General features: G+C 48.3%; 209 protein-coding genes, 1 tRNA gene, 1 other RNA gene, 1 riboswitch and 2 other annotated features (1 of these 214 cut by a window edge). Of the genes, 166 read left to right on the top strand and 45 right to left on the bottom strand.

Annotated features, from left to right (window positions below; all coding sequences use genetic code 11):
* The 12 genes from recO to rnpB form a co-directional block, all read left to right on the top strand.
* A protein-coding gene (recO, locus tag BLP63_RS02955; protein WP_092589390.1) for a DNA repair protein RecO crosses the window boundary here: on the top strand, positions 1–172 show its end. Its footprint begins 614 nt before the window's first position; 172 of the gene's 786 nt are visible here — the last part of the coding sequence; the start codon falls outside the window, past its left edge; the stop codon is at positions 170–172.
* A gap of 13 nt (positions 173–185) precedes the next feature.
* Positions 186–839: a DUF4342 domain-containing protein gene (locus BLP63_RS02950; protein ID WP_092589389.1), complete on the top strand. Its 654-nt coding sequence runs from the start codon at positions 186–188 to the stop codon at positions 837–839.
* 316 nt (positions 840–1,155) lie between these two features.
* Entirely contained in the window at positions 1,156–2,541 is a 1,386-nt protein-coding gene (locus BLP63_RS02945) for a glycine--tRNA ligase (RefSeq protein WP_170829252.1), read from the top strand.
* A gap of 202 nt (positions 2,542–2,743) precedes the next feature.
* Positions 2,744–3,406 carry a helix-turn-helix transcriptional regulator gene (locus tag BLP63_RS02940; protein ID WP_170829251.1) on the top strand — a complete coding sequence of 221 codons (663 nt, stop codon included), beginning with the start codon at positions 2,744–2,746 and terminating at the stop codon, positions 3,404–3,406.
* Complete coding sequence (locus BLP63_RS02935; RefSeq protein WP_092589388.1) at positions 3,399–4,214, top strand: pyruvate, water dikinase regulatory protein; 816 nt, start codon at positions 3,399–3,401, stop codon at positions 4,212–4,214. The genes BLP63_RS02940 and BLP63_RS02935 overlap by 8 nt, the downstream gene beginning before the upstream one ends.
* A gap of 14 nt (positions 4,215–4,228) precedes the next feature.
* Positions 4,229–6,880: a pyruvate, phosphate dikinase gene (gene ppdK, locus BLP63_RS02930; RefSeq protein ID WP_092589387.1), complete on the top strand. Its 2,652-nt coding sequence runs from the start codon at positions 4,229–4,231 to the stop codon at positions 6,878–6,880.
* A gap of 243 nt (positions 6,881–7,123) precedes the next feature.
* Complete coding sequence (locus BLP63_RS02925; RefSeq protein ID WP_092589386.1) at positions 7,124–8,131, top strand: deoxyguanosinetriphosphate triphosphohydrolase; 1,008 nt, start codon at positions 7,124–7,126, stop codon at positions 8,129–8,131.
* Positions 8,132–8,293: 162 nt separating this feature from the next.
* Entirely contained in the window at positions 8,294–10,138 is a 1,845-nt protein-coding gene (gene dnaG / locus BLP63_RS02920; protein ID WP_092589385.1) for a DNA primase, read from the top strand.
* Complete coding sequence (rpoD, locus tag BLP63_RS02915) at positions 10,131–11,237, top strand: RNA polymerase sigma factor RpoD (RefSeq protein ID WP_330387073.1); 1,107 nt, start codon at positions 10,131–10,133, stop codon at positions 11,235–11,237. Before dnaG ends, rpoD begins: the two co-directional genes overlap by 8 nt.
* 130 nt (positions 11,238–11,367) lie before the next feature.
* Positions 11,368–12,081, top strand: a complete 714-nt coding sequence (locus BLP63_RS02910; protein ID WP_170829250.1) for a tRNA (adenine(22)-N(1))-methyltransferase — start codon at positions 11,368–11,370, stop codon at positions 12,079–12,081.
* Positions 12,057–13,196, top strand: a complete 1,140-nt coding sequence (locus BLP63_RS02905; RefSeq protein ID WP_092589383.1) for a Nif3-like dinuclear metal center hexameric protein — start codon at positions 12,057–12,059, stop codon at positions 13,194–13,196. Before BLP63_RS02910 ends, BLP63_RS02905 begins: the two co-directional genes overlap by 25 nt.
* 25 nt (positions 13,197–13,221) lie before the next feature.
* Positions 13,222–13,580, top strand: an RNA gene (rnpB, locus tag BLP63_RS02900) — RNase P RNA component class A.
* Between the two features lie 88 nt (positions 13,581–13,668).
* Here the strand turns inward: rnpB and BLP63_RS02895 are convergent.
* The 6 genes from BLP63_RS02895 to BLP63_RS02870 form a co-directional block, all read right to left on the bottom strand.
* Positions 13,669–14,097: a flavodoxin family protein gene (locus tag BLP63_RS02895; protein ID WP_092589382.1), complete on the bottom strand. Its 429-nt coding sequence runs from the start codon at positions 14,095–14,097 to the stop codon at positions 13,669–13,671.
* A gap of 102 nt (positions 14,098–14,199) precedes the next feature.
* Positions 14,200–15,594, bottom strand: coding sequence for a formate dehydrogenase accessory sulfurtransferase FdhD (gene fdhD / locus BLP63_RS02890; RefSeq protein ID WP_092589381.1), 1,395 nt, complete (start codon positions 15,592–15,594; stop codon positions 14,200–14,202).
* Between the two features lie 29 nt (positions 15,595–15,623).
* A complete protein-coding gene (gene fdhF, locus BLP63_RS02885; RefSeq protein WP_092589380.1) occupies positions 15,624–18,308 on the bottom strand; it encodes a formate dehydrogenase subunit alpha in 2,685 nt (894 codons plus the stop codon).
* Between the two features lie 55 nt (positions 18,309–18,363).
* Positions 18,364–20,163 carry an NADH-quinone oxidoreductase subunit NuoF gene (gene nuoF / locus BLP63_RS02880; RefSeq protein WP_092589379.1) on the bottom strand — a complete coding sequence of 600 codons (1,800 nt, stop codon included), beginning with the start codon at positions 20,161–20,163 and terminating at the stop codon, positions 18,364–18,366.
* 24 nt (positions 20,164–20,187) lie between these two features.
* Entirely contained in the window at positions 20,188–20,556 is a 369-nt protein-coding gene (locus BLP63_RS02875) for a (2Fe-2S) ferredoxin domain-containing protein (protein WP_092589378.1), read from the bottom strand.
* Positions 20,553–21,053, bottom strand: a complete 501-nt coding sequence (locus tag BLP63_RS02870; protein WP_092589377.1) for an NADH-quinone oxidoreductase subunit NuoE family protein — start codon at positions 21,051–21,053, stop codon at positions 20,553–20,555. The genes BLP63_RS02875 and BLP63_RS02870 overlap by 4 nt, the downstream gene beginning before the upstream one ends.
* A gap of 307 nt (positions 21,054–21,360) precedes the next feature.
* Positions 21,361–21,420, top strand: a riboswitch (Fluoride riboswitch).
* A 53-nt stretch (positions 21,421–21,473) separates the two neighbouring features.
* Here BLP63_RS02870 and BLP63_RS02865 point away from each other — a divergent pair.
* From BLP63_RS02865 to epsC, 6 genes are all read left to right on the top strand, one after another.
* Positions 21,474–22,679, top strand: a complete 1,206-nt coding sequence (locus BLP63_RS02865) for a cation:proton antiporter (protein WP_092589376.1) — start codon at positions 21,474–21,476, stop codon at positions 22,677–22,679.
* A gap of 177 nt (positions 22,680–22,856) precedes the next feature.
* Complete coding sequence (locus BLP63_RS02860) at positions 22,857–23,753, top strand: diacylglycerol/lipid kinase family protein (RefSeq protein ID WP_092589375.1); 897 nt, start codon at positions 22,857–22,859, stop codon at positions 23,751–23,753.
* A gap of 61 nt (positions 23,754–23,814) precedes the next feature.
* Positions 23,815–24,207, top strand: coding sequence for a large-conductance mechanosensitive channel protein MscL (mscL, locus tag BLP63_RS02855; protein WP_092589374.1), 393 nt, complete (start codon positions 23,815–23,817; stop codon positions 24,205–24,207).
* A 146-nt stretch (positions 24,208–24,353) separates the two neighbouring features.
* The gene (locus BLP63_RS02850; protein WP_207646400.1) at positions 24,354–25,304 is read left to right on the top strand and encodes a nucleoside hydrolase; all 951 of its coding nucleotides are present in this window, start codon (positions 24,354–24,356) and stop codon (positions 25,302–25,304) included.
* A gap of 78 nt (positions 25,305–25,382) precedes the next feature.
* Positions 25,383–25,598 (top strand) — a binding site (T-box leader).
* Positions 25,599–25,671: 73 nt separating this feature from the next.
* Positions 25,672–26,592, top strand: a complete 921-nt coding sequence (gene cysK, locus BLP63_RS02845; RefSeq protein WP_092589372.1) for a cysteine synthase A — start codon at positions 25,672–25,674, stop codon at positions 26,590–26,592.
* The gene (gene epsC / locus BLP63_RS02840; protein ID WP_092589371.1) at positions 26,592–27,164 is read left to right on the top strand and encodes a serine O-acetyltransferase EpsC; all 573 of its coding nucleotides are present in this window, start codon (positions 26,592–26,594) and stop codon (positions 27,162–27,164) included. The genes cysK and epsC overlap by 1 nt, the downstream gene beginning before the upstream one ends.
* A 71-nt stretch (positions 27,165–27,235) precedes the next feature.
* On the opposite strand, the gene BLP63_RS02835 is transcribed toward epsC, so the two are convergent.
* From BLP63_RS02835 to BLP63_RS02825, 3 genes are read right to left on the bottom strand one after another with little or no spacing between them, the layout of a single operon-like run.
* Positions 27,236–29,062, bottom strand: coding sequence for an ATP-binding protein (locus tag BLP63_RS02835; protein WP_092589370.1), 1,827 nt, complete (start codon positions 29,060–29,062; stop codon positions 27,236–27,238).
* A gap of 22 nt (positions 29,063–29,084) precedes the next feature.
* On the bottom strand, positions 29,085–30,338 hold the full coding sequence (locus BLP63_RS02830) for an ABC transporter substrate-binding protein (protein ID WP_092589369.1): 1,254 nt from the start codon (positions 30,336–30,338) through the stop codon (positions 29,085–29,087).
* A 15-nt stretch (positions 30,339–30,353) separates the two neighbouring features.
* Entirely contained in the window at positions 30,354–30,785 is a 432-nt protein-coding gene (locus BLP63_RS02825; protein ID WP_092589368.1) for an Lrp/AsnC family transcriptional regulator, read from the bottom strand.
* 159 nt (positions 30,786–30,944) lie between these two features.
* Here BLP63_RS02825 and BLP63_RS02820 point away from each other — a divergent pair, with 159 nt between their 5' ends.
* The 18 genes from BLP63_RS02820 (at position 30,945) to BLP63_RS02740 (ending at position 48,108) form a co-directional block, all read left to right on the top strand.
* Complete coding sequence (locus BLP63_RS02820) at positions 30,945–32,342, top strand: oxaloacetate decarboxylase subunit alpha (RefSeq protein ID WP_092589367.1); 1,398 nt, start codon at positions 30,945–30,947, stop codon at positions 32,340–32,342.
* Positions 32,343–32,661: 319 nt separating this feature from the next.
* Positions 32,662–32,802 carry a hypothetical protein gene (locus tag BLP63_RS16785; RefSeq protein WP_170829249.1) on the top strand — a complete coding sequence of 47 codons (141 nt, stop codon included), beginning with the start codon at positions 32,662–32,664 and terminating at the stop codon, positions 32,800–32,802.
* A gap of 109 nt (positions 32,803–32,911) precedes the next feature.
* Positions 32,912–33,313, top strand: coding sequence for a hypothetical protein (locus BLP63_RS02815; RefSeq protein WP_092589366.1), 402 nt, complete (start codon positions 32,912–32,914; stop codon positions 33,311–33,313).
* Positions 33,314–33,471: 158 nt separating this feature from the next.
* On the top strand, positions 33,472–34,383 hold the full coding sequence (locus BLP63_RS02810; RefSeq protein WP_092589365.1) for a hypothetical protein: 912 nt from the start codon (positions 33,472–33,474) through the stop codon (positions 34,381–34,383).
* Positions 34,384–34,385: 2 nt separating this feature from the next.
* Positions 34,386–35,561: a CpaF family protein gene (locus BLP63_RS02805; RefSeq protein WP_092589364.1), complete on the top strand. Its 1,176-nt coding sequence runs from the start codon at positions 34,386–34,388 to the stop codon at positions 35,559–35,561.
* A gap of 79 nt (positions 35,562–35,640) precedes the next feature.
* Positions 35,641–36,330, top strand: coding sequence for a type II secretion system F family protein (locus tag BLP63_RS02800; protein WP_170829248.1), 690 nt, complete (start codon positions 35,641–35,643; stop codon positions 36,328–36,330).
* A 125-nt stretch (positions 36,331–36,455) separates the two neighbouring features.
* A complete protein-coding gene (locus BLP63_RS02795) occupies positions 36,456–37,037 on the top strand; it encodes a hypothetical protein (RefSeq protein ID WP_139159758.1) in 582 nt (193 codons plus the stop codon).
* Between the two features lie 2 nt (positions 37,038–37,039).
* The gene (locus BLP63_RS02790; protein ID WP_139159757.1) at positions 37,040–37,252 is read left to right on the top strand and encodes a Flp1 family type IVb pilin; all 213 of its coding nucleotides are present in this window, start codon (positions 37,040–37,042) and stop codon (positions 37,250–37,252) included.
* A complete protein-coding gene (locus BLP63_RS02785; protein WP_092589360.1) occupies positions 37,249–38,430 on the top strand; it encodes an FHA domain-containing protein in 1,182 nt (393 codons plus the stop codon). Before BLP63_RS02790 ends, BLP63_RS02785 begins: the two co-directional genes overlap by 4 nt.
* 250 nt (positions 38,431–38,680) lie before the next feature.
* Positions 38,681–39,289, top strand: a complete 609-nt coding sequence (locus tag BLP63_RS02780) for a TetR/AcrR family transcriptional regulator (RefSeq protein WP_092589359.1) — start codon at positions 38,681–38,683, stop codon at positions 39,287–39,289.
* Positions 39,290–39,351: 62 nt separating this feature from the next.
* A complete protein-coding gene (locus BLP63_RS02775) occupies positions 39,352–40,452 on the top strand; it encodes an efflux RND transporter periplasmic adaptor subunit (RefSeq protein ID WP_092589358.1) in 1,101 nt (366 codons plus the stop codon).
* Positions 40,453–40,457: 5 nt separating this feature from the next.
* Complete coding sequence (locus tag BLP63_RS02770) at positions 40,458–43,532, top strand: efflux RND transporter permease subunit (protein ID WP_092589357.1); 3,075 nt, start codon at positions 40,458–40,460, stop codon at positions 43,530–43,532.
* 117 nt (positions 43,533–43,649) lie between these two features.
* The gene (hpt, locus tag BLP63_RS02765; RefSeq protein WP_092589356.1) at positions 43,650–44,189 is read left to right on the top strand and encodes a hypoxanthine phosphoribosyltransferase; all 540 of its coding nucleotides are present in this window, start codon (positions 43,650–43,652) and stop codon (positions 44,187–44,189) included.
* Complete coding sequence (locus BLP63_RS02760) at positions 44,186–44,776, top strand: flavodoxin family protein (RefSeq protein ID WP_170829247.1); 591 nt, start codon at positions 44,186–44,188, stop codon at positions 44,774–44,776. Before hpt ends, BLP63_RS02760 begins: the two co-directional genes overlap by 4 nt.
* A 147-nt stretch (positions 44,777–44,923) precedes the next feature.
* Complete coding sequence (gene pduL, locus BLP63_RS02755) at positions 44,924–45,493, top strand: phosphate propanoyltransferase (RefSeq protein WP_092589354.1); 570 nt, start codon at positions 44,924–44,926, stop codon at positions 45,491–45,493.
* Between the two features lie 12 nt (positions 45,494–45,505).
* Complete coding sequence (deoC, locus tag BLP63_RS02750) at positions 45,506–46,171, top strand: deoxyribose-phosphate aldolase (RefSeq protein ID WP_092589353.1); 666 nt, start codon at positions 45,506–45,508, stop codon at positions 46,169–46,171.
* Between the two features lie 119 nt (positions 46,172–46,290).
* Positions 46,291–46,671, top strand: a complete 381-nt coding sequence (locus BLP63_RS02745) for a hypothetical protein (RefSeq protein ID WP_092589352.1) — start codon at positions 46,291–46,293, stop codon at positions 46,669–46,671.
* Between the two features lie 264 nt (positions 46,672–46,935).
* Positions 46,936–48,108, top strand: coding sequence for an ROK family transcriptional regulator (locus BLP63_RS02740; protein WP_170829246.1), 1,173 nt, complete (start codon positions 46,936–46,938; stop codon positions 48,106–48,108).
* A gap of 119 nt (positions 48,109–48,227) precedes the next feature.
* On the opposite strand, the gene BLP63_RS02735 is transcribed toward BLP63_RS02740, so the two are convergent.
* Entirely contained in the window at positions 48,228–49,085 is an 858-nt protein-coding gene (locus BLP63_RS02735; RefSeq protein WP_242870765.1) for a thiamine pyrophosphate-dependent enzyme, read from the bottom strand.
* Positions 49,082–50,755, bottom strand: coding sequence for a 2-oxoacid:acceptor oxidoreductase subunit alpha (locus tag BLP63_RS02730; RefSeq protein ID WP_092589350.1), 1,674 nt, complete (start codon positions 50,753–50,755; stop codon positions 49,082–49,084). Before BLP63_RS02730 ends, BLP63_RS02735 begins: the two co-directional genes overlap by 4 nt.
* 165 nt (positions 50,756–50,920) lie before the next feature.
* On the opposite strand from BLP63_RS02730, the gene tpx reads away from it, so the two are divergent.
* A complete protein-coding gene (gene tpx / locus BLP63_RS02725) occupies positions 50,921–51,424 on the top strand; it encodes a thiol peroxidase (RefSeq protein WP_242870764.1) in 504 nt (167 codons plus the stop codon).
* 115 nt (positions 51,425–51,539) lie between these two features.
* On the opposite strand, the gene BLP63_RS02720 is transcribed toward tpx, so the two are convergent.
* From BLP63_RS02720 to BLP63_RS02710, 3 genes are all read right to left on the bottom strand, one after another.
* On the bottom strand, positions 51,540–52,877 hold the full coding sequence (locus BLP63_RS02720) for an MATE family efflux transporter (protein WP_092589348.1): 1,338 nt from the start codon (positions 52,875–52,877) through the stop codon (positions 51,540–51,542).
* Between the two features lie 109 nt (positions 52,878–52,986).
* Positions 52,987–53,664, bottom strand: a complete 678-nt coding sequence (locus BLP63_RS02715; RefSeq protein WP_092589347.1) for a uracil-DNA glycosylase — start codon at positions 53,662–53,664, stop codon at positions 52,987–52,989.
* Positions 53,665–53,830: 166 nt separating this feature from the next.
* A tRNA-Leu gene (locus tag BLP63_RS02710) sits at positions 53,831–53,918 on the bottom strand.
* 149 nt (positions 53,919–54,067) lie between these two features.
* Between BLP63_RS02710 and BLP63_RS02705 the strand changes: the two genes are divergently transcribed.
* From BLP63_RS02705 to BLP63_RS02695, 3 genes are read left to right on the top strand one after another with little or no spacing between them, the layout of a single operon-like run.
* Positions 54,068–55,285, top strand: a complete 1,218-nt coding sequence (locus BLP63_RS02705; protein WP_092589346.1) for a two-component system sensor histidine kinase NtrB — start codon at positions 54,068–54,070, stop codon at positions 55,283–55,285.
* A gap of 7 nt (positions 55,286–55,292) precedes the next feature.
* Positions 55,293–56,249, top strand: coding sequence for a 1,4-dihydroxy-2-naphthoate polyprenyltransferase (locus BLP63_RS02700; RefSeq protein WP_170829245.1), 957 nt, complete (start codon positions 55,293–55,295; stop codon positions 56,247–56,249).
* A gap of 41 nt (positions 56,250–56,290) precedes the next feature.
* Complete coding sequence (locus tag BLP63_RS02695) at positions 56,291–57,526, top strand: MFS transporter (protein WP_092589344.1); 1,236 nt, start codon at positions 56,291–56,293, stop codon at positions 57,524–57,526.
* A 130-nt stretch (positions 57,527–57,656) separates the two neighbouring features.
* Here BLP63_RS02695 and BLP63_RS02690 read toward each other — a convergent pair whose 3' ends face one another.
* From BLP63_RS02690 to ychF, 5 genes are all read right to left on the bottom strand, one after another.
* Positions 57,657–58,970, bottom strand: a complete 1,314-nt coding sequence (locus BLP63_RS02690) for an ABC transporter permease subunit (RefSeq protein ID WP_242870763.1) — start codon at positions 58,968–58,970, stop codon at positions 57,657–57,659.
* A 1-nt stretch (position 58,971) separates the two neighbouring features.
* Positions 58,972–60,015, bottom strand: coding sequence for an ABC transporter permease subunit (locus BLP63_RS02685; RefSeq protein WP_092589343.1), 1,044 nt, complete (start codon positions 60,013–60,015; stop codon positions 58,972–58,974).
* Entirely contained in the window at positions 60,012–61,616 is a 1,605-nt protein-coding gene (locus BLP63_RS02680) for a sugar ABC transporter ATP-binding protein (protein ID WP_207646399.1), read from the bottom strand. The genes BLP63_RS02685 and BLP63_RS02680 overlap by 4 nt, the downstream gene beginning before the upstream one ends.
* 117 nt (positions 61,617–61,733) lie before the next feature.
* Entirely contained in the window at positions 61,734–62,912 is a 1,179-nt protein-coding gene (locus BLP63_RS02675) for a DUF3798 domain-containing protein (protein ID WP_092589342.1), read from the bottom strand.
* 401 nt (positions 62,913–63,313) lie between these two features.
* The gene (gene ychF, locus BLP63_RS02670) at positions 63,314–64,405 is read right to left on the bottom strand and encodes a redox-regulated ATPase YchF (protein ID WP_092589341.1); all 1,092 of its coding nucleotides are present in this window, start codon (positions 64,403–64,405) and stop codon (positions 63,314–63,316) included.
* 323 nt (positions 64,406–64,728) lie between these two features.
* Between ychF and rpsD the strand changes: the two genes are divergently transcribed.
* The 32 genes from rpsD to pyrR all read left to right on the top strand — a co-directional run bounded on the left by rpsD (position 64,729) and on the right by pyrR (position 97,573).
* Positions 64,729–65,316, top strand: coding sequence for a 30S ribosomal protein S4 (rpsD, locus tag BLP63_RS02665; RefSeq protein ID WP_092589340.1), 588 nt, complete (start codon positions 64,729–64,731; stop codon positions 65,314–65,316).
* Between the two features lie 129 nt (positions 65,317–65,445).
* Positions 65,446–66,723 (top strand): EF-P 5-aminopentanol modification-associated protein YfmF, encoded by a 1,278-nt coding sequence (gene yfmF / locus BLP63_RS02660; RefSeq protein ID WP_092589339.1) that lies wholly within the window; start codon positions 65,446–65,448, stop codon positions 66,721–66,723.
* Positions 66,720–68,018, top strand: a complete 1,299-nt coding sequence (yfmH, locus tag BLP63_RS02655) for an EF-P 5-aminopentanol modification-associated protein YfmH (protein ID WP_092589338.1) — start codon at positions 66,720–66,722, stop codon at positions 68,016–68,018. The genes yfmF and yfmH overlap by 4 nt, the downstream gene beginning before the upstream one ends.
* Complete coding sequence (gene lgt, locus BLP63_RS02650; RefSeq protein WP_092589337.1) at positions 68,018–68,749, top strand: prolipoprotein diacylglyceryl transferase; 732 nt, start codon at positions 68,018–68,020, stop codon at positions 68,747–68,749. The genes yfmH and lgt overlap by 1 nt, the downstream gene beginning before the upstream one ends.
* A gap of 319 nt (positions 68,750–69,068) precedes the next feature.
* Positions 69,069–69,500, top strand: coding sequence for a division/cell wall cluster transcriptional repressor MraZ (gene mraZ / locus BLP63_RS02645; protein ID WP_092589336.1), 432 nt, complete (start codon positions 69,069–69,071; stop codon positions 69,498–69,500).
* A 23-nt stretch (positions 69,501–69,523) separates the two neighbouring features.
* Positions 69,524–70,456, top strand: coding sequence for a 16S rRNA (cytosine(1402)-N(4))-methyltransferase RsmH (rsmH, locus tag BLP63_RS02640; RefSeq protein WP_092589335.1), 933 nt, complete (start codon positions 69,524–69,526; stop codon positions 70,454–70,456).
* 18 nt (positions 70,457–70,474) lie between these two features.
* On the top strand, positions 70,475–70,960 hold the full coding sequence (locus BLP63_RS02635; protein WP_092589334.1) for a hypothetical protein: 486 nt from the start codon (positions 70,475–70,477) through the stop codon (positions 70,958–70,960).
* A 95-nt stretch (positions 70,961–71,055) separates the two neighbouring features.
* On the top strand, positions 71,056–73,020 hold the full coding sequence (locus BLP63_RS02630; protein ID WP_170829244.1) for a penicillin-binding transpeptidase domain-containing protein: 1,965 nt from the start codon (positions 71,056–71,058) through the stop codon (positions 73,018–73,020).
* Positions 73,021–73,171: 151 nt separating this feature from the next.
* Positions 73,172–74,683 (top strand): UDP-N-acetylmuramoyl-L-alanyl-D-glutamate--2,6-diaminopimelate ligase, encoded by a 1,512-nt coding sequence (locus BLP63_RS02625; protein WP_170829243.1) that lies wholly within the window; start codon positions 73,172–73,174, stop codon positions 74,681–74,683.
* Positions 74,684–74,768: 85 nt separating this feature from the next.
* Positions 74,769–75,722: a phospho-N-acetylmuramoyl-pentapeptide-transferase gene (mraY, locus tag BLP63_RS02620; RefSeq protein WP_092589331.1), complete on the top strand. Its 954-nt coding sequence runs from the start codon at positions 74,769–74,771 to the stop codon at positions 75,720–75,722.
* Between the two features lie 14 nt (positions 75,723–75,736).
* On the top strand, positions 75,737–77,107 hold the full coding sequence (murD, locus tag BLP63_RS02615) for a UDP-N-acetylmuramoyl-L-alanine--D-glutamate ligase (RefSeq protein WP_242870762.1): 1,371 nt from the start codon (positions 75,737–75,739) through the stop codon (positions 77,105–77,107).
* A gap of 5 nt (positions 77,108–77,112) precedes the next feature.
* Entirely contained in the window at positions 77,113–78,216 is a 1,104-nt protein-coding gene (gene ftsW, locus BLP63_RS02610; RefSeq protein ID WP_092589329.1) for a putative lipid II flippase FtsW, read from the top strand.
* A gap of 62 nt (positions 78,217–78,278) precedes the next feature.
* Complete coding sequence (murG, locus tag BLP63_RS02605) at positions 78,279–79,385, top strand: undecaprenyldiphospho-muramoylpentapeptide beta-N-acetylglucosaminyltransferase (RefSeq protein ID WP_092589328.1); 1,107 nt, start codon at positions 78,279–78,281, stop codon at positions 79,383–79,385.
* Between the two features lie 8 nt (positions 79,386–79,393).
* Positions 79,394–80,140, top strand: a complete 747-nt coding sequence (locus tag BLP63_RS02600) for a cell division protein FtsQ/DivIB (RefSeq protein ID WP_092589327.1) — start codon at positions 79,394–79,396, stop codon at positions 80,138–80,140.
* A 13-nt stretch (positions 80,141–80,153) separates the two neighbouring features.
* Positions 80,154–80,873, top strand: coding sequence for a DUF881 domain-containing protein (locus tag BLP63_RS02595; protein WP_170829242.1), 720 nt, complete (start codon positions 80,154–80,156; stop codon positions 80,871–80,873).
* A gap of 21 nt (positions 80,874–80,894) precedes the next feature.
* Positions 80,895–81,623 (top strand): DUF881 domain-containing protein, encoded by a 729-nt coding sequence (locus BLP63_RS02590; RefSeq protein WP_092589325.1) that lies wholly within the window; start codon positions 80,895–80,897, stop codon positions 81,621–81,623.
* Positions 81,620–81,976: a small basic family protein gene (locus tag BLP63_RS02585; protein ID WP_092589324.1), complete on the top strand. Its 357-nt coding sequence runs from the start codon at positions 81,620–81,622 to the stop codon at positions 81,974–81,976. The genes BLP63_RS02590 and BLP63_RS02585 overlap by 4 nt, the downstream gene beginning before the upstream one ends.
* 117 nt (positions 81,977–82,093) lie before the next feature.
* Positions 82,094–83,239, top strand: a complete 1,146-nt coding sequence (gene ftsZ / locus BLP63_RS02580) for a cell division protein FtsZ (RefSeq protein WP_092589323.1) — start codon at positions 82,094–82,096, stop codon at positions 83,237–83,239.
* An 87-nt stretch (positions 83,240–83,326) separates the two neighbouring features.
* Positions 83,327–83,797, top strand: coding sequence for a transcriptional regulator NrdR (gene nrdR, locus BLP63_RS02575; protein WP_092589322.1), 471 nt, complete (start codon positions 83,327–83,329; stop codon positions 83,795–83,797).
* Between the two features lie 9 nt (positions 83,798–83,806).
* Positions 83,807–84,595 (top strand): polyphenol oxidase family protein, encoded by a 789-nt coding sequence (locus BLP63_RS02570; protein WP_092589321.1) that lies wholly within the window; start codon positions 83,807–83,809, stop codon positions 84,593–84,595.
* Entirely contained in the window at positions 84,592–85,950 is a 1,359-nt protein-coding gene (locus BLP63_RS02565) for a DUF512 domain-containing protein (RefSeq protein WP_092589320.1), read from the top strand. The genes BLP63_RS02570 and BLP63_RS02565 overlap by 4 nt, the downstream gene beginning before the upstream one ends.
* A gap of 40 nt (positions 85,951–85,990) precedes the next feature.
* Complete coding sequence (gene der, locus BLP63_RS02560) at positions 85,991–87,316, top strand: ribosome biogenesis GTPase Der (RefSeq protein WP_092589319.1); 1,326 nt, start codon at positions 85,991–85,993, stop codon at positions 87,314–87,316.
* Positions 87,313–88,347 carry an NAD(P)H-dependent glycerol-3-phosphate dehydrogenase gene (locus BLP63_RS02555; RefSeq protein ID WP_092589318.1) on the top strand — a complete coding sequence of 345 codons (1,035 nt, stop codon included), beginning with the start codon at positions 87,313–87,315 and terminating at the stop codon, positions 88,345–88,347. Before der ends, BLP63_RS02555 begins: the two co-directional genes overlap by 4 nt.
* 141 nt (positions 88,348–88,488) lie before the next feature.
* Positions 88,489–88,860 carry a hypothetical protein gene (locus BLP63_RS02550; RefSeq protein WP_092589317.1) on the top strand — a complete coding sequence of 124 codons (372 nt, stop codon included), beginning with the start codon at positions 88,489–88,491 and terminating at the stop codon, positions 88,858–88,860.
* 42 nt (positions 88,861–88,902) lie between these two features.
* Entirely contained in the window at positions 88,903–90,144 is a 1,242-nt protein-coding gene (locus tag BLP63_RS02545; RefSeq protein ID WP_092589316.1) for an HlyD family efflux transporter periplasmic adaptor subunit, read from the top strand.
* Positions 90,145–90,147: 3 nt separating this feature from the next.
* Positions 90,148–90,849 (top strand): YggS family pyridoxal phosphate-dependent enzyme, encoded by a 702-nt coding sequence (locus tag BLP63_RS02540; RefSeq protein ID WP_092589315.1) that lies wholly within the window; start codon positions 90,148–90,150, stop codon positions 90,847–90,849.
* Between the two features lie 57 nt (positions 90,850–90,906).
* Complete coding sequence (locus tag BLP63_RS02535) at positions 90,907–91,383, top strand: cell division protein SepF (RefSeq protein ID WP_092589314.1); 477 nt, start codon at positions 90,907–90,909, stop codon at positions 91,381–91,383.
* A gap of 17 nt (positions 91,384–91,400) precedes the next feature.
* Positions 91,401–91,658 carry a YggT family protein gene (locus BLP63_RS02530; RefSeq protein ID WP_092589313.1) on the top strand — a complete coding sequence of 86 codons (258 nt, stop codon included), beginning with the start codon at positions 91,401–91,403 and terminating at the stop codon, positions 91,656–91,658.
* A gap of 53 nt (positions 91,659–91,711) precedes the next feature.
* Positions 91,712–92,455, top strand: coding sequence for a YlmH/Sll1252 family protein (locus BLP63_RS02525; RefSeq protein ID WP_170829241.1), 744 nt, complete (start codon positions 91,712–91,714; stop codon positions 92,453–92,455).
* Between the two features lie 70 nt (positions 92,456–92,525).
* Positions 92,526–92,749 (top strand) — a binding site (T-box leader).
* 75 nt (positions 92,750–92,824) lie between these two features.
* Positions 92,825–95,923 carry an isoleucine--tRNA ligase gene (gene ileS, locus BLP63_RS02520; RefSeq protein WP_092589311.1) on the top strand — a complete coding sequence of 1,033 codons (3,099 nt, stop codon included), beginning with the start codon at positions 92,825–92,827 and terminating at the stop codon, positions 95,921–95,923.
* Between the two features lie 143 nt (positions 95,924–96,066).
* Positions 96,067–97,011: an RluA family pseudouridine synthase gene (locus tag BLP63_RS02515; protein ID WP_092589310.1), complete on the top strand. Its 945-nt coding sequence runs from the start codon at positions 96,067–96,069 to the stop codon at positions 97,009–97,011.
* A gap of 10 nt (positions 97,012–97,021) precedes the next feature.
* Positions 97,022–97,573 (top strand): bifunctional pyr operon transcriptional regulator/uracil phosphoribosyltransferase PyrR, encoded by a 552-nt coding sequence (gene pyrR, locus BLP63_RS02510; RefSeq protein WP_330387064.1) that lies wholly within the window; start codon positions 97,022–97,024, stop codon positions 97,571–97,573.
* Between the two features lie 112 nt (positions 97,574–97,685).
* Here the strand turns inward: pyrR and BLP63_RS02505 are convergent, their stop codons facing one another.
* On the bottom strand, positions 97,686–99,485 hold the full coding sequence (locus BLP63_RS02505; protein WP_092589309.1) for an Rqc2 family fibronectin-binding protein: 1,800 nt from the start codon (positions 99,483–99,485) through the stop codon (positions 97,686–97,688).
* Between the two features lie 111 nt (positions 99,486–99,596).
* On the opposite strand from BLP63_RS02505, the gene dapF reads away from it, so the two are divergent.
* From dapF to BLP63_RS02430, 15 genes are all read left to right on the top strand, one after another.
* Positions 99,597–100,442, top strand: a complete 846-nt coding sequence (gene dapF, locus BLP63_RS02500) for a diaminopimelate epimerase (RefSeq protein ID WP_170829240.1) — start codon at positions 99,597–99,599, stop codon at positions 100,440–100,442.
* 18 nt (positions 100,443–100,460) lie between these two features.
* The gene (locus BLP63_RS02495) at positions 100,461–101,348 is read left to right on the top strand and encodes a YicC/YloC family endoribonuclease (RefSeq protein ID WP_092589307.1); all 888 of its coding nucleotides are present in this window, start codon (positions 100,461–100,463) and stop codon (positions 101,346–101,348) included.
* 54 nt (positions 101,349–101,402) lie between these two features.
* Complete coding sequence (gmk, locus tag BLP63_RS02490) at positions 101,403–102,020, top strand: guanylate kinase (RefSeq protein ID WP_092589306.1); 618 nt, start codon at positions 101,403–101,405, stop codon at positions 102,018–102,020.
* A complete protein-coding gene (gene rpoZ / locus BLP63_RS02485; protein ID WP_092589305.1) occupies positions 102,020–102,226 on the top strand; it encodes a DNA-directed RNA polymerase subunit omega in 207 nt (68 codons plus the stop codon). The genes gmk and rpoZ overlap by 1 nt, the downstream gene beginning before the upstream one ends.
* 4 nt (positions 102,227–102,230) lie before the next feature.
* The gene (gene coaBC / locus BLP63_RS02480) at positions 102,231–103,448 is read left to right on the top strand and encodes a bifunctional phosphopantothenoylcysteine decarboxylase/phosphopantothenate--cysteine ligase CoaBC (protein WP_092589304.1); all 1,218 of its coding nucleotides are present in this window, start codon (positions 102,231–102,233) and stop codon (positions 103,446–103,448) included.
* Positions 103,449–103,524: 76 nt separating this feature from the next.
* Positions 103,525–105,999 (top strand): primosomal protein N', encoded by a 2,475-nt coding sequence (gene priA / locus BLP63_RS02475; RefSeq protein WP_092589303.1) that lies wholly within the window; start codon positions 103,525–103,527, stop codon positions 105,997–105,999.
* Between the two features lie 56 nt (positions 106,000–106,055).
* The gene (def, locus tag BLP63_RS02470; protein ID WP_092589302.1) at positions 106,056–106,508 is read left to right on the top strand and encodes a peptide deformylase; all 453 of its coding nucleotides are present in this window, start codon (positions 106,056–106,058) and stop codon (positions 106,506–106,508) included.
* An 8-nt stretch (positions 106,509–106,516) separates the two neighbouring features.
* Positions 106,517–107,467 (top strand): methionyl-tRNA formyltransferase, encoded by a 951-nt coding sequence (fmt, locus tag BLP63_RS02465; protein WP_092589301.1) that lies wholly within the window; start codon positions 106,517–106,519, stop codon positions 107,465–107,467.
* A 30-nt stretch (positions 107,468–107,497) separates the two neighbouring features.
* Positions 107,498–108,196, top strand: coding sequence for a zinc metallopeptidase (locus BLP63_RS02460; protein WP_242870761.1), 699 nt, complete (start codon positions 107,498–107,500; stop codon positions 108,194–108,196).
* Positions 108,197–108,306: 110 nt separating this feature from the next.
* Positions 108,307–109,668 carry a 16S rRNA (cytosine(967)-C(5))-methyltransferase RsmB gene (rsmB, locus tag BLP63_RS02455; RefSeq protein WP_092589300.1) on the top strand — a complete coding sequence of 454 codons (1,362 nt, stop codon included), beginning with the start codon at positions 108,307–108,309 and terminating at the stop codon, positions 109,666–109,668.
* A 17-nt stretch (positions 109,669–109,685) separates the two neighbouring features.
* Entirely contained in the window at positions 109,686–110,435 is a 750-nt protein-coding gene (locus BLP63_RS02450) for a Stp1/IreP family PP2C-type Ser/Thr phosphatase (protein WP_092589299.1), read from the top strand.
* On the top strand, positions 110,420–112,387 hold the full coding sequence (pknB, locus tag BLP63_RS02445) for a Stk1 family PASTA domain-containing Ser/Thr kinase (protein ID WP_092589298.1): 1,968 nt from the start codon (positions 110,420–110,422) through the stop codon (positions 112,385–112,387). Before BLP63_RS02450 ends, pknB begins: the two co-directional genes overlap by 16 nt.
* On the top strand, positions 112,387–113,268 hold the full coding sequence (gene rsgA, locus BLP63_RS02440; protein ID WP_242870760.1) for a ribosome small subunit-dependent GTPase A: 882 nt from the start codon (positions 112,387–112,389) through the stop codon (positions 113,266–113,268). Before pknB ends, rsgA begins: the two co-directional genes overlap by 1 nt.
* Positions 113,240–113,920, top strand: coding sequence for a ribulose-phosphate 3-epimerase (rpe, locus tag BLP63_RS02435; RefSeq protein ID WP_092589297.1), 681 nt, complete (start codon positions 113,240–113,242; stop codon positions 113,918–113,920). The genes rsgA and rpe overlap by 29 nt, the downstream gene beginning before the upstream one ends.
* Positions 113,917–114,573 (top strand): thiamine diphosphokinase, encoded by a 657-nt coding sequence (locus tag BLP63_RS02430; protein WP_092589296.1) that lies wholly within the window; start codon positions 113,917–113,919, stop codon positions 114,571–114,573. The genes rpe and BLP63_RS02430 overlap by 4 nt, the downstream gene beginning before the upstream one ends.
* Before the next feature lie 130 nt (positions 114,574–114,703).
* Here the strand turns inward: BLP63_RS02430 and rpmB are convergent, their stop codons facing one another.
* The gene (gene rpmB, locus BLP63_RS02425) at positions 114,704–114,895 is read right to left on the bottom strand and encodes a 50S ribosomal protein L28 (protein WP_092589295.1); all 192 of its coding nucleotides are present in this window, start codon (positions 114,893–114,895) and stop codon (positions 114,704–114,706) included.
* Between the two features lie 171 nt (positions 114,896–115,066).
* Here rpmB and BLP63_RS02420 point away from each other — a divergent pair, with 171 nt between their 5' ends.
* From BLP63_RS02420 to BLP63_RS02395, 6 genes are all read left to right on the top strand, one after another.
* A complete protein-coding gene (locus tag BLP63_RS02420) occupies positions 115,067–115,423 on the top strand; it encodes an Asp23/Gls24 family envelope stress response protein (protein ID WP_092589294.1) in 357 nt (118 codons plus the stop codon).
* Positions 115,424–115,441: 18 nt separating this feature from the next.
* Positions 115,442–117,097 (top strand): DAK2 domain-containing protein, encoded by a 1,656-nt coding sequence (locus tag BLP63_RS02415; RefSeq protein WP_242870759.1) that lies wholly within the window; start codon positions 115,442–115,444, stop codon positions 117,095–117,097.
* Between the two features lie 142 nt (positions 117,098–117,239).
* Complete coding sequence (gene recG / locus BLP63_RS02410; protein ID WP_092589293.1) at positions 117,240–119,282, top strand: ATP-dependent DNA helicase RecG; 2,043 nt, start codon at positions 117,240–117,242, stop codon at positions 119,280–119,282.
* 135 nt (positions 119,283–119,417) lie between these two features.
* The gene (gene rsmD, locus BLP63_RS02405) at positions 119,418–119,990 is read left to right on the top strand and encodes a 16S rRNA (guanine(966)-N(2))-methyltransferase RsmD (RefSeq protein WP_092589292.1); all 573 of its coding nucleotides are present in this window, start codon (positions 119,418–119,420) and stop codon (positions 119,988–119,990) included.
* Positions 119,965–120,441 (top strand): pantetheine-phosphate adenylyltransferase, encoded by a 477-nt coding sequence (gene coaD / locus BLP63_RS02400; protein WP_092589291.1) that lies wholly within the window; start codon positions 119,965–119,967, stop codon positions 120,439–120,441. The genes rsmD and coaD overlap by 26 nt, the downstream gene beginning before the upstream one ends.
* A 15-nt stretch (positions 120,442–120,456) precedes the next feature.
* Complete coding sequence (locus BLP63_RS02395; RefSeq protein ID WP_092589290.1) at positions 120,457–120,990, top strand: hypothetical protein; 534 nt, start codon at positions 120,457–120,459, stop codon at positions 120,988–120,990.
* 204 nt (positions 120,991–121,194) lie between these two features.
* On the opposite strand, the gene BLP63_RS02390 is transcribed toward BLP63_RS02395, so the two are convergent.
* The gene (locus tag BLP63_RS02390) at positions 121,195–122,409 is read right to left on the bottom strand and encodes a nucleotidyltransferase (RefSeq protein WP_092589289.1); all 1,215 of its coding nucleotides are present in this window, start codon (positions 122,407–122,409) and stop codon (positions 121,195–121,197) included.
* A 170-nt stretch (positions 122,410–122,579) separates the two neighbouring features.
* Here BLP63_RS02390 and BLP63_RS02385 point away from each other — a divergent pair, with 170 nt between their 5' ends.
* From BLP63_RS02385 to BLP63_RS02065, 65 genes are all read left to right on the top strand, one after another.
* Positions 122,580–123,779: an acetate/propionate family kinase gene (locus BLP63_RS02385; protein ID WP_092589288.1), complete on the top strand. Its 1,200-nt coding sequence runs from the start codon at positions 122,580–122,582 to the stop codon at positions 123,777–123,779.
* 228 nt (positions 123,780–124,007) lie between these two features.
* Entirely contained in the window at positions 124,008–124,517 is a 510-nt protein-coding gene (locus tag BLP63_RS02380; RefSeq protein ID WP_092589287.1) for a YceD family protein, read from the top strand.
* Between the two features lie 13 nt (positions 124,518–124,530).
* The gene (gene rpmF, locus BLP63_RS02375) at positions 124,531–124,710 is read left to right on the top strand and encodes a 50S ribosomal protein L32 (RefSeq protein WP_092589286.1); all 180 of its coding nucleotides are present in this window, start codon (positions 124,531–124,533) and stop codon (positions 124,708–124,710) included.
* Between the two features lie 245 nt (positions 124,711–124,955).
* On the top strand, positions 124,956–125,528 hold the full coding sequence (gene fapR / locus BLP63_RS02370; RefSeq protein ID WP_092589285.1) for a transcription factor FapR: 573 nt from the start codon (positions 124,956–124,958) through the stop codon (positions 125,526–125,528).
* Positions 125,529–125,530: 2 nt separating this feature from the next.
* The gene (gene plsX, locus BLP63_RS02365; RefSeq protein ID WP_092589548.1) at positions 125,531–126,568 is read left to right on the top strand and encodes a phosphate acyltransferase PlsX; all 1,038 of its coding nucleotides are present in this window, start codon (positions 125,531–125,533) and stop codon (positions 126,566–126,568) included.
* A gap of 186 nt (positions 126,569–126,754) precedes the next feature.
* Positions 126,755–127,744 (top strand): beta-ketoacyl-ACP synthase III, encoded by a 990-nt coding sequence (locus tag BLP63_RS02360; RefSeq protein ID WP_278278111.1) that lies wholly within the window; start codon positions 126,755–126,757, stop codon positions 127,742–127,744.
* Positions 127,745–127,756: 12 nt separating this feature from the next.
* Positions 127,757–128,716 (top strand): ACP S-malonyltransferase, encoded by a 960-nt coding sequence (fabD, locus tag BLP63_RS02355; protein ID WP_092589284.1) that lies wholly within the window; start codon positions 127,757–127,759, stop codon positions 128,714–128,716.
* Positions 128,703–129,449 (top strand): 3-oxoacyl-[acyl-carrier-protein] reductase, encoded by a 747-nt coding sequence (gene fabG / locus BLP63_RS02350; protein WP_330387059.1) that lies wholly within the window; start codon positions 128,703–128,705, stop codon positions 129,447–129,449. The genes fabD and fabG overlap by 14 nt, the downstream gene beginning before the upstream one ends.
* An 81-nt stretch (positions 129,450–129,530) precedes the next feature.
* Positions 129,531–129,764 carry an acyl carrier protein gene (acpP, locus tag BLP63_RS02345; RefSeq protein WP_092589283.1) on the top strand — a complete coding sequence of 78 codons (234 nt, stop codon included), beginning with the start codon at positions 129,531–129,533 and terminating at the stop codon, positions 129,762–129,764.
* Between the two features lie 65 nt (positions 129,765–129,829).
* Positions 129,830–131,071 (top strand): beta-ketoacyl-ACP synthase II, encoded by a 1,242-nt coding sequence (gene fabF / locus BLP63_RS02340; RefSeq protein WP_092589282.1) that lies wholly within the window; start codon positions 129,830–129,832, stop codon positions 131,069–131,071.
* 203 nt (positions 131,072–131,274) lie between these two features.
* A complete protein-coding gene (gene rnc, locus BLP63_RS02335) occupies positions 131,275–131,970 on the top strand; it encodes a ribonuclease III (protein WP_092589281.1) in 696 nt (231 codons plus the stop codon).
* Positions 131,967–133,019, top strand: a complete 1,053-nt coding sequence (locus BLP63_RS02330; protein ID WP_092589280.1) for an elongator complex protein 3 — start codon at positions 131,967–131,969, stop codon at positions 133,017–133,019. Before rnc ends, BLP63_RS02330 begins: the two co-directional genes overlap by 4 nt.
* 4 nt (positions 133,020–133,023) lie before the next feature.
* A complete protein-coding gene (gene smc / locus BLP63_RS02325; protein ID WP_170829239.1) occupies positions 133,024–136,593 on the top strand; it encodes a chromosome segregation protein SMC in 3,570 nt (1,189 codons plus the stop codon).
* Between the two features lie 86 nt (positions 136,594–136,679).
* Positions 136,680–138,110, top strand: a complete 1,431-nt coding sequence (gene ftsY, locus BLP63_RS02320) for a signal recognition particle-docking protein FtsY (RefSeq protein WP_242870758.1) — start codon at positions 136,680–136,682, stop codon at positions 138,108–138,110.
* Between the two features lie 204 nt (positions 138,111–138,314).
* Positions 138,315–138,680 carry a YlxM family DNA-binding protein gene (gene ylxM, locus BLP63_RS02315; protein WP_092589277.1) on the top strand — a complete coding sequence of 122 codons (366 nt, stop codon included), beginning with the start codon at positions 138,315–138,317 and terminating at the stop codon, positions 138,678–138,680.
* Positions 138,681–138,724: 44 nt separating this feature from the next.
* Complete coding sequence (ffh, locus tag BLP63_RS02310; protein ID WP_092589276.1) at positions 138,725–140,059, top strand: signal recognition particle protein; 1,335 nt, start codon at positions 138,725–138,727, stop codon at positions 140,057–140,059.
* Between the two features lie 95 nt (positions 140,060–140,154).
* On the top strand, positions 140,155–140,412 hold the full coding sequence (gene rpsP, locus BLP63_RS02305; protein WP_092589275.1) for a 30S ribosomal protein S16: 258 nt from the start codon (positions 140,155–140,157) through the stop codon (positions 140,410–140,412).
* A gap of 33 nt (positions 140,413–140,445) precedes the next feature.
* Positions 140,446–140,676, top strand: a complete 231-nt coding sequence (locus tag BLP63_RS02300) for a KH domain-containing protein (protein ID WP_092589274.1) — start codon at positions 140,446–140,448, stop codon at positions 140,674–140,676.
* 72 nt (positions 140,677–140,748) lie between these two features.
* On the top strand, positions 140,749–141,264 hold the full coding sequence (gene rimM / locus BLP63_RS02295) for a ribosome maturation factor RimM (protein ID WP_092589273.1): 516 nt from the start codon (positions 140,749–140,751) through the stop codon (positions 141,262–141,264).
* Positions 141,261–141,992, top strand: coding sequence for a tRNA (guanosine(37)-N1)-methyltransferase TrmD (trmD, locus tag BLP63_RS02290; protein WP_092589272.1), 732 nt, complete (start codon positions 141,261–141,263; stop codon positions 141,990–141,992). The genes rimM and trmD overlap by 4 nt, the downstream gene beginning before the upstream one ends.
* Before the next feature lie 108 nt (positions 141,993–142,100).
* Complete coding sequence (gene rplS / locus BLP63_RS02285) at positions 142,101–142,448, top strand: 50S ribosomal protein L19 (protein ID WP_092589271.1); 348 nt, start codon at positions 142,101–142,103, stop codon at positions 142,446–142,448.
* A gap of 68 nt (positions 142,449–142,516) precedes the next feature.
* Positions 142,517–143,410: a ribosome biogenesis GTPase YlqF gene (gene ylqF / locus BLP63_RS02280; RefSeq protein ID WP_092589270.1), complete on the top strand. Its 894-nt coding sequence runs from the start codon at positions 142,517–142,519 to the stop codon at positions 143,408–143,410.
* Positions 143,397–144,164, top strand: a complete 768-nt coding sequence (locus tag BLP63_RS02275; protein WP_092589269.1) for a ribonuclease HII — start codon at positions 143,397–143,399, stop codon at positions 144,162–144,164. The genes ylqF and BLP63_RS02275 overlap by 14 nt, the downstream gene beginning before the upstream one ends.
* A 3-nt stretch (positions 144,165–144,167) precedes the next feature.
* A complete protein-coding gene (locus tag BLP63_RS02270) occupies positions 144,168–144,527 on the top strand; it encodes a YraN family protein (protein ID WP_207646398.1) in 360 nt (119 codons plus the stop codon).
* A 14-nt stretch (positions 144,528–144,541) separates the two neighbouring features.
* A complete protein-coding gene (locus BLP63_RS02265) occupies positions 144,542–144,949 on the top strand; it encodes a hypothetical protein (protein WP_092589268.1) in 408 nt (135 codons plus the stop codon).
* Positions 144,950–145,214: 265 nt separating this feature from the next.
* Positions 145,215–146,693 carry an ATP-binding protein gene (locus tag BLP63_RS02260; protein WP_092589267.1) on the top strand — a complete coding sequence of 493 codons (1,479 nt, stop codon included), beginning with the start codon at positions 145,215–145,217 and terminating at the stop codon, positions 146,691–146,693.
* Positions 146,680–147,759, top strand: a complete 1,080-nt coding sequence (dprA, locus tag BLP63_RS02255) for a DNA-processing protein DprA (protein WP_170829238.1) — start codon at positions 146,680–146,682, stop codon at positions 147,757–147,759. The genes BLP63_RS02260 and dprA overlap by 14 nt, the downstream gene beginning before the upstream one ends.
* A 233-nt stretch (positions 147,760–147,992) precedes the next feature.
* Positions 147,993–150,062 carry a type I DNA topoisomerase gene (topA, locus tag BLP63_RS02250; protein ID WP_092589265.1) on the top strand — a complete coding sequence of 690 codons (2,070 nt, stop codon included), beginning with the start codon at positions 147,993–147,995 and terminating at the stop codon, positions 150,060–150,062.
* A gap of 24 nt (positions 150,063–150,086) precedes the next feature.
* Positions 150,087–150,866, top strand: coding sequence for a GTP-sensing pleiotropic transcriptional regulator CodY (gene codY, locus BLP63_RS02245; protein WP_092589264.1), 780 nt, complete (start codon positions 150,087–150,089; stop codon positions 150,864–150,866).
* 231 nt (positions 150,867–151,097) lie between these two features.
* Complete coding sequence (rpsB, locus tag BLP63_RS02240; RefSeq protein ID WP_092589263.1) at positions 151,098–151,793, top strand: 30S ribosomal protein S2; 696 nt, start codon at positions 151,098–151,100, stop codon at positions 151,791–151,793.
* Between the two features lie 137 nt (positions 151,794–151,930).
* Positions 151,931–152,578 carry a translation elongation factor Ts gene (tsf, locus tag BLP63_RS02235; protein WP_092589262.1) on the top strand — a complete coding sequence of 216 codons (648 nt, stop codon included), beginning with the start codon at positions 151,931–151,933 and terminating at the stop codon, positions 152,576–152,578.
* 188 nt (positions 152,579–152,766) lie between these two features.
* Positions 152,767–153,480 (top strand): UMP kinase, encoded by a 714-nt coding sequence (pyrH, locus tag BLP63_RS02230; protein WP_092589261.1) that lies wholly within the window; start codon positions 152,767–152,769, stop codon positions 153,478–153,480.
* A gap of 1 nt (position 153,481) precedes the next feature.
* A complete protein-coding gene (gene frr / locus BLP63_RS02225) occupies positions 153,482–154,039 on the top strand; it encodes a ribosome recycling factor (RefSeq protein WP_092589260.1) in 558 nt (185 codons plus the stop codon).
* Positions 154,040–154,101: 62 nt separating this feature from the next.
* The gene (locus tag BLP63_RS02220; protein WP_092589259.1) at positions 154,102–154,815 is read left to right on the top strand and encodes an isoprenyl transferase; all 714 of its coding nucleotides are present in this window, start codon (positions 154,102–154,104) and stop codon (positions 154,813–154,815) included.
* Positions 154,816–154,824: 9 nt separating this feature from the next.
* Positions 154,825–155,610 (top strand): phosphatidate cytidylyltransferase, encoded by a 786-nt coding sequence (locus BLP63_RS02215; protein ID WP_092589258.1) that lies wholly within the window; start codon positions 154,825–154,827, stop codon positions 155,608–155,610.
* 225 nt (positions 155,611–155,835) lie between these two features.
* The gene (locus tag BLP63_RS02210; protein ID WP_092589257.1) at positions 155,836–156,990 is read left to right on the top strand and encodes a 1-deoxy-D-xylulose-5-phosphate reductoisomerase; all 1,155 of its coding nucleotides are present in this window, start codon (positions 155,836–155,838) and stop codon (positions 156,988–156,990) included.
* 23 nt (positions 156,991–157,013) lie between these two features.
* On the top strand, positions 157,014–158,012 hold the full coding sequence (locus tag BLP63_RS02205) for a M50 family metallopeptidase (RefSeq protein WP_170829237.1): 999 nt from the start codon (positions 157,014–157,016) through the stop codon (positions 158,010–158,012).
* A 28-nt stretch (positions 158,013–158,040) separates the two neighbouring features.
* Positions 158,041–159,087: a flavodoxin-dependent (E)-4-hydroxy-3-methylbut-2-enyl-diphosphate synthase gene (gene ispG / locus BLP63_RS02200; RefSeq protein ID WP_092589255.1), complete on the top strand. Its 1,047-nt coding sequence runs from the start codon at positions 158,041–158,043 to the stop codon at positions 159,085–159,087.
* 65 nt (positions 159,088–159,152) lie between these two features.
* Positions 159,153–163,433, top strand: a complete 4,281-nt coding sequence (locus BLP63_RS02195; protein WP_092589254.1) for a PolC-type DNA polymerase III — start codon at positions 159,153–159,155, stop codon at positions 163,431–163,433.
* 194 nt (positions 163,434–163,627) lie between these two features.
* Positions 163,628–164,116: a ribosome maturation factor RimP gene (locus BLP63_RS02190; RefSeq protein ID WP_170829236.1), complete on the top strand. Its 489-nt coding sequence runs from the start codon at positions 163,628–163,630 to the stop codon at positions 164,114–164,116.
* Positions 164,117–165,196, top strand: a complete 1,080-nt coding sequence (gene nusA, locus BLP63_RS02185) for a transcription termination factor NusA (protein ID WP_092589252.1) — start codon at positions 164,117–164,119, stop codon at positions 165,194–165,196.
* Positions 165,197–165,275: 79 nt separating this feature from the next.
* Positions 165,276–165,551, top strand: a complete 276-nt coding sequence (gene rnpM, locus BLP63_RS02180; protein ID WP_207646397.1) for an RNase P modulator RnpM — start codon at positions 165,276–165,278, stop codon at positions 165,549–165,551.
* Complete coding sequence (locus BLP63_RS02175; RefSeq protein WP_092589251.1) at positions 165,548–165,859, top strand: L7Ae/L30e/S12e/Gadd45 family ribosomal protein; 312 nt, start codon at positions 165,548–165,550, stop codon at positions 165,857–165,859. Before rnpM ends, BLP63_RS02175 begins: the two co-directional genes overlap by 4 nt.
* A 19-nt stretch (positions 165,860–165,878) precedes the next feature.
* A complete protein-coding gene (gene infB / locus BLP63_RS02170; protein WP_092589250.1) occupies positions 165,879–168,083 on the top strand; it encodes a translation initiation factor IF-2 in 2,205 nt (734 codons plus the stop codon).
* Between the two features lie 54 nt (positions 168,084–168,137).
* Positions 168,138–168,578, top strand: coding sequence for a 30S ribosome-binding factor RbfA (gene rbfA / locus BLP63_RS02165; protein ID WP_092589249.1), 441 nt, complete (start codon positions 168,138–168,140; stop codon positions 168,576–168,578).
* 114 nt (positions 168,579–168,692) lie between these two features.
* The gene (locus BLP63_RS02160; RefSeq protein WP_092589248.1) at positions 168,693–169,664 is read left to right on the top strand and encodes a DHH family phosphoesterase; all 972 of its coding nucleotides are present in this window, start codon (positions 168,693–168,695) and stop codon (positions 169,662–169,664) included.
* Positions 169,661–170,572: a tRNA pseudouridine(55) synthase TruB gene (gene truB / locus BLP63_RS02155; protein ID WP_092589247.1), complete on the top strand. Its 912-nt coding sequence runs from the start codon at positions 169,661–169,663 to the stop codon at positions 170,570–170,572. The genes BLP63_RS02160 and truB overlap by 4 nt, the downstream gene beginning before the upstream one ends.
* The gene (locus BLP63_RS02150) at positions 170,559–171,497 is read left to right on the top strand and encodes a bifunctional riboflavin kinase/FAD synthetase (RefSeq protein WP_170829235.1); all 939 of its coding nucleotides are present in this window, start codon (positions 170,559–170,561) and stop codon (positions 171,495–171,497) included. The genes truB and BLP63_RS02150 overlap by 14 nt, the downstream gene beginning before the upstream one ends.
* 139 nt (positions 171,498–171,636) lie before the next feature.
* Complete coding sequence (gene rpsO / locus BLP63_RS02145) at positions 171,637–171,903, top strand: 30S ribosomal protein S15 (protein ID WP_092589245.1); 267 nt, start codon at positions 171,637–171,639, stop codon at positions 171,901–171,903.
* 295 nt (positions 171,904–172,198) lie between these two features.
* A complete protein-coding gene (pnp, locus tag BLP63_RS02140; RefSeq protein ID WP_092589244.1) occupies positions 172,199–174,277 on the top strand; it encodes a polyribonucleotide nucleotidyltransferase in 2,079 nt (692 codons plus the stop codon).
* A 170-nt stretch (positions 174,278–174,447) separates the two neighbouring features.
* Entirely contained in the window at positions 174,448–175,725 is a 1,278-nt protein-coding gene (locus tag BLP63_RS02135) for a M16 family metallopeptidase (RefSeq protein WP_092589243.1), read from the top strand.
* A gap of 4 nt (positions 175,726–175,729) precedes the next feature.
* The gene (gene dut / locus BLP63_RS02130; protein ID WP_092589242.1) at positions 175,730–176,173 is read left to right on the top strand and encodes a dUTP diphosphatase; all 444 of its coding nucleotides are present in this window, start codon (positions 175,730–175,732) and stop codon (positions 176,171–176,173) included.
* A gap of 104 nt (positions 176,174–176,277) precedes the next feature.
* Positions 176,278–177,501: an aspartate kinase gene (dapG, locus tag BLP63_RS02125; RefSeq protein WP_092589241.1), complete on the top strand. Its 1,224-nt coding sequence runs from the start codon at positions 176,278–176,280 to the stop codon at positions 177,499–177,501.
* Between the two features lie 172 nt (positions 177,502–177,673).
* Entirely contained in the window at positions 177,674–180,253 is a 2,580-nt protein-coding gene (locus BLP63_RS17160) for an FtsK/SpoIIIE family DNA translocase (protein WP_278278110.1), read from the top strand.
* A gap of 148 nt (positions 180,254–180,401) precedes the next feature.
* Positions 180,402–181,748: a 30S ribosomal protein S12 methylthiotransferase RimO gene (gene rimO / locus BLP63_RS02115; protein WP_092589240.1), complete on the top strand. Its 1,347-nt coding sequence runs from the start codon at positions 180,402–180,404 to the stop codon at positions 181,746–181,748.
* Positions 181,748–182,281 (top strand): CDP-diacylglycerol--glycerol-3-phosphate 3-phosphatidyltransferase, encoded by a 534-nt coding sequence (pgsA, locus tag BLP63_RS02110; protein WP_092589542.1) that lies wholly within the window; start codon positions 181,748–181,750, stop codon positions 182,279–182,281. The genes rimO and pgsA overlap by 1 nt, the downstream gene beginning before the upstream one ends.
* A gap of 18 nt (positions 182,282–182,299) precedes the next feature.
* Positions 182,300–183,547 (top strand): competence/damage-inducible protein A, encoded by a 1,248-nt coding sequence (locus BLP63_RS02105; protein WP_092589239.1) that lies wholly within the window; start codon positions 182,300–182,302, stop codon positions 183,545–183,547.
* An 86-nt stretch (positions 183,548–183,633) separates the two neighbouring features.
* A complete protein-coding gene (recA, locus tag BLP63_RS02100) occupies positions 183,634–184,704 on the top strand; it encodes a recombinase RecA (protein ID WP_092589541.1) in 1,071 nt (356 codons plus the stop codon).
* Between the two features lie 154 nt (positions 184,705–184,858).
* A complete protein-coding gene (gene rny, locus BLP63_RS02095) occupies positions 184,859–186,400 on the top strand; it encodes a ribonuclease Y (RefSeq protein ID WP_278278116.1) in 1,542 nt (513 codons plus the stop codon).
* 215 nt (positions 186,401–186,615) lie between these two features.
* Entirely contained in the window at positions 186,616–186,888 is a 273-nt protein-coding gene (locus tag BLP63_RS02090; protein WP_092589237.1) for a stage V sporulation protein S, read from the top strand.
* A gap of 87 nt (positions 186,889–186,975) precedes the next feature.
* Positions 186,976–187,236, top strand: a complete 261-nt coding sequence (locus BLP63_RS02085) for a stage V sporulation protein S (RefSeq protein ID WP_092589236.1) — start codon at positions 186,976–186,978, stop codon at positions 187,234–187,236.
* A gap of 134 nt (positions 187,237–187,370) precedes the next feature.
* A complete protein-coding gene (locus BLP63_RS02080) occupies positions 187,371–188,678 on the top strand; it encodes a hypothetical protein (protein WP_092589235.1) in 1,308 nt (435 codons plus the stop codon).
* Positions 188,679–188,951: 273 nt separating this feature from the next.
* Positions 188,952–189,155, top strand: coding sequence for a cold-shock protein (locus BLP63_RS02075; protein WP_242870774.1), 204 nt, complete (start codon positions 188,952–188,954; stop codon positions 189,153–189,155).
* Positions 189,156–189,328: 173 nt separating this feature from the next.
* Entirely contained in the window at positions 189,329–190,759 is a 1,431-nt protein-coding gene (gene purB, locus BLP63_RS02070) for an adenylosuccinate lyase (RefSeq protein ID WP_092589233.1), read from the top strand.
* A gap of 377 nt (positions 190,760–191,136) precedes the next feature.
* On the top strand, positions 191,137–192,354 hold the full coding sequence (locus tag BLP63_RS02065; RefSeq protein WP_092589232.1) for a tyrosine-type recombinase/integrase: 1,218 nt from the start codon (positions 191,137–191,139) through the stop codon (positions 192,352–192,354).
* Positions 192,355–192,469: 115 nt separating this feature from the next.
* Here BLP63_RS02065 and BLP63_RS02060 read toward each other — a convergent pair whose 3' ends face one another.
* On the bottom strand, positions 192,470–192,931 hold the full coding sequence (locus BLP63_RS02060) for a LysM peptidoglycan-binding domain-containing protein (protein ID WP_092589231.1): 462 nt from the start codon (positions 192,929–192,931) through the stop codon (positions 192,470–192,472).
* 258 nt (positions 192,932–193,189) lie between these two features.
* On the opposite strand from BLP63_RS02060, the gene lexA reads away from it, so the two are divergent.
* Positions 193,190–193,852 (top strand): transcriptional repressor LexA, encoded by a 663-nt coding sequence (gene lexA / locus BLP63_RS02055; RefSeq protein WP_092589230.1) that lies wholly within the window; start codon positions 193,190–193,192, stop codon positions 193,850–193,852.
* Positions 193,853–194,002: 150 nt separating this feature from the next.
* Here lexA and prxU read toward each other — a convergent pair whose 3' ends face one another.
* The 8 genes from prxU to miaB form a co-directional block, all read right to left on the bottom strand.
* Entirely contained in the window at positions 194,003–194,719 is a 717-nt protein-coding gene (gene prxU / locus BLP63_RS17025) for a thioredoxin-dependent peroxiredoxin (RefSeq protein ID WP_242870757.1), read from the bottom strand.
* Positions 194,720–195,033: 314 nt separating this feature from the next.
* Positions 195,034–196,440, bottom strand: a complete 1,407-nt coding sequence (locus BLP63_RS02040; protein WP_092589227.1) for a nucleobase:cation symporter-2 family protein — start codon at positions 196,438–196,440, stop codon at positions 195,034–195,036.
* A 302-nt stretch (positions 196,441–196,742) separates the two neighbouring features.
* Entirely contained in the window at positions 196,743–198,050 is a 1,308-nt protein-coding gene (locus tag BLP63_RS02035; protein WP_092589226.1) for a methionine gamma-lyase family protein, read from the bottom strand.
* Positions 198,051–198,299: 249 nt separating this feature from the next.
* A complete protein-coding gene (gene hfq, locus BLP63_RS02030) occupies positions 198,300–198,551 on the bottom strand; it encodes an RNA chaperone Hfq (protein WP_092589225.1) in 252 nt (83 codons plus the stop codon).
* A 4-nt stretch (positions 198,552–198,555) separates the two neighbouring features.
* Positions 198,556–199,575, bottom strand: a complete 1,020-nt coding sequence (gene miaA, locus BLP63_RS02025) for a tRNA (adenosine(37)-N6)-dimethylallyltransferase MiaA (RefSeq protein ID WP_242870756.1) — start codon at positions 199,573–199,575, stop codon at positions 198,556–198,558.
* A gap of 60 nt (positions 199,576–199,635) precedes the next feature.
* The gene (mutL, locus tag BLP63_RS02020) at positions 199,636–201,738 is read right to left on the bottom strand and encodes a DNA mismatch repair endonuclease MutL (protein ID WP_170829234.1); all 2,103 of its coding nucleotides are present in this window, start codon (positions 201,736–201,738) and stop codon (positions 199,636–199,638) included.
* 2 nt (positions 201,739–201,740) lie between these two features.
* The gene (mutS, locus tag BLP63_RS02015) at positions 201,741–204,401 is read right to left on the bottom strand and encodes a DNA mismatch repair protein MutS (RefSeq protein ID WP_242870755.1); all 2,661 of its coding nucleotides are present in this window, start codon (positions 204,399–204,401) and stop codon (positions 201,741–201,743) included.
* Positions 204,401–205,870, bottom strand: a complete 1,470-nt coding sequence (gene miaB / locus BLP63_RS02010; protein WP_242870754.1) for a tRNA (N6-isopentenyl adenosine(37)-C2)-methylthiotransferase MiaB — start codon at positions 205,868–205,870, stop codon at positions 204,401–204,403. Before miaB ends, mutS begins: the two co-directional genes overlap by 1 nt.
* Before the next feature lie 270 nt (positions 205,871–206,140).
* On the opposite strand from miaB, the gene BLP63_RS02005 reads away from it, so the two are divergent.
* The gene (locus tag BLP63_RS02005) at positions 206,141–207,574 is read left to right on the top strand and encodes an MFS transporter (protein WP_170829233.1); all 1,434 of its coding nucleotides are present in this window, start codon (positions 206,141–206,143) and stop codon (positions 207,572–207,574) included.
* Between the two features lie 119 nt (positions 207,575–207,693).
* Here the strand turns inward: BLP63_RS02005 and rpsA are convergent, their stop codons facing one another.
* From rpsA to BLP63_RS01935, 14 genes are all read right to left on the bottom strand, one after another.
* Positions 207,694–208,938, bottom strand: coding sequence for a 30S ribosomal protein S1 (gene rpsA, locus BLP63_RS02000; protein ID WP_092589221.1), 1,245 nt, complete (start codon positions 208,936–208,938; stop codon positions 207,694–207,696).
* A 16-nt stretch (positions 208,939–208,954) separates the two neighbouring features.
* Positions 208,955–209,821 carry a 4-hydroxy-3-methylbut-2-enyl diphosphate reductase gene (ispH, locus tag BLP63_RS01995; RefSeq protein ID WP_242870772.1) on the bottom strand — a complete coding sequence of 289 codons (867 nt, stop codon included), beginning with the start codon at positions 209,819–209,821 and terminating at the stop codon, positions 208,955–208,957.
* A gap of 9 nt (positions 209,822–209,830) precedes the next feature.
* The gene (locus BLP63_RS01990) at positions 209,831–210,421 is read right to left on the bottom strand and encodes a lysophospholipid acyltransferase family protein (RefSeq protein WP_092589219.1); all 591 of its coding nucleotides are present in this window, start codon (positions 210,419–210,421) and stop codon (positions 209,831–209,833) included.
* Positions 210,415–211,191, bottom strand: coding sequence for a (d)CMP kinase (gene cmk, locus BLP63_RS01985; protein ID WP_092589218.1), 777 nt, complete (start codon positions 211,189–211,191; stop codon positions 210,415–210,417). The genes BLP63_RS01990 and cmk overlap by 7 nt, the downstream gene beginning before the upstream one ends.
* Positions 211,192–211,420: 229 nt before the next feature.
* On the bottom strand, positions 211,421–212,281 hold the full coding sequence (locus BLP63_RS01980; RefSeq protein WP_092589217.1) for a MurR/RpiR family transcriptional regulator: 861 nt from the start codon (positions 212,279–212,281) through the stop codon (positions 211,421–211,423).
* A gap of 23 nt (positions 212,282–212,304) precedes the next feature.
* Positions 212,305–212,844: a 2-oxoacid:acceptor oxidoreductase family protein gene (locus tag BLP63_RS01975; RefSeq protein ID WP_092589216.1), complete on the bottom strand. Its 540-nt coding sequence runs from the start codon at positions 212,842–212,844 to the stop codon at positions 212,305–212,307.
* A 5-nt stretch (positions 212,845–212,849) separates the two neighbouring features.
* Positions 212,850–213,674 carry a thiamine pyrophosphate-dependent enzyme gene (locus tag BLP63_RS01970; protein ID WP_330387055.1) on the bottom strand — a complete coding sequence of 275 codons (825 nt, stop codon included), beginning with the start codon at positions 213,672–213,674 and terminating at the stop codon, positions 212,850–212,852.
* Entirely contained in the window at positions 213,675–214,811 is a 1,137-nt protein-coding gene (locus tag BLP63_RS01965) for a 2-oxoacid:acceptor oxidoreductase subunit alpha (protein WP_092589215.1), read from the bottom strand.
* On the bottom strand, positions 214,804–215,019 hold the full coding sequence (locus BLP63_RS01960; protein WP_207646396.1) for a 4Fe-4S dicluster domain-containing protein: 216 nt from the start codon (positions 215,017–215,019) through the stop codon (positions 214,804–214,806). The genes BLP63_RS01965 and BLP63_RS01960 overlap by 8 nt, the downstream gene beginning before the upstream one ends.
* Positions 215,020–215,402: 383 nt before the next feature.
* Positions 215,403–216,158, bottom strand: a complete 756-nt coding sequence (gene surE, locus BLP63_RS01955) for a 5'/3'-nucleotidase SurE (protein WP_170829232.1) — start codon at positions 216,156–216,158, stop codon at positions 215,403–215,405.
* Positions 216,159–216,215: 57 nt separating this feature from the next.
* Entirely contained in the window at positions 216,216–216,656 is a 441-nt protein-coding gene (locus tag BLP63_RS01950; RefSeq protein ID WP_092589213.1) for a GNAT family N-acetyltransferase, read from the bottom strand.
* 158 nt (positions 216,657–216,814) lie between these two features.
* The gene (locus BLP63_RS01945; protein WP_242870753.1) at positions 216,815–217,543 is read right to left on the bottom strand and encodes a pseudouridine synthase; all 729 of its coding nucleotides are present in this window, start codon (positions 217,541–217,543) and stop codon (positions 216,815–216,817) included.
* Between the two features lie 2 nt (positions 217,544–217,545).
* Positions 217,546–218,214, bottom strand: a complete 669-nt coding sequence (scpB, locus tag BLP63_RS01940) for an SMC-Scp complex subunit ScpB (RefSeq protein WP_092589212.1) — start codon at positions 218,212–218,214, stop codon at positions 217,546–217,548.
* The gene (locus BLP63_RS01935) at positions 218,214–220,376 is read right to left on the bottom strand and encodes a segregation/condensation protein A (RefSeq protein WP_092589211.1); all 2,163 of its coding nucleotides are present in this window, start codon (positions 220,374–220,376) and stop codon (positions 218,214–218,216) included. The genes scpB and BLP63_RS01935 overlap by 1 nt, the downstream gene beginning before the upstream one ends.
* Positions 220,377–220,602: 226 nt before the next feature.
* Here BLP63_RS01935 and BLP63_RS01930 point away from each other — a divergent pair, with 226 nt between their 5' ends.
* The 6 genes from BLP63_RS01930 to BLP63_RS01905 all read left to right on the top strand — a co-directional run.
* Positions 220,603–222,384 carry a S8 family peptidase gene (locus BLP63_RS01930; RefSeq protein ID WP_092589210.1) on the top strand — a complete coding sequence of 594 codons (1,782 nt, stop codon included), beginning with the start codon at positions 220,603–220,605 and terminating at the stop codon, positions 222,382–222,384.
* A gap of 322 nt (positions 222,385–222,706) precedes the next feature.
* Positions 222,707–224,767 carry a S8 family serine peptidase gene (locus tag BLP63_RS01925; RefSeq protein ID WP_092589209.1) on the top strand — a complete coding sequence of 687 codons (2,061 nt, stop codon included), beginning with the start codon at positions 222,707–222,709 and terminating at the stop codon, positions 224,765–224,767.
* Positions 224,768–225,261: 494 nt separating this feature from the next.
* Positions 225,262–226,602, top strand: a complete 1,341-nt coding sequence (locus tag BLP63_RS01920; RefSeq protein ID WP_092589208.1) for a nucleobase:cation symporter-2 family protein — start codon at positions 225,262–225,264, stop codon at positions 226,600–226,602.
* A 292-nt stretch (positions 226,603–226,894) separates the two neighbouring features.
* Complete coding sequence (locus tag BLP63_RS01915; protein WP_170829231.1) at positions 226,895–229,435, top strand: ABC transporter substrate-binding protein; 2,541 nt, start codon at positions 226,895–226,897, stop codon at positions 229,433–229,435.
* Positions 229,432–230,250: a Na-translocating system protein MpsC family protein gene (locus BLP63_RS01910; RefSeq protein WP_092589206.1), complete on the top strand. Its 819-nt coding sequence runs from the start codon at positions 229,432–229,434 to the stop codon at positions 230,248–230,250. The genes BLP63_RS01915 and BLP63_RS01910 overlap by 4 nt, the downstream gene beginning before the upstream one ends.
* Positions 230,251–230,476: 226 nt before the next feature.
* Positions 230,477–230,686: transposase family protein (locus BLP63_RS01905; RefSeq protein WP_139159756.1), on the top strand; the 210-nt coding region annotated here is incomplete at its 3' end.

The raw sequence follows: 230,686 nt of genomic DNA, 5'->3' as shown, positions 1-230,686 counted from the left end.
TAATATTATGGATTACGTTAAGAACCAGGGCGTTGAGGTTTTACTTGTCACAAAAATAAATCGTTTATACGTTCACAAATTGGATATCTTATGTAAGAGATTCATGACCCAGCATTTGGGGTATCAAGAATACAAGAGTCTTGAGTTCTTGAAAGCCATTAGAAAAGTTTGAGGAGAGTGATCTGATGAGTACTGTGACAATTGAAATGGTTGATGAGGTCCGCAACAGAACGGATGCGGATTACAAACTTGCTAAAGAAGCCCTTGAAATTTGCGGAGGCGACGTGCTTGAAGCCGTGATTTATATTGAGTCTCTGAAGACTTCCGGTGAGAAGCAGAGAAGTGAATTCATCAACCGCGGGACAGATTTGATCGAGAAGCTCAGAGAGCTTGTCAGCAAAGGCGTCATCACCCGGATTCTCGTTATGAAAAATGAGCATCAGGTCATGAATATTCCCGTCATTGCTGGCGGCGTCGCGGCGCTGGTCTTTACCACGGCTACGATTGCGGGGATTCTCGCAGCAGTGGCGACAGGCTGTCATATTAAAGTCGTCAAAGAGGATGGCGAAATTCTGGATCTCAATGACATGACGGAAGAGTCCTTCAAGAATTTTATGGACGCGACAGAGAAGACGGTGCAGAATGTGAAGGATAAGCTTAAGAAAACTGCGGATTCTGAAGTGGAAATTGATCCACAGGATGAGTTTGCGCATGATCCGGATGGCGTTTCCATAGTCGTGGATGAAGAGGAGCTCGAGTCCTACGAGAAAGAGGATGACCATTATTTCGGAGAAGGTCACTTCATGGAGCACGGCGCTGTGGAAGAGGATGAAAAGTAGCCGCAGGGCAGCTCAGAAGTTTCAGAATCACTGTGTTTTCCGTCTGGACAAGACTGGAGGCCTGTGGTACAATCCATTTAAATTCATACGGATGCGTTGAAAAAGAGGAGTAAAAGGGTTAGACATTTCAGAGAGCCGGCGACAGGTGCGAGTCCGGTATGGCGTTCCTTTGAAGGCACTTTGGAGCATCGTCTCAAAGTGGGCATTTTGCCAACTAGGGTGGAACCGCGGAAGACAGGCTCTTTCGTCCCTAATCGGGATGGAAGAGCCTTTTTATTTGCGGTTATATTTTATTAAACAAGCAGGAGGGAATCTGATGTCAAAGGTAACTATGGAAAAAATTGTTTCATTATCTAAGACCCGTGGCTTCGTTTTTCCGGGCTCTGAAATTTATGGCGGCCTGGCAAATACTTGGGATTATGGTCCTCTGGGTGTTGAGCTGAAAAACAACGTCAAAAAAGCCTGGTGGAAAAAATTCGTTCAGGAATCCAAATACAATGTTGGGTTGGATGCTTCAATTCTTATGAACCCTCAGGCGTGGGTCGCCTCTGGTCACGTAGGCGGTTTCGCGGATCCGCTTATGGACTGTAAAGCTTGTAAAGCGCGTTTCAGGGCGGACAAGCTTATTGAAGACCATTTTGCGAAGCACGGCAAAGAGGGCGTCGTTGACGGCTGGCCTCATGAACAGATGGAAGCCTATATCCGTGAAAATCACATCAAGTGTCCGGAATGCGGAAAGGCTGACTTTACGGGAATCCGCCAGTTTAACCTGATGTTCAAGACTTTCCAGGGCGTTACCGAGGACTCCAGCACTCAAATCTATCTTCGTCCGGAAACGGCTCAGGGCATTTTTGTCAATTTCAAAAACGTTCAAAGAGCTTCGAGAAAGAAAGTGCCTTTTGGTATTGCACAGGTCGGGAAATCCTTCAGAAACGAAATCACACCGGGCAACTTTACCTTCAGAACCAGGGAGTTTGAGCAGATGGAGCTGGAATTTTTCTGCGCGCCTGGGGAGGATCTTGAGTGGTTTGATTACTGGAAGCAGTACTGTCTGGATTGGCTTAAAAATCTGAACATGAAGGATGCCTCCATCCGTTCCAGGGATCACGCAAAAGAAGAGCTTTCCCACTACTCAAATGCGACAACGGATATTGAGTTCCTCTTTCCGTTTGGCTGGGGTGAGCTTTGGGGTATAGCAGACCGAACGGATTTTGATTTGAAGGCGCACATGACCCACTCAGGTGAGGATCTGCGCTATGTTGATCCAATGACGAATGAAAAGTACGTTCCCTATTGCATTGAGCCGTCACTCGGCGCGGACCGGGTGACGCTGGCGTTTCTCGTGGATGCCTATGAGGAGGAGACGCTTGAGGATGGTTCAGACCGGGTGGTAATGAAATTCCACCCTGCGCTTGCACCGTTCAAGGCAGCGGTATTCCCTCTCGCGAAAAAGCTTAACGATGAGGCTGTCAAGGTCTTCGAGATGTTGTCCAAGGAATTTATGGTAGATTATGATGACTCAGGCAGTATTGGCAAGCGTTATCGCAGGCATGATGAAATTGGAACACCTTTTTGTATCACCTTTGATTTTGATTCCCTCGAGGATGGGCAAGTGACGGTTCGTGACCGCGACACAATGACGCAAAAAAGAGTCCCAATTGCAGAGCTGATTGACTTGATTAGAGAGAGTCAGGCGTTCTAAGTCAGTTAAGCTGTTTATAAACTGTACACTTCAAAGCTGGCGCACAAGCAGACAAAAGTTCTGCTCATGCGTCAGCTTTTTTTCTTGGAAGTGTATTGGAAAAAAAACATAAATTTCGCGGTTAAATATAATGATAAACAAGATAAAGTGTAGTAGAATAGACTCAACGCGCTAAATAGTGCAACACATTAGACGGAGAGGAGTGTTTTATATAGAACTCAAAGAGCGCCACCATGAAATTCTGGAGATTGTGAAACGCGAGGGCCCCATTACCAGTGAACAAATCGCCAGTCTGCTGAATATCACAAGATCCGCAATTCGATCAGATTTAAATCTGCTGACCATGTCCGGAATGCTGGAAGCCAAGCCCAAAGTAGGTTATATGTATGTTGGGAGTATGGAGCGTCAAAAAATAGCGGATTATCTCAACGCGATCCGTGTCGGTGATTTAAAATCAAGGCCTGTGGCCATATTGGAAACCACATCCGTCTATGATGCTGTGGTACTGATGTTTCTTGAGGATGTTGGCTCAATTTTCATCACGAATGAAGAGCATTATCTGTCTGGAATCATTTCAAGAAAAGATTTGCTGAAGGCCGCGATTGGCGGAGGTGATATACATCAGATGCCAGTGGGTATCATAATGACTAGGATGCCCAATGTTGTGACTGTTGCTCCAAGTGAGCCCGTTGTTGAAGCGGCGAGGAAGATTATGGAGCACGAAATTGACGCGCTGCCGGTGGTGGACGAAATTTTCCGAAATGGTCAGGTCTTTTATCGTATTGTCGGGCGCTTCTCGAAGACCAATATTACAAAGCTTTTTGTAGAAATTGGGAACAAATTGGGGGGTGATTGGTTTGAGTAAGAAATTTCATGTCTATGTCATTTCAGACTCGTTGGGTGAGACCGGCGAAATGATGGCCCGGGCCGCTGCCGAGCAGTTTGGAGGAAATGAGTACGAGATCAAGCGCTATCCTTTCATCTCAAACGAAGAACAAATTATGGAAATTGTTGAAGAAGCCTCAGCACACCGCTCCATTGTTCTTATTACAACTGTTCTTGTAAATCTCAGGGATAAGCTGAGAGAGGAATGTAGCCGCTATAACATTCCTATGGTGGACCTGTTGATTCCGGTCATGGATGTCTTTTCCAACTTCCTTGGTCTCGAGCCGGCAGGGGAGCCGGGTCTCGTTCACAGGCTGGATGAGCGCTACTTCAAAAAAGTCGAGGCGGTAGAATTTGCTGTTAAATATGATGATGGAAAAGATCCAAGAGGCGTCAAAAAAGCGGACTTGGTTCTTGTAGGCATCAGCCGGACCTCCAAAACGCCTTTAAGCATGTATCTCGCTCATAAAAATATTAAAGTGGCCAACATTCCTTTGGTGCCGGAAGTCCCAGTTCCGGAAGAACTGTTTGAAGTGCCGGCCAACAGGATTATTGGACTCACGACAAGCCCATACAAGCTGAATGAGATTCGTTTAGAGCGCCTTAAAGCCTTAGGGCTGGACAGTCAAGCCTCTTATGCTGACATGGGAAGGATTTTGGAAGAACTGGAATACTCAGAAAAACTGATGAAAAAGCTTGGGTGTCCGGTGATTGACGTCTCGAGCAGAGCGGTCGAGGAAACAGCTAATATTATTGTCGAAATCATGAAAAAAAATATGCTTATATGAGGTGATGAGATCTTATGAAAAAATGGGTTTATTTCTTTGAAGAAGGCAACGCGAACATGAAAGCACTTCTGGGGGGAAAAGGCGCAAATCTGGCTGAAATGAAACGTATTGGACTGCCGGTTCCTAACGGTTTTACCATTACAACAGAAGCTTGTAATGCTTATTATGAAAACGGAAAAAATTTAGGCGAAGAGGTTAATTCTCAGATTTTCGAATACCTGAAAAAACTTGAGGGCATTACAGGAAAGACATTTGGAAGCAAGGAAAATCCATTATTGGTTTCTGTCCGGTCAGGATCTGTTTTCTCCATGCCTGGCATGATGGATACTATTTTGAATCTTGGACTCAATGATGATACAGTTGAAGGCCTGGCAGCGTTGACTGAAAATCCAAGATTCGCCTATGACAGCTATCGCAGATTCATCCAGATGTTCAGTGATGTCGTTCTAAAGGTAGCGAAATACAATTTTGAGCATGCTTTAGAAGCTGCCAAGCGCAACAATGGCCTTACTTATGACACGGATCTGACGGTAGATCACCTGAAGGCATTGGTCAAGACTTATAAGGATATTGTTATGAAGGAGACAAGAAAACCGTTTCCACAAGAGCCTGAAATTCAGTTGATCATGGCAGTCAACAGCGTTTTCGAGTCTTGGGATAATCCGCGGGCAAATATTTACAGAAACTTGAATGATATTGCGCATAATCTTGGGACTGCGGTAAATATTCAAGAAATGGTCTTTGGCAATATGGGAGACACTTCAGGTACCGGCGTCGCGTTTACACGAAATCCATCAACCGGAGATAGTGCATTCTTTGGCGAGTTTTTATTGAATGCCCAGGGCGAAGATGTCGTTGCTGGGATCAGGACGCCAAAGCCTATTTCAGAACTGAAAGAGATCATGCCTGAGGTGTACAAACAATTTATTGAAATATCCAAGAAATTGGAAACACATTATAAGGATATGCAGGACATAGAGTTTACTATTGAACGCGGCAAATTGTTTATGCTGCAAACCCGAAACGGCAAGAGAACTGCGCCGGCAGCAGTCAATATTGCAGTCGATCTTGTGGAGGAAGGCCTGATAGACGAAGAGACTGCCATTATGCGTCTTGAGCCGGATCAAATCGATCAGCTGCTCCATCCAACCTTTGATGAGGTTGATCTCGCGAACGCGAAAGAGATCGCAAAAGGCCTTCCAGCTTCGCCGGGTGCTGCTTGCGGACAAGTCTTTTTCAGCGCTGAGGATGTCGTCGCTGCTCAGGCGAAAGGGATTCCTGCCATGTTGGTTCGACAGGAGACGTCGCCGGAGGATATTGAAGGCATGGTCAGCTGTGTGGGCATTCTGACCTCCCGCGGGGGTATGACCTCACATGCGGCGGTCGTCGCCAGGGGCATGGGCAAATGCTGTGTGGCGGGATGCGGTGAAATAAAGGTTGAGGAATATGCCAAGCAGTTTCATGTTGACGGTTTGGTCGTTAAAGAGGGCGACTATATTTCCCTTGACGGCAACAATGGAAGGGTCTTCCTTGGAAAGATCCGCACGAAGGAAGTCGAACTCACAGGTAACTTTGGAAAGCTGATGGCTTGGGCGGATGTGCACAGAGTCCTCAAAGTCAGAACAAATGCGGATAATCCAAGAGACTCCAAAGTCGCCGTGAAATTTGGCGCGGAAGGCATAGGCCTTTGCAGAACGGAGCACATGTTCTTCGAAGAGGAGCGCATTCCTGTAGTGCGCCGCATGATTGTCGCCAAGACTATTGAAGCGCGCAAGGAAGCCCTTGACCTTCTTCTGCCATTCCAAAGGGCAGATTTCATAGGTATCTTCGAAGCCATGGGTGAAAGACCTGTTACGATCCGCCTCCTTGATCCTCCGCTCCACGAGTTTTTACCTCACGAGGACAAGGATATTGAGGCACTTGCCAAAGATATGAAGATTTCAGCAGCTGAGCTGAAATCCATAGTCAATGACTTGAAGGAATTTAACCCAATGCTGGGACACCGGGGCTGCCGACTGGCTATCACCTATCCGGAAATTTATCAAATGCAGGTCAGGGCAATTTTTGAAGCCGTTGTGGATGTCGTGAAGCGACTTGATCTCAAAGTGAAGCCTGAAGTCATGATCCCACTGGTCGGTTTTGAAAAAGAACTTGAAATTCTCGCTCCGCTCGTCAGAAAAACTGCAAACGAGGTCCTTGAAGAGCATGGCCTTCAAATAGACTACAAAGTGGGCACTATGATTGAGGTTCCAAGAGCTGCACTGCTTGCGGACGACATTGCGAAACACGCTGAATTTTTCTCCTTTGGCACCAATGACTTGACTCAGATGACGCTGGGCTTTTCCAGGGATGACGCTGGCAAGTTCATGCCGGAATATCGCAAGAAAGAAATTTTTGAAAAGGATCCCTTCCAGACGATTGACCAAAAAGGTGTTGGCAAGCTGATGAAGATGGCTATTGAGCTTGGAAGGGCGCAGAGGCCGGATATTAAGCTCGGAATTTGTGGTGAGCATGGCGGCGAGCCAAAATCTGTCGAGTTTTGTCATGCTATTGGTCTCGAATACGTTTCCTGTTCACCGTACAGAGTGCCAATCGCAAAATTGGCTGCAGCTCAAGCGGCTATCAAGGCAAAGAACGGTGAGAGCAAGACGGGGATCAATCTATAGACCTATAAGGATCTGAAAGTGTGGGAACGCGTTTAAGCCAAAGCTGTCTTAATTGAACTTCAGCATTCAGAATTGAGAGGAATCGGTTTCAAGGGACATTTAAAGTTCTGTTGGGGCCGCTTCCTCTTTTTTTCCCTTGCTTCGAGAGAAAAAGTAAAAACAGCAAAAAAGATTTTAGAAATAAAGGATTCCAGGGAGGGCGTATCGAATTATTAGCGAGCGCCATAAACGGAGGTGGGGCTAATGTCCATCAGAGAACGGACAGAAGCTATAGAACGGGTGATTTTGTCTGAGCATGCCATGCTGGCGAAGGATTCTTTGGGTCGGTTGATCCCGGAGGACCAGTGTGCTATTCGTACGGCGTTTCAGAGAGACCGTGACAGGATTCAGCATTCCAAAGCGTTCAGGCGCTTGAAGCATAAAACCCAAGTCTTTTTATCACCAGAAGGGGATCATTACAGAACTCGGCTGACACACACATTGGATGTTTCGCAAATCGCCAGGACTATTGCGAGAGCATTGCGACTTAATGAGGATTTGACTGAAGCCATAGCTTTGGGCCATGATTTAGGACACACACCATTTGGTCACTGCGGGGAAATGGAGCTTGATCAAATCCATCCCGGCGGCTTTGATCATAATGCCCAAAGTCTGCGGGTGGTGGATCTTCTTGAGATCAGAACTGACGGAAGGCGCGGCCTGAACTTGACCCACGAAGTGCGGGATGGGATTTTGAGCCACAGCGGCGGGAAAAAACCTCAGACACTGGAGGGTCAAGCCGTTTCCTTCAGTGATCGGATTGCCTATATCAACCATGACATTGATGACGCACTCCGGGCAGGGGTATTGCATCCTTCCGAGCTTCCGGAGCCTTATCTCAGGGTTTTGGGAAAATCCCACAGTCAAAGGATCAACACTTTAATCATTGATGTTGTCAATCAAAGCCGTGGCTTAAGCCAGCTTTCCTTCAGCCCTGAAATTGCGGAGGCCTTTATTGGGCTGAGGCAGTTTATGTTTGACAATGTCTATCTCAATTTGGACGCTAAAAAAGAAGAGAAGAAGGCCCGCGTTGTGCTCAGGATGCTTTATGACTACTACAGGGACCATCCTGTGGAGATGCCTGAGGAATATTTTGAGCTCTATCAGGGTTCAGAGGGCATAGAGGCTGTTAAGGATTACGTGTCGGGCATGACGGACCGGTATGCTGTACTTCAGTTTCAAAAGCTGTTTGTACCGGACTTTTGGACCTAATTAAGCTGCAGATGACGTCAAGGCAGAGACGTTTTGATTTTAGTTGTCGCCATGAGATCCTTAAATATGAAAAACTATTTTGATTTTAAAAAAATAAAGGAAAATTAAAACAGACGTTGAATTCTCTATACAGGATATTTCCTTAAGAAAAGTGGGTACAATATGTCTAAGTATACAAATGACGTCGCAGAAGCTTTGCTTGAACGCGTAGATATTGTCGACCTTATTGGCCGGTATGTTCAGCTGAAGCAGACGGGAAGAAATCACAAAGGACTATGTCCATTTCACAATGAGAAGACACCAAGCTTTATCGTCTCAGAAGATAAGCAGCTCTACCATTGTTTCGGCTGCGGTGCCGGGGGCAATGCAATAGGCTTCTACATGGCTATCGAAAGCCTGGATTTCATTGATGCTGTCGAAGCGCTGGCAGAACGCTATGGTTTGGATCTGGACAGGTACCGAACGCAAAATTCTGTTCAGGAGCAAGAAACGGCATCACTGAAAAAAACACTTTATCAAATTAATCGTGAGGCAGCAGTCTTTTACTTGAAAAAGCTGAAGGAAGATCCGGTGGCTCAAGCTTACCTGAAGCGCCGGGGCATTGACGCACTGACGGCCAGAAGGTTTGGTCTCGGTTTTGCACCGGATGCCTGGCAACCGTTGACAGATCACTTTGACCCTCGTCAAATCCCTGATTTGCTGAAGGTGGGGTTGGTGGATCAACGCAAAAATGGAAATGGCTATTATGACAAGTTCAGAAACAGGCTGATTTTCCCCATTCAGGATCAGCGACAAAATATAATTGGCTTTGGCGGGCGGGCCATTGGAGACGAAATGCCCAAATATCTGAATTCACCTGAATCAGTGATTTTCAGCAAGGGTACTGCCTTTTACGGCATTCTCCAGGCAAAGGAAGCCTTGTCAAAGCTGCGAAGCGTCATAATCGTTGAAGGTTACATGGATGTGATCATGCTTCATCAGGCTGGAATTTCAAACGTGGTGGCAACCTTGGGAACGGCAATGACTGAAGCCCATGCCCGGGTTCTGGACCGGTATGTGGATGAGGTCACACTGTGCTTTGACGGTGATGAAGCTGGCCGGAAAGCCGCGCTTAGAGGTGTGAGCCTGTTAAAGGGTATGAAAGCCAAGCTTAAGGTATTGACGCTGCCTGTCGGTCAGGATCCGGATGACTTTGTCAGGATGAATGGCGCGGAGGCTTTTAGAAAGCTGGTGCAGGATGCTGTGTCGTCCACGGCGTTCTTAATTCAAGCCGCAAAATATAAATACAATCTAAATGCACCAAATGAAAAGCTTGAGTATTTAAAAAATGCAGCAATGATCATAAGGGGACTCGACAGCGACGTTGAAAAAAGTTATTATATAGATTACGTGGCAAAAGATCAGTCCTATGATGTCAACGCCATTTATAGAGAAGTCTATGGACATTCCAAGTCCAGACCTAGTTATGAAAACAAAAAGCAATTTGAGAAAGTAGCAATTGACACCACGCATTATAATGCTATGCTTGAACTCGAGAAAAAAATGCTCGAAATTGCCATTAGAGGCAAAACGGCATTCGAACTCGTCTGTTCTGAGCTGGATCTTGAGCAGCTTACAAACAAGGAGTTCAAGGCGCTTTTCAAATGTCTGGAGCTTTATTACAGGGTCTATGACGCTGTTGCGCATGAAGATGTTGCAGAGATGTTTGATGTAGAAACAGCTGTGCGATTCGATCAGCTGGCCAGACAGAGCATTGTAAATGATAATTTGGCCCGGGAGGCTATGGTGACCAGGATCCATTATAAGTTGGCAAAGCTGGATGCACAAATTGAAGCGCTCAGAGCTGAAAGGGAAAAGCTGGAGGAACCACGGGAAAAGGCGCTCAGCCAAGCGGAGGTTACACAGCTCAAGCTCGTTTTGATCAGAAAGGAAATGGAATTGAAGAAAATGAAAGCAGAAGCGGTCAAGGAAAGAGATTCCTTGAGAGGAGGGACGTCGATTGGCTAAAATAGATCCGCAGCATCTTGAAACCGTCAAAGAGCTGGCGAATAAAGGAAAAGTTAAAGGCAATCTTACTTATTCGGAAATCGAAGACGGCTTATCGGAGCTCGATATCGACAAGGATCAGATAGAAGACATCTATGACTCATTGGCTTCCATGGGCATTGAGGTCATAGGCGAGAAAGATTTGCTGGATGATGAGCCTATACTGGAAGATGATGAAAACGCAGAAGAACCAGAGGTAGATATTGAGGATATCTCACTTCCTAAGGGCATTAGCATTGACGATCCAGTGCGTATGTATCTCAAGGAAATTGGAAAAGTGCCGCTGTTGACCGGGGATGAAGAGATTGAGCTGGCCAAGCGTATGGAAGAAGGGGACGAGGAGGCTAAGAAAAAGCTCTGTGAAGCGAACCTCAGACTTGTGGTCAGTATAGCGAAGCGCTACGTCGGTCGCGGTATGCTGTTTCTCGACCTCATTCAAGAGGGCAATTTAGGCTTGATAAAAGCCGTCGAGAAATTCGACTGGAGGAAGGGTTACAAGTTCTCCACTTACGCGACCTGGTGGATTCGTCAGGCTATAACCCGCGCCATTGCGGATCAAGCCAGAACAATACGGATCCCAGTGCATATGGTGGAAACCATCAATAAGCTGATCAGAGTATCGCGTCAGCTGCTGCAGGACCTCGGGCGCGATCCAAAACCAGAGGAAATAGCGGCGGAAATGGACATGAGTGTTGAAAAAGTCAGAGAAATACTGAAGATAGCCCAGGAGCCCGTGTCTCTCGAAACGCCTATAGGCGAAGAAGAGGACAGCCATCTTGGTGACTTTATTCCTGACAACGACGCGCCGGCGCCGGCAGATGCCGCGGCTTTCTCCATGCTAAAAGAACAGCTTATGGAGGTGCTCGAGACCCTTACACCAAGGGAACAGAAGGTTCTGAAGCTGAGATTTGGACTTGAGGACGGTCGTGCCAGAACGCTTGAGGAAGTTGGGAAGCAGTTTGATGTCACCCGTGAGAGGATTCGTCAAATTGAAGCTAAAGCATTAAGAAAATTGAAGCATCCTAGTCGAAGCAAAAAGCTCAAGGATTATCTGGAATAGGCATGAGGAACAGGCAGTTGTAAGCCGGCGTGCCGGCTAAAGTGGAAGGAAATTGGCGCAGTGGAAGTCGTAACCTGGCTTCCTGTGAAGTCCAATTTCCTTTCGTCGATTAGAGGGGGATTGCAGCGCTGTGAAATTGAGATTGACACCAAGGCTCAGGGCGGTCGCCGCCTTGGTGCCGGAAGGGGCGAAAGTGGCGGATATTGGCAGTGATCACGCCTATGTGCCGGTGGATTTAATTCGGTCCGGACGTGCGCAGCTGGTCATAGCCAGCGACGTACACCAAGGACCGGTGGAAAATGCGAGAAAAGTCGTTGCTATGGCAGCTCTGGAAGATAGGATAGAAGTACGTCTTGGCTCAGGCTTTGAGGTATATGGTCCTGAAGAGGTAGATACTGCTGTACTGGCGGGCATGGGCGGATTTTTAATACGTGATTTGATCCTCGAAGCTTTTCCCTTGGTCAAGACTCTAAAGTGTCTTGTGCTTCAGCCTATGGTGGCTATTCGGGAGCTGAGGGTCTGGCTTTTGGAAAATGGCTTTGAAATTATTGAAGAGCGCGTTGCGCAGGAAGGCCAGAAGTTTTATGAGATCTTTTCTGTTCGTTATACTGGCATCAGCATGCTGCAGGTCGATTTCAAGACTGCTGAAATGGGCGTTGACATGTTCCGGTCTGAAGACGAAATTGCCATGAAGTATTTGGCGCATAGGATCCGAAAGACTGAAGGCGTGCTCCGGGCGCTATCCCAGGCGAAGAACAGTGAGAAAACTGAAATTGGCGCTTTTGAAGCGCGTTTAAAGCTGCTGAAGGAGGTTGAGACGTGCTTGTCAACTCAAAAAAAATAATCAAGCTCCTTGAAGACAGGTTTCCGACCCGGTTAGCCGCGTCTTGGGATAATGTGGGTTTTCAGGTGGGCAATTTAAACAGCACCGTTAATAAAATCCTTGTGGCTTTGGAAATTACCCCGGAGGTCATCCAGGAGGCTGTGGATGTCAATGCCGACCTGATTGTCTGTCATCATCCACTTATATTTGAGCCTTTAAAAAGTTTGACGGAAAGCAGCCCGGTAGAAGCTATGCTTCGAAAGCTGACAGCTTCCAGAATTGGCGTTTATGTCGCTCACACCAACGCGGACGCCGCACCTGGCGGGACTGTGGACGCATTGCTTGAGGCATTGGGCCTTGAAAGGTCAGAAATTATGGGTGAGGTTTTTAAAGAGCCGTTTTTCAAGCTTGCTGTCTACGTACCGGAACATGACACAGAAGCGGTTGCAAAGGCAATGTTTGAAAGTGGCGCCGGTCATCTGGGTGCTTATGCAGAGTGCAGCTTCAGCGCACAAGGCACTGGCACATTTCTGCCGCTGGAAGGCGCGAAGCCCGCAATTGGAGCGGTTAATGTCCGTGAACAGGTGGCAGAGAGGAAGCTTGAGGTTCTGGTTCCTCAGCAAGCCGTCAGAGCAGTTGTGAAAGCAATGCTGGAGACACACCCCTATGAAGTGCCTGCTTATGACCTGTGGCCATTGAAGGCGCCAGAGCAGGTTTATGGGTTTGGGGCTGTCGCCTCAATACCGCACACTGAAGCCGGCGGACAGAACTGGGTGCTCATGGATTGGGCGCGGCACGTCAGAAACGCTTTAAAAGCGCCTGGAACAAGAATGATTGGTTCGCCTGAGGCGCTCATACACCGCGTGGCTGTTGTGCCAGGCGCAGGGGGTTCTTTTTATAGAGAAGCGGCTCAAGCTGGCTGTGACCTCTTGATTACGGGGGATGTAAAATATCATGACGCTCAGGGCGCTTTGGCGCTTGGACTTCATTTAATTGACGCCGGTCATTTTGAAACAGAGCTGCCGTTCGTCTCCCGGCTTGCGGCGCAGCTGAGTGAGGAACTTGAACAAAAGGGTTACGAAGCCCGGGTTGTCATTTCTAAAGCATCTATTAATCCTTTTTCCATTGATTTTTAATAATAATAAGCCTATAATGAATGAGTGAGTAAACCAGACAATCGCGTGCTTTAACGGGCACGAGGAAAGTCCGAGCTCCATAGAGCAGGGTGCTGGGTAACCCCCAGTGGAGGCGACTCCAAGGAAAGTGCAATAGAAAGATACCGCCACAGTAGATAAGCTTCGGCTCCTGCTGCGGTAAGGGTGGAATGGTGAGGTAAGAGCTCACCAGCGTTCAGGTGACTGGACGGCTCTGTAAACCCCGCCTGGAGCAAGACCAAGTACGGGATGAGAAGGGAGTTGCTCGCTCCCCCCGGTTGGTAGGTCGCTTGAGCCCTTCGGCAACGACGGGCCTAGATAGATGATTGTCTAATACAGAACTCGGCTTACAGGTTTGCTCACATTTTACTCCATAAAAAAAGCTCGTTGCTTAAATACAAGCAGCGGGCTATTTTTATGTTTTTGATCAAAATTGTTAAAATTCGCAGAAAGTCTAAAGGATAGACGTGATCTGTTTCACAGCGGCCTCAATCTGCCTCTCCCGGCCAGGCCTGGACCAGTCAATGATTTTTTCAGCGACTACTTTCGCACCTTTCGCCTCAACGAGTTTTCTTAATCCTGCCATGGCCTGATTGCCGCCCATAGCGTGAAGGGGAAAGGCGTGTGTGATCAGCAAAACGGTTTTCTTCTGACTGAGTGTCTTCTCAGGAAGCGCTGTCAGGTAGGCGACCATTTCCTGGGCCAGCATAAAACCTTCTGTGTGGGATCCAAGGAGGATGGCATCAAAGCTGTCATAGTCAGGCTGATCCTCTATCCGCAGGAGCACAGCGGGGCGTCCTGCGCTGGATAGGCTGGCTTTCAGAGTTTCTGCGACAGAGAGCGTATGTCCGGTCTTTGAGTGAATAATGATGCCGATGGTCATAAAACTTACCCCCATGATTTTTTTTTACACCTACAGCGTACGCCTAAATCTGGCGCTGCGCAATATAAAAATAATCGTGAAGGTCACAAATTTTTCTTAAGCCTACAGATTCTCTTCAGGCATTGCTGGCGCCCCCATCAGACGGTGATGCCCGTTATAAACGTTGAATCTGTTGCCTCTTGTAAAACCCACAACCGTCATATCATAACCCTTGGCGGCTTCAATAGCGCCAAACGTTGGGGCGGACCTGGACACCACCGTGGAAATACCTGCATTTGCGCATTTTCCAATAATTTCAGAGGAAATCCTTCCACTGAAGAAGATAAGCTTGTCCTTCAGTGAGACACCATCCAGCAAAGCTCTGCCTATCACCTTGTCCAGGGCGTTATGACGGCCAATATCATCAAAAAAGGAAAGGCGCTGGGTGGAAGAGGCGAGACTGCATGCGTGGACACCGCCCGTCGTCATAAACACTTCTGAGCTTGTTGTAAACGCCCGCATGGTGTTTAAAACAAAGTCCGGCGCTATACTCCCTGAAGCCAGGGCTTCAGGCTCAATCCTTGAGATGGACGGTTGCCCCTGATAAAGTCTTGCGCCGCTGGTCGCTATAGTCCGAGTCCCTTTGACCTCGTCAAAACCGGCGATCTTGGCAAATGCTTCTCCGTTCTTAACATCCATCCCAAGCTCAGTCAGGTCGTTGGGATGATCTATGAGACGCTCGCTGTAAAGAAAGCCGTAGACCAGCTCTTTTAAAGCAACCGGGCTGCAAAGCAGCTTGGCCCAAGAAGTGCCATTGACGTGCAAATGCAAGGTGTATTCGCTGACGACCTCATCCTGATAAGCTTCCCAGTGGCCGTCCTCAAAGCGCAGCATAGGTGTTGTCTTTTTCAAATGCACCCCATCCTTTGGAAAGTATTGTTCGGAGAGTCTTTCCAACTGCTCCGGCGTGTTCAGATTGTCAAAGAGCGACCAATCAGATGAGAAGCTGCGGGTTGTCGCTTCTTCAATGTAACAGACTTCAAACTGCTCGAGAAATTTGAAAATATTTCGCCTGCCAGATTCGACGAAACCCTCTATTTCAGAGATTAAGGAACGATGATAAAATCCGTGAAAGGGTTCAATCCATTCTCCAAAACGAGAAACACAGGCTTTTTCATTTTTCAGCCGCCCCATCATATAACGGGCAAATGCCGCTGAAAATGAGGGCATATCACAGGCCATCAAGTAAATATATTCGCTCTCTGAAGCCTGAAGCCCTGCGTGAATACCCGCAAGCGGACCTACCCCATACAGACGGTCCGAAACAACGCGAACAGGGCGGCCCGCGTAAAGCTCAGGCCGCCCTGTTACCACAACGATGTCCTCAAAGACTTCGGTCAGCTGCCTGAAAATCAGATCTGTCAAGCGCATGTCGCCTACACAGAGCGTCTGTTTGTCAAAGCCCATACGGGAGCTTTGGCCTCCCGCCAATAAGACAGCTGTGCCGAAACGTTTCAATAAGTTCACCTCGTTCTGCTGCAATTAAGTTAAACGGTTTCCAGTTTTTCAACACTTACCGCACAAACCTTGAGCTCAGGCATGCTGGAAATCTCGTCCAGCGCTGAGGCGTTTGTGAGGATATTCGCAGCGGTTTCTGCGAAGTGGAACGGCATAAAGACAACTTGATCTTGAATGGTATCTGTTACCCGTGCCTTGACTTCCAATGTGCCTCTGCGTGAAGCAACTTTGACGAGCTCGCCATCTTCAACACCCAGTTTTTCAGCTGTGTTTGGAGAGATCTCTATAAAGCCTTCTGAAGCAATGGCATGGAGACCTTCAACGCGCTTTGTCATAGTTCTGGTGTGGTAATGGTACAAGATGCGGCCAGTGGTCAGGATAAATGGATAAGCTTCATCTTGAAGCTCTGCGGAGTCAACGTGATGCACTGGTACAAAAAGTCCTTTGCCTCTTGAAAACTTGTCCTTGTGGAGATAAGGCGTACCAGGATGATCTGGTGTCGGACAAGGCCACTGGATGCCCTTGTGCTCGATGCGGTCATACGTGATGCCGCCGTAGAGCTGCGTAGACTGCGCGATTTCCTTCATGACATCCTCTGGTTTTTCATAAGGTACATCCATGCCCAGGCGCTTCATGATTTCTACGAAAACTTCCCAGTCCGCCTTGGCTTCTCCCGGCGCTTGAACGGCCTTTCTGACACGCTGTACCCGGCGCTCGGTGTTGGTGAAGGTGCCATCTTTTTCAGCAAAGCAAGCGACTGGAAGGACGACATCTGCAAGCTCGGTGGTCTCTGTTGGGAAGATGTCCTGGACGATCAGACAATCCAGGTTTTCAAGGCTTTCGCGGATATGCGTTGTATCAGGGTCAGATACCATAGGATTTTCTCCCATGATGTACATGAGCTTGATTTCACCGCTGTGCGCTGCCTGCATCATTTTTGTCAGAGGGAGGCCGCGTTTAAAGGATAGCTTGGCATTCCAAAGCGTCTCAAACTTTTGGATCACTTCCGGGTTGGTGACCTTCTGGTAACCAGGGAAATCATCCGGAAGACCGCCCATGTCACAAGCGCCCTGAACGTTGTTTTGTCCACGGAGTGGGTTAACACCGCTGTGGGCTTTGCCAAGATTGCCGCACATCATAGCCAAATTTGACACGGTCATAACGTGGCCTGTGCCGGTGCTGTGCTGGGTGATCCCCATGGCGTAGAAAATGGCAGCTTTGTCAGCGTGGGCGTACATCCTGGCAGCTTTTCGGATGAGATCCGCGTCAACGCCGCAAATTTCTTGAGCTTTTTCCGGTGTATATTCTTGAATCACGTCAATCAAACCGGAAAGTCCAGCTGTGCGCTCTTCAATAAACTCAGCGTCATATAAGCCCTCGTTGTAAATGACGTTCATCATGGCATTGAGAAGCGCCACGTTGGTGCCAGGTTTTAGCTGCAGGAAGACATCCGCTTTTTCCGCGATCTCTATGCGTCTTGGATCAGCAACAATAAGTTTGGCGCCGTTTTTTACAGCTTGAAGGATTTGAGCACCTATGACCGGATGGTTTTCAGTCGTGTTGGAGCCTGTGATAAAGGCGAGGTCAATTTTTGGTATTTCAGGGATGCTGTTTGTCATTGCGCCGCTTCCGAGTGTAGTCGCAAGACCTGCGACTGTAGAAGCATGTCAGAGGCGGGCGCAGTGGTCGAGGTTATTTGTCCCGACACCTGCCCTGAAGAGTTTCTGCATCAAATAGTTATCTTCATTTGTGCATCTTGCAGAGACCAGGCCAGCAAGCGTGTCAGCACCATAGACGTCCCTGGTGTGCTTGATTTTGTCTGCAACAAAGTCCAGGGCCTCATCCCACTCGACTTCCGTCAAGACGCCATGCTTCCTGAGCATAGGTTTTTTCAGACGGTCTGGATGGTCGATAAAGCTGTAGCCGAATTTTCCTTTAACGCAGAGCAGACCCATGTTGGAATGTTCATTGACAGGTTCAACGTCTACAACTTTGTTGTCTTTGACAATCAAATTCATCTGACATCCAACGCCACAGTAAGAACAGGTCGTGTGTATTTTTTTGGTCTCCCAGTTTCTGAAACGTTCCTTGCTCTTAGGCATAAGGGCTCCGACCGGGCAAACTGAGACACAGTTCCCGCAGGAGACACAAATTGACTTATCCATGCCTTCCTCGAACGGATGGGTAATATGGGTGTGGAATCCGCGCTCGCTGAAGCCAATAGCTGAGGTGTTTTGAAGTTCATCACAGACTCGGACACATTTTCCGCAAAGGATGCATTTATTTTGGTCGTTGTAGAAAAATTTGTTTGAAGCGTCTACTTCGCTGACGCGCTTTGCGCCTTTAAAGGCATCAATATCAATCTCGTAGCGATAAGTATAGTCCTGAAGCTTACAGTCACCTGCTTTGTCGCAGACGACGCAGTCATTGGGGTGGTTTGCCCAAATCAGTTCAAGTACGGATTTCCTGGCATCAATGACAGCAGGTGTTTCTGTGTTGATCACCATGCCGTCCGTAGCTGGGGTTGTGCATGAAGCCACCAGGCTTCGTGCGCCCTGGACTTCGACGACGCACATCCGGCAGGCGCCATTTGGAACCAGGCGCTTGTCGTTGCAAAAGGTGGGTACAAACAGGCCGGCTTCTTCAGCCACCTGCAAAATGGTCTTTGGCAAATCTACATGTATGGTAGTCCCGTTCAGGGTCACCTGAGCCATGTATTCGTCCTCCTTACGATATGAATTCAAGCGGGCGCTTCAATTAGGCCTCGCGTTATTTCTTGATAATCGCATTGAACGGACACTTGCTCATGCAGGCGCCGCATTTGATACACGCGTCCGGATCAATATAGTGCAGCCCTTTGACTTCACCAGTGATACAGCCGACCGGACAAACTTTCTTACAAAGTGTACAGCCTTTGCAGGCGTCTGTGATGACATAAGTGAGCAGTGCCTGGCAAACGCCGGCTGGACAGGTCTTCCCAACAATATGCGCTTCATACTCTGTCCTGAAATAGCGAAGGGTAGAGAGCACCGGATTTGGCGCGGTTTGCCCAAGGCCGCAGAGGGATGAGGCTTTGATGTTTTTCGCCAGCCGCTCAAGCTTTTCAATGTCCTCCATCTCGCCTTTGCCTTCCGTGATTCTGTCGAGAATCTCGAGCATACGCCTTGTGCCTTCCCGGCATGGGACGCACTTACCGCAAGACTCATCCACAGTGAAATCGAGGAAGAAGCGGGCAATGTCGACCATGCAGTTGTCTTCGTCCATGACGATCATCCCCCCCGAGCCCATCATGGAGCCCAGAGCAATTAAGTTGTCATAGTCAATAGGCACATCAAGGTGATCTGCGGTGATACAACCGCCGGAAGGGCCGCCGGTCTGGACCGCTTTGAATTTCTTTCCGTTTGGAATGCCGCCGCCAATCTCCTCAATGACATGACGGAGCTTGGTGCCCATTTCAATTTCAATCAGACCGGAATTGTTGATCTTGCCGCCGAGGGCGAAAACTTTTGTACCTTTGGATTTTTCTGTGCCCATGCTGGCGAACCACTCGGCGCCGTTAAGAATGATTTGCGGGACGTTGGCAAAGGTTTCAACATTATTGATGACGGTTGGCTTTCCAAAGATCCCTTTGTGGGCAGGGAAAGGCGGCTTTGGCCGCGGCATGCCCCGTTCGCCCTCAATGGAAGCGATCAGCGCGGTTTCCTCACCGCAGACAAATGCGCCGGCACCAAGCCTGATCTCCATATCAAATGAAAATTCAGTCCCAAAAAGGTTTTTGCCAAGAAGCCCATGTTCTTTGGCTTGTTCAATGGCGATTCTAAGACGTTTAACCGCTATAGGGTACTCCGCCCGAATATAGACATACCCTTTCTCCGCGCCTGTGGCATAGCCGGCAATGGCCATGGCTTCGATCAGACAATGTGGATCCCCCTCGAGAATGGAACGGTCCATAAAGGCGCCAGGGTCTCCTTCGTCTGCGTTACAGCCAATATATTTGATTGGGCCTTCTGTTTTGGCCGCGAATTCCCATTTGAGACCTGTAGGGAAGCCGCCGCCGCCCCGGCCTTTAAGTCCGGATTGCTTGACGATTTCCAGGACTTCTGAAGGCTTCATTTCCGTAAGAACCTTGCCAAGGGCTTTGTAGCCGTCATAGGCTATGTATTCCTCAATGACCTCAGGGTTGATCACCCCGCAGTTCTTAAGGGCGACCCGGTGCTGCATCTTATAGAAGGTAACATCACTGAAGGATGTGGCCAGCTGCTTCTCTGGCGGAGCGAGCTTATCCCTGTAAAGCAGCGACTCAACGACGCGGCCTTTCATCAGATGCTCTGAAACAATGGTATCGACATCTTCGATCTTGACTCTGGAATAAAATGAGCCCTCAGGATGGACAATACAGATGGGGCCTTCCTCGCAAAGGCCAAAGCAGCCCGTACGGACGACCATTACCTCCTGGTCCAGGCCTTGCTCTGCAACCAGTTCCCTAAAACGATCCTCTATCTTGTCGGAGCTTGAGGACGTACATCCTGTGCCGCCGCAGATGAGGACGTGTGATCTGAACAAACTCATTGGCATAAGCCTCCTGTCATGGTTTTACTTTTTTAGTTTGCCGATGGTGAATGCTTCAACAACCTGATGATTCACCAAATGCTCTTTAACGATCTGTCTTGCCTTTTCTTCAGTCATATGGACATAGGTGACTTTTGGCTCACCTTCGTGAAAAATCTCAACCACTGGCTCAATGCTGCAATCGCCAAGGCATCCAGTCTGTATCACTCTTATGTTTTCAAGCCCTTGCTTCTCAATTTCATCCAGGAAAGTCAGAAGGACCTGGCGTGCGCCAGCAGCCATGCCGCAATCATCAACAGCTACCGAGACGGTATAGTCTCCTTTAAGTGTGCGAAGATTGATCCGTTTATACACGTCCTGTTGGATTCTTTCAAGTTCAACTAAAGATTTCAAGCGGAAACCTCCTCTGCAGTTTTACTATATTTCTCAAGTATGCCCTGGATATCTCCCTCAACCAGCCGTCCATAAACCGCGTTATTAACCGTAAGAACTGGCGCAAGACCACAGGCGCCTATACAGCGGGTGGCTTCAACAGAATAACGGCCGTCAGGAGAAGTCTCGCCAACCTTGACGCCGAGACGCGTGACAATTTGATCCAGGAGCTTTTGTGCACCTTTGACATAGCATGCGGTGCCAAGACACACGGCTATGAGATAATCTCCCTTTGGTTCCAGCGTAAATTGTGAATAAAAGGTGACGACGCCATAGATTTCAGCGAGAGGGATGTTGAGTGCTTCAGAAATAGTCTTTTGAACTTCATACGGAATTGCGCCAAAAATGACTTGAGCTTCATTCAGAACAGGCATCAGAGGCCCTTGGATATGTTTATACTGCTCGATGACATTATGTAGCTTCTTGAAATTTTCTTCTGTTAAAATGTTCTTAGCCATGAAGCATCCTCCTGACTTCTTTTATTGTTGATTTGATTTTATCTTATTTTATCGATTATGAATATATTAAACTTATATAATTGTAGAAATTTTTTGAAAAAAAGTTTTATCAACACTAAAGTCATTGCAAACACAAGCTTATTACTCGGAATTAAGTGGGACAAAATTTAAGTAAATTATATCATGATTTCATCCTCGTGAAATAAATGTGAAAAAATGAACAATGATGGAGACCTTGGGAGGATGCATTGGCCGGGCATTTTAAATTTCCCTTGAATTATCCCGTTCAGTTATGATACGCTGGTAAAAATGAATTGGCGATGGTGTTCGCCGTTAAATGCCAAGGGCTGATGACACCTGTCGAAGTAAACGACAGGGTCATTTTTTGTTTTTGAATGTTAATTTTTAGGAGGGTGCGAAATGGCGACGGGTTTAGCGGTTGTGACTTTGCTTGGATTATTCATGAACTATCTTTTTTCCCGGATAAAACTCCCCGGACTGCTTGGGATGCTGATCCTGGGCATAATTATTGGACCCTATGGCTTAAATTGGATCGCTTCTGACTTAATGTTGGCTTCAGCGGATTTCAGGAAAATTGCATTAATTATTATTCTGTTAAGAGCCGGACTTGGCATCAGTCGTGAAGCTCTTAACAAAGTAGGACTGTCCGCAATAAAGCTCAGCTTTATTCCGGGCGTCCTGGAGGGTCTTGCGGTTGCGTTTATGGCTACAATCATTTTGGAGTTTAGTTGGATTCAGGGTGGAATTTTGGGGTTCATTCTTGCGGCAGTCTCGCCAGCCGTTATAGTTCCAATGATGATTCAACTTTCAGAGCGCGGTGTGGGAACAGATAAAAATATACCCACCTTGATCCTGGCGGCAGCGTCCGTGGACGATGTCGTGGCAATCACCATATTTTCTGCTTTTTTAGGGATGTACAGCGGAGTTCATGTCAACATTGGCATTCAGTTGGCGTGGATCCCTGTTTCCATACTTTTGGGGATTGGCTTTGGCATCGTCAGCGGGCTCGTATTGGTGAAGCTTTTTGAGCGTCGCCACATCAGAGATACCAAGAAGGTGCTGTTGATTTTAGGCATCGCCATAATGCTGACCGCGGTGGAGACAGCGCTGAAAAATCGTTTGGAAATCGCGGCGCTGCTTGGTGTCATGACAATAGGCTTTATACTCCTTGAAAAGCGCCCGGTTGTAGCGCACCGTCTATCTGCCAAGTTCGGCAAGATCTGGGTGTTCGCGGAAATATTGCTCTTTGTGCTGGTTGGGGCACAAGTGAATCCCGCGGTAGCGGCAGAAGCAGGCGGGAAGGGGCTTCTGATTATTGCCTTTGGTTTGTCCGCCAGAAGCCTTGGCGTCCTTATTTCGACGGCAGGCTCAAAACTGACGGCCCGAGAACGTTTGTTCTGCGTCATGGCCTACTGGCCAAAAGCCACGGTGCAGGCTGCGATTGGCGCCATACCACTGACCTTGGGCGTCAAAGGCGGTGAGGTAATCATGGCGGTCGCGGTGCTTTCAATTCTCATTACAGCGCCACTTGGCGCAGTGGGAATTCGTTTTGGGGCGCCTCGGCTGCTGTCGCAAAACGAGCCACCATCGGAAGCCATTCTTTAGGGTGGCCCTTTACGGGCCAGAGGGTGTCATTCCAAAAATTGACCCTTGTCTCAGAATTGTAAAATAGTGGCGTCTGGTCATTTTTTAAGGACATGGTATAATGTCAGTACAGATGTCTTTTGCAGTTCAGTGAGCAAAATGACGCATCCGTGAAATAGAGGGGAGTAGGCCAACTTTATGGATTACAAAAAAATTGCATTGGTGTACAACTCCTATTCGGGAATGCACAAGCCATCCTGGAAATTAGAACCTTTGATGGCGTTCCTGGAAATGAAGGCTGAGGTTGAGTTAATAGATGTCGCAAAAGGCATTGACATTGAAGCTGAAGTTTCAAGGGCTTGCCAAGCTGGCGCGGAGCTGATTATAGCCTGCGGCGGTGATGGAACCGTCCATAGCTCTGCCAACGGGATTCTTAAGGGAAATTCAGAAGCGGTACTTGCCGTGCTTCCTTTTGGAACGGTGAATGACTTTGCTTCTGTCTTAGGGATGAAGGATAAAATTGAACATTTTATAACTGTGCTGGAAAAGGGAACGACAAAGAAGATAGACGTTGGAATTTGCAACGGGCTTTACTTCATTAATGTCGTTGGAGTAGGGGCATTTACGGATGTGGGCTATGCCGTGCCCAGGCCACTGAAGAAATTGTTTGGCCGCTTGGCATACCTGGTTTATGGCATCAAAGACAGCCTGAAATATTTGAAAGAGTCTCACCGGGTTAAGTTGGAAATCAATGGTGAGGTCATTGAAGAGGACCTCACTTTATTTACAGTCACGAATTCCAATTCTGTAGGGGGCTTCAGGAATTATGCCAGGCCTATTGAGCTGGATGACGGGAATTTATACCTCATGGTGATGAAAAAGTCGTCCTTTATGCAGGCGGTAAAGATTGTTATGAACTACATAAATACGCAAAAATTCGCTGGAGAGACCATAGTGTATTACCCGGTAAAGCATTTAAAGGCCTCTTCCATGGATCTCATGAAAATTGATATCGATGGTGAAGAAGGGGGCAGGCTCCCCATAGAAATCAAAATTTTGGAAAAAAGAATGAATGTCTTAATGCCAAAAGAATAAACAGGATAAATATGGGTATATCGTCCACTAACATTAACTAATGTGGTAGAGGAGGAGACTCATGTTAAAGGAATTCAAAGCTTTTGTGCTAAGAGGCAATGTTGTTGATCTCGCGGTCGCAGTCGTCATTGGCGGCGCATTTGGCAAGATCGTCACCTCACTCGTCAACGATCTCATAATGCCTTTGATAGGATTGGTTTTAGGTGGTGTAAGCTTCGCGAATCTCAAGTATGTGATTACGCCGGCTTCAGAAGGCGTGGAAGAAGCCGCTATACGTTATGGCGCCTTCATTCAGTCCATGGTGGATTTTGTGATCATTGCTTTTGCTATCTTCCTGGTAGTCAAGCTGATCAATCGAATGAGGAAAAAGCAAGAGGAAGCGCCTTCTGCGCCACCTGAGCCACCTCGTCAGGAAGTCCTTCTTGAAGAGATCAGGGACTTACTCAAAAAGTAATGAAAAGTTGCAGAAGTAACTGTTGAATAACATGCAGTGAAGTAAATCAGTCAAATAAATCAAGGCACAGAAGGTGTGGTCCAGGAAGTTGAGGCAAGACTTTCTTCAGCACACCTTCTTTCTTGTTGCAAGAGAGGATGAAAAATTTGACAGTTGCAGGATTCATCAGAAAGAAAAAAGTGATTTTGGATGTGGATACCGGCATTGATGACGCGATTGCCATCATGCTGGCTCTGGCTTCGCCAGAGCTTGAGGTTATTGGGATTACCACAGTTTCCGGGAACATTGATTTGGAGTCGGCAACGAAAAATACGCTGAAGGTTTTAAAGCTGATTGGAAGAGAAGCGTTACCGGTTTTCAAGGGGGCGCTGAAACCTTTGTGGCGTTCAATAAGGTATGCCAAAGAAGTTCATGGGGACTGCGGCTTGGCGGGACAACTGGCAGAGCTTCAGCCAGGCGAACCAAGCGAGGTTGATGCGGGGACATTTATCAAGTCTCAGTTAGAGCAGTATCCCGGTGAGATCACTTTAATTATGACCGGACCTGAAACCAATTTAGGTGTGCTGTTGATGCAGGACCGTGATTTGGCTTTAAAATTCAAGGAGATCATAGTCATGGGAGGCGTCGCTGAAGGGCGCGGCAATGAATCTCCGGTGGCGGAATTCAACATTGCCATAGATCCGGAGGCTGCGGATCTTGTTTTTCACAGTGGCGCGCCACTGACTATGGTGGGACTGGACGTCACGCGTAAGGCGCTGCTTCGGAAGACGGATATTGACGCGCTGACTGCAAGCCCGGATATAAAGAAATTTGTAGATCAGGTCACAATGGAGTACCGCCAAAGATTTTTGGCAATCAACGGCTTTGAGGCGTGTCTGATGCATGATCCTTTAGCTGTTGCCGTGGCAATTGACCCATCACTTGTAAAATGCATCCATAGATATGTGGGAATTGAGACAGAAAGCCGCTATTGTGACGGACAAACAGTTTGTGATTTTGATGGCCGCTGGGGAAAGTCACCTAACGCTCAAGTGTGTATAGGTCTGGATGCAGAGCGATTTATTGAGCTTTTAACCACCAGACTGAATCGTTATTAATATTTTCAAAAAAAGCTTTGACTTTTTGAACGAGAGGATTTAAAATACGTATTAAGTAGAATTCATATTAAATCAGTCGGAAATACGTTGACGAAGGAAAGTAATGTTGACAAGTCTTTTCAGAGAGAGGGTGTCGGTGGGAATCCCTTATGACGGTCAGTGTGAAGTGCCCTTCTGAGTCGCGCACCGAAAGTTGAGTAGGCTGCGCCGGGTTCTCCCGTTACAGGGATCAGGCATGAAAGTGTCCCAGAGTTAAAGTTAGAGTGGAACCGTGGAGCAAACTCCACCTCTATGCACAGTCAGTGCATGAGGTGGAGTTTTTTGTCGTCAGTTAAAATGTCAGGCAAGTAAGAAGGGAGCGCAGAAAATGATTTATAATTCATTGCTGGAAATGATTGGTCAAACCCCTGTAGTAAAATTAAATGCTATGCCTCTTTCACAAGGTGCAGAGGTTTACGTAAAACTTGAAGGAAAGAATCCAGGTGGCAGTATCAAAGACCGGGCAGCCCTCGGAATGATTGAGGATGCTGAGAAAAAAGGGAAACTTAAGCCGGGGATGACTATTGTCGAACCGACCAGCGGCAATACTGGCATTGCCATTGCCATGATTGGGGCTTTGAAGGGCTACAAGGTCGTGATTATCATGCCTGAGACCATGAGTATTGAGCGGAGAATCATCATGAAAGCTTACGGCGCTGAGATCCTTTTGACAGAAGGCGCGAAAGGCATGAAAGGTGCCATTGAAAGAGCGTCTCAGCTGAAAGAGGAAGATGACAATGTCTTCATACCAGGACAATTCTCAAATCCGGCGAATCCTGATATGCATTATAAGACAACAGCCCAGGAAATCCTTAACGATTTTGAGCGATTGGATGTCTTTGTAGCCGGTGTTGGAACCAGCGGTACAATCAGCGGTGTTGGGAAGCGTTTGAAAGAAGAGCGTCCTTTCATAAAAATTGTCGCAGTTGAGCCGGCGAATTCGCCAGTCATAAGCGGCGGACAGCCAGGATCTCACAAGATTCAGGGGATTGGCGCCGGATTTGTGACGGCGCTTTACAATCAGGATGTGGTGGACCAGCTTATGACGGTGGAAGATGATGACGCTTATCAGACAGCTAATCGATTGGCCAGGGAAGAAGGCTTGTTTCTGGGCATTTCTGCTGCAGCCAATGTAGCAGCGGCCCTTAAGATTGCGGCTGAACTCGGGCCGGATGCCAAGGTACTGACAGTGGCGCCAGACAGTGGAGACAAATACCTGTCTATGAATGTATTTAGGGGTGAAGCATAATGTTCAGAAATATAAAAGCTTATTTGGAGACAGTAAAAGAACGTGATCCTGCAGCGCGATCCAATCTTGAGATTATTCTTCTTTACCCAAGTGTACATGCTGTTGGTCTGTATAGAGTTGCCAATTGGCTGTATCGCCACAAACGTTTTTTTTCCGCGCGTTTTATCTCTCAATTCGCGAGGTTCATGACTGGCATAGAAATTCATCCGGCTGCGACAATCGGCAAAGGTCTGTTCATTGATCACGGCATGGGTGTCGTTATTGGTGAGACCACTGAAATAGGGAATTACGTGACCCTTTATCAGGGCGTCACTTTGGGTGGCACTGGCAAAGACAAAGGTAAACGGCATCCTACTATTGGAGATGATGTGGTCGTTGGTTCCGGGGCGAAAATTCTTGGTCCTATAACTGTATCCTCTGGAAGTAAAATTGGCGCGAATTCTGTCGTGCTTCACAATGTTGAGTCATTTTCAACAGCGGTTGGCATTCCAGCCCGCATGGTACGCAGGGGACAAGTCATAGAAATTGACAAATATAAAGAAACCGAAATTTATAATCATATGGTCATTTAATCCTGAGTCAGAACAGCGATAAAGGGAATCCTATTCCAAACGCCATATAGGTGGTTGGATCAGGATTCCCTTTAATTTTTGGACAAATCTTGGGTTTTGATTTCTGAGAGTTCAAGGCGAACCAAACGCCCTCGGTCATAAAATAAGCTTTTGCCGCTTGAGGGTTTGTGATACTCTTCTGACATAGTTAGGGGCAGCTGGAGTCTGTAGTGCATGCCACTCGTGCCCGAGGCATAAATTGGGCTGAGCGTTCCGCCGTGCAGCTCAATAAGCTGCTTGGAAAGATAAAGACCAAAGCCTGCGCCCTCTGACTTAACGGAAAACTCCGACTCGAGCTGATGGAATTTTTGGAAAGCCCGCTGTACTGAATCTTTAGGAATGCCAAGGCTGTTGTCTTCAAAGTCAATGAAAAGACTTTCATTGCCACTGGAAAGTTTCAGTTGTATGCAAGGTTTTTGATCGTTGAATTTGAAAGCGTTGGAGATCAGATTCAGGATTATTCGGTCCAGCTCATAGGGATCGACTATTGCTTCGAGTGACTTTAATGAAGTTGAGAGATGAATATCAAGGGCTTTTGGGTCAAGAACCTCGTTAATCCATTTGATCAGCTCGTTGAGCTCAAGTACGAGATCCACGCGCTTCAGGTCGAGGGTGTAGTCTTTGTTTTCAAGATGATTTGCGTCAATCAGATTATTTATGACGCGAAGCAGTCTCATACTGTTATTTTTAGCTATGCCGGTGTACTTGGAAAATTTGTCTGCGGAAAGTGTGCTGGATTGGGTCAGTACACTGCGCTCTGCGGCATTGACGGCGTTCAGGATCAGACTGAGCGGCGTACGCAGCTCGTGGGACAAATTGATATAATATTCATTTTTATAGCGTTCTTCGTTGATCAAAGCCGTCCAGAGCTCTTCGTTGGCATAGTTAAGCTGATTGAGCTCAGCGGCCTGCTTTTCGACATCCCGTTCAAGATGGTAGCTTCTATAGGAGAACGCAAAGGTTGCAGCTGCAGAAATCAGAAAGAAATAGTTGAATAGGGACAGCAGATTTGATTCTTCACTGTTGCTTTCAGGTATGGAAATCCATGTCTTGACCAAAGTTTGAAGTCTGCCGGATTTCTTAAGGCTTTGAATAAAATTATTAAGCTCGAATTGAAGCAAAATATCACTGGCGCTAACAATGAATGAGTTTTCTTCTAAATAGAGTGTCGTTTCGAGTGCCTGGATCTCCAAGGCGTTTCGTTCGCTCAACAATAATAGTCCAATCTCTTTGGGCATGAAAGCCGCGTCGTATTGATCTTCCAGAAGGCCCTCCAGCGCTGAGTCGTGATTTGGCATGGGCATCAAGCTGTTGCGGGTTGACTTGTTTTCCAAGAATTTGTCTAAATTATCATTGCTCCTGTATCCTATGCTAAGCTTGCCTGAATCCTCAAGAAATAATGATAAAAAATCAATTTTTTCCGCTGCGGATTGCTCAACAAAGAGTGTATAGGAATGGATATAGAAAGGTTCTGTCAATCTCGTAAGCTCAGGGGCAGAGATTCTGTTCCCAGAGTAAATGACATCATAGCTGTCCGCGGATATGAGACGGAGCTGCTCAGTATTTAAAAGCTCAAACTGAACGGTATACCCAAAGGACTCAGAAAATTCACGAAGCAGGTTGACAGCCAAACCATCCGGCATACCATTTCGGTTGATAAACATTAATGGGTAATCATCATTCAGACCCACAACTTTAAGGTTTTTTTGATTCGCCGTCACTTCGGCAGCACTGAAAGGCGCTGTTGTGTTGAGATCCAAAGGCGTGATTTCCTGGCTTGATGAGAAAGCAGCTGACGCGCTCCAGAAAGCCAGAATGGATATGATGAGAAAAAATATTAAATTTGTGAGGAACTTCAAGGGCCCCCTCACTTCCTCTCTTCTAATAAAGCAGTCTTGGCAGCAGTGATTCGAGCATCATGACGGCAGCTTCAGGTGTCTGTTCACCTTTTAATGTATGGTGAATCTGGTTCTGAAGCAGGAGCGAGAGCTCGTCATAATTCGCGACTTTAGGTCTTGGTCTGGATTGGTTGAAATAGTCAAGCATAGTTTCCAGAAACGGCATACGCTCCAAAACTTCCTCATCCGAGTACAGCTCAATTCTGGAAGGGATATAGTTATATTTCAAATTAAGAAGCTTTTCGTTTTCATAAGTCGTCAGAAATTTGATCCATTGAACAGCCTCTTTCTTGTGTTTTGAATCCTTTGAGACCATATACATCCAGCCGCCAAGTGCGCCATAAGAGGCGTGACCGGGTTTTGTGCTCGGAAGGGGTGCCACAGCGATTTTGTCTTTAAGCGCCGGCGCTTCGGAGAGCTTTCGCCAGCCTGTAGGCCAATCTCTCATAAAAATGAGGTTGCCTTCAATAAACGCCGCTCTAAGGTCACCGCTTGAATATGTCAAAGAAGCTTCTGGAACGATTTTGTAGCGGCTGATCATGGACTGCATTAAATCAAGTGTTTCCGCTACACCCGCGGCATTAATCCTATAAGGCGTTTCAGAGGTGTCGATCTCATAGCCGCCAGACCATAACATTTCAAAAAAGCTGCAGGTTAATCCCTCAAAGTTTTTCCAGGAAGCGGAAAATCCATTGAGCTCCGGTGCCTGTGCCTTTATTGCAGACGCGGTGTCAATGAGCTCTGCATAAGTTTTTGGAACAGGGTAACCGTACTTCATCAAAAGATCTTTTCTATAAAACAAGACGCCCGAATCAATTCGATAAGGGATTCCATAAAGCTTTCCGCCGACCGTAGCTGAATCGATTGAGCCTTTTAGATAACCGCCAATTTCATCCTCATTAAAATAGTCATCAAGATTCGCAACCCAATCTGATTTAACAAAAATTGACGGCCAGGTGACATCAGCGTCCAAAACATCAATGGAACCGTTTTGAAGAGAAAGCTGGCTGCTGATAATGGCATATTTGTCATTGGTGTCGTCTGGAAGTTGGACATAGTTGATCTTGATTCTTGGGTTCTCATTTTCGAAGACGGCAATGACATCCTCCATGACACCCAGCTTATCCGGGTGGGCGTAAAATTGTAAGGTTACCGTGCGGTTAAAAAAATAATAGAAGTTGACCGCAATGGCTGAGGTCAGAATTAAAGCCAAGAGGATGATGTGATTTTTTTTCATGTATTCGCGACGCTCCTATGGCAATATGGGTTTTCGATCCAGCGGACTGGACAATACTATGGTGGTCCGGGTATTTCCTAATTGCTGAATGCGGTCAAGCAGCTTTTCCAACTCAATGGTATCCGACAGCAGAACTTTGATAGTCATGCAGTCTTCACCTGTCAAGTGATGACATTCGACAATTGCAGGATCATTGTTGACAAGCTGCAGAAATGCCCTGTGCTGATTGACCATCATTTGAACATTGATAATGGCAAATACACGTTTCCCAAGCAGCTTTGGATCGACGACAGCAGCGTATCCCTTAATGATGCCAGACTCTTCAAGGCGTTTTACCCTTTCGCTGACAGCGGGAGGTGAAAGTGCCACAAGGTTGCCTAATTCTTTCATGGATATGCGGCCATCTGTTTGTAAAATTTCAAGAATTTTAATATCTGTAGTGTCCATTTTTTGCCTCCTCAAAAAACGAAGGAATTTTTGAAATTACCTAATTAATGAAAGCCATCACTATATTATCACTTTTCAAAACAAATGTACATTATTCAAATCGAGTGATAATATCTTGTTAAAGAGTGTTTTTGATTTTATTGAGGAGGCAATAATGTTATGACCCCCGTTAAAATAACTGAAACTGTATTACGTGACGGACACCAGTCCCTGATCGCAACAAGGATGAAAACAAGTGAAATGCAGCCTATACTTGAAAAGATGGATTCTGTAGGGTATCACGCCATGGAGGTTTGGGGCGGTGCTACTTTTGATGCCTCCCTTAGATTTTTGAATGAGAATCCATGGGACCGGCTGCGTTTGATTCGTAAGCACGTAAAAAACACAAAGCTGCAAATGCTGCTTCGAGGTCAGAATCTGCTTGGATATAAAAACTATCCGGATGATGTTGTCAAAGAGTTCGTTAAGCACGCGGTGTTCAATGGGATTGACATCATTCGGACCTTTGACGCTCTCAACGACCTCAGGAATATTGAAACAGCCATTCTTGCCACCAAAAAAGAAGGGGCACATGCCCAAGCGGCGATCTCTTATACGGTGTCTCCTGTTCATACCATTGAGTCGTTTATTGTCCTGGCAAAGGACATGGTTTCCATGGGCGCGGATTCGATCTGCATTAAAGACATGAGTGGTCTCTTGACGCCTTTTACAGCCTACGAACTCGTCAAGGGCCTGAAAGCCAGCGTTGAAGTTCCTATTGAAGTGCACTCCCATTGTACGAGTGGCCTTGCGGACATGACTTATTTGAAGTCTATTGAAGCTGGGGTGGATATTATAGATACGGCAATATCCCCTTTTGCTTTAGGAACATCTCAGCCTGCCACAGAGGCCATGGTAGCTATGCTCAATGAAACAGACAGAAAGACAGGCATTGACCTCAACATTTTGAATGAAGTCGCGGAACATTTCGCGCCAATGCGGGAAAGGGCGCTTGAAACAGGCCTTATGGATCCCAAGATATTGGGAATGGACATCAATACGCTGGTATACCAAGTTCCAGGCGGAATGTTGTCAAATTTGGTTTCTCAGCTCAAGCTCCAAAATGCCTTGGACAAATATGCGGACGTTCTGAAAGAGGTTCCAAGGGTCAGAGAGGACCTTGGGTATCCGCCTCTGGTGACGCCAACGAGCCAGATTATTGGTACCCAGGCAGTATTGAACGTCATCACTGGCGAACGGTACAAAATGGTGCCAAATGAAGTCAAGGCATACGTCAAAGGGATGTATGGCAAACCCGCTGTCCCTATTAAAGATGAGATCATTAAAAAAATTATTGGAAATGAAGAAGTTATCACCTGCAGGCCGGCAGATTTACTCAAACCTATGCTTGAAGAAAAAGAGAAGGAAATTGGCATGTATATTGAGAATCCTGAAGATGTACTCACCTATGCACTCTTTCCGCAGGTGGCGCTCGACTTTTTCAAACTTCGGATGGCTGAAAAATACCGGATTGACAATACTGTTGGAAGTCAGGAAGAGAACGTTTACCCAATATAAGTGTATCTGATATAGGGTTATCTGAATGGTTCATCTTAAATTGAATGTGGCCCAAAAATGAAAATGAAAAGGAAATTGGCGCAGTGTGGCTGGAAACAGTTTGGCAACCTGCCCCAATTTCTTTTTTTTTCTGAGGGTATGTGTATAATAGAAGAGGGAGGTGAGTATGGTGATTGAAATTCAACCTCAAGTACTATCGTTTCTCAAAAATTCAGGCAAAAATGAGTTGGTGGTTTACAGGACGACTGAAGGCAGCTGCTGAGCAATTCATGATCTGACCCTGGTCAGGGTCGGCGGATTGCGCCAAGGTGAAGGAGAGATGTTTGAAGCCTTTGAAGCAGATGGAATAACGGTATGGCTGGATACAACGCTGGAACAGTCTGAGCATGTGGTCATTCGAATGGCGGATTATGCCTCGGATTTGCCGGACCGCGACTTGGTCGCAGATGGCGTTTTCTAATTTGATCTGTGAAGCTTATGCGGCTGAGACTAAAAAGATAATTTATCAAAACGCGTTCGTTAATGTGTAAAAGTGCTGGAACGCAATAAAAAAGATCATGGGGGTCCATATGGCCGGAGAGAAAAAGACGGAGCTGTCACCGCAAGAAAAAAAGGCGCGGCGTACCCAGGCTCGAGTTAGGGAAAATCAAGCACGACGCGCCGAACGGGAAGCGTTGGCAATGCAAAAATGGTCGGTTATGCGGCAAAAGGGCATGTTGCACTATGTGATTAAGCAAGGCCTGTTCGCATGGACGCTGATGACAAGTGTCATTTATATATTGCTGCTGGGCGTCTCGCTAAAATTTCAATTTACCTCTGAGATTTGGCTGCAAATAGGCGCGGCGGTACTTTTTTTCGCCATAGGCGGCATTCTTTTTGGCTTTGCGACGTGGTATCTTTCAGAGTCCAGATATAAACGCCATATGGCGGCTAAAACAGGAAAGAGAGACGCAAAAAAAACGAAAAAATAAAGTAGCTTTTCAATAAATGAGGAAGCTCATCTCAATGTAATCAAATCTTTGATTTCATTGAGATGAGCTTCCTCTTTTATTTAATTCAAATAATGTAAAAATATGGTTGATTTTCTACGCGCATATGGTAATATAAGGAAAAAGGAGGTGGGAAGTCTTTGTCCGTTAGTCTCTATTATCCTAATTCTGAATATTTGGCAGCTCTGGAACTTGCCTCTCTATCCTATGATTTGATTACCTTTAGGCTGAGGCTGTTTTCTGATGAAGTACTTTGGCGAAATTCAGTTCTGGCAGAAAGTTTTTCGGGGATTGCCGCAGCGCCGCGTTCTGTTCTCGAAGCTACTCGGCTGAACGAAAGTACAAAGGTTATAGTGCTGACAGAACAGTACTGCTCAGACACTAATGCATTTTGTATTTATGATCCCATTGATAAAATGAATCAGCTGGTTTGGAGCATGCTCTCCGTGGAAGGACTTTTTAGTGAAGATCGTGGTCTTAACTGCCTGTTTTCATTCGCGGCATATCATCAGCAGGGACATAGCTTTGCGTCACTAAAATCTCAGTTGAGGCTTCACATGCCTTTGGCAAGTATAGTAGATGTGACCTCTTTGACGGGTTTGACGTTCCAGGCTGATGGCGAGCTCTCTGATTGGCTTTGGCAGGACGCCAAAAGTGCGTTGAAGGAGGGTAGGTGCTATGCTTTGGCTTATAATCCGCAGGACCTTATAGTGACGACTATGCCTGAATGGAAAGAAAAGCTTGCGAGTGCTGTACAGCGCGCAGTCCATCCTATTTGGTTCTGGTGTGGCGCAGAATGGGGGACGCTGCTGTTTAAGCTCATGCCACAAATTAAAAGTTTGTGCTGGATCTGTGAGCATCCCAAAGACTTTGAACTGGCTGAAAAATGGATGTCGTTCATTAAGTCTCAGCAATCCGGGACTGCAGGCTATTTGATTTCGCGAAGAGGTTCTTATGACTCGGACGATTTTATAAGAAAAGGCACACTGGATGGCAGATTCGAATCCATTGACGACTATGTGCGTTTTGCTGCGACAGGGGGGAAACTGTAAGCTTGGCAGTTCTGGAAAATGAAGAAGCACTTTTCGAAAGGCTGTGCAGTGACCTTGCTGACCGTCTCAGTGATGAAGCGGGTGTTGAAACAGGGGTTAGGCAGAATATTGAAGCTTGGATAAAAGGGAACAAAGCATTGTCCACGCTGAGCACCATAGAAAAAATCAGTCTGTCAAAAATTTGGCTGAGGCGGATTGAGGGCTATGATTTTCTCGAGCCCTATTTGAAAGACCCCGAAGTTACAGAAATCATGGTCAACGGGCCAGACAAAATATTTGTTGAGACAAGAAATGTCATTAATCAGGCTGAATACCGTGTGTCAGGTGAAAGGCTCAGACAGTTAATTCAAAAAATGGTCTCAGAGGTGGATCGCCGCGTCAATTTTAGGGACCCTATTGTAGATGCGAGGCTTAAAGATGGCGCAAGGCTGAATGTGGTCATGCCTCCCATTGCACTGGACGGACCTTATTTGACAATCCGTAAGTTCAGAAAAGACCTATTGTCGCTTGAAGCACTCCGCGACAGTGGTATGATGGATGATCAGCTTTTTGGATTTTTGAAGGGCGCTGTCTTTTGCCGTCAAAATCTGATTATCAGTGGTGGAACGAGTTCCGGCAAGACTACGCTGCTCAACTGTTTGAGCCGCTGTATTCCCGCAGTGGAAAGAGTGATTTCAATTGAAGACAGCGCTGAGCTGAATTTAAGTGAAATTGAAAATCTGGTCAGACTTGAAACGCGCCCGCCAAATACTGGAGACGGGCTGGAGATTACCATGTCTGATTTGATCCGTACAGCCTTGAGAATGCGGCCTGATCGAATGATTGTTGGTGAGATACGAGGGTCAGAAGCACTGGATATGCTGCAGGCGCTAAATACAGGACACGACGGGTCCATGTCCACAGGGCATTCGAATTCAGCAGCAGATATGCTGGACCGAATTGAAGCAATGGCAATGATGGCTGGACGCAGCTCATCAGAAGGGATTCGACGTCAAATTGGCTCCGGTGTGCACTGGGTCATACATTTGAAAAAAGATGCGGATGGCTCAAGAAAAATTCAAGAGGTGATCAGAATAAAAGGTTTTGTTCAAGGTGCGGTGGTGTTTGAGACTATTGTCTCGGAGGGATTTGTCATTGAGAATATGCAGGCGTTTGATCAGGTGCGGCTGCATGGTTAAGCGCTTCAAGTGGATCAAACCTGTATGGTACAGCACTGCGCCAACAGGGATACGCCTTAGGCTTTGGGGTTTTTGGATCATGGATAGTATGATTTCTACCTGGATCTATTTTGCGCATCCCGGTTTCCTGTTGCCAGTTCTTGTGGTTAAACTGCCAGCACTCAGTTTACAGGCTCAAATGATCGCTGTGAAAACAAGGGAGACATTTTTATCAGATTTTGCGAAATTTTTATCTGCCCTTGCTGCCACGGCTTCTACAGGAAAGTCACTGCACGGTGCTTTTGATCAAACGGTGAATGAATTTTCTTCTCCATGTTCAGCTCTGGAAATAGAGCTGCGGCGTCTTCGTCAATTGATGTCGCTGGGCACCCCTTGTGCCACAGGTCTCGAAAGGATGGCTATGAAATTTGGACTGGATGAGGCGGCGGATCTCGCTTCACACATACAATACGCGGAAACTTACGGATATAGCATGCCTGACGTTTTAAAGCGTTCATCAGATTGGATTGGAGGTCAGATACGCCATAAGCGGCAGATGACGAGTCAAATGACTGAAAAGGTAATGGAATTCAGGCTGACTTCCAAAATGCCGCTGCTGATTTTGTTGATTCTCAATATCACCTATCCGGATTATTTAAGCGCACTTTATACGACGACAAGGGGAAGAGGGCTTGTCTTGATTGCAGCGGCTTCTCTTGAAGCCGGAGTATTTCTGTTTGACCGAACACGGCTGAATCAGCTCAAGTCTAAGGGGTTGATGGGATTTTAAAACGATTTGCAATAAATGGTCTTAGAAAAACAGTATTAAAGTATAAAATGTTGGAAAATACATACCGTAGTTATGGCCTTGATATGGCGCCCGTCAAAATTATAAAGGAGGGTTTTCTGATCTGGGTGTCCTTTTGCGTCATGATCACTGGCCTGCGTCAAGTGTTGGTGTTATCATTTTTCACGACATTCCTTTTCATGCTGGCGGGTATGCTTCTCGTGCCTTTCGTTGTCTTGAAAGGACTGGAGGAGCGCCGCAATGTCAGAGGTGCCATACTCAATCAAGCGATTTATGGGATGACTTATCGTTATGGTTTACTCATACAAGGTGGGCACAGTTTAAGAAAAGCTTTGCTGATCGCTATGGAAAATGAAGCGGAGACCCTTATGTCTTTTCCCGCCTGGCGTCAGACAAGGCTCCGCCTGATTCAAGGTGGGGATTATGAGGCGGCGGTCATGCCGCTGATGGTTTTAGAGCATCAAGGGACAAAAAACTGGGCGAGAAGCTGCCTTTATGGCGAAAGAAAATCAGAAGAAGACGTGGTAAAAATGCTTCATGACTGGATGGAGGCGTTCAGAGCGGACGCTCAGCAGTCTGAAGCCACACAACTGGTGACTGGTCAGCTATGGTTGATGATGCCAGCTTTTTTTCAATTTGGCATTTTGATGGTTCTGCTGATCAGTCCAATTTTTATGGGAGGGTTATAAACATGAAAAGACTCTATTCAAGATCATCTGACGCGCTGAAAAACTGCCGGGGGCTCGGAACGGTAGAGCTGGTCGTTCTTGTCGTTGTGCTGATAGGTCTGGCTTTGCTCTTCCGAACTCAAATTACAGAAATTATGACTGGAATTCTTGACAACATTGATACGGAAAATATCACAATTCAGACCAGGTTGCTGACAGCTGGAATCATGATATGATGCCTGAGCTTGTAAACGATGGACAGTCACGTCTGTTCAGATTTGAGACCGCTTACCAAACGCTGAATTTATATGAAATGAATGTGCTGAACCGTCATCCAGAGCGACCGTACATAATTCCATTGCTAAGGGAACGGGACGAGGAAACGCAGCTGATCTTTGCGCTTCGCAGCCATATGACATTGGATCAGTGGCTGAGGCGATTCGCGTCAGATTATCATGACCTGCTGGCTTTAATTGAAGCCCTTGCGGAGCTGCTGGAACAAGCCTCCAATCATTGTCTGAGACTGGAGCAGTTTTGTCTCGAGCCCTCCCGCATTTGCTATCATACGACAAAAAAAAGGGTCGAACTGATCTATCTGCCTCTACGTCATACGGCATCGAGTTTCGAGCAGCAGTGGATCAAGATGCTTCGCGAACTTGAGGTTATGTCAGCCATGAGTTTAAAGCCTGAGGGCCGGGAGGCGTATCTAACCTTCATTGCTGAGGCGGGAGGACGTTATGAACGGCGGGAAGCCTACTTGAAATGGATTAAGCAATGGTTTGCTGCTGACTATGAAAGAAGAGTCCCAACTGAAGAAGTTGTTGTTGAAGGACAACGCAGCATTGATTTTTTATCAGAACAAAAGACCATTATTGAAAAGGACGGCTTTGTCAAGCCAGTTGCGGGGTTGTCGCTCCCATCAGCAGAAAAGCTGAAGCTCGGCCGTTCTTTTGTTAAAATGTTGGGCAAGTTCAGAAAGAATGGCGCCGAAGCGGTTATCGCGGACCAATTCAGAACAGAAGAGATCAAGCATGAAAAGCCTGAGGTCCAAAGGCTCGAGGTCTCATCCTTCAGGCCTGAATTTGTTGGTACGACGCTGCTGTCAAACCAGGAACAGCCCAAAGGGCAGCTCATTTTACAAAATCAGCAGCCCTGCAGGGTGTTTGAGCTGACAAAACCTGTCACGCGAGTTGGAAGGAATAAAGTAGTTTGCGACGTCGTCATTGACTATGATATTACCATAGGCAGGCTTCATGCAGAGGTACACCGAATTGATCAGGGCTATTTTCTTAAGGACTTGGATTCTTTAAACGGAACTTACTTAAATGATCAGCGATTGGAATCACAGACGCTGTATAAGCTCAAGGGGAATGATGTGCTCCGTTTGTCAGAACTCGAAATACTATTTTTGTAATCCGGTAGGCAGACGTGTCAGCACACTTCTCTAAGATCATCCAATACAAGAAAAAATATGGCACTTGTAATAGTCTTTAGCCCTTAACCCTCATTCCTTATGGACTCGCAGCCGTACGCTGAGACACAGAGGGGGGGCTTTTTTATTTTGGGTCTGCAGAGCTTTTGATGTTGGTTTAAAATGGATGCAATGTTGTTGAAATGTCAATTAGCGGGTATAATTAAACTAAAAATGAACAGGAGTTTATCATATGCAGGTTTTAAAAGACCAAGTCAGAAACCGAATCATCACATCTGCAAAATCCGAATTTCTGGAAAAAGGCTTTGCCCACGCTTCAATGAGAGTTATTGCAGAGAATTCAGAAATTACAGTTGGAAATATTTACCGTTATTTCAGTTCAAAGCAATCTTTGTTTGAGGAAGTCGTCCGTCCTGCGTACCTGAGTTTAAAAGGACTTCTTGAGTCCATTCAGATCAATGAGGAAATCCCCCTTCCGCCTGAGCGTTACCAGGTGATCAGGGAAAAATTTGTCGGTGAGATTTCTGACGCTATATCAAAGTATCATGGTGAGATTCTCATTTTGTTCAATGGCACGGCGGGAACAAATTACGAAGATGCCATAAACGAAGTGTCGAAATTGATTTTTGATGTGCTGGAGAAATATGTGATGGTGCCACTTGCAAGCCGCAAATCAGTCCAAAATTTAAAAGCGCTTGGCCGATTGATTTCCAATGGCCTTGTTGAGGCCATAAATGACCTGCTGCTTAGAGTGGACAACTCAGAAAAAGAAATTCTCGTCAGCGAGCTTAGGACAATTATTGACTTTTATTTCCGTGATCTCGTGACCAGATTTGATTAAATAACCAGGACCTCCGTGACTTCAGTCGCGGAGGGTTCAAAGACGAAAGAAGGCAAGCAGTCATGACTAAGACCAAAATTCTAACTGCGGTGTTGATGCTCTTTATTGGAGTGATGGGCACCGCTTGCACGCAACTGGAAATTACTAGTACAGGACCAGTCAAACAGCCTGTTGAAGTCATTGAAATAAAGCATGAAAGCTATGACCTGAAGCAGATGTTCAGCGGAAGAATCAGCGCGGATTCAACAGAAGCACTGAGCTTTATGTCTTCTGGAAAAATCGCTGAAATTAATGTAAAGGTGGGGGATTCCGTTAAGAAGGGCGCATTGCTTGCACGACTTGACAATCAGGCTCAGAGCAGCGGCGTCAGTGGCAGTGCAGCTCAAATTAAAGCGGCTGAAGAGAGTGCCGCAAAAGCAAGGCTATCTTTAGAACATTTGGAGAAGACGCTTGAGGACATGAAGGCGCTCTATGAATCAGGCGCTATTTCAAAGGCTGAGCTCGACGGCGCTGAGCTTCAGGTTTCAGTAACCAGGTCGGATTTAAAGGCGGCTGAAGCCCAAATTCAAGCTGCGCGGGCAGGTTACAGCCTGAATAGCACTTACTTAAGGGATACTAAGCTTTATGCGCCAAGAAGCGGAATCGTCTTTGAGGTGTTTTATGAAACGGGAGAAGTGATCTCCGCTGGTTATCCGGTACTCATGCTTGAAGGCCAGGCCATGACAGCGGTTTTTGGCATGTCTGCGGCACAAATTTTAGAAGATGATTTTGAGCGGGAAGTAGAAGTCATTTATAACGGGGCGGTTTTCACAGCGCCCATCACCAAGATTTCCAAGCTGCCGGATGATGTGACTCAAACTTATGAAGTTGAAGTGACTCTGCCGGCAGGCAGCTATCTTATTGGATCGACAGTGGAGATCTATGTTCTCCAGGGCGAGGTTCGCGCTGTCAAGCTGCCTATTGATATTGTCCTCTCTGGAGAAAATGATTTTGTCTATGTTGTGGAAGAGGGAAAAGCCGTAAAGAAAAACGTCGAAATAATAACCGTTCAGGACAATCAACTATATGTTGAGGGGCTTGAGGACGGGGACCGAGTTATAGTCAAAGGCATGAAACTGGTAAAACCGCTGGATGATGTTGAAATCATCAGCGCTTTGAGGTGACGGCCATGAGACAATGGATTCACGCGGCAATAACGAACAGAAAGATTACGCTGTTTATATTGATGCTGCTGATCATGACGGGCGCCTTCAGCTTTTACGAAAGTCCAAGGCAAGAATACCCGGAAATCAATGCGCCTGTGGCTATGATCACCGTGATCTATCCAGGGGCCTCTCCAGCAGATGTTGAAGAGAGAGTGACCACAAAAGTGGTCAGCACGCTTGAGGAAATAGAAGGTTATGATTACGCCTATACCTATTCTTACAACAGCGTTTCCGTTACATTTTTGAGACTGGTTTATGGAACGGATGTCGACGCGGCGTGGCAGGACCTTGAGGACAAAATGGATGATCTTCAGCCAGAGCTTCCGCCTGAATGCCAGGCGATCCAGACGAATACAGACCTGGTGGAAACAGCAGGGCTGATGGTCACACTAACAGGAGAGAATTACAGCTATAACGAGCTTAATGATGTGGCAATTCAACTTAAAGACGCGCTGAAAGGCATTCAAGGCGTGAAGCGTTTTGAAATTCTTGGAAAACAAGAACGGGAAATTGTGGTTGAAGCAGATTACAGAAAGCTCAACGATTTGGGGATTTCCATGAGAGAACTTTATGGCCTTCTTCAGGCTCAAAATGTGGAGATCCCTTCTGGGCAAATTGAGGCGCAAGGCGCTAAGGTGAACCTAAGAACTTCTGGACGTTTAAAAAATCAGGAGGAGATCCGCAACTTGGTGGTTGGCGTGTCGCCTCAAACGGGTCAGACTGTATTTTTAAGGGAAATAGCAGAGGTGTCTTTTCGGGATGCGGACACCGCCTATAAAATTTTACAGGACGGTAAAAATGCGATTCTGCTGACGGGGTATTTTCAAAAAAACAAAAATGTCGTACTGGCAGGTGAAGAAGTTAATGCAGTCATAGACAGCTTCAAGGCAAGTATGCCAGAGGATCTGGTCATAGAAAGCGTACTGGATCAGCCGGAAAACGTCAGGCAATCTGTAAATACATTCATGGTTAACCTGCTGCAGGGCGTTGCCTTCGTCTTGATCGTCGTCCTGCTTGGCATGGGTCTTAAGAACGCGTTGATCGTTTCGACCGCAATCCCTGCTTCAATCATGATCTCATTCATTTTCATGGGTTTTTTTGGCATTGAGCTTCATCAGATCTCAATTGCGGCTTTGATTGTCGCCCTCGGTATGCTGGTGGACAATGCCATTGTTATCATTGACGCCATTCAGGTACGGCTGGATGAAGGATTGGAACGGGAGGAAGCTTGTATCAGCGGCGCGAGGGAGGTTGCAGTTCCTGTCCTGACGTCGACACTCACGACTATCGGCGCCTTCTTGCCTTTTATGCTGTTGCCTTCGATCGCCGGGGAATACATTGCGAGTCTGCCAAGCATCATTATGATTTCACTCTCAGTATCCTATTTGGTTGCGATTTTGGTCATCCCGTCGCTGGCTTATATGTTCCTGGGGCCGTCCCGGAAAAAGAGCGGGGGCAAAGGCGTCATCCGACTATTTTTTGAAAGGGCACTGCTTGCGGCATTCAGATTCAGGGCGCTGACACTGGTGCTGGTTCTCGCGACGCTGGGCTTTACGGTCTATGCCGCACTGTCATTGAATCTCAAGTTTTTCCCATATGCAGACACTGACAGGATTTACATTGATTTGCGGTCTGAAAACGTGAGCTCAATAGAGATCACCGAGGCGTTGGTACAAGATGTCCATAAAGTGCTAAGCCAGGACCCGCTGATTTTATCAGAGACAACTGCTGTTGGCGGGGGCCTGCCCAAATTTTACAATACGTTGCCCATTGTACCTAACTCCAACGACAAAGCCCAAATGATGCTCAGGATAGATATGGCTGCCCTTGAGGCCAAGGAAAGCGGCGCGGATCTGGAAGCTTATGCGGCAGCGCTGCAGCATGAGCTCGACCAGGTGCTGACGGGTGGACAAGTGTCCGTGAAGCTTCTTGAACAGGCAGAGCCCATTGGTGCGCCGGTGCAGCTCAGGCTCCTTGGCAATGATCTGGACCAACTGGGCGAAGCCTCAGAGCGTTTACAACAGCTGATTTCCAAGGTGGAAGGGACTGAGAAGACCGACACGGATTTCGAAAACAGGGTTTTTGAGTATGTCGTCAGGCCAGATCTTGTGCTCGCCGGCAGCTCAGGTTTGACACAATATGATCTTCAGAGTGAAATCAGTCTGGCCCTCAGAGGTCAGGCGGCCACCACGATACGGCTCGAGGATGGGGACTATGACGTCCGCCTTAAAAGCAACATCTCCAGTGTAGACGAGCTCAGAAGCTTTGGTATAAAATCCTCCGCTTCAGAACTGAAAATACCGCTTGGCGCAGTCGCAGATGTCGCGTTGGCCAGTGAGTATGCGGTTATCAAGTCCTATAAGGGAAATTTGGCCACCGTGGTCATGACGGATATTGCGCCAGGCTATAATGCTGTGGACATCCAAAGGGAAATTGTCTCGTTGATCGATCCTGTGGATTATCCTGGGATACAGTTTAAATTTGACGGAGAAAACGAAAAGATTGTAGAAAATTTTGGAAACATTGGCTCCTCAGCGGTGCTGGCTGTAATGCTGGTCTATTCCGTGCTGCTTTTTCAGTTCAGATCCTTTACGCAGCCACTGCTCATTTTATTGACTATTCCGCTCTCTGCGATTGGTTCGTTTTTGGGCCTGTATTTTCTGGGTTTTGACCTTTCCTTTGTAGCTATGCTTGGTATTGTGAGCTTGCTTGGCATTGTAGTCAATAATGCTATAGTGCTGATCGATTTTATCAACACAGAGCGGGCGGAAGGGAAATCCGTGAAAATCTCATGCATAGATGCAGTCGAAAAGCGTTTTCGCCCCATTATGCTGACGACCATAACGACAGTGATTGGCTTGGTGCCCCTGGCGCTTTCGGGGAGTGCGCTCTTTGTGCCTATGTCCGTGGCTTTGATGTCTGGGCTTATGGTATCTACACTTTTGACGCTGATCATTATCCCAATGGTTTATTTATGGACCCATCGCGACGCGGTGCCAACACCAGTGGAAGAAAAGCCTGTCAATGAGGCGCCTTGAATAGAGTTGACAGCTCAAAGCCTGGCACTGTGGATTTTCCGGTCAACAGGGTGGCGCTTTGGTAGGGATCAGGTTATAATAAAAATACGAGTCTAACTATAAAAATGAGGTGATCCTTTGAATCAAGATATCAAAGAAGTTTTAATCAGTGAAGAGGCGCTGAAACAGCGTGTCAGCGAGCTTGGCAAGGCAATATCTGAACGGTATAAAGGTCAGGAGCTTTTAATGATTGGTGTCTTGAAAGGCGCGAATGTCTTTATGAGTGATTTGATGCGGGCTGTAAGCGTTCCCATTCAGATTGATTTTATCGCGGCCAGCAGTTACGGCAGTTCGACGGAAAGCTCCGGGGTCGTCCGTATTGTCAAGGATTTGGATTACAGCATTGAAGGCAAGCATGTTATGATAGTCGAGGATATTATTGACACAGGCTTGACATTAAAATATCTTTATGACAACTTCTCTGCCAGAAAGCCGGCAAGCCTTTCCATTATCTCGCTCCTGGATAAGCCTGAGCGCCGCAAGGTCGAACTGACGGTGGATTATACGGGCTTTGTCATACCGGACGAATTTATTGTTGGCTACGGGATTGACTATGCTGAAAAATACCGGAATTTGCCATTTGTAGCGACGCTAAAAGCGGAGGTCTACACAAAGTGAAGCCCAAGCTGGTGATCCTCTTTGGCGGACCCAGGCCAGAGAAGAATACGGACCAGGCACTGGATTTGGTGTTGTCTGGCATCTCGATAGAGAAGTTCGACGTGACGCGCTTTGACCTTCGAAAAATGAAAATTCATCCATGTACAGGGTGCTATCACTGTGCTGAGTCAGGGCGCTGCGTCTTCAGGGACGACATGGACCTCATTTTGAAAGCGGTTAATGAAGCGGACGGCGTCATTTTGGCGACGCCGTTCTACTTTAATTCAGTCAGCGCTTTGACGAAAACAATGATTGACCGTTTCCAGGTGAAGTGGACCAGTAAGTTTATGCTGAAGGAACGTTCTGCAGAAAAGTCAAAGAAGGGGCTTTTGCTGGTGACCGCTGGCGCAATTCAGAAGAAAAATGAAAGTGACGGTGCCAGACTTGTTGCGGAGCTGTTCTTCAAATCTATCCGGTCAACCTTTGATGACTTCCTGTTTATTGAAGGGACGGATTCGCAGCCTGTCAGTGAACAGCTGGAGCGGCACTCCTGGCTGAGGGAAACGGGTGAACGCTTTTCTGAAGGAATTTTAGCGGCGCTGGTATAGTGTTCTTTAACGTATTTAAGCCGTACCTTAAGCTGTTGCCAAAGCCCAAAATGAAATTCTTTCGACCGCAACATTCACATTTGACAAGCGTCCTTCAATCTTGGATAATGAATGTATAGTGTATACAAAATAGGAGGTTGTTTTTTTATGGTTAAAGGTTATGTTCCAGTAGGTTTGTCTAACCGCCATGTGCATCTTAGCAAGGCACACATTGACATTTTGTTTGGAGAAGGCCACGAGCTTTGTGTTTTCAAGGATCTTTCCCAGCCTGGCCAATTTGCTTGCGACGAGAAAATTGAAGTCGTAGGGCCAAAAGGCGCTCTTACAATGCGCGTCCTGGGACCTGCAAGAAATGAGACCCAAATTGAGGTTTCCCTTGCGGATGGCTTCGCTCTTGGCGTTGTGCCTCCGGTCAGAGACTCCGGCGACCTCGAAAACAGCCCTGGCGCTAAGCTGGTTGGCCCTAAAGGCGAAGTGGTCATTGATAAAGGTATCATAGCTGCAGCGCGCCATATCCATATGCACACCTCTGAAGCGGAGCAGTTTAGCCTCAAGGATAAGGACATTGTATCCGTTAAGGTGGAAGGGAAGCGCGGATTGGTTTTTGACAACGTTCTCGTCAGAGTGCATCAGAATTATGCGCTCGAAATGCACCTGGACATTGATGAAGGCAATGCTGCAGGCATTAAAAACGGGGATAAGCTCGCCGTTATCTAAGGAGGTTTTTTAGTGAACCTTGCAGGTTACATTGATCATACAATTCTGAAGGCGGATGCGACGCGCGAGCAAGTTATACAGGTTTGTGAAGAAGCAAAAACCCATGGTTTTTGGTCAGTCTGTGTCAATCCTTATTACGTTTCCCTTGTCGCGGAAGCATTGAAAGGCTCGAGTGTCAGGGTGTGCTCTGTCATAGGCTTCCCTTTGGGCGCCAGCGTCACGTCTGTCAAAGCTGCTGAAACGCGGCAGGCTATTGAGGATGGCGCGGGTGAAATCGACATGGTCATCAACGTGGCAGCTCTGAAAAATGGGGATGACCAAGTCGTTCTACAAGATATTGAAGGTGTTGTTGCTGCCCTTCAAGGAAAAGCAATTCTCAAAGTTATTCTCGAGACATGCCTCTTAACGGATGCGGAAAAGATCAAAGCTTGCAAACTCTCCAAAGCTGCTGGCGCTCACTTCGTAAAAACCTCCACCGGCTTCAGTACGGGTGGCGCGACTGCAGAAGATATTGCCTTGATGAGGCGTGAGGTTGGCAGCGACATGGGTGTCAAGGCATCTGGCGGCATACGGAGCAGAGAGATCGCGCTTCAGATGATTGAAGCCGGCGCGAGCCGGATTGGCGCAAGCGCATCAGTCGCAATTGTTTTGGGTGAAGAAAGCCAGTCAACCTACTGAATCTTAAGAGTTATTAAAGAAGATCGCATGTTTGTCATGCGGTCTTCTTTAAATTTAATGCTTTTTTTATTGAATCGCGGCGCTCAACATATTAAAATGGCAACAAGGGAGTGAAGTAAATGTACCAATCATATTCAGGCTTAACAGGACTTTTGATCCTGATCGCTGTTGTCATCTTTACGTTCTGGATTATTTTCGCAGCTGGGAGCTTTTTGCTTGGAACCCCTATTGGTTTGGCCATTCTAACCTTGTTGATAGCAAGACATTACTGGAGAAGGCACCAGCTTCAAAAGGCCATGTACCAAGCGCAGGCACAGTGGCAGCAAACACCAGGCGGGTCAGGTTCAGGATTTGGGTCCTTTGGAGGCTTTGAGAATGATGGCGCCGGTAATGACGCGCGGCCCCATTCCGAATACGCGGAAGAAGAAACACATGAGGCCGGCGTGGACCGAACGGAATACAGTGCTGCTGAAGACGTACAGTATAAGGAAGTAGAATAAAACGGTGGCAAAATTGATCCAATAAAGCTGGTGCTAAGCGCGCCAGCTTTTTTCGTATGCTTGGGCTGGAGCCCCAGAATCTCCGTCTTGAATTGAAAGTCCGGGATGTCTATAGGAACAAGTTGCCAAGCCTCTTTGCAGGAAACTGTTGAAGGTTCAATCCCATTATGTTACTCTCTTATTAACAACTTATTTTAAGCGCTAAAGAAAGTAGGGGATAACTTGGAGATCATTTTACCACTTACCCAAGACCAGATAAAATGGGTGAATCGACTCACGATTCTTCAAATCATACAGAAATTCGGAGAAATTTCCAAATCTGAAATCGCGAGATATTCCGGGTTGTCGCCTGCGACGGTGTCGAATTTTTCTGAAGCTTTGATAGCAGATGGACTGATCAACGAGAAAGGGATAGGGGAGTCAACTGGTGGTCGAAGACCTACGGTCTTGACACTTGATGAACAGCGCCATTTTATGATAGGCATTTTTGTTTCTAAATATGGGATTTCCTCATGTGGCATGACGCTCAGCGGCACTGTAATTGAAGAAGATGACCTCTCTCTGTTTGGCGACAGATCTGGCAGCAGAATACTGGACAACGTCTGTCGAATCGTTCAGGGCATGATGAAGTCGTTTTCAGAACGGCTTTGCCTGGGTGTCGGAATTGCCGTGGAGGCAGAGCCCTATGGGCAGGATAGCTTTCTCATGGGCAGCAACGTGCTGATCAGAAAGCAGGAATGGCTGGACCGAATCCGAGGGCTGGGCTGCAGCTCGGTGATCATAGAGATGAAGTCAAGTGCAACGGCCATAAGTGAGAAGCTCTATGGCAAGGCTAAGGATGCGTTCAGCTTCTTTGTGCTGGACATTGGGGAGCAGATTACATCTGCTTATTACTATCAAGATGGTATTGTCAAAGGTTTTAATCAAGGGGCTGGAAATATTGCCCATGTGCGGGTGAGCAACCGGGCTATTAAATGCAAATGCGGAAAAACAGGCTGCTTCAATGCAGTGGCATCGACCCTTGGTATAGAAGAGCGGTTCTTGATTAAGCTTAAAGAGGGAAATACTTCAAGCCTGGTGGAGGACTTAAAAGGGGATCTGACAGCGGTTACAGCGAAACAGATCTATGATTATGCCGTACTGGGAGACAGGCTGAGTTTGTCAGTCATCCGTGAAACAGGCGGCTATATTGGCACGGTGCTTTCTTATGTCATAAATGCCATTAATCCTGAAGTGGTGTTGATCACGGGTATGTACAACGCAAACAGCATTATGAACCGCGAAATCAATAAATCCTTGAATAAGCTTAGTGCCCATAGAAACTTGAACAGGGTTTACATAGGCGAGGGTGGGATGTATCGATACACGCCAGCCTTAGGGGCGGCGGCTCTGGTTGCCCACGAAAATCTGCGTCTCAGCTTCAGGGGATTGCAATAGCGAAGGCGTTCCTTCTGATCAAAAAATCAAAAGACGGCAAGGCTCTGATTTGAGCTTGGCCGTCTTTTGTGTTTGCTTGGGCGTAGTGCAGATTTTAGGCTTCAACACCTGACCAGAATTTAAAATTTCAACTGGTTCAGAAGAGGCTGAATATCTGTTGGCTTACGTTCGACAGACGCCAGGTGATCTGTCTTGATGTGGTCGAGACGGTCGTAATAGGAGGGCTTGTCCTCCTTGAAGAGTATGCCCACAGGAATGCCGTCATCTCCCCATTTCAGGGATTCCGCGAAAGCCGCGACTTTGTCATAAGGATCATAAGATTCGGGAACAGCATAAACTCTGTCTTTGAACCATTGATAGGTATTGACTTTGTTGAAAGTCACACACGGCTGGAGGATGTCCACCAGTGCATAGCCCCGATGGTTCATGGCCGCCTTGAGGATTTCCTTCAGGAAAGCCTGGTCGCCGGCACTTGCCCTTGCAACGAAGGAACAGCCCAGAGAAATCGCGAGCGTTACAGGATTAAGAGGATCAATCCGGACCCCTTCAATTTGAAGTGTCGTCTTTTGGCCGGTTGGCGTCGTTGGGGAAGCTTGGCCTTTGGTTAAACCATAAACCTGATTGTCATGGATCAGATGCGTAATGTCAAAATTTCTGCGGATGGCGTGAATGAAGTGATTTCCGCCCTCAGCGAGAGCGTCGCCGTCTCCGGTATTTACAATCATTTTTAATTTCGCGTTGGCCACATGCGCGCCAAAGGCAGCAGGAAGTGCCCGTCCGTGAAGGCCATTAAAGCCATTTGCGTGAATATAATGGGGAAGCTTGGCAGCTTGGCCTATGCCAGAGACGATCAAAAGGTCTTCCGGTGTAAGGCCCAGATCTTCAAAAGCCGCTTTCATGCTGCTGAGGATCCCAAAGTTTCCGCAGCCTGGACACCAGGTGTTTTCTTTGTTGTTGTCAAATTGGGAAGTCTTCACTTTTGAATCATCTCCTCGTAAGCCTTCAGGATATAACCAGGGCTGAATTGTCTTCCGTCATACTTCAGGATAGAATGGTGAATTGGATGGGTAAGCTCTCTGGCGATCAATTGCCTCAACTGGCCTTGGTGGTTGCCCTCGACGTTGATGAGGCGGGCGCCGCGCTCAATCAGTCTGGTCAGCTTAACGACAGGAAGCGGGTACAGGTCGCCAAAAATAAGTGCACCTATTGGCTTACCCTGCTCGGTCAGCGCTTCAACAGCCGTCTCGACAACCCCCGCCGTAGCACCCCAGCATACAAAGATGTCCTTTGCTTCAGGGTTCCCGACCACGCGGGGTTCTTCCATTTCTTTGGCAATCTCTTTGAGCTTTGCCATGCGTCTGTCATTCATGGCAACTCGGTTGCTGGCACTTTCGGTGACGCTGCCGTGCTCGTCGTGCTCGTGACTGTCATTCATGACGACTTGACCTGTCATGCCAGGTACAGCCCGCTGTTGAACCAAGGCTCCCAAGTCGTGATGCCTGTAATCCTCGCTTGCTTCCTTTAAAAGGTAGCTTTCGATTTTCAGGGACTTGAGATCAGGCTCTCTGACAGTAGAGGTGGAATCCGCCAAATATTGATCCGAAAGCAAGATCACGGGAACGCGATATTTATCCGCCAGGTTAAAGGCGCGGAAGGTTTTGTAGAAAGCATCTTCTATAGAGTTGAAGCTGAGGATGATCCGTGGAAATTCTCCTTGAGAGGCGTTCAGCACAAAGTTGAGATCGCTTTGTTCTGTTCGGGTGGCCATCCCGGTGGCGGGACCTGGCCTCTGGACATCGAGCATGACAACAGGAACCTCTGCGACCGCCGCAAAACCCAGTCCTTCCACCATTAGCGCGAAGCCGCCGCCGCTTGTGGAGGTCATGCTACGGAGGCCGTTTGAGGCTGCCCCAATGACGCTGTTGATCGCGGAAATTTCATCCTCAGCCTGCTCGACAACCAGAGGATACCGGGTTTCATACTGCGTGAGATAGCTCATGACGCCGGTTGATGGCGCCATAGGATAAGCGGAATAAAAGCCTACGCCTGCTGCAAGGGCCCCCAGTGCCACTGCTTGATTACCCGACATGACGAGATGATCCTCGTTCGTTTTAGGTACAGAGCTAAGGACGCTGTGGGTTGCCTCGTAAGCCAGTCTGGCTGTTTTGGTGTTGGCATCTATGATCTCTTCACTCCAGCGCTTGTCTACCAGATGGTTCAGCGTACTTTCCTCGAGGCCTATGGCTTTCACAATTGCCCCCAGCGCCACCATGGAATAACCCTTTGGATTTCCAGTTTGCTTAAGAATTTCTTTAAAGTTGAGGCGCGTCACTTGATGCGTGCAGGACTCAGGGAGGACAACCTCCGCGTCGCAGATGATCAATCCTTTTTCGTTTAGCTGCGGATAATAAGTCTGAATAATTTCGCTCGTGAGCGCAACAATGACGTCGAGCGCGTCATCATGACACTTCACAGGAAGGTCTGACAAGGTTACTTGTGTGAAATTCGTGCCACCGCGAATTCTGGACATATAATCCTTGTAGGAATGAAAGTGAAACCCTTTTTTTGTAAGAAGCCGCGTCAGAAATTGGTCAATCGTATTTATCCCATGACCTGCCGAGCCACCAATCAAAATGTTGATTCGCATTTTATCACCTCGTCGTGTATTGGCATAGCTGTGTTTCACGGTGTAATATATCTTCGACCCATCACATCAATACTAACTTTTTACCCTTTCTTGTTTAATTGCAAACAAATTGGGAAAATAATGAAGGTACGAATTGACTATAAGAACAGCATAGGAGGAAACTCAATGGTATTCAATTTTGCAGGAAAAGACGAAAAATTGGCAGGCAAACCTGTTGAAGTCGGTCAAGCAGCCAGCGATTTCACAGCGCTTAAAAGAGATTTAACAGAGTATGAATTCTTTAAAGAAACTGAGGGCAAGGTCGTCTTGATTAGTTCCACACCGTCACTTGATACAGGTGTTTGTGAGTTTCAAGCCATCAGATTCAACGAAGAAGTCAGCAACTTATCAGAAGACGTCGCCATTGTGACCATCAGCTGCGATTTGCCATTTGCGCAAAAGCGCTTTTGCGGCGCTAATGGCATTGACAGGATTGAGGTTGTGTCAGATCACAGGAATTTATCTTTTGGCAATGCCTACGGATTTGTTATAGAAAATGTTAGGCTTCTCGCCAGAGGAGTTGTCGTCATAGACAAAGAGAGAGTGGTCCGTTATGTGGAATATGTTCCTGCTGCAAGTCAACACCCGGATTATGATAAAGCCATAGAGGCTGTTAAGGCATTGGTGTGAACTTAATAATCTAATGAACATTTAAAGGCAGCCTTCAGAGTTAAATTAATACTCAGAAGGCTGCCTTTTTCACGTTTATCTGTTATTGAATTTACAGTTTGGAATTTTGGGAGTATCAGATCTTGATTTCAGTCCATTTTCTTTGCATGAGCTTCGCAAACATTACAATGCAAAACAGGGCATAGGAGATGAGCTCTGCATACCAAGCGCCCTTGAGGTCAAAGCCAAGCAGCCGGATGAGGATAAAAGCAAGTGGAACGTTGAACAGCCATACCCTCAAAAAGGAAAGCTGCATAACGATTCTTGTGTTGCCAGAGCCCCTCAGCACGCCGGACATGACCAGCATAGCGTTGAGAAAAGGTTGAAGGAAAGCGCTTAGGACAAGGACGGGGATGATGGCATTGATGACACCCTGATCACTGGTGAAAAGCCTTGGCCATAAATTGAGAAAGAGCAGGAACATGGCAGCCATGAAAACACCCCAGGAGAGACCGAGAAAAGTTGACTGCTTTCCGGTTAAATAAGCAGCTTCGGGATCATTTTCCCCAAGGGCTTTTCCCGTCAAAGTCGCTGCGGCTATTGAGATGCCGACAGCCGGCATATAAGATATGGATTCGAGGTTGATCAGAATTCTGTAAGCGGCTTCAGAAGTTGTGTCCAGTGTGCTGATAATGACGTTGACCGCGATAAAACTCCCTTGAATCAGCGCCTGTTCAACGGCCCCTGGAAAACTGATCCTGAAAAGCGGTGCAAAGATGGCTTTAGTTGGCAGCATGTCCTTAAGATGCAGATGGACTTTTTTCCTCAAATCCAGTAAAATTGCGGCGTACATGGCCACCGTCAGCCAACGGGCAGCGAGCGTGGCTATAGCTGCGCCTTCAATGCCCAAAGGACTGAAGAAGAAGAGGCCTTTGATGAGAATGTAGTTGCCGGCAATGTTGAATAAGTTCGCGATCAGCGTGATTTTCATGGGGGTGCTGGTGTTGCCTGAGCCTCGAAGGCTGGCGGCAAACGAAAAGGACAGGAACATGGGAAGAATGCTGAGACCTATCCATTTAAAATAACGTCCTATGTACAACTGAACTTCTTCAGAAGTTTCAAAGATTGAGAAAATCTGATCCTTAAATATATAACAGGCTGCTGTAATCAGAAGCCCCAAGAGCAGATTCAGAAAGACGACTTCGCTTACGGTTTTGTTCAGACGGGTATAGTTGCCTTCACCAAAGCTACGTGAGATCAGCGCTGTGCCGCCGGTGTTGAAAGCGGTGAAAACAAAAATCAGGGTAAAGATGATCTGGTTGACGAAGCCAGAAGCGGAAAGCGCCGCGTTCCCAATCATCCAGCTGATCATCAGCGTATCTGCCATTCCCAGCAGGGTATCAAAGCTCATGTCAATGATCGCTGGCAATGATAATGACACTATATTTTGGGTGGTTGTTTTTTTCTTTGTCATCCCTCATGACCCCCGATGACAACAGTTTAGCATATTTCACCCTGTAGAACAATCAAGAGAAAAGGTTGTATCGTCATCTGAATAAAAATATTTTTATGGTGTAATTTTGTTATAAACTTTCCAGGGCCCAGTCGATTGGCTCGATACCATGATCCATTAAATACCTGTTTGCTTGACTGAAGGGCTTGCTTCCTAAAAAACCCCGGTAGGCTGACAGGGGACTCGGATGAGGGGCTTCCAAAATCAGATGCGCCGGGTTTGTCAAAAGCTTTTTCTTAGTCTGAGCAGGCTTACCCCACAAAAAGATAACCAGCGGCCTGTCTTGATCGTTGATTACCCTAATGACGGCATCCGTAAAGTTTTCCCAGCCTTTTCCCTGATGTGAATAGGGCTGATGGGCCCGTACCGTCAAGACAGTATTGAGCAGCAATACGCCCTGATCAGCCCATTTTTTCAGGTAACCATGATTGGGGATAGTACAACCTAAGTCGTCCTGGAGCTCTTTGAAAATATTTTGAAGAGAAGGCGGGATCTTTTGTCCTGGCAGGACGGAAAAGCTGAGCCCGTGGGCTTGGTTGAGATCATGGTAAGGGTCCTGGCCGAGCAGCAATACTTTGACACTTTCCAGTGGCGTATAGTGCAGGGCGTTAAAAATGTCATGCATGGGTGGAAAAACCTGATGCGTTTTGTATTCCTGAATCAAGAATTGACGCAGTGTCAGATAATAAGGTTTTGTAAACTCTTCAGACAGGACGCTTTGCCAATCGTTTTTTAATATAATTGCCATGAGGGCAGGTGCCTCCTTTTGTGATGGCGTATGGAAAGTTTACCATCGGCAGAGATAAGATTCAAGAGTGCCGGGGTTTGAATGCTCGCGCAGTGGCTGCAAACAAAGTCCACCAGTGTTTTATAAAATGAGAAAAGACGACCTTCAAAAGAAGATCGTCTTTCAGTGGTGCGAGAGATGGGAGTCGAACCCACACAGGCTTAGCGCCCATAAGAGCCTGAATCTTACGCGTCTGCCAATTCCGCCACCCTCGCGCGGCACTACTACAGTATATTCGAAAATAGGACTTTTGAAAAGAGTTTTTTTTGCTTTTTTTATGATTCTGTAAAAAATATTGAAACTTTGCTGTCATAAGTCTTTTAATGCCTTATAATGTTATTGAGATCTTATTAGGAGGAAGCGTATGGGGTACAGCAGTGGGATTAAACCGCAGGTTAATTTAGGTGCGTCATTGATGCTTGAGCCCTCTCAGACGTTTCTTCTGGGCATCCTCATAGGTGTCATAGCGATCGCGGCGTTTATGATGATCCGTAAATATCTGACAACTGTGGCGAAGTTAAATGATATTGAAGCGAAACGCGGCATATTCAAAAATCATTTTTATCAGTTTTTGGATTTGTTTCCCGTGGGTATACTGGGTCTCAGCCAGAGCGGAGAGATCCTGATCAGGAATTATTCTGTGAAGTCATTGACGGGTTTAGAAACACAAGGCCTTAAAGATATCAGAGAGTTGAATTGTTTCACTGAAGCCCAGTTGGAATGGCTGATCTTTCAAATTCAGCAGCCTGGGCCCAACAAAGAGATGAGTATGCAAATTAAGACAGCTGCCGGTGCAAAATCCTTGCTGGTGAGTGTCAATGTGCCAGCTGAGCGTGATCCGGAGCTGCCTGCGGCATACATTCTCATTCAGGATCAGACTAAAGAGAAATCAATGAGCGGCCTTTTGAGGCAGCAGAACAAGATTGAAAAAATGAACCGGATGTCCGTGGGAGTGATTCATGAGCTGAAAAATCCTTTGAGCTCTATCCAAGGCTACATCCAGATGCTGGATCAACGTTTGGATGACCCAAATTTTGTGAAACTGGCTATGTCGGTGCTGCCAGCAGAAATTGACAGAATGATGGGTTTAGTGGATAATCTGCTGAAGTACGCTAAGCCGTCAGCCTTAAAAAAAGAGAGGTTTAAGCTTCGGCCGCTGGTTGAGGATGTGGGGCGATTCTTCAGAGTGGAGATGACGGCCCGCCGTATTCAGCTTATGCTTGAAATAGAAGACGAAGTCGTGTATTTCAATATCAATGGACTGCGTCAGGTACTGGTCAATGTTTTGTTGAATGCTGTGGAAGCCATGCCTGCCGGGGGACAAATTGAGGTTACTTCGAAAAAAGAGCGCAATTTAATATTGCTTCAAATTCAAGACCACGGCGCAGGTATGACAGAAGAAGAGCTTGAACAGATTCTTGAGCCGTATTTTACAACGAAAGAGAATGGCTCAGGTATGGGCATACCTGTCTCTCACCAAATTATAACAGAGCTCGGCGGCAGGTTGATGTTTGACAGCGCCCTTGGTGTTGGAACGACGGTTACAATAGAAATTCCGTCAATCGAAGATGAAATGGAGTGAAGGCGCGTTGAAAGTCAGCAGTTTTTTTAAATTAGTAGAAATTCAGACAAAGGTCGCCAGTGTTTTCCCATTTTTCTTTGGGACGCTGTACGGGGTTTGGACCCGGGGGTCATTTCGCTGGCTTCCCGCGCTGGTCATGCTCTTGTCACTGATTTGTATTGATATGGCGACAACCGCAGTCAACAATTACATGGATTATAAACGTGCCATTCGAAGAGAAGGGTATGGCTATGAAGAGCACAACGCCATTGTCAAAGATCAAGTTGAAATTGACCGTGTCAAGATTGTGATTATAACCTTGCTGGGATTGGGGTTGATTTTTGGCCTGGTTCTGGTATGGCTGACAGATTGGATCGTGCTGCTGGTAGGTGTCGTGTCCGCTGGGGTTGGTATCTTATATTCTTATGGACCGGTGCCCATTTCCAGGACGCCTTTGGGAGAAATTTTTTCCGGTGGATTTATGGGAATTTTGATTCCATTCCTGGCGTTTTATATCCAGTATCCTGTAGGGACATTGGTTGCGGTAGGATGGCAGCTGGAATGGATGACCTTGGGTATTGATGCAGGTCTGCTGTTGAAACTCGTGTTCGTCAGCGTCCCTTTCGCGGTGGGGATCGCCAATATCATGCTGGCCAACAACATTTGCGACTTGGAAGACGATCTGGTGAACCGCAGATATACATTGGTGGCGTATATTGGACAAAAGCAAGGGACTGTGCTTTATCAAGTCCTGTTCTCGGCAGCTTACGGGGTGATCGTCATAGGGACCGCACTTGGCTGGCTGCCTATTTTCGCAGTGATTGGCATAGCTACCGGGCTGCCGGTATACAAACTAACGAGGGAATTTAGCGCACGCCCGGATAAAAAAGAGACTTTCGTGAATGCAGTCAAAAGCTTTGTGCTGATCGCAGCGGGCATGGTATTAACAATGCTGATCGCGGTGACTTACAACTACTTTTTTTAGAAAATGACAACTCGACAGGCAGACAGACAAGTGGTGATAAAATGGAACGCTGGAAAATAAATCTTTATGCTTTGTGGCTGACCCAGGTATTGTCTTTGACGAGCTTTGGACTGGGGATGCCATTTTTGCCTTTTTACATTCAAGAAATTTCTCCTATGAGCCCGGAAATGGTGAAATGGTATACCGGTGTGCTGAATGCACTGCCAGCACTGACCATGGCAGTGATGTCGCCCATCTGGGGTGTGGTCTCGGATCGTTACGGCAGAAAGCTTATGCTGCTGAGAGCCATGGCGGGCGGCGTTTTAATTATTGGGTTGCTGGGCTTAGTCACCGAGATGTGGCAAATTGTTGTGCTCAGGGGGCTGCAGGGCATCTTTACCGGTACGGTAACCGCAGCCCTTGCCTTTGTGGCCAGCAATACACCTTCGAAGAATCTGTCCTACGCTATAGGCTTCCTGTCTTCGTCCACCTTTTTGGGATATGCTATTGGACCAATTATAGGTGGTATGGTCGCAGAATGGTTTGGTTACCGCGTCAGCTTTTTCGTGGGTGCGGGACTGATGCTCGCAGCATTTTTAATGGTCTATTTCATAATCATTGAGGATCCGAAAAGCTATGGTCAAAAACTGGAGAAGCAAAAAAATGATGTCCCCTGGTACAAAATTTTTACACCCGCCATACTTATGCTGCTCATAGTGCTGTTGATCAATAGGGTCACCAGGACGGTGTTTACACCGTATATTCCAATTTATGTGGCTGAGGTCATTCCCGCAGGAAAGAGCGCGACGCAGTGGACGGGATACATCAATGGTTTTGCAGGTTTTTCAACAGCTATGGCAGCAATCATTATCAGCAGGATAGCAGACCGTTATGATAAACGCCGCCTTATGTTTCTGCTGGCGTTTGTCACCCTGGGGCTTTCCCTGCTGGTGCTCAGAACAACGGGGATCCTGTCCTTCACCCTGTTTTACGGTGTTATGTTCTTTACACTTGGTGGGATTGAGCCTATTGCCATGGCCATGACGGCGGAGCTGACGCCAGCGGACCGGCGGGGGACGCTCTTTGGTTTCCAGGGGCTGCTTGGCAGTATTGGGATGGTCATGTCGCCTATGTTTGGCGCCTGGGTCTCGGTGGCATATGGTGTGCGTGCGATTTTATGGATTATTCCGGTACTTTTGGTACTCAATCTCGTTATCTTCGCGATTCGCGGAAGATACGCGAGGCATCATGGCAAAGCTCAAGGCAAGGCCGCTGAACAAGCTGCTGAGAAAGTATGATTTATTGGGATCCGTGAAAATAAAGCATATGAATAAAAAAGGTTCAATGAAACAGCAAAGGTGCTGTCATCATTGAACCTTTTTATATAGTCCGTGAGAGGTCTTTCTAATAGGTTTGGAGGATTATGGACTATTCTTCACCCAGCTGCTTTCGCTTTGCCTGGACCTGAGTTTTCCAGGCGTGGAGCCCCAGGGACAGCCCAATAACACCGTAGGCGACGAAAACTCTGAAGTATTCACCAATTTGAGCGTTTCCAAACAGGTTTTTACCCGCGAACGGTGAAATGATAAACATCAGGTGAAACAGCGTTGTACCAAGAATTGCCTGGCCGATGGTCGCTTTATTGACCGATGCACCGCCAATCAATATAGAAGCGACTGCAAACATGCCAACCTGTTCGTGGGAGCCGTAGGTATTGAGAGTCCCAAGATTCTGGAGAAAGATCAGCTGTCCCCAGGCGGCAAGGACAGTTGAAATCATAATGGAGATAATTCTGACGCGGTCGACGTTGATCCCGGACACCTTTGCAACGTGCATATCTTGTCCGACTGTCCTGAAATCCTGACCGAGCTTGGTTCGGATGATGAACAAGTTAAAGGCACAAAGCAAAAGGATCGTACCAATAGTCGCAACCGGGAACTTGATCATGGCGGTGAGACTCTTGGAATTCAAAACAGAGACAGACAAAACGATCCCTAAAATTGACATAACGGTATACATCAAATATTTTGGCAGCTTTACCCGCTCAATGACGTCGTTTCGCACTTTGAAGACCTTGTATACACTATAAATGGCCGCAATTGCGGAGAAGCCTGCAAGGGCAGGGAAGAAACGCGTCTTGTAGATACCGTCCAGAGCGTATAAGACGCCATCTTTAAGGTCAATGGTGTTCTTGATGCCCACACCGCTGGAAAGGACAAGAACAGGATTGTCCATAGGGATCAATGTGCCAATGAGAAACAGGAACAGGAATTGATACAAGCCCATGGCAAAGAAGCCAAGAATCATGGAGGTAATCATTTCCTGACCCTTTGTTTTGTTTAGAATCTTTCCAGTCATCCAGCCAAAGAGGAGGGCAAAAGGCACGCTGATCAGGGCGGCCAGCAGAAATCCCGGCAGACCGGTGATTTTCCAGTGGGTGACCGCTATGAGCGCGATTTGACCGGCCATAGCTCCAATGACAATACCAAAGTTGAGGCCCATGCCAGCTAAAACAGGAATGATCAGAGAGAGGACTAAAAATGAGTTTCTCGATATACGAAGCACCAACTCATTCATGACAAAGGCAGCAGGTTGTTTGGCCAGCAGGAGCCCAAAAAAGCAAATGACAACGAAGATGATAGTAACAATGTTGTCAAATGCGATCTGTCTGAAATCAATGGCAGGTTTTTTGAGGGTTGAGGTTTTCGCTTCTTCTATTGCAGGCATTTTAGGTTCCGTCATGCTAATCACCCCCGCCGGATACTTTTGTCAAAGAGTAGAGTATAATGCCGTTCTGAACAATAATTCTTGCGATTTCAGAGAGGTTGCCTTCAGTGACGATTTTATTCGCAACCGGCAGAGAAACTGTCAATAATCCTTGGAATAAGAAGGTTCCAATTATGACGTGCATGAGTGTGGCTTTGTGGGATGAGGCACCGCCAATAAGAATTGCGGCGACTGCTGCGAAGCCCATCATCATAGGTGCCTGGTACAGCTGGAAAAATCCATAACTTTGGGAATAAACAATAATTCCAACAGCACCCAGCATTGTGGAAAGTATTGTGCCTATGATTCTGGCGCGGTCTACCTGAATGCCAGTTGCCACGGCGAATTTGGGGTTGATGCCCGCGGCACTCATCATAATGCCGGTCCTGGTCCTCAGGAACAAAAACATCAACAAACACATGGCCAGAAAGAATAGCAACAGCCCAGTTGGCACAGTAACACCAAAGATCGTGAAGTCCCAGAAGTGGTTCAGGAGTTTATCATATTTTCCGGTCAGCGTAATGGTGGTTCTGAGACCATCTCCAATAGGCCATTTGATTTCAGGACTATGGAACGGCATCACGAGCCAGGCAATATTCATCAGTGAAACCGCAGAGAAGCCCACGTAGGTGGCGACAAGCATTTCAGAGCCTTTGACGCGGTTGAGCATCAAGCCATAGAGATAGCCAATCACAGCGGCTATAGGCAAAGATACTAAAATGGCAATTATGAAACCATTAAGACCAACGAGGTTCATCTCAATACTGACGAGTCCGCCAAGCAGTCCGCAGACAATCCCTAAAGGCAGGCCAAAGTTCAGGCCTATGCCGCTGTGAATGCCAGGAACCATAGCCAGGACAAGTACGCCATTCATTCCGGTTCTGACCAGGGTATCTGAAATCAGGGAATCCAGCGGAAGCTTAAGGAAATATGCGGAAACCAGCAGGGCCATGAAAAACGATAGGATGATCAGACGAGGAAGCCCGAATTGCTGGACAAACTTTTGAAAGCGCTCTTTCATCTTGCTTCCTCCTTTTCTATGAGTTTTCCATAATCCCCAGACATCATCAAACCGAAGTCCGCGTCACTGTCGTTAGGGGCAAGGATCCCTTCAATCTTTCCTTCGGTCACTATGGCTATACGGTCGCAAATTGATCTTAGCTCCGCCAGCTCACTTGAGGTCATGACAATGGTCATGCCATGTTCCCGATTAAGCTTAATGAGGGTATCCAGTACAAGTTTTTTAGCGCCAATGTCGATGCCCCTTGTCGGTTCTGAAACGAAGAGTATATCCGGGTTCAGCGTTAAAGCCCGTGCTATGCAGACCTTTTGCTGATTGCCGCCGCTCAACCTTCTGGAAGGCTGGTCAGGTCCAGTGCAGCGAATGTCCAGGTCCTGGATCAACTTATTCGCATGGTCCCTGACTTCTTTGCCGTTCTTCTGAGTGACGGGTCCGTACTTCCTGATAAAGCGCTTATGGATATGCATGGAGGAGATGACAATGTTGTCTTCAATAGAACTATCAAGGAGAAGTCCAACACCCCTTCGGTCCTCGGAGACAAAGGCAATGCCTTTTTTTAAAATGGCTTCAGGCTGGCTGAAGGGGAGTACTTCCCCTTTATAAATGGCTTGACCGGACGCAGGGTAAAGGCCCATGACGCCGTTAGCTATGCCTATTTTACCTTGCCCTGCAAGACCTCCCAGCCCAAGAATTTCACCTTTGTGAATCTCAAGATCAACGCCTTTTATTTGTTCACCAGGCATCTGCACCTTGAAGTTTTTGAGCTGAAGCAAGACTTCGGGGGTCTTGGAGATATCACGGTTTTCGGACAACATAGATTCAATTTCCCGTCCAACCATCATGGCAGCAATTTGCATGACATTCGTTTTGGCGGCTTCAAGGGCAGCGACCTGTTCGCCGTCCCTTAGGATTGTGATGTCATTGGCAATTGCCATGACTTCTTCGAGCCTGTGGGTTATAAATAGAATAGCTATACCGGCGTCGCAAATCCTTCTCATAGCGGCCAGCAGCGTTTCTGCCTCACTTTCGGTCAGTACGGCTGTAGGTTCGTCAAATACCAGCAGGCGTACATTTCTCTTGTCGATTTCGCGTGCAATCTCAATGAACTGCATATAGCCAACAGGCATGCCGGCGACGCCTTGACGTTCATTGATGTCAACGCCCAGCGTATCAATGGCCTGGCGCGCATCTGCATTCATGGTTTTTCTGTCTAAGGTTTTCATTGATTTTCCAAACAATGTGCTGACTGCGTTGCTTTTCAAGATCTCTCTGTTCAATTTAATGTTTTCTGTGACCGAGAAGCCCGGAATCAGCATAAATTCCTGGTGTACCATCCCAATGCCATGTTCCATGGCATCTTTTGGTGATTTGATAAGGACTTCCTTACCGTCTATCATGATTTTTCCATTGTAACCGCCGGTATTATGTATGACAGGCATTCCGAAAAGGATATTCATTAAAGTGGATTTGCCGGCGCCGTTTTCACCCAGCAAGGCGTGAACTTCACCAGCCCGGGCATTAATGGTGACACCTTTTAGTACTTTGTTGCCAAAGTAGTCTTTTTCAATGTTTTGCATGGATAGGACATAAGGCTCGCTCAAGCTGTACCTCCCCTGAATATGTCATTTGTTTCACCAATTCATGTAAAACCGGAGGCGCCTGAAAAGACGTCCTCCGGTGCGCTGAACAAATTTTAATGTGGCAGCTCTTTTAATCTTTTAGAATGTGATATAGTCGGAGAGGACCATGAAGAAGTTCTCGAATGTGTTGCCAGTGCTTTCGTTTGTGAAAGTACCGAGCGTGATTGGTGAACCAGCGATTTCTGTAAAGATTTCTTCAACTTTAGCTTTGTCGACTTTGTCAGCAGTTTCGCCGTTGAGGTAAGCAATTGAATATTCAACGCCGCCTTCGACGAACATCATGTTGACCGGAATAGGCCATGTGGAGAATTTGCCTGTACCGCCGCCTTCTGCGATCTTAGCAGTAATTTCGCCGACGAGGAAATCAATGTCGCCTTTTTTGTCTTCAGGAATCTCGATGCCAAGGGCACCCGGATAACCATGGTAAGGAGAAGGGCAGCACTGCTGCGGATAAAGCGCGCCACCTTCGAGGACGGACTTGATCAAAGGCTCCTGCATTGAGCAGTTTGTGCTGAAGAAGGCAGTTTCAGTGCCATATTCCTGAATTTTCCTTGGAACGTCTTCAAGGATGAACTGCTGTGCACCAGGGACGCCTGCGTCGCCAGTTGGGTCTGGAGCTGTGGCATCAACGAAGGTAATGCCGAGGCGCTCGCATTCAGATTTAAAAATGTCTCTGCGCATTGCGAGGAGCTGATAGGACATGTGACGAGGGAAGGAATAGTGAACAAACGTCTTGGCGCCCATATTCTGAGCTTGTTCAATGATAGTGTAACCCATGCCGAGCTCATCAGCCTGGAAGACAATGTCAGCTTTGCTGGCGATCATATCAGGGTCTTCGCCAGGAACGCCTGCGATAAAGAGAACGTCATCTCTGATCTCGCGGACTTTGTCGATTGCTGCTGAAGTGCCTGGAACTGCTTGCACGATGACAATAGCTTTGACTTCTGGGTCTGAAGCCATTGAAAGTACGTTGGCAATTGTGGTTTCAGTTTCTTTCATGAAGTTGTCCGGATAAGTCTGTAGAATGATCATGTCGCCATATTTCTCTTTCATTTTTTCTGCGGCGCGATATTCTTCCTCACCCTGTGAAACTGTGCCTGTCATGATCCCGATTTTATAAGCTGGTGCTTCCGGTTCAGCGGCAGGCGCTTCGCCTTCAGCTGGTGCAGCAGGCGCGGGCTCTGCTTGTGGTCCGCATGCGGCGAGGCTGAAGAGCATGACTGCAAGCATCAACAGTGCCAGAATTTTTTTTGACATTATGTATCCCCCTTTACATTCTTGGTCAGCAGCGCTCTGACCTATGAGAAAATTCTACATGAATTTACCAAATCCTTCAATGCTGTAAAAAATACAAAAATGTATATATACAGCGCGAATGAATAAAATGGAAAATGATACAATTTAATAATTCAAAGAATTCTGAAACATCAACGGTTCTGACAGATATTGATAAAACGGTTCATGTTTTGGGTTTTCAGTTGTTAAGAAAATTTCATATCTCTTAAAGCTATTTTATCCTTTGATCCGCCAAATTTGAGTTCTGTCATCCTTGAACATCCCATGACTCAAGTCAAGGATTTTTCCGTCACGCTCATAAAAAAACCTCGCAGTATCCTGCGAGGCAATCAAAAGCAATCCGTTTTGTATGAATACTAAAGTTAAACATTGAAGCGGAACAATATGACGTCGCCGTCCTTGACTTCATACTCCTTGCCCTCCAACCGGACCAGACCTTTTTCTTTGGCGTGTGCCATAGTGCCTACTTTGATCAAGTCCTCATAAGCAATGGTTTCTGCACGGATAAAGCCTCTTTCAATGTCAGAGTGAATTTTGCCGGCCGCCTGTGGGGCTTTGGTGCCGCGCCGGATCGTCCATGCACGAACTTCCTGCGGCCCTGCCGTGAGAAAGCTGATCAGGTCGAGGAGGTGATAGCAGGCGTGTACCAGCTTGTCAAGTCCTGCCTCATCCAGACCGAGGTCACTTAAAAATGCAATTCGGTCTTCTTCATCAAGTTCTGCGATTTCTTGCTCGATCTTCGCGCAGATTACGACGACTTCTGCTTTCTCAGTCGCTGCGTGTGCTCTGACAGCTTCGACATAAGCGTTGTCTTCGCCGCTCATGAGATCATCTTCAGAGACGTTGGCAACGTAAATAATGGGTTTATAAGTCAAGAGGTTGAAGCTTTTGGCCAAACGATCCTCTTCTTCGGTCAAATCAAGAGTTCTCGCACTTTGGCCGGACTCGAGGACGCCATTAATCCGCTCGAGAAGATCGAGTTCGCCTTGAAGGGACTTGTCTGCCTTCAGACCTTTTCGGGTCTTGTCAATTCTTCGTTCCAGCATCTCCAGATCCGAATAAATGAGCTCGAGGTTGATCGTTTCAATGTCGCTGAGCGGCGCAATTTTTCCCTCGACGTGGACGACATTTTCGTCGATGAAACAGCGTACGACGTGAACAATAGCGGCGACTTCCCGAATGTGTCCAAGAAATTTATTGCCCAGACCTTCACCCTTGCTTGCGCCTCTCACCAGACCAGCTATATCATAAAACTCAATTGCTGTAGGAACGAGCTTTTGAGAGTTGTAAAGCTCCTGCAGGACATTTAAACGCTTGTCTGGCACTGCAACGACGCCAACATTTGGTTCGATGGTACAGAAGGGATAATTCGCGGATTCTGCGCCCGCTTTGGTGATTGCATTGAATAGTGTGCTCTTTCCAACGTTGGGTAGCCCAACAATTCCTAATTTCATGAAATTCAACCTCGCTTATTTTTCAGGTGCCTGACTTTTCAGTCGCCGCACTCATACTTGACTCACTTGAAGATTATAATAGAAAACAAGTCAAGATGCAATTCAATGGAAGTAAAATGAATCCAATTGCATTTCCAAATTTTTATGAGCGTCTCTTAATGGAAACGAAAAATATAAACATCATATTATGAAGGGTTGAATGAGGAAGATTATTTTAATATTGCGCAAGTGATAATAAAAATCATTTGCAGCATGTGTTTTTAGTTGCTATAATAGGAATTGGCTTGATTTTACCGCGGCAATCCAAAATCTGGAGGTAAAGCATGGCTAGACCCATGGGACCAAAATTCAAAGAATGCAGACGACTGGGACTGAATGTCCACGGTCATCCAAAAGCAATGGATCGCTACAAGCAGGGCATGGCCAGGGATGATCGAAAGCTTTCCAAATATGGAGAGCAGCTCCTCGAAAAACAGCGGCTTAAAGCTTACTACGGCGTCATGGAAAAACAGATGACACGCTATGTCCGCCGCGCTTTTAAAAGCCGTGAAATCCCCGGCAATTTTCTCGTTAGAGCCCTCGAAACACGACTGGATAATCTGGTATACAGGGCAGGCTTCGCATCGACACTCAGACAAGCCCGCCAAATGGTCGTTCACGGCCACGTGGCTGTAAACGGTCAAAAAAGAGACATTCCCAGCTTGCCAGTCAGCGTTGGGGAAGTTATAACGTTAAAAACAGACGCAAAATTATTTCTTGACAACTTCGATACCACATCAGGCACAGTACCTTATCTTGAACGCAGTGACTCTGAGCGGTCTGCAGTTCTGACCAGACTGCCTGACAGACACGAAATTCCCGTAACAATAAACGACGCGCTGATCGTTGAATTTTATTCCAAACAGCACTAATAGAGTGTTTGCCAGTGAGTTTACACCCAACAACCAAATCATTTATAAAAATAGCAGGGAAACCTGCTGTTTTTTTTAAAAAAAGGTATAATATAGAGAAATCGACTAAGTCACAACCAAGGTGATCCTATGAAAGAAAAAGTCAAATACAGTCAGCTTGCACCAGGTGTCAGACTCGCTTTAATCAAATCAGGAAAATTCAAAACGGATCTCGTCAGTGTTTATTTGAAGCGTCCGCTGGACAAGGCTGAGGCAACTTACAACACTTTATTGGCCCGCGTCCTTGAACGTGGAACGAAGCGCTATCCGACAACCCAAACCTTCAATGCTCATCTGGACAATCTTTATGGTGCCTTGCTCTATTCAGATGTCACAAAAATTGGAGAGATCCATATTCTTCAGTTTAAGACTCAGCTGCCGCGAAGCCCGTGGATTCTCGACATGAATCCATTAAAAGAGGCCATTGGCATACTTAATGAGATCATATTCGAACCGGCTCTGGAGAATGGCGCTTTTATAAGTGCCTATGTCGACCAGGAAATTGAGAATCTTAAGCAGGAAATAGAAAGCCGTACAAATGACAAGAGCTCTTACGCCATGGACCGAATGGTGGAGCACATGTGTCCTGATGAGCCCTATAGTGTCTATACCTACGGGGACGTTGCCTCCCTTGAGGCTATGAACGCTGAAAAACTCTACCAGCATTACCTTAAAGTATTGCATGAGGCTGAAATTGACATTGTTGTCTTTGGCGATTTCGAATTTGAGGATGCTTTATCTGAATGCAGGACGGCTTTTGCTTTCTCCGGTGAGCGGAATGCCCTTCAAGTGATCTCGCCTTGGAGAAACTCACTTGGCAAGGTCAAAGAGATTGTTGAGCGGACGGATGTTAATCAGGCCAAGCTCGTTATTGGCTATAGAACTGAGATTAGCGGTGAGCATCCGCTCTACTATCCTGCAATGCTGTTCAGTACGGTCCTTGGCGGGACGCCAAGCAGCCGTCTTTTTAACCGGGTCAGGGAGCAGGAAAGCTTGTGCTACTATATCCAGTCAAAATATGACAGGTTCAAAGGTCTTTTAATGGTGATGGCTGGTATTGACAAAGCCACTGGCTCAAGAACCACAGAACTTATTGACGAGGTCTTCGAAGACCTTGCAAGCGGCAGCGTTACCCAGGAAGAGCTGGATATCGCTAAAAAATCAATTGTTTCAGGGCTGAGATCTATCACGGATTTTCCAAACAGCTACAGCAATTTCTTGTTTTCTCAGTGGCTTTCTCACGAAGAGCTGGACATTGAGAAAATCATCAGCAAAGTTAATCAGGTCAGCGCGGCGCAGTTGTCTGAAGCTGGGAAGACCTTCAAAAAGGATACCTGGTATGTGCTCACGGGGGAGGATATCGAATGAATAAATGGACACGTTACTCGGATCCTCTGCTGAATGAGACCATACTAAAACATAAAATGGCATGCGGACTTGAGGTGTATCTCCTCGTAAAGCCCGGCTTTGCCAAAAAATTCGCATATTTTGGAACGAAATATGGAGCGTTCAACAATGAGATCATACTGAGTGGAAAACAGATATCGCTGCCACTGGGCGCGGCTCATTTCTTGGAACACAAGATTTTCGAGGACAAGGAGAAAAATGTGTTCAACGCGTTTTCAGAGCTTGGCGCTTCAGTGAACGCTTACACAAACTATACTTCTACGGTTTATCATTTCTCAACCAGTGAAAATTTTGAGCCCAGTCTTGAAAAGTTATTGGAGTTTGTTCAGAGAACGCATCTGACTGAAGAAAATATAGAAAAGGAAAAAGGCATTATCCTCCAGGAAATTGCTTCTTATGAGGATGACCCAGGGTTCAGATGTTTGGTCAATCTGCTAAAAAATTTGTATGTAGAGCATCCGGTGAGGGAGGATATTGCGGGCACGCCAGAATCAGTGTCTTCAACGACTAAAGAAGACCTGGAACTCGCCTATGAAACCTTTTATGTGCCTGACAACATGGTTCTCTTTATAGCGGGAGACCTTGACCCGGATCAGGTGCTTGCCATAGTGGAGGAACGCCTGGAGGACGACTTCAAAAGCAGAAAAAGCAATTTTGAGCTGGTTATGCCCAATGAACCGTCCGGTTGTTTGAACCACCTTATTGAACAAGAAATGGCCGTGCCTGCGCCTCTTTTTGAAATGGCGCTGAAGCACCAGTCATTACCTTATGGTGACCAGGAGACGCTGAGGCATACTATGGAAATTAAAGTCATTTTGGATGCCCAATTTGGTCGTGGTTCCGTATTTTACAACAGAATGTACGAACTTGGTATTTTTAATCCAACCCTTTCTATCGATTTCACACAAGGACAAGGGTACACCTATACCATTTTTGGAGGAGAGTCCACGCGGTATGAAGAGGCCATTGAAGCCTTTCGTTCAGAAATTGGGAGAATCCGGGCGGATGGGCCTGACCGTGAAGCGTTTGAGCGGATTCGCAGAAAGATGACCGGTAAGTTTATAAGTGCTTCAAATTCTCTTCAATACCTGTCAAGCGCGTTTATGCATTATTACATGAAGGGTCACCATTTGTTTGATTATCTGAAAACCATCCATGAAATAAACGTGGATGAGGCCTATGAAACTTTTAAGGTCATGTATGAAAATCCGGATGAAGTCATCTCGGTCATTAAGCCAAGAGGAGAGAAGCTATAGTGAATCCAGTTGCATTTGAAATATTTGGAATTGGCATACGTTGGTATGGCATCTTGATTGCTGCGGCCATGCTGATTGGTTCAGTTTACGCTATTCGGGAAGGCAAAAAACTTGGTTATTCTGAAGACCATTTATTGGATTTGATATTGGTAGTTCTTGTCAGCGCTATAGTAGGCGCGAGGCTGTGGTATGTCGCGTTTAACCTGTCGTATTATCTGGCGGATCCAGCTGAAATTATTAACCTTCGAGGTGGCGGCCTTGCGATCCACGGTGGCGTTGTTTTTGGAATTGTGGCAGGCTATTTTGTGACGCGTTGGAGAAAGCTGGATTTTTTCAAAATGGCGGATATCGTAGCGCCGGTTTTGGCCCTCGGCCAGGCGATTGGAAGATGGGGCAACTTTGCCAACCAGGAAGCCCATGGCGGTCCAACCGACCTGCCTTGGGGGATCATGATTGACGGCGTAAAGGTGCATCCTACATTTCTGTATGAATCCTTATGGAATGTAGCGCTATTCGCGTTTCTCATGTCCTTCCGGAAAAATAAGCCTTTTGATGGCGCGCTGATGTTTTTATACCTGATCATCTATTCAGTGGGCCGTTTCTGGATTGAAGGGCTGCGCACGGACAGCTTGATGGTGGGGCCTTTCAGGACTGCCCAAGTGACAAGTATTGTTATGATTGCCATAGGGGCGGCGGCTTGGTTCTGGCAATCCAAACGAAAAAAATCATAAGAAAATGATTTTTAATGCAACTTTCTAAAATTATTGTGTTTGAACACGACTGTTTTTAGAACGCATGTTTTATATCGTGGAAGTACCTGAAGACGCTCGAAAGAGCGTCTTTTTTTATTTTGGTCCAAATATTGGACGGTTTCGAAGTGCTGTTAAACGCTTGGATAATTTTATGCAATATTTTCAAAATTTTGTGTGAAACCTATAGCTATATTCTTCAGAATCATGTAAAATATAATCATTAAGTGGGTAATAGTGGGTTATAGTGGTATAAAGTGTTACAAAGATTATGAAGTTTTCATGGAAAGGGGGCGCGTCCGTGTTTATAGGTGAGTTTACACACGCTTTGGATACAAAGGGACGCGTCAGTATTCCGTCAAAATTTAGAGAAGCTTTAGGCGATCAGTTTTACATAACAAAAGGTCTCGACAACTGCCTTTTTGTTTTTCCAAAAAACGAATGGCAATTGTTCGAGGAAAAATTAAAAGCACTTCCCATGACGAATAAAAACGCACGCGCATTTGTCAGGCTGTTTTTTTCTGGAGCCTCAGAGTGTGAGCTTGACAAGCAGGGCCGGATCTTGATTCCCCAGACGCTGAGAGAGCACGCTGGAATTGAACGTGAGGCTGTGATTATAGGGACAGGGACCCGTATTGAGGTCTGGAGCCAGGACGGTTGGAACGGTTATATTGATCCTGAGAATATTGATTACGACGAAATAGCAGAGCATATGGCCGAACTTGGCATTTAACAGACTTTAAAGGGGGAATGACCGTGGCGTTTGAACATGTCAGTGTATTGCTGGAAGCTTGCATTGAAGCGCTGGAGATCCGAGAAGACGGAGATTACGTGGATTGTACCCTTGGCGGTGGAGGTCATTCTGAAGCCATTTTGGAACGGCTGCCCAAAGGCCGGCTGGCAGGTATAGATCAGGACAAAGAAGCCTTGGCGGCTGCAAAGGAAAGACTGGAACGCTTTGGAAATCACTTTGTTCCTGTTCACAGTAATTTTGTCAACCTTAAAACAGTTGTCGAGGACCTGGGTTGGGATGGTGTAGACGGTATACTGATTGATCTTGGCGTTTCTTCCTATCAGCTCGACGAAGCTGAGAGAGGCTTTTCGTATATGAATGATGGCCTTCTCGATATGAGGATGGATCAAACACAATCATTGACCGCTGAAGAAGTCGTAAACACATACTCTGAAAAGTCACTCTACGAAGTTATACGGGACTACGGTGAAGAAAAGTGGGCATCAAGAATAGCAAAATTTATTGTTGAGGCAAGACGGAAAGCACCCATTAAAACGACTTCAGAGCTTGTCAGCATCATCAAGGCCGCAATACCCGCAAAAGCCCGTCAGGATGGGCCACATCCAGCCAAGAGGACTTTTCAAGCCATTCGGATTGAGGTTAATGACGAGCTTGGCATCATTGAAAAAACAATACGTGACGGTGTATCACTTTTAAGGCCGGGCGGCAGATTCGCGGTCATTACATTCCATTCCCTGGAGGACAGGATTGTAAAGCAGACATTTAAAGATTTGGCAACTGCCTGTACATGTCCTCCGGAAATCCCTGTTTGCGTATGTGGAAGAAAGTCTATAGTCAAGAGTATAACGAGAAAACCAATTCTGCCTACGGAAGCAGAACTTGAGCAAAATCCCAGAGCCAGAAGCGCAAAGCTTAGAGTAGCGGCAAAACTGTAAAGTTCAGGGGGCGTGAGCATGTCAGCTGCAAGAACTATGACGGATTTTCAGGATTATGATGACTATCGTGCTTACATATTAAAAAAGAACGTTGAAGACGCGGCCTTCAGACATGAAATTAAAGCCATGCACAAGAAGCAGCGCCATAGATTTGCGGTCACCCTGCGGATCATAGCGTTTTCAGCTTTCCTTTTTGCCATGCTGTCCTTTTTAGTAATCCGCTACGCAGATGTTTATGAAGCGAAATACCATATTCATGCCATGACCTCTGAAATCAAACAGATTAACCAGGAAATCGAGGAGATCAACGCGTCAATGGACAGTACGGTTTCTTTGGAAAACGTTGAACGCGTGGCTGTTCAGGAGTTGAAAATGCAGTATCCCCAACCGGAACAGATCGTTTATTTGACATCTAACTGGAAATACTCCCTTGACAGCATTTCAAAAAGTGATTATGTTGTAGAAGACAGAATGACAACAGGCGCAGATGGCATTCCTAACTGATCTCCCTTTAACCATGAATCATCTGCGCGTTCAGTATTGCCGCAAGCGTCTGAAGGCATCATGCGGCTATGTTGAAAAGTGGAAGGAAGGCTTCTATGACGAAACCAAATAAGATGCATCGAATTCGTTTATGGGCTGCCTATCTTATAGTCAGCCTTATTTTATTCGCGCTGATAGGAAGATTGGCTTATATACAAATTATTAATAACGAGTTTTATCTGACTAAGGCGCTCAGCCATCAAATTCGGGATATTCCACTTCCGGCAATGCGTGGTGATATTCTTGACAGAAACGGTATGAAGCTCGCTTTTTCCATGAGTACCTTTACGGTTTGGGCACGACCGGCGGATATTTCGGATCCAAATACTCATGGAGAAGCATTGTCGACAATACTGGACGAACCTGCGGCGCTTATCGCTGATAGAATTGGAAATCCAGAAAGCAAACTGGTTCGTGTTGCCAAGGGGCTCACCAAGTCCAAGGCGGATTTAGTCCGCAACAAAGGACTTAAAGGCATTTGGGTGACGGAGTCCAGCAAGCGGGTCTATCCTTATGGAAACTTTGCTTCTCATATAATTGGACATTCCACTGAAGATGGGGATGGCCTGTCAGGCATTGAACAGATGCTTGACGATTCACTGTCAGGGCTTGACGGAAAAATTGTCTCTTATACAGATGCTGCTGGGCGTACACTTCCAACCGGGGACGAAAAGGTTTACAGTCCTGAGGATGGCTATAACGTCGTGCTGACACTTGATGAGGTCATACAGCACTTTACGGAAAAAGCGGTTGATGGCGGACTGAAAGACTTTGGCGCAAAGCGGATCATGGCTGTTGTCATGGATCCAATGTCTGGAGAAGTGTTGGCAATGACGACAAAGCCAGATTATGATCCCAACATGCCAAGGGATTTGTCAGCTTATTTCAGCGAAGAAGAAATAGCGGCTATGGACAATGACGCCATGTTTGAGGCGTGGAACAAAATTTGGAGAAATCCAATTGTCAGTGACACCTATGAGCCTGGATCGACTTTTAAATTGTTGACAGCGGCTGCCGGCCTTGAAGAAAACAAAGTTACTGTAAATTCAACGTTTAACGATAAAGGCTACATCATAGTCAATGGTGTCAGGCTTAACTGCTGGAGAAGCAACAATCCCCATGGACTTCAAACCTTGACACAAGGGCTCGAAAATTCATGTAATCCAGTCTTCATTGAAATTGGACAGCGCTTGGGAACAGAAACATTCTTTAAATATGTTGAGGATTTTGGTTTTACAGAGAAAACCGGGATTTTACTGCCTGCAGAAGGCAACGCCCTTGTTCAGCCCAAAGATAAAATTGGTCCAGTAGAGCTGGCCACCATGTCCTTTGGTCATGGCGTTTCAACAACCCCAATCCAGGTCGCTACGGCTGTTTCTGCAATCGTCAACGGGGGGAATCTGATGCAGCCGTTGATAATTAAAGCTTTGGCGGATGATGATGGCAATGTCGTTGAATCCTTTGAGCCCAGCGTGCGTCGACAGGTCATCTCAAAGGAAACCTCTGATGAAATGAGAAAAATGATGGAATCAGTTGTTCTCAAAGGTTCGGGTAAAAAAGCCTACATTCCCGGTATAGGGGTCGGTGGAAAAACTGGAACGACAGAGAAGCTTGTAGATGGACGCTACTCCAAAGATCTCGCTTATGCTTCATTTGTAGGCTTTGCGCCTGTGGAGGATCCAAAAGTTGTCGTGCTGGTCATTGTTGATGAGCCAAGGGACATCAACTTTGGCAGCGTTGTCGCAGCGCCAATTGCCCATAATATTTTGCTGGATACACTGAGATACATGAAGGTTGAACCGGAAATCCTGGATGCTGCGAAAATGGTTACGGTACCGGATTTGAAGGGAAAGTCTTTCAAACAGGCGCAGGCTATTCTGGATGCCTCCGGACTTTTACTTAATTCTGTGCCAATTGACCTTGACGACCCTGAAGCTATAGTTCAAATGCAGTATCCGGTTGCTGGAGAAAAAATCAGGCAGCATTCAATTGTAATCTTATCTTTTGATACGACCCATTAAATTTTTAAAGCAAAAAATGCTATAATGAAAAGGCAATTTGTTGTATACTGAATTGCCTTTTTGTTTTATCCAAACTCAGGGGAGCAGTGACGCTTGTTTTATGCGCGTTATGCAGCGCTTCTCTGTTAATCTGCTGCAGGATGTGTTTGCTATGATGCTCAAGTGCCTTTTGGATGGGCTGCCCTATCAATGTTTGATGGGAGACTTAGATACAGAAATTAAAGATCTTAAGACTGACTCCAGGAAACTGGAAGAGGGAGATCTTTTTATCGCTTTAAAAGGTTTGACAACAGATGGCCACGCCTATTTGGATCAAGCGGCAAACCGAGGTGCGGTGGCAGCACTCGTAGAGAGACCTTTAGAAAACCCTGGAATATTGGGTCTTTCTTGCGTTGTGCTCGTCGAAGGACTGTCAGACCAGCTGGCTTTAATTGGGTCACGATTTTATCAGGAGCCTTCAAATGCCCTTAATGTTATAGGGATCACAGGTACGAATGGGAAGACCTCAGTGGCGCAAATGCTGGCGGACGCTCTGGAAAGTCAAGGCAAGCGGATTGGGGTTTTGGGGACCATAGGCAATCGCATTGGTGACCAGTTCTTTGAAACACAAAACACGACCCTGGAGCCTGTTGGTCTGCAGCGGCTGTTTCGACAGGCTGTTGACCATGACGTTACGCATTTGGTGATGGAGGTCTCTTCTCATGGTCTGGCCCTGGGACGCGTAGATTTCACACATTTTAGGTGCGCGGTATTTACAAATCTGACAGAGGACCATCTCGACTTTCATGGGGATATGGAAGCTTATTTTCAGGCGAAAGCAACTCTGTTTACTTTAAATGAGGGGGCTGCAGTCATTAATGCCTCAGATCCCTATGGAAAGCGTCTGATCGAGCAGCTGCGAAGGACTGGCAGACCCGTACTGACCTATGGTGTAACCGGGGACTGTGATTTCAGGGCATCACAGATTTCCTGGACGCAAACGGGCACAGTCTTCACGCTGACCATGCCTGATGGACAACTGAAGGTTCAGGTCCCGGGTTTAGGGCGAATTCAGGTCTTAAATGCATTGGCTGTTTTTGCTGCCTTGTCAGCCCTGGGGTTCAACAAGGAAGCTATTGCGGCTTCTGCAGGAAGCTTAAAGGCGGTACCAGGAAGAATGGAACGTATAAAAGGGTCATGGCCTTTTGATGTGTTTGTGGATTTTGCCCATACCCCGGATGCGCTTAAAAATGTGCTGGAGATAGCGAGGGAGCTTACGAGGGGCAAGCTTATTGTTGTGTTTGGATGCGGCGGAGATCGTGACCGCGGGAAGAGGCCGGTCATGGGGCGTCTGGCAGCAGAGCTTGCGGACCAGGTCTATCTGACCAGTGACAATCCAAGGTCTGAAGACCCTGAAGCGATTTTGAAAGAAATTCTCGCTGGTATACCCGAGTATTTTATGGATAAGGTCACGGTAGAGGATGATCGTCATCTATCCATTTTTTTGGCTGTGGAAGGATTGCAGCCTGGGGATGTTCTGATAATTGCTGGAAAAGGCCATGAGACCTATCAAATAATTGGTACAACCAAGCATCATTTTGATGACAGGGAAGAGGCTGAAAGAGCTTTGTATTTTTGGAAACGGTTATCGCAGTCACGCGGTATGGAGACTCAGCTTGGCTGATAAACCATGGTATATTATAAACTTTCAACCATTAACAATTGTGTTAACGAAAAAAGAGCACAAATTTTAGCAGTGGAGGCATTTTATGATTCAGTCCTATTTACTGGCGGCGCTGATGACGCTGGCAGTTGGGATCGCGCTTGGCTATGCGCTGATCCCCCTTTTGAGAAAGATGAAATTCGGACAAAGCATTCGTGAGGAGGGGCCCAAGGCCCATTTGGCAAAGTCCGGCACACCTACTATGGGCGGTCTGATCTTTATGACAGCCGTGACTGGAATTGTACTTCTTAGAGGTGAATTTGGCCCGGAAGTCAGGCTGTTTATGCTCCTTTTCTTAGGGTTAGGTGCAGTGGGATTTGCAGATGATTATCTGAAGATCAGCAGGAAGAAAAACCTTGGATTAAGGGCATGGCAGAAGCTTGTGGGGCAGTTTGCAGCTGCTTTGGCCGGCGCGTGGTATGCGGGTGCGGCATTTGGGACGGAAATTTTAATCCCTGGAATAACGCAGTCCTTTGACCTTGGGCCGGTATACTTTCCTTTTGTGGTCTTTGTCATTTTGGCGCTGTCTAATGGCATCAACCTGACGGATGGCCTGGATGGGCTTGCGGGCTCTGTGACTGTGCTTGTGGCAGTGACCATCGGCATAATCTCTTACCGAACAGGTGCGCACAGTAATGGCCTATTAGCTTGCATTCTCGCAGGTGGGTTGCTTGCGTTCTTGTTTTTTAACCGTTATCCCGCCAAAGTGTTTATGGGGGATGTGGGCTCGCTGGCGCTCGGTGGGGCTGTCACGGCGCTTTCGCTGTCGACGGGGACCGTGCTGTGGATCCTGATCTTTGGAATCATATATGTTATAGAAACGCTCAGTGTCATCCTTCAGGTGGGCTCTTTCAAGCTGACTAAAAAGCGTTTGTTTAAAATGGCGCCAATTCACCACCATTTTGAGCTGACTGGGTGGCACGAGACAAAAGTCGTGTGGATTTTTAATGCTGTAACTGCCCTTGGCTGTGTCATCAGCCTCTGGCTGCTGCGTCTGTAGGAGGGAGTATGAATATGACAGAAAGCAAGCGCGCTTTAGTGGTTGGTCTCGCAAAATCAGGTATTCCTGCGGTTAAAGCCCTCAATAAGATGGGCTACGCAGTCGACTTAAATGACCTGAAAGCTGAAGAGGCTTTTATTGAGATTTTACCTACGCTTAAAGGCTGCTACAGGGAGACCCTCTTCGGTCAGCATCCTGGTGAGGTTTCAGGTTATCAGCTCATCCTGGTAAGTCCCGGCGTCCCTATGGATTTGCCATTTGTCAAAGACGCTGAAAAAGCGGGTGTTGAAATTATTGGAGAGCTTGAGCTTGGTTACCGACTTGCGAAGGGAAAATTCTACGCAATTACCGGTACAAATGGCAAGACGACAACGACGGCTTTGACAGGAGAAATATTCAAGGCGGCGGGGCGGCATACCCTCGTTGCGGGCAATATTGGTCAGTCTGTCGTCGACGCGGCAGAGGCCTCGACTGAGGAGACGCACTGGATTACGGAAGTCAGCAGCTTTCAGCTCGAATCCATTCATAGCTTTCATCCAAAAATATCAGCAATTCTGAATGTGACGTCAGATCACTTGAATCGTCACAAAACAATGGGGAATTACATAGATGCCAAATGCAGAATTTTTGATAACGCGTCCAGCGGTGACATTATCATTCTAAATGCTGATAATCCGGAGACACTGGCTCTCAAAGAGCGGGCTGCCGGGACCGGTGCCAGGACAATCCTTTTCAGCCGGCTGCGTGAAGTCGAGGATGGCCTCTATTGTGATCCAAATTCAGGCGCGTTGGTGGTTAAAAACGCTGAGAACGGTGTAAGGGAAGTCATTACCCATAAGAGTGAAATTTTTATCCCTGGAAGCCACAATCTGGAAAACGCCTTGGCAGCCAGTGCCATTGCTTATTTCGCGGGCATTTCCAAAGAGGTTATTCAATCCGTACTTAAATCATTTCAAGGCGTTGAGCACCGCATTGAATTTGTGGCGCAAATTGACGACGTTTTATATTACAATGATTCAAAAGGCACAAATCCAGATGCGTCAATCAAGGCCGTAGAGGCCATGACGCGACCGACGGTCCTCATTGCAGGCGGCATGGATAAAGGCAGTACCTTTGATGAATTGATTCAGGCTTTTGATGGACGCATTGTCAAGCTGGTTGTCCTCGGTGAAACGGCGCCGCTGATCGAAGCGACAGCCGGCAGACTTGGTTTTAACGCTGTGGAAAGAGTCAATAATATGGAGGAAGCGGTGCGCAGCGCGGCGTCCAGCGCGCCTGCAGGCGGCGCGGTTCTGCTGTCTCCTGCTTGTGCCAGCTGGGATATGTACGAAAACTTCGAGAAGCGGGGAGAGCACTTCAAGCGATGTGTCAATGAATTGAGGTGAAGGTCATGAGGAAGGAAATTGAAGGCGTTGATTATGCTTTACTGATCGCGGTGATGCTGCTGGTGTTTACAGGCGTCATGATGGTTTTCAGCTCGAGCTTTTACTATGCCATGGCCACGTGGGAAAACAAATATCTGTTTCTTCAGAAGCATCTGGTCTGGGCCGGTGGTGGTGTCGCTGCCATGATTGTCGCTTCCATGGTCGATTACAAGTGGTATAGAAAGATTGGGTTTCTTTTGTTTGTCGCCAGCTTTGTCTTTTTAGGTCTGCTCTTTACACCCCTTGGGGTTGAGATCAACGGTGCGGTGCGGTGGCTGGATGTTGGCCCGCTGACGTTCATGCCGAGTGAATTTGCCAAAATTGCTGCTATAGTTTATATGGCCGGATTTTTGGAAAACAGGCAGAGGAAACTCAGTCGGTTCTCGTCCGGGATGCTGCCAGTCCTCTTTATAGTGGGCGCCTATTTTGTCCTGATCTATAAGCAGCCAAATCTGAGCAATGCGATCACTATTAGCGGCATAATTATGGCCATGGCCTTTGTCGCTGGAGTCAACGTTTTTCAGCTTCTGACCCTTGGCGCCGCAGGCGGCGCGGGCATTTATCTGGCAATTTTGTCGAATGAATGGCGCGCCAAGCGGTTCCTGACTTTCCTCGACCCGTTTCAAGATACTTTTGGAGATGGCTGGCAGGTAATTCAGTCACTTTACGCGTTGGGTTCCGGCGGGCTGTTCGGTGTCGGTTTAGGGCAGAGCACACTGAACAAGCTGTATATCCCGGAGCCACAAAATGACTTCATCTTTGCCACTGTAGGTGAAGAGCTGGGTTTTGCAGGGGCTGCGCTATTGATTGTCTTATTTATGTTTTTGCTTTACAGATGCGTACGTGTTGCCATGAACGCGCCTGATCAGTATGGGTTGTTTCTCGCGGCAGGGATCACATCCATGATAGCGATTCACACCATAATTAACGTGGCGGTCGTGACCTCTTCCATGCCTGTGACGGGTCTCCAGCTGCCATTTATCAGCTATGGCGGAAATTTCCTGCTGATGCTTATGTTTTCCATGGGCATTATGCTCAATATATCCAAACAGTCAAAAGTGATTAAATAGCGAAGTTGGCCCGTGATGTCCGTCATGGGAAGTAGAATCGATCGAAGTTAGGAGTCTTGATTATGCGAATTATCGTTACCGGCGGTGGAACCGGCGGACACGTCTATCCCGCGCTCGCTGTGGTTGAAGCGTTTAAGAACCTGGATCCAAATGTTGAGGTCCTGTTTGTCGGTTCGAATAGAGGCCTGGAGAGGGAAATTGTTGAAAAGTCAGGACTTGCTTTTGTGGGTATGGAGGTCAAAGGTTTTCAAAAGAAAACCCCCGGAGATATTCTGGAGACAACTATAAAAGCAGCCGGAGCGGTTTTGAAGGCTTTGAGACTGATTAAACGTTTCAAACCTGACTTGGTATTCGGAACAGGCGGATATGTCAGCGGGCCTATGGTTTTGGCAGGTACGCTGTCTGGGAAATTCACAGCAATTCATGAGCAAAATGTCCATCCCGGAAAAACGACCCGCATGCTCGAAAAACGCGTTAAGCGGACCTATATCAGTTTTCCTGAGACTTTGTCTGCCTTGAAACATCCGGAAAGGGCGTTGCTTACCGGCAACCCTGTCAGGTCGCAGTTCAAGCACCTCGGCAAAGAACAATGTCGCGCTAAACTCGGGATTGATGAGGCGCTCCTCGTCCTCTCATTTGGCGGCAGCGGCGGTGCAAAGCGGCTCAATGAAACCATGATGCTCGTTATGAATCATTTTAGGAATCATCCTAAAGTCAGAATCATTCATGTGACTGGAAAGGCACACTATGAGCGTTTTATGAAACTTCTCGAGCAAAATGAGTTCAGTATGGGCAACAACCTGAAGGTTATGCCCTATTTATTCGATATGCCGGATTATCTGGCCGCGGCTGATCTTGTCATAAGCAGGGCAGGGGCGACTACGATCGCTGAATTGACTGCGGTTTCAACACCTTCTATCCTGATCCCCTCGCCAAATGTCAGTGAGAACCATCAGGAATACAACGCAAGGTCTCTGGAACGGGCTGGGGTAAGTGTTCTCCTTCCAGAGCGCCATTTGAATGACACAAAAATTATCAGCATGATCCAGGAATGGGTCGAACAACCTGAAAAGCTTGACAAAATGAAGGGAAAATTTGCATCCGTTCAGCGCGGTGACGCTGCTGATCTGATCGTGAAAGACCTTGTTCAGGCCATGTCTGCGAGGTGAAGACAAGGATGATGACAGAAGCTGAATACCATTCACCTTCAAAAGCAATGACATTACTGGTTGTGCTGTTCGCCGGGGTTCTCGCGCTGTTCGCCGTGAGCCTGATCATGACGGATTTTTACAAACTTAAAACAGTGATTTATACCCCTAACCCTTACATGACGGAAGAAATTTTGCTTGAGCAGATGGGGATCAGAAAGGAAAATAACATTGTGTTCCTTATGTCGGAACACATTCTCGAGCAGCAGCTCCTGACGCATCCTTTTATTGAACAGGCTGAGGTTACCAAAATCCTCCCTGGAGGCCTTGACGTGAAGCTGATTTATAGGACGCCATTTTTCAGTATCTATAACAGCGGATTTTATATTCTTCTGGATGAATCTCTGCGTGTACTCGGTGTGGATCCGTCAGAGCCGGAAGCGGTGGGTGTCTCTGGTTTTCGTTTTAGAGAGTTCAAAATTGGCCAGAAAATAAAAGTAGAAAATCAGCAAATCTTAGAGCGAACGGTGGATTTGGTAATCCTGATGAAAAAATCGCACCTCGCCTTTTCAAATGTGATAGAGTATAAGGACGACAGTGTATTTGTCCAGACACAAGATGGCATCAGAGGAAGCTTTGGGGAGGTTGAAAATGTTGAGCGCCGCTTCAACGACTTTGTTGTCATTTACGAAAGTCTTAAGGAAAAGGGGACGACGACGGGGCTGATCGATGTCAGTACGGAAGGCCTTCCAACCTTCAAACCCTTTGATCAATAGGAGGTCAACCTGCGTGAAAATCAAAAAAGATCAGTGGATGATTGGCTTGATCTGCATTGTTCTTGGCATATTTGTAGCCATACAGTTCAAAGCAGTTCAAAAAAATGTCCTTCAAGGCTTGAGCCCTATTCAAAAATCCACTCAGCTCGTGACAGAACTGACAAAAATAAAAAACGAGCGGGATTTGCTTCAGAGCGAAGTAGAGACCTTGGCCGCAAGGCTTAAGGAAATTGAAGAAAGTGAATCCAAAGGCAGTGTTCTAATCAAAAATCTGAATGAGGACTTGAATCGCTACAAGGCGTTATCAGGGCTCGTAGATGTTGCCGGGCAAGGCATTGAAATCCTGATTGACAACCCTCAGGCCTCAATTGACTCCACTTACGAATCCAACCTTGTCTATGATTACGAACTGATTCTATCCATGGTGAACGAGCTGAACGCAGCTGGCGCTGAAGCCATCAGCATCAACGATCAGAGGGTGCTTAGCACCACGGAGATCCGGGCGGCGGGCAATGACATCAATGTCAACAAAATTCCACAGAATTTACCTCTGATCATTCGCGCAATTGGCAACAGCATTACCCTTGACAATGCTATAACCAACAGAATGGGCATTGTATCCGAACTCAGGGATCGAAAATATGTTGTGGAAGTGAAGCGTATGGAAAAAGTTACGATTTCCAAGTACGCCGGTGTTGTTGAATTTCGTTATGCCAATATTGTCCAGCCATAGCGCCAAATGGGGGAAAACTAAGTGAAAGTGAATCGCAGTAAAGCTTTGATCATGATGCTGATGATCACTTTGGGAATTTTGATCGCGCTTCAACTGAAGGTGACCAACCTCGGATACAAATATGTGCAGATTTCCGACCTTGACGGTTTGCAGCGGACTATAGTCAAAGAAAAGGCTGAGATTGAACGGCTGTTGGCCTTGAAAGATCAGCTCATAGAAAAGACGGTGCAATACGAAGCGGCCCAAGATCCAGAGGTATCATTCGCTTCAGTATTGATAGAGGAGATCCGGCTTTATAAAGCCTTTGCGGGGTATACAGATTTGGCGGGACCTGGTGTCGTCGTTATTGTCTCTGATGGTGAAAGAGATTTGCAGAGTGGTGAGGACCCCAATACCCTTATTGTTCATGACTATGATATCAGAGCCTTGATTGATGATTTGCGCAATGCCGGTGCAGAAGCAATTGCCATAAACAACCAGAGAATTCTTTTGGGAAAAACAGAGCTCTATTGCACCGGACCGACTATACTGATCAATAATCAGGTATTCGCGCAGCCCTACGTGATCACAGCCATTGGCAACAGGGATCGGCTTATTGAGGTGACTGAGGGTCCCAGCGGTTATGCCGGCCTGCTGCGACAAATAGGACTTTATGTCGAAGTCAATTCCAGTATCAATGTCAAAATACCGGCTTATTCGGGATATAAAAATCCCCTGTATCTGAATCTGATGGAGGAAATCATGCCATGATCATTGCTGTTATAGGTATTCTAATTGGCCTCGGTATTGGCTACCTCATACCGCTATCCATTACGACAAGCTTTTCCATCTATTTCTCGGTAGCCATATTAGCCGCCATAGATTCAGTTTTTGGCGCTATTCGTACTTCAAGGGAAGGCACCTTTGATATGGTGATCTTTATAAGCGGCTTTTTCACAAATGCCATACTCGCGGCTTTCCTTGCCTACATTGGAGATAACTTAGGCGTTCCAATCTACTATGCCGCTGTTTTTGCCTTTGGTGTTCGCCTGTTCAACAACCTTGCGATTATTCGAAGAGACATTATTACAAGCTATCGGCAGAAAATGACAAAAAATACGTGAAAAAGCTATCAAATTTGAATTATTATATTCTTAAGCACCATATGTTGTGGTATTATGAAATTAATATTTAGCGAAAACACAAGATGAATGACATAGAATAGACGAGGGGGCTAAATAGTGTTGGAATTTGATATCGATTTGGAACAATTTGCCCAGATCAAAGTCGTCGGCGTCGGCGGCGGCGGCAGCAATGCCGTAAACCGTATGATAGAGGCTAGTCTGAAAGGTGTACAGTTTATTGCCATTAACACAGACAAGCAAGCCTTGTATAACTCCAGAGCCGAGTACAAGATTCAAATTGGTGAAAAGTTAACCAGAGGTCTCGGTGCAGGTGCGAATCCTGAGATTGGAAGCAAAGCTGCGGAAGAAAGTCGGGATGATGTCTATCAAGCGCTTCAGGGCGCAGACATGGTCTTTATTACTGCAGGCATGGGCGGCGGAACCGGTACTGGCGCTGCGCCAATTATTGCGGAGATCGCGAAAGAAATGGGAATTTTAACGGTTGGCGTTGTAACGAAGCCGTTCACTTTTGAAGGCAAGCGTCGAATGACGCATGCCGAGCGCGGTATTGAAGAGCTCAGAAAAAGGGTGGACACCCTGGTAACCATACCGAACGACCGGCTGCTCGAAGTGGTCGACAAACGGACCTCCATTGTCGAAGCGTTTAAAATAGCGGATGATGTACTTAAGCAAGGTGTTCAGGGTATTACAGACTTGATCGCAATTCCGGGACTTGTCAATTTGGATTTCGCGGACGTTAAAACCATTATGTTTGAACGCGGTCTTGCCCACATGGGTGTCGGCCGGGCCAGCGGGGACAACCGCGCCATTGAAGCAGCCAAGCAGGCTATTCACAGTCCGCTTCTCGAAACTACCATCAATGGGGCAAAGAGCGTCCTGCTCAACATCACAGGCGGCACGAGCCTCGGTCTTCTTGAAATCAATGAAGCTGCTGAAATTGTCGCTAAAGAAGCTGATGAGGATGCAAACATCATATTTGGTGCTGTGATTGATGAGTCGATCAAGGACGAAATCAGAATCACTGTTATTGCGACTGGCTTCGAAGATGTCATCAAGAAACAGCAGGAAGCCAAGGCTGAAGCAGCTGCTATTGCAGCGGCGGCTCAAGAGGAAGCACCAGCTGTCGTCCAGGAATCACCAGCGCCCCAGGAAACTGCGCCAGCCCAAAATGCAATAAGAAATGCCGGAGCCAGTGACCAAGGTGAATTTGAGATTCCGCCATTCTTAAGAAAAAGAAGGTAACGCGTCGACTGAAAACAACTTTGCGCTTCAGTCTGGGACCACCTGTTCTCAGGTGGTCCTTTGTTTAATATAAGGAGGCATACGTACTTGAATTGTCCATATTGCGGCGACAGTGAAACAAAAGTGATTGACACGCGTCCTGCGGACGAAGGTGCGTCCATCCGGAGACGACGCGAGTGCACCCAGTGTAAAAGTCGCTTCACAACTTATGAAAAAATTGAAGAAGTGCCTTTGGTCGTTGTCAAAAAGAACATGACCAGGGAGTCCTTCAATAGGAATAAGTTGCTTGGCGGGATAATCAGAGCGTGTGAGAAACGCCCTGTCACAATGGAACAGATGGAGCAGCTCGTGGACTGGATTGAGAAAAAGCTCCAAAATACGTTGGATAGAGAGGTTTCATCTGAAATGATCGGTGAGCTTGTGATGCTGAAGCTCAAAGAACTGGATGAGGTCGCCTATGTCCGTTTCGCATCTGTATACAGACAATTTAAAGACATCAACACTTTTATTGACGAATTAACAAAACTTTTGAACGAAAAAAAGCGACCTGAGCAGTGAGGAATCCTTATGTCAAATCTTGAATTCAAATCATTGGATAAATTCCCGGAACTTGTGGCCGGCATGACAACCCGTCATGGCGGTGTCAGCACGGGGATCTTTGAAAGCAATAATATGGGAATATTCGCAAGCGACCCTGACGACAAGGCCATTGTGAATATGAGAGCCTTTATCAAAGCACTGCCTGTTCGGCTTTGGAAAATAGCCGCAACCAGACAAGTACACGGCACGCATTATGCAGTTTTGGGAACAGAGCCGCCAGAATCTATTTTTGAGCCAGGCTTCTCCGTGTTTCCAGAAACGGATATTCTGATGACGAACCAGCCAGGTGTGCTGTTAATTACTTTTTATGGTGACTGTGTGCCTATACTCGTCTATGATCCAGAGCACCATGCGGTCGGGTTATGCCACAGCGGTTGGAAAGGCACATCCCTTAGAGCCGCCGCTGCGCTTGTTGAAGGGATGACAAAGGAATATGGCAGCAGACCGGCTGCGCTTCACGCTGTCGTCATGCCAGCAGCGGGGGTGTGCTGCTATGAAGTGGGTTTTGATGTTTCAAGTCTTTTCCAAGCGTATTCGGAGCAGCTTGTTCCATTCGGAGGAAAACATAAAATAGATTTGAAAGGGATCAATGCAGAAATCTTGAAGTCCTGTGGTGTGCCTGAAGAAGCCATCGAAATTTCGCCACTTTGTACAATGTGTGATGACAGATTTTTCTCGAACCGCAGAGATGGCGGCCATACCGGTAGGATGGCCGCGTTTGCGTGTCTGAAATCAGTGGGTGAGGTGAGGGCATGAAAAAGGAACGGGGTCATATCATCTCCAAAGTTGAAGCGGGCTCTATAGCAGAAGAAATGGACATAGAGACAGGCGACCGGCTTTTGTCGGTCAATGGAAAAGAGATCAGAGACGTTCTGGATTTTCTCTTTTACTCCGGGGATGACGAGATTGAAATTGAGATTATGAAGCCAAGCGGGGAAATTTGGTCCCTTGAGATCGAAAAAGACTTCTATGAAGAGATTGGAATAGAATTCGGAAATCCAATTTTGGATGATGCCAAGCATTGTCACAACAATTGTATTTTTTGTTTTATTGATCAACTCCCCAAGGGGATGCGGCAATCGCTGTATTTTAAGGACGACGATTCGAGACTTTCATTTCTGCAGGGGAATTATGTCACATTGACAAATGTCAAGGAACAGGATCTCGACAGGATGATTGAATATCAATTGAGTCCGGTCAACGTTTCAATCCATGCGACCAATCCTGAGCTGAGACAGCGCATGCTCAACAACCGATTCGCCGGTGACATCCTCGAACGGCTGAAAAAACTGACGGATCACAGAATTGAAGTCAATGGCCAGATTGTGCTGGTTCCCGGGGTCAATGACGGGGAAGAGCTTGACAGAACCTTGAGGGATTTGTCGCAGCTTGGTCCGCATCTGGTAAGTCTTGCGGCAGTTCCGGTGGGCATGACAAAATTCAGGGAAGGCTTAGCGCTCCTGACGCTTTATGATCAGAGCTCTGCTTCTGAGCTGATTGATCAGGTTTCTGCCTGGCAATCGACATTTTTGAAGACCAGGGGGAGCAGATTTATCCATCTCTCAGATGAATTTTATTTGACGGCCGGGCGACCAGTTCCCGAATTCGAGGCGTATGAGGGGTTCAGACAACTGGAGAATGGGGTAGGATTGATTCGAAAATTTGGAACAGAAGTTAAAGCGGCGCTTGAACAGTTACCATCGCCTCAAACACATTTGTCTAATCAAAGGGCGTCCAGAATGACCGTTGATATTGTAACGGGTACCCTTGCGGGGGCGTTTATGACACAGCTTGCACAAGAGATCATGATGAAGCTGCCGGAGCTTGAACTGAGAGTTCATTCCATTGAAAACAGCTTTTTCGGTAATACCATAACTGTAGCGGGTCTGATCACTGGATCCGACATCTATAATGCCCTCGAGCAGATCCATGATCTGAACTATGTACTGATGCCCGAAGCCATGCTGAAATCAGAGGAAACCATACTTCTGGATGATTGGACCGTCGAGCAGCTCAGCGATAAGCTGGGCGCAGAAATTATCCCTGTCAAAGTGGAAGGGCTGGCTTTAATCGCACAGCTGCGCGAGCTGCTTGAGAGCGTATCCGGCTGAAGTCCCCCTCACAGAAAAAAGAAAACCAGGAGTGAACATGATGAGAAAACCAGTAGTTGCTGTTGTTGGCAGGCCAAATGTAGGCAAGTCAACCTTTTTCAATAAAGTCGCAGGTAAGAGAATTTCAATTGTTGAAGATACCCCGGGTGTCACCAGAGACAGAATTTATGTAGATGCAGAATGGCTGAATTACAAATTTACCATGATTGATACCGGTGGTATAGAACCGGATTCAAAAGACGTCATATTGTCACAGATGCGTGAACAAGCACAAATCGCAATTGATACGGCAGACGTGATATTGTTTATGATCGACGGGAAGTCGGCTTACACCACGGGGGATGAAGAAATTGCGCTCATGCTTCAGCGTGCGGGCAAACCCGTCATTTTGACTGTCAATAAGGTGGACAACGCACTTCCCAACGAATTTTATTACGATTATTACAACCTTGGCCTGGGTGAGCCTTTTCTCATTTCAGCTATCAATGTGCTTGGGATAGGGGATTTGCTGGATGAGATTGTGCAGTATTTTCCGAAACCATCGGCAACTGAAGAAGAGGATGAAACGATCCATGTGGCGGTCATTGGCAAACCGAACGCCGGGAAATCTTCTCTGATCAACAGCATCCTTGGGGAACAGCGTGTCATAGTGAGTGAAATTGCCGGAACGACGCGTGATGCCATTGATACGCCTTTTCAATACAATAAGGATGACTACGTTTTTATCGATACAGCTGGAATCCGGCGGAAGAGCCGGGTCAACGAGAGTATTGAAAAGTACAGTATTTTAAGGGCTTTAACGGCGATTGAACGCTCAGATGTCTGCCTCCTGGTGCTGGACGCCTCAGAAGGCGTGACAGAACAGGACAAAAAAATTGCTGGCTATGCCCATGAGGCTGGCAAAGGGGTTATCATTGTCGTCAATAAATGGGACCTGATTGAAAAAGACAATTATACTTTCAATCAATTCGAGAAGCTGGTTCGCAACGAGCTTGCCTATCTCCAGTACGCGCCTATCCTCTTTGTTTCCGCGGTGACAAAGCAGCGCCTGTTCAAGCTGCTTGACACAATCAAGCACGTTTCAACGGAATGTGCCAAGCGCATTTCCACCGGCTTGCTTAATGATGTCCTGAATGAAGCAGTCATGCTGACACAGCCGCCGTCAGACAAAGGCAAGCGCCTGAAGATCTACTATATGACCCAGGCGTCAGTCAAGCCGCCAACTTTTATTCTGTTTGTCAACGATCAAGAGCTGGCGCATTTTTCTTACGTCCGCTATATAGAAAATTTCCTTAGAAAAAATTTCGATTTTGTGGGTACGCCAATCCGCTTTATTGTTAGAGAGAAGAAGGAAGTGAAAGCGTGAAGATTGCGGTTTTAGGCACCGGCAGCTGGGGAACGGCGCTGGTCAAAGTATTGCTTGATAATGGACATCAGGCAGCATTTTGGGGTCGCGATCCACAGCAGACTGAAGTTATTGAAAAGACGCGACATAATGCGAAATACCTGAAGGGTGTTGAACTCGCTGGCGATCTTGAAGTGACTTCTGATTTGGACAGTGCTGTTTTGGGGGCAAAAGTCATAGTTTTGGCAGTGGCATCCCAGGCCATCCGGAGCTTGCTGAGCCAGCTGAATGCCGCGCTGATCTCTGAAGATGTCGTCTTTGTGAATGTTTCAAAGGGCATTGAGCTTGGGACGCACCAGCGGATCTCTGAAATTGTCCATTCGTTTTTTCCTAAGCATAAATATGTCGTGCTGTCAGGGCCGTCCCATGCGGAAGAAGTCTCTGCCGGCATTCCTACTACCCTGGTATCCTCCTCAGCGAGCAGGGGTGCAGCTGAGCTCATTCAGGATGTCTTTTCAAATGAGTCGCTGCGCGTCTATACAAATCCGGATGTTATAGGTGTCGAGCTCGGTGGGGCGCTGAAAAATATCATAGCACTGGGCGCAGGCATCAGTGATGGCCTTGGGTTTGGCGACAATTCGAAAGCTGCGCTTATGACCCGTGGCATCGCTGAGATCGCAAGGCTCGGCCGTTCGCTGGGTGCCAGCAGCGCAACCTTTCAAGGCCTCAGCGGCATAGGGGATTTGATCGTGACCTGTACGAGCCTTCACAGCAGAAATAGAAGGTTTGGCATGCTGATTGGCCAGGGCGTTCCTGTTGAAGCAGCTTTGAAGGAAATTGATATGGTGGTTGAGGGATATTATACGATCCATTCCGCCTATGAACTGTCCCAAATTAAAGGCGTGGAAATGCCTATCACCCGGGAGCTTTTCAGAGTGCTCTACGAAGGTGAGGGCGCCAGGGAATCCGTCAAGCGGCTTATGCTCAGGGGCAAGAAGCATGAGCTTGAAGAAGCTGCAGAAGCTTTGAAAATTTGGGATTTGGCTGAATAAGATAAATAGGTTAAACAATCAAAAATGCCACACTTGAGAAGTGGAATAATTTGGTTATCTTTACAGCTATGCTTTTTTCCTTTAGAATAAAAATGAAAATGCTTAATGGGATTTTAAAAAGAAGCAAAGGGGGGATGGTGCATGCTCAATCATCTGACAGCAATGACGCTGCTACTTTTAGGCGCTTCAGTCATAGGCTACCTTTTCTCCGCTTTAAAAGAAACTATGGATTTTAAACGAGCGGTTGTTCGCTTTAAGAGTCGAAAAGTGACTCAAAGTGTGATCGACCAGTATGATGTTAAAATATTCAAGCTCGGCGGCAAGCGCGTCAATATTGGAGACGAGGTTAAAATTGTTTTGGACAACGAAGAGCAGTTAAAGGGTTTTGTACTTGGCGCCAAAAAGAAATTGAACGCTTTGGCGGTGATTACAGAGCTGGATGAAATTGTAGAGCTGAATATCAGGCAGATTCGTAAGCTCAGGATCGTGACCAAATATGGCCGATTGTTTTAGTATGAAACAACATCACGACGGGCAAGAACAGGAGTGGAAATAGTGAGAATCAAACACTATGGGCGGTTTTTTATGTCTATGCTGATTCTGGCACTGGCCCTGTCTGCGATTGGCATGATGGTATATCGCACCTGGTATCTCAAGGAAACGGCATACGAGGTGAATTTTGATACCCTCAACATCGACAAAACGTATCAAGCGGTGATTTTCAGAAGAGAAACACTCGTGAGAAGCAACGTCGGAGGTACCGCTGCCTACGCAACAGAAGAAGGATCGAGAATCAAGCGCGGAGAGAAGGTTATGGAGATTCAAAGCGACGGGCAAACTGCCAGCGCTTTGGAATCGAGCGAAGCTTTGACTTCGGTCAAAATCGACGAAATGCTGACCGTGGATATAGAAAACCTCAACAAAGAAATTGAAGCCCTTGACAGCTTAATTCATCAGGAAGCGGCGCTTCAAAACTTCGAGCGGGTTGGAGAGCTGAAACAGGATCTGATGTTGAAGCTGGATAAAAAAATGAAGCTTCTGGATGACAAAAGCCTTCTCAGAAAAGGGGCATCGTCCTTTAAGCAAGCTTATGTCGGTTCCCTGGAAGCGGTTGAGGGGGAGTTGGTTGAGTTCTTCAGCCAGGACACGGGCATTGTCTCCTATAAATCGGACGCCCTCGAGCAGACGCTTACCATTGAAAATCTGTATACAATTGATTATCAGAAGCTGTTTTCTGAGACTGATGTCACTTTAAGGGATCTGACAACCGAGCTGGTTGCGCCAGGAAGTATCGTTTACAGACTCGTAGACCCTTCGACTTGGTTCATTGCAGCACAGATTTTAAAAGAGGAAATTGACCTTTACGAAAAAGACAAAGTTTTGGATGTTGAGTTTGAAGGCAAAAAGATTGTCGGTTCAGTAGCGGATGTTTTCGAGAACGGGGGAAACGGTATACTGGTCGTCAAAATCAACGAACTGCATCCAGATTTTTATACAAAACGTTTTGTGGATACGAGGATCATCAGGGAAAACTTTCAAGGGTTAAAAGTAAGGAAGTCCTCTATAGTCACTTTGGATAATGTGACAGGGGTTTTCGTCTTGGATATCGATCACAGGGCATTGTTCAGACCGGTAAAAATACTTGGCTATAACGAGGACTTCGCCATAGTGAAGGACGGCTATCTGTCTGTCGAAGTTGACGGTGCTTTGGCACGGGTAAAGACACTTGAAGCAAGAAATCTTGTCTTGATCGATCCGGCTGGCGTCAAGCCAGGTGATAAATTTGAACAGAGGTGATTCGTGGTGCTGACAATAGATCAGTTAAAAGACCGTCTTGCGCACGTTCAGGAGAGAATTAAGGATGCGGCCGTCCGCTCAGACAGAGCAGCGGAGGATATTGTTCTGGTCGCTGTGACTAAGACGCAGAGTATTGAAACCTTGCAACTGGCATATGACGCAGGCATTCGAACCGTGGGGGAGAACCGGGTACAGGAAGTCAACGCAAAATGGCCAAGCTTCGAAAGACGGTTTGAATGGCATTTAATTGGCCATTTGCAAACGAATAAGGTAAAATACATCATAGATAAAGTCGCGCTCATACATTCTGTAGACAGCTTAAAGCTTGCAAAAGAAATTTCGAGGCAAGCAGAAAAGGCGGGCATCATCATGCCCGTGCTGATCCAAGTCAATCCGGCTGAAGAGGAATCCAAATTTGGCCTCGCTTCGGATGAGGTGGTCACTTTGGTTAAAGCCGCATCAGCGCTTCCAGGCATTAAAATTGAAGGGTTGATGACCATAGCGCCTTTTGTGGAAGATGAGGCGTTTCTCAGGCAGGTCTTCCGTGAAATGCGCCAAATCTTTGATCAGTTGAAAACAGAAGTCATCCCTGGCGTCGAGATGAAGTATCTCTCCATGGGAATGACGCACGATTTCGAAATAGCAATTGAAGAAGGCGCAAACATGGTGCGAATTGGTTCAGGCATATTTGGAGAGCGGCAGTAGCGAAGGCGACAGCTGCTAGTCGCTGCAAGGCAATTCTAAGGGAGGGGGCACAAACCCATGGCAGAAAAGTTTATTGACAAGGTCAGAAGCATGATGGGATTTGAAACTTCAATGGACGAGGAAGTATACGAGGAAGATTTCGCGGAGGATGAAGATGGCGGCTATGAACGGGGTTATGCCGGCGCGCCGGCAAGTTATTCAAATCCTAACAAAGTCGTCAATCTGCATAAGAGTCAAAGCATGAAAGTCGTCTTATACCAGCCGCGGGACTTTGAAGACACGCGTGCTGTCATTGACAGTCTAAAAGGCAAAAAGCCTGTCATTTTGAATATTGAAGAGCTTGATCCTGAGCTCGCCAGAAAAATCTTTGATTTTTGCAGCGGTGCGCTTTACGCCATTGACGGACATATTCAAAAAGTTTCAAGGGGAATCTTTATCCTGGCACCCAGCAATGTGGATATTTCAGGTGATGTCAGAGGGGAGCTTGAAAATAAAGGTGTTTTTGCATGGTCTGCAAGAAAAGATGGCTTTTAGTCAACAGGAGGATTTAAATGACTTTATTGAAAACAACTATGCTGTATTTTTTGAATCTGGTAGTGTTCCTCATCCTGATCCGGGCTGTGCTCAGCTGGTTTATCAGAGACTTGAGGAATCCTATTGCCGCATTTGTTTACCAGATAACGGAGCCGCTTTTGTCTCCCTTCAGACAGATCATCCAGAAGCTTGGTTATAACGGAATGATCGATTTTTCACCTATACTGCTGATCATTACCGTGCAGATGCTTTCAAACTTTATCCTTCGGTTATGATGGACAGATCGAGGTGGCTTGAAGGTGCCCGGGATGAAGCGACACGGGCTCAAATGGCAAAGGTATTTGATCATTTGATTCAATGCGAACGTCAAAACCGGCCTGTATTCACTGATTTCATAAATCCGGTGGTGCAAGACTTATGTCTGGCCCATTTTAATGCGGGCTATGACCGTGGGGATTTGCCATTTATGGTGTTTGAGGGCGGACATGAAAGCTTCGAATCCTGTGTTGTTGGCTTTTATCCTTTTGAGGATGAGGCAAAAGCTCTCAGAGCCCCCATAGTATTACTCGAAATTACAGCGTTTGAAGCAGCAGTCTCATGGTCGCACAGGGACTTGCTTGGTAGTCTTCTGGGATTAGGGCTATCCAGAGAAAAATTTGGAGATCTCAGAGTTGGGAAAGGCGCTGCTTATGTTTTTGTCCTTGAAAAACTTGCGCCATTTGTCCTTTCGTCACTATCCAGAGTTTCAAAGGACCCAGTCAGCGTTTCAGAAGTGCCCTGGTCGAGCTTTCCTTTAGAGGAAGCTGGCGGAGAACTGCTGTTCAGAACTGTTAAATCGCCCAGGCTGGATGCGGTCATTGCCGCAGGCTTTGACCTTTCCAGAGGTCAAGCTCAGAAGCTGGTTGAAGCTGAGCGGGTAAAAGTGAACCATAGACCTGTGAGCAAGCCTGACAAGACTGTTCCGGAGGGCGCGGTCATTTCAGTTCGGGGATTTGGGCGTCTGGTGCTAACGGCGCAATTAGGACAATCCAAGAAAGATAGGGAAAAAATGCAGCTTAAGCGGTTTCGTTAGCCCATGAATTTAGAGAGGTTCAACAAGAACGGTTGACGTTCAACTAAAATTGTAATATAATTTTGCAGTGTATACAGCGAAGATGGGAAGAGTATTTCAAGTCATGTGTCTTAAGAGAACCGGCGTAAGGTGCGAGCCGGTGTCCAGCTTGAAAGAAAATCACCCCTGAGCTTCCGGAGCGCGCTATATTTTAAAAGCCAGCTTTGGACGTCAAAGCCGCGTTAAGGCTTCTGAGTGGTGTTCCGTTTACGGGACGCAAGCTGGGTGGTACCGCGATCAATGATCGTCCCTGGGCATGTTTTTGCTCAGGTTTTTTTTGTGTTAAAAGTCCGGCAATTGTCGGAACATATAGAATAGGGGTGTTGATGCGTGCATTATCCTGAATTATCAAAGAAACCGGTTTCAGAGACCGAAAAAGCGCTGAGAGGTCATTGGGACCAGATTGACTTGCTCCATCAAAGTGTCAACAGCCGTGAAGGCAGTCCAGGGTTTGTCTTTTATGATGGCCCACCGACCGCGAACGGACGGCCGGGCATACATCACGTTTTGGCGAGGGCGCTCAAGGACTCAGTTTGCCGCTATAAGACCATGCAGGGCTACCAGGTCAAAAGAAAAGCAGGCTGGGACACTCATGGGCTACCGGTGGAGATCGAAGTTGAAAAGCGTTTGAACCTCAACAACAAGCTTGAAATCGAATCCTATGGCATAGAAAACTTCAACCAGCAGTGCCGGGATTCTGTCTTCGAATATGAAAGCGTCTGGCGTGAACAAACAGAGCGGATGGCTTATTTAATTGATCTTGAGAACCCATATATCACTCTGGACAATGATTATATTGAAACAGAATGGTGGATTTTGGATCAATTCTTTAAACAAGGCTATATTTATGAAGGCCACAAGATTTTGCCTTACTGCGCGCGTTGCGGGACAGGACTGGCTTCCCACGAGGTCGCCCAGGGGTATCAGGAGATTAAGACAGCGACAGTCTATGTCAAGTTTAAACGCAAGGATGCGGACGAGTACTTCCTGGTATGGACAACGACACCTTGGACACTGGCTTCCAATGTTGCCCTTACTGTAGGTCCTAAAGAAATCTATCTCAAGGTTAAACAAAATGATGAGATCTATTATGTCGCCAAAGCTTTGGCACCGGCTGTGCTCGGAAAAGAATACGAAGTCCTTGAGGAAATGGATGGAAAATCACTGGAATATGTGGAATATGAACAGCTTATGCCATTTGTCAAGGCAGATAAAAAAGCGTTTTTTGTGACTCTGGCAGACTATGTTACGACTGAGGACGGCACGGGCATCGTTCATACGGCGCCTGCCTTTGGTGAAGATGACTATAATACAGGCCTTCGTTATAACCTTCCTGTGCTTCAGCCCGTCAATGAAGATGGGAAGTATACGGAAACCCCATGGGAAGGCAAATTTGTCATGGACGCGGATCCGGAAATTATTGATTGGCTCAAGGAGACTGGCAAGCTTTACAAGCGCCAGACCATGGCCCACAATTATCCGCACTGCTGGCGGTGCAAAACACCGCTGCTCTATTACGCAAAACCAAGCTGGTATATTGAAATGACAAAGCTGAGGGATCAGCTGATCGATAACAATAATACAGTCAACTGGCACCCTTCCTATGTTGGCGAAAAGCGTTTTGGAAACTGGCTGGAGAATGTCAATGACTGGGCGATTTCAAGAAGCCGTTACTGGGGTACGCCACTCAACATCTGGCGCTGTGATGAGTGTGGACAGACGACCTCTGTCGCTTCCCGACAAGAGCTTGTGGACCGCGCGAAGGAGAAGATTGGTCTCGACGTTGAGCTGCACCGCCCTTATGTGGATACCATTCACCTGACTTGTGACAAATGCTCCGGCAATATGACCAGAGTTCTGGATGTCATTGACTGCTGGTTCGACAGTGGAGCTATGCCATTCGCACAGCATCACTGGCCTTTTGAGAATAAAGAGAATTTTGACGAGCTGTTCCCGGCGGACTTCATCTGCGAGGGTATTGACCAGACTCGAGGGTGGTTCTATTCCTTGCTTGCCATTTCGACTTTTGTCATGGGAAAAGCGCCATATAAGAATGTGCTTGTCAACGATTTGATTCTGGACAAAGAAGGCAAGAAAATGTCCAAGTCCAGAGGCAACATTGTCGATTCATTTAAGCTTTTTGATCAATATGGCGCGGATGTCGTGCGTTGGTACCTTTTCTTCGTTTCACCAGCCTGGACACCAACCCGCTTTGATGAAGAAGGCGTTCGCGAGGTTGAAAGCAAGTTCTTCAGGACTATAAAAAACGTTTATAATTTCTTCAGCCTTTATGCAAATACAGATCAGGTTGACGCGACAGAAAAATTCGTGCCTCATGGGGCGCGTCCTGAACTTGACCGCTGGATTTTATCAAAGCTGAATCGTCTCGTAAAGGAAGCTACAGAAGCTCTGGAAGCTTATGATACAACAAAGGCAGTTCGCAAAATTCAGGAATTTGTCAACGAAGACCTTTCCAACTGGTACATCCGCCGTTCCAGACGTCGCTTCTGGGAAACGGAAATGTCCGAGGATAAAATTGCTGTCTATAATACAACTTACGAGACACTGATCACGGTCTGTAAACTGGCGGCGCCTTTCGCGCCATATGTCACTGAAGAAATTTACCGCAATCTGACGGGTGAAATGTCTGTGCATCTCGCCATGTACCCTGTCGCGGATGACGCCTTGATAGATGAACGCGTTGAGCAGCGCATGGACTTGATCAGGGACTTGGTGACGCTTGGCAGAGGTGCAAGGGAGTCGGTTAAGATTAAGGTTCGCCAGCCAATTCAACGGGTTTATGTGGATGGACGTTATGAAGACCTGATCTCAGATCTATCTGACCTGATCGAGGAAGAACTCAACGTTAAGGAAGTTGTCTTCGCTGAAGACCTTGGGCTCTACATGAATTTTTCACTTAAGCCAAACTTTAAGGTGCTCGGACCGATACTCGGAAACAAAATGGGCGCATTTTCAAAAGTGCTCCAGGCTTTGAGCCCACAGACGGTGGCACCTGTCCTCAACGGTGGTGGAACTTATGAAATTGAGCTTGAAGGTGAGCCTTTTGTACTGGATCAGGAAAATGTACTCGTCAATATTTCCGCGAAAGAGGGCTTTACTGTGGGTATGGACAACAACTTGTTCATGATCCTTGATACGACCTTATCAGAGGCGTTGATCCTGGAAGGCTACGCCCGGGAATTGATCTCAAGGGTGCAGCAAATGCGTAAAGCAAATGATTTCAATGTTCTTGACGAAATTAAGATTTTCTACGCATGTGACGACCGTTTTAACGAAGGGATCCAGGCCCATAGCGACTATATCAAGGGCGAGACACTTGCCGTAGAGCTCCTTAGAGGTCAGGAAGCACCTTATGAGTCTTATGTACTCAATGATTGTGATGTAAAACTGTACGTCGAAAAGATCTAAAATGAATCTATGAACGTGCAGCGGCATGATAGATGCGCCGCGCAGGTACAAAAAGAAGACAGTCATAGCAGGGACCAGCCTTAGGGCTTGTCCCTGTCGCTGTCTCGGCGTGGAACAGTTTTGAAAGGGAAGGAGGACTTGGGATGCAGGAGGCACGCGTAGAGACTTTGCGCTTCGAATACGAAGATATGGAAGCGGAGCGTCTGGATGTTTATTTGAGCCGGATGACGGGCGCCACATCCAGGACCTATCTTCAGAAACTGATCAAGGAAGGTCAAGTGACTGTTAACGGACAGGTCGTCACAGTCAAGAAGGAAAAACTGAAAAGCGGAGATATTGTATCCCTGGCGCTTCCGCCTCTTGAGCCCATGACGCTTCAACCGGAAGCAATCCCTCTCGATATTGTCTTTGAGGATGATGACCTCCTGGTGGTCAACAAGGCCAGCGGCATGGTGGTTCACCCTGCCCCGGGAAGCAGTACAGGCACCTTGGTCCACGCACTTCTGCATCACTGCAAAGGTCAGCTTTCGGGAATCAATGGCGTCGCGAGGCCAGGCATTGTCCACAGATTGGACAAAGATACTTCGGGCCTTATGATGGTCGCAAAAACTGATCGAGCCCACCGCGCGCTTGCAGAGGAACTTAAGAATCAGAAGTCCATCCGGCGCTACTGTGCTTTAGTTGTGGGTGTCATGAAACATGAAGAAGGGCGTATAGAAGGGCCAATTGGAAGAGATCCGAAAAACAGACTCAGGATGGCCATAGTTGAAGGCGGTAAACCTGCAGTAACACATTATAAGGTCCTGCAAAGATTCCGTCATTATACGCTGGTGGAATGCAGACTTGAAACTGGACGCACCCATCAGATCCGTGTTCACCTGAGATCTATTGGCCATCCTATTGCCGGGGATCCTCTTTATGGCACCAAAACACCCCTTTTTCCTCTGGAAGGTCAGTTTCTGCACGCCAGAACTTTGGGATTGACACATCCAGTCACTCATGAATTGATGATATTTGACTCAGAGCTGCCTACACGCTTTATAGCTGCTCTCGAGAAAATTGAAAGGCGGGATCAATCTGGAATTTAAAGCGAGCATTATGGACGCTCAAGCGATTTCAAGGGCAGTGACCAGGCTCTCACATGAAATCATTGAGCGCAATAAAGGGATTGAGGATGTCGTCATTGTAGGTATTCGTTCACGCGGTGAACCGCTGGCCAGACGCATAGCAAAAAAGATTGAAGCCATAGAGGGCGCAAACGTCAGGACGGGTGCCCTTGATATCACAAAATACAGGGATGACCTGAAGTCTGACCACCAGTCTCCGCTGGGACAGTGGGAGCAAAAGGCCTCAATGGATCAGACTCAGACAGCCAGCGATATCTCCTTTGAGATCACTGGTCTGAATGTGGTGCTGGTAGATGATGTCATTTATACGGGTCGTACGGTAAGAGCTGCCCTGGATGCTTTGATGGATTTTGGGAGACCTAAGACCATTCAGCTCGCTGTTTTAGTGGACCGAGGACACAGAGAGCTGCCAATCCGGGCAGACTACGTTGGAAAAAATGTACCGACCTCAAGTCGAGAAATCGTCAAGGTAAGGTTGACTGAAAAAGATGAAAAAGATGAGGTTATAATCTACGAAAAATAAGGGGCTTATGTTCAAAATACGTATTAGCGCATAAGAAAAGCGAGGGTAGGTTTTTAAACAGATTTAATCCTTCCTCGCTTTTTTATGTTTTGTCCCTTTGGGGTTTTGAATCTCAGTTTGGCAGCTGCAGTCTTTTGACAACAGCTTCATCCGGCGTGACATAAATGGTTTTATACTGGACGTATATCACCATGCCGGGCTTTGCGCCAGAGGGTTTTGAGACGTGCCGTATCTCGGTGTAATCCACCGGGACCTGACCGCTCAGCCTGGCTTTGGAGTGCCACGCCGCCAGCATGGCAGCTTCATAGAGGGTTTCCTCATTTGTGGTTTTTCCATGCGTTCGAATGACGACATGTGAACCAGGAACGGATTTTGTATGAAACCACAAATCTTTGTTGGAGGCGGTTTTCAAGGTCAACTCATCATTTTGGACATTGTTGCGCCCAACCAGTATTTCAAAACCGTCTGTGCTGAGATATTGCAGAGGCGCGGATTTTGGACGCTTATCCTTTTTTCGTCCACGACTCTTCATATAGCCTTCCTCAGCGAGCTCCAGCCGGATTGCCTCGAGATTGGAGGCTTCCGTCGATTGCTCTATTTGAAGCAAAACACTTTCAAGGTAATCAATTTCTGCTTGAGTCTGAGTCAGCTGAATCAAAATTTCTGTTTGCCCGTTTTTCAGCTTCGTATATTTTCTGAAGCAGCGCTGGGCATTTTCGACAGGTGTCAGTCGAACATCCATAGGGACCCGAATTTCGGGCGCACCTTCTTCAAAGAAGTTCTCGACCACCGCTTCATGATCCCCTTTTGAAAGCCTGTAGACATTTGCCATGATCAGCTCACCCATTTGACGCTGCGTTTCGGCATCCTCCGCGTGCTTCAGATCCACCTCAAGATGACTTTTTTTATTGATCACGCGCTCGAGTCGGTTTTCAACCAGCTTTTTCATTGAAGCTGCTTTTTGTTCCAAACGATCCTGGAGGTCTCTGTCTTCGAACATTTGGTTGACACAGCGTGAAGGCTCAAGGACTTCGGACAAACGCCCTGAAGCCTCGAGACGCAGTGAGGGTGCTGCCGTCATGTCCAGCGGTTTGCCGGCATCATCCAAAATCAGCCGTGTTTCCAATGCTTCAGAGACCAACTGATGCTTCATCTTTTTAAGGACGGACTCCAGCGACTCCCGGGGGCCTTCACCAAGTCCGGATAGAAGCTGATCCGGATCAACGCCTGCCTCGAGGCAGAGCTGCTGACAGAGCGCAGGGGAGAAGCCCTGATAAGTTGTCAATAACCACTTTTGAACAGATTTTGATGAAAGAGACAGTTCGTTAATCGCCGGAGCGTTCGCCTCAATATCTGATGCTGCTGAGGGGCCAAATAACGGCGGAGCCACATCCCTAAGATCCAGTTTGCCGCCGGGCGGCAGTTGGTAGACAACGCCGGGATAGATCTGACGGACCCTTGAAATGGCGCTCGATATTCTCTTTACAGAGTCCACAACCACCTGAGTATCCGCCTGGTAAAAGATCACATTGGAATGCCGCCCCATGATTTCCGCACACAAGACCCTTTCCACCCGGTTGCCCAACTCGTCGAAGGTGTCGAACACAAAGTCGAGGATGCGTTCAAGACCTCGCTGACGAATCTCTGTCAGTCTCGCGCCGGTCAGATGCTTTCTGAGCAGCATGCAAAACATAGGGGGCTGCATGGGGTTCTCAGGCTTAGCCTGAGTCAGAGAGACATAAGGCAAAGAAGAAGAGGCTGAGAGCTTTAGCCGATGGTTGTTCCGATCACTCCGAATCCCAAGGATCAAGGTGTCTTTTTCGGGCTGATAAATCTTATCAACGCGCCCCCCAATTAATTTTTCTCTGAGCTCAGCAGCGAGTGCCGCCATAAAAATGCCATCATAGGCCATTGAGATCCCTCCTGAAGTACAATAAGTATAGCACGTGGGCCGCAATTTATAAAGAAATCAGCCCCAGTCTATGTTAGAATAAGTCATAGACTTTCGAAAGGGGCAGTTATTTTGAAATGGACTAAATGGCATGGCGCCGGCAATGATTTTTTAATTGGCGACTGGTCGGAGCTTTATGAGGAGTCAGCGTGGCAAACTTTGATCGCAAAGATTTCTCACCGACATTTTGGGGTCGGCGCAGATGGCGTAATGCTCGTAGCACCCAGCCAAAATCTGGAATATGCGGCCAGAATGCTGTATTATAATTCAGATGGTTCAAGAGCTGCCATGTGCGGCAATGGGATCCGTTGCTTTTCAGCACACCTCCACCGTTTGGGCATGGTTAAGGAAGGCGGCTTTAAAATTCTGACGGATGATGGGCCTAAGGATGTACTTCTAACCGTGGGGGAAGAAGGCTATAAAATTAGAATTTCTATGGGCGCCGCAGTATTCGCTGCGGATCAGATTCCTGTAGTCGCTGAAAAAGGTTACATGCTGGACGAGGAAATTGAAGTAGCTGGAAGTCGGATCAAAGCGACTGCGCTTCGGGTTGGTGTGCCACATCTCGTCATAGAAATGGATGAGCTGCTTGAGACAGAGATCAGAAGACTGGGGCCGCTGCTTGAAAACCACCCGCTTTTTCCTCAGAAAATAAATGTCAACTTTGTCAAACAGACCAGTGCTTCTGCACTTGAGGTCGTGACCTGGGAACGGGGAGCGGGATTGACTCTGGCGTGCGGGACAGGGGCTTGTGCTTCTTTTTATGCGCTGCTTCATGCCGGGAGACTTGAGAGAAGCGCAGCGGTAACCGTTCCTGGAGGTGTCCTTGAGATCAGCGCGAACGACACAGAGGAAATCCTCATGACGGGGCCTGCAGTTGCCGTCGCTGAGGTAGAGACCTTTGAAGCAATAAAATAATTAAAAGGCGGAGGATAGATGATGACATTTTCCATGACAGGCTATGGGCGTGGTGAAGCCAGCAATGACAGAATCAAAATTGTAGTGGAGATAAAATCCGTCAATCACAGGTATTCAGAAATTGTCGCGAAGATTCCAAAGAAAATGAATCCTTTCGAAGACCGCGTCAAAAGTATGATTAAAGAAAAAGTACAGAGAGGCAGAATTGAGCTTTTCGTCAATTATGAGGAACAAGTTGGCGCGGATTACGCCATTCAGCCTAATGAGGGCGTTCTTGACCAGTACTATGAAGCGCTGATGCAATTAAAAGAGCGTTATGACCTTAAGGATCACGTGACGCTGTCACTCATGTCCAGACACCCGGAGGCCTTTAGGGTGGAATATGTGGAAGTGGACAGTGACGCGATTTGGGCTGTCCTTGAAAAGGCAGCGTCAGATGCCATTTCACAAATGGTTGAAATGCGAAGTATAGAAGGCGCTAAACTGGTTGAAGACGTTTTCGAACGCATTGCCCAGATGAAAACTCGCCTTGAAAAAATTGAAAGTCAGTCGCCACAAATTGTGGAGGCATACAGACAGAAGATGAGGGACCGTCTGACAGATTTGCTCAGTGATATGGGCATCCAAATTGACGAAGCGAGGATTGCCCACGAAATCGCAATTTTTGCAGATAAAACTAATGTCACTGAGGAAATAGTCAGATTGAAATCTCATTTTGACCAAATTGCTGATATATTGGAACAAGGCGGCGCTGCCGGCAGAAAACTCGATTTTTTGGTACAGGAAATGAATAGGGAAGTCAATACCATCGGCTCAAAATCACCTGACTTTGAGATTAGCAACGATGTGATTGAATTGAAGAGTGAGCTTGAAAAAATCAGAGAACAAATCCAAAATATCGAATAGATAGAGTTTAATACGAAAAGTTGAGAATCCGTCTGAAGGGGAGTAGCGTTTAGAATGATGAGAAGAGGGTTGCTGCTGGTTGTATCCGGGCCTTCCGGAGTCGGCAAGGGAACCATATGCAAGGCATTGATGAAGCTTCGGGAAGACATAGTTTTATCCGTTTCCATGACGACACGGGCCCCTCGAGTCGGTGAAACGGAAGGGGTCAACTATTTTTTCACGGATCATAAAACTTTCGAAAGTATGATTCAGAACGGCGAGCTGCTTGAGTTCGCCAAAGTCTATGACAATTACTACGGGACGCCAAAAGCCTTCGTTATGGAACAGCTCGAAAAAGGTATGGATGTTTTGCTTGAAATTGACATACAGGGCGCCCTGAAAGTAAAAGAACAGTATCCTGAAGGTGTGTTCATTTTTATTTTGCCGCCGACTATGGAAGAACTGAGAAACAGAATTGTCGGGCGCGGGACAGAAACACCGGAAGCCATTGACAAGCGTTTTACTGCCGCCTACAATGAGATAGACTTAATGGAAAACTACAACTACTTTATATTTAACGATCGTGTGGATCTGGCGACAACCAGATTGATTTCCATTATTGAAGCTGAACGCCTGAGAATCAGGCCTAAATTTGTAAAGACGCTGATCAGAGAAATTAAGGAGGAATATTAATGCTTAACCCACCTATCAATGAACTTATCGATATTGCCGGCAGCCGTTATGCCCTTGTCATTTTAACTTCAAGACGTGCGCGTCAGATCATTGACGGCGCAGAACTAAAAATTGAGTACACTCAAAGTAAAAAGCCTATGAGCATAGCGACACAGGAGCTCTATGAGCACAAACTTGAAATCATAGATTTTGACAAAGAGGAGTAGAAAAATGAGTGGTCCATTGACTGGCAAGAATATAGTCCTGGGTGTAACAGGCGGTATTGCGGCTTATAAGTCGGCTGATCTTGTCAGCAGACTCAGAAAACTGGATGCCAATGTTTATGTGGTCATGACAGCCCATGCGAAAGCATTTATTTCCCCTCTGACCTTTCAGTCCCTCTCGCAGAATTATGTCGTCGAGGACATGTTTGAGGCGCCCAGAACTTGGGATGTGGAGCATATTGCGCTTGCCAAGCTCGCGGATCTATTTGTCGTCGCGCCGGCAACAGCTAATTGTCTCGCGAAAATGGCCGCGGGGATCGCGGACGACTTCTTGTCGACAACGCTATTGGCGACAAAGGCCCCCATTCTTGTGGCGCCAGCCATGAATACGCAAATGTATCTTAACGCTGTGACGCAGAGGAACATAAGGACTCTCGAGGATTTGGGCGTTCTTTTTGCCTCGCCTGGGAGCGGCAGATTGGCTTGTGGGGATGAAGGGGTCGGAAAAATGGCCGAGCCTCAACAGATTGTGGATGAAATAGTAAAGCTCATGGAGAAGGCGCCGGCTGCTGAAGAATCAGGCAGTCTTAGTGGCAGACGGGTCCTGATCACGGCGGGGCCTACACGGGAGCCGCTGGATCCCGTCCGTTATCTGACCAATCATTCCACCGGAAAAATGGGTTATGCCATTGCCTCGGCAGCGGCAGCCATGGGTGCTGAAACCAAACTGGTTTCCGGTCCGGTTGAGCTGGGCGCGCCATCCGGTGTAACACGGATTGATGTAGAGACCGCGCAAGAAATGTTTGAGGCGGTCATGTCAGACTTGAATTTTGATATCATTATTATGACCGCAGCGGTAGCGGATTACAGGCCTAAAGCTGTAGCGTCTCAAAAGATCAAGAAAGTGGAAGGGGATTTGGCGCTTGAACTGACGCGAAATCCAGATATTCTTTATGAGGTCGGCAAGGTGAAAAACAAACAGATCCTCATAGGCTTTGCCGCTGAGACCGAAAAGGTGTTGGAGCACGCCGAGGCGAAGCTCCGAAAGAAAAATCTCGATATGATAGTTGCCAACGATGTTACAGTCAAGGGTGCCGGCTTTGGAAGCGATACCAATGTCGTGACTTTTATAACCGCGGACGGTGAACAAACCGCTTATGATCAAATGGGAAAAGCTGATGTAGCCAAAGCCATTCTCAAAAAAGCGGTCTCTTTGCTGCCTTAGGTCTGAATTCCAGGAATCCATCCGGGGGTAGAGCTGATCTACTCCTGTTTCTTTGTTTTACTGTGGAGGTGTTTCAATGCTTCACCCAGAGATCAACCCAGAGGGGCAGAAGTCACTTGCAGACGTGATTGTACTAAAGATGACGCGAGCGCTGGATCAGCTGTTCACCTACAGTATTCCGGAGATGCTGGAGAATGAAGTCGTCATAGGCAGCAAGGTCATAGTCCCATTTGGCTCAGGTGATGCCACGCACGAAGCCATTGTCGCAGTTAGGCGGGCACCCTCTCAGAAAGATCAAATAGAAAAGCTCAAGTCTGTCGTGAGTGTCTGTGACAGCGCTGCGGCACTTGATGAACGCCGTGTTGAACTGGCGCTATGGATCAGGGCACGCTATTTGACCAATTACTCTCAGGCAGCTTCGCTTCTTTTGCCAAGTGGGACGACCCTAAAACGTGATTATAAGATCATAAGGGCAGAAATTGCGACGCATGAGATCATAGAGGCACTGCCGGAAGCGGAAAAAGCGCTTATAGACAGAATTGCTTCAAAAACTGTATTCCAGAGCGAACTTAAGGAAAATGAGCAGACGCTTTTGAAAAGCATCATAAAAAAAGGCGTCGCTGAGAAACGGGAACATTTGACAACCTCAGTCAGAGAGCGTTACAACCGCTTTTTCAGTCTTACGGATCCTGGAGCGGCAGAGACTTGGCTGGAACAGATTCCAAAGCATCAAACTGTTAAGCGAGGGATCCTCGAGATGCTAAGGGACTATGGCAGGGTAGAAGAATCCAGACTTAAACGGGAAGTTAAAGCGACAAAAGCTGGACTTGAAAAGCTGGAGGAAGAAGGAAAGATAAAAGCTGAGACTGAAGAGGCATTTACTTTCCCCACTTACTATGATTCAGGCAAAAAGAATACTTTTGTAGCTTTTTCAAGTGAGCAGAAAGCAGCCTTTGACCTGATCAGCAGCAGTGTGATAAACCACGAGCCCGAGGCTTTTTTGCTTCACGGCGTTACTGGCAGTGGTAAAACAGAGGTTTATATGGAGCTCGCGGACTTAGCCATTGCAGAAGGACGCCAGGTCATTATTCTGGTGCCTGAAATATCCTTGACACCACAGCTGGTGGATCGCTTCAGAAGACGGTTTGGTGACCGGATTGCCATTTTGCACAGTCGCATGAACGCGACACAAAGATTTGATCAATGGCGCGCCATAGGCAGAGGGGATTATGACATAGTCATTGGCCCAAGATCAGCGCTTTTCGCGCCTTGTGCTTCTGTTGGCCTCATTGTGGTAGATGAGGCACACGACAGCTCCTACAAGTCAGACCAGGTACCCAAATATCACGCTGTGGAGGTAGCGGGCGCTTTATGCAAGCTTCACAACGCGCCTCTGATTCTTGGGTCGGCGACGCCTTCCTTAGAACAGTATCACGAAGCCAGGAGCGGTGGACTGCAGTTGGTCGAGATGCACAAACGCTTCAGCAAAGTAGCGCTGCCAAGTGTGGAAATTGTGGATATGCGCCTGGAGCTCATGTCAGGGAACCGGTCTATGTTCAGCAGAACACTTGAAGAGGCTATTAACAGAGCCCTTGAAAATGGACAGCAAATCATGCTGCTCCTAAACAGAAAAGGGTATCACACGTTCATTTCCTGCCGTAGCTGCGGTTATGCACTGAAATGTCCAAACTGTGATGTGAGCCTTATTTTCCACAAAGGACAAAATCATGCAAGGTGCAGCTATTGTCATTATAGGTCGTCAATCCCGACAGTATGTCCTGAATGTGGCAGCCGTTACTTCAAGTTTTATGGCAGTGGGACTGAAAAGGTCGAAGAGGCTTTTAAAGAAAAATTTCCTGATGTCATAACAGCGAGAATGGATAGTGAGTCTATATCCAAAAAAGGCGCTCTGGAGGAAATTCTTGAGCGTTTCGAATCTGGTGAGATACGGGTACTCATAGGGACGCAGCTGATTTCAAAGGGACTTGATTTTGCAAATGTTGGTTTAGTCGGTGTTGTCCTGGCGGATGTGACACTCAATCTGCCTGACTTTCAGGCTTCAGAGAGAACCTTTCAATTGATGACTCAAGTCAGTGGAAGATCCGGCAGGTCAAAAACCCAAGGGCGTGTTGTGGTCCAAACTTATACGCCGGAGCATTTTGCGCTTATCAGGGCAGCTGAACATGATTATTTGGGCTTTTACGAAGAAGAAATGGGCATACGTAAAGCTTTTGGCTATCCGCCCTATCTTCAGATGGCCAATATCATCCTCTCCGGGTTTAAGCCCGAAGATGTCGAAAAGAGTGCCGCGAAGCTCTATGAATGGCTGAGCAAGCATTTGCCCTCTGAAATGATCAAAAAAGGACATCTTGTAATTCTGGGACCTAATCCAGCGATCTACAGCAAAATAAAAAATAGATATCGATGGCAAATTATAATAAAATATAAGGAAGAGATGCTGACGCTAATTGAAGAGGTTTTGCGAAAGCTGCCAACACAGCGTGAAGATGTAAGATGCGCTGTGGATGTCAGAGCGATCAGTGTCTTATAAGCAGCCGCCAAAAATTGGCGCGCTGCACCTGTACAGGGTAAGGAGCGTGTTATGAAATGGCAATCAGAAATATTCGGACGGATGGAGATCCGGTTCTCAGAAAGCTTTCAAGAGAGGTTCAAATAGTCGATCAAAGGGTTAAAGAGATAGTCGCGGATATGGTGGATACCATGTATCATGCGGAAGGGGTCGGACTGGCTGCACCGCAGGTTGGTATACTCAAGCGGATTGCGGTTATTGATGTCTATGATGATACGGGCGTCAAAGTGCTGATCAATCCAAAAGTTATCAAAGAAGAGGGCGAGCAGTTTGAAGTCGAAGGCTGCCTGAGCGTGCCTGAAAGAGCTGGCTCTGTACGCCGGCCGGCGAAAGTCTGGGTTGAAGCCCTGAATGAAAACGGTGAAGTCTATGTCGTCGAAGGCGAGGGGCTGCTCGCCAGGGCGCTTTGTCACGAAATTGATCACCTGGATGGTGTACTTTTTATCGATAAAATGATTGAGGAAGCGTAGGTGGCACTATGAAGATCGTTTTTATGGGGACACCAGAATTTGCGGTGCCATGTCTGGAGACTTGCATCCATTTTGAAGGGGCCCAGGTCATAGGTGTGTTTACCCAGCCAGACCGTCCAAAGGGCAGGGGCAACAAGCTGACACCGCCTCCGGTGAAAGCGGCAGCGCAAAAAGAGGACATTCCCGTGTATCAGCCTGAAAAAATTAAAAGCGCGCAAGCTATGGAGATACTCAAGGGGCTGAACCCGGACCTGATTGTCGTCGTGGCCTATGGTCAGATTCTCTCACAGGAAATCCTGGACTTGCCGGCATATGGGTGTATCAACGTGCATGCTTCACTTCTTCCTAAGCTCAGAGGTGCGTCGCCAATTCAATGGGCCATTGTCAGCGGCGAAAATGAAACGGGTGTGACCACCATGAAAATGAGTGCTGGACTGGATGAAGGCGACATGCTTCATAAGCAAAGCCTCAAGTTGTCAGATACGATTACCGGAGGCGCTCTGCACGATCTGCTGATGCAGATGGGTGCGAATGTCCTGAAAGAAACTTTGGAAGGCATAGTGAAAGGCAGCTTGACACCTGTACCCCAGGATCACAAACTTTCCACTTATGCGCCCAAAATTGAAAAAAGGATGGCTGAAATTGACTGGGAGAGAACCGCAGAGGAAATCAGTGCCCTGGTCAGGGGCTTTGATCCGTGGCCCGCTGGTTTGACCTCCTTGGGTGAGGTTAAGCTTAAGGTGTTCACGCCAGAGGTTGTGCGTGAAGACAGCCTTAAATCTATGGCAGTTCAGGCGGAGCCCGGTGTTCTGATCGACGTTGATCGCGTCAGCTTCACAGTCAAAGCCGGTCGGGGCGCAGTGAGATTTTTTGAGATACAAGCACCTGGCGCTCGCAGAATGAAAGTGTCTGACTATCTTCTCGGGCATAGCCTCAAGGCTGGGGACAGATTCAATTAAATTATTTTGCCCAAAACAGGAGGTCATAAAATGAATGGCTATATGGGAACGGCCGGATCACTGGGATTTTTGCTCCTGATCCCGGTTTATATTTTCGCTATGATCGCGCAGGTACAAGTTAAGTCAACGTTTACAAAGTATGCCCGGGTAGGTTCGTACAGAAGGATGAAAGGCGTAGAGGTGGCCAGGGCCATATTGGATAGGAATGGGCTTTATGATGTGGTTGTTGAGCCTGTGGCAGGATCTTTGACAGACCATTACGATCCCAGAAATAACAGGATTCGGCTGTCGCAAACCGTTTATGGAAGCGACAGTATTGCAGCCATCAGCGTTGCCGCCCATGAAGTGGGTCATGCTATCCAATACGCAAAAGGCTATAAGCCTATCCGGTTCAGAAATTTGTTTTTACCGCTTGCGAACTTGGGAAGCGGTATCCTTCCCATTCTTATAATGGCGGGATTTTTCTTCAGGATTGTTCCGCTTGTGGACCTTGGAATTTTGTTTTATCTCTTTGCTGTGCTGTTCCATATCGTGACTTTGCCAATTGAGTTCAATGCCAGCTCCAGAGCAATTGCAGAGCTGGTGGATGGCCGCTACATTATGGAGGACGAAGTCTCGTCTTCAAAAAAAGTACTTGGCGCAGCAGCGAGAACTTACGTCGCAAGCGCCGCTGTTTCAGTCATGGAGCTTGTCCGACTGTTGTTGATCCGGGACCGGATGAGAGATTAACAGATTATTAATGACGCAGTCACATCAGTCTTGTCAGAATTTGAATGTGACAAAAGTTCTACATGTACGTATGGGGGCTGAATTAGCCTGGAAATGGAGACGGTGAAATCATGACTATGCATGAAGGTGCCAAGCAGAATAATACCAGGAGACAACCCTCTGCACGTCAAACTGCGGTAGACCTTTTATTGGCTATTGACAAAAGGGGGCTTTTGTCCAGTGACGCTGTCAATAATTTGACCAGAGAAGGCGCGTTGTCTTCAGAGGATCGAAGACTTGCTGTACGTCTGATCTATGGTGTACTGGAACAGAAGCTCCTGTTGGATTATTTGCTTCAGCAAGTGTCGAGGACAAAGCTGTCAAAAATTGATCCATTTATTCACATGGTTTTACGGACTGCCATTTATCAAATGATGTTTATGGATCGTATACCTGCTTCGGCAGTCGTAAATGAAGCCGTTAAATTGTCGAAGAAGAAGGGCCAGCATCTAAGCAGTTTTGTCAACGGTGTTTTAAGAAATTTTCAGAGGGGTATGGGTAGCTTTGATGAACCCGTTCGAAGTGAAAACCCAAATGGTTTTCTTTCGATCATGTATTCACATCCTAAATGGCTTGTTGATCGCTGGGTGTCGCTATTTGGCTATGACTTCACCGAAGCCCTCATGGCGGCCAACAATGCCGAGCCGCCTTTAAGTGTGCGTGTCAACCGGCTTAAAGCCAGTACAGCTGAGGTTCAGAAGCGCCTTGAGCAGGATGGGATTATTTCTGAAGTCAGTTCAATTTTTGATTATGCGCTCATTATCCATTCCGGTCAGGATCGTGCGATTCAAACATGGCCGGCCTTTATTGGGGGAGAGCTCTACGTTCAGGATCTTGCGTCCATGATGGTGACAGAAATTCTTGATCCTCAGCCTGGAGAACGCATCCTGGATCTGTGTGCCGCGCCTGGCAGCAAGACCACACACATGGCAGAGAAGATGAATAATCGCGGGGAAATTACAGCCCGGGATGTTTCAGATAAAAAGCTTCAAAGGATCAAAGAAAATTCAAACCGTCTCGGTATTTCAATTATTAAGCCGCAAATTTGGGACGGTTTGGACTTTGACCCACAATCTGTTGACGCTTATGACCGTGTATTATTGGATGCCCCTTGTACAGGACTTGGGATCATAAGAAGAAAGCCGGAGATACGTTATAGACGACAGCCGGAAGATATTTCTTCCCTTGTGACACTTCAGTCTCAGCTCCTCGAGAACGCTTCACACTATGTGAAGAAGGGCGGAATCATGGTTTACAGCACCTGTTCAATTGATCCGGAAGAAAATCAAGGCGTCATTCAAAACTTTCTGTCAGCACATCCACAGTTTAAGTTGGTTGGTACACCATGGTCGGATGAGGATGGCTCAGTCAGACTTTACCCGAATGTTCAAAGGACAGATGGTTTTTTTATAGCAAAAATGGTTAGAGTCTAAATAACGAGGTGGTTCATATGAAAACCGCAGGGTTGTCACATATTGGAAAAATCCGGACCAACAATGAGGATGCCTACTACATTGATGAAAAGCTTCACCTGATTGCTGTGGCAGATGGTATGGGTGGTCACAAGGCAGGGGAAATTGCCAGCGGTATTGCAGTTGAAGCTTTGGCGTCCATGAATCAATTGGCGCAGAATGAAGCGTTGCAGCCTGCAGAGATCTATAGACAAGTGTTTTCAGATGCAAATCAGAAAATTTGGGTCAAAGCCCATGAGAGTGAAGACTGCAAAGGCATGGGGACGACATTGACGTCTGTGTGGATTCAGGATGGACTGGCTTATGTAGCCCACATAGGTGATTCCAGGGCTTATAGGATGCGTGAAGGTATCCTCAAGCAAGTCACTCGAGATCATACTTTGGTTGAAGAATTGATCAAGAACGGTTCTATTGACCGCGAAGCCGCCCTTAGCCATCCTCAAAAAAATGTACTGATGAAAGCTGTAGGCGCAGATGACAGAGTAACGCCTGACCTGCATGAAATTGAAGCTCAAGCAGGTGACTTGTTTTTACTGTGTTCAGACGGACTGACCCATTACTTGAAAGCGGAAGAAATCAATGAAATTCTAACTGCAAAAAGGACTCTCGAAGAGCGCTTGTCACAGTTGGTTGAGCTGGCGCTGGAACGCGGCGGAGCGGATAATATTACAGCTGTAGCCATTGAATTGGATGGACAGGGAGGTGAAACCCAGTGGACAGAATCATAGGACGTGTGTTGAAAAACAGATACGAGATTTTGGATAAGATCGGAGACGGCGGTATGGCGTTAGTGTATCGTGCAAAGGATATGCTGCTTGACCGAAGCGTCGCTATAAAAATCCTCAGGCCGGAATTTGTTTCCGACGAGGAATTTATCCGAAAATTCGACAAGGAAAGCAAGGCGGCAGCGAGTCTGAGCCATCCCTCCATAGTCAGCGTCTATGACGTTGGACATGAGGAGGATCTCAGATATATTGTCATGGAATTCATCAATGGCCCTACACTAAAAAAATATATCAAGGATCATGATGGATTTTTTGAAAACCGTGAAATAATCCGCGTTGCCAAACAGGTTGCCAGGGCACTTGAAAACGCGCATGCCAATCACATAGTCCACAGGGACATAAAACCCCACAATATTTTGATGGGTGCTGATGGCGCGGTCAAAGTCGCGGATTTTGGCATTGCGAGAGCGATTACCTCTGCGACAATTATCAATACGACTGATATGATGGGGTCGGTGCATTATGCTTCTCCGGAACAATCCAGGGGTGGCTTTGTCGACGAAAAGTCAGATATCTATTCCCTGGGCATTCTGATGTATGAAATGGCAGCCAAGAGACTTCCTTTCGAAGGCGAATCCGCAGTGGCAGTCGCTTTAAAGCATCTTAAAGAAGAAGCGCATGCCCCCTCTGATTTCAATCCGGCACTCAGTGTTGGCCTTGAAGGGGTTATACTGAAGGCTATTCAAAAAAATCCTGAATTCAGGTATGGCAGCGTGACAGAAATGCTTAACGACCTTGATGAGGTTCTCCTCAGACCGGATCATATTGTCATGATTGAAGGCGGAGATGAAGACGCGAAGACCATGATGATTCCTAAGATAGATGAAGAGCTCCTTTTTAACGATACACGATCCATTGAAAATACCAATCCAACGCGATTCGTACAGCGAAAGCTTGCTGAAGAAGTCGAACCGGAGCCGGAAGTACCGCAAAAAACTGATAAAAAACGACTTATTATAACGGTTTTATTAGCGCTGATCGCTGCCTTTGTATTTATTGGCGCTGGATTTATGATGAAAAATCTCTTGGAGGAGACTCAGCCGGTACCGGTACCAAATGTGACTGGACTGGATGTCGACGTTGCCCTACAACTTCTCGAGGATCACAGTTTCAAGGGCGAAATTGGAGACAGAATTTATTCGAGAAGCTATGCACCTGACGAGGTCATTTCCCAATCTCATGAAGAAGGCGCCTTGCTGAAGCCTGGGTACACCATAACACTGACACTCAGCCTGGGTACAGAATTGTTTCAGGTGCCCAATTTGGTTCAAAAGCCTCTTGCTGAAGCAGAGATCATGATCGTTAATGCTGGCTTTAAGGTTGGATCTGTGGATGAAATTGAAAATGACGCGCCAGAAGGCACTGTCATCAGTCAATCACCATTTGCGGGCCTCAGCGAGGAAAAAGGGACGGCTATAGATTTATATGTCAGCAAGGGTAAGACGCCTGGCAAATCTATAATGCCTAAAATTGTGGGCAGTGCCCTCGAAAGCGCCAGAATGACATTGGAACAATATGGAATTTCTGTAGGGGAAGTGAAATATGATTTCAGTGATACCTTTGCCGCCAATTTAGTTATTGCGCAAAGCATTGAAGGCGGTCAGGAGGTTCAGCCAGAGGATCGTGTTGACTTGGTGGTCAGTAAAGGCAAGGATCCGAACTCCACGCCGGAGCCCGTCGAAAAAACACTGACCATTCCACTGGAATTTGACCAAGAGGAATTTGAGGTAAAAGTGGTGATGGTGAAAGATGGCGCGTCTGAAATTGTCTACCAAAAGCTCCATTCAAAGGCAGAGGAACGCGTCTCCGTTACAATCAGCGGAACGGGAACTGTTGGCATAAATATATACTTCAATGACGTACTGGTCAGCTCCAGCGAAGAGGTATTCAACTGATGGGTGAAAAGCTGGTGGAAGGACGTATTGTAAAAGGCATAGCCGGATTTTATTATGTACAGGACGAATCCGGGATTCTCGAATGCAAAGCGCGCGGAAAATTCAAAAAAATGGGTTTGGTGCCTATGGTAGGTGACCGCGTCCTCTTTTCCAAACAGCATGCTGCGATTGAGGACATCTTGCCCAGGACCTCGGAGCTTGTCAGACCTACAGTCTCTAACGTAGACCAGGCCGTGATTGTCTTTGCAGTAAGGTTCCCGGATCCCAATATGGTCTTGCTGGACAAAATGACAGTTCTCGCCGTCAAGGAAGGCCTGGATGTTGTGCTTGTATTCAATAAAGTTGACCTTGATGATGCGGAGTCTCAACTCACTCAGAAGCTTGAGTCCATTTATGGTCCAACTGGCTTTAAAGTTTTGACCACTTGCTCAGTCACCGGGTTTCAGATTGAGGAACTAAAAGCGATGCTGAAAGGTAAAGTTTCTGTTTTCGCCGGGCCTTCCGGCGTTGGGAAATCTTCGCTTCTGAATGCCATCGAGCCTGGTTTGGCACTTAAAACTGGTGCTGTCAGTGAAAAGATTCAACGAGGCAAACATACGACCAGGCATAGTGAGCTTCTTGAGCTTGCATCAGGGGGATTTGTGGTCGATACACCTGGATTTACCTCCCTGGAGCTCAAGGATTTGGAGGCAGACCTATTGTCCTCCTGCTTCCCGGATTTTGAATATTACCCTGGAAACTGCCGCTTTGATGACTGTCTGCATATGGAAGAGCCGGACTGCAGGATTCGAGAGGCGGTTCAGGCGGGGAAATTATCTGATTCCCGTTACAATTCTTACGTTCTGATTTTGAATGAAATCAGGCAATATAGGAGGTATTAATTTGAAGCTTGCACCTTCGATTTTGTCCGCGGATTTTGGAAATCTGCAGGATGAAGTTATTAAAATTGAGCGATCTGGCTGCGAATATCTTCACGTGGACGTTATGGATGGGCATTTTGTGCCAAACTTAACTATTGGCCCACTAGTGCTGGAAGCTTTGAAAGGGCGAACCCGCCTTGTCAAGGACGTCCATTTGATGATCGAGCATCCGGAGCGATACGCTGAGGCTTTTGCAAAAGCCGGGGCAGACATCATTACGGTGCATCAGGAGGCCACAGTCCACCTTCACCGAACGATTCAACTGATCAAGTCCCTTGGGGTCAAAGCGGGGGTGTCGCTTAACCCTGCGACACCTGTGGCGGTACTGGAGGATATTCTGCCTGACCTGGATCTGGTACTGATCATGTCTGTCAATCCGGGATTTGGCGGACAGGCGTTTATCCCTCAGGCTCTCGAAAAAGTTGCCAAGCTAAAATCCATGGTAACAGCCCGTGGCCTGAACCTCGAAATTGAGGTGGACGGAGGCATTAAAGCGGATAACGTTGCTGAGGTCGTCCGTGCCGGTGCTGATGTCATTGTTGCGGGTTCCGCTTTGTTTGGCGCTTCTGACTTTGAGGCGGAAGTACAAAAATTCAGGACAGCGGTCAAATGAGGGTTGCGATTGTCACCGGAGGCGCCCTTGAGGATTTAGACTGGCTTAAAGATCAGCTCAGCAGCTATGATCAGATCATAGCTGTGGACCGGGGCCTGGAAGCTTTTGAGTCTATGGGGCTCATACCGGACTTCATTATTGGTGATTTTGATTCTTATGCTGGATGTGCGGATTTTGAGACGCGTTATCCGGAGACGGAAGTCATGACTTTTGATTCACAGAAGGACTGGACGGACACGGAGCTTGCACTTCACAAGGCCATGGCGCTCTGCGCCACTCATCCTGAAGGTTCGGTCATTGATATGTTTGGGGCTTTTGGGAGCCGCGTCGATCATATGTTTGCCAATTTAATGCTGCTTACCAGTATAAAAGAAAAATATCCCAGAGTACGGGCTCTTGACCCCAATAATGAGGTGGAGAGACTGTACCCTGGGACTTATGGGATTATTCGACGCGAGGGCTTTTATGTATCAGTGCTTTCTATTGACGAGGCGGCCTCAGTGTCACTTCGTGGGTTTGAATATGATGGTGAAGCGCTCCGGATGTACCGGTCCGGAACTTTGGGGGTCAGCAACAGGCTGATAGAGGATACGGGCTCTGTAGAGGTTCAAGAAGGACCGGTTTTTTTAATGCAGTGCAGAGACCGCAAATGATATCGAAGTCCTGAGGCGCATTTCAGGACTTTGGCGGCGACTCTGATTTAAAGTTTAACAGGTCCCAAAGCGTCAAAAAAGCAAAAAAGCCCGCCGCAGCAAATGGGGCAGACTTTAAGGCAGATCCAAATTAGATTGCGCGTACGACATTGCCGGAACGCATGCATCTTGTACAAACCATCAATCTTTTTGGTGAACCGTTTACGACCGCTTTGACTCTTCTGAGGTTCGGCGCCCAGGTTCTTCTTGTATGGTTGTTGGCATGGCTGACGTTATTTCCGCTGACCTTGCCTTTTCCGCAAACTTCGCATACTCTTGCCATTGTTACACCTCCCTAAAACAAATAACACATAAGCAAACTTATTCTAACAGATCATTTCTTTGTTTGCAAGTTAATCTTCAAGGAAAATAGGGTATAATGGCACAGATAAGGTTGTCACATAATTGGAATCATAGTAAAATCAATATGGATTGTAAAAGGGGAGGAAACAAGATGGCCATAAAAGTAGAAAACGCGCACGGTGCAGTTTTCATTAATAATGATGTCATTGCCACCATTGCAGGCGCTGCAGCAATCGAATGCTACGGCCTGGTCGGAATGGCCTCGCGCAATACAACTGGTGGTATTGCCAATTTGCTGAAAAAAGAAAATCTCTCCAAGGGCGTCAGGATTCACTCTGAGGATGAAGGTATCGTCATCGATCTGTTCGTCATCGTTCAATTTGGAACCAAAATCTCTGTGGTTGCTCAAAATATCATTGAACGGGTCAAATACAGCGTCGAAAACCAAACAGGCCTTAAAGTCCTGAAAGTGAATCTGAATATTGAAGGGGTCAGGGTTCAAGCCTGATCTTAGGAGGGATGACCTTTGGATATTATTAAAATTGATGGCGTGCTGCTGTCAAAGATGTTTAAGCAGGCTGCAGCGACGTTAAACAGAAATAAGAATCTGGTGGATTCACTTAATGTCTTCCCGGTTCCTGACGGTGATACGGGTACAAATATGTCTCTGACCATGAATGCCGCAATCAACGAGCTTTCGAAGTATGAAGGGGAGACATCGGTTGAGATTATCTCAAAAGCCATGTCCAAGGGGTCGCTGATGGGAGCCAGGGGTAACTCTGGCGTTATTCTGTCACAGATCTTCAGGGGCTTTGCAAAGGGCTGCCAGGAAAAGAAAGAGCTCACGTCCATTGACTTGGCCCATGCCTTGAAGGAAGCATCTGATACAGCTTACAAGGCCGTCATGAAGCCTGTGGAAGGGACCATCCTGACCGTCATCAGAAAAACGGCTGAGCTCGGCATGGATTATACCGAACAGGCGGTGCCAGTTCAGGAACTCCTTGAGAATCTAATCAAGCGCTCAGAAGAAACACTGGAAAGGACGCCTGATTACCTGCCGGTATTAAAATCGGCTGGCGTCGTTGACGCCGGAGGCAAAGGCCTGGTTTTTATTCTTTTAGGATTTTTGGATGCTGTCTTGGGGAAAGAAGTCGAAATTCAGGTCGAGCGTTCTGAGAACGTGCTGAAAGCAGCAGGGGCAGCACTTGAGCCAGAGGCGATTACTTTTGGATATTGTACGGAATTTATACTGGAAACGCTTCGGGACGATGTGCCTATTCTCCGCTCTGAGATTCAAAAACTTGGAGACAGCATGGTGTTCGTTCAGGATGAGTCTTTGGTGAAAGTTCATATCCACACGGACAACCCGGGGATGGCGCTTGAAAAGGCGCTTAAATACGGGCCGCTCATAACGGTCAAAATTGAGAATATGCGGGAACAGCATTCGAATCTTGATCATGGCGTTGTTTTGGCTGAGGTTGGGGGACAATCACCATCGGCAAAAAAACGCGTACCGGAGGAGAAGAAGCCTTACGGCATCATTGCCGTCGCTATGGGTGAAGGGTTCAGCCAAATTTTCAGGGAGCTGGGCGTGGATGTGGTCGTCGAGGGCGGACAGACCATGAACCCAAGTACTGAGGATTTTCTTAAAGCTGCAGCGGATTGCAACGCGGAACACTTGATTATCCTGCCAAATAACAGCAACATAATTTTGGCGGCGAATCAGGCCAAAGAGGTCTCAAGCCTTCCTATTTCCGTAATTCCTACAAAGTCAATTCCGCAGGGTATTGCGACGTTAATTGAGTTTGATATGGATAAATCGCCGTCCGAAAACGAGGCGGCCATGACGGCTTCGATCGATCATGTGAAGACGCTTCAGGTGACGTATTCCGTCAGGGATACACAATACGGCGATATAGAGATCAAGAAGGATGACATTCTGGGCGTGGCGGATGGTAAAATTGTGTCAGTTGGCCAGAATATCGAAAATGTTGCCCTGGACTCAATTGAAAAGATTCTCGACGAAGATGCGTCTATCTTGACGGTATATTATGGTGAAGAGATTTCTAAAACTGACGCTGAAATGCTTATTGAAAAAGTCAGCGCTGACCACGGTGATCTGGACATTGAATGCCATTACGGCGGACAGCCTCTTTACTATTATGTGATTTCAGTGGAGTAATGTTTCCAAGAAAAAAAGAGACCGGTAAAGACCGGTCTCTTCCAGTTAAAGGGGTTGGGCTGAGTGCTGCAGGATTGCATTTTTCCGGTCAGCTTTTTCAGAGCTTTTATGTTCCCTTCTTGAGAGAGGTGAATTGATAAGTATGCACACCCATTCGGACCTGACGTCGGTGAAAGGGATTGGCATCAAAAAAAAATCAGCCCTTGCACGCCTTGGAATCTTTAGTTTAAGAGATATGCTGTTTCATTATCCGAGGGGCTACGCTGATAAATCCAAGAGACGCAGTGTCCACGAAGTCGAAGACGGCGAAGTGGTTACGGTCAGCGGTAGGGTAAAATCTGTTCAGAGCTCACGAACGACCCAGGGCAAGGTCATGACGCGCTTTCATATGCTGGATGGCATGATGCCCTTTGAGCTGCTTTTTTTTAATGCAGCTTATCTTGAAAAGCAGCATTCTCCTGGAGAGGTTCTATATGCTTTTGGCCAAGCGAGACGTAGTGGACGCCAGTTGACTTTGATTCATCCGGAAATATTCAGGGAGAGTGACCAGCTCGAAAGCCAGCTGGTGATTACGCCGCAATATCCTCTGACAGAAGGCATAACACAAAGGGATATGGCGACGCTGATTCGTCACGCATTGACAACTGAGCTTCCCCAGCTGGAGGAAACCCTTCCTGCGGCTCTGCTTGCGAAGTATGGGATGCCAGGTCTTGGCGCTGCCCTTGAAGAGCTTCATTTTCCAACGGATCGTACAAGATACAAAGCCGCCAAGTACAGGCTGGTTTTTGAGGAGCTATGGTCCTTGCAGCTGAATTTGGCGCTGCTCAGAGTGGACGCAAAGCGTGGGCAAGGTATTGCTTTCAAGACAAAAGGCGTTCTCGAAGCTTTTCAGGAAAAGCTGACATTCAGGCTGACAGTTGATCAGCAACAGGCAGTTCAGGACATTTACAATGACATGTCAAAGGCTCAGGTCATGTACCGGCTTCTGCAGGGGGATGTTGGCTCCGGAAAAACCGCGGTTGCTTTCGCAGCTATGACACTTGCTGTGCATAACGATTATCAAAGTGTTCTCATGGCACCAACAGAGCTTTTAGCGGCTCAGCATTATGAAGCGCTTTTAAAGTTGTATCCTCATGAAATAGAGAGGATTGCGCTGCTGACTTCGTCTTCAAAGCATAAAAAAAAGCTTCGCGAAGGTATATCCTCCGGCGCTTATCGCTGGATCATTGGTACCCACGCGCTCTTGGAAGAAGAAGTCGTCTTTGACCGACTTGGACTGGTTATAACGGATGAGCAACACCGCTTTGGCGTGCGCCAGCGCAACCGGCTTGAAGAAAAGGGCGTGAGCCCGGATGTTCTGATCATGACAGCGACGCCCATACCGAGGACCTTGTCTCTTGTGCTTTATGGTGATGTTGACGTGTCGGTGATCAAAGTGTTGCCCGTTGGAAGAAAGCCCATTGAGACGGTGTATGTTCCGAGAAAACAATTTCAGCGGCTCTGCAAGAGTGTCGATCAGAGGATCGAAGCAGGCCGCCAGGTGTATGTCGTATGTCCGCTAGTGGAGGAAAGCGAGATGGGGTCTGAGCTGCAATCGGCAGAAGCCCTGTATGGAGAGCTGCGCGGTGGCGTGTTCAGGCACCGGCGTGTAGGCTTGGTTCACGGGAAAATGAAATCGTCAGAAAAAAATCAGGTGATGAAGGCTTTCGCCATTGGTGAGCTGGATTTGCTGGTCTCCACAACGGTCATTGAGGTCGGCATCAATGTGCCAAACGCAACGGTTATGATCATCATGGACTGCGACCGTTTTGGGCTCAGTCAGCTTCATCAGCTTAGGGGCCGAGTGGGCAGGGGCGAGCATGCTTCAAGCTGCTACCTGGTCGCAGAACAGCCCGGCCAGGTCGCGAAGCAGAGGATCAAGAAAATGGTGGAAACTCAGGATGGCTTTGAAATCGCAGATTGCGACCTGAAGCTCAGGGGGCCCGGAGAATTTTTCGGTACGCGGCAGCATGGTCTTCCGCCGCTGAAACTTGCTGATCTATCTCGACATTTGGATATTTTGACAGTTTGCCAGCAAGAGGTTCTGAACATCCTCCAGAAAGAAGCCTCTGGCCAATTGACCCAAATGGAAAAGGCACTGCTGATCCGCCGCCGGCAGGAGGCGTTCGAGCGCTTTTCAATATAATGCTGACATAATTAGCGACAGCGTGGTTTGGATTTCTGAAAAAAACCTGCTGTACATAAGAAAGCATTTCAAAAAAATTACATCTTGTATGAAAAGCGCCTTTTTTATGATAGAATTCGATAAGAAGGTGGAATTATGAGGGTCATAGCGGGCTCAAAAAGGGGTTTGAAACTGGAAGCGCTCGAAGGCTTTGAAACCAGGCCTACAACGGATCGCGTCAAAGAAGCTCTGTTTAATCTGATTCAATTTGAAATTCAAGGTGCGAAAGCGCTGGATCTCTTTGGGGGCTCCGGGGCACTGGGTATAGAAGCGCTGAGCCGCGGGGCAGAGTCTGTTGTGTTTGTGGATCAAAGCCGAGCCAGTGCGCGCGTCATCAAAAGAAACCTGGAGCGCGCCAAATTTGAGGATGCCGCGAAAATTTTAATACAAGACTGGGAATCTGCTTTGTCTCAGCTTGAGAATTCAGAGTTTGATCTGGTATTTGTGGATCCGCCTTATCACGCTGCATTAGAATCGCTGGTGCTCGAAAAACTTGACTTATATAATCTGCTGTCGGAAGATGCCATTGTCGTTATAGAGCATCCCGCATCCAGGGCTCTGCCCGAGGTGTTCGCAGGCTACAGCTTCCTTAAGTCAAGGCACTATGGCATGACGGCGCTTACATTATATAGGAGGCACTTCAATGACAATAGCAATTTACCCGGGTAGTTTTGATCCCGTTACAAACGGTCATCTGGACGTGATTGAAAGAGCCTCAAAACTCTTTGATGAAGTCGTCGTAGGTGTTCTCAGCAACAGCACCAAAAGCCCCATGTTCACCGCTGAAGAGCGCGCGCGGCTTATTGAGGAAGCGGTTCAACCATTTCCCAACGTTAGGGTGGATCATTTCCAAGGACTTTTGGTGGATTATGTAAAATCACATCAGATTGATGTGATTATAAAAGGGCTCAGGGCGATTTCGGATTTCGAAGCGGAGTTTCAGATGGCCGCAATGAACCGGCATTTGGGGCAAGGCACTGAAACTGTTTTTCTAATGACAGATGTACATTATTCTTATCTGAGCTCAAGCCTTGTAAAGGAAGTTTTTAGGTTTAACGGAGATATTAAGGGCCTGGTCCCTGACCACGTTCTGGAATATATGGTGAAAAAACTGCGATAAGGGGGAGAACAAACCATGCCGTCCAATCATCTTGATCTAAAAGTACTGGATCTTTTGGAAGAGTTTGAAAACAAAATTGAAAATGCCACTTCGGTGCCGTTGACGGGAAAAATCATGGCAGACCGGGAAGAGCTGCTTGAAATTCTGAGAGAGATCCATATTTTGCTGCCTGAAGAGTATCAGCATGTCAAATGGATCAAATCTCAGAAAAATCAAATTCTTGAAGAGGCCCAGAGAAGCGCTGATGCGCTGCTTTCCAGTGCTCAGCGTGAGGAACGCAGAGTTTTTGACAGCATTCGGGAGCACGAGGAGCGCTTGATGGATGAGGTTGAACTGAAGCGCAAACTGATGGTGGATGAGCATGAGATTGTTCGGCAGGCGCGGGAAAAGGCTGACAAAATTGTTCAAGAGGCAACTCAGTTCTCTGCCAACATGAAAGAGGATGCCTTTGATTATGTTCATGAAGTGATGAACAGAGCGACCAGTGATGTCAGTGAAGTCCTTGAGACGCTGCGCAAAAATTTGAGAGAGCTTGAAGAGTACAAATAATATGCCTGTATAGCTGAAGCTGAGGCTGAGGCTGTGGCTGAGGCTGTGGCTTAGCCACTCATTGGCAGGATCAAGGCTTAAAAACGAAAAGAAGCAGATTACCTCAAATTTGACGAGGGCAGCTGCTTCTTTTTTTGCTTCGTGCGGTCTAAGTGCCGGCTTGCGCTTATTGTTTTCGTTGTTTTTTGAGCAACATAAGTTTTATCAGCGCAGGTAAACAGGTGCCTGAGTAAAATCACTGACCGCCGGGGCCTGTCCGCAGAGCATGGCTCTTAACGCTGTGGCTCTTAAGTCGAATTGAAGCTGAGAGCCAAATAATGGATCGTTCAAATCCTTAGGCTTGACATTTGTCAATACAGGGACTCCAGCGGTTTTTTTCGCTCGCTTGAGGAGTTCCCTGCCGCGGTCGTTGAAAGCGAGGACGCGCAGATAGTTTGGAAGCTGCTCTCTGTTTTTTCCAAGCAAAGAGAAGGGAATATCCAACAGTATTTTTGAGAGGACTCTTTCTATGCGGCTGCGGGTATGACGCTTGCTTTTTATGGCCGTGACGAGGGCTTCGTAATCCTGAGAGGTTACAGCAGCGGCGAGGATTCTCTCTGGAAGTCCGTCCTCCATGTCGTGGATCTGAGACAACGACTGAGGCGTATGGAGGAGAAGTCTGTAACGCAATAAATCAAAACGCTTCCGGCTCGAAGGATACTGGTGCTCAGCAGCAATAAGGGCGTCCAGCGTCTGTGTCGGAACAGCTTTTGCCATTGTCTCTGGCGGCAGGCCTGAGAGCAGGGCATTTCTTATAGCCGAAGCGCTGGAGAAGGCTGTTTCTGGTCGCGCTTCCTCGAGCGTCAAATCGTGGTAATCATGACCTGCTCTTTTTACTGTGAAGGGGATGAGTGCAGCGTCCAAAGCATTGATCGCTTTCAAATATTCAATGCCCAAGATGTCATTTGGCGTTTCTGCGGCACCGAGCCCTTCCGCTTTCATCAGCTTTGCTTTCAAAGCGGGATAGCTAAGCTCTGGGTTCGCGTTTCGTGCTTTTAACCACTTCGCGTCCAGGTGGGAGAGCGTGGTGACGGCATTTTTCAAGTTGTCGAGAGACCCGCTTTCGCTGCCAAAACTGAGCTGCTTTACAAAACCGAGCTGGTTTAGAAGATGAACGCCTGCTGTGGCGAAGTATTCAGCACTGGATACTGCGAATAATGTTGGCAGTTCAATGACGAGGTCGACACCGCCACTCACCGCTGCCGCGGCCCTGACCCATTTGTCGAGGAGCGCAGGTTCGCCGCGCTGGACAAAGGAGCCGCTCATGACTGCGACGACGGCATCTGCGTTTAGAAGTCGCTTTGTCTCAGAAATATGATACTTGTGTCCAAGATGAAAAGGATTATATTCGGTGATCATCCCGACAATTTGATCCGACATGGTCTGCGGCCTCCTTAACTAAAATTCTAAAATGCTATAGTGATGCAATCTTTGTGAAATATTTAGTGAATTTTGTATACAATTTCCGTTTCTCACTTGTAATATTTCTTATTTAATTTATAATAATAACGAGTGAAGTTCAAACGATTTTAAATTTTGGGAGGTATATTATGAACGTATTGGTTATTAACTGCGGCTCATCTTCTTTGAAGTATCAGCTGATGAATATGCAGGAAGAAACGCTGCTCGCGAAAGGTCTCGTCGAAAGAATTGGTATTGAGGGGTCAGTCCTGAAGCACGAGAAAGAGGGCAGAGAGAAAGAAGTGATCCTGGTGCCTATGAAAAACCACAAAGACGCGCTGAATGAAGTTCTTAAAGCGCTCGTGGATGAAAATTATGGCGCTGTCAAGTCCCTTGACGAGATTGACGCTGTTGGACACAGAGTTGTTCATGCAGGAGAAAAATATAGCGGTTCCGTTCTGATCACAGAAGATGTCAAAGCGGCACTCGAAGAGTGTATTGACCTTGCGCCACTTCACAACCCACCAAACATCATGGGTATTGAAGCAATTCAAGAGCTGATCCCTTCTGTTCCAAACGTTGGCGTTTTTGATACAGCTTTCCATCAAACTATGCCGCCACAAGCCTATATCTACCCAATTCCTTATGAGTACTATGAAAAGTACAAAGTTCGCCGCTACGGCTTCCACGGCACAAGCCACCGTTACGTCGCAGAACGTGCTGCGGACATGATGGGCAAGCCAATTTCTGAGCTTAAGCTGATCAGCTGCCACCTTGGCAACGGCGCCAGTGTTACTGCGATTAAAAACGGCATTTCTGTTGCGACAAGCATGGGCTTTACGCCGCTTGAGGGCCTCATCATGGGAACGCGCTGCGGTGACATTGACCCGGCAATTATTACGTTCCTCATGGAAAAAGAAAATCTCGATATTGAAGGCATCAACAACGTGCTCAACAAGAAGTCTGGCGTCCTTGGCATCTCCGGCGTCAGCAGCGACTTCAGAGATATTGAAAACGCTGCGAAAGATGGCAATAAGCGCGCTGCACTTGCCCTTGAAACCTTCGACGACCGCGTCAGACAATACATTGCGGCTTACGCGGCAGAAATGGGCGGCGTAGACGCAGTAATCTTCACTGCCGGCCTTGGTGAGAACTCAATCTCCAACCGTGCAGACATCTGCAAGAACCTCGAATTCATGGGCCTCAAAGTCAGCGACGAGCGCAACAACGTCCGCGGCAAAGAAGCGTTCATCAATTCAGATGATTCAAAAGTCAAAGTTCTCGTCATTCCAACGAACGAAGAGCTGATGATTGCCCGCGACACAGTAGAAATCGTCAACAGCCTGTAATCCTTTTAGAAAAAAGGAATGTGAGTACTGAGCAGGACGCGAGCCTTTTGGTTCGCGTCTTCTTTTGCCAAAACACTTTCATTTTTATTCCCAAATTTGGTGTACAAAACATAGGGATTCGGTGTATAATGACAGAGTTGTTGAGCGGAGGTCATGTGGCAAGTAATTATGCTTGACAAAAGATCCTGCCGCTTATATAATTATCATGTTGTAAACTAGAGGTGTCATATGATTCTCAATCTCACAAATGTGATCAGCGGAAAGCTGAGCCAAATGCCATTTGAAATGACGCTTACCCCGGAACTATCCGAATTTGAAATCTATGGCGCGGAAGGAATTTCGCCCTTCGAAGTCAAAGGTGTCGTAGAACGCCGGGGCGTAGAGCTGGAAATTGATGTCCACTATTCGGGCACTTTAAGGTTTTCATGCAATCGTTGTCTCAAGCCTGTCGACTTAAAATTCGAACAGGATGTGACAAAGCGCATCATCAGGCAGGGCGGCGAAATCATTGAAGAGGATGAGGATTCCCTTTTCATTGATGACTACAGCGTCGACATAGAACGACTTGTGGTCGACGAAATCCACCTCTCAATGCCAATTCAAGTCTTGTGCGACGTGTCGTGCAAGGGCATTTGTCCAAATTGCGGAAAATCGCTGAATGAGGATGAATGTACATGTTCCGAGGACAGGGTCGACCCTAGACTCGAGAGCCTCAAGAACTTTTTTAGTCAGAATTAAGGAGGTGTGATCAATGGCAGTACCTAAGCGTAAGATTTCCAAAGCAAGACGTGACAAGAGAAGAGCCTCGAACATCAAGATGGACGCTCCGAACATTATAGAGTGCCCACAGTGCCATGAGCCAAATGTACCGCATCGTGTCTGCGGCTCTTGTGGTTACTATAAAGGCAAAGAAGTCGTTTCCGTCAAGTAAGAGTGCCATTTAGTTTCATAGGCAAGGGATTGCAAAGTTTTCAGAGCAGGTTGACTCAACCTGCTTTTTGCATGCCCGGAATGTACAGTCTATGGCTGAGCTTATGATTTGTTGTCAGCCATAGAGGAACATTTTTGAAGTATGTTTGTACAGTACGCCTAAGCAGTTCTCAGAGGACTTTGCAAAGTATTTATGTTATAATAGGACCAGGCGCTAAAAGCTACAGCAAATGGAGTGATATCGTTATGGCCAGATTAAAAAAACAGGAGCGTTTGAATAGACTGACTGAGATTTTATCTGAGGATCCATTCCTGACAGATGAGGAGCTCAGTGATACACTGGGTGTCAGCATTCAGACGATCCGTCTGGACCGCATGCAGCTGAACATACCGGAGCTGAGAGAACGCGTCCGGAAGGTCGCTACGGATAATTATGACAAAGTCAAGACCTTGGGACGCAGCGAGATTGTTGGAGAATTGATTGACCTCGAACTTAACAAACGCGGCATATCGGTTCTCGAAACGGATGAAGCGCTCGCCTTCGAAAAGACAAAGATTGTCAAAGGCCATTACATTTTCGCAATGGCTGAATCTTTGGCAATGGCTGTCATTGACGCGCATGTGGCACTTACCGGTGTTGCCAACATCAAATACAGGGTGCCTGTCATTGCCGGACAAAAGCTGGTGGCAAAAGCCGAGCTGGTCAGGGTGCGAGGCAGTGAATACTTTATACACATCAAGATCACAAGCAATCAAGATCAAGTATTCAGGGGCAAATTTATTCTGGTTGCTCTGGATGGGAGTGTGATTGAATCATGACAATTCGAATAGGCATAGATGCCATGGGTGGCGACCACGCGCCTGAAGCTGTTGTCAAAGGTGCGGTAGAAGCGCTTTCTTTGGTTGGTGCGGACCTGGTACTGATTGGCATTGAAGACCAGATCAAAGCGCAGCTTGCTTCGCTCAAATATGACGCGAACCGCCTAACAATCCGCCATGCTTCAGAAGTTATCGAAAATGAAGATAAGCCCGTAAGAGCCATTAAAAGCAAAAAGGACGCATCCATGGTGGTAGGATTTGAGATGTTGAAGTCCGGTGACATAGATGCGCTGCTGTCTGCCGGAAACACTGGCGCCCTGCTTGCCGGCGGCCTGTTAAAAGTAGGCAGAATCAAAGGCCTCGACCGGCCAGCGCTTTGCCTGCCATATCCGACCTCCAAAGGCTTCAGTGTCCTAATTGACGCCGGCTCAAATGCAGACTGCAAGCCGCACAACCTCTATGAATTCGCCGTCATGGGCACGATTTATGCCCGGGATGTCCTGGGTATTGAAAATCCAACTGTTGGCCTCGCCAACATTGGGGCAGAAGAAGGCAAAGGCAACATTCTGATGGTGGACACCTATCCGGTGCTGAAAGCCAGCGAGCTGAACTTCATCGGAAACGTCGAGGCAAGGGATATTCCAGAAGGCGCGTGTGATGTTATCGTTTGTGACGGGTTTACCGGCAACATCATACTCAAACTTTCTGAAGGCGTCGCTACAAGCTTCACCGGGATGCTCAAGGCACAATTGATGAAGACAAAGAAAAACATGCTGCTGGGGATGCTCCTGAAGAGCGTCTTTTCAGAACTGAAAAAGAAAATGGACTATACTGAGTATGGCGGCGCGCCGTTTCTCGGAACAGAGGGTCTCATAGTCAAGGCCCACGGCAGCTCCAATGCCAAGGCAATCAAAAATGCGATCCGCTACGCGGAGGTTTGTGTCAAGAGCCAGGTCGTTGAGCGTATTCGCGAGGAGCTTGGCAGAAAGGATCTCGAAGCGGCGAGAACCGCCTTGGCTGGAGACCAAGACGAAAACTGAGGATAGACATCAAGTTTTGACAATTGCTCCAACCCATTGAAAAGACACAAAAAAACGGGTTACTGCCTTAGGCGTGCCCGTTTTTTTTCGTCAAAGCACTTGTCAGATGGCTGAAGATCATATATATTAGTATCAGATACTAATACGAGAAATAAATAACAAGTTTTAACAGCTGGAGATGATATTTTGATCAACCGAAAGAGTCGCATTCTTGGCACCGGCATGGCTGTCCCTGAACGCATTGTGACCAATTTTGATATGGAAAAGCTCGTTGAAACCACGGATGAATGGATTCGTACACGTACCGGCATCTCTGAAAGACGCTTTGCCGATGGTGACGTTACCAACTCCTCACTATCCATCCAGGCTTCTGAGATGGCCCTCAAAAATGCGGGCATCACCGCAGATCAGATCGATCTGATCATTGTGGCAACTATTACACCAGATATGGTATTCCCTGCAACGGCCTGTATCGTTCAAGATAAGATTGGCGCGACCAAAGCAGCAGCCTTCGACCTCGAAGCGGCCTGTTCAGGATTCCTCTATGGCCTTGCTGTCGCAGACCGGTTCATTGCTTCGGGAATGTACAAATACGCTCTGGTGATTGGCACGGAAGTCATGTCAAAGATTATTGACATCAAAGACCGCAACACCTGTGTCCTCTTCGGAGATGGCTCAGGCGCCGTCGTCGTTGGGCCTTCTGAAGATGACAGCCGTGGACTTCTCGGTTTTGACCTTGGGTCAGACGGCGCTGGCGGCAAGTATCTTTACATGCCGGCGGGCGGAAGTGAAAAGCCCGCGACACACGAAACGGTGGAAGCACGGGAGCACTTCCTTAAAATGGAGGGCAAAGAGGTCTTCAAGTTTGCCGTTCGCGTCATGGAGAACGCTTCTCTGAGAGCAATAGAAAACTCGGGACTTTCTTTTGATGAAATAGATTTTCTCGTCCCTCACCAGGCGAATGAGCGCATCATTCTCGCTGCGGCAAAGCGACTGCAGCTGCCTATGGAAAAGGTACAGGTCAATCTGGATAAATACGGAAACATGTCAGCGGCGTCGATTCCAGTCGCGCTTCACGAAGCTGTGACTCAGGGCAAGCTCAATGAAGGCGATCATGTGGTCATGGTTGGTTTTGGTGGCGGTTTGACTTGGGGCGCCACCGTCATGAAGTGGTAGGAGGCAAGTTAAGTGGGTAAAATTGCATTTGTATTTCCGGGCCAGGGTGCCCAGTATGTTGGTATGGGGAAAGCCTTCGCAGAACAGTCGGAGAGCGCGAAAGCCGTTTTTGAGCGTGCCGGGAAAAGCCTGGATTTGGACATGAGCGCGCTTTGCTTTGACAGCAGCGAAGAAGCCCTTCAAAAAACTGAAAACACACAGCCTTCCATATTAACAGTAAGTTACGCGATCTATACGGCTGTCAAAGAAAAACTCGGCCTTGAGGCAGATGCTTTTGCCGGACTTTCTCTGGGGGAGTATACAGCGCTGGTAGCCGCAGAAGCTATGAACTTTGAAGATGCAGTGCGCATTGTCAGGAAACGCGGTCAATACATGCAGGAAGAAGTGCCTGTTGGCAAAGGCGGCATGGCGGCGCTTCTCGGCGTTGAACGTGATGATGTCCTGAAGGTCTGTGAAGAGGCCTCTGTCTTTGGCATTTGCGAACCCGCCAATTTTAATTGTCCTAAGCAGGTCGTTGTGGCCGGTGAAATTGATGCCGTCAAACAGGCCATTGAAATTTCGAAGCGTTATGGTGCAAAGAAAGCAGTGCTCCTTCCAGTCTCTGCGCCATTTCACACCAGTATGCTGCTGGGTGCCGGGGAAAAGCTCCGGCAGGAAATGCTGAAGTACAGCTTTAAACCTGCAGTTCATCCGGTTTATTCCAATGTTACTGGTGACCGGCTTGATCCTGAAACAGATGTGAGAGAAAACCTTGTAAAACAGGTCTTCAATTCCGTTCTTTGGGAGGACTGCGTGGCATCCATGGTCAGAGACGGCATCACGACCTTTATTGAGGTTGGCCCTGGCAATGCTTTGACTAAATTTATACGAAAAATTGACAAAGACGTTCAAGTATACAATGTTGAGAATCCAGAAGATCTCGAGGTTCTTGCTGAAAAATTGAAGACAGGAGGTGGAAATGCTGATGTTTAAAGATCAAGTAGTTCTTGTTACCGGTGGCACTCGTGGCATTGGAAGGGCGATCAGCCTTGAATTCGCCGGAAAGGGCGCCAAGCTTGTCGTCAATTATACCTCCAGTGAGGAGAAGGCAAAGGCCCTCGTTGAGGAGCTCGAAGCTATGGGCTGCGAGGCAATTGCAGTACAGGCGGATATTTCTAAGGCCGAAGACGCGGAGCGGCTCACCTCAGAAGCCGTGAAAAAGTTTGGCCGCATAGACGTTCTGGTCAACAATGCTGGCATCACCAAGGACAATCTTCTCATTCGCATGAAAGAAGCGGATTGGGACGACGTCATGAATGTCAATCTAAAAGGCACTTTTCTCATGAGTAAAGCCGTAGGCAAACTGATGCTGAAGCAGAGAAGCGGCGTTATGGTCAACCTTACTTCGGTCGTTGGGATCATGGGCAATGCCGGCCAGGCCAATTACAGCGCCAGCAAAGCGGGCGTCATAGGATTAACAAAATCTTTAGCCAGAGAATTCGCGTCACGGGGTGTCAGAGTCAACGCGGTAGCACCTGGATATATTCTGACGGATATGACCAGTGTGCTGAACGAGGATGCGATTGCAAATTTTGCTTCCCAAATTCCCCTTGGCCGCGCGGGTACGCCTGAGGATGTGGCAAAGGTTGTGTGCTTCCTGAGTTCCCAGGACAGTGCCTACATGACAGGGCAAGTCATTCATGTCGATGGCGGCATGTTGATTTAATAGACTTTTACTGGTATAGTCTATACATCTTAGTTCATTAAGAAAAAAACAAACAAAATAAGATAAGGACAGGTGGACATTATGTTTGAAAGAATCAAAGAAATTATTATCGATCAGCTCGGACTCGACGAGGATGTCGTCATTACGGAGTCAACGTCTCTGATGGCAGATCTCGAAGCAGACTCTCTTGACGCCGTTGAGATCATTATGGCTTTTGAAGATGAGTTTGATATTGAAATTCCGGATGAAGCAGCTGAGAACTTCAAGAATATTGGAGATATCTACAACTTCATTAAATCCAAAAAAGCAGAATAAATAAGGAATGAGGGGCACGCGCTGCCCCTTTTTCAATAGGTACCATGTCTCGGGAGGGAAGTCATTTGAATAAAAGAGTAGTCATAACAGGTGCTGGCGCGATCACGCCAATAGGCACAGGCCGTGAAAATTACTGGAAGGCCTTGCGTGAGGGCGTTTGCGGGATCAAACCCATTAAATCTTTCGACGCTTCGGAGTACACGACGCAGGTCGCTGCGGAAATCGAGGATTTTGTGCCGGAAAACTACATACCAAAAAAGGAAACCAAGCGTATGGACCGCTTTACACAGTTTGCGGTCGCTGCGGCTAAGATGGCAGTGGAAGACGGCGGCCTTGATCTCGAGGCTATAGACGCCAACCGTTTTGGATGTGTTGTCGGTTCGGGTATTGGCGGACTGCAGACAATGGAAGAAGAACATGCCAAGCTGATGGCGAAAGGTCCTGGGCGGGTCAGTCCTTTCCTGATCCCCATGATGATTGGAAACATGGCGGCAGGGGCGGTTTCCATGGCTCTGAATGCAAAAGGCCCTAACTACTGTGTCGTTACAGCGTGCGCTTCAGGAACCAACGCAATTGGTGAAGGCTTCAGGCTGATCCAGCGCGGGGATGCTGACTTGGTATTGGCTGGCGGGACCGAGGCTTCCATAACGCCTTTTGGTATTGCGGGCTTCTGCAGCATGAAAGCTATGTCGACGAGAAATGATGATCCTAAAACAGCCAGCCGGCCTTTTGACGTTGACCGTGATGGCTTTGTCATGGGGGAAGGCTCTGGTATTCTGTTGCTTGAATCCCTTGAGCATGCACTGGCAAGAGGCGCGAGAATTCTCGGTGAGGTTGCCGGCTTTGGAATGAGCGCGGACGCCTATCACATTACAAGTCCTGCACCAGGCGGCGAAGGCGCGGCCAGGTCCATGATGTCCGCCATTGCGGATGCTGGTATTGAACCGTCGGCTATCAATTATATCAATGCCCACGGTACGTCAACGCCTTACAATGATAAATTTGAGTCCATGGCCATCAAATCTGTTTTTGGCGAGCACGTCAAGAACCTCTGCGTGTCTTCCACCAAATCCATGACAGGACATCTTCTTGGCGCTTCCGGTGCTGTTGAAGCGGTTGCCTGCTTGCTGGCAACGCATGAAAACTATATGCACGGTACCATGGGGATTCAAAACATTGATCCGGAAATTGGACTTGAAGTATTGGCTAACCAGGGTCGTGAAGCAGAGGTTGAATATGCGCTGTCCAATTCCCTCGGTTTTGGCGGTCACAACGCGACGCTGATCCTAAAGAAGTACAGAGACTAAGCCTAAAAGCGTTGTAAAACACCTTGACACATTCACTGGCCTGCCGGCTGATCAAAAAAGCCGGCAGGTTTTTTCTTATGAGTTGTGTTTTTCATTGAAAACCTATAAAATAGCTCTGATAGGGATCTGGAAAAAGCGCTTTTTAAGCACATTCCGTGCAGTGGGTTTAGAAAGCGTTTTGCCGCTGAAAGGGTTGTAGATTAATGGATTATAAGCATTTTGAAAGTGTAGTGGGCCACCGGTTTAAGGACAGAAAGCTCCTGATTGAGGCGCTGACCCACAGTTCCTATTCCAATGAACGCCGCAACGAGAACGTGCAAAACAATGAACGGCTTGAATTTTTAGGGGACGCAGTTTTAAGTATTGCCATCAGTGAACGATTGTTTAAGCTTTACACAGAACTTCCTGAAGGGGAGCTCACTAAAATACGAGCGAAAGTGGTCTGCGAGGCGACGCTAAGCGACTGCGCCAAGCGAATGAAGCTTGGAGAAGCCATGCGCTTTGGCCGTGGAGAAGAAATGACGGGCGGCAGACAAAGAGCGTCGATTTTGGCGGATGCATTCGAAGCGCTGATCGCTGCTATTTATTTGGACAGTGGTATGGAAACGGCAGCACGCTTTGTGTGTCAGCAAATGGAAAAACCCCTTCAAGATGCGATTAGCGGAAAAGTATTTCTCGACTATAAGACCCATTTGCAGGAACTCATACAAACCCAAAGAGACAATAGAATCCGCTATGAAATTGTGCGTGAGGAAGGGCCGGATCACAGTAAAGTCTTCCATACCCAGGTGCTGCTCAATGAAGAAGTTGTTGGCGCGGGACAGGGCCGGAGCAAAAAGGAAGCCGAGCAAGAGGCCGCCAGAGCGGCAATTGCATCATTGGAGATATCAGGCTCATGATCATTCCTATCTTTATTCCTCACCTGGGATGTCCCAACCAATGTGTATTTTGCAATCAAAAGACGATCACCGGGATTGGAGAGGGAAAAATCTCCGTAGAAGCCGCCCGTACTGAAATTGAGGATTGGCTCGGCAGATCAGGAAATGGTGCCGGTCACGAACTCGCTTTTTATGGCGGGAGTTTTACGGCACTGCCCTTATCTCTCCAAATGAAATATCTTGAGCTTGCGGACACTTACCGAAAACGGGGAAGCATTAACGCTCTGAGACTTTCGACCCGGCCGGATGCCATTGATCCAGATCATTTAAAAACGCTTAAGGCATTCGGCGTCAGCCGGATTGAGCTCGGCGCCCAGTCGTTTGATGACCGGGTGCTTTCTATGTCACAGAGGGGGCACTGTGTGAGGGATATTGAGGTGTCCAGCCGTATGATCCTGGAGGCGGACATTGACCTGGGGCTTCAGATTATGGTTGGCCTTCCGGGAGACTCAGCCCTGACGGACTTGAAGGGTGTGTCTGAGGCCTTTCGTTTAGGTGCAACGACGCTCAGAATTTATCCAACCTTAGTGCTGAAAGGCACAATGCTTGAAAAAATGTTCTTGCAAGGCGACTATAGCCCTTTGACTCTGGAGATGGCGGTTCAGCGCGTCGCCAGGATGATGGAAGCAGTTGACGCTATGAATGCTGAAAAGGCCGGTTCTCCACTTCAATTGATCCGTATAGGACTTCAGGAAAACGAAATGCTGCGTGGCTCCGGTGAGGTGCTGGCAGGCCCGCATCATCCAGCGTTCAGAACCCTGGTGGACAGTTACAGATTCAAAGCGCAGCTGGATCAGGATGTTATGCGATTTGAGTGGCGTGGCGAGAGGCTTGAAGCCCGGGTACACAGTCGGGCGCCGGGCAGCTTTGCCGGACATAATAAGAGCAATTTGATCCATCTCAAAAGCAATTATGGTGTCGTGGGCTGCAAGATCATCCGGGATGACACGGTTCCAGAGATGCGGTATGTCATCCGGATCATTCAAGAAAAAGATAAACGCGGGAGGTGACGGCATGTATCTGAAGAAAATTGAGCTTAAGGGATTCAAGTCGTTTGCGGACCGGACCACAATAGATCTGATGCAGGGCCTGACCTGTGTCGTAGGGCCTAATGGCAGCGGCAAAAGCAACATAACGGACGCGATCCGCTGGGTGCTCGGTGAACAGAAGGTTAAAACTCTTAGAGGCGCCAAGATGGAGGATGTCATTTTCAATGGTACCCATAGGCGTTCGGCGCTGGGCGTGGCAGAGGTCTCCCTTCACTTTTCCAATGAGGACCGCAGATTTCCCATTGATTTCAGCGAGATTGTGCTCGCCAGAAGACTCTACAGGTCGGGTGAAAGCGAATACTTGATCAATGATGCCCCATGCCGGCTAAAAGATGTCAGGGAGCTTTTCATGGATACTGGCGTAGGGACCGAGGGTTATTCCCTGATTGGTCAGGGACGGATTGACTCTATTATCAGCGGCAGTTCTGAAGACCGGAGGATGATCTTTGAAGAGGCAGCCGGGATTGTCAAGTACAAACAAAAAAAGAGGGAAGCCCTCAAGAAGCTGGACAACACAGAGCTGAACCTTATGAGGCTCGAGGATTTGAGTATGGACCTCAAATCCAGGCTTGGCCCGCTGGAACAGGAAAGTGAAAAGGCTAAGACTTTTGTGTCACTGAGTGAAGCGCTCAGGGAAATTGAAGTGGCTGTTTTTTTGGCGGATTATGATAAATTGACTGTGAAATTGGACAAGGTTATTGGGGAGTACGACCGGATCTCAGAAGAAAAAGAAGCAGAAGAACAGGCGCTGACTGGGAACAAGGAACGGCTGGCCACACTGGAAGAAACCCTTAACAGCATGGAGCAGCATTGGCAGAGTCTCGAAGATGACCGTTTGAAGTTCAATAACGAGGACAAGGCGCTGGACGGTGATCTTGCGCTTTGGGATGAAAAACTCAGAAACGCAGAACTTGAATACGGCAGGCTTCAGGAAACCCTGGATCAGGAAAAGGGCGAGCAGACGGCCCTCGAAGTCGAAGGACGGGCACTTGCTGAAGCTGAGCTTCAGGTGACGGAAAAACTGGCCTCTCTCAGAGCAGTACTCAATGAAAGACAAGCGGCCATGGAAGCCTTGGCCAGGACGCTGACAGAGCTTGAAACCGTAGAATCCGGAGCCAGAAGCGAAGCGATCGCACTGATCTCAAAATCTGAACGGGCCGCGTCCGAGATTCGTGTCAAACGGGATTATATTGGCCACCTGGAAGAACGCATTGAGTCCCTTACTCAGGAAGCTTCAAGCGCAGGCGCTCAGCTTGGGGCAGTGTCTCAGAGGCTGAGGGAAACGGCAGGGCTGAAGGAACAGGCACTCAAACGACGAAATGCTTTGATGGGCAAAGTTGAAGTTCAGGCAGCTGAACGCCAGAGCCGCATTGATCAGCTGAGGTGCCTTGAAGAGAAGAAGGGGCACGAGGAAAACCACAGGCACAAGCTTATGGCGGAGCGTGAAGCACTGGAGAACCTGGAGAAAAATTACGAAGGCTATGATCTCAGCGTCAAACGTCTGATGCAGGATCTTAAAAGGGATCCGGCGTCCAGCAGTGCCGCTCAGGGCGTCCTGGGCGTCCTTGCGGAGAAGATTCAGGTCAGCAAGGGCTACGAGACGGCTATTGAAGTAGCCCTCGGCAGAGGCGCGCAGAATGTCATCTGTGACAACGAAAAGACGGCTAAGGGTCTTATTGAACGCCTTAAAGCCAAGCAGCTGGGCCGCGTAACCTTTTTGCCGCTGAGCCTGGTTGGAAAGTCACAGGGTAATGCTTCCCAGCTTGAGGGACTGCAAGGATTTGTGGGCATGGCGGACAGTCTCGTAGAAGCGCCCGAAGCTATTCAGCCCGCAGTGCGTCACCTGATAGGAAGAACGGCTGTCTTTGAAGCTTATGATGAGGCCGTTGAAGCCTTCAGAAGAACTGGGGGCAAATGGCGGCTGGTCACTAAAGCGGGCGAGGTCTTCAGCCCAAGCGGCAGCATTACCGGGGGATCACGCCAGCAATCCGGCGGTGTCCTTGCCAGGAAGGGAAAGATCTCGCTGCTTAAGGAACAGATCAAAGCCCGCAGCGAAAGTTTGAAAACCCTTGATCAGGATCTCGCGTCACTGAAAGCTCAAGTGGAGGGTGAAGACCTTGTCCGCCAGGAACTGGCCGCTGAGGTGACTGCTGTCGACACAGAAATAGCGGCGTTTGAGTTTAAAGAAACGGCGCTGACGGAAGATCAGAAGCGCCTGCAGGATAGGATAGAGCGGCTTGATAAAGAGCGGGACGAGCAGTCGGATCACGTGCTGAGGATACGGGAGGAAAACGCAGCCCTCGAAAAGGACATTGAAGGGTGGAAGGCTTCCTCTTCAGAGCTTGAGAGTGTGGTCATGGCGCAGGAAGCGCGGCGCATTGAGCTGAGGACAGCTTACGAAGTGCTTTCCGAACAACTGAGCGGTATTAGGGTGGATACAGCAACTCAGGAGCAAAGCTTGAGCAGCATAACCAAGGAGCTAAGGCGTGTTGAAGAAACGCGTCTTCGCTCAGTGGATCGCGCAGAGCTTGCGGCGTCGCGTCTTAAACAGCTTGAAGCGGACCGCAGAGAAACTGTAAGGTTAAAAGCTGAGAGCTTTGAGAAAAAAATTGAACTCAGGGTTCTCCTTCAAAAACTGGAAGCTGAACGGGCAGAAATTGCCAGCCAGCGGGAAGCCGGCAGAGTGGAGCTTACAGCGCTGCGCCAGAGTGTCACTCAGAAGAGTGAAGTCCTGGAAATGCAGCGGGAGGCGCTGCACCGTGTGGAAATGCAGCGTGAAAGATATCTGCTTGAGCGGGCATCTTTGTTGACGCAGCTGTATGATAAATATGAAATCGATTTGGAAGAAGCCAGACAAAAGCCTCTCGAGGTCGACCTGAGTACAGCTCAAACACAGACCAAAGCTTTGAGAAGCAAGTTAAAAGCACTGGGTGATGTCAACGTCAGCGCGATCAAGGAATATGAAGAAGTATCAGAGCGCTACAGCTTCATGAAAGGCCAAATGGATGATCTGATTCAAGGGGAGCAGGCCCTCAAGAAAGTCATCAGAGAGCTGGACCATGCCATGAAAGCGCAGTTCAGGGACAGCTTCGCTCTGATTGGCGAGGCGTTTCAAAGAACCTTCAAGAGACTTTTCAGTGGCGGAACGGCTCAGGTCCGGCTCAGTGACCCTTCGGATCCGCTTGAAAGCGACATTGAGATTTATGTGCAGCCGCCAGGGAAAAAACTGCAGCATTTGCACCTGCTGTCAGGTGGAGAAAAGGCGCTCACCGCGATTGCGCTGTTGTTTGCCATATTGGAGGTTAAGCCGGCGCCATTTTGTGTTTTGGATGAGATAGAAGCGGCGCTGGATGATGTCAATGTTGACCGCTTTGCCCTGTATTTGAAGGACGTCTCCGAGAAGGCTCAATTTGTCGTGATCACCCATCGTAAAGGTACCATGGAAATCGCGGATGCGCTTTATGGCGTTACTATGGAGGAATATGGGGTATCCAGGGTCGTTTCGGTCAAGCTTGAGGAAATCGCCGTCAGCTGACGCCGGGAGGTGTTTTGGCCGGTTATCACAGTCCCTTCAAAATGCAACTGGGCAAACGAAAGCACGCTAAGAAAGGATGATTCAGTTTGGCTGGACTATTTAAGAAGTGGATCTCGAAACTTATGGAGATCCCTGAGGAAGAAAATGTGGAAAAAGCATCTCAGGAGGCCGCGGAAGGCGCTTCTGAGGGAGCTTCGGAAGAAGCTTCGGAAGAAACGCCGGTATCAACCTCTGAGGAATCCTCCGAAGCAGCTCCAAAAACGCTGGACAGTGAATACGGCCAGGACTCCAATGAAGCTGAGAGCGCAGAACTTCAGACAGAGATAACCCCAACGGAAGCCGCTGTAGCTGAGGAAGCCAGGAAGACAGAGCATGCATGGATAGAAGACTCTGAAGCCACGGTTCAAATCGAGGCAGAGACAGAGGCTGAGGCTGAAACGCCTGTATCAATTGAAGTGCCAGAAGCGCCTGAAACGCCTGAAATCGTTGAGGATACTGTACAGTTTCATGAAGAAACAGAAGAAACGGAAGAAATAGAAAAAGCCGTTGAAGCATCTGAAGAGGCAAAAGAAGCCGCTGCCGCTGAAAGGGCTTCTGCCCCAGGCTTTTTCGAACGCCTCAAAGCCGGTCTCAGTAAAACCAGCAAAGTGATCACGGATCGCATTGACCTCCTGCTGAACGATTATGGCAAGATTGACGAGGAGCTCTACGAAGAGCTGGAAGAGATCCTGATCACAGCGGATATAGGCATGGAAACGACCATGTCCCTGATCGACAACCTGAAAAAGGCCCTGGTGGAGCGCCGCATCTCAGACGCTTCGCAGGTCAAGACCGTCCTGCGGGATGTCATGGTCGACACCCTCAAAGCCCATTCGGACAATCACCTCAATATTGACCAGAGTCCAGCCATCCTCTTCGTGATTGGCGTCAACGGGGCAGGAAAGACCACGACAATAGGCAAAATTGCCCACAAACTCAATCTCGAAGGAAAGACGGTCATGCTGGCTGCAGCAGATACCTTCAGGGCAGCTGCCATTGATCAGCTCAAAATCTGGGGCGAACGCTCCGGCGTACCCGTCATAGCCCACCAGGAGGGGTCAGACCCCGCCGCAGTCGTCTATGACGCGATCCAGGCCGCCAAGGCGAGGAAGACAGACGTGTTGATCTGCGACACCGCCGGGCGCCTACACAACAAAAAAAATCTCATGAACGAGCTGGCGAAAATCTTCCGCGTCATTGAGCGTGACTATCCTGAGGCGCAGCGTGAAGTGCTTCTGGTCCTTGACGCGACGACGGGGCAGAATGGCCTCCAGCAGGCGAAAATTTTCAAGGAAACCGCCCAGATTACTGGGATCGCTTTGACTAAGCTGGATGGAACGGCCAAGGGCGGCGTCGTCCTGTCCATTCTCCACGAGGTGGAAATTCCGGTCAAGCTCATTGGCGTGGGAGAAGGCCTGAACGACCTTCAGCCCTTCGATCCGGAGAAGTTTGTCAACGCACTGCTCGACATTTCATAAAAAGAAAGTGCTGCTGCCGATGGTCGTGGGCCCCACCACCATCGGCATAGCCTTGCTCTTGGCTTTGATTCTGCGTTTTGATTCAAAAAAGAGTTGACAAGCGGGCCCCATTCCCTTAGAATACTTCTGTAAAGTAAAAGTCCTTTACTGGTGCAAAGCACAACAATATATAACGTACCACTGAAAGTATTGGCGGTGACTCGAATGTTCGACAAAAAAATCAAGCTCGGCACTATGTTTGAGTTTTACGGTCAGCTGCTGACGGAAAAGCAGCAGGAGATCCTCGAGGACTACTGCATTTTGGACTTGTCCTTTGGAGAGATTTCCGAGGAGCTTGGCATCAGCAGACAAGCGGTTTACGACACGATCAAGCGGGCTGAAAAGCAGCTGGATCAGTACGAAGACAAGCTTGGCATGGCCGCCCGTTTCGAACAGAGGGAAAAAGCCATTCGCCACCTCGTGGATGGTATGCGGGAAATTGACGTTAAAATCAGTGAAGAGGCAGAGGCTTCCGAACTGCATGAGCGCATTTCCGAGCTGATCCGGGAAGCGAGCGACATTTTGGAATAAGCGGATTCAGATCCCCGGCTACCGGGTTTAGGAGGTTTCAACGTTTGGTTTTTGAAAGTTTAGCGGATAAACTGCAAAACACGTTTAAGACGCTCCGTGGAAAAGGCAAGCTGACTGAAGCAGATGTCAAGGCTGCCATGCGCGAAGTCAAACTGGCGCTTCTTGAAGCGGACGTCAACTTTAAAATTGTTAAGGATTTTATTCAAAAGGTCACAGACCGTGCGATTGGCCAGGAGGTCATGTCGAGCCTGACGCCTGGTCAGCAGGTTATCAAGATTGTCAATGAAGAGCTGACAACGCTGATGGGGACTACCCGCAGCAAACTGACTTTTTCGTCGAGCCCCATCTCCGTTTACATGATGGTGGGCCTTCAGGGTTCCGGTAAGACCACGACCTGCGGCAAGCTCGGCAATTACCTGAAAAAGCAGGGAAAAAAGCCGCTTCTGGTGGCGTGTGACATTTACCGTCCAGCGGCGATCAAACAGCTGCAGGTGGTAGGGGACAGCCTGGCTATTCCGGTCTTTACCATGGGGGAGATCAGTCCCATTGAGATCACCAAGGCGGCTATAACCCACGCCCAGCGTTATGGAAATGACGTTGTGATTCTGGATACCGCTGGCCGTCTTCACATTGACGAAATGCTCATGAATGAGCTGGTGGACATCAAGAAAGCCGCCAGACCCACTGAAATTTTACTCGTCGTGGATGCCATGACCGGTCAGGATGCTGTCAATGTCGCGGAGAGCTTTAACGCGCAGCTGGGCATTGATGGTCTGATCATGACCAAGCTGGATGGTGACACCCGGGGCGGCGCGGCGCTGTCTGTCAGGGCGGTGACCGGGAAACCAATCAAATTCGCCGGTGTTGGCGAGAAGCTCAGCGAGCTCGAGGAGTTCCATCCGGACCGGATGGCTTCCCGGATTCTGGGGATGGGCGACGTCCTGACCCTCATAGAAAAGGCCCAGAGTACCTTTGACGAGGATGAAGCCAGAAAGCTCGAAAAGAAAATGAAAAAGGGCAGCTTCGACTTTGAGGATTTTCTCAGTCAGCTGCAGCAAATGAAAAAAATGGGCCCTATTGGCGACCTGCTCGGGATGATTCCCGGACTCGGCAATCAAAAGGCACTCAAGGACATTCAGGTGGACGAGAAAGACTTTGTCAGACTCGAAGCCATCATTCAGTCCATGACCCTTAAAGAGCGCAGGGATCCCAATATCATCAACGGCAGCAGAAAGAAACGCATTGCAGCCGGGTCCGGTACCAGCGTCCAGGAGGTCAACAAGCTCCTGAAGCAGTTTGAGCAGACCAAAAAGATGATGAAACAGTTTGCGGGCATGGATAAGCGCATGAAGCGCGGCGGGATGAGAATGCCGTTTTAGTCAAGCAGTTTTGCAATGGGTCATACTTGGTTAGGAGGATTTCGAGATTGTCTCGGTCCACATAGATTATTAAAATTTTGGAGGTGATGTATAAAATGGCAGTTAAGATCAGAATGACGCGTATGGGTGCTAAGAAAAAGCCTTTTTATAGATTGGTGGTTGCAGACTCGAGATCTCCTCGAGACGGCAAATTCATCGAGCAAATTGGCTACTACAATCCTATTTCTGAGCCAGCTCAGATTAAGATTGACGAAGAAAAGGCCATCAAATGGCTGAATGACGGCGCACAACCTACTGAAACCGTCAAGGCGCTCTTCAAGAAGCACGGCGTTTACGAGAAACTCGTTAAGTAATTTTAAAGCGTGACTCGAGAAGGAGGTATCACCGTGGGTGAACTTGTCAAGGTCATAGCAGAAGCACTGGTCGACCACCCGGAGAGCGTTGAGGTCAGCGAAACGGTCACCTCTGCGTCAGTTGTCATTGAACTCAAGGTAGCGCCTGAAGACATGGGTAAAGTGATTGGCAAGCAGGGGCGCATCGCGAAAGCGCTGCGTACGGTTGTCAAAGCGGCGGCAACCCGTGAGAACAAACACGTGGTCGTCGAAATCGTTCAATAAATAACCTGAATCGGCTCACTTCTCAGCGTCTGCTGAAGGAGTGGGCCGGTTTTCTATGGGGGTAAGATCTCAATGAATAATAAAACGGACCGTTTTGTCGTAGGGCAGATCGTCAATACACATGGGCTGCGCGGGGATGTGAAAATTAAGGCTTTTACATCGTCGCCGGAGGACTTTGAAGCATTCGAAACCCTGCTGGTTCAAGGTGAGGGTGAAAAGAAGTTTAAGATCGAAAATGTGCGTTATGTTAAAGGCCTCGTGCTTGTGAAATTCGAAGGCATTGACGACATCAACGCCGCTGAGAGATACAAAAATCGTGAGCTCTACAGGCTCAGGGCAGATTACGGGACACTGGAGGAAGGTGAGCACTTCATTGTCGACTTGATTGGCCTTGATGTCATTGATGAGCATCAAGGGCATGTAGGCACGATTAAGGATGTCTCTACCAACGGTGCCCAAAATCTCTACGTGGTGGCACGAGAAGGAAAGCCAGACTTTTATATTCCTGTTGTCAAAGCTTTCGTGAAAAAGGTGTCCATTGAGGAAGGCCGAGTGCTGGTCAGCCTGATTGAAGGGATGATTGAGTGAAATTCACAGTGCTGACTCTGTTTCCTGAAATGTTTTCTGCGTTTACCTCGACCAGCATTATGGCAAGGGCAGCCGGTCAAGGGCATATAGAGGTAGAGTGCGTTAACTTTCGGGATTATTCGGACTCCCCAAGCAAACGGGTGGATGACGCGCCCTTTGGCGGCGGGGCAGGCCTTGTGATGAAGCCTCAGCCACTCTTCGACTGCCTGCGGGATCAAAGTCTGGCGGCGGGTGAGAGGATTGTTTACCTGACCCCAAAGGGCAAAACGTTGACGCAGCAGATGGTGGTCGACTTTTCAAAACTCGATCGAATGGTTTTGGTTTGTGGACATTACGAAGGGATTGACCAAAGGGTGATTGACACTTTCGTCACAGATGAGGTTTCAATTGGGGATTATGTGCTCACGGGCGGTGAAATTCCCGCCATGGTCCTTATGGATGCCATTTCAAGAATGATCGAAGGGGTTCTCAATACTGAGGATTCTCACATGGAGGAGAGCCACTATGACGGACTCCTGGAGTATCCCCACTATACCAGACCCGCGGTTTATGAAGGCATGGCCATTCCGGACATCCTGCTGTCCGGTCACCACAAGAATATTGAGCTGTGGCGCTTTGAGGAATCTGTCAAATTGACAGGTGAGCGGCGGCCGGATATGCTCCGTGCCTATTATGATCGTCTGACGGACAAAAAAAAGCGAAAAATCGTCGAAAAGTATTTGAAATAGATTGTGTTCATAACTTTGCGGTGATATAATGAATTTTGTGAATTACGGCTGTTCCGCTGGCGGGTTAGGTCCGTTAATGAACCGCTTTGGAGAAGGGAGGTAAGCCCCATGAATCAAAACATACTGAAGTCTCTTGAATTAGAGCAACTCAAGACTGACGTGACGGAATTCGGAGTCGGTGATACGGTCCGCGTCCACATTAGAGTCGTAGAAGGAAAGCGTGAGCGTATCCAGATCTTCGAAGGCCTTGTGATGAAATTCCAGAACGGCGGGATCCGCGAAACGTTTACTGTACGTAAACTGTCTTCCGGTGTTGGCGTTGAAAAAACTTTCCCGCTTCACTCACCTAAGATCGAAAAGATCGAAGTGACGAGAAGAGGTAAAGTACGCAGAGCCAAGCTCAACTACATCAGAGACCGCGTCGGCAAAGCCGCTAAGGTCAAAGAAAGAATCTAAGCGAAATTGGAGGGACTGTCGAACAGTCCCTTTAATTTTTTACAAACTCTCTGAAGGGAGGGAATCTCATGAGTCAAACCATCAACTGGTATCCCGGACATATGAAGAAGACCAAGGAACTGATCCAAAGTCATCTCAAACTGGTGGACGTCGTTGTAGAGCTGCTGGATGCCAGAATTCCGGAGAGCAGCAGAAATCCTCAAATTGCAGAGCTCACAAAGGGCAAGCCCCGTATCGTGTGCATGAATAAATATGACCTCGCGGATCCCAAGGTCACCAGCTTGTGGAAGCGTCATTTTGAAGAAGAAGGTGCCAGTGTTGAGTTGCTGGACGCCGTTCATGGCGACGGCATAGACCGTCTGATGCGTCAGATTGTCGACCGCATGAAGGAAAAACGGGCAAAATATCTTGAAAAGGGACGGAACCCGGGACCGGTTCGAGTGATGATAGTGGGAATTCCCAATGTCGGAAAATCGAGCCTTATCAACAAGCTCGTTGGCAAAAGCGCAACGAAGACGGGTAACAGGCCGGGGGTAACCCGCGGCAAGCAATGGATCCGGATTCGGGATGATATAGAATTATTTGATACACCGGGCATTTTATGGCCAAAAATCGATTCCAGGGAAGTGGGTCTTAATCTCGCCATGACAGGCGCCATCAAGGATGATATCCTTAACATTGAGGACATGGCCTATGAGCTTCTGCGCCGTATGGAGCTGCACTATGCTGAAGCCTTGACGGCACGTTATGGCGTTGAAGTCGACCCAACAGCACCTACCATTGAGCTCATGGATGCCATAGCCCTGCGCAGAGGCTGTCGCCGGGGCGGCGGGGAAATTGACTACGACAAGGTTTCCAGAATCCTTCTGGATGAGTTCAGAAAAGGTCTTATAGGCCGTCTGTCGCTTGAGTGGCCAGATGACTTTATAGAACGGCGGGGAGCAGTAGATGAAGACAACTGAGGTCATTGAGAAGTTGAAGGCTATTGGGACTTTGGAGGCCCTTGAGCATCTCGAAGCTCAGCTCGCGACTCCGGTTCCCAAGACCCTCCTTGAAAAATTCGCTTCTAAACGGAGGAAACTGGAAAAAGCAGCTGACAAATTCAAGCAAATGTCAGTTTTTGAAGCCCAGTTCACCAAAGAAGGTATGCCCCTCGTCGCAGGTATTGACGAAGCTGGCAGGGGACCTCTTGCCGGCCCGGTTGTCGCTGCGGCTGTCATATTGGATCCAGAAGCGCCAATCTATGGTCTGGATGATTCCAAAAAACTGTCGGAAAAAGTAAGGGAAATGCTGTATGAAGAGATCGTGGAAAAGGCGCTGAGTGTTGGCATAGGCTACGCTACCTGTGCTGAAATAGATGAGCTCAATATTTTGAAGGCAACCAAACTGGCGGCAAAACGCGCCCTCGAGACTATGGAAATTTCGCCCGAAGCGTTGCTTCTTGACGCCCTGGAGCTTGAAAACTGCACTGTCAGTCAGCTTTCCCTGATCAAGGGTGATCAGCGCAGCGTCTCCATTGCCGCAGCGTCCATTATAGCTAAAGTAACCCGGGATCGCTACATGAAGCGTCTCGCGGTCCAGTATCCCGAGTACGGCTTTGACGCGCACAAGGGCTATGGTACCGAGCGGCATTATGAGGCGCTCAGGTCCTATGGCAAGACCCCTGAGCACAGGGAGACCTTCTTGAAGTCATTTCACGATTTGCCGGAGGTATAAACTGTGAAGCGGTCTAACATCATTGGAGCCATGGGTGAAGAGAAAGCCGCAGCATTTTTGGCCGCTGACGGACATGAAATTTTATGCCGGAATTTCAGGGTGCCTGGCGCGGAGATCGATTTAATCACCATGAAGAATAAAATCCTGTATATCATTGAAGTGAAAGCTTCCCGGACAAAAGATGAGGACTATGAACTCTTGGAACGGGTGGATTCTCGAAAAATCATGAGGATGAAGAAAGCTGCCGGGCGCTATCTGTCTGAGCACCCGGTCTATTATACTGAAATGAGGATGTCCTTCCTGACGATTCAAGGTGTAGGGCGTCCATCACCGCTAATCCAGTTTATAGATGGTTCTGAATAGGGGGGCGCTTTATATTGTACCGGTATAAAAAAAGCGAAATTTACTTACAGGCTGCTGTTGGCGCCATGTTTATTATTTTTGGCGTCATGCTTGGGAACTGGGTCTATTTATCGATCTTGGGATTAGTCTCCCTCTTTCTTTTCAAGGACTGCCTCAAGCAAATGAAGACGGTCATTGAGGTCAAAGGTGACAGAATTGAACTGCGTACTGGAGACAAAGTGACCCAGACCATCCTTTACAAAAATCTTCAATTCATTACAAGAACCAGAAGAAATAAAAAATGGGTTGTAGTGGGTCATGATAAAAATATCTTTTATATTCGTCCGGCAATTATTGACCACGAAAAGCTTTTATCTGAGGTCTTGATGTTTAACAGGAAAAATAAGAAGGTTTATATCCACGAATCTATTGAAATTAAATGATGTATTTTTTATTTGAGTAGGTTTAACCTCGACTGGATAAAGGCGCTGGTGCAAAACCGCAAAGCTGGTTTTGGAACAGCCCTTTTTTTATTTTCCAATGATAAGAGGGCAATATTCGTTAGCCACAGAAAAAAGCAAAGCAGGGAAAAGACACCAGGCAACGTTTCCTCGCTTTTACCTATAATTAACAAATAGTGAGTGACAAATTTATGCAAATGGTATATTATGGAAGTGCGTTAACAATATATACCATTTGGAGGTTGTCATGTACATTCAGGTATGGTCAGCGTCACCACAGGGCATACAAGCGCACCCGACAGGTGTGCAGGTTAGTATGAGCAAGGGCGTTCCGGTATTCAACATCATAGGCAGGCCGGACCATGTCGCGAAAGAATCGCGAATGAGAATTATCTCAGCGCTTCGCTCTGTTGGCCTTCGCGTCAACAACAAAAAAGTCGTCGTGAGCTTGACCCCATCTCATCTCGCAAAGCGCGGCGCGCAGTTTGACCTGGCGATCGCTGCCGCGATCATGAATCTTCTCGAGGGAAAACCAGAAATCAAAAGCGAGGATGCCTTTATTGGAGAGTTGTCACTGGACGGCTCAGTTTGCGCTGTACAAGGCCTTTATAATATGATGGAGGGGCTCATTGCCAGTGGCGTCAAACGGTTCTTTATTCCCGCGGAGCAGATTTCTTCAGCAAGATATTTTCCAGGTGTTGAAATTGTGGGCGTCAGGCAGCTCAGTGACCTTCAACAGCCACTATCCCCTGTGGTGCCTCAAAGTCTTGAGGACCGTCCAAATGAAGGGATGGCTTATGAGATTGACTATGGTGATATTGCCGGACACAGGCTCCACAAGCGAGCCATGATGGCGGCGGCTGCGGCTCAACACCATGTGCTTTTGGTAGGGCCACCAGGAACTGGTAAAAGTTTATTGGCAAGAAGACTTGCAACTATCCTTCCAGATCTTGACGAAACAGCGCTCAGAGAGGTTCTTCAGGTTCATGGCCAGGTGATAACGGATCTCGATGCCATTGGAATAAAAGCCCCTTATAGAATGCCTCAGACCACGCTTAAAAGAAGTGAATTGACAGGGACCTCAGCCGGAAAATTAGGGGAGGTCACGCTGGCTAATCACGGTGTCCTTTACTTTGAAGAGCTGACTGAATTCTCGAAGACGGTCATTGAAGATCTGAAAAGACCGCTGGATGAAGGCTTTGTGGAAATAGGCGGACCACTTCAGACCTTGCGGCTGCCTGCCAGATTTACTTTGCTGGCAACCGCCAATCCGTGTCCCTGCGGTTTTTATGGTTCAAATCAACCCTGCACCTGTCAGATTCAAAATGTACAGCGCCACCAAATCAAATTCAGGGGTCCTCTTGGCGACCGCTTTGATATCCGGCTGCTGACCAGCGATTATATGGAAGAGGATTTACGCAGCAATGACCCGCTGAATTCCCATGTCATGAGGGCAATGGTGACCTCTGCGGTTCAGCGGCAAAGGCATAGGTATGAAAGTCCTGTCATCCGGAACGCTGCAGCACCCATAGACCAAATTTTTAAAACTTTTGAGTCAGAGGCGCTGCGAACTAAATTCCAGGATCAATTCAAGGATCACGGGTTCAGTTACAGAGACGCCACCCAGGTCATTCGACTGGCCAGAACCTTAGCTGATCTCGACGATGAGGATATGGTCTGCGCCAAGCACCTTTCTGAAGGGATGGTGCTTCATGGAGACTTTTAAAGCTTATGCAGCCTGCGCGCTTTGGATGGAGTCCGCGAAAGGGATCAACAGAGATCTTGCCAGACGTCTGCTTAGCAGCTGCGGGGACATAGAAGCTCTGCTGCGGGATGGCCCTGATCGCCTGGAGGGACTCACCCCGGATCAACGGTTGTCATTGATTAAAACCTATAAGCCGGACGAGATATTAAACAGGCTGAGGCAGGTTGAAAAGAGCGGCATGAGTCTGATCCTGCCGGAACACCCGCTTTTTCCAGAACGGCTCAGTACTATTGAGGATCCGCCTCTTTTACTTTATGCCAGGGGGAACCTTGAGCTTCTGAGACATCCAAGGCCCCTCGCGGTGGTAGGCACCAGACACCCGACACAGTATGGCCTGAAGGTGACAAAAATGCTGACGCAAGCTGCTGTCGAACAGGGGGCTATGACTGTCAGCGGGCTCGCCGTGGGTATAGATGCCCTGGCGCATTTGACCGCCCTTGAGAACGAAGGCCCAACGCTGGCGGTAATGGGCTGCGGACTGGACATCAATTACCCCAGCGCCAACGCGAGCCTGAGGAAACGTATCCTGTCTTCCGGGGATGGGCTGATTCTCAGCGAAAAGCCGCCTGGAACTCCGGCTTATCCTTCCTTTTTTCCGGATCGGAATAGATTGATCAGCGGACTCAGTGCCGGACTTGTCGTCGTGGAAGCGGTGATTAAAAGCGGCACCATGTCCACCGCGCTCCACGGCATACAGCAAGGGCGTGAGGTCTTTGCCGTGCCGGGCAACATAGACGCGCCTCAAAGCGCGGGTACGAATTTTCTGATCCAGAATATGGCCCAAATCCTGACGACGCCGGAAGACTTGTTCAGCCGTCTCGAATGGCATGTTCCGAGACGTCAGCGGCCAAAGTTGACTGAAGAAGCCGGACAGCTGCTTGCCCTCGTCGAGCGTTATGGCGATTTGACCATTGACGATTTCGTCGACGCGACGGGCTGGCCTGCCGGACAATTGTATGAATTTTTAAGCGAACTTGAAATAAAGAGATTGATTCGGTGCTGGTTTGGAAGGTATAATCTTAGTTGATGTCTAAGCAGATGCGGTGTTGAGACGCCGGGCCCCATTTTCAGGGGCCCGGCGTCTGGATTTTCCAAAGTTCATGATTTTTGCCGATGGTCGCAGTACACGGACATCCTGCCAAACTTTCAAGAAAGTGTTGACAAACTCATACGCATCATATAAGAATTATAATGGTGATTTTTTGACAAGATTGAATCTTTCGAATTTTTTGAATATAATAGTTATATTGGAGGTATTTCATGGCTAAAAATCTGATCATTGTCGAATCTCCGGCAAAAGCGAAGACCATAGAAAAATTTTTAGGAAAGAACTATAAGGTGCTTGCTTCCGTGGGACATGTCAGAGATCTGCCCAAAAGCAAAATTGGCGTCGACGTTGAAAATGACTTTGAACCGCAATATATCAACATACGGGGAAAAGGCGACGTCATCAAAGAACTCAAAAGTGCAGCAAAAAAATCAGAGCGCGTCTATCTGGCGACTGACCCGGATAGAGAGGGCGAAGCAATCGCCTGGCACCTTGGTACCTTGTTGAATCTTGGTGATGAGGAGCCCTGCAGAATTGAATTCCACGAAATTACTAAGGAAGCTGTCAAGGAAGCGATTCATCATCCAAGACGCATCGATCTCAATCTTGTGGATGCCCAGCAAGCCAGAAGGGTGCTGGACCGTTTGGTGGGATATAAAATCAGTCCTCTGCTCTGGAGAAAAGTCAGAAAAGGCCTGAGCGCCGGACGTGTTCAGTCGGTGGCCACCAAGCTGATCTGCGACCGCGAAAATGAAATCAATGCTTTTGTCAAAGAAGAGTATTGGTCCGTTGCCATGGAGCTCAAGCATCTACCGTCAGATCTGCCGTTTGAGGCGGAGCTTTCGCAGTTTAAAGGCAAGAAGCCGGAGCTGCGAAATGAACATGAGGCACTCGAGATGAAAGCATACCTCGAAGCCGCTGAGCCTCAGATTACGGAAGTCCAGAACAAAGTTAAATCCAGGGCGCCGCAACCGCCGTTTACGACCAGCAGCCTGCAGCAGGATGCAGCAAACAGACTCGGTTTCTCGGCGAGTAAGACAATGATGGTAGCACAGCAGCTTTATGAAGGTATAGCGGTCAAGGGTCAAGGGACCATCGGCCTCATCACTTACATGAGAACGGACTCAACGCGGATTTCTGAAGAAGCGAAGCGCCATTTGGTTGAATTTATTGACCGTGAGTACGGGGAAGCTTATCTGAACAAAAAGGCACGGACTGAAAAGAAATCAAAATCCTCACAGGATGCCCATGAAGCCGTGCGGCCGACTTATATCCACCTGATGCCAGAAACCCTCGAAGCCTCTTTGACCAAAGACCAGCTGAAGCTTTACACGCTGATTTGGCAGAGATTCGTAGCTGCCGGCATGTCGGACGCGACCTTCGATTCCAAAAACGTCTCCATAACCGCAGGGGAGGCTTTGCTCAAGGCAAATGGCCTGCTGCTGAAATTTGACGGATTTTTGAAGGTCTACGAATTTTCAAGCTTTAAGGAAAACCGGCTGCCGGACATCAAAACAGGAGACGGTGTACAGCGGCTTCATGTCAAGCCTGACCAGCATTTCACCCAGCCGCCTGCAAGATATACGGAAGCGACATTGGTCAAGGAGATGGAGGAGAAGGGGATTGGTCGTCCTTCCACCTATGCCCCAACCATTGCCACCATTATCAGCCGGGGTTATGTTGAACGCGAAAAAAAATCTTTAAAACCTACGGAGTTAGGGTATATCATCAACGATATCATGGCGGGCTATTTTGAAGAGATTGTCAATGCCGACTTCACAGCTGGCATGGAAAACAAGCTGGATGAAGTCGAGGCCGGGAATATGGATTGGCACAGCATTTTAAGAGAGTTTTACGGGCCGTTCAGCGAAACCTTGGCCAAGGCTGATGAGAGCCTTGAAAAGTTGGATTTGACTGAAAAGACGGACTTGCTCTGCGAAAAGTGCGGACATCCGCTGAATATCAAGCACGGCAGATTTGGAAAGTTTTACGCTTGTTCAAACTATCCTGAATGTGATTACACAAAGGCAATTCTCAACGAAATAGGTGTGGATTGTCCGCTGTGCAAGGTCGGCAAAGTTGTGGAGCGCAAGACGAAAAAGCTAAAAACTTTTTACGGCTGCAGCCGCTTCCCTGAGTGCCGTTATGTATCCTGGAACCGCCCGGTTGGGCGGGCATGCCCGCTCTGCGGAGAGGCCCTCGTCGAGAAGGTGACCAAAAAGAACCGGACTGTTTTATGTTCAAGCACTACCTGCACTTATAAAGAAGTTTCTTCGCATTAATTAAAACTCAGGGAGGTATATCAGGTGAGCATGAAACTACTCGAAAAAGCAAGAAGACTTAACAAGATCCTTCAGCAATCCGGCAACGCGCCCGTTTCATTTCCGGATATCAGCATGATGCTTAAGGAAGTCCTCGACGCTAATGTCTACATCATCAGCAAAAGGGGCAAGGTACTTGGCTATGGACTGGTCATCGCGGAGGACAGCCCGCTTGTTTTTGAAAAAGGGACCAATGTTCAGATGTTTCCGGAAGAGATCAACGCAGAGCTGCTAAAAATAGATCAAACCATGTTTAATATTCCTCAGGATGTCGTCATGAAAATTTTTAAAGGGGATATCAGCAGCTATTCAAAGTTCATCACAATTGTGCCTATCATTGGAAATGGACTCAGGCTGGGGACACTTGTTGTCGCGCGCCGGGATACGACGTATTCCGAAGAAGACATAGTCCTTGCGGAATATGCGTCAACGGTGGTCGGCATGGAAGTCATCCGCGCCAAGACAGAAGAGTACGAAGAGGAGTCCAGAAAGAAAGCTGTCGTTCAAATGGCAATTGGAACCCTTTCTTATTCCGAGCTTGAGGCTGTGGAGCATATTTTCCATGAGCTGGATGGGGATGAAGGTCTTCTCGTAGCAAGTAAGATCGCGGACCGCGTGGGCATTACCCGCTCTGTTATTGTCAATGCCTTGAGGAAGTTTGAGAGCGCCGGAGTCATAGAATCCCGCAGTTTGGGAATGAAGGGCACTTATATCCGAATCCTCAATGACAAGTTGATGCCTGAACTCAAGCGACTGAAAAAGTAAATGCAATAGCCCTGAACTCAAATCGTTTGAGGTTTGGGCGGAACGCAAAAAAAAGATCAAAAAATTATTAAAGCGCGGCGTATCCGGAGAATATCTCTTGAACGCCGCGTTTGGTTATGTTATACTTATCAAGGTCCAAAACCGCACTCGCCGGGATTTGCCAGAGGGTTGCCCTGATCATGGGTCTTTGTCAGATATGAACGGCGGGGAAGAAAAAAACGGAGGTGCACTATGTCAGTAATTTCAATGAAACAACTGCTGGAGGCAGGCGTACACTTTGGCCACCAGACGAGAAGATGGAACCCTAAAATGAAGGAATACATCTTCACAGAGAGAAACGGAATCTATATCATTGACCTTCAAAAGACGGTCAAGAAAATTGACGACGCGTATGATTTTGTCAAGAACGTCGTTGCTGAAGGCGGAGAAGTTCTCTTCGTCGGCACTAAAAAGCAGGCTCAGGAAGCTATCGAGCTCGAAGCTAAGCGTTGCGGCATGTTCTACGTCAACCAAAGATGGCTTGGCGGTATGCTGACAAACTACAAGACGATCAAGAAGAGAATTGATCTCCTCTACAAGTATGAGAAGATGGAAGAAGACGGCACTTTTGATGTCCTTCCTAAAAAAGAAGTTATTCAGATTCGCGCCAAGAAAGAAAAACTCGAGAAGTATCTTGGCGGCATCAAGGAAATGCCTAAAGTGCCTTCAGCTATGTTCATTGTCGACCCTAAAAAAGAGCGCATCGCGATCCAGGAAGCAAGAACCCTTGGTATTCCGGTTGTCGCAATTGTCGACACGAACTGTGATCCGGATGAAGTGGATTATGTCATCCCGGGCAACGACGACGCAATCCGCGCTGTCAAGCTGATCTCAGGCAAAATGGCAGATGCCGTCCTCGAGGGCAAGCAAGGCGAACAAAACGAATAATCATAAATGCAGTTGGGCGGGTAAGGTTTCTTGGAATAGACACCTTACCCGTTATTCAAGGAAAAAAGTCACTGCTAATTCAAGGTCTCAGTCCAATCTGGTCCGGGACTTAAGTTAAGTAAATAGGAGGTCCTGTCATGGCGATTACAGCCGCAATGGTAAAAGAACTCAGAGAAGCAACAAGCGCTGGTATGCTCGAGTGTAAAAAAGCACTTGAAGAAGCAAACGGCAACATGGATGAAGCGATCAAGATCCTTCGTGAGCGCGGCCTTGCAAAAGCTGCCAAGAAAGCTGGCAGAATTGCTGCGGAAGGTATTGTGGCATCTTATATTCACGGCGGACGCGTTGGCGTTATCGTTGAAATCAACTCTGAAACAGACTTTGTTTCCAAAAATGAGGAGTTCCAACAATTCGCTAAAGACATTGCTATGCAAGTCGCTGCATCAAACCCGCTTTACGTTCGTCCTGAAGAAGTACCTGCTGAAGTTATCGAAAGCGAAAAGGAAATTCTTCGCAATCAGGCACTCAATGAAGGCAAGCCGGAGAAAATTATCGACAAGATGGTTGAAGGCCGCGTTCAGAAATACTACAAAGAAGTCTGCCTGCTTGAGCAGCCGTTTATCAAGGATCCTGACGTAACGGTTGACCAGCTTCTCAAGAACCTGATCGCTAAAATTGGTGAGAATATTTCTATTCGCCGTTTCGTTCGCTATGAAGTGGGCGAGGGCATTGAAAAGAAAACTGAAAACTTTGCTGAAGAAGTTGCGAAGCAACTCCAAAACTAAGCCCGGTTTTTACGTATCCATAAAAAGATTAAAAGAGAGGACAATAGTCTTCTCTTTTTTCAAGTGCATATCCTTCTGAAGTGTCCATTAAATGGGAAACTTATGGTATGATGAGGGTATCGCAGCTGTAAAGAAGGATTTTATTAACAAGTGTCGAAAACATAATCAAAGAATCAGGGGGTGTCCGTTTGAAACCACTTTATAAACGCGTCATACTAAAACTCAGCGGTGAAGCATTGGCAGGAGACAAAGGCTTTGGACTCGACGAACAAACCGTTGTGGATGTCGCCAGCCAGGTCAAGGAGCTGGTGGGCATGGGTGTCGAGGTCGGTGTTGTCGTAGGCGGCGGTAATTTTTGGAGAGGCCGCTCCGGAGGCGGCATGGATCGCAGCACAGCTGACCACATGGGGATGCTTGCAACTGTGATCAATTCTCTCGCCATGCAGGATGCCATTGAGGGCCTTGGGCTGCCTACGAGAGTCATGAGCGCTATAGAAATGCGTCAAATCGCGGAGCCCTACATTCGCCGCCGCGCTGTCAGGCACCTTGAAAAGGGCAGAGTGGTCATATTTGCTGCAGGCACAGGCAACCCGTATTTCTCCACGGATACTACTGCGGCACTGCGTGCGGCTGAAATTGAAGCGGAAGTTATTTTGCTTGCGAAAAAAGTAGACGGCGTTTATGATTCCGACCCTATGGTCAACAAAAGTGCTGTCAAGATAGACGCGCTCTCTTACATTGATGTCCTAAACCGCGGACTTGGTGTTATGGATTCAACGGCTTTAACACTCTGTATGGACAATAATATCCCAATTCTGGTTTTCGGACTTAAAGAGACTCATAATATTATCAAAGTATGTTGCGGTGAAAATCTTGGTACAATCATAAAGGAGGCCAAATAAGATGATTCAGGATGTAAAAAAGACATTTGAAGAGAAAATGCAAAAAACCGTTAATGTTTTCAATGAAGAGCTTCATGCTATTCGAGCGGGCAGAGCTAATCCTCAGCTGCTTGACCGGGTTGTCGTCGACTATTATGGCTCTCCGACACCGCTTAAATCCCTCGCGACCATTGCTGCACCGGAGCCGCGCATGTTGACGGTTCAGCCTTATGATGTCAGCGCTTTGAAGGATGTTGAGAAGGCTATCATGATTGCGGACCTTGGCTTAAATCCAAGCAATGACGGAAAAGTGATCCGCATAGCCATTCCAATACTCACAGAAGAGCGCCGCAAGGATCTCATTAAAGTCGCGAAAAAGACAGGTGAGGATGCTAAGATCGCGATCCGCAACGAGCGACGGGATGCCAACGACAAACTCAAAAAAATGAACAAGAATTCTGAGATTACTGAGGACGATCTAAAGTCTGCGGAAGCGGATGTTCAGAAAATGACGGACAAATATATAAAGCAAATTGATGACCTTCTCGTCCAAAAAGAAAAGGAAATAATGGAAGTATAAGCGGGCTTGGCTCAGGGTGGACTTAACAAAGGCAAGACGCTGGCCAAGACAGGGAGGCACCTATGAATCAGACCCAACAACATTTGCCCCGGCATATTGCCATCATCATGGACGGAAATGGCCGCTGGGCGGAAAAACGCTTCATGCCCAGACTCTTTGGACATAAGGCGGGTGTAGAGGCACTGCGTTCGGTGATATCGAGATGCTCAAAACTCGGTATAGAAGTGCTGACGCTCTATGCATTTTCGACTGAGAACTGGAACAGGCCGGTGGATGAAGTGAGCGGTCTTATGGAGCTTCTGGTTCAATTCCTTCAAAAGGAAATTGCGGAGCTTCACGGCAACGGTATAAAAATTCGCTGTATTGGCGACCTCAGCGCTTTGCCGGAACGCGCAAGGGCGGAGGTTAAAAAAGCTGAGTCCCTCACTGCGGATAATGACGGGCTGATTGTCAATATTGCCCTCAATTATGGCGGCCGGGACGAGCTGCTAAAAGCTGCCAAAGGATTGGCCGCCGAGGTCTCGGCTGGTGTCCTGTCGGAGGCGCAGATTGATTCAGAAGCCTTTGAAAAGCATCTGTACACTTCAGGCCAGCCTGATCCTGATCTTATGATTCGTACAAGCGGTGAACAGCGGATTTCTAATTTTCTGCTGTGGCAGCTGGCTTATGCCGAATTTTATTTTACAGAGGTGTTATGGCCGGATTTTGATGACAAAGAGCTGGACAAAGCACTGGAAATATATGCTAAACGCCATAGGCGCTTTGGAAAACTGTGAGGTGGGGCCGTGTCGTCAAGAGTGATAACAAGTCTGATTGGGCTCCCAATTTTGATCGCGGTCATCTTTATAGGGGGACATCTGCTGACAGCTGCGGTCCTTCTGCTGACATTGATCGCATTGCATGAGCTTTTCAAGGGGTTCAGAAGTATTGAGATTCATGCCATGGAAAAGCTGACAGCTTTTACTGTCCTTGCGATTTATCTTGGCTATGTCTTTAATTTGAACCCAATATTTTATTTGTTTGTGGCTTCGCTTTTCGTCATCATGCTGATGCTGATCAATTTATTTGGTAAGGCGCTGCATATCTATGACATCAGCGTAACGGCATTAGGCTTTCTATATGTCGTGCTGCCATTTTTCCACATTGTCCTCGTCAATCAGTTTGACAGTCTGTTTTTTATCAGTCTTGTCTTTTTGCTGGCCTGGGTCTCGGATACCTGCGCGTATTTCGCGGGACGTTTTTTTGGAAAACATAAGCTTCTGCCGGCAGTCAGTCCCAAAAAGACTGTAGAAGGCGCGGTGGGCGGCGTTTTAGGCACTGTAATATTGGTGACGTTATTCGCCGCGATCCTGGAGCCGGGTTTTATTTGGTACGCAGTTCCCTTAGGTCTGTTTGGCAGTATTTCTGGTCAGATTGGAGACTTGATTGCTTCAAAGATTAAACGTATCATGGGCATAAAAGATTATGGAAATTTATTTCCCGGTCATGGCGGTGTTCTCGACCGCTTTGACAGTATTATGATGACGGCTCCAATTGTCTTTTATGTGGCCTATATCTACAGACTCTTATAAACATAAAATCTGCGTGATCCTCGAGAGGAACCGCAGATTTTTTTAAATTTATGCAGGCGAGTATTGTGAAATACGGTATAATAAAAAATAGGCTGTAGATTTACTGTGGCTGGATCATATAGATTAATTTGAAAAGGAGAGAAGGCTTCAGACTAAGGTCAGATGCGCCGCGTCCCGGAGGTTCGTTCCGCGGCCCTGGATTAGACCTTTGTATGAGCTGATTATATGAAGCAGATTGTCATACTTGGATCGACGGGATCAATAGGCACTCAGGCGCTGGAAGTCATCAGTGCTTACCCTGAGCGCTTTTCTGTGAAAGCTATGAGCTGTCACCGTAAACTGGATCTGTTTATGGAGCAGGTTGAGGCTTTCAGGCCCCGGCATGTTGCCACGGCGGATGAATCCCTTTATTCAGAATTGAAGCAAAGAACCGCTGTGATTGATGCCTCTATTCAGGTCCACGCAGGTTTGGAAGGACTTCAGGAAATTGCCGCTCTTGAGGACGTGGACACAGTGCTGGTGTCCATTGTGGGGAATGCCGCGCTGCTGCCTACAATTTCAGCGATTCGGGCCGGACGGCGCATTGCCCTGGCCAGCAAGGAGGTGCTTGTCACCTCTGGGGAACGCATTATGGAAGAATCGATAAAATACGGTGCTGAGCTGCTCCCTGTAGACAGCGAACACAGCGCTTTATTTCAGGCACTGGAGGGAAACCGGCCAGAATCCGTCGAAAAATTGATTTTAACAGCGTCAGGCGGGCCCTTCAGAGATCCAGAGTGGTCCAGAGAACGCCTGGAAAAAGTGACCAGCAGGGAAGCTCTGAAGCATCCGAACTGGTCCATGGGCAGCAAGATCACCATAGACTCGTCTACCCTCATGAACAAGGGTCTTGAAGTCATTGAAGCCCGCTGGCTGTTCAATGTGCCTTATGATGACATTGACGTTCTGGTCCATAAGGAAAGCATCATTCATTCCATGGTACAGTACAAAGACAGCTCGGTAATTGCTCAGCTTGGAATGCCAGACATGAGACTGCCCATACTCTACGCCCTCGGTTATCCAGAGCGCATAGCGTCAGCTTTCGAACGTTTGGACCTAACGAAGCTTGGTCAGCTGACTTTTGCGTCACCGGATACAGAACGATTTCCTTGCCTTGCCCTGGCTTACAAGGCAGGGCGCTTGGGCGGCACTGCGACTACGGTTCTCAACGCGGCAAATGAGGCCCTGGTCGCCCGGTTCTTAAAAGGAGAAATTGGGTTTTATGACATCAGCAGCCGCATTGAAGCTTTGCTTGAGCGTCATAAGGTCATTCAAAATCCGGATTATGAAACCATTTTGGAGATTGACGCGGACACCCGCAGGCAGGTTCAATACGATTAAACATTAAGACAGGGAGTGAGTTTTTGATCACCTTTATCAGCTATATTGTCGTTTTTGGCATCATTGTTTTTTTTCACGAGCTGGGTCATTTCGCCCTGGCGAAACTTCATAAAATCAGGGTTTTTGAGTTTGCCCTTGGGTTTGGACCCAAGCTTTTCTCTAAAAAAATTGGTGAAACAGATTATGGAATACGGGCGTTTCCGCTCGGAGGCTTTGTCAAGATGGATGAAGATACCGTGTCAGAAGACCCGCGCAGTTTCCTGAATGCACCAGCCTGGAAAAGGCTTACGGTTTTGTTTGCCGGTCCAATCATGAACTTCGTACTCGCGATTTTAGTCTTTACCATTGTCATGTGGGGGATTGGATTTCCGGTCAATGCTGTCGGTGAACTCATTCCTGACATGCCTGCTGCGCAGTCCGGCGAGCTTATGCCTGGAGACAATATTCTCGAAATCAACGGCGTTCCAACGCCGACCTGGAATGATGTTACGGCTCAAATAGCGCCAAATCCTCAGCTTGAGATGAAAATCGAAAGGGATGGGGAAATCCTGTACGTTCAACTGGAAGCAGCCAGAGATCCTGAAGACACGAGATATGTTGTAGGTATTCGGCCGCTGACCCGCAGCAATGCCTCCGGTGCTTTTGTAATGGCTGTTCAGCAAACCTGGATGATGAGTCGGGAAGTCGTAAGCTTTTTGGCTGCGCTGCCTGCCGGCGGTCAAGAAGGTGTTGAAATTGTAGGGCCTGTAGGGATGGCCGGCATGGTAGGGGAAGCTGCCAGAGGCGGGATCTATAATCTGTTGGCATTGACAGGCCTGTTTTCAATTAATCTGGGTATTTTTAACTTGCTTCCCCTTCCGGCGTTAGATGGAGGCAGAATCTTCTTTATCTTAGTTGAACTCATCCTGAGAAAGAAGATTGACAAGGAAAAAGAAGGCATGGTTCATCTGGCGGGCTTTGCACTGCTAATGGCGCTGATGCTTTTCGTGCTTTATAAAGATATTTTGAGATTGTTTCAGTAAGCCACTTTCTATCCAATGAGGTGATTGCATGAGAAGATTAACCCGGCAAGTTTTTGTAGGACCGGTGGGCATTGGGTCTGACCACCCCGTCAGCATCCAGTCCATGACGACAACGGACACAAGGGATGCAGAGGCGACTGTCGCGCAAATCCAGGCACTCGCTTCTGCTGGCTGTGAAATCATACGTTTGGCGGTTCCGGACATGGAAGCAGCAGAAAAACTCCCGGAAATCATCAGGAGAAGTTCAATTCCGGTGGTCGCTGATATCCATTTTGATCACCGCCTCGCGCTAAAGTCCATTGAAGCCGGCGCGGCGAAAATAAGGCTGAATCCAGGCAACATAGGCAGTATAGATCGTGTCAGAGAAGTTGTCAGTTTGGCCAGGGAACGCCATATCCCCATCCGGATTGGTGTCAATGGCGGCTCTTTGGAAAAAGAACTTTTGGAAAAATACGGCGGAGTAACACCTGAAGCAATTGTTGAAAGCGCCAAGCGACACCTTGATATTTTAGACACCTTGAACTTTGAAAATGTGATTGTCGCATTAAAATCTTCAGATATTCAGACGACGATTCGGGCGTATGAGCTGCTCAGTGGCCAAACCGACGCACCGTTTCACATTGGGCTTACAGAATCCGGCACTGTGTTTAAAGGCAGCATCCGCTCCTCCATTGCCATTGGCCACCTTTTGCTCGGTGGCATGGGTGACACCCTCAGAGTCTCACTGACAGGAGACCCACTGAATGAAATCAAAGTAGCCAGGGAGATCCTCAGTGCGGTGGGCCTCAGAAAAGGCGGCATACGGTTGATCTCTTGTCCAACGTGCGGCCGCTGTCAGATTGATCTGGAAAAAATAGCGGATGAGGTAGAACGCCGGATTGAAGGCCTGGACAAGGATATCACCCTTGCCATAATGGGCTGCGCAGTCAATGGACCGGGTGAAGCGAGGGAAGCGGATCTTGGCATTGCAGGCGGAAAGGGTGAAGCCCTCATCTTTAAAAAAGGGGTCATCCTGAAGAAAGCAAAGGAAGAAGATCTGGTTGAGCTGCTGCTGGAGGAAATCAGGCGTCTGTAGCGGCAGGGTCTCTGCTGGGTTTAGTATAGTGATAACAACAAGGCAAAAAGTAAAGGAAGAACAATATGTCGATTCAGAACTGGTTAATGGAACAATTTGGTGAAACAATACGGCTGGAACGCGTAGCGCTGTCCAAAAAGCCTGAATCCTTAAAGCTTCAGCTGGCTGCAGGCTATTTTCCAGAGCCGGAAAAGCTGGAAGCCTTTTTGGATCGGGTTCAAAAGGCCATTCCAGAGGTTTGCAGCCTCGATTGGGTATGTGCTGTCGAAGCACCTGTATCGCCGGAGGATGAAGCCGCGCAGTCTAATGAAAGACTGCACTGGGCTATGTACTGGCTTAAGCAGCAGGCGCCTTCTGCGGCTGCTTTTCTAAAAAAGGAAGCTTTTGTAAGGCAGAATGAAATTCAATATTGTCTGCATATCCCGGATCAGGTGACCTCGGAGCATTTGAGCAGCCGAAAGATCCTGGAGGTGCTGGAAAACAACTTTGATAGTCATTTTGGCGTCTCCTTCAAACTGACGCCTATTTATGATGTTGAGGGCTGTAAAGTTGCTTCTGATGCGCTGGATTCAAAAAAAGAAAGCGATCTTAAGACATTTATGGCAAGCGTACCTGTGAATGCGCCAAAGTCAGCTCCGAAACCACAGGCAAAAAATCAGTGGAAAAATTCTGAGCCTCAGGATGACAGCGTCCTGTACCGCTTTAAAATCAAAAGGCCCATCACCTCAATGGTGGAGCTAGCAGAGGAGGAGGGCACTTACGCCGTTGAGGCGGAGGTGCTTACACTGCAGACCAGGGACCTGAAAACAGGCAAGGTGCTCCTCAACCTTTCAATCTCTGACCGGACGAGCTCCCTTGGTGCCAAGCTGTTCCTCAAGAGTGCCAAAGAGTCCCAGACCCTGCTGGAAAAGCTTAAAGTGGGCGGTTGGTATAAATTTGAAGGAACCCTCAGGTATGATACCTTTGACAAGGAAATGGCCCTTTATCTGAATAACATCAATGTTGGGGAGGCGCCGCTGAAGCGCAGGGATGAAGCGCCCGTCAAGCGCGTGGAGCTCCATTGCCACACGAACATGAGTGACATGGATGGTATTTCCTCAGTCAAGTCATTGATTAAACGGGCAATGGACTGGGGCCATAAAGCGATCGCGGTGACAGATCACGGTGTGCTGCAGGCCTTTCCGGAAGCCATGGAGACGGCAAGGGGCAAAGACATAAAAATTATATACGGTATGGAAGGTTACCTGATTGACGACGAGGTGAAAATCGTGCGTTCCTCCAAGGGTCAGACCCTGGAGGCGGATTTCGTAGTGTTTGACATTGAAACGACGGGACTCAATCCTAAGCATGACAAGATCATTGAGATCGCGGCAGTGCGCATTGAAGGTGGTCAGATCACAGAGACTTTTTCCGCTTTGGTTGACCCTCACGAGCCTCTCAGCGAAAAGATTAAAGAGCTGACAGGTATAGAGGACGAGCAGCTGACGGGCCAGCCGGGGATTGAAGAAATCCTTCCGAGATTTTTGGAGTTTGCCAGGGGCGCTGTCCTTGTGGCGCATAACGCTGGCTTTGATACGGGCTTTGTTCGCGAAGCCTGCAGCCAGCTTGGTTATCCTTATGACATGACCTCCGTGGACACCCTGGGACTTAGCCGATTGTTGCTGAAAGACCTCAAGCGTCACCGGCTCAATATGGTGGCGAAGCATCTTGGCGTCAAGCTGGAAAACCACCACAGGGCGCTGGACGACGCTACGGCAACCGCAGAAGTGTTTTTAAAGCTCGTGGCCAGGCTCAGGGAGGAAGGCGTCTCTGACTTGAACGGCTTGACCCGGTTCGCGTCCGCCAACATGAGCCATACCATGATGGACTCCCACCATATCATCATTCTGGTGAAGAACCTAAAGGGTCTGAAAGCGCTTTATCAATTGGTAACACACGCTCACATGAAGACTTTTTATAAGAAGCCCAGAATTCCGAGGAGCCTTCTGGAAGAGCATAAAGATAATCTGATTCTGGGTTCTGCCTGTGAAAGTGGTGAGCTGTTCAAAGCCCTCGTTGAGAACCGCAGTGAAGAGGACGTTGAAAAGATTGCCGGCTTCTACGATTTCCTGGAGATTCAGCCATTGGGCAACAATCAGTTTATGATTGACAAAGGCCTGGTGCAAAATCAGGAAGCTTTGAAAGTGATCAACCGTAAAATTGTGGACTTGGGCGGGCGGCTTGGAAAGACTGTGGCTGCGACTTGTGATGTCCACTTCCTGGAACCAGAGGATGAGGTGTACCGCCGTATTCTCATGGCAGGACAAGGATACGACGACGCTGAAAATCAGCCCCCGCTTTATTTGCGTACAACAGCGGAAATGCTTCAGGAGTTCGATTACCTCGGTGAGAAAACGGCCTATGAAGTCGTCGTTGAGGCCACAAACAAGATTGCGGACCAGGTGGATTCAATTATGCCTATTCCGGATGAAACCTTTCCACCTATCATTGAAGGCTCTGATGAAGACCTCCGTCGTCTTTGCGTCGACAAAGCTGTGAGGCTTTACGGCAGCCCGCTGCCAGAGCTCGTCGACAAGCGCCTGGAGCGAGAGCTGAATTCCATCATTTCAAATGGCTATGCGGTCATGTACATCATTGCCCATAAATTGGTTAAGAAATCCATGGAAGATGGCTATCTGGTTGGCAGCCGGGGATCCGTAGGGTCTTCCCTGGCGGCGACCATGTGCGATATAACAGAGGTCAATCCACTGCCACCTCACTATCTCTGTCCGTCATGCAAGTTTTCAGAGTTTATGACGGAAGCAGGCGACATAAGCGGCGCCGACCTGCCCGACAGGGACTGTCCAAAGTGCGGGTCCAAACTTGATAAAGACGGTCACGACATTCCCTTTGAGACCTTCCTTGGTTTTGAAGGTGATAAGGAACCGGATATAGACCTCAACTTTGCCGGGGTTTATCAAGCGACAGCCCACAAATATACAGAGGAGCTTTTTGGAAAAGGTTATGTCTATAAAGCGGGGACCATAGGTACTATTGCCGACAAGACGGCTTATGGCTTCGTTAAAAAGTATTTCGAGGAAAAAAACCTAACGGTGAATTCTCGTGAAATTGAACGTCTTGCCAGCGGGTGTACTGGCATCAAACGCACAACGGGACAGCATCCAGGCGGCATCATGGTCGTGCCGTCTTATAAGGATATCCATGACTTTTGCCCAATTCAGTTTCCAGCGAATGATATGAAATCTGATGTCGTCACGACGCACTTCGATTACCATTCGATCAGCGGCAGAATTCTGAAACTTGACATTCTGGGACACGATGTCCCGACTATGATCAAGCAGTTGGAGGAAATGACCAAACTCGATGTACTCAAAATACCGCTGGACGATCCAGCGACGCTCAGGATTTTCACCAGCAATGAAACCTTAGGCATAGTGGACCCGGAGTACAAGTCGGAAACAGGGAGCTTGGGCATTCCTGAATTTGGAACCAAATTTGTACGGCAGATGCTGGTCGATACACAGCCAACAACACTGGCCGAACTGGTTCGCATTTCCGGACTCTCCCACGGAACGGACGTCTGGGTCAACAACGCCCAGACACTTGTGAGAAACGGCATAGCTGACCTGAAGCACGTTATTTCAACACGGGATGACATCATGAACTATCTGATTCAGAAGGGTCTGCCGCCCAAGCAAGCCTTCACGATCATGGAGCGCGTCCGTAAAGGCAAAGGTCTGACGGAGGAGAATGAATCGCTCATGCGGGAATTTGACGTGCCGGACTGGTATATCAATTCCTGTAATACCATTCAATACATGTTTCCAAAAGCCCATGCGGTGGCTTATGTCACCATGTCATTTAGAATCGCTTATTTTAAAGTCCATCATCCTCTTGCTTTCTATGCCAGTTATTTCAGCAGCAAGGTCGAAGATTTTGATGCTCAGCTGATCTGTCAGGGTAAACGTGCTGTGCGTGAAAAGAAGCGCTGGATGGAGGAAAATTGGGATGTCCTGACGAAAAAAGAACAGGATCTCTATGGTATTATGGAGCTCGTAGATGAATACTACAGCCGGGGTTTTGATTTCCACAAGGTGGATTTGTATAAAAGTGAGGCAAATGCTTTTATTGAGGAGAACGGTATGCTGAGGCCGCCCCTTCAATCCCTGCAAGGCGTGGGTGACAACGCGGCCCAAAAGATTGTCGAAGAGCGCTTCCATGGTGAATATCTTTCCCTGGAGGATCTGAAGTCGAGGGCAAAAGCGACAAAAACTGTAGTGGATGCCTTAGTGCTTCACGGCGCGGTTCAAGAAATGCCCGAGCGCAATCAATTGTCGCTGTTTTAGTGGATCTGAGTGGATTTACACTATGCGCTGAACACTGTAAAGAAATTTGCATCTGTCAACAAATTGTGCTATAATTTTTAAGGATGAATAAATGTTGCGCAAAGAGTGGGGAAATCCCGCTCTTTGTCGTTATTAGGCAAAAGAACGCTCAAATGCGCGTTTTAAGTGATAACAGGCACGGGGAGGTATTAAAATTGAAAAAAAGAAGAGTCGTTGACGTCGTCCGCGATTTGGCAGAGCCTATCTGCGCCCAGGCAGAGGTGGAACTGATCGATGTAGAGTTTGTCAAGGAGGGTCCTTTCAGATATCTGAGACTGACCATTGACAAAGAAGAAGGGGTTAGCCTGGATGATTGCAGCGAGGTCAGCCGAGCGCTGAATTCAAAGCTGGACAAGGTTGATCCAATTGAAGAGCAGTATTTCCTGGAAGTCACCTCTCCGGGTGTGGAGCGTGAGCTTAAGCGTCCGGAGGATTTTGAACGAAATATTGGCAAGCTGGTACAGGCAAAGCTCTACACACCACTGGATGGCCTTAAGCTGATCAAAGGCACACTGAAGTCCTATTCGGATGGCCTTCTCACTATAGAGATGGGTGCAAGGCTTGTAGAGCTCAGCAAAGAGAAAATTTCAAGCATCAGGCTGGTAGGAAAATTTGACGGCCTGGATGAGATAGGAGGAGAGTAAGTGAAGCACGAATTGCTCGAGGCGCTGGAGCAGCTGGAGCGGGAGAAAGGCATTTCCAAAGCCTTGCTTCTGGAAACCATCGAAGCAGCACTCATTACTGCTTATAAAAAGAATTTTGGTTCATCTCACAATGTTAAGGTCGTTATTGACGAAAACACAGGGGATGTGCGTGTCTACTCCAGATGCGAGGTCGTCGAAGTACCTGAAGAGGATTCATTTGATATTGCGCTGGAAGACGCAAAGAAACGCGATCCCAACTATGAGCTGGGAGACATCATTGACGAGGAGGTTACGCCTCGTGACTTTGGCCGAATAGCAGCTCAGACCGCTAAACAGGTTGTCGTCCAGAGAATCCGTGAGGCAGAGCGATCCATTATCTTTGACGAGTTTGTCGACCGTGAAAGCGAAATTGTAACGGGTATGATTCAGCGGATCTCAAAAGGCACAGTGTTCATCAATTTAGGAAAAACCGAGGCTGTCTTAATGCCAAGCGAACAAATTCCTGGAGAAGAATACCCGCAGGGCGGACGCATCAAGACTTTTATAGTTGAGGTGAACAAGACCAGCAAAGGGCCTCAGATTGTGGTCTCAAGAACCCATCCAGGCCTCGTGAAGCGGCTATTTGAGTTGGAAGTTCCTGAAATTTTTAGTGGAGAAGTTGAAATCAAAGCAATTTCAAGAGAAGCCGGATCCAGAACCAAACTCGCAGTATACGCGCGCAACCAGGATCTCGATCCGGTGGGCTCCTGCGTAGGACCAAAAGGCACTCGCGTTCAGAATATAGTCAATGAGCTCGGCGGAGAAAAAATTGATATTGTCGAGTGGAGTGAAGATCCTGCAATCTTTATTTCGAGCGCTCTTAGCCCTTCGAAAGTCGACCTGGTCGTGATTCATGACGACGAAAAATCTGCGACTGTAGTCGTCCCGGATTATCAGCTCTCTCTGGCTATTGGCAAAGAAGGGCAGAACGCAAGGCTCGCTGCCAAACTGACGAACTGGAAGATTGACATTAAGAGCGCAAGCCAGTACGAAAAGATTGTGTCAGGCACTGGTGCCGGCACTGAAACGGCAGAAAAATAGTCGAGCAGGAAACAACTTTATCCCTGACGCAGGTCTGCAGACCAGATGGCGTCAGCTTTGAACAAGGGAGGCAACATTCGTGAAACCCAGAAAAATCCCTATGCGCACCTGCGTTGGGTGTGGTGAGCAGAAGACGAAGAAAGAATTGATCCGTGTTGTCAAGAATAACGAGGATCAGGTGTTCATCGATTTTGTGGGCAAGGCAAATGGAAGAGGCGCTTATTTATGCCCGGATCCGGAATGCCTCAGAAAGGCTGAAAAGCGTGATGCCCTCAGCAGATCCCTCGGCACAAGAATTGACAAGGCCGTCTACGCAGAGCTCGAAAAGCAGCTGGAGGAGAAACAAAAAAAATGAATCAAGCTTTCCTGACGCTTCTGGGCTTCGCGCAAAAAGCCGGTAAGCTTGTTGCTGGCGAAGATACAGTGCATATAGCACTAAAGAAAAGAAAAGTGAAATTATTAATTGTAGCTGGTGATGCTTCGGAAAATACGAAGGATCGGGCGAATCAGTGGAAGACCTCATTTGGCGTTGAGTTTTTAGAGGTGCTGGACAAGGATACGCTCTCGCAGGCGATTGGGAAATCCAATCGCGCTCTGATTGGTGTCACAGATCAGGGCTTCGCGACTCAGATGCTTAAGGCGGCTGAGAAGACCGGTGAATAGATCGCGGAGGTGACGCAAATTGTCGAAAATAAGAGTATACCAACTTGCTAAAGACTTAAACCTGACGAGCAAAGAATTGATTGAGAAATTCGAAGCGCTTGGCGTCGAGGTTCACAATCATATGAGTACCCTTGAGGACAGCGACATTGAGGTTCTCAAGGCGTTATTGTCAGGTGCGGTCAGTGAAAGCATCGAAGCAGAAGAGGACGAAGAAGAGATAGAAGAAGTCGAAGAAGACCTCTTTGAGGATGAAGCAGAGGCGCTTTACGAGGATGATCTGGAAGATGAGATTATCAAATCAAGCTTTGCTGACAAAAAAATTGAAAAACCCAAAAAAGTAATCCGCGCTATTGAAGAGGCTGAAGAAGAAATTGAGCAGCAACTTGAAGGCCGCGGTTCCAAAAATAAGAAAGCCAAGAAAAAACGCCGCCAGGAGACCAATCCTGCATTTCGTCCGCAGGAATTCAGTTATGAAAACGAAATAGTCCTTGGGGAAACCATCTCTATTGGTGAACTGGCAAAAGAACTTAAGAAGCAGCCTAAGGATATCATCATGAAGCTTATGAACCTTGGCGTCATGGCAACCCTCAATCAGGATATTGACTTTGAGACTGCTGAAATGATTGCGATTGAATACGGCATCTCCGTGTCTAAAAAGTTGACAGAAGAAGAAATCGAAGAGAAGCGCTACAACTTCGAAGACCGCCCAGAAGACCTGACAAAGCGTGCGCCTGTCGTCACTGTCATGGGACACGTCGATCACGGAAAAACCTCGCTTCTTGACGCAATTCGCAACACGAGTGTCACAACCGGTGAAGCTGGTGGCATCACTCAGCACATAGGTGCTTCAGAGGTGTCACTTAAAGGCGAAAAGATCGTCTTTTTGGATACACCAGGTCATGAAGCGTTTACAACACTGCGTGCCCGTGGCGCGAAAGTCACGGATATTGCAATTCTTGTCGTGGCAGCAGATGACGGTGTCATGCCGCAAACTATTGAAGCCATTGACCATGCCAAGGCAGCAGGCGTTCCAATTATTGTCGCCGTCAATAAAATTGACAAGGCGAACGCCAACCCTGACCGTGTCAAGCAAGAACTGGCTGACAGAGGCCTGCTCATTGAAGAATGGGGCGGAGACGTCATTTCCGTTGAAGTTTCAGCCATTAAGAACATTGGGATAGACACACTTCTCGAAATGGTGCTTTTGGTGGCAGAAATGCTTGAACTTAAAGCAAACCCTAAGCGTCCTGCGCTGGGTACAATACTCGAAGCAAAAGTGGAAAAGGGCAGGGGTCCAGTGGCAACTGTACTTATTGAAAACGGCACATTGCGCGTTGGCGACCCGGTAGCTGCCGGCGCGACTCACGGCAGAGTCAGGGCTATGTTCAATTCCCACGGCAAGACCATTAAACAGGCGGGACCTGCTTCAGCTGTTGAAATTACAGGCCTGAACGATGTTCCGACTGCCGGGGACAAGTTTTATGCGACTGAAGAAGAGCGGCACGCCCGCGCTATGGCAGAGAAACGCCAAGCGGAGCTGCGTGTGTCTACACTGCGAAAAACGCCGCATATCTCTTTGGAGGATCTCTTCAATCAGATCAGCCAAGGCCAGATCAAGGACCTCAACATCATTGTCAAAGCAGATGCCCATGGCTCAGTAGAAGCGCTTAAGACCTCGCTGAATAAAATCACCAACGAAGAAGTCCGCGTCAATGTTATCCATGCGAATGTTGGAACGATTACCGAGTCGGACATTTTATTGGCATCTGCTTCCAACGCCATAATTATTGGCTTCAATGTCAGACCTTCTGCGGTCGTTGCCTCTTTGGCGGAAAACGAAGGTGTTGAACTTAAAACCTACAGAATTATCTATGAAGCAATCAGCGACGTTGAAGCGGCCATGAAAGGCATGCTTGCGCCTATATACAAAGAAGTTGTCCTTGGGACACTTTCAATCAGAGCGACCTTCAAGGTTCCAAATGTTGGGACCATAGCCGGCGCTTATGTCACTAACGGTAAAGTCACCAGAAATTCACAAGTGAGGCTGATTCGTGATGGTATTGTCATTCACGAAGGCAAACTGTCATCACTTAAACGTTTTAAGGATGATGCCAAGGAAGTCGCTCAAGGTTATGAGTGTGGTGTTGGCCTTGAAAACTATAATGACCTTAAGGAAGGCGACGAAATTGAAGCCTTCATCATTGAGGAAGTCAAACGTTCATAAACTAAGCGCCTATGCTCGGGTACCTGAGGGCGATTTTGAAAGCAGGTGTTAACTATGGGAATCACAAGAACCAGAAGAATTTCCGAAGAAATAAAAAAAGTTGTCAGCAATCTCCTCTTATTTGAACTGAAAGATCCCAGAATTTCAAGAATGACCAGCGTGACTTCGGTGGATACGACCAATGACCTTAGATACACCAATATTTATATCAGTGTCTATGATCCAAACGCTGACTTGGATCAAACCATTGAAGGCTTGAATAAAGCTAAAGGGTTTATCAGGAAAGAGATTGGAAAAGCCATTGATCTGCGCTATACACCAGAGCCAATATTCATCAAGGATGAGTCCATTGAAAAAGGCGTTTATCTTACAAACCTGATCAAGAAGGTCAACGAGGAAGATGATGCTCATGCGGTACACGCAGATGAGGCGGATGACTCTGCTGAAGGCCTGGAGGATCAAGAAGAGGACGAAGAGAACGAAGACGAAGAATAGACTGACAGACGAGCCGGACGACGATACAAGGGGCTTTACAGCCCCTTGTATCGTCGCCCGGGTTTGTCTTATGGTTTAACCCGTTTACTGCCGCATTTTGGAGGTGCTATCTAAGTGGAGCTATTTTATCAAACAAAAGAAGACCATCCCAAAACTGCGCTGATTATGACCCACCTCCTCCCGGATGGTGACGCTGTTGGATCAGCTGTCGCACTCTGTGAGCTTCTTGAGACTTTGGACATTCATGCCAAAATTGTCATGGAAGATACATTGCCAGAATCTCTGGAATGGCTTAGAAACGAACGCTTTGTCAAAGTGGTGGAGGCGTGGATGCATCCAGTTAAAGCGCCTTTTGATGTCTTTGTAGTCGATTGCAGTGATTTGTCCAGAATTTCAGACAAATTTGAGCTTTTCTCAAAAGCCAGGAAGACTTATAATATTGACCACCATGTGACAAATGATCTGTTTGCAGCAGTAAATCAAGTGGACAGCGCAGCCTCTTCAACAGGGGAACTGATCTACAGATTGTTTCAAGCTTATGAGGCGCCACTGACCACCAGGGCTGCAGAAGCGATCTACGCGGCTGTTTCGACGGATACGGGGAGCTTCCGCTATTCCAATACATCCTCAGAAACCATGCGTCTGGCGGGGACATTGATCGATTTCGGAATTGACACTGAAACCATTAATACGCGGTTGTATCACAATAAGCCACTGGACGGCGTCAAGCTTTTAGGCATCGCCCTGGATAATCTGCTGCTGCTCAAAGGCGGAAAAGTCGCAGTTTCTCACGTGACCCTTGTTGAAGCAGATGCCCAGGAAATTGTCGAATATGACACGGACGGGATCTGTGAGTTTCTGAGAGATATTTCAGGTGTTGAGGTCGCGCTGTTTTTAAAAGAAACAGCGGCTGGGGTCTATAAGGTCAGTGCCAGGTCGAAATATAAATTCGACGTCAGCCGTTTGGCACTTCACTTTGACGGCGGGGGTCATACCAAGGCAGCGGGCTTCACTTTGTCGGGCATCCTCGAGGAGGTTCGGTATAAAATCCTGGAAGAAATAACATTGGCGGTGGAACAGACTTGAATGGTATCTTGAATGTTTATAAACCTGCCGGGATGACCTCTCATGATGTTGTCGCAATTCTGCGGCGAATTACGAGAATGAAGCGGATTGGCCATACTGGCACTTTGGATCCCATGGCAACGGGCGTGCTGCCGGTCTGTCTGGGCAAAGCGACGAAAATTGTAGAATTTTTGTCTTCTGAGGATAAAGCGTACAGATGCGCTATGTGTCTTGGGAAGGTGAGCGACACTCAGGACATCTGGGGTGAGGTCACTTCAACAGAGGCGCCGCTGCCTTCAGAAGCGGCGGTAAGAGACACACTTATATCAATGGTGGGTGAAATTGAGCAGATACCACCCATGTACAGTGCTGTTAAAGTCGGTGGGAGAAAGCTGTACGAGTTGGCACGTGAAGGTATTGTCATTGAGCGTGAAGCCCGTATTCGTTGGATCCGCTCTATTAAAATACTTTCAATCGAGAAGGGCAATGTGGTCTTTGATGTCGTCTGTTCCAAAGGTACTTACATCAGGACCCTTTGTCATGATGTGGGTCAGACCCTCGGCTGCGGTGCAGTTATGACAGCACTGGAGCGTACAGCCAGCGGCGTTTTTACTCTTGAGAACGCCATTACTCTGGAGACTCTCGAAGCTATGGACAAGACTGAGCTTGAAGCTGCGCTGCATAGTATTGATGCACCTTTCAGACATCTTCCCCTTATCCATGTGGACAGAAGAGCAGGCAGGCTTCTCCGAAACGGCGTCAAGACGGATTTGACCTCATGGACTCGAGGGCTGGACCGCAGCGTGTCTGAACAATTCAGAATCTATGAAGACACTGTCTTCATAGGCCTTGGCACTTGGATTGGTCCGGAAGGGAAACCCACACTGGAAAAATTGTTGATAAGTGGTGATGATCATGCTGATATTTGACTCCATCCACGAAATAACTGAACTTCATAGGGAAGTCGGCATTGTACTTGGAACTTTTGACGGGCTGCACATTGGCCACAAGACTTTGATTGAAACCCACGTGGCTGCCTGCAAACGGCTTGGCGTTAAGAGTGTCGTCTTTACCTATTCCAATCATCCGAGAGAGCTTACCAATCCTGAGCTAAAGTCACTGAGACTTATCGCGGTGGAAGAAAAGATTTTGCGCATTGAAGAGCTTGGTGTGGATTATCTCGTTTTGATTGAATTTGACGAAACGCTGATGTCTACAGAGGCAGAGCGTTTTGTAGGGAAATATCTGATCGACGGCATGGACGTGCGGCTCATCAGCGTTGGCTTTGATTTTAAATTTGGCCGTCGTGCTGCTGGAAATCCAGCGCTCCTTCAAAAACTGTCGAAGCAATACGGCTACGAGCTTCTGGTACTCGAGCCGGTCGAAATTGAGGGTGAAAAGGTTTCCAGCTCTGCCATCCGAAAGCATTTGAGACATGGTGAAATTAAAGAAGCGCAGCGACTCCTTGGCAGACCTTATGCTGTCAGCGGCATCATCAAAAAAGGCAAGCAGCTTGGACGTCAGCTGGGTTATCCAACCGCGAATTTCATGATTTCAAGCCAGATGACCTTGATCAAGCCGGGCGTTTATGTCTCTGAGACGGAATACCAGGGCGTCCGTTACCATAGTTTAACCAACGTTGGCTACAATCCAACCTTCAATCAGCATGAGCTCAGTATAGAAACCTACATCCTCGATTTTAACAAGGAAATTTATGGTGAAATGCTGACGGTCTTTTTGGTGGATCGCCTCCGGGATGAAGCGCATTTTAACAGTGTGCAGGAATTGGTGGAGGTTATTGACGCGGATGTGGCGAAGGCGAAGCGCTTTTATTTTGACCATCGGCCACTCTAAGCCCTGTACTATGTCTTTAAGTTTTTCATTGTAATGCAGGTATCAATATGGTATTATTTTAATGTTAAAGCCTTAGTCTGAGATGACCGAAGACACCGACGGTCACCACGGATTCTGGAATAATTATGGAGGTGTGACAATGATCACAAAAGAAAAGAAAAATGCGGTAATCGAAACTTACAAAACTCACGAAGGCGACACCGGCTCCCCAGAGGTTCAGATTGCGCTTCTTACAGCGCGTATCAACGAGCTCAATGGACATCTTCAAACGCACAAAAAGGACCACCACTCACGCAGAGGTCTCCTTAAAATGGTTGGTAAGAGAAGAAACCTTCTCAACTACCTGCGTCAGAATGATATTGAGCGTTACAGAGAGCTGATCGCGAGACTCGGACTGAGAAAGTAATGTGAACGAGGCTGCTTGACCGGAGGTCTTACACGAAGCAGAGCCGCAAAGGTTCTGAAATTGTATGGCAAGGCTCGGTCAATCACTTAAGTGAGCGGCAACCCCGCTCACTTATTTTATCATCTGAAGTAAACACCGGCTGCAAAAGAAATTTATTTTAGGTTTGTCCTACTTGACGAAGGCTTCGGTACTCATCTTAAAGAGATCATGAGACTTTGAGAGGGACGCGCGGCGCCTTGGTCAAGTAGGATAAATTTCTCAGCCGGTCATAGCTCAGACTATTAGGAGGAAATTTATGGAACCCAATGTCAAACGTTATCAGTATGATTTTGCTGGTAAAACACTGGAAGTTGAAATTGGCAAGGTCGCTAATCTTGCAAATGGCTCTTGTATGGTCCGAATGGGAGACACTGTAGTCCTTTCAGCGGCAACTGGCACGAAAAAGCCGCGAGAAGGCATTGATTTCTTTCCGCTGACGGTTGAGTACGAGGAGAAGCAGTATGCTGTCGGTAAAATTCCAGGGGGCTTTATTAAGCGCGAAGGCCGTCCTTCTGAGAAAGCGACCCTTACAGCTCGCTTGATCGACCGGCCAATCCGTCCACTGTTTCCGGAGCACTACCGAAATGAAGTTCAATTAGTCAATACAGTCTTTTCTGTAGATCAAGACTGCGCACCGGATGTTCTTGCCATGATTGGCTCCTCCATAGCGCTCTCGATCTCAGACATTCCTTTTGATGGCCCTACAGGCTCTGTCATTGTAGGTTATGTTGATGGTGACTATGTCATCAACCCAAGCGTTGCTCAAAGTGAACAGTCTTCACTGCACCTGGTCGTTTCAGGGACTAAGGATGCGATCACTATGGTCGAAGCTGGCGCTGAAATTCTGACGGAAGAAGTTATGCTGGGTGCTATCCTTTTTGGCCATGCAGAAATCAAACGCATTGTTGCCTTCATTGAGGGGATTCAAGCTGAAATTGGCAAGCAAAAGTTTGAAGTTGTCGCGCCTGTCGTCGACGAGATGCTGGTCGCTGACCTGGATTCCTTCCTTAGGGAGAAGCTGAACGCAGCACTCCGCATTGCTGACAAAGCTGAGCGTACGGAAACAATTGATGGCATCAAGGAAGAAATGCATAAAATCTTTGATGAGTCATATCCTACACAGGCTGGCTTTATGAACAACTTCTTCAAGTCCGTTGAAAAGGAAATCGTTCGCAAAATGATCGCGATTGAAAAAATTCGTCCTGACGGCAGAAAAGCGGATGAAATTCGTCCGATCTGGTGTGAAGTGGGCATGCTTCCACGTACGCATGGCTCCGGTCTCTTTACGAGAGGTCTGACACAGGCACTGACAATCACGACCCTGGGCGCTCTTGGTGAAGCTCAGCGTATTGATGGGATTGGCCTCGAAGACACAAAACGTTACATGCACCACTACAATTTCCCACCTTACTCAGTTGGCGAAGTGGGCATGATGAGAACGAACCGCCGCTCTATTGGACACGGTGCACTCGGTGAGCGCGCGCTTCTTCCTGTTATTCCAGACGAAAATGACTTCCCTTACGCGATTCGTCTCGTTTCAGAAGTTCTGACCTGCAATGGCAGCTCCTCACAAGCGAGTATCTGCGGTTCAACGTTATCGCTCCTTGACGCAGGCGTTCCAATTAAAGATTCTGTCGCCGGGATCGCAATGGGACTCATTGCGGAGGAAGGCCAGTTTACAATTCTCAGTGACATTCAAGGTCTTGAAGATGCCCTTGGGGACATGGACTTCAAAGTCGCTGGAACTAAGGACGGCATCACCGCGCTTCAAATGGATATCAAGCTGAAAGGCCTCGACGATTCTGTCTTCGAAATGGCACTTTCTCAAGCTAAGCGTGGCAGACTCTTTATTCTCGAAGAAATGAACAAGGTTATGGCTAAACCGCGTCCGACTATGTCAATCTACGCGCCAAGGGTCTTCATGATCAATATCCATCCGGACAAGATCCGCGAAGTCATTGGACCAGGCGGAAAAGTCATTAACAGAATTACGACAGAATACAGCGTAAAAATTGACATCGAGGACGATGGCCGCGTTCTTATAACTGCGCCGGACGGCATCAGTGGTGAAAGAGCCCTCAAGGATATTCAAAATATCGTCAAGGAAATCGAAGTTGGCGAAGTCTATACAGGCAAGATTACGCGTATCATGAACTTTGGTGCCTTCGTCGAGCTCCTCCCAGGGAAAGAAGGCATGTGTCACATTTCTCAGTTGACCAAGGAGCGCCTCGAAAAAATCGAAGACAAATTTGCTGTTGGCGACGAAGTTGTCGTAAAGGTTATTGAAATCGATTCTAAAGGTCGTGTCAACGTTTCAAGAAAAGTCCTGCTGTAATGCGCAGTGCGGTGCAGGTGATGACAGGGGGAGCTTAAGCTCCCCCTGTTTATTTCATATATTGGTACTCAAACGAAAAGGTTATTGCAGCTCTTTATGAGCATGCGGCGAAGATCAGTGTCGCTTTGCTGTGCTCACCCTTAGACAAACACGACGAGGTATCGTAATCTATGTATAAAAAAAACATCCTGAAGAATGGCATCCGCGTCATGATGGAGCCCATCCCATACGTTCAGTCTGTCTCCATTGGCTTTTGGATTCGTGCGGGCTCCCTTTATGAAACCGCACATGAAAATGGCGTGTCGCATTTTATAGAGCATATGCTCTTCAAAGGCACTCAGAACCGCAGCGCAAAACAGATCGCTGCTGAAATTGACGATTTGGGCGGAGAACTCAACGCCTTCACTTCGAAAGAATGCACCTGCGTTTACGTCAAGGTGCTGGGGGAGCACGCACCGGTAGCTATTGAAATCATCAGCGACATGATGCTTCATTCTACTTTTGATGATGCTGAGCTTCAGAAAGAGCGCATGATTATCCTGGATGAAATCAACCTGTATGAGGATTCTGCCGAGGATCTGATTTATGACCGGCTGTCTGAAGTCATCTTCAAAGGTCACGCGCTTGGAAGGCCTATCCTGGGTTCCAGCGAAAGCATTGAGGGCATAGACCGGACACTTATGACAGACTATTTCAAACGGCACTACAATGCTCAGAACCTCGTCATTTCAATAGCAGGCAATTATGATGAGGCTTCGTTGCTGACGCTTCTCGACTCAGGAATTGGAAGTCACGAATTTGAGTCCCACAAAGTCGACAAAATTAAGCCTATTCCATTCCACAGTGGTTCAATCCGCACAAAAAAGGATATTGAGCAGACGCATGTGATTTTGGGATTCAAAAGCGTTGGCTATGACACGCCGGAGCTGTTTACTCTGATGCTTCTGAACAACGCCTTGGGTGGCAGCTCCAGCTCAAGACTTTTCCAGAAAATCAGGGAGGATTACGGTCTTTCGTACTCCATTGATTCTCACCCCAGCTTTTATCATGACACTGGGATTTTGACAGTTTATGCTTCAATGCTTCCAGAAAATGTAGAAAAAGTCGTAGAGCTCATAGCTGCTGAAATTGAGGATTTGAGGTCTAACGGACTGGATCAGAGTGAATTCATAAAATTCAAAAATCAGCTTAAAGGCAACTTTCTATTAGGTATGGAAGGTCCGACTCAGACAATGAACTGGATTGGAAAATCCGAGCTGCTTTCTGGCCACATTCGAACGATTGAGGATGTCATGGCTGGTATTATGTCCATAGAATTTGACGCGGTCAATGATCTTGCAAAAGCGCTGCTCTCCAGGGAAAATATGGCCATCTCCATTGTGGGAAAAACCAGTGCGAAGGAAGAGAAGCGGCTTTATCAAATCCTTAAGGAAATTATAAAGGGGTAATGGCATGACGCTGAAAATCAGAAATATTTCAGACAACCCTTTGCCTGCTTACGAGACAAAGGGCGCGGCTGGCATGGATTTGAGAGCATGGCTTGAGGAGCCCCTCGAGCTAAAACCTTTTGAAAGGAAGCTCATCCGAACGGGGCTCTTTATCGAAATTCCAGAAGGTTATGAAGGGCAGGTCAGACCAAGATCTGGACTCTCTATTCGACACGGATTGACGCTTGTGAATTGTGTCGGTACCATAGACAGCGATTACAGGGGCGAGCTCTGCATTCCAGTCATCAATTTGGGACAGGAACCCTTTGTTCTTGAAAACGGCATGCGCATAGCTCAGCTGATCTTGGCGCAGTGCGCTCAACTTCCTGTGGTTGAGGTCTTTGAGACAGAGGCATTAACGGAAACAGAACGCGGTACAGGCGGCTTTGGTTCAACTGGAAAACACTGAAAAGATAAAGAGGCAAGTGTAGAAGTGTGCGATTTTGCAATATATAAATGGAAATACATGCCTATAACATAAGGCAAATTACATTGTAAAGCGAGTGATAGCGCATGAGCATCAGAATATTGAAGTATGGTGGCACAAGTGTTACAACGCCGGAATCTCGGGAACGGATCGCAAGAACTGCAATCCGGCACAAAGAAGACGGCCATGATGTCGTTGTGGTTGTTTCAGCTATGGGCCGTTCAGGCGACCCTTATGCTACGGACACCTTGATTTCACTTTTTAAGGCTCAAAATGAGAACTACAAGCCGCGTAATTTGGATTTTCTAATGACCTGCGGTGAAATGATCTCCGCTGCTTTGATTGCCAATACCATTGAAAAATTAGGCGCTTCTGCAATCTCCATGACGGGGCAGCAAGCGGGTTTGATTACAGATGATCATTTTGGGGATGCCCGTGTCATCCGCGTGGAAAAGGAAAAGATGCTCAGGCCTCTTGAAGATGGAAAGATTATTGTGCTTACCGGCTTTCAGGGTGTCACAGAAACCGGTTGGCTGACAACCCTTGGCCGGGGCGGCAGCGATACAACGGCGGCGGTGGTTGGCGTTGCGCTTGACGCAGAAAGCATAGAAATTTTCACAGATGTGGATGGTATCATGACGGCGGATCCGCGGATTGTTGGAGAAGCGCGGGTACTCAACGCGATCAGTTACGAAGAGTGCTACCAGCTTGCCCTGGATGGTGCCAAGGTCGTGGATCACAAAGCCATAGATGTCGTTAAACGTGCCGGAAAGACACTGATCGTCAGAAACACTTTCAATGATGCCCCTGGAACGGTCATTGGTCCGGAATCCTACATTGCCAAGCTTGGCATTGAGGATGACAGAGATTTGATCACTGCGATCACCAGCAAGACAGGCCTTGTTCAGGTCACTGTTTCAATGAGTCTGACCAGCCCTGAAAATGCGATCTTCCTGGAATCCCTTGAGCAAAATAAAGTTTCGATTGATATGATCAACTTTTTTGAAGATCGGAAAGTGTTTACCATTCAAACAGCAAAACTTCCGGCTGTACTTGAAATCCTCGAGCGCCTGAATCTAGAGCATAGGTTCGCACAGGGCTGCGCCAAGCTGACCCTCGTTGGACACAAGATTCACGGCATCCCGGGCGTCATGCGCCGAATTGTTATGTCGCTTTCCAAAGCGGGTGTGGAAATACTGCAGACTTCCGACTCCTATACAACGATTGCATGCCTCGTGCATGTTGAGGAAGTTGGCAAAGCGCTCAATGCGCTTCATGCGGAGTTTGGACTCAGCCGGGATCCTGAGTAGACCGCTGTGCTCAATTGACTTCTGACTAAGTAAGCGGTGAAAGTAAGATTCCAATTAAGAGCGTAGACTTCAGACGGGCATCCGGTCTGTCCGGTAAATGTGGCAGGCCGGATGCCTTTGTGCGCTGCGGTGGATTTAAAATGTGCTATAATGGTGGAAGTGAGGTGGTCCTATGGGTAGAGCACCCTCAAAGACTAATACGACAAAGAAAAAGACACCATCCAAAGCAACTGCAAAAAATCGTTCAAAGACTTCTTCCAAAAGTGAAAAACCAATGATTCAGCGTGAACTCGAGCGGCTTTTCTGGATCGCACTGACACTAATAGTAGTGATGTCATTGCACACAGACAGGATTGGGGTCTTCGGAGACCTGGTCAAAGGTTTGCTTCTGGGCCTTTTTGGCTATGCCGGTTATGTTGTACCTTATGTGATTCTTGCCGCGGTTCTCATTACGACCAGTAAACGTCTTGAAGGCCAGCGCCTGCGCTGGTACCTGATGCTGGTTTCCATCTACATGGCAATTCTGATATTTACTTCAGCCAGTACACATGACCTTCTCCATCTTTTCGCAGAGGAGGAGGGCGTTCAGCTCCTCAGTGTTAAAGGGCTGGGCATGGCTTACGGCGCTGCCCTGACTGGAACAGGAGGCGGCTCGGTCGGTATGCTGCTCGCTGAGCTGTTTATTCTAATGATTGGAAAATTTGGCTATTATGTACTGGGTGTACTTTTTTCAATAATGGCAGCAGTTCTGGCCTTTAATGTGTCCATCACGACCAGCGTCGCAGATCAAACCGTTCAGGCGGCAAAGGCTGTAAGGCCTATGGCGGAAAAATTAAACACTGCCCTGGACCTTTCACTGGAGTCCGAATTGAAAACAGCAAAAACACCTTTTAGAAAGTTCGACTCTGATCTGTATTTCGAGATGGACGCGCCTGCCAAAGCGCTGGATGAGGTGGAACAGATAAAATTCAATGACGGTCAGCCGGAGTCGGTCCAAGAGCCTCAAACGCAAAAAAAAGAACTGACACCTGAGCTGAAGGCTGCGCTTTCTGAAGTAGCGGCTGGTTCGAAACAAAACATCATGGAGGCGTTTAACGAAGGCCTTCATGGCCGTGAGATCACTATCCATTCAGAGCTCCCTGAGGCGTCCGGACAAAATGATGCCGGTAAGTCAGTCGCAGTGGGCCAGCAGCAGTCTTCCCAGGCAGAAAAAACAAGTCAAAAGGCAGCAGACACCTTAAAATCCGGCGAGAATGAAACTTTGACGCCGCTGGAGGCAGCGGCGATGACCTCTGCAGCAGAGGCTGAAGTCAAGAAAGTCAAGCCTCCAAAGCCTTACAGAATGCCGCCGCTGTCTCTTCTGTCGCCCGCTCAGGCCAAAGTGGCGGGCAATCGCAGTGAAATCATTGAAAACGCCAAGCGGCTTGAGAGCACCCTCATGAATTTTGGTGTCGAGGCAAAGGTTATTGAAGTCAGCAAAGGGCCGGCAATCACCATGTATGAAATGTCTCTGAGTCCAGGGGTCAAAGTCAGCAAAGTCAATGCTTTAAGTGATGATATTGCGCTGGCTTTAGCGGCTTCCCAAGTCCGGATCATTGCGCCAATTCCCGGCAAAAGCGCCATAGGCATTGAAATTCCGAACAAGGACACCACCATGGTATCCTTCCGTGAGATCCTGGAATCCCAGGAATACAAGAAAGCTGAATCCAAGCTGTCTATAGGACTTGGAAAAGACATAACGGGCCGTGTCGTCATAGGCGACCTGGCCAAGATGCCCCATCTCCTGGTGGCTGGCGCGACGGGCTCAGGAAAGAGCGTCTGTATCAATACCATGATTCAGTCCATTCTCTATCATGCGACACCGGAGGACGTCAAACTCCTGATGATTGACCCTAAAGTCGTTGAACTGAGTCATTATAATGGTATACCACACCTGATCCTTCCCGTGGTGACGGACCCTAAGAAAGCTTCTATTGCCCTGAACTGGGCCGTGCAGGAAATGACCAACCGGTACAAGCTCTTTGCGGATACGGGCGTCAAAGAAATCAAGTCCTATCAGAAAAAAGCTAAGGAAAACCCTGATATGGCGCCTATGCCATACATAGTCGTCATTATTGACGAGCTGGCGGATTTGATGATGGTTGCGCCCAATCAAGTTGAAGACGCCATCTGCCGTCTGGCTCAGATGGCCAGGGCGGCGGGCATTCACTTGATTGTTGCGACCCAGCGGCCGTCGGTGGATGTTATTACTGGTCTGATCAAGGCCAATATACCATCCCGTATTGCCTTTGCGGTATCCTCCCAAGTGGACTCCAGGACTATTCTTGATGGCTCAGGGGCCGAGAAGCTGCTGGGAAGGGGCGACATGCTGTTCCATCCGGTAGGTGCCAATAAAGCCATCCGAATTCAAGGCGCTTTTGTTTCAGATGAGGAGGTCGAAAAAATTGTCGACTTCATCAAGAATCAAGTGGAAGATGTAGAATACAAGACTGAAATTCTCGATCAGGATACCTCTGAGGACGGCTATGGGGAAGCAGACGAACACCTCATGGACGCCATTGAGCTGGTTGTGGATACCCAGCAGGCTTCGATTTCCATGCTGCAGCGCAAATTCAGGCTGGGGTATAACCGGGCCGCGAGATTGGTGGATCAGATGGAGGAGCGGGGGATTGTGGGTCAAAGTATGGGCAGCAAACCACGAGAAGTGCTGATTGACAGGGCGCAGTTCGAAGAATGGCGAAATAAGTCGTGAAGGTGATAAAGTTGGTAAACTGACCATCGGCAAAGCACTTTAGGAAGCCGATGGTCATTATAATGAAACTAAGACCAAAAATTTTCTTTTGGATGAGTATTGACAAAATATACCATATGGAATATCGTGGAAGGAGCAGACAACGCTCATGGATTATCGAGTTTATGTAGAAACCCTTGGCTGTGCTAAAAATCAAGTGGATTCCGAAATTATGATTGGCCTGCTGGACCAGCAACGCTATTTGCTCACGGGGGACCCTGAGCACGCCGAGGTCATAGTCGTCAATACTTGCGGCTTTATTGAAAGTGCCAAAGCTGAATCTGTGGATACTATTTTGGAGATGGCGCAGTACAAGACAACGGGGCGCTGTAAAATGCTGGTGGTGACAGGGTGCCTGGCCCAGCGCTACGCTGAGGAGCTCCGTCTGGAAATTCCTGAAATCGACGCTCTGGTGGGAACCGGCAGTTTCGATACTTTAATCCCGGTCATTGACAGGGTCTTAAAATCTCAGGGTACCGTTGTGGAAATGGCGAGCATTGATAAGGAATTTTCTGAAGCGCTGCCGCGGATCATGCTGACGCCAAAGCATCAGGCCTACCTGAAGATCGCGGAGGGGTGTGACAATATGTGCACCTATTGTATTATTCCAAAGCTTAGGGGGCGCTATAGGAGCCGTGTCTTTGAGGATATTTTGACGGAGGCCCGGGCACTTGTGGCGGATGGGGTTACGGAGCTGATCATCATAGCTCAGGACATAACCCGTTATGGCATTGACCGCTATCTGAGATACAGGCTTGCTGACCTGCTGTATGCGCTCAACGAAATTGAGGGACTGCGCTGGATCAGGCTTCAGTACTGTTACCCGGACATCATCAATGACGAGCTGATTGAAGCCATTGCCAGCTGTGAAAAGGTCGCGCATTACATTGACATGCCTGTACAGCACATTGACGACAATATTTTGAAAAGGATGAACCGCAGGACGTCAGGCGAGGCAATCCGGTCTTTGATCGAAAAGCTGAGGGCCAGAATTCCTGATATTGCGATCCGCACAACCATGATTGTAGGCTTTCCAGGTGAGACGGAAGCAGAGTTCGAAGCGTTGGCTGACTTTGTAAAATGGGCGAGCTTTGATAAGCTCGGAGTCTTTCCGTATTCCCAGGAGGAGGATACACCTGCGGCACTTTTGCCTCAGCAGCTTGAGGATGAACTCAAACTGGAGCGCCGGGACCGGATCATGGAAATTCAAATGGGTATCTCTTCAGAACTGATGGCAAACAAGGTGGGGCTGACACTGGAAGTTCTGATCGAAGAAGCGGTGGAGGACGAGGACGTCTATATTGGGCGCACCCAATATGATGCCCCGGAGATCGACGGCGTCGTCTATGTCAATGTACCCACTGATGCTGAGGTGGACCTTGAAATTGGCACCTATGTTCAGGTTCGCATTGCAGATGCCATGGAATATGATCTGATTGGAGATCTGATCCTATGATGAATATTGCCAATCAACTGACCATACTGAGAATGGTGCTGATCCCGGTATTCATGTTCTTCTTGCTGGGTGATATGCCAAACGGACGCTGGATTGCCGCCGGGATTTTTATCTTTGCCTCCCTGACGGATTTTGTGGACGGTTATCTGGCTCGCCGGCTCAACTTGATCACGAATTTTGGAAAGTTTATGGATCCGCTGGCAGACAAGCTGCTGGTTACTGCCGCGCTCTTATGCTTTGTCCAGCTGGGCGAAGTCTCTGCATGGATTGTCATGATTATTATAGCCCGTGAGTTTATTGTCAGTATATTCAGGGCCATTGCAGCCAGCGAGGGAATCGTTATAGCGGCTAGCTGGTGGGGCAAGGTCAAGACCAATGTTCAGATGATCGCCATCATTTTAATTCTCTTTAATAATTGGCCTTTTGAGGCTATGGGCTGGCCTGTAGCGGATTTGCTCATGATCCTGGCGGCGGGACTGACGCTGATTTCCGGATACGACTATATTTACAAAAATCGCGCCGCTCTCAAATAGGCTTAGGGGGAAATCGTTATGAAAGCGACTATACTTAATGTAGGGACTGAGCTGCTGGTTGGCTCGACGCTGAATACCCACAGTTATTATTTGTCACAAAAGCTTCATGAAATTGGCGTTGGTGTTTTGTATCATGCGGTTGTCGGGGATAATACCACACGGCTTGGGGAAATGATTGGCTACTATTACGAAGCATCAGACCTGATTATTGCCACGGGCGGGCTTGGCCCCACAGAAGATGATCTGACAAAAGAGGTCTTTGCAGAGTGGTTTGGCGTGCCGCTTTATTTTTCGGAGGAGATTCGCGCGGATATTGAAGAGCGCTTCAGGGGCTTTGGCCGCCCTATGACATCGAACAATCTCCGTCAGTGCTATGTGCCTGAGGGCGCGGAGATTCTCTGGAATGAAAACGGTACAGCGACGGGGTTCATTCTCGAAAAGGACGGAAAAATTGCTGTTCTGCTGCCGGGTCCTCCAAGAGAGCTGCGCCCAATGTTTGAAAATCAAGTGATGCCATGGCTGCGTCAGCGGGTTTCACAGGTTTTAACGAGCCGCTATTTCAAGATCTTTGGTCTGGGGGAATCCTCGACGGAGGACAAGCTTTCGGACTTGTTCTCCGGGCAGACGAATCCAACCCTCGCAACTTATGCCAAGACCGGCGAAGTGCTGCTGCGGATAACCGCTTCCGGCGCCAGTGAGGCTGAAAACCTCAAACTTCTTGAACCGGTGGTCGAGGAAATCCGCCGCCGTATTGGCGACTATATTTACGCGGAGCGCGACGCGGAGCTCTCCGAGGTTCTTTTCGACCACCTTCGCGACAAGGGTCTTAAGCTTGCGCTGGCTGAATCCTGTACCGGCGGGATGATGGCGGACATGCTCGTTGCCCATTCTGGCGTCTCAGAGGTGTTTGGGGTCAGTGTCGTCGCTTACGACAACGCTATAAAAACCTCAGTCCTGGGTGTCCCTGCAGAAACTTTGGAAACCTTTGGCGCTGTTTCTGAAGAAACTGCGAAGGCTATGTCAGAAGGCATTGCCAAGATCAGTGGTGCTGCACTTTCCATTGCGGTAACCGGCATTGCGGGACCGGAGGGCGGCTCGCCTGAAAAGCCCGTAGGCTTGGTTTATATGGATCTTTACAACGCAAACTCTGGAGAGCACAGAACCTTTAAACAAATTTTTACAGGTAACCGCGAACGTGTCAGAATGGGGTCGGCAATGAAGGCGTTTTATGAGGCGATTCAGTGGTTGAAGGTGGAAACGTTTTAGAAAGACCGTTGACATTGGTTTCAAATCGAGTATAATTAAATAAGAACATTTGTTCTTATTGAAAGGATGGTGCACTTTCTATGGCGATGCCCGACAACAAAGATCGGTTAAAAGCGCTCGACAATGTATTGAGTCAAATTGAAAAGCAATTCGGTAAGGGCTCAATCATGCGCTTAGGTGATGACAGCGCAAGAACTAATATTGAGAGTATTCCAACCGGGGCCCTGGAGCTGGACATTGCCCTCGGCATAGGCGGAATTCCAAAAGGCAGGATTATTGAAATCTACGGACCTGAATCCTCAGGTAAGACTACGGTATCACTTCACATTCTGGCAGAAGCTCAAAAAAGAGGCGGAATAGCGGCGTTTATAGATGCAGAGCATGCTCTGGACCCAGTCTACGCTAAAAAAATTGGCGTTGACACGGATAACCTCATTTTGTCACAGCCGGATACTGGTGAGCAGGCCCTTGAGATTGTGGATGCCCTGGTTCGAAGCGGCGCAGTGGATGTTATAGTTGTCGACTCGGTCGCAGCCCTCGTACCAAAGGCTGAAATCAGCGGGGAGATGGGGGACAGCCATATGGGCCTTCAAGCCCGTCTCATGTCCCAGGCACTGAGAAAGCTGACTGGGATTATAAGCAAATCTCATACAAGTGTCATTTTCATCAATCAGCTGCGCATGAAGATTGGCGTTATGTTTGGCAACCCGGAGACGACTACGGGCGGTAATGCCCTGAAATTCTATGCATCTGTACGCCTTGATGTCAGAAGAATTGACTCTATAAAACAGGATAACGAAGTGGTCGGCAACCGGACGCGGGTCAAGGTTGTCAAGAACAAAGTGGCACCCCCGTTCAAGCAGGCTGAGTTTGATATCATGTATGGCACAGGTATTTCCAAGGAAGGCAGTGTCCTGGATGTCGCCGTTACCGCTGGTATAGTCAACAAAGCCGGCGCATGGTTCAGCTATGAGGGTGAAAGGCTTGGACAAGGCCGTGAAAACGTCAAGAAACTCTTTATTGAAAATCCCACTTTGATGGAGGAGATCGATCAAAAGGTGCGCGCCCATTTTATGATGACGGAGCTGCCTACAGTGGATATGCCTGAAGCTGCAGACTCGGAAGGGTCCGGTTCAGAAGCAGACCTTGACCAATAATTCAAATATACTAATTAATTGTCTTGAAACGTCTAAAATCAAGCGTTTTAGCAGTTTACCTTTCTTGACAGCATAAATCAAAAGATATACAATTGTATGAGATCAGTGCTCTTTCTGCGCTGGTCTCATAACGTTTCAAAGGGAGGTGAACACGATTAAAGAGATCTACTATATCATTGCCATTATCGCTATGATCCCCATAGGCATTCTCATAGGCATGACACTTCGAAAGAGAACTGCGGAAAAGCTGATAGGCTCTGCTGAATTCAGAGCGCAGGAAATCGTTCTCGAAGCTGAAAAGAACGCTGAAGGGTTAAAAAAGGAAAAATTGATCGAAGCGAAAGAAGAAGTACATCAATTGCGCAATGAGCTCGAAAAAGAGACCAAAGAACGGCGTGCTGAGCTGCAGCGCATGGAAAAGCGCGTATTGCAGAAGGAAGAAACGCTGGACAAAAAGTCTGAAAATCTCGAGAAGAAAGATGAAAACTTAAATCGAAAAATCAAAGACGTGGAAGTCAAGCAAACAGAGGTCGAAAAGCTCTATGAGTCCCAGGTTCAGGAATTGGAACGCATTTCAGGGCTGACTGTGGAAGAGGCGAAAAGCCACCTCCTCAGCGACATCGAAAAAGAAGTCAAGCACGACGCAGTCGTTATGATCAAGGACATTGAGTCGAAAGCCAAAGAAGAAGGCGGCAAGAAGGCTAAGGAAATTATTGCCTACGCTATTCAGAAATGCGCTGCGGACTATGTGGCTGAATCGACTGTCTCAGTCGTGGCACTGCCGAATGATGAAATGAAAGGCCGAATCATCGGTCGGGAAGGTCGAAATATTCGTGCACTTGAAACATTGACGGGTGTCGATCTAATCATTGACGACACACCAGAAGCAGTTATTCTATCATCTTTTGATCCTATTCGAAGGGAAATTGCCCGCGTCGCGCTCGAAAAGCTGATCGTTGATGGCCGGATTCATCCTGCGAGAATTGAAGAGATGGTCGACAAAGCGAGAAAAGAAATCGATCAGACCATCAAAGAAGCCGGTGAGAACGCTTGCTTTGACGCTGGTGTACACAATCTCCACCCTGAGCTGATCAGGCTTCTCGGCCGTTTGCGCTATCGCACAAGCTATGGCCAGAACGTCCTTCGTCACTCTATTGAGGTCTCCTATCTCTCCGGCATTATGGCGGCGGAGCTGGGAACAGACGTCAGAATTGCCAAGCGCGCAGGTCTCCTGCATGATATTGGCAAAGCGATTGACCATGAAATGGAAGGTACCCATATTGAGATTGGTATGAACCTTCTTAAGAAATACCGTGAATCCAACGAAGTTATTCACGCAATGAGCACGCATCATGGCGACTATGAGCCTCAAACTGTTGAGGCTGTCCTCGTCACTGCAGCGGATGCCATCAGTGCCGCAAGACCAGGTGCCAGAAGGGAAACCCTCGAAACCTACATCAAACGCCTCGAAGCGCTTGAAGGTATCGCGAATTCCTATGAAGGTATTGAAAAGTCGTTTGCGATCCAAGCCGGTCGTGAAATACGCGTCATGGTACTCCCTGAGCGCATCACGGATGATGATCTCGTCCTGCTCGCGAAGGACCTTCGCAAACGCATTGAAAACGAACTCGATTACCCGGGCCAAATCAAGGTCAGCGTAATTCGGGAGACCAGAGCCGTCGACTACGCAAAATAGTCAGGCACTGGAAATTGACTTTGAACATCACATAAAATCCATACCTTCGGGTTGGATTTTATGTTTTTTTTTGCCTTTTTTGTCCAAGTTATGTTCATAAAATAAATTTATGGGTATAATTCTACTTAACAGCTCTACTTTGCAATTCACTTCCAATTAAAGTACAAAAATTTCAGTCGGGTCAATGTTTATCAGTGACCAAAGGAGGCACATTTATGGAGGTTCTCAAAGTATCGGGCAAATCCAGTCCAAACGCCGTTGCCGGCGCATTAGCCGGTGTATTCAGGGAGCATGGCGCAGTTGAATTGCAGGCTGTCGGGGCTGCGGCTATCAATCAATCCGTAAAGGCAATCGCTATCGCCAGAGGGTTTTTAGCTCCAAGTGGCGTTGATATTGTCTTTATCCCTGCTTTTGCGGATATCGAAATTGATGGGGAAGAGCGCACCGCTATTCGGTTGATAGTTCAGGCTAAATCTGTCTCTACTTAGAACAAGAATTGAGCTTAAATAACTGACAAAAGGGTATCAAGTCATACACCCACTAATATGGGATCCGATTCAGTAAGGAGGGCAGATATGGAGGTTCTAAAAGTTTCATCACATTCGAATCCCAATGCAGTTGCAGGTGCACTCGCGGGTGTCATTAGGGAGCATGGACATGCAGAAATTCAAGCTATTGGCGCAGGCGCCATCAACCAATCTGTAAAAGCAATCGCCATAGCAAGAGGGTTTTTATCCCCATCAGGTATTGACCTGGTTTGTGTTCCAGCATTTACTGACATTGAAATTGATGGAGAAGAGAGAACAGCGATTAAATTGATTGTACAGCCAAAATAATGATGAATAGTGGGAAATTGGTGCCCGTTTGATGTACCAGTTTCCTGCTTTTTATATGTAAACCAGTTGTATTCTTGTCAACATTTGTAGATTGCGCACAGTCATGAGGTTGAGGTTGGGTAGGTGAACCAGATATGCAAAGACTCAAGAAAAATGATTTAGTCGTCAAGTCTCCAGGACTTCAGATTCGAGAGCGGATTCAACTGGATTACGGAGATTTGAAAACCTTCGCAAAAAAAATAGATATGAGCGAATCCTCCGTGGATCAATATCTGACACACAAGAATTTAGGGTCGAGCACATTTAAAATCCGGTTGACCCGGGAGTTAGGGCAGGATTTCAGAAATCTATATAAGTCAGATCAGGCGCAAGTGGAAGAACTGATAGATCGATACATGATCGAGCTGTGCAGCTATGACAGGCTTTGTGAGCTGCAGATGTCTGAGGTGCTGCATGAACTTGCCAAGTCCTGCAATGCGGTGCCAATTTTTATGGCAAAAGTTTATTACGGATTGTCTTTATATCGTGATGCATGCGGGGAAAATGAAAAGGCACTTGCCTATCTAAACAGAGGTTTGCTATGCCTGAATGAGTTGGATCTCAAAGCGGACGACTTTGAGCTTAAAGCCATGCTTCTTGCCAGGATGATCTGGATCGAGAGGAAAACGTCCACAAAAGAAAAGTTGTTACGAGATCTGAATAGCTTTTCAATCTGCTCAGGTTCTGTCAATGATCCAGAACGGAGATCTGAGCTGATCTTATTGGCAGGACGTGCGCTTTTAGTGTCTGGAGAAGCTTCTGCTGCACGGCGTTATTTCAATCAAGCAGAAGATGCGGCACTGTCAGAGGCGTCAAAGGGGCGAGCAAAGCTCTATTCAGCCTTAACCGCAGGAGATATTCAGGCCTGTCACGTTGAGCTTGAGACGGCAGAGCGGTTACTGAGAGGTAATGACGCCATGGTGCCTGAGCTGCTGCTGACCAGAGCTAAATTATCAGAGCATGAAGACGCAGGCCGGGAGACTTTAAATTATTTGCAGATGGCGCTGGAGCGCTGCGGCAGACACCTGACCGCTCACAGCGCAGAACTCAGTGCGCTATGGTTCATGAAGCTGCTGGATGAGGTTCAGGACGAGGCAGAATATGATAAACTGTTCACCGCCCATGTCCTACACATGGCTTCTGAACTGAGAAAAGGTTATAAATATGCTCGTGAGCATCTGAATGAAGCTTGTGCCTGTCTGGATCAACGCGCCTTATCCGCTCGTGGTTCTCTGGATTTGTTGAAAGCGCTTGGTAAAGTTCAACATCCCCAGAGCTATCATCCTACCATTGCGCCATCCTACTATCAGCTGCTTGGAAAACTGGCTGCTGAGGCGTTTGGACATGATTTGCCAGACGCGTTGATTGATGAGTTTTTTGAGGAGGATAGTACTTCTGAGTAAATAAGCCGTTGAGTAAACTCTATTAGAACGGCTCTTGTAAACTGTCTGATCAACATGACCTTAAGCCTTGAAGCTTCGTGTAAATGTAAAATATTTGTCAAAAATATTTGACATTTGTCTGCTCAGATGGTATCATAAGTTGTTGCTTAAATTAAGAGCAAATGATTTGACATGTGTTTTTAGAATTGGTGAGCATTCATTGGTCCCCCTAATTTTAAAAAGTCTCTGTTATATTCATTGCAAAGGTTTAAGACTAAAAATTAGGAGGTACACATTATGAATGGTACAGTAAAATGGTTTAACGCAGACAAAGGTTTCGGTTTCATCACTGCAGAAGATGGCAAGGATATCTTTGCTCACTACTCACAAATCAATTCAACTGGTTTCAGAACTCTTGAAGAAGGCCAAGCGGTAACGTTTGACGTTGCTCAAGGTCAAAAAGGCCCACAAGCTGAAAACATTGAAATCGTAAGATAATTTTGTGAAGACTGCCCTGGATCTGAAAAGATCCAGGGCTTTTTAATTTTTGAAAAGGATTAACCTTTCAGGATGACTTGAATCCGTATTAAAAGTTCGGTATAATAAAAACGAACTTAATACACAAATCGATAGTAAATGTTCGATAAAATAGAGCTGAAAGAGGTGCCTGTATGAGTGAAGTATATGAAAATCCATTGATTACCCGCTATGCCAGTAAAGAAATGTCCATGATTTTTTCCAGTCAAAAGAAGTTCTCAACTTGGAGACGGCTTTGGATTGCGCTGGCAGAAGCAGAAAAAGAGCTTGGTCTCTCGATTACGGAGGAACAGCTGGAGTCTATGAGAGCTCATGTCGAGGATATAGATTTTGAGCTGGCAGCCGCCTATGAAAAAAAACTGCGACATGATGTTATGGCACATGTCCATACTTATGGGGATGCTTGCCCAGAGGCAAGAGCGATCATTCATTTGGGTGCGACCAGTGCCTATGTAGGGGACAACACAGATATTCTCGTCATGAAGGAAGCTTTGGAACTGATCCAAAGAAAGCTGGCGAGTCTGCTCGCGGGCCTTAAAGCTTTCTCTCTGGAATATAAGGATCTGCCAACCCTTGGATTTACGCATTTTCAGCCAGCTCAGCTGACAACCGTAGGCAAGCGTGCAGCACTCTGGATGCAGGATTTGCTGCTGGATTATGAAGAAGTCACGTTTGCCATTCAAACGCTCAGAATGCGGGGCGTGAAGGGGACAACAGGTACTCAGGCAAGCTTTCTCAGCTTGTTTGATGGGGATCATGAAAAAGTTAAGGCCTTAGACCGTCTTGTCGTTTCGAAATTTGGCTTTGAAGCATCTATTCCTGTCAGCGGTCAAACCTATTCAAGAAAGCTGGATTCCAGAGTCTTGAATGCAATGTCGCAAATTGGTCAGTCTTTGCATAAAATGACAAATGATATGCGTCTGCTGCAGCATCTCAAAGAAGTTGAAGAGCCTTTTGAGAAGCATCAGATTGGTTCTTCGGCAATGGCTTACAAGAGAAATCCTATGCGCTCTGAGCGTATAGCGTCTCTCAGCCGTTTGGCAATCGCGAATGCGCAAAATAGTGCTATGACTCAAAGTACACAGTGGTTTGAAAGAACACTGGATGATTCTGCCAATCGCAGAATTTCCATTCCTGAAGGATTTTTGGCTATTGACGCGTGTCTGGATATCGCGCTGAATGTGGTAACAGGTCTGGTGGTTTATCCGGAAATGATTCGACGCCACGTCGAAGCTGAGCTGCCGTTTATGGCGACAGAAAATATCATCATGGAAGCCGTTAAGGCCGGCGGAGACCGCCAGGATCTGCATGAGCGCATCAGAGTGCATTCAATGGAAGCTGGCAAGGAAGTTAAGATTTATGGTCGAAGCAATGATTTGATTGAGCGTATATTAAAGGATGATTTCTTTAAGCTGGATCAAGCTGCGCTCAAAGAAATATTAAAGCCTGAAAACTATGTTGGGCGCGCGCCGGAGCAAGTTGTAGAATTTGTGGAGAATGAGATTAATCCAATTTTAAAGCGTCACGAAGCAGAGTTGGTTCAGGCGCAGGATTTGAAGGTATAAGCACAGATAGCCCGCGAAAGCGGGCTATAGCTTTCTATTTCAACTATTCTTTAAATGTATATTTAGGGAATAGTTGACCGGGGAAAATAATAACGTTATAATTGGATTATGATTTCCCTGGGTTTTCCGGGTTTTTGGTTTATAGTGCTATGGCGTTATTCTTGTCAGTCCATGGCGTTCTTATCCCGTGCTCTCACCTGTCAGCTATCAGCTGTCAGCGCAGATGCTGATTGGCTTTAGTTGAATTCAATCACTGCGCTTCGCAGTATTTCGTCAAATTTAGAGATGCTGTAATCCTGTGTTTCAACAGATTTATATTTATCCTTATGACGTGTTGTACTGTATCCCCGAAGCCCAACCTTTTGGAGGTAAATTCAATGAGCCGTAAAACCATTAAAATCCACAATAAATCCTCAAAGCCTGACAACATTGTCCTCCAGGAAAATGACCGCATTGAACTCTGTGAAGCTATTGAACACAAACTCCCCCATTATTTAAGCCCCTATTTTACTTATTTGAAGAACGCTGTTTCCTTGAATACCCGTTTGGCCTATCTTAGAGATCTGGAGTTCTTTCTTCGGTATATAGTCAATGAAACCCGGATGACTGCCGCGGAGGAACCCTCTCAAATTGAGCTGGAGACCCTGAATAAGCTGCACGCCAGGGACATCAACTATTATATGGGTGAATACTGCGCCAGATACGTTGTCTCAGGCAAAGAGAATGATTACTTGATGGAAAATCACAGTAAATCCCTTGGACGCAAAAGATCCAGTTTAAGTGTCTTTTTCAAATATCTTTACCGTGAAGGCCTCATTGAGCGAAATATTACAGACGGCTTTAATCCAATCAAGCTTCCAAAGCCTCAACCGGACGCCATAAAAAAATTGGAAATAGATGAGGTCGCGGTCATGCTGGACGCCGTGGAAACCGGTAAAGGCTTGACTGAAAAAGAGCTTCAATACTGGCAGAAAACAAAATATCGTGACAAAGCCATTCTGATGCTTTTTACAACTTATGGACTGCGTTTGAGTGAGCTTGAACAGCTCAACCTAAGCTCATTCCATTTTGGCCGTGGCGAATTCAAGATTTACAGAAAGCGCGGCAAGGAAGTCAATATGCCTGTCAACCGGTCCATTGAGTCTGTGCTCAAGGATTATATAGAGCTTGAGCGCAAACAGCTCCAGCCTCAGGATGGCCAGGAGGACGCGCTGTTTTTATCCCTGCAGGGCACCAGGATGACGGTTAAGGCCATCCGGCAGCTGGTTAAGAAGTACACCTCTATCCCCCTTGGAACGGCGCGGGAGGATGGCTACAGCCCACATAAACTCAGGGCTACAGCAGCGTCTTCCCTGATTGAGTATGGCTTTTCCATTTATGATGTTCAGAGTCTCCTGGATCACGACAATGTCACGACGACACAGCTCTATGCGGCTCACAGAAAGAATCTCAAGCGGGAGATTGTCAACAAATACGAGCTGCTGGACGAATTTGACAAGGGCATCCGCTCGAATTACAAAGCGCTTCCGGAGGGTAGCGAAAATACGGAGTCTGTGTCTGAGAATGAAGTACAGGAAAGTACTGAAGAAGATTGAATAAAGAAAATGCCTAAATAAAGAAAATACCTAAATAAATAATCAGCACATTACCCCGCTTTTATTGGGATAATGTGCTGTTTTTTTGCTTTGAAATTTGAACGTCCTACAAAACCTACAAATCCAGAGGAATCTTAAGGATTTGACCTGGCTGAATGATTGGACTGTTCAGGCCGTTATGTTCTTCAATAACATAAATGAGATAACGCAGATCGTGTTCATGATTAAAAACTGTATTATTAAGCGCCTGCGCGATCCCCCATAAGGTGTCCCCTTTTTCAACCTGGATCTCCATAAGCTGTGGTTTGGGTTCAGCGAGCGAAAAGGTTTCATTGAGATTGCCGCTCATGATGAAGATGGCAATGATCCAAGCAAACAGTGCCATCCAAAAGCCTGCAGGGATTGATTTACGGGCGTTCCTGCGAGCGTATGTACGTTGCTTTGACACAGGACGTTTTTGCGGTGTGCAACCCTCAGGACGGATGCCAGAAGGTATGGCAATAGTCTTTTCCTTTAAGCGGCTGCCGCTGCGGTGAAAAGTGCCGGATGCTGTTGCTGCTGTCATGGTATGTGTCATGGGTATTGCACCTCCAAACGTTTGTTCTGTATCTTGATTCTATTATACACAAACATTTGTTCGGTGTAAAGTAAAATTTAGAACAAATGTTTTATTTGTGGTGATTGACCAAGAGAAATAAGAACAAATGTATCAAAAAACTTATAGAGGCATTGATAATGCGAGATATGCAATAAAATATAAATAGAACTTATGTTTGAACCCCCACCAAATCTATGGTATACTGTAGCTAAAATAACGGAAATGGAGGGGCTCGAAATGAAAAACACTATGTCGCCGCGAAGGCGCGCCGTTTATGATTTCATCCGGCAAGAGATTCAGGCCAAAGGTTATCCACCTTCAGTCCGTGAAATCTGTGAAGCAGTCAATTTAAAGTCGCCATCCACGGTTCATGGATATCTTGGAGATTTGGAAAAAATGGGCCTTATTCGCCGGGATCCAACGAAGCCCCGTGCGATTACTATTATAGAGGATCAAGACAATAGAGACAGAAAAAATGGAGCGGCTGCAGAGGTCAGCGCACAGCAAATTATTGATCTTCAGCGTCACACCGCATTTGTGCCGGTAGTGGGCCAGGTCACCGCAGGCAAACCTATACTCGCTGTAGAAAATATTGAGGACCGCTTCCCTATCCCCTCCTCTTTTGTGTCTGAGGGCGACTATTTTATGCTCCAGATCCAAGGCGAAAGTATGATCGAAGCGGGCATTTTTGACCGGGATTACGTGCTGGTACGTCAACAGCAGGACGCAGCCAACGGCAGCATTGTCGTCGCTCTGATTGAAGACAGCGCTACAGTAAAAACCTTCTACAAGGAAAAGCGAAATTACAGGCTTCAACCCGAGAACCCTTCCATGGAGCCTATCATTGTAGACGAAGTGTCCATTCTCGGCGTTGTCAAAGGTGTCTTCAGAAAAATGTAAAGTCATTAAGAGGTCAAATTCACCTCGTTTTATTTTAAAACCAAACACATTAAAACGCCCTGGAGATTCTTCCCCAGGGCGTTTTTCACTTGCATGAACATGTTGCTTGCAGGGGCGCGAGCTCCTTAAGCGACGGGTTCAAACCGCAAACTATTTTCCGTCTTCAACTTTCCATACTTTCCAGACGTTGCCGACAAGATCTGGACCTGGCTTAAGGGTCGCTCTGCCTGGCTGCCATCCGGAAGGTGTAGCTTCAGTGCCTTTTGAAGCTCTGACGAGCTGGAAGGCCTGGATCTGGCGGCGGGACTCAGCGACGTTTCTGCCAACTGGAGGAGTGAGAACTTCGTAAGCCTGAACAATGCCGTCTGGGTCAATAATGAAGCGGCCACGCGCTTCTACGCCAGCTTCTTCATTATAAACGCCATAGAGACGTCCAACATTGCCATTCTGGTCTGAAAGCATAGGGAATGGAATTCCGCCTTCGACCATTTTGGAAAGCTCATTGTCTTCCCACATTTTGTGAACATAAATGCTGTCGACACTGATTGACAGGACTTCTACACCAAGCTTCTGAAGCTCTGGGAATTCGTCAGCGACCGCTGACACTTCGGTGGCTCAGACAAAAGTGAAGTCGCCTGGATAGAAACAGACAAAGACCCATTTGCCTTTGTATTCAGAAAGCTTATAGTTGGAGAATTCTCCGTTCAGATATCCCGGCAACTCGAAATCCGGTGCAGGTGCGCCGACTTTGATCATAAATTGTTTGTCCTCCTTTTTGTCCATTTCTGGGGCTTTAGTTTCCTCTGTGGTTGCAGCAAGTGTGGTACCGGCCGGTCTTTGGCATCCGGCCTTAAATGGTGTTGGCATTCAATCCATCTCCCCTTTCTCGAATTTTATTTTGTCAATGAAGGATCAGGGATCTATAGCAGATTAAGCATCAGCTATAGAAGATGTTGATCAATGACTATTTACCCATTAATTATATCTACAAACTGTAATTATTACAATTATAGATAAATTATCATTAAATAAACAAAATCACCATAACGTTTCTTTATAACCAAAACAAAAAAACAGGAAAAGGTTTCAGCGGCCGTAGCCATTGAATCCGTTTCCTGTTTTTGATTTCAATAAATTTAATTAAGGTTAGCAAGCGTTTATTTGTTGTAAACCACTAAGGATTACTTGCCAGCAGCTTTCGCTTCACGCTTCGCTTCGATCTCGTCACGCTCTTTTTGCTCATCCACAAGTGATTTCTTAGGAAGGATGATATTGAGGGTGAAAGCAACAATTGTTGCGATAACGACTGGGGAGCTGCCAAAGACCATGGAGACCCACTGCGGATAGTTTGCGAGGAACTGTGGCACTGCCGTGATGCCCATACCAAGGGCGAGAGCCAAACCAACAATAGTCGTGTTTCTGGTTGTCATTTCCTGCTGGGTGATCAGACGGACACCAGACATAGTGATGATCGCGAAGACGCCGATAGTCGCGCCGCCAATAACTGACTGTGGAATCGTGGTCATGAGCGCGCCGAACTTAGGAATGAAGCCTGCGATCAGGACAAAGATCGCTGCGAACATGAAGACCACGCGGCTGACAACCTTTGTAGTGGAAACGATACCGACGTTCTGGCTGTAAGTCGCAACCGGAAGGCCACCAAAGAAAGCGCCAATGATTGAGCCCATGTTGCTGGCAATGATGCCGCCACGAAGCTCGTTGTCCGTAACTTCGCGGTTGAGGCCGCCTATAGTCGTTGCGGACAAGTCGCCAACCGCCTGAATGGAGTTGACAATGAAGATGACCGCCATGGAGACAATTGCAGCAGGATGGAATTCAATAGGGAACTGGCCGAGAGCAGGAAGCGCGAACCATGATTTCTGGCCGATCGCTGCGAAATTGACCATACCCATTGGAAGCGCGATGGCATAACCGACGAGGATACCGATCAGGATTGAGGACAGTTTGACGATCCCTTTGCCGAACTGGCCGACAAACAAAACAGTAAGGAGCGTCGCAAAGCCAACGATAAGCTGATTAGGTGCGCCAAAGAGCTCTGGTGCAGTTGCTTTGAGACCCGCGCCGCCGCCAATATAGTTGACCGCTGTCGTGTAGAGGGATAGACCAATACTCATAACGACGGTACCGGCGACAATAGGCGGGAAGTATTTTCTGAGCGGCTTAATGAAGATACCGACCATAATACCGACGACACCACCGACAATCTGTGCCCCGAGGATGCCCGGAAGGCCGTATTGTGAACCAATGGCGGACATGGTTGGTATGTAAGCAAAGCTGACGCCCATGATGACCGGGAGCTTGGAACCGACAATAGCGATTGGGAACAGCTGAATCAGTGTAGCAATAGCGGCGAGGAACATGGCGCTTTGTACGAGCGTGGCCGCGTCAGCGCCCTGGGACGCAATGCCGGTCTTGGCTGCGAGTGCGTTGACTGTACCAGAGATGATCAGGGCTGGCGTAATGTTGCCTACGATCATGGCAAGGACGTGCTGGAACGAAAGCGGCAGTGCGGTCAGGAAATCTGGTTTGCCATAAAAATCAAAGATCGATGTGGACTTAGTGCTCATGTAATCTCCCCTCCAAAATGTTGTTGACATAGATTGTTGACATGGATTTATGAGTGCATTTTAAATAAAAAGAGTCAGCACGAATGCACACGCATTCATACTGACCCTGTAAAGCCTTAATCTTTGCTGGGTTACAGCGAATTCAAATTAAATTTTACACGACAGAGACCGCATCAATCGTTCCCTGCTATGGGGACAGTATAACACAGTCGAAAAAAGGTTACAAGAATATTTCACAGAAAAATGTGTTAAATTCATCAAACTTAAATTCGTGAAGACATCAAACCTGGCCGGAGTCAAAATTACAAAACCTTGTCTTCCCTCATGGCGAGGAGACTCCTGACCGCGCCATACTGGGAATGGGCAAAAGTCAGACCGCCCTGGAAAAAGACGTCGAAAGGCTCGCGGATGGGCGCGTCTGCGCTGAGCTCAATGGAGGAGCCTTGGACAAAGGCGCCGGCAGCCATGATGACATCGCTGGTGTATCCGGGCATGGCCCAAGGCATTGGGACGACGTGGGCGTCCACAGGGGCAGCGCTCTGGATGCCGCGGCAGAAGCTGATGACCCGGTCTGCGGTGCCCAGCCGGACGGCCTGGATGATGTCACTGCGGCCCTGATCCCATTTGGGGTTGACCTCGAAGCCCAGCCGTTCGTAGAGACGTGCGCAGAAGACGGCGCCTTTGAGGGCGGAAGCAACGACCATCGGCGCCATAAAGAGGCCTTGGAGAATGGTGCGGTTCTGTCCGAAGGTCAGGCCGCATTCGCCGCCTATGCCCGGGGTGGTCATGCGGTAGGAGACCAGTTCCACCAAGTCCCTGCGGCCCACGACATAGCCGCCGCTGAGGGCCAGGCCGCCGCCGGGGTTCTTGATGAGGGAGCCAGCCATGAGGTCGGCGCCAACGCTGGTAGGCTCCTGAGTGTCAATGAATTCGCCGTAGCAGTTGTCCACCATGACCACGACCTGCGGGTCAATGGCCTTGATGGCGCGGATCATGTCCGCGATTTCCGGCACAGTCAGTGCACGGCGCCAGCTGTAGCCGCTGGAGCGCTGGAGGTAGATCATGCGGGGCTTTTCTGAGCTGACGCAGGTGGCAATGCGCTCGAGATCGAGTCTGCCGTCCTCCAGGAGGTCGATTTGGGCGTAGAGGATGCCGTATTCGGCCAAGGTGCCCTGCCCTCTTGACGCTGCGGGCGGGTGACCATTGGCAGTCGCAGGTGTAATGCCAATCACCTGATCCAGGGTGTCATAGGGCTTGCCCGTGACGCTGATCATGAGGTCGCCCGGACGCAGGACGCCCTGCAGGCACAGGGAAAGCGCGTGGGTACCGTTGACGATCAGCGGGCGCACCAGTGCGGCTTCTGCGTCAAAGACGCTGGCGTAAATCTTTTCGACGGTCTCGCGGCCGGGATCGTCATAACCATACCCGGTGTTCCAGGCGAAGTGCATGTCGCTCAGCCGGTGGGCCTGCATGCTCTTGAGAATTTTAATCTGGTTATAGGACGCCTTGGCGTCAATGTCAGCATTCAGCGCGCAGGTGTCCTGCTCCACGTCCTGGACGAGGGCGAGGACATCTGACGGGATGCCGAGAAGCTCGAGATAGTGTGGCAAGGGTGTGAACCTCCTTGTGGTGGTTGGGGACTGGGCCGGCCTGAATTTTTGGTTGGGGACAGGGACTGAATAAATTGCAGCTTGAAACAAAATTTCGAAGAAAAATACCCTCCTTATTATTTACTTTTTTGAAGTGCCCGTCAAGTGTGCTGCTGCACTAGAACCTAATCCAAAAAAATAAAAAAGGGTACCCCGCAACTGGAGTACCCTTTATAGCGTCGCGCCACAAGAGTTTAGAATGAAGTGAAGTTAGTCGACGACAGGCGGCTCATCTGGCCTGCCGGTATTGAAATTCACCGCACGGCTAGGGATAATGGTTGAAATGGCGTGCTTGTAGATCATCTGCTGCTTGCCTTCGCTGTCAAGGACAATGGTGTAGCTGTCAAAGCCCTTCACCTGGCCCTTGATTTGGTACCCGCTGATCAGAAAGACGGTGATTTGGGTTTTATCCTTTCTCACCTGGTTGAGAAAAATATCCTGCAGATTCAATGCGACTTTCATACGATTAACCCTCCCGTGACATTTTTTGACGTATGGCTCTCTCTATCTGGTCGATCACCGAATCTGGATCCGTCAAGCCGTCTACCTCAAACCACTCGAGGGTTGGATACCGCTTGAACCAAGTGAGCTGCCGCTTGGCATACCGCCGGGAGCTCTGCTTGATCAAAGCTATGGTCTCCTCTAAAGTTGCCAGCCCGTCCAGATATCGGAATACTTCCTTGTAACCTATACCCTGCATGGACTGGAATTTATCACTTAAGCCCAAGTTTTTCAAAATAATTATTTCATCCACGAGCCCCGCCTCGAACATGGCGTCCACTCTTTGGTCAATCCGCTCATAAAGTGCCTGCCGATGGTCGGTGAGCCCCAAAAGTATAAAATTATAGCGTGGATTTGGCTCAGGCGCCTGATCAAAGGCTGGCGTCGCCGAACCCGTGGTCTCAATCAGCTCCAGCGCCCTGACCACTCTGCGGACATTGTTGGGATGGATGCGGGCCGCAGCCTCTGCATCCTTTTCTTTTAGCATGTCATGCAGCGCCTCATTGCCCTGTGCCCTGGCAATGGCTTCGAAGGCTTCCCGCAAAACCCCGTCTCCGGCCGAGCCTGAAAAGTCCCGGTCGTACAGCAGTGCGTCAAAGTAGAGGCCAGTCCCGCCCACCATGATGGGCAGCTTGCCTCTTGACAGGATCTCCTCAAGACACGCCTCAGCAGCCGCTTTGTAATCTGCGGCCGAAAAAGCCTCAGCAGGATCCACCACATCCATCATGTGGTGGGGGATCCCCGCCTGTTCTGCCTCTGTGGGCTTAGCGCTGCCAATGTTCATATATTTGTAGATCTGCATGGAATCCGCAGAAAGGATTTCGCCATCCAGCCGCCGGCAGAGCTCAATGGAAATCTTCGTCTTGCCAACCGCTGTTGGGCCGGCAATCATGACGACATCCCTCCCTGAGGCTTTAGCAACTGGTGGTGCAGTACCCACCGAGGTTGTAGCTGCTGCAACTGGTGGTGTTGTTGCTACGGTCAAAGGATCACCTTCTTCTTGCGTTCTTCAAGTCGCTCTGATGACGTTATGCTGACGAACGGATTACGTTCTCAGGAATTTCTTCTCCAGCTCATGCCGCTCCATACGCACGACCAGAGGCCGTCCATGTGGGCAAGTGTAGGGAGAATCGAGGGTCCTCAGTTCTTTGATCAGCTGGGCGGCTTCAAAAGGCGTCAGGGCGTCGTTAGCCTTGACCGCCGCTTTGCAGGCCATGCTCATCAGACGGTCCTCAATAGGCTTTTGCGCGGCCGTTTGCAGTTCGTGGACGCTTTCCTTATCCTTCAGCTGATCAAAGAAGCGCTTGGTCCCTGGTACGTCGAACAGCATGGGCACTTCTCTGAGAATGAAATCCGTCTCGCCAAAGGGCTCAAGGGAAAAGCCAATCTGTTCCAGCGTCTCGCTGCGATCACTCAGCAGCAGTGCTGTCGCTTTGTCGCACTCAATCAAAATGGGCTCCACCAAAAGCTGCCTGACAATCTCCCGGCGCTCATGGTCGCGTTTCATTCTGGCATAAAGAATTTTTTCGTGGGCAGCGTGCTGATCAATCAACAGCAAATGATTTTCTTTTTCATACATTAAAAAGGATTTAAAGATCTGGCCAACATACCGAGCCCCATCATAAAGGGTTTCTGTGGGCGCAGTTTGTGAAGGTCTGGCGACTTCTTCGAGGCCTGCGAATCTCGTCTCTGGGATCACCAGATTTTCGAGAAGTGTGGTGTCAAAATTCATGGGTGCTTTTGAAGGTGCCTTTGCGGGTCCTTTATAAGGTGAGGCTATTGTCGGTTTTGTTGGTGGTTCGGTAGATGGCTTCATTGTCTCTGTGGATTCAACGCTTCCGCTCTCTTCAACTGAGCTTCTCGTCGTATGATCTGAATAAGCCGGGGCGGTTTCCCTGCTGTGGATTGCTGGATGCGTTTCGGTTTGGTTGGGGGCTGTTTGGCTCGGCCCAGTCCCCACCTGTTTTTGATCAACTTCCCCTATGTTTATGCCTTTATATGGCATTTCTATAGGGCTTTTTGGTCTTTCTTCAAGCTCTGCAGCTATTTCTGGGGCCTGTGGCTTCGATTCCCAAACCGGTTTCGTCGTGAAGCTGCGCACCGGAACCTGCTGCATTCTCTCCAGGGCGCGCTTCAACTCGACGGAAATAAAATTACGGATGGCGTCTTCCCTTTCAAATTTGATCTCTGTCTTTTGGGGATGAATATTGACATCGCACCCATCCGGCTGAATTTTCAGATAAAGCAGCACCGCTGGAAATCGCCCGCCCGGCAGAAGCCCCTGATAGGCATACTGAATCGCATCCAGGGTCATTCTGCTCTTCACATAGCGCCCGTTCACAAAGGTCATCTGATAATTGCGGTTGCCCCGGGTATAATCAATCTTCGAAGCCCAGCCGCTTACCCGAACCAGCTCATTTTCAAAGCTGAATTCAAAGAGGGACCGGCTCAGGGCCCGCTCAAGAGTCGCATAGGCCGCAGAGAACACCTTGTCATCCCCCGGCGTCTTAAAAACCAGCCGTTTATCCAGCACAAACTGGATGGAGAGCTCTGGATGGGACAGGGCCAGTTTTGTCATCAGATCAGTGATATAAGCCGCTTCAGCCGCTGCGGACTTCATAAACTTCAGTCGCGCTGGTGTATTGAAGAAGAGGTCCTTGACGACCACCGTGGTGCCATGGGCGGCTGAAGTCGCTCTCCGGTCCGTCTCCCGCCCACCGGCCAAGGTAATGTGAAGCCCTTCTTCATCCTTTTGCCGTCTTGTGGTCATTTCAAGATAAGAGACTGCCGCTATACTCGAGAGGGCCTCGCCTCTGAAGCCCAGTGTCCGCAGGGAAACCAAATCCTCTATGGAGGCGACTTTACTGGTGGCATGGCGCTCAAAGGCCAAGGCTACATCTTCCGGATTCATGCCGCTTCCGTTGTCTGTCACGCGGATATATTTCTTTCCGCCCTGCTCAACTTCAACGACAATTTTGCTGGCCCCAGCGTCTATGGCGTTTTCAACCAGCTCCTTGAGCACTGCTGCCGGGCGCTCGACCACCTCGCCCGCCGCGATTTTATCCGACACCTGAGGAGAGAGCCTTTGGATCCGCCTTGGCTCCAGCAGAGCTTCTTCAGATTGTTGTGCCGTTTCGAGTTCGCTCATGCTCATCTCCCCTTCCCTGGACTAATCCTTCGGGCTTCTTCAATCAGTCGGTCCAGCGCGCCCATAGCTTCAAGGGGCGTCATTTTGAGGACGTCCAGAGCGGCGATTTCGGAAATGAGACCATCGGCTTGTCCCGCGGTTAAAAAGCTCAGCTGCTGTACGGCAGGGCTTGGCGCCACCGCGAGATCCTTATCAAGGTCATTCAGCTGCTGAATGTTGTTGTTGATGTCATTTTCCTCAAGCTTCCTGAGAATCTGCCGGGCACGGGTGACCACGGTTTCCGGCAGGCCTGCCAGCCGCGCAACCTGGATGCCAAAGCTCTGGTTGGCGCCGCCCCTGACAATCTTGCGCAGGAACACAATGTCGTCGCCCTGTTCACGAACGGCAATGCAGAAATTCTTCACGCCATTGAACTTGCCTTCAAGCTCCGTCAGCTCATGATAGTGGGTGGCGAACATGGTCTTGGCCCTGATCCCGCTGCGTCGTGACAAGTGCTCCACCACTGCCCAGGCTATGCTGAGGCCGTCGTAGGTGCTGGTGCCACGGCCTATTTCATCCAGCAAAATGAGGGACTGTGGTGTCGCGTGCCGCAGGATGTGGGACAGCTCAATCATCTCCACCATAAAGGTGGACTGGCCCTGGGAGAGGTCATCTGAGGCCCCTACACGGGTAAATATACGGTCAACCGGGGACAGGGACGCCCTGTGCGCCGGCACAAAAGAGCCTATTTGATACAGCAGCGCAATCAAAGCTACCTGACGCAAGTAAGTGGACTTACCCGCCATATTGGGTCCCGTGATGATATGAAACTGCTGCTCATCCTGATCCAGTGCAGCGTCGTTTGGAATGAACGGCACTTTTGGAAACATCTTTTCTATGACGGGATGCCGTCCGCCCTCAATGGTCAGCGTACCGGGCTCACCTGTGGTTGGCCGGCAATAATTCTGGACATAAGCCAGCTCCGCAAGGCCCACCAGCACATCAATGGCAGCCACTGCATCCGCTGTCCGCTTCAGCCTTGAGACTTCAGCCAGCACCGCCGTTCTGATCTCGGTAAACAGCTCATATTCAAGGCCTGTAATGCGTTCTTCAGCCCCAAGGACTTTCTCCTCAAGAGCCTTCAGCTCCGGTGTAAAATAGCGCTCTGAATTCGCCAGTGTCTGCTTACGCTGATAATCCTCAGGCACCAGGTGGCTGTTGGCGCGTGTAATATCCAGAAAATAGCCAAAAACTTTGTTGAAGCCCACTTTGAGCGTCTTAATGCCCGTGCGTTGTCTTTCCCTGGCTTCGAGGTCCAGAATCCACTGTTTTCCGTTTTGGACTATGTCCCGCAGCTCCGCCAGGTCCGCATTGTACTCAGAGCGAAGGAGCCCGCCCTCCTTCACGGAGAGGGGTGGGTCGTCCGTGATCGCTTCCTCAATCAGACCATAGACATCCTGCAAAGGATCAATCTCTCCTCTGAGCTGATTGAGCAGCGCAGCGTCGCCGTCAGTAAGAATGGCCTTAAGGTCCGGCAGTATTGCGAGGGAAGCCTTAAGTGCCAGAAGATCCCTGGCATTGATGGTCCCAAAGACAAGCTTTGAGGACAAACGCTCCAGGTCGTACACCGACTTCAGCAGATCCCGGACTTCGCTTCTCAGGATCAGGTCGTTGACGAAGAGGTCAACGGTTTCCAGACGCTGCTCAATAGCCGCTGTATCTAATAGCGGACGCTCCAGCCACTGTCTGAGCCGCCTGCCGCCCATGCTGGTGGCTGTCTGGTCCAGGACCCACAGAAGAGAGCCCCGCTTACGCTTATCCCGCAGGGTTTCCACGATTTCTAAATTTCGCCACGCGAATTTATCCAGCATCATGAACTGTCCCGTCTGATAGACCTGAATATGTTCAAAATGTCTGAGATCTACCTTTTGCGTCTCTTCAATATAAGCTAAAAGCCCGCCAACGGCGCTGAGCTGAGCACTGTCCGGCGCGAGTCCCAGACCTTCAAGGGAAAGCACCCCATATACCCTCCGGATCAACGGCGTGGCTTGATTGGGATCGAAATAGGCGTCCGGTACGGTGGTCATGGTGTAACCTTCGGTGCTTAAGGTTGACATAATATCATTATGTAAACCACCGAAGGCTTTACTAACAATAATCTCCCTGGGTTTAACCTTGAGAATTTCTTCCAGTACCCGGTCCGTACCCTTTTCTGGGTCAAAAAGAGTCGTTTTCAGCTCCCCGGTCGTGATATCCGCGTAAGCCACCGACCAGGCGCTCTTCTCCGAAAGAGCCAGGACATAGTTGTTCTCACGCTCATCCAAAAAAGCCGGATCAATGACCGTCCCCGGCGTCAAAATGCGCACCACTTCCCGTTTGACGAGCCCCTTGGCCGTGGCCGGATCCTCCACCTGCTCACAGATGGCCACTTTGTAGCCCTTCTCCACCAGCCTGGACAGATACACGTCCGCCGCGTGATAAGGGACGCCGCATAGCGGCGCCCGCTCCTCAAGACCGCAGTTTCGCCCTGTCAGCGTCAGCTCCAGCTCCCGTGACGCTGTAACGGCGTCGTCAAAAAACATCTCGTAAAAATCCCCGAGCCTGTAAAACAGGATATAGTCCGGATAGTTGTTCTTGATCTCAAAGTACTGCCGCATCATGGGCGTCAGCTTGTCGTAATCCATTATAAAACCTCCACGACTTCTCCTACCAGGGAAAAGTTTTTGGCACGCGTGATCTTCACCAAAGCAAAAGACCCGGTCCATGCCGATGGTCCCTCAAACGCCACCAGATGATTATGCCGCGTCCGACCAATCAGCGTGCCTTCCCCTTCCTTGCCCTCATTCTCAATCATGACTTCATAAGTCTTACCAACGTGAGCCTTGTTTTTTTCTATCACGATCTCGTTCATCCGCTTCAGCATCCGGTCGAACCGCGCGTGTTTCACGTCCTCGGGCACCTGGTCCTCCCGCTCCGCAGCCGGCGTTCCCGTCCGTATGGAATACATAAAAGTAAAAGCAGAATCATACTGAGCCTTTTCGATCAGATCCATGGTCTCCTCATGGTCTTCCTCAGTCTCCCCGGGAAAACCAACGATGATGTCCGTCGTCACCGAAAGCCCTGGAATGCGTCTGCGCGCCAGCTCAAGAAGGTCCAGGTACTGCCCTTTGGTGTAGTGGCGGTTCATGGCCTTCAGCACCCGGTCACTCCCGGACTGGACCGGCAGGTGCAGTGACTCGCAGACGTTCTCACACCGCGCCATGACCTCAATCAGTGCCTCAGAGATATCCTTGGGGTGACTCGTCATGAACCGGATCCGCTTAAGTCCTTCAATCTGGCTGACCCGCTCCAGCAGCGCGGGGAAATTCAGGACCTGCTCAAAGCCAGCCCCAGTACTTTCTGCCAGCGGCTTCAGTCCCTTCCCATAAGAATTGACATTTTGCCCGAGCAGCGTCACCTCTTTAGCGCCATCCCGAACCAATCCCTCGATTTCCCTCACAATAGATTCCGGTGTCCTGCTCCGCTCCCTGCCCCGTGTATAGGGCACAATGCAGTACGTGCAGAAGTTATTGCAGCCATACGTGATATTGACGAAAGCCTTGATCCCTACTTTTCTGGCAACCGGCAAGCCCTCAATCACCTCACCCTCTGAATCCCAAACATCTACCAGAAGGTGGGATGAGGTATAGGACTGTGAAAGGAGATGCGGAAACTGATGAAGGTTATGGGTCCCAAACACCAGAGAGACGTGTGAATATTTTTGTTTGATTTCCTCAACCACGTGAGGCTGCTGCATCATACACCCACATACGACAATCCGCAGGTCAGGATTTTTCTTTTTCAGAGGCTTCAGCGCGCCCAGGTTGCCGTAGACTCTCAGCTCAGCGTTTTCCCGGACGCAGCAGGTGTTGAAGATGATCAGGTCCGCATCTTCTTTAGTCAGCGCCTCCTCATAGCCCATTTCGCCCAGCATGCCCATGAGTTTTTCAGAGTCGTGCTCATTCATTTGACAGCCATAGGTCATGATCATGAACCGCCGTTTCCGGTCGTGGTCGACCTCAAACTGCGCGTTTAAATTGCGTTGGATCTGAATATAATAGGACTGGTCCGCATAGGCAGACGCAGAAAGTGGTGGTCGTTCGCTGCGTTTCAAGTTGGGTCCTCCTCGCAAATAATTAAGGTTTAAATCGTAATATGCGAAAACTGTTAATAAAATTTCGTACCCTTTATTATATCAGAAATTTTAAGCCTCACCAACCTGAAGCCCTTTTCGGAAACAGAATTCGTGACAAGCCCTATCTTGCCGCGCGCTTTCAATGTATAATAAAAAGGACAAGTTTGGTGCGGCCCAGTCCCCCGTGGTGTGTCCCTGTCCCCAACCAACCATTTTCCCTAAAAATACATGGCAAGGGAGCCTATCATTATGCAGTCGACTTTGAAACGAACTACTTTGTGGGGCTATGGTGCCGGTAATTTTGGTTACGGCGTAATTTCCCAAGCCGTCTCCACTTTTTTAATGTTTTACGCCACGGCTGTGCTTGGCATGAACGGCGCCTGGGTCGGCATGCTGGTGAGTATTGGCGTCATTTGGGACGCGGTTTCTGATCCCATCATGGGCTATCTTTCAGACCAGACCCGTTCAAAACGGTTTGGCCGCCGTCATATTTACCTCTGGATTGGCGGGATTGGCATTGCCCTCAGCAACGTGCTGCTCTGGTATATTCAGCCAGAAATGAGCCTCAACATGAAACTGTTTTCAATGGCGACCTGGATCCTCGTGCTGAAAACATTTTTGACGATTTATATCACGCCATACACAGCTCTTTCAGCAGAGCTCACAGAAGGTTATGAAGAGCGCACAAAAATTCAGGCAGTCAAAACGGCATTCTTTTTACTTGGCATTTTCTTTACCGCTGCGCTCGGTCTGATTTTGTTTTTCAAGCCTACAGAGGCCTATCCAATAGGTCAGCTGAATCCGGCAGGGTATCAGTCCATGGGGATGGCAACCTCAATCCTCATGCTACTGTCCATGTTTGTGGTGATCTTCGCGACAAGACCTATGATCCCTCATCTGAACAGCCGCATCCTATCAGAGGGTCATGTTGGTATGGGACACTTTTTGACCTCTGTCAAGCACGCCTTTTCAAACAAAGATTATGCCTCTGTTGTCATTGGCTATCTGTTCACCAACCTTTCCAGCGCTTTAATCAATACCATAGGTCTTCATGTTTTTACGTATACCTTTGCGCTCAACAGTACGGGGATTGCTGTTATTATAGGCACTCAAATCATAGTCAGTATTCTTAGTCAGCCTGTCTGGGCCGCCCTCTCAGTCAAAATGGAAAAACACGAGCTCATTAAGCTGGGGATTCAAATCTCCATTGTAGGGTGTCTCTACTTCATGCTCATGGTTATTTTCCGAGACTATTTCCAATTTGAATTCTATCATCTCATCCCCTTCAGTTTGCTTGCCGGTTTTGGCACAGGCGGACTCTACACCCTGCCTCAATCCATGGTGGCGGATACTGTGGATGTGAATGCCCTTGAAGTTGGCATGCGGCAGGAAGGCGTCTTTTTTGGCTGCATGACGTTGTCCTATAAGCTGTCTCAGTCCATTGCCATTTTTCTTCTGGGCTTTGTCCTCGAATTATCAGGCTTTAGCGCTGAGATTGGCGTTCAGTCGTCAGATACCGGGCTGATTTTAGGCTTGGTGCTGGCCTTAGGCGGGATTTTGTTCTTCGTATTCTCCTATGTGGCGTACAGGCCATATAGCCTGACTCGAGAACGCGTGGATGCGGTCCACAGAGCGCTTAAATTACGAATCGAAGAAGGCGGCCTTAACACTTCCAAAGACTAACAAGAGAGAAGAAGCCGCAGAGAACGCCGCGCGGAGCGCCGGCTTTCTTCGCGGCTTCTTTACATTAAAAAGCCACTCGACCCCAAGAGGGTCAAGTGGCTTTTGTCATGCCATCATTTTTATTTCTCTTCTTCAGCCTCAGCTTCTTCAGTCTCAGCTTCTTCGACAGCTTCTTCAGACGCGACCTCTACAGCCTCGACCACTTCAGCTTCTTCGACAACCTCAGCAGCTTCTGCCACTTCAGTCTCAACGACTTCTGCCTCAACTTCAACCTCAGCTGCAGCTTCCTCCGCTTCCTCATCCTCAACCTCTTTCATGGAGAGCTTGATTCTGCGGTTTTCGAGGTCTACATCAAGGAGCTTGACGAAGTGCTTCTCGCCGACTTTGAGCTCGTCAGACGGCTTCTCAACGCGTCTGCGCGCGATTTGAGACACGTGGACGAGACCCTCAACACCTGGCTCCAGCTCGACGAACGCGCCAAAGTCAGTGAGGTTGACAACTTTTGATTCGTAGACGCCGCCAATAGCGTAGTGATCCATGAACGTCGTCCAAGGATCTTCCTTCAGCTGCTTGATGCTGAGGGAAATTTTCTCTGTGGACTTATCAATGCCAATGACCTTGACTTCAACAACATCCCCAATTTTTACAACTTCCTGAGGCTTATTGATACGGCCCCAAGTCAGCTCGGAAATGTGCGCCATACCGTCAATGCCGCCCAGGTCGATAAATACGCCAAAGCTCGTGATACGCTTGACTTCGCCTTTAACCACAGCACCTTCGAATACCTTTTCCCAAACGGCTTCCTTCTTCACTGCATTCTCTTTCTGGAGAACGACTTTGCGTGAGAAGACCGCACGGCGTTTTTCGCGGTTGAATTCAATGATTTTTACGAGCATAGTCTTACCAACGTACTCTTTGAGGTCGTTGACATAACGGGTAGAGATTTGGGAAGCCGGAATAAAGCCACGGGCTTCCTGGTAGTAAGCGACGACGCCGCCTTTGACAGTTTCTGTAACTTTGACTTCGATCTCCTCTTCAGCCGCGTAAGCTTCCTCGAGAAGGCCCCAATCCGCGTACATGCTGACGCGCTTGAGGGACAGAAGGACGTTGCCGTCACCGTTGTCGTTTTTGATGACATAAACTTCGATTTCCTGGTTTTCTTCGAACTCGCTAAGATCAGCAGGTGTAGCAGCGCTTGAGATCTCTTCGAGAGGAATGACGCCATCCGCTTTATATCCAATGTTGACAATAATTTCGTCACTCTTGACCTGGACAACTTTGCCTTTTACGATCGATCCGCTGCGCGGCGCGCGTAAAGACTCGTCAATCTGATCCATGAATTGTTCCATTGAGTTGTTTTCCATGTAGGTTACCTCGCCTTCAACTATTTGAAATTTTTTTTAACTGATTCAAGATGTCATCAATCACCCAATCCGGGGTTGATGCTCCAGCCGTTATTCCTATATTATCACAGTTCAACAAATTTATCATCTGTAAATCTGCTGCAGATTCAATAAAATAGGTTTTTTCACAATTTTTTTTACAAATTTCGTAGAGTTTTTTGGTGTTGGAGGAATGTGGCCCTCCTACGACCAACATGCAGTCTACTTCGGCGGACAAAGTTTCAGCACTGGTCTGACGTTCGGAAGTTGCTTTGCAGATGGTATTGTGGGCGACCAGGTGTGCTGTGTGCTCTGAGAGACGTTTGTAGATTGAGGTCCAAAGAGCCAGGCGGATGGTGGTTTGTGCGACTAATATGAGGGGTTGGTTAAAATGACCATCGGCAGAAAGATGCTGCGTTTCCCAGGCTTCAAGGGTCTCAAGGGAATCCACCACATACACGGGACCATGGCACCAGCCGGCAATGCCAATGACCTCAGGGTGTGTCGCAGTGCCCACAATCATGACGGGCGAGCCATCCCTGCTGAAGCCATCCACCAGCCTGTGAATCTTTTTCACAAACGGGCAAGTCCCATCCACGGTCTTGATCCCAAGGGCCTCAGCTTCGTCGTGAAACGACTTTGGGACGCCATGGGAACGGATGACCACCGTCTTGCCGGCCCCGTCCTTCAGTGAGTCAATAACGCTGACGCCCTCTGACTCCAGTTTTCGCACCACATCCCGGTTGTGGATCAGCTCACCATAAGTGACTGCGCCGCCCGGAGCGTTTTTTGCCTCCAGCGTGAGATCCAGGGCCCGCTTGACGCCAAAGCAGAATCCGGAGGCGGAGGCAATTCTGATGTTCATAGCCACAGCCTACACCCTCCCCTTATAAAGTTCAATGTGGGCATAGATCTCGTTCAGGATCCCGAGTACTGCATTTTCATAATCCGCGACCGAAGGCTTGCCCTCGTACTTAAGGGTCACCAGTGGATGGATCGTAATGCGGACCTTCGAAAACAGCTTGTAGGTGGAGTCAATAGTCACTGGCTGGATAGGGACTCCGGCCTTGTGCGCGATCATGCCAACGCCGGCTTTTGGTGGAAGCGGGGTCAGACCAGGGTTGCGGGTTCCCTCGGCGAAGATCAGGACAGATTCGCCATCTTTTAGAAAGCGCAGGGCTGTTTTGATGGCGCCTATGTCGTTGCTGGTCCGGTCCACGGGAAAGCCGCCGCAGCCCCTGAAAAACCAGTCGAAGAGGCGATTGCTGAACAGCTCCTTTTTGGCCATGAAGCGGATATAGTCAGGAATGAAGGAACCAAATACCAGGGGATCCTTATAATCGATGTGATTCGGGCATACAATTTTAGGCTGTGACGGGTCCCAGTGCTCGAGTCCAACAAGTTCCACCCGATAGATGATCCGGTAAAGCAAATTGAAAATGAACTTGATCAGTACCTTCAGCACCCAGGCTTCCCCCCTTCCTCAGCGGCATCTGTTGACTTATCAACGCTGTCCGTTTTGACTGCGCTCATTTTCAGCGCTTCCACGGCCTCGCAGATCGCGGTGACGACCTGGTCAATGGTCTTGCCAGTGGTGTCGATACGGACCGCGTCCGCCGCCATAACCAGTGGCGAATCTTCGCGGCTGCTGTCCACCTTGTCCCGGTGCTCAATGTCTTTCAAAATGGTCTCGAAGTCTGCCTCAAAGCCTTTGGCCTCAAACTCAAGAAAACGCCGCCGCGCGCGTTCTTCCAGGGAAGCGGTCAGAAAAAACTTGTAAGGCGTTTCAGGAAGGACAACTGTGCCAATATCCCGGCCGTCCATGACGACGCTGCGGCCCTGAGCCTGTCCGCGCTGCATCTTGACCAGGTGCCGGCGTACGGGTGACATGGCCGCTACCTGGGAGACCCGCCGGGTCACTTCCTGGGTGCGGATGGCCTCAGAAACGTCGCGACCGTCCAGGATGACCTTTTCCGTGAACAGCTCCAGCTGCGAGGTATCCAGGAGGTGGTCAATTTCAGCTTCGAGGGCAGGCGTCAAACTACTGGCAGCAGCGTCCAGCTTCTGGAAGAGCCCGGTTTCTATGAATTTGAGGGCAATAGCCCGGTACATGGCGCCTGTGTCGATATAATCACAGCCCAGCGCCTTGGCCACCCGGCGCGCAACGGTGCTCTTACCCGAGCCTGCAGGGCCGTCCAGCGCGATCTGGATCCTGCGCTTCGATTCTGCTTCCATTTGGCAAAACTCCTTCGGTTTCAGTGAAAATCCTTATCATCTCATTATAATACAGATTGAAAAAGCCCGCAAGGCTGAGGGGACTAAGGCTTTAGGGCCTTGCTGATGGTAGGAATCACTGGGAACCGTCCCCTTCGTGTCAACGCAAAAAAGAGGCCGCGCCACCGGCGACCTCCCCTTTGACCTATTGAATTCTGAAAGCAGCTGCGAAGCGCAGCCAACCCCAGCACTACTTCGGATTATAGATCTTGTACTCGTTCCAGATGTTCTCGAGCTTTTCGAAGTTCTCTTCCACCCGGTCCATCTCCTTGATCGAAACGGACTGGATCAGCGCATTGATCAGGCTCATAGGCGCTACCAGGGAGTCGATAAAGGTATTCATGTTATAGCGTGCGAAGAGCACGTGCTTGACCATTGACACCAGCGGTGCCATAGGACTGTCCGTGATCCCCACAATAGTTGCCCCTTGGGCGTTCGCGAAATCAACGATCTCAAAAGTCCGCTTCGCGTACCGCGGGAAGGAAATCGTGATCAAGAGATCATCCTTGGTAATGTTGATCAGGTGGTCAAAGACGTCCAGGGCGCCTGCGTTTACCACAACCACATCCTTGAGGATAAAGTTCAGGTAGAAACCCAGGTAATTCGCCAGGACCGAGGAGCTCCGCATGCCCAGGATGTAAACCCGGCGGGCGTTGTGGATGTCCTCGACAATCTGCTCCATGACCCCTTCGTCAATGCCGTCGAGAGTCCGGCGGATGTTGTCCATATCCGCGTTCATGACCTTCTTGGTGTAGCTCGACTCTTTTTCCAGCTCTTTTGAGAGTTCAAAACGCTGCACTGTGGTCAGCTTTGTCTTGATGGATTCCTGAAGCCCCTTCTGGAGCTTGGGATATCCGTCGTAGCCCAGGGCATTGGCAAAACGCACAACCGTGGACTCGCTGACGCCTGTGGAATCCCCCAAAGTCGACGCCGTCATAAACGCCACCTTGTCGTAATTCTGCAGGATAAAATCCGCAATGCGCTTTTGCCCTTTGCTGAGCTTCATGTAATTTTTCTCAATTCTATTGAGCAAATCATTATGATCGGCCATGGCCAAGACCGCCTTTTCTAAGATTATTGATTACTTGCAAGCGCATAGCCTTCAATCAGTGCGGAACGGTTAAGGTCTATGGTGCCCTTTGGAACGCGGGCGAGCACGGCAGCTTCAACTTGCTCTCTGCTGAGTACATCAATCAATTCAGTGAGGACACCGAGGGCAACAATATTCGCAACAATGCCCTTGCCAAGTTTTTCGCTGGCTGTGCTGAGGATTGGAAGGCTATAGATCTTTCCTGCCTTGACATCAGCCGGAACAGTAATAGATTCGTCTACGACGACAATACCATTAGGGTTGATGCCTTTGATGTATTTATCGCAGGCGTCCTGGGTCAGCGCCAGGAAGAGGTTGAGATCCTGGACCTTAGGAAAGTCGATTTCAGCGTCGCTGATGATGACTTCTGCCTTTGAAGCGCCGCCACGTGCTTCAGGACCGTAGCTTTGTGTCTGAATGGCGTTGAGGCCGGAGTTGATAGCCGCTTCCGCCAGAATAATTCCTGCAAGGATCAGGCCTTGTCCGCCGGATCCGGAGAGTCTGAGCTCAAATTGTTTTCCCATGACAATTACTCCTTCCTCAAGCGGTCTACGATTTTTTGGTATTCAGTCGAATATTCAGGCAGGTCAATCTTGTGCTTGAATTCACCCATCAGGAATTTGCCCTGAAGCTGTTCAGGCGTCATGCGATCCGCTGCTTTAACGTCTACGAAAGCCTCTTTGAGAAAGTTCATCATAGCTGGAGCTGAACCTTTCTTGTTCTTGCGGCCGTAATAGGTAGGGCAAACAGAAATCGCTTCGACGAGGGAGAACCCATCATGCGCAATTGCCTTTTGTATGTAGTTCGTCATTTGAGTCGCGTGGAACGCCGTGGTTCTTGCTGCGTAAGTTGCGCCAGCAGCCGCTGCCAGGTTGGCAATGTCAAACGGACGGTCAATGTTGCCGTAAGGCGCTGTTGTACCAAAATCACCATGCGGCGTCGTTGGCGAGTACTGGCCGCCCGTCATGCCGTAGATGTTGTTGTTGAAGACAATTGTAGTAATGCCAATGTTTCTTCTCGCGGCGTGGATCAAGTGGTTGCCGCCAATAGCTGAAGCGTCGCCGTCACCGGAGATGACAATGACTTTAAGGTGCGGCTTCGCGAGCTTGATGCCGGTCGCGAAAGCGAGGGCACGGCCATGGGTTGTATGAAGGGTGTTGAAATCCATATAACCCGGTGCTCGTGAGGAGCAGCCAATACCGGAAACGATAACGACTTCATCCTTGTTTAGGCCAAGGTTGTCAATGGCGCGAATGATCGCATGCATGATGACGCCGTGGCCGCAGCCCGGGCACCAGATGTGAGGCAGTTTCGCTTCGCGCATATATTTGCTGACAAGTTCACTGTTCTTCACTTATAAAACCTCCTTGACTTTTTTCACGACATCCGCAGGGACGAAGACGTCGCCGTCCGCACGTCCAAGGAAGTGAAGCTCAGCTTCTGACTTGATGACGCGCTCAATTTCAAGAACGAGCTGGCCAAGGTTGTGCTCGACCACGAGAACTTTTTTGACTTGCTTGGCGCGCTCGAGGGTCTTTTCGACCGGGTAAGGCCATATAGTGATTGGACGGAGCATGCCGACCTTGACGCCTTCAGCGCGAAGCTTGTTGATAGCGTTCTTGGCGGTTCTCGCCGTGGAACCATAAGCCACGATCATAATCTCAGCGTCGTCCATGAGGTACTCGTCATAGGAAACAATGTCTTCGAGGTTGTCCGTGATCTTTGCCATGAGGCGGTTGATCTTGATGCCCGCTTTGACAGTGCTGTTTGTAGGGAAGCCCATGTCGTCGTGGAAGAGGCCTGTGATGTGGTAACGGTGGCCTTCGCCGAAGCCAGCCATACGCGGCACCAAATCGCCTTCGCGGACGCCATAAGGGATGTATTTTTCATCTTCAACCGGTCTTAAGCGGTCAAAGATCTCAAGTTCGTCCGCATTAGGGATTTCAATGCGCTCACGCATATGACCCACGACTTCGTCCGGCATGAGGATGACAGGTGTTCTATATTTTTCAGCTAAATTGAAAGCGCGTATTGTTTCATAGTACATTTCTGTAACGGACTGCGGAGAAATAGCGATCACCGGATGGTCACCGTGCGTGCCCCACATAGCCTGCATAACGTCGCCCTGAGCAGGTGAAGTAGGAAGACCTGTAGATGGACCGCCACGCATGACGTTGACAATGACAAGTGGAATTTCAGCCAGCGCAGCGTAACCAATGTTTTCCTGCTTCAGGGAGAAGCCAGGGCCGCTGGTCGCTGTCATGGACTTGAAACCGGCAATGCTGCCGCCAATTGCAGCCGCGATCCCCGCGATTTCATCTTCCATCTGGATAAACTTTCCGCCTACTGCAGGCAGCTTTTCAGCAGAGCCTTCTGCGATTTCTGTGGACGGCGTAATAGGGTAGCCGGCAAAAAACTTCATGCCAGCCGCGAGTGCGCCTTCGACGCAAGCTTCGTTGCCCTGCATGAGTTTGACGATGCGTTTACTCATTCTCTATACCTCCCAAAAAAATGGCGAAATCCGGGCAGCGCAGCTCGCACTGACCACACTTGATGCAGTTCTCTCGATCATTCATGTTAACCTTGCCATTATCGTCGAATCCGAGGACTTTTTTAGGGCAGAACGCGATGCAGATCCCGCAACCTTTACACCAACTCTTGTTGATCTTGATTTCCAGTTGCTCTTTACTCTTGCTCAAGTCAACGACCTCCTTAAGAATAACTACAGTTTAATGATAACACATAGTCACAATTTTGCAAGTTAGATTTCATCTTTTTGAAGAATCTTTCACAAATTCGCAAGTTGACGTGCATAAAGTATTATTGTGGATACGTATTATTGTATACAAAGCAGTGCTGTTGCCGATGGTCCCCCGCCCCACATCGATCCAAACACTCAAATTTCCCAGGTGTATCAATGTATTTGGAGATTGGAGAACACCATCGTACAAAAAAAGGAAAAAAACGCGCATGAATGATAACTAATTAACAAACATTCGAGCGCGTTTTTATTCATTTGGAAATTAATTTTAAAATTCTTCTGAACCAAAACTTGCTTTTATGTTTTCCCAAGAATACTGCGTTAGTCCAGCTTAAATCTGGCGCTGTCAATCACGGGCTGCTGAAGGTCGTTGAAATTGAAACGAATGGGCGTCAGGCTGATTTGGTTCTGAGAGATGGCGTAAACGTCTGTATCAAACTGGTCCGGCGGGATCAAAAGGTCGCCGGCGATCCAGTAGTACTCCCCGCCTCTGGGACTTGTGCGGCGCTGGACGGAGTTTTGGTAGACCATTTTGCCAAGTCTGCTGTAGGTGATGCCATTATAATCGTCTGCCGGCGGAAAGTTGACATTGACGGCATTGCTGTCCCATTTGAAGGCGGCAAGCAAGGCCTCGAGGTTGTCCCGGATGAACCCCGCGGCTTTGGTGAAGCCGGAGTCGGAGCCAGAGTAGTGGGATAAGGCAAAGCTGGGAATGTCATGGAAGCTGCCTTCCAGGGCGGCGGCCACGGTGCCGGAGTAGATGACGTCGATCCCTAAATTGGGGCCATTGTTGATGCCGGAGAGGACCACGTCGAACTGGACCTCTTCAAATTTGGCCAGGCCAATCTTGACGCAGTCCGCGGGGGTGCCGTTGATGGCCCATTCCGCGGCGGTGCCGGGGTAGAGGTGGGTGCGCCGGGCGTGGACTATGTCGTGCATGGTCAGGGCGTGGCTCTTGGCACTCTGCTGGTATTCCGGCGCGGCCACGTAGACTTTATGATGGGAGACCAGGGCCTCTACCAGAGCTTTCAGGCCGGCGGCCTGGATGCCGTCGTCATTGCTGATGAAGATGTTCAAGATGGATCACTGCCTTTCGCTGCTTTCAAGTTTAAATCGGGTTAGGTATAGTATGGATTAGAGCTGAACGGGCTCTTTTTTTGCGCTGTTGCAGCCCTCGCAGCCTCTGCTGAAGAAGGGGTCGATTTCGAGGGCCAGGCGGTCTTTGCCTGACGGGTCGGCGGTGAATCCAAAATGGGACAGATAGCCCGAGATTTCTGTGTTGTGGTCCGCGTAGACCCAGCCGAAGCCACGGTTGAGCATGTAGAACATGATGGCTCTCAGGAGACCATCGGCAAACTTTTTGTTTCTGAGGGCAGGCTTCATGTACAGGTGGCGGATGTGAGGGTCGAGGACGACGAGCTCAGCGGTGACAAAGCCAAGGATATTGTCCTTTTCCCGGGCGACGACGACTTCAAGGTTCTGGGGGAAGCTCGCCTCGACCTCTATGCCCTCTTCCTGGATGAATTTCGCGAGATCTTTCAAATCGTCTTTTTCAGCGGTTCTGAGTAGCATCATGGCAATCGTGCTCCTTTTTTTGTGGATTTATGGTGTGTTGGTGCGGGACAGGGACGGACCGGACTATATAGTGTTATGAAGGGTCTTGAGGCTTCATGGTTTTCAGGCCATCCTGCCTAAACCGCGTGGTCCGTCCCTGTCCCCAACCAAACTTTGCTTTATTTCAAACGCTTCAGGGTCTCAACTTCTTCCGGCGTCAAATACCGCCAGGCTCCGGGCTTCAGACTTCCCAGCTCCAGGGGGCCTATGGACAGTCGCCGCAGCAGGCGGACCTTTGCGCCAAGGGCTTCCACCATCCTGCGGATCTGGCGATTCTTGCCCTCGTGGATGCCCAGGATGAGGCCTTTGCCCCGGGCGCGCTCCACATAGGCGGGCTGGGTGACATAATCCCTTATATCCACGCCGGTTCTGAGCCGGGATAGCTCCGGATCCGTCAGCAGCCGGTCGGTTTCGACGAAATAGCGCTTCTCGAATTCGTGGCTGGGATGGGTCAGCTGGTGGGTCAGGGCGCCGTCATCCGTCAGCAGGATCAGGCCCTCGGAGTCGTAGTCCAGGCGTCCCACGGGATAGACCCGCCGGTCGGTCTTGACCAGGTCCAGAGCCGTGGGGCGGCCAAAGTTGTCCTTGACGGAAGTGATGTAGCCCGCGGGCTTGTTCAGCAGGATATAGACGTGGGTCTCTGCTTGCCGGATGGGGCGGCCGTCAACGGTGACTGTGTCCTCCTCCGGGCTCACGGAGGTGCCGAGCTCACGGACCACCTGGCCGTTGACGCTGACCCTGCCTTCCAGGATCATGGCCTCAGCGCTGCGCCGGGAGGCCACGCCGCAGTGGGCCATGTACTTTTGGAGGCGCATTTTAGATGTATCGCTGGTATTGGTCTTGTTCATGGCTAAAGGTCCCTTTCATAGGGGATGGCGTCCGGTTCGGCTTCAGTTCCCTTTTCGCCTTCCTCAAGATCTGCCGATGGTCCCGTTTCCTCAGACCTCTCCACCGCGGCCTCTTCCGCCTCCCGGGCTTCAAGCAGGTTGATCAGCCGCTCGGCGCCGTCAAAGGTCGTCAGATCCGGCAGTTCCTCCAGGGACCTGAGCCCAAAGGTGCGCAGAAACTCATCCGTAGTGCCGTAGATCATAGGCCGGCCAATCTTTTCAAGCCGCCCCCGCTCCTCCACCAGCCCCCGCTCCAGCAGGATCTGCAGAGGCTTGTCGGATTTGACGCCCCGGGTATAATCAATTTCAGACCGCGTCACCGGCTGCTTGTAGGCTATGATGGCCAGGGCCTCCAGGGTGGCTGGAGAGAGACCCCGGGATTTGGTGGTCTTCATGACGCGCTCAATATAGTCCGCGTTTTCGGGCGCGCTGGCCATCTGGACGGCGTCGCGGATGAACAGCAGTCGCACGCCCCGCTCGCCAGTCTCGTATTCCTTCTGGAGGGCTTCCAGGAGCTCGACGGTCCAGCTTACAGGCAGGTCCAGAGCGCTGGCCAGGCGATCCACCGCTACCGGCTCGCCGCTGACAAACAGGATGGATTCAATGGCACTGCGGTAGGAACGTTCCTCCATCAGTCCGTCTCCCCTTTCGTTTGGTTTTTTTGGTTGGGGACAGTCCCCGCCTGAAGGTCAGGTGTTTGGTCGGGGACAGGCACCGCCTGAACGGTCCCCTCCTGTGGCTCATTGTCAGGGTCATACCAGTGGTCGAGGAGATTCCCCTGAACCAGGGTGTTTTCCTCTGAACGGGGTTCCCTGACCTCAATCACAATCCCGCCGAACATCTCATCCTGGACCACCCGGATGCGCTTGAGCTTGAGCATCTCAAGGAGCGCCAGGAAGGTGGTCACGACGACGTTGCGGGGAGCTCCACCTTCAAACAGGGCTTCAAAGGTTATGGAAGCGCTGGTCTTCAACCGGGCGGTGAGATCCTTGATGGCATCCTCCACGGCATAAGGCTCCCGGTGCATAGTGGAGAAAAAATGCTCCCGATGGGTGTCCGTACGATCAAGCTTTGTCAGCACCCGTCTCAGTGCTTCGGCCAAAAGGTCAATTTCCGTAGGCTCATTCAGCGCCTCCGGGTTTTCCGGCAGAACCTCGGAGAGATCCGAGGCTTCCCGGGTATAGTAGGCCCCTTCAGGCAGCTCGAGGCTGCTGAGTGCCTTGGCGGCTTCCTTGTAGCGCTTGTATTCCACCAGCTTCGTCACGAGCTCTGTTCGCGGGTCCTCCGCCACGTCCCAGGCCTCGAAAATTCCAGCTTCCCGATCCGGGAGCAGCATCATGGACTTGATTTCAAGGAGAGTCGCCGCCATGACGAGGAATTCGCCGGCAATGTCCACCCGTGCGCTTTCCATCTGGGTCAGGTATTCCAGGTATTGGGTGCACAGGGTGGCCACAGGGATGTCGTAGATGTCAATTTCATTGTCCTGGATCAGGTGCAGCAAAAGATCCATGGGGCCCTGGAAAGCGTCGAGTTTGACGGAATAGGCGTCTTTGGTATTAGGGGTCTCAACTGTGGCAGGGCTTGTAGGACCCGCGAGACTTGCGGAAGTGGCGGGATCAGTACTTGAGACTGCCGATGGTTCCTTAGAGGCCAGCTTAAGATGGCCTTGCTGCTGCGTCATATCCGCCATCAGGGCTATGCCCAGCTGCTTCGCCAAGGCCTCAGGCGCCGCTGTTGTCAGAGCCCTGGCCGCATTCTTCAGCTTGCGTGGCAGCGAGCACTGATGAAAGTGAGACGCAAAGGTCTCAGACGTCAGACAAAAATAGCCAAAGAGCAGGCTTGCCTGATCGTCACCGCAGAGGCCGGGGGCCTGGGACACGACATTAGCAAAATCAATGGCTTGCTGACGCTTGTCGCCATTAAGGCCAGCTTCGCTCTCCAGATCCAACTCAAGGTCCAAAAGGCCGTACGCCAACATAAGCTGGACGCTTTCCACCGGGTGGCCGTCAGAGAAATTAAGAAACAGCTCCCGCATGATCCGGTCATTGGTGAGAGTTTTCAGCGCGTCGTCTTTGATGGCCTTTCTCATCTGAGCTTCTGTAGCGCTCTCCGGGGTTAGACCCAGCCGCGTCATGTAGCGTACGGCACGGTAAAGCCTTGTGGGGTCGTCGTAAAAGCTTTGGCCGTGGAGCACACGCAGGCTGCCCGCTTTCAGGTCCTCGAGGCCATCCAGGGGATCGAGCCGTTCGGTCAGGATCCACCGTCCGGCGTCGCTGCAGTTCTCCGGTGGCACATAGTCCAAGAGGGTCAACCTCAGGGCCATGGCGTTAACCGTAAAGTCCCTTCGTTTCAGATCTTCTCCGATGGTCCCCAGCGCCACAACCGGCAGTCTCCCCGGCGCCTCATAGTATTCACTGCGTGCGGTGATAAGGTCAATCTCGCCGGTATCGAGAATGCCGCTTGCGGTCATAAAGCGGTCGTAATACCGCCACTCAATGTCCGGCAGGCGGTCGGAGACAGCGGTAATCTCCCCTTCAATGACCACGTCCAGATCCCGGACATTTCTTCCAAGAATCAGGTCACGCACAGCGCCCCCCACGAGATAGACGTTCAGGGCTTTATTTGGAGCTTCTTTATTATAAGCTTCCGCTGCCAGTAGAATTTTTACCAGAATGCCGTCATGCCTCAGGTTCAGGGCGTTGACTTGTTCCTCAAGGCTTTTGTCAAGGGCCTCAGATGAAAGTGAAAGCAGCGATATGGGCTTGGTATTTTGCATGATCGTTAGGTCGGTCACCGGGACCCCTCCTTCTTCAACCTAAACATTATATCAAAAACCTTTTGAGGGTCATAGGGTGACAGTGAAAATTAAATGGTTGGGGACAGGGACATACCAGATGTCCTTGTCCCCACTTGAGAGGTCCCTGTCCCCTCTTGTTATAATATTTTTTAAGGCGTCGTTGTATTCATGCATTTGAGGGTAAATATTATTTGACAAAATACGATTTTAAGGAGGGTTTGCCATGAGAAGAAACCGTCGTTTCGGTATTTTACTGCTCATTTTTATCATGCTTTGCTCCACCCTGCTGTCCGGCGCCTCTTCAACCGGTATAGCATCAGAAAAAGTCAAGGTCATCATAGCCTTCCATGAGCAACCTGGTCCGAGTGAAGAGGGCTTGATCAGAGCTTTTGGCGGTACAGTCAAGTATACATACAACATAGTTCCTGCAATTGCAGCGACAGTGCCGGCAGCGGCGCTGGAGGGGCTGAAGAGGAATCCGAGGATCAAACTGATAGAGCCTGATGGAGAAATTCATGCTTTAGCTGACGACTATCCTTGGGGTATTACCCGTGTCGGTGCTGAGGCAGTTCATTCGACACCTGGACAATTAGGTGAGGGTGTTGCTGTGGCAATCATTGACACAGGCTTAGATTATAATCATCCAGACTTAGCGGGCAACTATGCTGGTGGTTATGATTTCGTCAACAGAGATACAAATCCAATGGATGACAATGGACATGGCACCCATGTCGCAGGAACCATTGCAGCAGAGATTGACGGCGCTGGCGTTGTAGGGGTCGCGCCAAAAGCGAAAATCTTTGCGCTGAAAGTATTAAACAGAAAAGGCAGTGGCGACTTCAGCAATGTTATTGCTGCACTTGACTGGTGTCTAACTTACAATAAAGATGACAGTCACAATCTCAAAATCAGAATTACGAATAACAGCTATGGTGGATCAACCAATCCAGATATGTATGGTTATACTTTGGAAGCTGCTTTTAATAAAGCCTATATGGATGGAATTCTCCATATTGCAGCAGCAGGAAATGAAGGCGATACAACTGGAGATGAGGATACTGTGGGCTATCCTGCAAAGTATGGTTCAGTTGTAGCTGTCGCTGCGACAGATAGCAGTGACACAAGGGCTTATTTCTCCAGCACAGGCCCTATGGTAGAAATTTCAGCGCCAGGGTACGGCATTTACTCAACAGTTCTTAGAGGTGGATATGCGACTTACAGTGGTACTTCCATGGCCTCCCCTCACGTCGCGGGAGTTGCGGCTTTGGTGATGGCGTCTGATTCAACCTTAAGCAATACTCAAGTTCGCGCGAGACTCAATGAGACCGCCCTGGATCTTGGTACTGCCGGAAGAGACACTTGGTACGGGTATGGTCTTGTCGACGCGAAAAAAGCTGTTGGTACTTTAACGCCGCCTATAACAAATGAGGCGCCTGTAGTTCAGATAACAAGTCCAGAGAATGGAGCAAACTTTGATGATGACACCACTATTAGTTTTATTGGAAGTGTCACAGACGACAAAGACACAGATCTAACGAGCACATTGATTTGGACTTCAGACTTACAGGGCAAACTACACGAAGGTAGCGCATTCTCTACTGTTCTTAACCCAGGTACACATGAAATAACAGCAAGTGTTGTGGATTCTGGTGGTTTAACAGGCAGTGATGTCATCAATGTTATAGTTAATGAAAATACTGCTCCTGGGAGCACGATCACAGTTTCAAGCCTCGAAGGGACAGCCTCCACCGTCAACAAAAACTTCTGGAAAGCCACGGTGACGGCCACTGTTAATCCTACCCTCTCTGGTGCGGTTATGACCGGCACTTGGAGCAACGGCCTTTCTGCATCAGGAACAACAGATTCAAGTGGAAAAGTCGCCATTTCTTCTGGTAACTTGAGCACGAAGTCATTGGATGCCGTGACCTTTACAGTCACCAATGTTGCATTATCAGGTTACACTTATGTCCCTGGTGAAACTTATATCGAAGTAACCAAACCATAAACGGTAATCTAAGTTGATCAAAAATATCAATAAACTTGTCCCCCAAAGCTGCCGTGCCCATTCCGGCAGCTTTTTACGTGGGATGAAAAATTATTATTTGGAAAACATCCATTTCAAAAGTATGGCGTGTGTTGGGTACAAGTGACCATCGGCAAAAACAAAAAACAACGGGGTCTGACCCTATATACCCTGTTACCTGTTTGATGGTCACCCGCATAACAACATAAAACAATTATGTAAACCACGACAAATTTCGACACATCCACCCCTTTCAGGGTATAAATATACGGGGACAATTTTAAATATTCAAGAGGTGATCCAAATGAAAACAAAGTCAATTTTTAGCGTTTACATGGCCCTGCTGCTGAGCTTGATCCTTGTCCTCACCTCCCTGCTGTCCGGCGCTTCCTATGCGTCTGGGGCAGCGCCAGCATCGGCATTTGACAAGGAAAAAGCGGCGGTGCTCATCGCGTTCCACGAGCAGCCCGGCAGGTCTGAGGAAGCACTGATCCGCGCTCTCGGCGGCGAGGTCCGCCACACCTACCACCTCGTACCGGCCATGGCAGCGACCCTGCCGCAAGCGGCCCTCGACGGATTGCGACACAACCCCAAAGTCGCCCTGATCGAGCCTGACCTCACCGTCCATGCCCTCGAAGACACCTATCCGTGGGGCATCACCCGCATTGGCGCCGACCTGGTGCACCAGCAGGGCAACACCGGAGACGGCATTAAGGTCGGGATCATTGACACCGGCCTTGACAAAACCCACCCTGACCTTGCCGGCAAATATGCCGGGGGCTACGACTTCGTCAACAACGACGCCGACCCTATGGACGACCATGGCCATGGCACCCATGTCGCGGGCACCATCGCGGCAGTCATGAATGATGCTGGCCTCATAGGCGCAGCGCCGGACGTCTCCCTCTACGCGCTCAAAGTCCTGGGTGCCGATGGTTCCGGGGCCCTCAGCGGCATCATAGCGGCCGTCGAGTGGTGTGTCGACAACGACATTCAAATTACCAACAACAGCTATGGCATCCTGACGGATCCGGGCGCGACCTTCAAAGCTGCTTTCGACGCGGCCTACGCAGATGGCGTGCTCCAGATCGCGGCCGCAGGCAACGACCGTTCCAAATGGTACACCATCTTTTTCTCTGACATTGTCAGCTACCCGGCCTGGTATGCGTCCGTGGTTGCAGTAGCGGCAACGGACAGCGCCAATAAAGTCGCTTCGTTTTCAAGCTTTGGTCCATCTGTTGAGCTCTCCGCGCCTGGGGTCAGCATTGAGTCCACCATTCCGGGGGGCGCATACGCGACCTGGAGCGGCACCTCCATGGCGACACCACATGTGGTGGGCGCGGCGGCCCTGGTTATGAAATCAGGGGTTGCGAGCGCTGCTGCTGTACGTGAACGTCTTCAAATCACAGCGGATGACCTTGGCCCGGTTGGCCGCGACCGCGATTATGGCTTTGGCCTGGTGGATGCGGATGAAGCGGCGCTCAGTACGACGCCTGACAATGTGGCGCCTTCAGTTAGTATTGCTTCACCTGTGGATGGTGCGGTTTATACTGTTGGGGATTCAATTACCTTCACTGCTACCGCATCGGACCCTGAAGACGGGGATCTCACAGGCGCTATTGCCTGGAGCTCCAACCGGGATGGCGCTCTTGGGACTGGCGGATCCTTTAGCCTCACCACATTGTCTGTAGGAACCCACGAGATCGTGGCAACGGTGACCGACTCAGGAGGACTGACGGGGTCAGACCTGGTCGGCATGACAGTAAAATCATCAACAGCGGTCAATACACCGCCTGTGGTCACCATCAGTTCTCCATCTGACGGCTATATTTTCAATACCTCAGACACCATTGCTTTCAGAGCCACCGCCTTGGATGCGGAGGATGGAGATTTGACGGATGCCATTACCTGGTCGATCTCGGATGGCACCAACACCAATTACTATTTTGGCCCTTCATGGGATTTAACTTTGCCAGTGGGCTATTACACCGGCATCGCGACAGTTTCAGATTCTGAAGTCGAGGTCGGTTTCAGCATGGTTCAATTTGAAGTTGAGGAAGCTATAGTAGCCACCATCAGCGTCAGCTCAATTACCTATCAAGAAGTACCCGCCCGCGCCAATAAAATAAACCTTGAGATTACAGTCCAGCTTGACGCCGTTGTTTCGAATACCTCCGTTTCGTGCGTTGTAACCCGGGACGGGAAAACGGTGCTGACTGCAACCAAGGTCGCAAGTGATGGTAAAACGGTCTTTACGCTGAATAACATCAAGGCGGGAACCTATGTCACCCAAATCACCAACGTCACTGCAGCGGGCTATGAATGGGATGGCAAAACGCCTGCGAATCAACATGTTTTTCCATAAAATCAGTTTGGTGCAGAAAATTCATTTGTAAGTTTTCGCCACAAAAGAGGGAAATGGAGGTAAGCTGCCCACTTCCCTCTTTTGTGGTGTTTGGTTGGGGACAGGGGACCATCGGCAAAAGCTTTTAAACATTTTGTATAAAAATCACTTTGGCAGACACGTTTATTATCCTGTCTTTTTGTGGAATTTTACAAATTGTCAGACGTTTATTTTTGTGATAGATTTGTAACCAGCAGCGAGAGTAAGGCCTGCACGCAGTTTGGAAGCCCCTGGGTTCGCCGGACTGACGGTTCTTGAAGGCGCTGCGCGAAGCACATAGTTACAATTTCATAAGTTGTAGGCAATCGTGGAGATGAATAACATTCAAGCTTCATCAGGCCGACATTCAGAGGTTAAGTGGACCTCTGTTTGTCGGCCTTTTTATTTTCCACGAGGAAGGATTCATCCGTTTTTATTCTGCGTCGGCACTCACCTGTTTTGGAGGAGGAAAAAGCATGAAAGTCAGAGAAACATCTGAAATCCTGTACAAGATTAACGACAAGCCACCTATGCACATGAGTATTGTCCTTGCGTTCCAGCACATTCTGGCGGCCTTTGGCGGGATCGTGGCGGTGCCGCTGGTCATTTCGGGGGTGCTCGGGGTGAACACGGCGGATACGGCGTATCTGGTCAGCGCGGCCATCTTTATGGCGGGGGTAACGACGTTTATACAGGCCCGGGGCATCTGGAAGATTGGTGCGAAGCTGCCGTGCGTAATGGGGACGGACTTTACGTTTGTGGGGCCATCCATTGCCGTAGGCTCTATGCTGGGGCTGCCGGGGATCTTTGGGGCGACGGTGCTCGGGTCGTTTATTGAGATTGTCCTCAGCCGCTTCATCAAGCCCCTTCGAAAGTTCTTTCCGCCGATTGTCACAGGTACCGTCGTCGCGCTGATCGGTCTGACGCTGCTGCCGGTCGCCATTGACTGGGCGGCGGGCGGTTATGGCGCGGCGGATTACGGCAGTGTCATGAACATTTCCATTGCCATGGCGGTTCTGATTGTCACGGTGCTGCTTAACAGATATGGCAAGGGCTTTGTGAGCTCGGCGTCGGTCATTATTGGCCTGGTCTTTGGCTATATCATTTGTTGGCCGCTGGGGCTGCTGAATATGCAGGCGGTGGCAGATGCTTCCATCCTGTCGATTCCAACACCGCTCAAGTTTGGGATTACGTTCAGCATGGCGGCGGTGATTCCGTTTATTACGGCGTATCTGGTTACGACCATTGAGACGGTGGGCTGTCTGATGGCAGTGGGTGAAGCTGCGGAGCAGCCGCTCTCGGATGAGGACCTTTCTGCGGGTATTCTGGCGGATGGCGTTGGCAGCTTCCTGGCGGGCTTCTTCAACGCAGGACCGAACACGTCGTTCAGCCAAAACGTTGGACTTATCCCAATGACTAAAGTCGCCAGCCGTCACGTGGTTTCGCTGGCAGGGATCATTCTGGTGCTGCTGGGGATCTTCCCTAAAGTTGGGGCGTTGATCGCGATCATTCCGAACCCGGTACTTGGCGGAGCGGGAATCATCATGTTTGGCATGGTGGCATCTGCTGGCATCAAGACGCTGAAGGATGTGCCGCTCAACAACAGAAACATGATTATTATTGCGGTTTCCATAGGGATTGGTCTTGGGGTGACGGTGCGGCCGGAGTTCCTGAGCCAGCTGCCGGATTTCGTTAAGAGCCTGTTTTCTTCCGGGATCAGCGCGGGTACGATTACTGCCCTGCTGCTGAATGTGTTCCTCAAGGAAGAGGTTGAGGAAGTGGACGGCGAGAATTATACGCCTCAGGAGGTTGCGTAGAGCGCGGAGTATTGGCAGAGTGATGCATTAGAGTTGACAGACGTCCGAAGAACCGGTTGCGGGACAGCAGCGGGTTCTTTGGGCGTTTTTGGAATTTGGTGAATTATTGGGTTGTTGACAGCGTCATCGTTATGTGAAGTCATAACATTGTTCAGGGGGGCGGAGTATGGTAGAATTTTTGAAGGGTGTTTGGTTGGGGACAGGGACTTGTGGTGCGGCCCAGTCCCGCACCACAAGTCCCTGTCCCCAACCACGCGTCCCAGTATTCTTCTCTTTAGAAAGGAACGCCATTATGATGAGGTTTCAACATAAATTTAGAGCTTTAATCAACCTTTTAATAGCATTAAGTGTGGCATTTGCTTCAGCGCACCTTCCAACCTTCGCTGCCGCAACCCCTGCTGAAAAGCCTCAAGCCCCTGCCACCGGTCTTTCCGAGCTGGTCCTCCAGCTGCGCTGGGACCACCAGTTCCAGTTCGCCGGCTATTACGCTGCCCAGTGGATGGGCTACTATGAAGAGGAAGGTTTTACCGTCGACATCCGGCCTGCTTTCACAGAGGATGAAAGTGAGATCCTTGACGCGGCGCTGGAGGTCCAGGAAGGCCGCGCGGACTTTGGCGTTGGCGCCGCGAACCTCATGATTGCCCAGGACGCCGGCATGGATCTGATTCTCGTGGCCTCCATCTTTCAGCGCAGCGCTGTAGAATACTGCACCCTGCTGGAAGACCGGGGCAACACCGTGTTTGACCTGTCTCAGCTCCACATTGCACGCAGACCGGGAGACCTGCTGGACTTGGAGCTACAGGCCCTCTTCGCCAGTGAAGGCATCACACCCTTTGCTACTCGAACGACAGACATCACAAGGGATTTCACCCTGGAGGATTTGATCCGCGGCGACTTTGACGTCGTTCCGGATTTTCTCGGCCAGATCCCTTACGCCGCTTCAAAAGCGGGCATACCTGTCAAAGTCATCCGTCCGGCGGAGCACGGCATTGACTTCTATGGGGATACCCTGATTACTTCAGCAAAGCTCGCAAACGCCAACCCGGAGCTGGTGGAGCGGTTCAGGCGGGCCAGCATCAAGGGCTGGACCTATGCCCTGGAGCATCCCATGGAGATTTCGGAGCTCATCGTGGAGCGCCTCAAACTTCCGGAGGCTGTCCCGGAAACTGCCCCTGAAATGCAAGCCCTCAAAGACTTCAACGCTTATCAGGCCACCAAAGTCCTGGAGCTCACCCACTACCCTATTGTCGAGATGGGCAACATCAACCCCTTCCGCTGGATCAAGATGGCGGAGGCTATGAAAAGCCTCGGTATGATCGAAGAAGTGCCAGACTTGAACGCCATGATTTTTGATTATGACCAGATCAAGGTGACTCAGCTCGAAACAACCCGCAAGAATCTGGCGATTGCCTTCGCCATTCTCACAGGGTTTTTGACGCTCTTTTTCCTAGTGTACCTTAAACGCCGCAACGGCCTCCTCGTCAAGGAAATCTCAGACCGCCAGCTCGCCGAGCACAAGCTGGTCCTCAGCAACGCCCGCTACGAGACTATCTTCCGCAGCTCCGTATTAGGCATCACCGTGACGGATGCAAATGGCCGCATCCGCCATGTCAATGACGCCTGGTGCAGTATGACCGGTTACACCGCTGATAAACTCTGCGAAATGAATATCAACCAGCTTATTGCACCGGAAAGCAGGGAAATTGACGCCGAACAGCACCGGGATCTGATGGCGGGGCGAATCACCAGCTATTCTGTGGAGAAGAAATATCTTCGGAAGTCTGCTGGGGGTTGGGGTGATGGGACCATTGGCAATGGCGGTAATGGGGGTCAGACCCGCAGCGACAAAGGGGGTCAGACCCCAACCGAAAGCTCAGCCAAAGCCCCGGCCTCAAATACCACCACCTCAAACGCCACCGCTCCCAAGGACCACTTCTACGGCCGCATGGTCCTCACCCGCATCTGGGACTCTGGCTCAGACACTATGCTCAACATGAGCATGGTCACGGACATCACCCGGGAAGTCGAGGACGCGGCAGCGCTGCGGCGGGCAGAGACGCTGATCCGCTATCAAGGCCGCATGGCGGCTATGGGCGAAATGATTGGCAGCATTGCCCACCAGTGGCGTCAACCCCTGCACACCCTCAAGCTGGTTTTGATGAATCTCCGCGATCCTGGCAACGAACCGGACTACATTGAAGCCAGCTACCAAAAGGCCAGCGCCCTGATCCGGCGGATGTCGGAGACCATAGACGACTTCAGGTATTTCTCAAGTCCCAGGACCGAGCCCCGCGCCTTTACGGTGGCAGAGTCCGTTCGGCTGGTTCTCGGGCTGGTGGATGAGCAGCTGCGGGTGTCCGGGATTACCCTTGAAACCGAGAATCTGGAGCTTTTGCCTATAATTGGCTTCGACAACCAATTCTCCCACGTCCTCTTCAATCTGATCTCCAACGCGATAGACGCCCTGAAGCAGAACCCACCAGGGTTAGCCCGGGCGATCCATATCGCCGGGCAGCAAACCGAGAACGCGCTTTATATACGCGTTGCAGACACCGGCCCCGGAATATCAGCCAAGGACGCGGACCAAATTTTCGAAATGTATTATACAACCAAAGCAGCCCATGGCGGTACGGGACTGGGCCTGCCTATGGCACGCTCAATCATTGAGTCCACGTTTGGCGGCCGCCTGACGCTGATCTCAGCTGAAACCGCTAAACCGGCTGAGTTGGCTGGTTCGCCGCAAAAATCAACGGAAGACTCTCTCGCCACGACGTGGCGCACAGTATTTGAGATCGAACTCCCATTAACCCGAAAGGCAGGCGCTGCGTCGTGAATGTCGAAACTAACGTGAAGGCCGTAAATAACGTGAATAACGCGAATAGCGAAAGGCTCCTCAACACCCTGCGCCTCCTCTATGTGGAGGATGATCACGAAGCCCTCGAGGAGCTGGCCCATTTTCTGAAGAAACGCGTCGCTTCCCTTGCGGTGGCGTCAAACGGCCTCGAAGCTCTGGATCACTGTAAACACCAGACCTTTGACGCGATCCTCTGCGACCTGTGGATGCCCAAAATGGATGGCTTTACGTTCATTCAAACCCTCCGGGAATCAGGCATTCAGACCCCGGTTATCATCACCTCCGCGTTTTCCGACCTGGACACCATTTTGAAGGCTATTGACCTTGGCATTGTAAAATACTGCGTCAAGCCCATTGAAGCGGACGAGCTCCTGGACAGCCTCACCCGCATTGCCCTGGATAAGCTCACCGCCTCCGGCGAGGTGGCCTTGACCGGCGGCCGCCTGATGGACCGTCAGCAGCGCCTGGAAGCGGAAAAAGCCCTCAAGAGCGGCTTTGCCCACCTGCTCAAGTCCCTGACCGGAAAAGGCCCCAGGGAGGTGCACGTCTCCCTTGGCACCGGCGACGTCGAAATCTGGGCCACGGACGTCCAGTCCCCTATTGAAACGTCCCTCCGCGGCCTCGCAGAGCATGCCGGCATGGTCCCCTACCTTCGAAAATCCCTCTACACCGGCTACAAACAGCGCTTTGAAGCCCTCTTAAAAGACCATTTGGATGCCGATGGTTCCCTCACCGACATCCGCATCATGGCAGACGAAAACACCGACTGGCTGGTTTTCAAGCTTCAAAAATAAAGACTGCGGTCGGGGACAGGGCCGGCCCAAAAATCACCCTCAAAACCCCAGTCCAAGCCGCCGCCCCTGTCCCCCCACCCATTTAAAAAAGGGCTCTATAATAAATGTTGGGGTGGGTGATTCCTCCCCAGCATTATTTTTTTCAAAAAAATAATGCACTTATATCTTTTGCTCCTTAAAATGTTAGTTGACTAGACAAACATTAAAGAAAGGGGCTTGGATATAAGTGCATCCTCATTCTACCAGTAAACTCTTAGATTTGAAAGATTGTATTATCAACAAAATCGACCATTCTGATTCTTTTATAAGAATTACAATCTCAACCAAGGCCAAGGAGGCTCACTGCCCGGCTTGTGGCAAATTGACTTCAAAGATTCACGACTATCGACATCAAACAATTAAAGACCTCCCCTTGATGTCTAAAAAGACATTGCTG

The organism is Acidaminobacter hydrogenoformans DSM 2784, assembly GCF_900103005.1.
Lineage (GTDB): Bacteria > Bacillota > Clostridia > Peptostreptococcales > Acidaminobacteraceae > Acidaminobacter > Acidaminobacter hydrogenoformans.
Note: the sequence above shows the minus strand (reverse complement) of the source record. Positions and strands in the feature narration are given on the sequence as shown.

Excerpts from the sequence above, each read along its gene's own strand:
- rbfA (WP_092589249.1), top strand. The coding sequence starts at position 168,138 with ATGGGAATCACAAGAACCAGAAGAATTTCCGAAGAAATAAAAAAAGTT.
- BLP63_RS02105 (WP_092589239.1), top strand. The coding sequence starts at position 182,300 with ATGAAAGCGACTATACTTAATGTAGGGACTGAGCTGCTGGTTGGCTCG.
- BLP63_RS02450 (WP_092589299.1), top strand. The coding sequence starts at position 109,686 with ATGAAAACCGCAGGGTTGTCACATATTGGAAAAATCCGGACCAACAAT.
- BLP63_RS01925 (WP_092589209.1), top strand. The coding sequence starts at position 222,707 with ATGAAAACAAAGTCAATTTTTAGCGTTTACATGGCCCTGCTGCTGAGC.
- gmk (WP_092589306.1), top strand. The coding sequence starts at position 101,403 with ATGATGAGAAGAGGGTTGCTGCTGGTTGTATCCGGGCCTTCCGGAGTC.
- BLP63_RS02065 (WP_092589232.1), top strand. The coding sequence starts at position 191,137 with ATGAGCCGTAAAACCATTAAAATCCACAATAAATCCTCAAAGCCTGAC.
- rpsA (WP_092589221.1), bottom strand. The coding sequence starts at position 208,938 with ATGGAAAACAACTCAATGGAACAATTCATGGATCAGATTGACGAGTCT.
- ylqF (WP_092589270.1), top strand. The coding sequence starts at position 142,517 with ATGAGTCAAACCATCAACTGGTATCCCGGACATATGAAGAAGACCAAG.
- ppdK (WP_092589387.1), top strand. The coding sequence starts at position 4,229 with ATGAAAAAATGGGTTTATTTCTTTGAAGAAGGCAACGCGAACATGAAA.
- BLP63_RS02820 (WP_092589367.1), top strand. The coding sequence starts at position 30,945 with ATGACCCCCGTTAAAATAACTGAAACTGTATTACGTGACGGACACCAG.
- yfmF (WP_092589339.1), top strand. The coding sequence starts at position 65,446 with ATGAAAGAAAAAGTCAAATACAGTCAGCTTGCACCAGGTGTCAGACTC.
- ispG (WP_092589255.1), top strand. The coding sequence starts at position 158,041 with ATGAGAAGATTAACCCGGCAAGTTTTTGTAGGACCGGTGGGCATTGGG.
- mscL (WP_092589374.1), top strand. The coding sequence starts at position 23,815 with ATGTTAAAGGAATTCAAAGCTTTTGTGCTAAGAGGCAATGTTGTTGAT.
- BLP63_RS02040 (WP_092589227.1), bottom strand. The coding sequence starts at position 196,440 with ATGAGCACTAAGTCCACATCGATCTTTGATTTTTATGGCAAACCAGAT.
- pduL (WP_092589354.1), top strand. The coding sequence starts at position 44,924 with ATGGTTAAAGGTTATGTTCCAGTAGGTTTGTCTAACCGCCATGTGCAT.
- BLP63_RS02745 (WP_092589352.1), top strand. The coding sequence starts at position 46,291 with ATGTACCAATCATATTCAGGCTTAACAGGACTTTTGATCCTGATCGCT.
- murD (WP_242870762.1), top strand. The coding sequence starts at position 75,737 with ATGACAGAAAGCAAGCGCGCTTTAGTGGTTGGTCTCGCAAAATCAGGT.
- BLP63_RS02570 (WP_092589321.1), top strand. The coding sequence starts at position 83,807 with ATGTCAAATCTTGAATTCAAATCATTGGATAAATTCCCGGAACTTGTG.
- ftsW (WP_092589329.1), top strand. The coding sequence starts at position 77,113 with ATGAGGAAGGAAATTGAAGGCGTTGATTATGCTTTACTGATCGCGGTG.
- dprA (WP_170829238.1), top strand. The coding sequence starts at position 146,680 with ATGGAGACTTTTAAAGCTTATGCAGCCTGCGCGCTTTGGATGGAGTCC.
- BLP63_RS02085 (WP_092589236.1), top strand. The coding sequence starts at position 186,976 with ATGGAGGTTCTAAAAGTTTCATCACATTCGAATCCCAATGCAGTTGCA.
- mutS (WP_242870755.1), bottom strand. The coding sequence starts at position 204,401 with ATGGATTACGACAAGCTGACGCCCATGATGCGGCAGTACTTTGAGATC.
- BLP63_RS02685 (WP_092589343.1), bottom strand. The coding sequence starts at position 60,015 with ATGAAAGAGCGCTTTCAAAAGTTTGTCCAGCAATTCGGGCTTCCTCGT.
- rimM (WP_092589273.1), top strand. The coding sequence starts at position 140,749 with ATGAATAATAAAACGGACCGTTTTGTCGTAGGGCAGATCGTCAATACA.
- BLP63_RS02175 (WP_092589251.1), top strand. The coding sequence starts at position 165,548 with ATGAATCAAGCTTTCCTGACGCTTCTGGGCTTCGCGCAAAAAGCCGGT.
- BLP63_RS01980 (WP_092589217.1), bottom strand. The coding sequence starts at position 212,281 with ATGGCCGATCATAATGATTTGCTCAATAGAATTGAGAAAAATTACATG.
- BLP63_RS02530 (WP_092589313.1), top strand. The coding sequence starts at position 91,401 with ATGACTTTATTGAAAACAACTATGCTGTATTTTTTGAATCTGGTAGTG.
- BLP63_RS02505 (WP_092589309.1), bottom strand. The coding sequence starts at position 99,485 with ATGGCCTATGATGGCATTTTTATGGCGGCACTCGCTGCTGAGCTCAGA.
- der (WP_092589319.1), top strand. The coding sequence starts at position 85,991 with ATGAGAAAACCAGTAGTTGCTGTTGTTGGCAGGCCAAATGTAGGCAAG.
- BLP63_RS02730 (WP_092589350.1), bottom strand. The coding sequence starts at position 50,755 with ATGCGAATCAACATTTTGATTGGTGGCTCGGCAGGTCATGGGATAAAT.
- BLP63_RS02515 (WP_092589310.1), top strand. The coding sequence starts at position 96,067 with ATGCAGGAGGCACGCGTAGAGACTTTGCGCTTCGAATACGAAGATATG.
- pyrR (WP_330387064.1), top strand. The coding sequence starts at position 97,022 with ATGGACGCTCAAGCGATTTCAAGGGCAGTGACCAGGCTCTCACATGAA.
- dut (WP_092589242.1), top strand. The coding sequence starts at position 175,730 with ATGACGCTGAAAATCAGAAATATTTCAGACAACCCTTTGCCTGCTTAC.
- BLP63_RS02150 (WP_170829235.1), top strand. The coding sequence starts at position 170,559 with ATGCTGATATTTGACTCCATCCACGAAATAACTGAACTTCATAGGGAA.
- BLP63_RS02600 (WP_092589327.1), top strand. The coding sequence starts at position 79,394 with ATGATGACAGAAGCTGAATACCATTCACCTTCAAAAGCAATGACATTA.
- ispH (WP_242870772.1), bottom strand. The coding sequence starts at position 209,821 with ATGAACATCAGAATTGCCTCCGCCTCCGGATTCTGCTTTGGCGTCAAG.
- BLP63_RS02950 (WP_092589389.1), top strand. The coding sequence starts at position 186 with ATGAGTACTGTGACAATTGAAATGGTTGATGAGGTCCGCAACAGAACG.
- rimO (WP_092589240.1), top strand. The coding sequence starts at position 180,402 with ATGGATTATCGAGTTTATGTAGAAACCCTTGGCTGTGCTAAAAATCAA.
- BLP63_RS02060 (WP_092589231.1), bottom strand. The coding sequence starts at position 192,931 with ATGACACATACCATGACAGCAGCAACAGCATCCGGCACTTTTCACCGC.
- BLP63_RS02550 (WP_092589317.1), top strand. The coding sequence starts at position 88,489 with ATGCTCAATCATCTGACAGCAATGACGCTGCTACTTTTAGGCGCTTCA.
- mutL (WP_170829234.1), bottom strand. The coding sequence starts at position 201,738 with ATGAGCGAACTCGAAACGGCACAACAATCTGAAGAAGCTCTGCTGGAG.
- priA (WP_092589303.1), top strand. The coding sequence starts at position 103,525 with ATGCTTCACCCAGAGATCAACCCAGAGGGGCAGAAGTCACTTGCAGAC.
- BLP63_RS02860 (WP_092589375.1), top strand. The coding sequence starts at position 22,857 with ATGGATTACAAAAAAATTGCATTGGTGTACAACTCCTATTCGGGAATG.
- coaBC (WP_092589304.1), top strand. The coding sequence starts at position 102,231 with ATGAGTGGTCCATTGACTGGCAAGAATATAGTCCTGGGTGTAACAGGC.
- acpP (WP_092589283.1), top strand. The coding sequence starts at position 129,531 with ATGTTTGAAAGAATCAAAGAAATTATTATCGATCAGCTCGGACTCGAC.
- BLP63_RS02080 (WP_092589235.1), top strand. The coding sequence starts at position 187,371 with ATGCAAAGACTCAAGAAAAATGATTTAGTCGTCAAGTCTCCAGGACTT.
- BLP63_RS02830 (WP_092589369.1), bottom strand. The coding sequence starts at position 30,338 with ATGAAAAAAAATCACATCATCCTCTTGGCTTTAATTCTGACCTCAGCC.
- BLP63_RS02720 (WP_092589348.1), bottom strand. The coding sequence starts at position 52,877 with ATGACAAAGAAAAAAACAACCACCCAAAATATAGTGTCATTATCATTG.
- BLP63_RS01965 (WP_092589215.1), bottom strand. The coding sequence starts at position 214,811 with ATGAGTAAACGCATCGTCAAACTCATGCAGGGCAACGAAGCTTGCGTC.
- BLP63_RS02625 (WP_170829243.1), top strand. The coding sequence starts at position 73,172 with ATGATGCTCAAGTGCCTTTTGGATGGGCTGCCCTATCAATGTTTGATG.
- BLP63_RS02565 (WP_092589320.1), top strand. The coding sequence starts at position 84,592 with ATGAAAAAGGAACGGGGTCATATCATCTCCAAAGTTGAAGCGGGCTCT.
- cysK (WP_092589372.1), top strand. The coding sequence starts at position 25,672 with ATGATTTATAATTCATTGCTGGAAATGATTGGTCAAACCCCTGTAGTA.
- BLP63_RS02865 (WP_092589376.1), top strand. The coding sequence starts at position 21,474 with ATGGCGACGGGTTTAGCGGTTGTGACTTTGCTTGGATTATTCATGAAC.
- coaD (WP_092589291.1), top strand. The coding sequence starts at position 119,965 with ATGACAATAGCAATTTACCCGGGTAGTTTTGATCCCGTTACAAACGGT.
- BLP63_RS02825 (WP_092589368.1), bottom strand. The coding sequence starts at position 30,785 with ATGGACACTACAGATATTAAAATTCTTGAAATTTTACAAACAGATGGC.
- dapG (WP_092589241.1), top strand. The coding sequence starts at position 176,278 with ATGAGCATCAGAATATTGAAGTATGGTGGCACAAGTGTTACAACGCCG.
- BLP63_RS02715 (WP_092589347.1), bottom strand. The coding sequence starts at position 53,664 with ATGGCAATTATATTAAAAAACGATTGGCAAAGCGTCCTGTCTGAAGAG.
- BLP63_RS02380 (WP_092589287.1), top strand. The coding sequence starts at position 124,008 with ATGATTCTCAATCTCACAAATGTGATCAGCGGAAAGCTGAGCCAAATG.
- BLP63_RS02705 (WP_092589346.1), top strand. The coding sequence starts at position 54,068 with ATGGGGTACAGCAGTGGGATTAAACCGCAGGTTAATTTAGGTGCGTCA.
- BLP63_RS02220 (WP_092589259.1), top strand. The coding sequence starts at position 154,102 with ATGAATCAGACCCAACAACATTTGCCCCGGCATATTGCCATCATCATG.
- murG (WP_092589328.1), top strand. The coding sequence starts at position 78,279 with ATGCGAATTATCGTTACCGGCGGTGGAACCGGCGGACACGTCTATCCC.
- BLP63_RS02395 (WP_092589290.1), top strand. The coding sequence starts at position 120,457 with ATGCCGTCCAATCATCTTGATCTAAAAGTACTGGATCTTTTGGAAGAG.
- BLP63_RS02790 (WP_139159757.1), top strand. The coding sequence starts at position 37,040 with ATGAAAAGACTCTATTCAAGATCATCTGACGCGCTGAAAAACTGCCGG.
- BLP63_RS02210 (WP_092589257.1), top strand. The coding sequence starts at position 155,836 with ATGAAGCAGATTGTCATACTTGGATCGACGGGATCAATAGGCACTCAG.
- purB (WP_092589233.1), top strand. The coding sequence starts at position 189,329 with ATGAGTGAAGTATATGAAAATCCATTGATTACCCGCTATGCCAGTAAA.
- BLP63_RS01930 (WP_092589210.1), top strand. The coding sequence starts at position 220,603 with ATGAGAAGAAACCGTCGTTTCGGTATTTTACTGCTCATTTTTATCATG.
- BLP63_RS01945 (WP_242870753.1), bottom strand. The coding sequence starts at position 217,543 with ATGAACAAGACCAATACCAGCGATACATCTAAAATGCGCCTCCAAAAG.
- pnp (WP_092589244.1), top strand. The coding sequence starts at position 172,199 with ATGGAACCCAATGTCAAACGTTATCAGTATGATTTTGCTGGTAAAACA.
- rsmD (WP_092589292.1), top strand. The coding sequence starts at position 119,418 with ATGAGGGTCATAGCGGGCTCAAAAAGGGGTTTGAAACTGGAAGCGCTC.
- ylxM (WP_092589277.1), top strand. The coding sequence starts at position 138,315 with ATGTTCGACAAAAAAATCAAGCTCGGCACTATGTTTGAGTTTTACGGT.
- tsf (WP_092589262.1), top strand. The coding sequence starts at position 151,931 with ATGGCGATTACAGCCGCAATGGTAAAAGAACTCAGAGAAGCAACAAGC.
- cmk (WP_092589218.1), bottom strand. The coding sequence starts at position 211,191 with ATGGAAGCAGAATCGAAGCGCAGGATCCAGATCGCGCTGGACGGCCCT.
- BLP63_RS02330 (WP_092589280.1), top strand. The coding sequence starts at position 131,967 with ATGATCATTCCTATCTTTATTCCTCACCTGGGATGTCCCAACCAATGT.
- rpsB (WP_092589263.1), top strand. The coding sequence starts at position 151,098 with ATGTCAGTAATTTCAATGAAACAACTGCTGGAGGCAGGCGTACACTTT.
- rpsO (WP_092589245.1), top strand. The coding sequence starts at position 171,637 with ATGATCACAAAAGAAAAGAAAAATGCGGTAATCGAAACTTACAAAACT.
- recA (WP_092589541.1), top strand. The coding sequence starts at position 183,634 with ATGCCCGACAACAAAGATCGGTTAAAAGCGCTCGACAATGTATTGAGT.
- BLP63_RS02800 (WP_170829248.1), top strand. The coding sequence starts at position 35,641 with ATGGATAGTATGATTTCTACCTGGATCTATTTTGCGCATCCCGGTTTC.
- fabG (WP_330387059.1), top strand. The coding sequence starts at position 128,703 with ATGCTGATGTTTAAAGATCAAGTAGTTCTTGTTACCGGTGGCACTCGT.
- BLP63_RS02925 (WP_092589386.1), top strand. The coding sequence starts at position 7,124 with ATGTCCATCAGAGAACGGACAGAAGCTATAGAACGGGTGATTTTGTCT.
- rsgA (WP_242870760.1), top strand. The coding sequence starts at position 112,387 with ATGGGTGAAAAGCTGGTGGAAGGACGTATTGTAAAAGGCATAGCCGGA.
- BLP63_RS02195 (WP_092589254.1), top strand. The coding sequence starts at position 159,153 with ATGTCGATTCAGAACTGGTTAATGGAACAATTTGGTGAAACAATACGG.
- BLP63_RS02275 (WP_092589269.1), top strand. The coding sequence starts at position 143,397 with ATGAAGACAACTGAGGTCATTGAGAAGTTGAAGGCTATTGGGACTTTG.
- scpB (WP_092589212.1), bottom strand. The coding sequence starts at position 218,214 with ATGGAGGAACGTTCCTACCGCAGTGCCATTGAATCCATCCTGTTTGTC.
- BLP63_RS02525 (WP_170829241.1), top strand. The coding sequence starts at position 91,712 with ATGGCAAAGGTATTTGATCATTTGATTCAATGCGAACGTCAAAACCGG.
- rnc (WP_092589281.1), top strand. The coding sequence starts at position 131,275 with ATGGATTATAAGCATTTTGAAAGTGTAGTGGGCCACCGGTTTAAGGAC.
- BLP63_RS01915 (WP_170829231.1), top strand. The coding sequence starts at position 226,895 with ATGATGAGGTTTCAACATAAATTTAGAGCTTTAATCAACCTTTTAATA.
- BLP63_RS02635 (WP_092589334.1), top strand. The coding sequence starts at position 70,475 with ATGTCAGCTGCAAGAACTATGACGGATTTTCAGGATTATGATGACTAT.
- BLP63_RS02775 (WP_092589358.1), top strand. The coding sequence starts at position 39,352 with ATGACTAAGACCAAAATTCTAACTGCGGTGTTGATGCTCTTTATTGGA.
- BLP63_RS02495 (WP_092589307.1), top strand. The coding sequence starts at position 100,461 with ATGATGACATTTTCCATGACAGGCTATGGGCGTGGTGAAGCCAGCAAT.
- frr (WP_092589260.1), top strand. The coding sequence starts at position 153,482 with ATGATTCAGGATGTAAAAAAGACATTTGAAGAGAAAATGCAAAAAACC.
- lexA (WP_092589230.1), top strand. The coding sequence starts at position 193,190 with ATGAAAAACACTATGTCGCCGCGAAGGCGCGCCGTTTATGATTTCATC.
- BLP63_RS02430 (WP_092589296.1), top strand. The coding sequence starts at position 113,917 with ATGAGGGTTGCGATTGTCACCGGAGGCGCCCTTGAGGATTTAGACTGG.
- rplS (WP_092589271.1), top strand. The coding sequence starts at position 142,101 with ATGAATCAAAACATACTGAAGTCTCTTGAATTAGAGCAACTCAAGACT.
- BLP63_RS02005 (WP_170829233.1), top strand. The coding sequence starts at position 206,141 with ATGCAGTCGACTTTGAAACGAACTACTTTGTGGGGCTATGGTGCCGGT.
- fmt (WP_092589301.1), top strand. The coding sequence starts at position 106,517 with ATGAAGATCGTTTTTATGGGGACACCAGAATTTGCGGTGCCATGTCTG.
- rsmB (WP_092589300.1), top strand. The coding sequence starts at position 108,307 with ATGACTATGCATGAAGGTGCCAAGCAGAATAATACCAGGAGACAACCC.
- rpoZ (WP_092589305.1), top strand. The coding sequence starts at position 102,020 with ATGCTTAACCCACCTATCAATGAACTTATCGATATTGCCGGCAGCCGT.
- pgsA (WP_092589542.1), top strand. The coding sequence starts at position 181,748 with ATGAATATTGCCAATCAACTGACCATACTGAGAATGGTGCTGATCCCG.
- BLP63_RS02770 (WP_092589357.1), top strand. The coding sequence starts at position 40,458 with ATGAGACAATGGATTCACGCGGCAATAACGAACAGAAAGATTACGCTG.
- mraY (WP_092589331.1), top strand. The coding sequence starts at position 74,769 with ATGATTCAGTCCTATTTACTGGCGGCGCTGATGACGCTGGCAGTTGGG.
- BLP63_RS02090 (WP_092589237.1), top strand. The coding sequence starts at position 186,616 with ATGGAGGTTCTCAAAGTATCGGGCAAATCCAGTCCAAACGCCGTTGCC.
- fapR (WP_092589285.1), top strand. The coding sequence starts at position 124,956 with ATGGCCAGATTAAAAAAACAGGAGCGTTTGAATAGACTGACTGAGATT.
- BLP63_RS02535 (WP_092589314.1), top strand. The coding sequence starts at position 90,907 with ATGGCAGAAAAGTTTATTGACAAGGTCAGAAGCATGATGGGATTTGAA.
- BLP63_RS02460 (WP_242870761.1), top strand. The coding sequence starts at position 107,498 with ATGAATGGCTATATGGGAACGGCCGGATCACTGGGATTTTTGCTCCTG.
- rpsD (WP_092589340.1), top strand. The coding sequence starts at position 64,729 with ATGGCTAGACCCATGGGACCAAAATTCAAAGAATGCAGACGACTGGGA.
- BLP63_RS02630 (WP_170829244.1), top strand. The coding sequence starts at position 71,056 with ATGACGAAACCAAATAAGATGCATCGAATTCGTTTATGGGCTGCCTAT.
- topA (WP_092589265.1), top strand. The coding sequence starts at position 147,993 with ATGGCTAAAAATCTGATCATTGTCGAATCTCCGGCAAAAGCGAAGACC.
- BLP63_RS02895 (WP_092589382.1), bottom strand. The coding sequence starts at position 14,097 with ATGACCATCGGCATCATTATTCACTCAAAGACCGGACATACGCTCTCT.
- BLP63_RS01975 (WP_092589216.1), bottom strand. The coding sequence starts at position 212,844 with ATGGGAAAACAATTTGAGCTCAGACTCTCCGGATCCGGCGGACAAGGC.
- BLP63_RS02945 (WP_170829252.1), top strand. The coding sequence starts at position 1,156 with ATGTCAAAGGTAACTATGGAAAAAATTGTTTCATTATCTAAGACCCGT.
- rpmF (WP_092589286.1), top strand. The coding sequence starts at position 124,531 with ATGGCAGTACCTAAGCGTAAGATTTCCAAAGCAAGACGTGACAAGAGA.
- BLP63_RS17160 (WP_278278110.1), top strand. The coding sequence starts at position 177,674 with ATGGGTAGAGCACCCTCAAAGACTAATACGACAAAGAAAAAGACACCA.
- BLP63_RS02260 (WP_092589267.1), top strand. The coding sequence starts at position 145,215 with ATGTACATTCAGGTATGGTCAGCGTCACCACAGGGCATACAAGCGCAC.
- rpmB (WP_092589295.1), bottom strand. The coding sequence starts at position 114,895 with ATGGCAAGAGTATGCGAAGTTTGCGGAAAAGGCAAGGTCAGCGGAAAT.
- def (WP_092589302.1), top strand. The coding sequence starts at position 106,056 with ATGGCAATCAGAAATATTCGGACGGATGGAGATCCGGTTCTCAGAAAG.
- BLP63_RS16785 (WP_170829249.1), top strand. The coding sequence starts at position 32,662 with ATGTTTGAAGCCTTTGAAGCAGATGGAATAACGGTATGGCTGGATACA.
- rpe (WP_092589297.1), top strand. The coding sequence starts at position 113,240 with ATGAAATCAGGCAATATAGGAGGTATTAATTTGAAGCTTGCACCTTCG.
- hfq (WP_092589225.1), bottom strand. The coding sequence starts at position 198,551 with ATGAAAGTCGCATTGAATCTGCAGGATATTTTTCTCAACCAGGTGAGA.
- BLP63_RS02690 (WP_242870763.1), bottom strand. The coding sequence starts at position 58,970 with ATGACGGAACCTAAAATGCCTGCAATAGAAGAAGCGAAAACCTCAACC.
- BLP63_RS02390 (WP_092589289.1), bottom strand. The coding sequence starts at position 122,409 with ATGTCGGATCAAATTGTCGGGATGATCACCGAATATAATCCTTTTCAT.
- smc (WP_170829239.1), top strand. The coding sequence starts at position 133,024 with ATGTATCTGAAGAAAATTGAGCTTAAGGGATTCAAGTCGTTTGCGGAC.
- BLP63_RS02585 (WP_092589324.1), top strand. The coding sequence starts at position 81,620 with ATGATCATTGCTGTTATAGGTATTCTAATTGGCCTCGGTATTGGCTAC.
- ychF (WP_092589341.1), bottom strand. The coding sequence starts at position 64,405 with ATGAAATTAGGAATTGTTGGGCTACCCAACGTTGGAAAGAGCACACTA.
- BLP63_RS02135 (WP_092589243.1), top strand. The coding sequence starts at position 174,448 with ATGTATAAAAAAAACATCCTGAAGAATGGCATCCGCGTCATGATGGAG.
- tpx (WP_242870764.1), top strand. The coding sequence starts at position 50,921 with ATGGTATTCAATTTTGCAGGAAAAGACGAAAAATTGGCAGGCAAACCT.
- yfmH (WP_092589338.1), top strand. The coding sequence starts at position 66,720 with ATGAATAAATGGACACGTTACTCGGATCCTCTGCTGAATGAGACCATA.
- BLP63_RS02815 (WP_092589366.1), top strand. The coding sequence starts at position 32,912 with ATGGCCGGAGAGAAAAAGACGGAGCTGTCACCGCAAGAAAAAAAGGCG.
- dnaG (WP_092589385.1), top strand. The coding sequence starts at position 8,294 with ATGTCTAAGTATACAAATGACGTCGCAGAAGCTTTGCTTGAACGCGTA.
- BLP63_RS02870 (WP_092589377.1), bottom strand. The coding sequence starts at position 21,053 with ATGGCTAAGAACATTTTAACAGAAGAAAATTTCAAGAAGCTACATAAT.
- BLP63_RS02785 (WP_092589360.1), top strand. The coding sequence starts at position 37,249 with ATGATGCCTGAGCTTGTAAACGATGGACAGTCACGTCTGTTCAGATTT.
- BLP63_RS02385 (WP_092589288.1), top strand. The coding sequence starts at position 122,580 with ATGAACGTATTGGTTATTAACTGCGGCTCATCTTCTTTGAAGTATCAG.
- BLP63_RS02695 (WP_092589344.1), top strand. The coding sequence starts at position 56,291 with ATGGAACGCTGGAAAATAAATCTTTATGCTTTGTGGCTGACCCAGGTA.
- BLP63_RS02420 (WP_092589294.1), top strand. The coding sequence starts at position 115,067 with ATGGCCATAAAAGTAGAAAACGCGCACGGTGCAGTTTTCATTAATAAT.
- BLP63_RS01920 (WP_092589208.1), top strand. The coding sequence starts at position 225,262 with ATGAAAGTCAGAGAAACATCTGAAATCCTGTACAAGATTAACGACAAG.
- BLP63_RS01950 (WP_092589213.1), bottom strand. The coding sequence starts at position 216,656 with ATGATGCTACTCAGAACCGCTGAAAAAGACGATTTGAAAGATCTCGCG.
- epsC (WP_092589371.1), top strand. The coding sequence starts at position 26,592 with ATGTTCAGAAATATAAAAGCTTATTTGGAGACAGTAAAAGAACGTGAT.
- rpsP (WP_092589275.1), top strand. The coding sequence starts at position 140,155 with ATGGCAGTTAAGATCAGAATGACGCGTATGGGTGCTAAGAAAAAGCCT.
- nuoF (WP_092589379.1), bottom strand. The coding sequence starts at position 20,163 with ATGAGTTTGTTCAGATCACACGTCCTCATCTGCGGCGGCACAGGATGT.
- BLP63_RS02675 (WP_092589342.1), bottom strand. The coding sequence starts at position 62,912 with ATGTCAAAAAAAATTCTGGCACTGTTGATGCTTGCAGTCATGCTCTTC.
- BLP63_RS02780 (WP_092589359.1), top strand. The coding sequence starts at position 38,681 with ATGCAGGTTTTAAAAGACCAAGTCAGAAACCGAATCATCACATCTGCA.
- recG (WP_092589293.1), top strand. The coding sequence starts at position 117,240 with ATGCACACCCATTCGGACCTGACGTCGGTGAAAGGGATTGGCATCAAA.